The following is a 230,686-nucleotide window of genomic DNA, read 5'->3' as shown; positions in this document are numbered from 1 at the left end:
GTCTGGCACACGGAACTCACGGTCGCCGCTGCGGATGCTGGGGCCGTACCACATCTGATTGTTCTGGAAGAGCGGAAAGATCTCTTTGTAAGTTACGGCGTTCATGTTCCCGAAGATCAGGAATTTCTTCCCATGCTCGACCAGTTGGGCGACGTACTCCCGGAATAGCGAGAAAGGCGGATTAGTCACTACGATGTCGGCCTGCCGGAGCAATTCAATGCTCTCGGCGCTGCGGAAGTCACCGTCGCCGTTAAGTAACTTGATGCCGATCTCTTCGGCATCGGGGACGCTGTCGCCGTTCTTTTCGCCGGTGTACTCAAGGTACACAGCCCTCTCAAAGTTATTTCGTCCGAAAAGGTCGGCATCCTGGCTTCGGTAGCACGTGGTGATGAGCTTCTTCAGGCCGAGCTTTTCGAAATTATCGGAAAAGTAGCGGAAGAAATTGCTGGCGCGTGGGTCGTCGCAGTTGCAATAGACGACTTTGCCCGCGAAGTGGCTCGTGTAGTGCTTTAGTTCAAGCTCAATGTCGCTAAGCGAGGTGTAAAACTCGTCCTGCTTCGCTTGCCTTGCTTTTTCAAAGTCGTGGTTCCGGGTAGTTCTCGTCATTCTCATTTTCTCAGGATGCCAAGGAGATGGTCACGTTCCTTCCAAGGCCTCCCCACGCGATCCGCTGGGCACCGGCAGGTACCGCGCCGCAGAACTGCGGTTATACATTCGATTTCGTATAACATCATCCTAAGGTTGATTATACGGGATCGCGCCTATGATGTCATCGGGTAACCCCTGCGTAAGAGTACGTCCAGAAGCAGAATTCGCTATTGACACGAAGCTCGCCTGAAGGAGTCTGCATCGCCGGCATTCAGATCATCGCCCTGAATTGCCGCACGTCTGCCGGATACTTGCCACCGGTTTTACATGCTGCTTTTCAGACTCGATAGGCGGCAAATAATTGTCGAAGCTGCGCTGGCGCTTCGGATCGTCCATGTCCGTTTGAATAGCTGGAAGAAGCTCTCGGCAACGGTGTCATGACGGCCCTGCCGTCACATCAATCCTCCCTATCCTCCCCGACCTCCGGCCCCCGCACCACCTGCGGCCTCACCAAATCCAGCCTCACCGCATACGACACCCCCCTGCGCACAGCCGTCGCCGCAATCTGCCCCGCGTCGTTAATCGCCTGCGGCGACCGGATCTCCCAGCCGAGTCCCGGGTCGATCAGCGTATTCAGGCTCTCCATCCGCTTGCCGCGATACACAAACGCGCCCAGGTGGTCGCTGTTGCCGACGACGTGGCCGTGGTTGTTGATGCCTTCGCCCGCACTGGACCGGCCGGCGATGGGCCGGCGGGCGTCGATGTTGGTCACGCGTCCATTGCTGTAGATGAAGGCCACCCGGTCGCGCAGGCCGGTCGTCACCGACATGCTGCCGGTGACTTGGCCGCGGTCGTTGATCGCCTGGCCGTAGTTGGGTGCGGCTCCCAGGTCGCCCAGCTCGCGCATGACGCCTTTTTGCCAGGTGAAGGCGCGCCAGGGCTGGTCGGGGAAGACAAGCGGGCCGGACTGGCCGGCGATGTGGTTCTTGTTGTTGAGGGCCTGGGCCTGGGTGATGGCCTGGTCGAAGCGGAGGTGGCCGATGTCCTGAATGTTGCCGCGCGGGTCGCGCAGGAAGCTGCGCGGGGCCGGGTCGGAGGACTCGGCGGGGCCGCCGAGCGCGAGCAGGTAGCCGGCGTTGTTGATGTCGATCCAGGTGGTGGGGCGGCCGGGGAGGGTGCCGATGTCGCGCTGCTTGCCGTAGGCGTAGAGGTAGCCGCGTTGCTGGCCGCCGCGCGTGATCCAGTTGCCGAGGACTTCGCCGCGGTCGTTGATGGCCTGGGCGTCGCTGGACCTGCCGCCCAGGGTGCCGAGGTCGACGAAGCCCTTGCCGGGGTTGAGGAAGGCGCGGGTGAGGCTCGGGCTGACCGCATAGACGCCGACGACGGCGCCGGCACTATTCATATCGGTGGGGCGGCTGTTGGCAGGGCCGACGACCGTGACCCGGTATTCGGCGACAGCGGCCTGGGCGCTCGCGGCCAGGCCCACGCCGAGCGAGAGCATGAATAGGGAAATGCAATTGCGCACTTGCATGAGGATCTCCGGAAGTTGACGGCAAGGCTGCTACGAAACTATTTCGCATCAGCATAAATAACGTTAAGAAACAAAGGCTTGCGTCTGGAGAGCAGGCCCGTCCGTTAAGGTACGCTGCTGCCTGGGAGGCGGTTTTGGCAGCGCGCAATCCCGTGGTAAGGCAAGTTCTGTTGTTAATTGCTGCTTGGTGACAAAAGGTGAGTTTTGGCAACCTTGTTGCCTGTCACAATGACTCCTCGATCAGTTCAGCAGCGGCGTACCGAAGTGAACACCATGGACATCCACCCGCTCAAAGGCGAATTCGTGTGCGCCTCGCAGGAATCCTCCTACCTCGAGCACAAACAGGAGCAGACACGCGCATCGCTGGGCTTTACGCTGACGTTCTGCACGGTGTTCTATCTCGGTTTCTTCGCGACCGACGTCGCGGCGCTCGGCTGGGGGCCCGCAAGCATGAAGCTCCTGTGCGCGCGCCTGCTGGTGGCGGCGACGGCCGGCATCTGCGCCTGGCTGGCCTGGCGCCGGCCCCTGTCCGTGCGCGACGCGCGGCTCGCGGCGACGATCGCCGAAAGTGTGGCGCTTGCATGCTTCATGTTCATTGCCGTGCACCGTCCGACGGAATTTCACTGGCATGCGATGTCGCTGGCGATCATGCTGGTCGTCGTGTATCTGTATATTCCGAACCGCCTGTCGCATTCGCTGGCGATCGCCGTGCTGGCGACGGCCGGCTTGGTCGTGCTGGCCGCGCAGTACAGCCGCATGTCGTTCGCCGACACGCTCACCATGGGCATGCTGCTGGTACTGGTCAATACCTTCGGTTTCCTTGCGGCGCGCCGCTACAGCCATGTGTCGCGCGAGGAGTTCCGCTCGCACGCCGTGCTGCAATACGCCGCCGAGCGCGACCACCTGACCGGCTGCTTCAATCGGCGCTACCTGCACTATCAGCTGATGGGCGACGCTGAGGAAGGGCGGGGCAAGGCCTGGCTGACCGTCATCCTGTGCGACATCGACCGTTTCAAGCAGATCAACGACACGCACGGCCATGGCGATGGCGACATCGTGCTGCGCGAGTTTGCGCACCTGCTCCAACAGGCAACCCGCGAGCCGGTCGAGAGCGTGGTGCGTTACGGCGGCGAAGAATTCCTGCTGGTCTTGCCGGGTACCGATCTTGACGAGGGAGTCCGCCTGGCCGAGCGCCTGCGCCAGGCCTTTGCCGCGACCGAGCTGGCGTCGTCCGACGGCCTTGGCCGCTTGCGCGCCACGGCAAGCTTCGGCGTGGCCAGCGTCCACCTCGCCATTGGAGCCAGCCAGCACCCGATGCGCGATGCCATCGCCGCCGCTGACGAGCTCATGTACCAGGCGAAACGCAACGGGCGCAATCGCGTCGAATACCTGCAGCTCGGCGCGCTCGCCCGCACCGGCTGACCGTCTTGCGGCCAGTAGCGCCTAAGGCAGGATGGCCAGCACTCCGTGCTTGTCCAGGGTATAACGCTGCAAGTCCTCCGCCAAAAACAAGTTGCCGCCGTACTCGGCGCGTGCCTCGGCTTCGAGCTGCCCCATCGACAGCGCGCCGCTGCCTTCCTGGTAGCGCGGACTGAAATGGGTCAGCACCAGGTTCGGGATGCCGGCCCCGCCGGCAAAGGCGGCGGTGGCTTTCGCCGAGCTGTGCTGCGGCCCGGGGCCGACCTTCTGCAAGACCTCTTCCGTGTAGGTGGCTTCGTGCACCAGCACCTGCGCGCTGCGCGCCTGTCCGGTCAACAGGGACGGTGTGTCGTTGTCGCCGGCGACGATGATCTTGCGCGGTGCGCGGGTCGGCAGGATGTAGTCGCTGCTGCGCGCGATCCGGCAGTCGGGCAGCACGAGGTCCTCGCCGCGCTGGAGCTGTCCCCAGCCGGGACCGGAGGGCAGGCCATCGCGCTCGAGCCTGGCCTTGTCGAGTTTGCGCTCGATGGCTTTTTCGGTGAAGGCAAAACTGAACGAAGGCACCCGGTGCGACAGTTCGGCCGCTTCCACCAGCACATCCGGCAGCGCGCCGGTGGTCCAGCCATGCTCGACGTGGACGAAGTCGAGCGGGAAGGGCAGGCGCAGTTCGGTACTCTCCATCACGCCTCGCACGAAGCGCTCGACCGCCGGCGGCCCCGCGATCAGCAGCGGCTCGCTGCGCTTGAGCAGGCCGGCGCTGGCCAGTAGTCCGGGCAGGCCGTAACAGTGGTCGCCGTGGATGTGGGTGATGAAAATCGCGCGCAGGTTGACCGGCGAATAATGCGTGCGCAGGATGCGGTGCTGGGTGCCTTCGCCGCAGTCGACCAGGTACCAGTTCTTCGCCCCGCTGGTGCGCAGCGCCAGCCCGGAGACGTTGCGGGTCTTGCTCGGCGTGCCCGAGGAGGTGCCCAGGAACTGAAATTCCATGGCTAGCCTTTGTCCAGGACGCGCAGCGTCGGCAGGTAGCGCCACAAATAAATGCTGACGGCGCAGCCGGTGGCCAGCAGGCCGATGCGCAGGCCGAGATGGTCGAAGCGCACGATCGAATACGCGAGCGAGGCCCACATCATCGCCAGCGCCAGGAGTTTTGCGCGCAAGGGAATGCCGTTGCCGGCCTCGACATTACGCAGGTAGACGCCGAAGACGCGGTGATGCAGCAGCCAGCGGTGCAGGCGGGTCGAGCCGCGCGCGAAACAGGCCGAGGCCAGCAGCAGGAAGGGCGTGGTCGGCAACAGCGGCAGGAACAGCCCGACCACCCCCAGCAGCAGCGCCAGCACTCCGGCAATGTTGAGCAGCGTTTTCAGGGGTGAAGATAACATTGCCACATTATGCCGAAAGCGCCGCCGTGAAATAAAGTTTCATAAGTCGCCACCCTATGAAAGAAAATTTCACGTCGCGCAGAAGCGAAAAATTGATGTGTGTAAACCACAAGCGAAGGTATTTGCTTGATATAAATATAAGCAAATAGTAGAATCTGCGGCGTAATTTCCTGTTACCCGATTAGCCGGCATCCCTTGCGCCGGGATGCCTGCCATGCCGCTCCAGACAATTCGATCATTGCGCTCCGCCGGGGCGGCCGGTGCCTATTTCCGCCTCAGCGTGTTGCAGCGCCTGGTCGTCTTCCTGGTCGTCGCCTTGCCCCTGGTCTGGCTGCTGGTGGCGCGCGAGCGCACGCAGCTGGACGAGATCGCGCGCGACGACAGCCATCGCAACGTCCAGAACCTGGCCCATGCCTTCGCCGAGGAAATCCGCTCGAGCATGGTCACGATCGACCTGTCGCTCAGCCAGCTGCGCCTGAGCTGGCTGCGCAATCCCGACGAGTTCGGCCCCATCGTTTCCGAACTCAACAGCCACCTGCATGGCAAGCTGCAGATGAACATCGCGGTGACCGATACCGCCGGCCGCCTCGTGTTCACGAATATCCCGGGCGTCGCGCCCGGTCTCGACCTGAGCGACCGCGACCACATCAGGACGCACCTGGCGGGGACGCTGGAGGATCGGCTGTTCATCGGCCGTCCCCTGAAAGGGCGGCTTTCCGGGCGCTGGACGGTCCAGTTCTCGCGGCCCGTGTTCGACAAGCAGGGCAAGCTCGCCGGCGTCATCGTCGCCGGCGTCGCCCCGGCCTATTTCTCGCGCTTCTATGACACCGTGGACCTTGGCGCGGACGCGTCGGTCGCGCTGGTCAGCGACAAGGGCATCGTGATTGCGCGCACCACCCAGGACCTCACCCTGCGCGACAGCGGCAAGTACCTGGCCGGCTTTCCGTATGCACCAGGCAGCGGCGCCGGCGGCGCGTTCCGGCGCGTGAGCCGGCTCGACGGCGTCGACCGCTTCTACGGCTGGCGCACGCTGTCCGAATACGGGCTTGTGGTGACGGTGGGGCAGTCGGTGCAGGACGCGAATGCGCGCTTTGCGCGGCAGAAGGAAATACTGCTGTATACCGGCATCGCCATTTCGCTGGCGCTGGTGCTGGCCGGCTGGGCCGGACTGGCCGCGGCCGACCATCGGCGCCGCGGCGTGGCCTCGCTCGCCGCCGCCGAGGCGCGCTGGAAGCTGGCATTGAATGCCAGCGGCGAGGGCGTCTGGGATTACAGCTTCCGCACCGGCATGGTCACCCTGTCGCCAAGCGCCCAGGGCATCGTCGACGCCGAGAGCACGCTGCTGCGCTTCGACCGCGGCGCCCTGGTGGGCATGGCGCACCCGGACGACAGCGCCGCCGTGCTGCAGGCGCTCGACGCCCACCTGAACGGCGTCACGCCCGACTTCAGCGCGCAGTACCGCACGCGCCTCAGTAACGGCAACTGGCGCTGGATCCTGGCGCGCGGGCAGGTGGCCGAGCGCGATCCGGACGGCCGGCCGCTGCGCATCGTCGGCACCGCGGCCGACATCGACGCCAGGAAACTCCAGGAAGACCAGATCCGCCATATGGCCCACCACGACATGCTGACCGGCCTGCCGAACCGCCTGCTGTTCGGCGACCGCCTGAACCAGGCCCTGCTGGCGTCGAAGCGCGAACGACACAAGCTGGCCGTCATTTTCTTCGACCTCGATAAATTCAAGCCGGTCAACGACAGCTACGGGCACGCCGTCGGCGACATTTTATTGCAACAGGTAGCCACGCGCCTGCGCACCACGCTGCGCGCCTCGGACACGCTGGCCCGCCTCGGCGGCGACGAATTCGTTGTGTTGCTGCCGCGTGTGAGCGGCGGCGGCGACGCGCGCAAGGTGGCCGAGGACGTCCTGCGCGAGCTGACCCGGCCGTTCATGACCGAAGGCTTCGTCCTGCAGATCTCGGCCAGCCTGGGGGTGGCCGTGTCGCCCGACTGCGGCGAGGATGCCGACACCCTGTTGCGCTGCGCCGATAGCGCCATGTACGAGGCCAAGCTGCTCGGGCGCGGCCGCGTGGCCGAGCACACGGCGCAGTCGCAGCTGGCCGGGCCGCGCCTGGCCCGGCAACGCAGCAACAGCGCGCCGCTGCCTGTCGAGCGCAACGACGCTTGAACCGATCAGGCCGCGCCGGGCAGGGGGCTGGCCGCGCGCATGCGTTCCAGTACCAGGCCGCTGGCCGGTAGCGCCGGCATGTGCGCCAGGTTGATCGACAGGTCCTGCTCCGGCACGTCGTAGTCGATCTCGGCCGCCAGCAGGCGCAGCGCCGACTTGGTCAGCTCGGAGGTCAGCATTTCGCCGGGGCAGCGGTGGCCGTGGGCGTAGTCGCCTCCGCCCTGCGCGATGAGGGCGAAGCCATTGTCTTTCCAATCCCTGAAACGCTCCGGCCGGAACGCGTCGCCATCGGACCAGGTGCCCGCATGGCGGTGGGTGCCGTACACGTCGAGCAGGACCCAGTCGCCCTTGTCGAACACCAGTCCATTCCATTCGAAGGAAGCCAGGGCGCGCCCGCCGATGGCCGGGAAGAAGGGGAAATAGCGCCGCACTTCCTGCACGAACATCTCCATGTCGGCTTCATTGCCTGCGGCCAGGCGCGCGCGCCATTCCGGATAGCTGTGCAGCGCCAGTGCGCCGAACACGATGTAGCGGGCAACGGCCACCACCGGGCGCAGTACGTTGATCAGTTCGGTTGCGGCATCGTCGGTCGACAGCACTTCGCCGTCGGCATCGAGGTGGAAGGCGATGGCGGCCAGCGGGCTGTTGATGTCGACCGGCCGGCCCATGCGCACCGCCTGGATGTGATCGCGTGCCCAGGCCTGGGTATGGCGGCGCAGCGACCGGCCCATCCAGTTGCGCGGGCCGACGGCGCCGGCGCCTTCGATCATGGCCGAAAATTCGGCGGTGCGCATCACTTCTTCCTCGACGCTGGCGAGCGGCACCCCGGCCCAGGCGCAGGCGGCCCGGCACAGCACCGCCTGCGCTTCCTGGATCAGGACCACGCGGCGCAGGCGCGACCAACGTTCGAAACGCGCGCGCCACTCGGTGTCGGCCAGCGCCACCAGGCGCGCACGGCTGTCGGGCGTTTGCAGGCCCATCATCATGGCCTTGCGCACCTGGTGCATCTCGCCGTCGAGCATCTGCGAGCTGCCGGTGCCCTGAAGCAGGCCCAGCGCATTCGGCGGAATGGCGCGCCGCCGCGTGAAGCGGCCGCTATGGTAGAACATGCGCGCGGCCGCTTCGCCACGCACGCAGACGACGCGCTGCATCATCAGGCGGGTGCTGAAAATGTCGGAACCGAGGGCGTCGCAACGGTTGCCGATGAAGCGGTAGCCTTCGCTCAAGAGCGCAACCGTATTGTCGAAACCGGGAGCCTGGGGAATGGTCTGGTGGATGGACAAGGCGGGCGAGTGGGGCACGTTCATGTTGGTCTCCTTTTGACTCGAGTGTGCCAGACCCCGCGTGCACGCTATGTGCGCTGACGCTCGTACGGCAGGGTTGTGGTGGTTTTTACAACGGCGTCTTATTGTCCATCAGACGCGCTGCAGCGGCGCGCGGGAACCGGCGGCACGCTCGAATGCTCAAACCAGGATGACCACCGGAGCCGCCATGAGCCCTTACCGCAAGCGCCTGCCCCAGCTCGGGGGTGGGCTGTTCCTGGCCGACGCCGGGCTGGAAACGATGCTCATCTTCCAGCAGGGGTTCGCATTGCCCTCGTTCGCCTCCTTTGTCCTGCTGCGCGAGCAGGCCGGGCAGGCGGCGCTGCTGGCGTATTTCGAGCGCTTCGCGCGGCTGGCGCAGCAATACGGCCGCGGCCTGGTGCTGGAAACGCCGACCTGGCGCGCCAATCCCGACTGGGGCCGCGTCCTCGGCTATACCGAGCTGGCGCTGGCCGAGGCCAACCGCGCGGCGGTGGCCCTGGTCGCGAAAGTGCGCGCGGCCTGGGATGCGCCGGCCCGTCCGATCGTCATCAGCGGCAATATCGGCCCGCGCGGGGACGGCTACCGGGTCGCCGCGCGCATGGGCGCGGCGGCCGCGCACGACTACCACCTGGCGCAGGTCGCCATCTTCGCCGGCACCGAGGCCGACATGGTGTCGGCCTTCACCATGACCTATCCCGACGAGGCGATCGGCATCGTCGACGCGGCGGCTGCCTGCGACATACCGGTGGCGATTTCGTTCACGCTGGAAGTCGATGGCCGCCTGCCGTCCGGCGACACGCTGGCCGGGGCAATCGCCCGCACCGACCTCGAAACCGGCGCTTACGCCGCCTATTACATGGTCAATTGCGCGCACCCGACCCATGTCGCGCCGGCGCTGGCCGAGCCGGGGCCCTGGCGCGAACGCCTGCGCGGCCTGCGCGCCAACGCCTCGCGCCTCAGCCATGCCGAACTCGACGATGCAAACGCGCTCGACGACGGCGACCCGGAACAACTCGGGGACGACTACCGGGCCCTGCATGCGATGCTGCCGCAGTTGAATGTGGTCGGCGGCTGCTGCGGCACCGACGAACGCCATGTGGCGGCGATCGCGCGCTGCCTCAGCGGTGGCGCGGCAAATAAATGCTGATGGTCGTGCCTTCGCCCGCCACGCTGGCAATCCGGATATGGCCGCCGCTTTGCTTGACGAAACCATGCGCCATCGACAAGCCGAGCCCGGTTCCCTTGCCTTCGGGCTTGGTCGTGAAGAAGGGCTCGAAGGCGCGTTCCATCACCTCCGGCGGCATGCCTTCGCCGCTGTCGGCGACGGCGATCAGCACGTACTCGCCCGGTTCGATTTCCGGATCGGCGAGTGCGGCGGCGGCATCGGCATCGAGATTGGCCAGCGTGATGCTGATTTTGCCGGCGCCGCTCATGGCGTCGCGCGCATTGATGACCAGGTTCAGGATCACGTTTTCCAGCTGGTTCGGATCGACCAGGGCAGGCCACAGCGCGTCGCCGGCGCTCTCGTGCACCAGTTCGACCTCGACCGGGTCGCCGGCGGCGCGCTGCAGCAGGCTGTCCAGGCGCGCGAGCAAGTCGCCGACGTCGACCACGCTCGGGTGCAGCGGCTGGCGCCGCGCGAAGGCCAGCAGCTGGCTCGAGAGTTTCGTGCCGCGTTCGACCGCCTCGAGAATGTTGCGCAGGCGCTTTTCGGCGTTGTTGCCGGATCTGAGCATCAGTTGCACGTTGGCGCTGATGATATGCAGGATGTTGTTGAAGTCGTGCACCACGCCGCCGGTCAGCTTGCCGACCGCTTCCAGCTTTTGCGAGCTCAGCAGGATGGCATCCATGCGCTTGCGCTCGGCTTCGTTGCGCTCGTAGGATTCGCGCAGCTCGAGCGTCATCGCCCGCGCCAGCTGCAGCGCGCGCCGGCGCTCGCTCGCGAGCAGCCAGACCACCAGGCTGAGCAGGAAGCCGAGGCCGACGCCGGTGAAGGCGATCGTGCGCGCGCGGCTGCTGTCGCGGCGCGCCTCGAAGGCCGGCGATGAAGCAATCTCGACCGTCCAGCGGCGGCCCGACACCGACAGCGGCAGGGTTTGCTGGAAGCGCGGGCGGTGCAGGGCGGCGGCGTCCGGCGAACGGAACAGCAAGGCGTCGGGCGTCGGTTGCGCGCCGTCATACACGGCCACCTGCAGGTCGGCTGCATCGATGCCGCCGACGCCGCGCATCAGGTCGGCCATCCGGAACGGGGCATAGACCCAGCCGACGATCGCGGCGCGGCCTTGCTCGGCAGTTGCGACGGGCGTGCCGGCCCGATACACGGGCACATACATCAGGATGCCGGGCTGCGCGTTGCGGCCCTCCTGCAGCAGCACCACCTTGCCCGACAGCGCCGCGCTGCCGCTGTCGCGCGCTGCATCCATGGCCGCACGACGCACCGGCTCGCCATACATGTCGTAGCCGAAAGCGCGCAAGTTGCGCCCGGAGAAGGGTTCGATATGGGTGATCGCGGTGTAGAGTGCGCGCCCGGGCTCCGGCGTGATACGGTAGTCCGTAAAGCCCTGTTCGCGCAGCGCCGCCTCGTGCGCGGCGAGCTGCTCGCGGGGAATGATGCTGGCCACGCCAAGCGCCTGGATGCCGGGAAAATGCTCCTGCAGGTTCTGGATCTGGAAATAGTCGGCAAACTCGCGCCGGCTGACGTCGATCCGCCCGCGCATGAAGCCGCGCGTGCCGCGCAGCACCTGCTCGTAGACGGCCATCCGGCGCACCATGGTGGTGGCAAGCTCGCGCGTGCGATAGTCGAACTGGGCCGCGAGGCTGGCGTCCTCGTCGCGGCGCGCGCCGCTCCAGGCGCCCCAGGTGATCGCCAGCGTCAGCAGGAGAACCAGTCCGGCCAGTACCAGGGGCCCCCACCCCCGTCCTGCGGGCAGGCCGGGGAGGGGGCGGGTCTGCTCGGGTTCTGGAGGCTGCATGTAGGCTGAAATCCTGGGCGGCGCTGGCCGTGCCGAAAGAAAAGGGAAAGTAAGCAGTGGCTACCGGGAACGACCGCGACGACCAGCATACCGGGCGCTCCCGCCCGGCGGCGCGCGCATGGCCGCGCCCTTGGGCCGCGCCCTTGAGCTCCGATGCTACAATCGCAGCCCGAATGAGTCCATCCCTATCCTTCCTGCGCTACCGCCCGTTCGCTGCCATGGCCGGCGCCATGCTGCTGGTGCTATTGTGGGCCGCGCTGGCGCCGCTGCGCGAACCGAGCCACGAGCGCAGCTTTACTTTCCCACGCGCGGGCAGCGGCCAGGGCGCGCTGGCGCTGCCGCAGGAGCTGCGCCTCACGCTTGGCGTGCAGGATGTCCTGCTGCTGCGCAACCTCGACCGCAAGCCCCATGTGTTCGGCCCCTTGCAACTGCGCCCCGGCCAGGAAGTGCGCCTGCCCTTCGAGCAGGAAGGCAGCTTCCCGTATGCCTGCCCGGATGTCGCCGGCGGCAGCTTGCTGGTGCGCGTCGTGCGCTTGCCCGATCCGGGCTGGCAGCGCCTGCGCTGGCGCCTCGGCGCATTCGCCGATGCCTTGCGTACCCTGCCGCTGGTGGCGCCCCAGGCCTGAGCCCGGGACCGGCACCAGCGCCGCGGCCGCCATGAGTCCCCGAGGCAATCGTGCTGCGGTCCGGGGAGCGCTTCTGTCATGATGGAGCATGGCCACGATTTCCCTTCCATTGTTCCCATTGAGCACGGTGCTGTTCCCGGACGGAGTGCTGCCGCTGCAGGTGTTCGAAGCGCGTTACCTCGACATGGTCAGCCGCTGCCTGACCGACGATACGCCCTTCGGGGTCGTGCTGCTGACCCAGGGCCGGGAAGTGCGCACGCGCTCGCTCGATGCCGAGCGCTTTGCCGAGGGCGGCACCCTGGCTACCGTCTGCGACACCGCCGCCACCACGCCGGGCCTGCTGCAGGTCGTCTGCCGCGGCGGCGCCCGCTTCGAAGTGAAATCGGCGCAGCAGCGCCTGAACGGCTTGTGGATGGCCGAGGTCGAGCTCACCGAAGACGACCATTCGGTGCGCATCCCGTCCGAACTGCAAGGCGCCGCCGATGCGCTCGACCGCGTGCTGGCCTCGCTGCACGACGTGCCGCAGGAGCGCTGGCCGGTGCAGCCGCCGTTCCGGCTGGAGGACTGCGGCTGGGTATCGAATCGCTGGTGTGAACTGCTGCCGCTGCCGAACAGTCAAAAGTACAACATGCTTATGCTCGACAATCCCGTCATCCGGCTCGAGTTATTGCACGACGTGCTTGATGAACATGGCTTGATCACCTCCTAGCGGCCTGCCATGAAATTTTCTGACGAACTCTTGATTGCATTCGTCAACGGCGAACTGGCCGAACCAGCCCGTGCGGCCGTCGAGCGCGCAGTGCGCGCCGACCCGGCCATTGCCGCGCGTGTCGCCGGCCACCGCGCCCGCCGCAGCCGCGTCTACGGCGTGGTCGCGGGCGGACGCGACAGCAGCGTCCATGCGCCTGCGCCGGAAGTCGCCGGCGGCGCCAAGATCGTCCAGCTCGATAGCGTGCGCGCAGCCCGCAACGCGCCCCTGCCGCCACATGCGCCCGGCGTCTCGCATGCGCATGCGCAGCCGCCGCCCTGGACCCGGCGCCACGCGCTCGCCATCGCCGCCGCGCTTGCCGGCGGGGTGCTGCTCGGGGGCTTCGCCTGGCGTGCATGGCAGGGCGAAGCGGAACTGGCCTCGCTGAGCGGCGCCGACGGCGCCCTCGCGGCCCGCGGCCACCTGGCCAGCGCGCTCTCCGCGCAGCTCGCCAGTCCGGGTCCCTCCGGCCGGGTGCGCATCGGTATCAGTTTCCTGGCCAGGGACGGCAAATATTGCCGCAGCTTCGTAATGGACACGACTGCCGGACTCGCCTGCCGGGACGGCGCCCAGTGGAAGATTCCGGTGCTGGTCCAGGGCGCCGCCGGCACCGCCTGGCTCGACGGCAGCGTGCTGCCGCCGGCAGTCCTCGACGCCGTCGACGCCCGCATCGCGGGTACGCCCCTGAACAATGCCGCCGAGCGCGCCGCGCAGGCACGTGGCTGGAGGCGGGGAGGCTAGGGCGGGCCGGGCGACGATCCGACGATTTCATGTACACCAGGTGCGATTTCAGGTAACCTTGCGCGAGATATCTTGTATCTCTACGTTTGCGCCCGCCGACTGGTGCAGCGTGCCCATCGTGCCGGCCCCGAACTGGCCTCAGTTATGCCTCGGTTATGCCCCAGTCGTGCCCCAGTCGGCGGCCAGCCCGCCCCTCCAGGAGTTGTCAATATCGGCCGCGCCTGCTGGATCAGGCCCGTCGAGGCGACGCTGCCGCGTAGAGCAAATGATTTAATGCCCGGAAAGAATAATGTCTGAAACACCGATGAACAACGACGCTGCGGCAATGCCGGACGTCGCGATGCCGATTGTAGTGGCGGCCGACGCCGTCGAACCCACCGTCTGCTTCGCCGATTTCGGCCTGGCGCCGGAAATCCTGCGCGCCCTCACCGACCAGGGTTATGTCCATCCGACCCCGATCCAGGCGCAAGCGATTCCCATCGTGCTGCAGGGCCGCGACGTCATGGGCGCCGCCCAGACCGGTACCGGCAAGACCGCCGGCTTCTCGCTGCCTATCATCCAGCTGCTGCTGGCCCATGCCAGCAGCAGCATGTCGCCGGCGCGCCATCCGGTGCGCGCCCTGATCCTGACGCCGACCCGCGAACTGGCGGTGCAGGTGGCCGAGAACGTCAAGGCCTATTCGCGCCACACGCCCTTGCGTTCGACCGTCGTTTTCGGCGGCATGGACATGAAGGGCCAGACCGTCATCCTGAAGGGCGGCGTCGAGATCGTGATCGCGACCCCGGGCCGCCTGCTCGACCATATCGAGCAGAAGAACGTCAGCCTGGGCCAGGTGCAGATGCTGGTGATGGACGAAGCGGATCGCATGCTCGACATGGGCTTCCTGCCGGACCTGCAGCGCATCATCAATCTGCTGCCGAAAAAGCGCCAGAACCTGATGTTCTCGGCCACCTTCTCGCCGGAGATCAAGAAGCTGGCCAACAGCTTCCTGCAGCAGCCGGTGCTGATCGAAGTGGCGCGCAGCAATGCCACCGCCGACAAGGTCACGCAGATCGTCTACAAGGTCGACGAAGAGCAAAAGCGCGACGTCGTCGAATTCCTGATCCGCCAGCGCGAGCTCAAGCAGGTGATCATCTTCTCGAACACCAAGATCGGCGCCTCGCGCCTGTCGCGCCACCTCGAGCAGACCGGCATCAAGGCTTCCGCCATCCACGGCGACAAGACCCAGCAGGAACGCATGGCCGCACTCGAGGCCTTCAAGCAGGGCGAGATCGAAGTGCTGGTGGCGACCGACGTCGCCGCCCGCGGCCTCGACATTTCCGACCTGCCCTGCGTGATCAACTACGACTTGCCGTACAACGCCGAGGATTACGTGCACCGCATCGGCCGTACCGGCCGCGCCGGCGCCTCCGGCGATGCCTTGTCCGTGTATTCGGACAAGGACGAGCGCCTGCTGCTCGACATCGAAAAGCTGATCAAGCAGGACATCACCCGCGGCGAACTGACCGGCTTTGCGCCGCGTGCGCGCTCGCGCGATGCTGAACGTGGCGAACGTCCGCAACGCGGCGAGCGGCCCGAGCGTGGCGGCGAGCGCAGCGAGCGTCCGCCGCGCCGTACCGAGGCCGAGGCCCGTCCGGAACGCGGCGAGCGTCCAGCGCGCAGCTATGGCGCCGGCCCGGTGCCGCGCCGCGAGAAGGTCGATCCGTGGTTCCTCAAGCCCTACGAGCCGGCCAATGCGCCGCGCCGCGACACGCTCACCGACAGCGCGAACGGTCCGGCCAAGCCCAAGCAGAAAATCGCCGCCTTGCTGGGCGGGCTGCCTAAGCCGCAGCAATAAGCGTCGTCAGCACCGGCGCCGGGACGACTCAGCGCGATCCCGCGCGCCGCGCCTGCGGCCCCGGCAGGATCGCGCGTACCCGCGACAACAGCTCTTCCTGGCGGTAGGGCTTGCCCAGGATGTCGAGCCGCTGCGCCTGCGCGACTGCCGGCAGCTCGTCCATATAACCGGTGGTGATCAGGATCGGCGTGTCCGGGCGCCGCTCGCGCAGCTGGTCGGCAAGTTGCAGTCCATTCATTCCGCCTGGCATCATTACATCGGTGAACACCAGGTCGATCCCCTTGCCGTCCTCGAACAAGCGCAGGGCTTGTTCGCCGCTGGGCGCCGAAACGACGGCGTAGCCAGCCTCGCCCAGGGTCACTTCCGCCAGTTCGCGCACGTCCTCGTTGTCTTCGACCACGAGAATGCGCGGCTTGCCGCCGTCGTCCTCCAGCCTGCCCGGCGCGTCCGGGTAGCTGTGGCCGGTACCGAAACCGTCGCGGTCGCCACCACGGACATCGCTACGCACGCTGTCGGCCGGGAAAATCATCCGCACCGTCGTGCCGCGCCCCGGCCTGCTGTCGAGTTCGAGGCGGCCGTGCGACTGCTGCACGAAGCCGTGCACCATGGCCAGCCCGAGGCCGGTTCCGGGCCCCTTCGTGGTAAAGAAGGGCTCGGTGGCGCGCCGCATCACTTCCGGCGTCATGCCTTCGCCTTCGTCGGCGATGCAGACGGCAACGCAAGCGCCGCCCGAGGCCTTGTCCTGGTCCAGCACCCGGGTGCTGACCCGCACCAGGCCGCCCTGCGGCATGGCGTCGCGCGCGTTGATCAGGACGTTGAGCACGGCCATCTCGAGGTGGGTCGGGTCGAGCGTGCACCAGGGCAGCCCGGGCTTCAGGTCGAGCTGCAGTTCGACCCGGTCGCCGAGGGTGCGCACCAGCATTTCCGAGAATTCGACCAGCAGCGCATTCAGGTTGACCCGGCGCGGCTCGAGGCGCTGCTTGCGCGCGAAGGTCAGCAGCTGCTGGGTCAGTTTGCCTGCCTTCATCGCCGCGCGCTGGGCGCGCCGGATCGGCTCGGCCGCGCGGTGCGACGGGTCGAGCGTCAGCATCGACAGTTCGAGGTTGCCGTTGATGACTTGCAGCAGGTTGTTGAAGTCATGCGCCATGCCGGCGGTCAGCTGGCCGATCGCTTCCATCTTCTGCGCCTGCAGCGAGGATTGTTCGATCGAGCGGCGCTGGGTGATGTCGATCTGCGAAGCGAAAAAGTACAGCAGCTCGCCGTCGTGGTCGAAGATCGGGCCGATGTAGAGGCCATTCCAGAAGGGCGTGCCGTCGGCCTTGTAATTCAGGATGTCGAGGGCGCAAGCACGCCGTTCGGACAGCGCCGTGCGGATTTCGCGCACCGTGTCGGCGCTGGTGTCCGGACCCTGCAGGAAGCGGCAATTGCGTCCGATGACCTGCTCTTCCGGGTACAGCGTCAGGTCGAGGAAGGCGCGGTTGGCGAACACGACCGGGTTGTCGACCTGGCGCGGGTCGGTCACGACCATCGGCATGCGGGTCATTTCGACGGCGGCAAAGAAGATATTGCCGCGGTCCTCGAGCCCGGCATGGTCGATATAGCCGGCCTGCCAGTGCTTCATCCCGGGGTTGCCGAGCGGATTGAAAGCGCTACCCTCGAGCTCGCCCCCAGCGGGCACGCCGACGCTTTCGCCGTCGCCTTGCACGTCGAGGGGTTTGCCTGCGTTTTGTTCGGGGGTGGAGCCGGTTGCCATAAGTTTCTTTCTCGATTCTGGGGTGCGCTGGCTGTTTCCAGGCGACCGTCATGGTCATGCTAAGACCAGGGACGCTGCGTGACTGTGCGTCGCTTCACGCAAGCGCATGGTGGCCTGCGGGATACGGGGCTTCGTAGCGGGAACTGGGCCATATGTTATAAAGACATCCGACGTGCGCACGCTCCAGGCCGGTCGCCGGGCCACGCTGCGCACGCTAATTTGCAATATTCTGTAAGGGGTATGACGTTTCTGCCGCCCCACGGTAAAATGTTGAGTTGTCATTATTGCAGTGAACACCGACGCGACAGGCCATGGCCGGGCGTTGGCGCACGCCCATTTGCAGCGAGCCAGCGCCGCCATTTGAACCAGACGATCGAATATGAAAGCATTACTCCGCAAGACCGCAAGAACCATGGCCGGCTGGCCTGTCATTGGCCGCCTGGTCAAGATAGCCGTGGCGGTCATCCGCCTCCCCGAATTCCGCCATTCCCTCGAGGCGTCGTTGCAGGAGCGTGGTGGCGCCGGCCTTCCCGCTGACGACACCCGCCGCCTGTTCGAAACCGAACAGCTTCCCTCGCTGCTGCAGGCGGTAGCCGACGTGAATCATCGCCAGTTGATCGAGGCCAACGGCCACGCCAACCTGGTGCGATCGGCGCCGGTCGCCCTGCGCAAGATGACGCGCGAAATCGTCCAGCTGCGCGAGCAGAATGGGCGCCTGCAAGGCGAGCTCGACGCCGGGAAGGCCGCCGCCGCCCTGCAGGCCGAAGGAGCGGCGGCGCAATTGAAGGAGTTGACGGAGTTGATCGAGCGCGTACGCAGCGATGCGGCGGCCCGGATCGACGCAGGACAGGCGGCCCAGGAGGCGGCGGCCCAGCATGCCGGCGCAGCCAGCGCCCATGCCGCCGGACTGTCCGAGTCGGTCCAGTACTTGCTCAAGCGCGTCGAATTCGTGCGCCGCGAGTTGATGTTCGAAATGCGCTACGGCGCGACCGATCCGGCAAAGGAAGGCGAGCAGCTGGCCGCAAAGGGCGAGATCCTCGAGCCGGCCAAGGTGGAGCAGGCGCGCCAAGGCAGCGGCATCCGCCTCAATCTCGGTTGCGGCCACGTACCGCTGGCGGGCTACCTGAATGTCGACCGGCGCGCGCTGCCGGGCGTCGACATCGTTGCCGAAGTCGATGCCCTGCCGTTCGCCAAGGGCGAAGTCGCCGAGATCTGCTCGGCCCATCTGCTCGAGCATTTCCCGCTCGAACAACTGCGCCGGGAACTGTTGCCCTATTGGGTGTCACTGCTGGGCAAGGACGGCGTATTCCGCGCAATCGTACCGGACGGCGCCAACATGGCGCGCGCCTTTGTGGCGCAGGAGTATCCGTTCGAAAACCTGCGCCAGGTGACCTTTGGCGGCCAGGACTACGACGGTGACTTCCACTACAACATGTTTTCCGCGGAGTCCCTGAGCGAGCTGCTGCGCGACGCCGGCTTCACCCGGATCGAAGTCGTCGCCGAAAACCGCGAAAACGGCGGATGCAAAGAATTCGAGATCGTCGCCGCGCGCTAAGAAGAAAAGGCCAGTTTCATGAACGAACAGGAGTACTACCCGTCGGTTTCGATCATCATCAATACCGACGGCCGCGCCAAAAGCCTGGCGACCTGCCTGGAAAGCCTGCGCTACCTGCGCTATCCGAATTTCGAAGTGGTCGTGGTGGCCGGGCCGACGCGCGACGGCACGCACGAGTTGTGCGAATCGTACGGCGACACGATCAAGTACGCAGTCTGCCCCGAACGAAACCTGTCGATGTCGCGCAATATCTCGATCGCGATTTCGGCCGGCGAATTCGTCGGCTTCCTCGACGACGATTCGGTGCCTGAACCGGAGTGGCTCGACGACGTCATGCCCGCGTTTCGCGATCCGGAAGTGGCCGTCGCCGGGGGCTTCCTGCACGACCATACCGGCAAGACCTACCAATGGACCTTCGGCACGGTCGACCGTTTCGGCGGCGCGGACACCAACTGGCGCACGGCCGCGCCGCACCTGAATTTCCCCGGCAGTTTCCAGTACCCGCACGTGATGGCGAACAGCGTCTTCCGCCGCTCGGCGGTGGTGGAAGTTGGCGGCTTCGACGAGGAATACGAGTACTTCCTCGACGAAAGCGACATCATCCTGCGCTTCGTCGACGTGGGCCTGAAGGTCGCCCAGCTCGACCGCGGATTCGTGCATCACAAGTACATGCCGAGCCACATCCGCAACGAGTCGAAAGTGCTGACCAGCTGGCACTCGGTCATCAAGAACAAGACGTATTTTTCGCTGCGCCACGCGCGCGAGCACGTCAGCATCGAACGTATCACTGAGGTCATCCGCGACACGATCGAGGAATTCCGTGGATCGGTGCGCTGGGCAGTGGGCGAGAACAAGCTGAGCCCGGACTACATCGGGCGCTTCGAGGAAGAAGTCGACCGCGCCTTCCAGGAAGGCCTGCAGCGCGGCCTCTCGCCAACGCGCCGCATTCCCGGCCCGGACGCCATGAAGGGCGTGCAGGAGGTCACCCGTTTCGCTCCCTGGCTGGAAGCGGGCCGCCAGCGCTGCTATGTACTGCTGAGCCAAACCTACCCGCCGGGCAATCTCGGCGGCATCGGCCGCTATATCCACCAGTTGGCCGTCGAGATCGCATGCCTCGGGCATCAGGTGCACGTGCTGACCATGGGCAGCGAACATGACCGGGTCGACTTCGAAGAAGGCGTCTGGGTGCACCGCATTTCACCCCGCGAATTCGCGGTGCCAAGCGAGATGCGAATCCCGGCCCACCTGTGGAATTACTCACGCACGATGTTTGCCGAAGCCGAGGAAATCGCGTCGCGCCGGACCATCGACGCAGTGTACGCGCCGGTGTGGGACCTGGAAGGCATCGCCTTCCTGCACAGCGGGGCTTTCCCGCTCGTGACCAGCCTGCAGACGACGATGGCGTCCTACCTCGACGCCAACCCGGGCAGGCGCGAGGATACGCAGTTCATGGAGAGCTTCGCGCAGCCGGTGCTGGCGCTGGAAACACGGCTGATGCGGGAAAGCGGCCGGATCCACGCGATCAGCGCCGCGATCGTCGACGAAATCGAGCGCCAGTACCAATTCCGCTTCGACCGCGAACGGCTCGACCTGGTCCCGCTCGGCCTGGAAGACTGGTTGGGCAAGGAGACCGGCGCGCCCGCAGCGCTGGCCGAAGGCGCCGTCCGCCTGTGCTTCGTGGCGCGCATTGAAATGCGCAAGGGGGCCGACGTCTTCCTGGACGTCGCCGGGGGCTTGCTGGCACGCTATCCGCAACTGCACATCGACATGGTCGGTAACGACAGCATTGTGCAGGCCGACGGCAAGACCATGCGCGCGCAATTCGAGGCGCGCCATGGCGAGCTGGCCAGCGCCGGCCGCATCGTCTTCCACGGCAGCGTGCCGGACGCCGTGCTGCGCGGCTTCTATGCGCACGCCGACCTGATCGTCGCGCCGTCGCGCTTCGAATCGTTCGGTCTGGTCCACCTGGAAGCCATGATGTATGGCAAACCAATCGTGGGCTGCAAAGTCGGCGGCATGCCCGAAGTGGTGGCCGACGGCGAAACCGGCCTGCTGGCCGCGCCGGGCGACGCCGAGTCGCTGTATGCCGCGGTCGCACGCCTGCTCGACGACCCGGCCCTGCGCGCCCGGCTGGGGCAGGCCGGGCGGCAGCGCTACCTGGCGCATTTCCAGCCACGCGCCATGGCCGAAGGCGTCGTCGCAGCGCTGGAGCGGTTGCCCCGGATCGCATGAAGATTGCGTACCTGAACAGCATCTGCCAGAAGTACGATGCGATCTCGAATGCCATCCGCGAAGAAATCGGCTGGCTGCGGGCTGCGGGCCATGAGGTCCGCTTGTTCGCCTACGCCTGCGAGTTTGACGAGGTGCCGTGCACGATCGTCGACAACGAAGCGCAGGTCGTGTTCGACCCGTTCTTCCAGACCTGCGACATGGCCGTGTTCCATTTCGGCGTGTTCTACCCGCTGTTCAACGTGCTGCCCGCGGTGCCACGCCGTGCCCGGCGGCTCGTGGTCTTCCACAACATCACGCCGAAACATGTCTTGCCGGCCGCCTCGCATGCGCTGATCGACAGGTCGTTCATGCAAATGGCGAATATCGTTTTCGCCGACCATGTCATCTGCGTCAGCCATACCAACGAGGCAGTGCTGCGCGCGGCCGGTATCGAAGTCGATTCCACCGTGCTGCCGCTTGCGGTGCACACCCGGCTGCATGCTCCGCAATCCAAGCCCAGCTTCGAGGACGGCGTGGTGCGCATCGCCTTCGTCGGCCGCCTTGTGCAGTCGAAAGCCCCGCTCGATCTGCTGTCCGCGGTCGAGCGCCTCCTGGACGCCGACCGCCAGTTGCGCTTGCGGCTGGAACTGGTGGCGAACCTCGGCTTTTCGGACCAGGACGTGGCCGCGGCAGTGCGCGGCGGGATCGAGCGACTCGAACGCCGCTTCGGCGGGCGCCTCGAGGCCAGCCTGCACGGCAACGCCCCCGAGAAGGTCAAGCTGCGGGTGCTGACCGAAGCCGACCTGTTTGTCCTGCCGACCCACCACGAAGGCTTTTGCGTGCCGATCCTCGAAGCGCTGGCCAGCGGCTGCCGCGTGCTCACCTATGACAACAGCAACACCCCGGCGGTCGCCGGCGGCCTGGGGACCCTGGTGCCGACCGGCGACGTGCGCGCGCTGACCGCGGCAGTGGGCGCCGATATCGCGCTCGTGCAGGGCGAAGCATGGCGCGAAGCGGCTTATCTCGACTTCGTATTCGCGGCGCAGGCCCACCTGCGCAATTTCGCAGCCGATACCGTGCGCGCCCGCTTCCTGGCGGTGATCCGCCGGCAGGGCGCGCACCGCTACTAAACGAAAGACATCATGCATCAATCCGGACTTCGAAACAGCCTGGGCCTGGCCTGGATGCTGGCCAGGCGCGACCTGAAGAATCGCTACGCCACCAATTACGCGGGCATCGCCTGGAACATCCTGGTGCCGCTGCTGTACGCCATGATCAACGTCATCGTGTTCTCGATCCTGATGAAGGGACGCATGGGCGAGCGCTACGGCGACATCCCGTTCGCGTTGTTCTACTTCGTGCCCTTCGCACTGTGGGCCTTTTTCGCCGAAATGACCGGCCGCAGCACTTCGATCCTGCGCGAATACGGCTTCCTGATCAACAAGATCGCATTCCCTTACTGGGTGCTGCCCTTGGTGCCGCTTGGCTCGGCGTTGCTGAACCAGTTCATCCTGTTCTGCATCGTCGGCGTGCTGCTGGTGGGGCAGGGCATGGCGCTGGCGTCCAGCGCCCCGCTGTTCCTGCTGGTCTGGCTGGTGTCGATTGTGCTGACCGTGGGCCTGTCCTACGGCCTGTCTGCGCTGGCGGTGTACGTGCCCGACCTGTCGCAGATTGTCCCGGTATGCATCAACATCCTGTTCTGGCTGACCCCGATCCTGTATCCGGCGACGCTGGTCGAAAAAGACGGCCCGCTGTGGGTGCGCACGCTGATCATGGACTACAACCCGTTCTCCTACATCGTCGAAATGGCGCGCCATTCGATGTTCGGCACCGCCGAGGTGTCGATGGCCGCGCTGGGCGGCCTGGCGCTGCTGGCCTTTGTCGTGCTGGGCCTCGGCTTGCTGGTGTTCCGCAAGCTGAAATCCGGGTTTGCCGATGTTCTGTAAGGAAGGGCGGGAGTCATGAGCACCAATCACAATCGAGTCGTCGAGCTGACCAATGTCTCGAAGATCTACCACACCTATGCGACGCCGCAGCACCGCCTGCTCGAACTGCTCTCCGGCGGGCGCAAGCAGTACGCCCGCGAAACGCGTGCGCTCGACGACATCTCGTTTTCGCTGGAGCGGGGCGGGAGGCTCGGCATCGTCGGCGAGAACGGCAGCGGCAAGAGCACGCTGCTGAAGGTATTGGCCGGCGTGCTCAGTCCCTCCCAGGGCACGGCCCAGGTGCGCGGGCGCGTGTCGGCCCTGCTCGAACTGGGCGCCGGCTTCAATCCGGACTTGCCGGGCACGGAAAATATCCGCCAGTTCGGCATGCTGCACGGAATGAACCGCGACGAGATCGAGCGCGCGGTGCCGGAAGTGATCAAGTTCAGCGAATTGCGCGACGCCATCGGCCACCCGGTGAAGACCTATAGCAGCGGCATGGCCGTGCGCCTCGGTTTTGCCTGCGCCGTCTACGTGCAGCCCGACATCCTGATCGTCGACGAGGCGCTCAGCGTGGGCGATGCCTACTTCCAGAACAAGTGCCTGCACAAGATCAAGTCCCTGCTCGACAACGGCACGACCTTCATCTACGTGACCCACGCCGCCGATTCGATCCGGGCGCTGTGCAACGAGGGCCTGTGGCTCGAACGCGGCAAGGTGCGCAAGACCGGCCCCTCGGCCGACGTCGGCGCGGCCTACCAGAGCGATGTCTTCAAGCGCATCGTGCGCGCCGGCCTGCCCGAGCCCGACGCGCCCGGGCAAGCTGGTGGCGTCGCGACGATCGACGGCAGCAAGCTGCTCGGTAGCGGCACGTCGGTGCAGGACGGCCCGCTGGCCGGCACCCCGGCGGCCGGCAACCCCGCGGCAGGGACCCCGGCCACCGAAACCCCGAAGCACGGCAGCGCCGCCGTCCAGGTGCATGCAGAGCGCCCGGCGGCCACCGACAGCGCGCGCCACCAGGCCTTCGAGGAGCGGGTCTCCGACCTGCGCACCGGCAGCGGCGAAGCGCGCATTGTCGACATCGCGCTGATCGGCGCCGACGGCAGGGAGACCGACAGCCTGCCGCTCGACGCCGCCTGCACCGTGCGCGTGTTCTATCGCTGCAACGCGCCGCTGCCGGAAACGTGCGCGCTGACGCTGGGCGTGACCGACAATGTCGGGCGCCAGCTGCTGCACTTCAATTCGACGCCGTCGCGGGTATTCCTCCCGAGCGACGGGGCGCGCATGCTGCGGGTGGTCGAATTCAAGTTCAATAATCCGCTGTCGCCCGGCGAATACGGCTTCATCGCGGGCATCGGCACTTTTGTGGCGAATCCGCGCAACCATGGTCAGTACCTGACCGACCGCATCGTCGATTATGTCGCCGGCGGCGCCCGCTTCTCGGTGCGTTTCCCGGACGCGCCTTCACAGTGGGACCTGTGGGGCGTCGTGCATACGCCGTTCCAGGTCGCCGAGTATTCGCTGGACTGAGGACTAGGCGAACGAGCGGCGCAGCGCTTGCCATGCATGACAAGCACTGTCGCGCCAGCTCAGGATGTGCACCTGGTCCGCCAGGGCCTGGCGTTCCGCAAGATCCAGAGCGCAGAAGCGCAGCACCAGCGCCATCAACGCGTCGCGGTCGCCCAGCGGGAAATACGCGCCGCCGCGGCCTGCCACTTCCCGAAACACCGGGATATCGGTGGCAATGACGGGCACACGGTGTTGTGCCGCCTCGACAATCGGCAGTCCGTAGCCCTCGGCGACCGACGCGGCCAGCAGAGCCTGCGCCCGGCTGTAGCACAGGTTGATTTCGGCATCGGTAAAGCGCTCGACGAAAAACAGGCGCCGGTTTAATTCTGGATGCTTGCGGACACGGTGCATCAGGTCGTCGACCGCCCAACCCTCCTGGCCTGCCAGGCACAGGCGCGCAGCGCTGCCTTGCGCCCATAGCGCGTCGAATGCGTCGAGCACCGCGGCATGCCCTTTGCGCGGTTCTACCGTTCCCACCATCAGGAACAGCGGGCTGCTGCTGTCCGCCGTCATCGCCGCCACTTCCGGACGGATCGCCTGATCGCGGCCTTTGGGTGCGAGGTCGGCCCCGAGCCGCCAGTATTCCAGCTGCAGCCGGTGCGCCGGCTGCATGCCGTGCTCGTCGATGTAGCGCGCCACGTCGTCGCGCACCGCACCCGAAATGCACAGCAACATGTCGCTGTGCTCGACGGCCATGCCGAACCAGCGACGAAACACGGCCACCAGGCCGGTGACGCACAAATGCGGCATGCGCAGCGGGATCAGGTCGTAGATGACGGTCACGACGCGCCCGCCCAGGCGGCGCACGGTGTCGAACACGGGAACGAATTGTGGATACTGCTCCCACGACGAGTCGATCATGAACAGCAGGTCGCCGGGATGGATGTCGATCGCGCCCTCGGGAACGGCATTGGCTGGATGGCCGAGCAGGCGTGCCGCAACGGCGCTCGCGCGATGCAGGCCGCCGTCTTCCATTTGCACCAGCTCGATCGGCGGCAAGTCGCCCTCAAGCAGGCACAGTTCGCGCGCGATGTTACGGACCACGCGCTGTATGCCGCTGAGAGCATCGGTGCGTGCCAGTTGGGTGACGTCGATGAGCAGGCGTGGAGCACGGCTGCTCATCAGGTTGGCTTGCGCATGGGCAGCGACCAGGTCGATCTGGTGCTTGCCGGGCCGTCGCTGCCGCCAGCTGGCGGCAATGCGCGCGGCGGCGCCGCGCGAGCCGCGCCCGTCGGTGTCCGCGATCAGTGCGGACAGGCGCCCGGCACACTCGGCCGGCGTGGCGCCCGGACCGCCCAGCGACGCCAGCGGCGGCAGGGCCGTGCCATGGCGCCGTCGCAGCTGCGCCGCCGCTTCCGTATCGTCGAGCACGAGGCAGTGCAGCGCTTCGTACAGGCTGCGTCCCGGCGCCGGCGCGCTGCCCGACACAAGCCATGCATGCAGCCCCTGCAGGCCGGCATCGCGCAGCAGCAGGTCCGGGTCGGGCGCCTGCGTCGGCACGGCGCCGGCCGTGCCGTGCAGCCACAGGATGCCCGGCGCGGCTCGCATCAGGTGGACCAGCGCCGGCGACAGCGCACCGGCGTCCAGTACGTACAGCACCACATCGAAGTCATGCAGGCGCGCGGCAACCGCTCCTGCATCAAAGCGCGTCAGCGTGTGATGCTCCTCGAGCGCCGCGAGCACCGCGTGCATCTTCTGGTCACCTGCGCCGCCGGTGACCAGCGCCACCCGCGACGACGCCGCGACGGGCCGCCGGCGCGGCGCCGCGTTCTCGATGGCGTTCCACGCGCGCCGGGCGGTGTCTTCCCAGCTGAAAACGCGCGCGCGTTCCAGGCTGTGACGCGACAGTTCGGCGCGCCAGGCGTGGTCGGTCAATGCCTTTTCAAGGTGGGCGGCGATGCTTGCCGGAGCGGAGGCGTCGAACAGCGCGTCGTCGCGTCCCAGCACTTCAGGAATCGACGAATTGGCGGCCGCGATGACTGGCGCACCGCAGTACATCGCTTCGAGCACCGGCAGGCCAAAACCTTCGTACAGCGACGGGAACACGAACACCGTGCACGCGTTGTACAGCGCAAGCAGGGCGCGGTCGTCGACGCGGCCGGTGACGACGACCTCGTCCTCGCCGAGGCCGGCGCGGCGCATGTGCTCGCCGAAGCGGTCACGGTCGCCAACCTGGTTGACGACGAGCTGGTGGACCCGGCGCAGCGCAGGGTCGAGCCGTGCATAGGCCTGCAGCATGCCTTCCAGATTCTTGCGGTAATCGCCGTTGCCGGTGTAGAGCACGAACGGGCGGCTGATGCCGAGCTCTCGCACCGCCCTGCGGACCTCCTCGCGGTCCGCCATCACCTTGAACAGCGCGTCGGCCGCGCCGCCGATGTTCACCACCCGCTCGGGCGCGATGCCGAGCAGGCGGATCGCATCGGCGCGGGTGGCTTCCGAGATGGCCAGGAACAGGTCGACATGCTCGAAGCTGGCGAGGCGCCGCCTGTACCAGTGGGCGTAGGCCGGTGACGGATCGAGGTGCTGCGCCGGGAACAGCAGCGGGATCAGGTCGTAGAGCACAGCGACGCGCAGTCCGGACGGCAGCACGGCATCCGGCTGGGCCGCCATGCCGCGTTCGCACCATCCTTCGAACGGGCTGGCGCACAGGACGGCATCGGCACGCAGAGCCTGGTAGGCCGCCTGGATCACCGCCGATGCCACGTTTTCCTCGTCCGGATCGTCGGTCCCGGCGGCGCTCATCGGCGGGTGGGTGTACGACGACAGCGCGCCCGGCGGCGCAAGGGCGCCGAAGGCATGGCGCAAGTCGGCCGCGCTGTCGGGATACAGGCCGTTTGCGAGCAGGCGCAGCTCATGCTCGCCGCGCACGGCGGCCATCGCCTTGGCCAGCGACAGGCAGTAGCGCCCGATGCCGCGCAGGCGCGAATCGGACTGGCAGGGGAAAAGGTCGAAAATCAGGCGCAAACGGTCATCCTTTTCCGTGGGGCCGCCGCGGGCCATGCTCGAATTCGTTGAGCAGCAAGGTCTTGAACTGCGGGCCGATCATGTTGTCGGCGTCGATGGCCGGGGGCAGCGCGGCTGCCATCGTATCCGGCAGCGGTGCACCGGCGCGCAGCCATCCTTTCATGCGGCGCGTCAGGGCGGGGTGGCGCGCCGCGAACGCGTCGACTTGGCGGCGCACGCCTGGGCGCTCGCCGAGCTTACCGGCCAGTCGTGCGAGCACCTTGCGCAGCATGGCCGCCATCCGGGCGCGTCCGACAGCCTGCAGCTGGCGCAACGCAGGACCCGGCTGGCGCCGCAAGCGCCCACACCAGCGCAGCAGTTTGGTGCTTTGCCATGAACGGCTGGCGTAGATGGCATCGATCTCCTGCTCCAGCATGGTGGCGCGCGCGATGAAAGCCTGGGCCCTGGCCTGCGCCGGCAGCAGCGCTGTGCGCGCCTGTTCGGCCTCGCGCTGCGCCAGGGCCAGCGCCTGCCGGCCGGCCTGCAGGCGCGTACGCCAGGCCAGGCTCGCATGCTCGGCCAGCAGGGACAGCAAGGCAATCTGATCGCTGCGCACGAAGTAATGGAAGTCGTCGTCGCCGATAGCCGCGAGGTAGCCATGGCGCGTCAGCGTTTCGCGCCAGGGCGGCGCCGGGGTGACAGGCTGCTCGAGCGTTCCGCTTTCCACCAGCACCAGCAGTGGACGGCAAGCACCGGCCTGCCAGCTTTCCAGGGCGCGGATGGCGGCGCCGCCGCGCAGCGCCATCCAGTGCGCGTGCGTCACGCGGGCTTCCGAGAGCAACGCGTCGATGTCGGACCCGCCCTCGGCCACGACCAGCTGCATGCCCTGCCAGCCTGCCTGGGCGAACTCGCGCGCCAGATGCGACGCCTCGACGCCGGCCGGCGCGGCGTCGACATACAGGCCGCTGCGCAGCGTGCGCAGTGCAGCGAACAGCGCGCTATTCTCGTGCTGCGCGCTCATGCGGCGGCGCAATGGCGGTATCGGGTGGCGGACAACATGGGCAGTCGGGTGCGATTCACGGATCGGTATTATAGATCCCAACTGGCCGTGTCGATGACGACGCTGGCGTGGGCAAGGACCGCGGCGTCGCCGGCAGCCGTCTCCGACGGTCCGTCCCCTGTAACACGCACCACATGCCACTCGACACCTGTTCTTCGCAAGTGAGCGAACAGTCCCTCTTCGTTCGCCGCCAGGGCAGGGGGCGAGGGCAGGGCGCTCAACAGGAGATCGCCGCTGCGCAGGTCCGCCACCTTGCCTGCAAAAGGGTGGGGCGGAAACCCGGCAAGCGAGGCGGTGTCCGCGTCGGCATAGCGATAATGCCAGACTCCGCCCTTGCGGCTCAGGATGACGGCTGCATGTTGTGCTCCTGTCTGCGCGCCGGCGGTCGTCGGCGCGAAGCGGCGCGCCAGGGACAGCAATGCGGGCCGTGCACCACAGGCACTGATATCCACCAGGAGCTGGGGTGTTACCAGTGGATCGGGCATCACTGCGATGCAGGACGCCAGCTGGAGCAGGGTTGTGTCGTCTGAGGCCAGCTGCGGCAGCCCAGCCAGGGCATCGAGCAATTCTTCCCGGGCGCGTGGGCGGGACGGCGGGCGGGCGGCGGCCTGTGCTTCCAGGGCACGCAGCGCGCGCTGCGCCGTGCTGTCCCAGGAAAACCGTGCCGCTTGGCGGCGGCCATGTTCGCGCAGGCGAGCGAGCATGGCCGGATCGCCGAGTACCTCGGCGATCTTCGCAGCCATTGCCAGCGGATCGCGCGGATCGAACATGGCGGCTTCAAGGCCGATGACTTCCGGGATGCTGGTGCTGTTCGAGCCTATCGTGGCCGCGCCGCACGCCATCGCTTCCAGCACGGGCAGGCCGAAGCCTTCATGCAACGAGGGGAAAACAAACAGGGTCGTTGCCTGGTACAGGCTGATCAGGTCGCTATCACCGACGTAACCGGTCAGGACGAGGTCCGACGCGGCCAGGCCGCAACGGGCTGCATGCGCCTGAAGCGCCTGCGCATCGGCGTCGGCGATGCGGCTGGCAATCACCAGTTGATGGCGTTCGCGGATGGCGGCCGGCAACAGGCTCCAGGCCGTCACCAGGCCAGGTATGTTCTTGCGCGGTTCGTAGGCGCCGGGTGTGCACATGACCATCGCCCGCGTGAGGCCGAAGCGACCGCGAACGGCTTCGAGCTCGGCTTGCGTCGATACAGCGGGGGCAAAGCTTTCGTCGACCGCAGTCGAAATCGCGACGACGCGTTCGCGCTCCAGTCCGAGCGCCTGGATCGCTTCTTCGCGCGCGTAGTCGGAGATCGCCAGCAACAGCCCGGCGCGTTCCAGCGAAGCGATCTTGCGCATGTAGCACTGCTGCACATAGGGCGAGCCGAGGTAAGTGCCTGGGTTGAGCAGGGGAATCAGGTCGTACAGGATGACGGCCGTGCGCGCGCCATCGACTAAGGCGCCGACCGAACCGACCGCATCGTCGAGGAAACCCTCGAACAGGCTCGTGACCAGCACGATATCGGGTGCAAGCAGGGCGATGAACTGCTCGCGCAGCATCTCCGCAGCCCGGCAGCGCGGGGCGGCGCGCTCGTCCATTTCGGCGATAGGGCCCGGCGTCTCGAAGACGCGGATCCGTTCTGTTGGAATCAGGCCCGCCAGGTCGCCACGCACCTGCATCACCGACTCTTCCAGCGCACCGTTGAGCACGATCCAGATCTCATGGCTGCCGGCATGGCGTACCATTGCGCGCGTGAGCGCCATCGTGTACCGGCCGATGCCGCGAAAGCGGCTGGCGGTTTGCGCACCCTGCAGGTCGATCACGATCCGCATCAAGGCTTCCTGTTCTCGAAATGGCGTTTCAGTTCCTGGTAACAGACTTGCGTCGCTGGCGACAGGTCGGCGCTGTCCTGCGGTACGTGCAGGCACCGCGGCGGCGGCTGCAGGGGCGCGCGGCCGATCAGGGTGTCGATCCGGCGCTCGAGCGCCGGCATCTGGCCAAGCAGGAGGCGGGCCAGGCGTTTCACGACCCCATGGCGCGCTACTGCGCGCGCCAGTGGCAGCATGCCGGCACGCACCAGGTGCTTGACGATGGCTTTCGGATTGCGCTTCATTGCCCGGCCTCGGCCAGTGCGGCGGCAAGGCGCTCGCCGACGGCGTCGGCGCCGGCCGCCAGCAGGCAAACGCGTACGCCGCGCGCCACCCATCGTTCGGGCACGAGCGGCATCGAACGCCCGTCCAGGGCCAGCAGGACGTCACCCGGTTTGGCGTCGACGACGGCGCCCTCGCCGTGCACGGCTGCGCGGCCGGGCAAGTCCGACATGGGAAAGCGGGCATACCGGTAGCGCGCTCCGTCGTGGAGGACCGGCTCGATGCGCCAGCCCTGCGGCGCCTGTCCGCCAAGCGCACCGAGCAGCTCTTGCGCGCCGGCCATGCCGATGTCGACAAGAACCTGGCGCCAATTTCCTCCCGGCCGGTTGGCCGCGATCGCCGACGCCGCCTGCAACAGGTCCGGATCGGGCACATCGGCGCCGAGCGCGGCGATCGATGCGAGCAGGGTGCATTCGGCTTCTTCCCCGCCCGGCAGGGCAGCGTACGGCATCGCAGCGCGTCCCGCGCTACGGCGCCGGTGTACTTCCTCGAAAGCGTCGATGGCGCGCCGGGCACTGGCGTCCCAGGAAAACCGCTTTGCCTGAACCAGGCCGTGCGCACGCAGGTCCGCCTGGCGTGCCGGGTTGTCCAGCACGGCCGCCATGCTGGCGCCGATCGCGCTGCTGCTGGCGGGGTCGAACAGGGCGTCGGCACGGCCGATGACTTCCGGGATGCTGCTTGCGTTCGACCCGATGGTCGGCGCGCCGCAGGCCATGGCTTCCAGCGCTGGCAGACCAAAGCCCTCGTGCAGCGACGGGAACACGAACAGCGCCGTGCAGTTGTACAGGGAGACGAGATCGTCATCGGACACAAAGCCCGTCAGCACCAGATCGTTTTTCGGTACGCCGAATTTTCCGGCCAGCCGTTCCAGCCGGACACGGTCGGCCTCCTGGAGGCTGCACACCACTGCCAGCTGGTAGCGGCTGCGCAGCGCCGGCGGCAGCTTCGCGTACGCTTCGATCAGTCCCTCCACGTTTTTCCGGTAGTCGATCCCGCCGGTGTACATGATGAAGCCGTGCTCGATGCCATGCCTCCCCAACAGCGCCGCGCGCTCCTGCGGCCCCAGTGTGCGTGGGCGGAAGATGCTGTCCACTGCCGACGAAATGTTCACCACACGCCCGGCCGGCAGCCCCAGCAGCTCGATGCCTTCGGCGCGCGCCGATCCCGAGATAGCCAGCAACAGTTCAGCCCGCTTCAGCTGTCCTAGCTTGCGGTGGTACCAGGCCGCCACGTTCGGGTCGCGCAGATAGCGTTCCTTGCGCATCAGCGGAATCAGGTCGTACAGCGTGACCGCTGTGTCGAAGTGCGCATGCTCGCGCGGCACGGAGACGACGGAATTGTCGCTGAGACCTTCGAACAGGCTGGCGACATGGACGATGTCGGGGCGCAGGCTGGCCAGGTAGTGTTCGCGGATCCTTTCGGCCGCGCCGAGGCGCCAGGCATTGCCCCGGTCGATCTCGCGTACCGGAACCGGTGTGACGAAGGTCGAGATGTGGGACTGGGGCAGCAGGCCGTCGAAGCGCTTCCTGATCGCGGCGGCGCTATCCGGATAGTCCTCGTTCAGGACGATGCGCAGCTCGTGCCCGCGGCTGTCACGCGCCATGGCCAGGGCCAGCGCCATCGAGTAACGGCCGATACCGCGGTGCATGCTGGACGCCTGGCAGGCCTGCAGGTCGAGGAGGATGCGCATCGCGACGCGTTACGGTGTACGGGCGTGGTCGATGGCGCGGCGCAGTTCGCGCAGGACCTGGCGCGCGCTGTCGGTCAGCTCGGCTTCGTCCGAGAGCACGACCGGAGGACTTTGCCAGGCGGCGCGCCGTGACTGGCCGACGAGCGCGCGCATGCGCCCGGCGAGCCGGGGAAAGCGGTAGACCTGGCGGCGCAGGAAATCGTCCAGGCGCGGGTGCGCAACGACAAAGGCGACCGCGCCCAGCGCGACCTTCCGGAAGGCCTGGCGCGCCAGAAAAGGACCCTGCGTCATGATCATGCGGCCGGCTGTTGCGCGCAATGCGGACACGACACCCCGTACACATACTGCGGCGAAAGCTGTTCGCGCGGGGTGACGATGGCGCGGCAGGCGAAGCACTGGGTGGTGACGGTCGGCTCGAGTTTCGGGTTGAGCGCGGTGCGGTAGTCGAACACGAAGCAGTCGCCGTGGTAGTGGGCGCCGCCGACGTCCTCGAAATACTTCAGGATGCCGCCCTCGAGCTGGTAGACGTTGTCGTAGCCGATGTTCTGCATGTGGATCGCCGCTTTTTCGCAGCGGATGCCGCCGGTGCAGAAGGTGACCACGGTCTTGCCGGCGAAGTCGTCCTTGTGGGCGGCGATCACTTCCGGGAACTCGGTGAACTTGGCGATGCGGTAGTCGACCGTGTTGTCGAAGGTGCCGACGTCGACCTCGAAATCGTTGCGGGTGTCGACCATCACGACCGGTTTGCCGGCGTCGTCATGGCCCTGGTCGAGCCAGCGCTTGAGCGTGGCCGGCGCCACCGCCGGCGCGCGGCCCAGTTCCGGCTTGATCAGCGGCATGCGCATGGTGATGATCTCGCTCTTGATCTTGACCAGCATGCGCTTGTGCGACTGTTCTTCCGAATAGCTGTACTTGACGTCGATGTCGGCGAAGCGCGGGTCGCTGCGCAGCCAGGCCAGATAGGCGTCGATGTCGGCGGGAAGGCCCGACAGGAACATGTTGATGCCTTCCGGCGTCAGCAGGATCGTGCCCTTCAGGTTCAGCTGCGCGCACAGCGCCTGGAAACGCGGGCGCATGTCCTCGGTGTCGTCGAAGGTGATGAATTTATAGGCGGCGATGTTGACGTAGCGGCCGTCCGCGTGCGCCATTGGAGACGGCGTCGTGTCCGCCGCGTGTTGGGTCGTGGTTTGCATGATTGCCAAGTAACTTGATTTCCAGCTCAATTCTGGTCAGCCGCTATTATAAGCCGTCGGGTTCGGGCCGGATCGCCGCCGCCAGCTGTCGTGCAATCGCCTCCGAGCCGCAGATGATCCTCGAGGCACAGGCCAGCGCGCGCAGGGCAGGGCCGGCGTGCGGGCCAGCCACCCCCAGCTGGACGCTCACCCCGCGCGCGCGCCAGGCCGCCAGCAGGCCGCACTCGAATGCCTGCGCCACGGCCGGGCAGGCGGCTTGCGGCGCATAATAAATGTCGCCGGCGTGGACGTCGACGACCGGCTCGGCCTGCGCCGGCCAGGCCAGGCCCAGCGGGCGCCCGGCGGCATTCCTCGCCTGGCGCAGGCAGGGGACGCTGCCCGTCGTATCGAGGTAGACCGGCTCGATGCGCAGGCCGGCGCCTTCCTGCGCCAGCAGTTCGATCAGCTGGCTGGCGAGCGCCGCATCGGGCGTGGCCCCACGCGAGGCGCTGACCTCGACCAGCAGCCGGCGCCGCAGCGCAGGCTCGTTTTCCGCGAGACTTGCCGCCAGGCGATGCAGGCCAGCTTCGTCCAGCGGGCCGGCCTGCGCCAGGGCCGTGCGCCAGGCCGTATCCGAGGCGTCGGTGGCGTGCCTGGCGCTTTCCAGCGTGGCCAGGTAGAGCGCGGCGCAGCGCTGCGGGCGGAACTCGGCGTCGAGCAGCGCGATCGCCCCCTGGCCGAGCGCGGCGCGCCGGGCCGGATCGCGGCGCAGCGTGTCGAGCGCGGCGGACAGCGCCGTCAGTTCGAACGCGTCGGGCAGGCGCCAGACGGCCTCGGGCGGGAGCTCCGCCATCGACCCGTTGGCATTGACGATCGTCGCCAGGCCGTAGTTCATGCAGTCGAGGACCGCGCCCGAGCTTTCGCCATGCGCATTCGTGCGCAGCTGGACGCCGAGATCGGCCGCCTGCAGGTACTGGCGGTAACTGGTGTCGTCGAGCCAGCCGGCGATGCGGATGTTCGCGTTCGGGCCCGCGCGGCGGATCAGGGCCTCGACTTCCACGCCATAGGGGCTGTCGTGGTTGGCGCCGGCCAGCACCAGCATGCAGGCGCGGTCCCCATGCAGGGAAGACGCGGTCCAGGCGCGCAGCAGCTCGTGGGTCAGTTTATTCGGGGCGACGAAGCCGAAGCTGCAGACCAGGAAGCAGTCGTCGGGAATGCCGAGAGAGGCACGCGCGGTGGCGCGGTCGATGACGGCAGGCGGGGTGCGCGGATGTGGAATGAGGTCGATGCCATTCGCGGCGGCGGGGCCGAACCAGTCGCTTGCCAACTGGCGCGCGTGCCGCGAATGCACGACCGTGCGGGTGGCCTTGTCCAGCACCGGCAGGCTGCACGGCCAGCGTTTGTGCGCCTGCTCGTTCGCGCCCGCCGCTTCGCTCTGCGCCAGGGCCGCGTAGCCGTGCGACGCCAGCAGCGCCTCGCTCCAGGCGCGCGGGTCGGCGCCGCTCATTTGCGCGTGCAGCAGGGCGCCGCCCAGGAAAAAGTCGTGCAGCACGACGACGCCAGGATGGCGCGCCAGCAGGGAGAACATGTGGCTGTGGAAGGGGCTGTTGCCGAACTGGTAGAGCACCTGGTCATAGTCGGCGCCGTGTTCGAGGAACCAGGCGGCATCGCGCACGGGCAGCCCCTCCAGCGTCGGGGGCAGGCGCACTTCCGGCTGGGCGACGACCAGTTCGATGTCGACGTGCTGCACCAGCTCGGCCAGCAGTTCCACGGCATAGGTGGCGACACCGGTGCGCTGCGGCGGCAGCGGCGAGACAAAGGCGAGGCGGGGGCGGGCGCGGTGCGGCCGTAGCGGCCTGCCTTGCAGGTCGCGCAGGCGGCGCAGGATCGCGTTCGCGCGCGGCGACAAGGTGTCGACCTCGCCGTTTCGCATGCCGGCGGCGGCCGGCGGCGCGGCGCTGCCGGAGGCCATCATCGCCCCGTAAGCGCGCGCATATAGCAAGGGGGAGCGTTTCAGAATGCGCAGCGCCAGCTGGCGCACCCGCGGCCGGCGCATGACGGCGCGGGCGACCAGCATCAGCGGCGCAGTCAGTTTGTGCAGCGGGCGGCGCAGTGGACGCGGGCGCGGCGCCGGAGCGGGTTCGGACCCCGTGCCGGCGGCGGCTGGCAGCACGGCGATGACGCACTCGCCCGGCGCCGGTTCCGCCAGCAGCAGGTCCAACAGGGTGACGGGCGCGGTGGGACTGGAAACGGTCATCGCCGCATTATAAGTGCTGTTGTAACGGCACCCGCCGGCGCCGCCGGCGAAGCGCCCGGCGGGTTAAAATACGCCCATGACTTCCCCGACCTTTACCCACCTGCGCGTCCACTCCGAATACTCGATCGTGGACGGTTTGGTGCGCATCGACGACCTCGTCGGCGCCGCCGCCAAGGACCAGCAAGCAGCGCTTGCCGTCACCGACCTGGCCAACATGTTCTGCATGGTGCGCTTCTACAAGGCGGCGCGCGGCAAGGGGATCAAGCCGATCATCGGGGTCGATGCCTGGATCACCAACGACGACAACCGCGACAAGCCCTCGCGCCTGCTGATCCTGGCGAAAAACCGCACCGGCTACCTTCAATTGTGCGACCTGCTGTCGCGCGCCTGGCTCACCAACCAGCACAAGGGCCGCGCCGAGATTCGCGCGGAATGGCTGGAAGCCCTGGCCGCATCCAGCTCGACGCTCGAGCCGGAAGTGAACCAGGCGAACGCCCTGATCGTGCTCTCGGGCGCCTGTTTCGGCGACGTCGGCCAGGCCATCGACCAGGGTGACGTCAATCGCGCCGAAAAGGCGGCCGCACGCTGGGCCGCGCTGTTCCCTGGCCACTTCTATATCGAAATCCAGCGCGCCGGCGCGGCCAACCAGGAAGCGGCCGTGCGCCATTCGGTGGCGCTGGCCGCCCGCCTCGGCCTGCCGGTGGTGGCCACGCACCCGGTGCAGTTCATCCGCAAGGACGAATACATCGCCCACGAAGCGCGCACCTGCATCGCCGAAGGCGAAATGCTGGCCAACGCCAAGCGCGTGCGCCGCTTCAACGAAGAGATGTGTTTCAAGTCGCAGGCCGAGATGGCCGAGCTGTTCAAGGACCTGCCCGGCGCGCTCGCCAATTCGGTCGAAATCGCCAAGCGCTGCAACGTCGTGCTCACCCTCGGCAAGCCGCAGCTGCCGGACTTCCCGACGCCGCCCGGCATGACGATCGACGAATTCCTCGTCGCCGAATCGCAGAAGGGCCTGGTCAAACGGCTCGAGCACCTGTATCCGGACCCGGTCAAGCGCGAGGAAGCGCGTCCGCGCTATGAAGAGCGACTGAAGTTCGAGACCGATACCATCAACAAGATGAAGTTCCCGGGCTACTTCCTGATCGTGGCGGAATTCATCCAGTGGGCCAAGGACAACGGCGTGCCGGTCGGTCCGGGCCGCGGCTCGGGCGCCGGCTCGCTGGTCGCTTACTGCCTCTTGATCACCGACCTCGATCCGCTGAAGTACAACCTGCTGTTCGAGCGCTTCCTGAACCCGGAACGCGTTTCGATGCCCGACTTCGACATCGACTTTTGCCAGGAAAACCGCGACCGCGTGATCCAGCACGTCAAGGACCTGTACGGGCGCGATGCGGTTTCCCAGATCGCCACCTTCGGCACCATGGCGGCCAAGGGCGCGATCCGCGACGTGGGACGCGTACTTGATTATGGCTACAACTTCTGCGACGGCGTTTCCAAGCTGATCCCGTTCAAGCCGGGCAAACCGGTCTCGATCGCCGAGGCGATCGAGGAAGAACCGCTGCTCAAGGAACGCCTCGAGAACGAGGAAGAAGTGCGCCAGGTGCTGGAACTGGCCCAGCAGGTCGAGGGCATCACCCGCAACATCGGCATGCACGCCGGGGGCGTGCTGATCGCGCCGGGCAAACTGACCGACTTCTGCCCGCTGTACACCCAGGGCGGCGATGCCGGCGTGGTGTCGCAGTACGACAAGGACGACGTCGAGGCCGTCGGCCTGGTCAAGTTCGACTTTTTGGGCCTGACCACGCTCACCATCCTGGACCGCGCCGTGAACTACATCAAGGCGCTCGATCCGGCAGAAAGCGATTTCGACCTGGCCAAGCTGCCGCTGAACGACCGGCCGTCCTATAAACTGCTGTCGGATGCGAAGACGGTCGCCATCTTCCAGCTCGAGTCGCGCGGCATGCAGGGCATGCTGAAGGATGCACGTCCCGACCGCTTCGAGGACATCATCGCGCTGGTGGCCCTGTATCGTCCGGGCCCGATGGACCTGATTCCCGACTTCTGCAAGCGCAAGCACGGCGAGAAATTCGATTACCCGGACCCGCGTACCGAGTCGATCCTGTCCGAGACCTACGGCATCATGGTCTACCAGGAGCAGGTGATGCAGATGGCGCAGATCGTCGGCGGCTATTCGCTGGGCGGCGCCGACATGCTGCGCCGCGCGATGGGCAAGAAGAAGGCCGAAGAGATGGCCGAGCACCGCGAGATCTTCCGCGCCGGCGCGGCGAAGGACGGCCTCACGACGGCCAAGGCCGACGAAATCTTCGACCTGATGGAGAAGTTCGCGGGATACGGTTTCAACAAATCGCACGCCGCGGCCTACGCGCTGCTGTCCTATCACACGGCCTACCTGAAGGTGCACCACACGGCCGCCTTCATGGCAGCCAACATGTCGCTGGCGATGGAAGACACCGACAAGATCAAGATCCTGGTCGAGGATGCGATCGATGTCTGCAAGCTCACGCTCTTGCCGCCGGACGTGAACGAATCGCAGTTCCGTTTTACTCCGGAAGGGGAGCCTTTTTCGGTAACGGGCAAGCAGGTAAAGAACATCCGCTACGGCCTGGGCGGCGTGAAGGGCGCGGGCCAGGGCGCGATCGAGGCGATCGTTGCCGCACGCACCGAGGGCGGCAAGTTCAAGGACCTGTTCGACTTCTGCAAGCGTGTCGACCGCAAGCAGATCAACCGCCGCACGATCGAATCGCTGATCCGCGCCGGCGCCATGGACTGCTTCGGCGTCGACCGCGCGGTGCTGCTGGCCTCGGTCACGTTTGCGATGGAAGTGTCGGCCCAGGAAGCGGCCGCCGCCAACCAGGTCAGCCTGTTCGGCGGCAGCGATTCCGACCTCGTCGCCCCACCGGAATACGTGAAGGCGCTGCCCTGGTCCGATCGCCAGAAGCTGTCGGAAGAAAAGGTGGCGCTCGGCTTCTACCTGTCGGGCCACATGTTCGACATCTACGCCGGGGAAGTGCGGCGTTTCGCGCGTACCCGCCTGCAGGACCTGGAACCCTCGCGCGAGCCGCGCATGCTGTGCGGCGTGATCATGGGCGTGCGCACCCAGATGACCCAGCGCGGCAAGATCCTGATCGTCGCCCTCGACGACAAGACCGGCGTAGTCGAAGTCACGGTGTACAACGAGGTGTTCGAGGCGAACAGGAACGCGTTCAAGGAAGACGAATTCCTGCTGGTGGTGGGTAAAGTGTCGGAAGACCGCTTCAATGGCGGCCTGCGCATCACCGCCGAGAAGGTCTACGACCTGGCGTCTTCGCGCATCCAGTACGGCCACAAACTGGAAATGGACCTGGCCTGCACGGTCAGCCCGGCAAAGATCGCCGAAGTCATCGCACCCTACAAGCACCCGGACGGCCTGCCGGTCAGCCTGCGCATCAAGCCCCAGGGCGTCGAATGCATCCTGCAACTGGGCGACGAATGGCGCGTGGCGCCGTCGGACGCCCTGAAACAGGCGCTGGAGTTGACACTGGGAGCAAAGGACGTCGCGGTCGAGTACTAGGGCGCGAGGCTGCGTGGGTGGCGACAGGCCTGATGAGGGCTTGTTAAAATTGCCACTATCGGAAGAGACTGCTCTCTTCCACCTACCGGATTCCTTCACGATGACCATGCACAGCCTGCTCCCTTCCGCCCTGATCGGCGCCGTCGCCAGCGCGCGCTCCATGACGCCCATGGCCACGCTCGCCACGGCCCGCCTTGCCGGGCGCGACACGACCGGCCACCTGGCGCTCCTGAACCGCCCCCTGTTCAAGTACGGTGCGCTGGCGATGGGCGTGGGCGAACTGTTTGGCGACAAGATGAAGTCGGCGCCCGACCGCACGGTCTTCCTCGGACTGCTGGCGCGTGTCCTCAGCGCCGGGATCGCCGGTGCGGCCCTGGCGCCGCCGGGGCGCGAGCAGGCCGGCGCCGCGGTTGCCGTCGCCACTGCCGTCCCGCTGGCGTATATCACCCTTGCCGCCCGCAAGGAAGCGATGGCGGAGATGGGCCAGACCCGCAGCGGCCTGATCGAAGACGCGCTGGTTGTCGCGGCGAGCCTGGCGATCGTGACGCTGGCAACGCGATCGCAGCGGAGCTAGCCAGGCCAACCACACGCGGCTGTGGTGCTTGTGATAATTGTTGAGTTTTTCAACAAGCGGTGCATAATCGGCCTCATCCCTGCCGATTTCCGTGAGAACGACGATGGTCCATCACGCTTGCCTGCGACAGCCGCGTCGCGCTCCTCCAGCCAGCACGCTGGCCAGCCTGCTGCTCGCTTCTCTCCTGGCCGCGTGCGGCGGAGGTGGCGGAGACCCTCCGCCAATGGCCGTGCCGCAACCGCTGCCGCCGCCGGTTGCCGCGCTGCCCGGCAGCTATGCCGATCCGGTGCTGTATTCCGGCGCGGCCACGGCCTCGCTGGTCAGCGCGCAGGAAGCATCTTCCACGGTCGACACCCGCATCACCCTCGATAACCGCCAGCTCGACTACACAGCCAAAGCCGGCCACCTGACGGCCACCGACCTGCAGACCGGACAGCCGGCGGCATCCTTCTTCTATATCGCCTACACCGCCGGCGCCCAGCCGGCGGCGCAGCGTCCGCTCACTTTCTTCTATAACGGCGGGCCGGGCTCGGCGTCGATCTGGCTGCACCTCGGCTCCTTCGGCCCGCGCCGGCTGGCCACCAGCTTCCCGTCCACCACGCCGCTCGCCGGCCCGGTGCAGTTCGTCGACAACCAGGAAACCCTGCTCGACCACTCCGACCTGGTCTTCGTCGACGCCATCGGCACCGGTTATTCGCAGGCGGTAGCGCCCAACACGAATGCCCAGTTCTGGGGCGTCGACCGCGATGCCGCGGCCTTCCGCGACTTCGTGCGGCGCTACCTGGTGGCGAATAACCGGCAGGCGTCGCCGGTCTACCTGTTCGGCGAATCCTACGGCGGACCGCGCGCGGCCATCATGGCCAATCTGCTCGAGAGCGCCGGGGTGCGCGTGACCGGCGTGGTGCTGCAGTCGGCCGCCCTCAACTACAACTCCAACTGCGGCGTGTTCAACCCGGGCCAGGTCAGCTGCGAAGGTTATATCCCGAGCTACGCGGCGGTGTCGGCCTACCACCAGAACGGCGGCTCGCTGCCGGCCGATTTCGCGTCGGTGCTGCAGCGCGCGCGCGAGTTTGCCGCCGGCAGCTACCGCAGCGAGGTGACGAGCTTCCTGGCCAGCGGCACGCCGCCGACCGACGCCACCCTGGCGCAGCTGGAAACCTTCACCGGGCTGCCGGTGGCGACCTGGCGCCAGGATTTTTCGATGGTGCCGGGCGGCTACCGCGCGCGCCGCCTGCCGGGGCAGGTGATGGGGCGCTACGATGCGCGGGTGGTGGCGCCCACGGGCAGCGCGCTGGCGGTCGGCGGCGACCCGTCGATGTCAATCATCAATAACACCTTCGTGAATGCCGTCCGCCCCTATCTCGAGACCGAACTGCGCTATACCGCGACCATGCCCTACATGAGTTCCAACAACGTCATCAACGGGTGGAACTTCTCGCATGACGGCCGGGCCCTGCCGGACACGATACCGGACCTGGCCGCGGCGCTGACGCTCAACCCGGCCATGAAGGTGCTGGCCATGGGCGGCTACCATGACCTGGCGACGCCCTTCTACCAGACCGAACTCGACCTGGCGCGGCTGGGCGCCGGCGCCGGCATCCAGGTCCGCAACTACGACAGCGGGCACATGAGCTACCTCGACGACCGCGTGCGCAAGCTCCAGAAGACAGACCTGCGCGCCTTCTACAACAGCGTATCGGTGGCACAATGAAAACCATGAATCTGATTTTCCTGATCGCGGGTGCGGCGTATCTGGCGTCCCCGGGCGCGCAGGCGCAGGCCGGCGTCGATGCCCAGGTGCCGCCGGCGTTGCGCGTGCGTCCGGCCGAAGCGCCGGCCCAGGGCGCCGCCCTGCGCGCACAGGTGCTGGCCAAGCTGGAGGCGCAGTTCCGCGCGGCCGACCTCGACGCCAACGGCAGCCTGACGCTTGAAGAAGCGAAGAATTTCGGCTTCGTGGCCAGGCATTTCGAGGCCATCGACACCGGCCGCCGCGGCGCCGTCAGCTTCGACGACCTGCGCGCCTACCTGGCGCGGGCAAAGGCCGAACGGCGCTAGCTGGCGCAGGGTGAATGCAGGCGTTCAGCCCTGCATCGCGTCCGACGCCAGCACCACCTGGCCCTCGGCCGCAGGGACCTGCGTAAGCAGTGCGCGCGCGACGTCACGCGCGGGGATCGGCCGGTAGCGCGCCGGAACCAGGGGCCGCAGCAGGCCCGCGAGCAGGGCGCCGGCATGCTCCCCTGGCCGCGCGGCTTGCCCGAGCGCGCCACGGTCTCCGAGCAACAGCGATGGCCGCGCGATCACCATGGCCTGGAAGCCGAGCGCGCCGACAGCGTCTTCGAGTTCGCCCTTGACGCGGTTGTAGAAAACCCGCGATTGCGCAGCGGCGCCCATGGCGCTGACGAGGCCGATTCGGCCGGCGCCGGCGGCCAGGGCGGCACGCGCCACCGCCAGGTTGGCGTCGAAATCCACCGCTCGGAACGCCGCCTGGCTGCCGGCCGCCTTGATCGTCGTGCCGAGGGCGAGGTAGGCTTCATCGAGTGCGGGGAGGGACGGCAAGGCGCCGAAATCGACGAGCCGCACCCGCAGTTTGGGGTGCTCGAGCGGCAGTGCGCGCCGCGCCAGCACATGCACCGCGGCCACCGTGTCGTCGGCCAGCAGGGCGCGCAGCAGCTCGCCGCCAACCAGGCCGCTGGCGCCGGCCAGCAGGACGCGGCGCCCGGCGGGTGTGCTTGTGCTCATGCCGCCGACGGGCCGGTGGCCAGCGCCGCGGCGTCGGCTTGGGCGACGGCGTGCTCATTGGTGTGCTCTCGCAGGCCGATCGCCGCCTGCGTCGTCCTGTCCTTGATCCGCTCCAGCACGATGTGCTCGTTGCTCGAGGCGCGGTCGCGCTGCGCTTCGCGGTGCCACAGGTGGAAGATCTCGGTGGCATAGGCGCCGTCCTTGCGCATCACGCCGGCGTGATACAGGCGTGCCACCACGTCCGAGTCCTCGTAGCCCCAGCCGCGAAAACTCTCGTCGAAACCATTGACGCGCTCCAGGTCGGCGCGCCAGAAGGCCATATTGCAGCCCTTGATGCGGCGGAAGCTGAAGCGGCGGCGGCGGCGGCGGCCGATATCGGGCAGCTTGACCAGCAGTTGCGCCGCCTTGCCCAGGCCGCCCTGCAGCCGATAGCGCAGTGTTTCAGCCAGGCCGAGCGATTGCAGGTCGAGCGCCTCGAGCAGCACGCGCTTGCTGAATGCCTCGCTCAGCAGGATGCGGCTGCCGGTCACCATGTAGCCGGGTTCGGCCAGCTGGCGGTGGCGGGCGATGAAGTCCGTTTGCGGCACGCAGTCGCCGTCGAGCGCGATGATGTAGTCGCCGCGCGCGGCCAGAATGCCGTTGTTGCGCGATTGCGCCAGCCGGAAACCGTTGTCCGGCTGCCAGGCGTGGCGCATCGGCACCGGCGACCGGGCGATCAATTGTTCCACCACCGCCCGGGTGGGCTCGCCGGAACCATCGTCGGCGATGATGATCTCGATGTTCCGGTCGCTCTGGCGAAAACAGGCTTCGACGCAGGCACGCAGCGCCTCCGGCCAGTTGTAGGTCGCGATGACGATGGAGATGAGAAAGTTCTTATTGTTCACATTCATGTTCATGGCCGACCGTATCGCTGTGCTGGAACGCCTATTGTGCAGCCTCGCGGGGCGGCACGCAATGTGCATACAGGGCCCCTGCCAACAGCAGGAACCAGTAGGCTTCGGTCGGGTTCCACAGCAGACTGTTGAAGAGGGATGTCAGGCCATAGATTGCCAGCAGCAAGGCGAGCGCATCGGCCAGCTTGTCGCGGCGCGCCAGTGCGGCCTTGCCGATGGCGCCGAGCAGGGCGAAATACAGGGCCAGGCCGGGCAGGCCGAACTGCACCGCCAGCAGCAGCGGCTCGCTGTGCGGCTGGTGGCGCACGCGCGCCGTGTCCGGCGACGCGCCCCAGATCCGCTGCGCTTCCGGGGCATACACTTCCGAGAACGATCCGGTGCCGTAGCCCAGCAGCGGGCGCTCGGCCACGGCCCGGGATCCGGTTTTCATGAAACTGATGCGCAGGCCGTTGGGCGTGGTGGCGTCGTCTTTCGACACTTCCGCCACCAGCAGGTCCATGCGCGTCTTGACGTTCGGGGATACCAGATAGACGCCGCCGAACAGGAGCGACATCGCGGCCGCAACAAGAATGCTGCGCAGCCAGGTCACGCGAGCACGCAACAGGTAGAGCGCGAACAGTCCGATGAACAGGCCGACATAGCCGGTGCGGCCGTTGCCCATCAGGATGGGCAAGGCGAAATACAGGCCGGCGCCGCACAGGGCCAGGCGGGCGCGCGTCCCTTGCGTCCAGGTCGCCAGCAATAAGCAGGCGCAGGCGGCGAACGAAAGCAGGATGCCGATCGTGATGTGGTTGCGCAAGGCAAACGGGTCGTTCATGTCGCCCACGCGCCACCAGCCGAGGCTGGACGTGGGCATGCTGTCGAACCAGACCAGGTAGAGCGCGGTCGCCAGCACCGCGCAGCCGCCCAGCGACGCGTACAGCACGCGCGCCGGCAGGCCGGGCGCGCGCCCGCACAGGCACAGGGCCAGCGGCAGCACCAGCAGCTTGGTGTACTTGCGCAGGCCGTCCTGCAGTTCCTCGGGTGGCGCGATCGACCAGGTACTGCCCAGCAGCACCAGGGCCAGCAGCGCCAGCGCCAGCATTGCCGCCGGCGTACGCAGCAGCCGCGCCAGCGAACCGTCGGCCAGCAGCGCGGCCACGAAAGCGATCAGGGTCAGGCCAGCGAAGACGTTCGTCAGCGCCGTCGAGAATGGAATGCTGAAGGCGGCCAGCAGCAGCAGCTGGCGCGCAATGCGCTCGATCCGGCCGCCGCTGCGCGCGGCCGCGTTGACGATGGGGAGGGGGGCGGGGTGCTGCATCTGGTTCCTTGTCTGGACGCGGCGGCGCGCGCCGGCCCGGCCGTCAAAATCGGGCTCATTGTACCTTAGGCAAGTAAGCTGCCCCGGCTGCCGCACGCGAAGCCGAGTATGCGAAAATGGCGAGTTGAGGCGACTGCCGCCGCCAGCGAAAAGAGCAAAGTGGAAAACAGTGTCATCGTCAAACGCCTGTGGGCGTTCATCAAACCCTACCGCAGCCGCTCGTACATGGCCTTGCTGGCAATGGCGCTCACCGCGGCCACCCAGCCGCTGCTGGGCAAGGCCCTCCAGCTCTTGCTGGACAAGGGTTTCAACAACAAGGTCGATTTTTCGCTCTGGTGGATCCCGGGCATCCTGATCTCGATTTTCGTGCTGCGCGGGATCGGCACCTTCGCCACCGCCTACCTGAACAACTGGGTCATCAGCCGCGTCCTGAACGACCTGCGCGCGCAGCTGTTCGACCGCCTGCTGCGGCTGCCCGCGGCGCGCTTCCACGAAGAGTCCACCGGCAAGATCATCAACACCGTGATCGGTGACGTGCGCCAGGTGGTCGACATGATCAACTCGGTCTTCATCGCCTGCGTGCGCGACACCCTGGTCGTGGCCGGCCTGCTCGGCACGCTCTTGTACCTGAACTGGAAACTGACGCTGGTGGCGGTGGTGGTCATGCCGCTGACCGCCGTCATCGTGCGCACCACCACCAAGCGCCTGCGCCACCTGCACCGCGAGAACCAGCGCGTGACCGCCGAGATGACGCAAGTCGTGGAAGAAGCGGCGCGCGGCCACCAGGTGATCCGCGTGTTCTCGGGCGAGCGTTACGAGCGCCGGCGTTTCGATGCGCGCAGCGAAGCGCTGCGCGGCTTTTCCCAGCGCAGCACGGTGGCCTTTGCCGCCACCGCGCCGGTGACCCAGATCGCCACCTCGATGACGCTGTCGCTGGTGATCGTGCTGGCGATCCGCGCCGACATGACGGTCGGCGAATTCACCCAGTTCGTGACCATGATGCTGATGCTGCTCACGCCCCTGAAATCGCTGGCCGAAGTCAACGGGCCGATGCAGCGCGGGATCGCCGCCGCCGAAACCGTGTTCGAGATGATCGACTCGCCGGTCGAGCAGGACACCGGCACGCGCGTGCTCGAACGCGCCACCGGCCACCTGGTCTTCGAGGACGTCTCCTTCCATTACCCGAACAGCGCCACGCCGGCCCTGCAGCACGTCTCGCTCGACATCGCCCCGGGCCAGACGGTGGCGCTGGTGGGCACCTCGGGCGGCGGCAAGTCGACGTTCGTGAACCTCGCGACCCGCTTCTACGATCCGCAAGAAGGGCGCATCCTGCTCGACGGCCTGCCGTATCCCGAACTGAGTTTGGCATCGCTGCGCGCCCAGCTGGCGATGGTGAGCCAGAACGTGGTGCTGTTCGACGACACCCTGGCCGCCAACATCGCCTATGGCGCCCTGCGCATCGACTACGAACGCCTGGCCGGCGCGGTGAAAGCGGCGCACCTGACGGACGTGGTGGCGCGCCTGCCGGACGGCGTCGAATCGATGATCGGCGAGAACGGCATGCGCCTGTCGGGCGGCCAGCGCCAGCGCGTGGCGATCGCGCGCGCAATCTACAAGGACGCGCCGATCCTGATCCTCGACGAAGCCACCTCGGCGCTCGACAACGAATCCGAGCGCGCCGTGCAGGCCGCCCTCGACAGCCTGATGGCGGGGCGCACCACGATCGTCATCGCCCACCGCCTTTCGACCATCGAGGGCGCCGACCGCATCGTCGTCATGGAGCACGGCCGCATCGTCGAGCAGGGCACGCACGAGCAATTGCTGGCGCTTGGAGGCTCCTACGCCAACCTGTACCGCCTGCAGTTCGCGGCGGCGGGTGTCGATGGCGCTGCGGAAACGACCGCTCCATGAAGCGCACCCTGATCATTTCGCCGAACTGGATCGGCGACGCCGTGATGGCGCAGCCGCTGCTGGCGCGCCTGAAAGCGCGCCATCCGGGGCGGCCGATCGACGTGCTGGCGCCGCCGTCGGTGGCGCCGGTCTGGCGCGCGGTGGCCGAGGTGGATACGGTGCTCGAGACGCCGTTTAGGCACAAGGCGCTGCAGCTGCGCGAGCGCTGGAAGTACGCGCAGCTACTGCGCGCGCGCGGCTACGCCGACTCCTACGTGCTGCCCAACACGCTGAAATATGCGCTGATTCCCTGGCTGGCCGGGATCGGGCGGCGGGTCGGCTACAAGGGCGAGCTGCGCTACGGCCTGGTCAACGTGATGCACCACGACGAGCAGCCGCCGCGGCCGATGGTGCCTTTCTATGCCGCGCTGGCCGACGAGCCCGGGACCGTGGCGGCGCCAGCCCCGCGCCCGCGCCTGCTTGTGCCGGGCGAGCGTATCGAGGCGGCCTGCGCAGCGCTGGGCATCGATGGGGCGGGGCCGCTGGTCGCCTTTGCGCCGGGCGCCGAGTTCGGCCAGGCCAAGCGCTGGCCGCCGCGCCATTTCGGGGCGCTGGCGCGCGCCATCCTGGAACAGGACCCGGCGGCGCGCATCGTGCTGCTCGGCTCACCGAAGGACCGCGACACCTGCGACGAGGTCATTGCCCACGCCGGCGAAGCCGCCGCCGCCGCCATCCTGAACCTGGCGGGCCGCACCCGGCTCGATGAAGCGATCGCCGTCATTGCGCGCTGCGCCGCCGTGGTGGCCAACGATTCGGGCCTGCTGCATATCGCCTCGAGCCTGAACCGGCCGGTGGTAGCCCTGTACGGCCCGACCGATCCCGATCACGCGCCGCCGTTTTCCGACATCGCGCACGCGCTCTCGCTGCGCCTGGACTGCTCGCCCTGCCGCCAGCGCGAATGCCCGCTCGGGCATCACAACTGCATGGAGCAGATGGAGGCGCCGCTGGTGTGGCGCGCGCTGGGGCCGGTGCTCGGTTCCTAGGTTCGTAGGGTGGAGTCCCGACTCCACGCGGTTCGCACCCTCCGAACAACAACCAACCGGCGCCAACGCGTCCTGCGTCCGGCCCCGGCCGGCCCTGCAAACCATTGCGGGCCTCAGCTGGCGTAGTGCGCCGCTTCCCCCGCCAGTTCGCCGTCGTCGATCGCGTGTTCCTCGAGCGCCTTGATATAGCGCGCCAGTGCGTCTTCCAGCGAGGGCAGCAGCACGCCGCGCTCGCTGGCAAGGGCCGAGAAGGCCGGGCGTACGGCGGCATAACCCGATTCGGCAGCGGAGCGTTCCTGCAAGCCGCCGGCGTCGACGCCCGCCACCTGGCAGGCCTTGCGCGCCAGCTCGGCCCAGGTGACCGATTCGGCATTCGTCAGGTGCCAGATGCCGCGCTCGCGGTCGATCATCAGGTCGAGGCTGGCGTTCACCAGGTCTGGCACATAAGTCGGCGACACCACCAGGTCGTTCGCGGCGGCAAACGGGCGGCCGGATTTCAGGGCGCTCAGGGCCTGGGTCACGAAATTGTGCTTGTCCCAGGGGCCGAAGAAGGAACTGGTGCGGATGATCAGGGCCTGCGGATCGGCTTCCAGCACCCGCTGCTCGGCATCTGCCTTGCTGCGGCCGTAGACGCCCAGCGGCGCCACCGGATCGGACTCGACGTAGGGCGCGCCCTTGCTGCCGTCGAACACCAGGTCGGTCGAGAAGGTCATGAAGCGCAGCGCATGGCGGATGCAGGCCAGCGCCAGGATGTTCGGCCCCAGCGTATTGCCGTCCATGCAGTTCTCGACGTCGGTCTCGGCATCGTCGACGCGCACATAGCCGCCGGCGTTGATGATCGCCCAGGGCTTGAAGCGCTGGATCGCCGCCTCCACCGAAGCCGGATCGGTGATGTCCATCTCCTGGCGCGTCAGCACGTGGCAGGCCAGGTTGCGTTTCTTGCAGATGCGGGCAAAGGCCGAACCGAGGGTGCCGGTGGCGCCGGTGATCAGGATCGGCTGCGCCAGGTTCGAGCGGAACTGGCTGCGCACCGCGATGTCGGCCACCGCGGTACGGGTGGCCACCGGTTTGCACATGAAGCGGTCGGGGCGGCGCCACCAACCCTCTCCCTGCAGCACCGGGTTCGACAGCGGGCGGTTGGAAGCGAGTTCGCGCATCAGCGTTGCCACGGCGGTCGGGCGCGGTACGGGGCCGCGCACGTCGAACGGGCCCGGCTCGTAATAGCCCTTGCATTCGGTGACCAGGCAGTTCCAGTCGTAGGAACCGAGCAGCGCCCAGACCGTGACCGCGCGCACGTCGGCGCCTTTTTCGCGCACCTTCCTGGCGGCGTTCCAGATCTCGACGAGCCAGCGCATCTGGTCTTCGCGGTTGGCGTCGATATGCGCTTCGGTGACGGCGATCGGCAGGCCGTAGCGCTCCCAGGTTTCCTGCAGCAGCGGGCCGATGCCCGGCGTGGGCGTGGCCAGCACGCGCGGCGTTTCGATGTCGGCGAACAGCTGGCCATCGTAATTGCCCCAACGGCTCTCGGGATAGCGCTCGCGCCGGTGATCGATCCAGCGCTCGCTGGTGGCATAGTAGTTGACGCCGATGATGTCGGGAGGGCAGGGGTTCTCGCGGAACCACTCCAGTTGCGCGGGCGTGGCGCCGGACGCGAGCAGGTAATCGTACATCTTGTGCTCTTCATCGATCATCCCGCACAGCAGGTCCCAGCCCAGCCAGCGCCGCTCGTTGAAGAAGTCGACCAGCTCCTGCATTTCGGGCGTGCCGTAGGTCTTCGACAGGTCGTCGGTCTGCACCAGCTTCGCGTCCGGGTTGACCGCGCGAATCGCCCGCATCGCCAGCACCGTGCCCTTGCATTGCCCCAGCAGCGCGCGCACGAACAGTTCGTGGGTTTCGCCATGCGGGTACCAGACGCCATACAGGCCTGAAAAGCGCGCCGTGGTCAGGATTTCGTTGACCGGGGTGTAGTACTCGGCCCAGGGGTAGCGCTGCGCTACCGCGCCGGCGTACTCGGCGAGCTTTTCGGGAAAGTCGGCATCGACCAGGCTGGTATGGCGTGGACCGCTGCCATGGTGCAGCAGGCCGACGATCGGGGTCACGCCCAGCTTCTGCAGCACCGGCAGGCGCTCGTCGGACCAGGTCCAGTCGGCGTCTTCGATGCGCTCGGGTGCGACGCACTCCCACAGTACCGGATAGCGGATGGCCTTGATGCCGAGGGAGGCGAAGCGTTCGATGTCTTGCAGCCGGTCGCTGTGGCCGTTGCGGTCCATCTGGCTGAAGTAGTTGTCGCGTACACGGTTGACCGTGCATTCAAGGCCGCCCCAAAGCGCCAGCTCTGTTGCCGACCCTGGCTGGATTTGCTTGTCATGATTCATGAGACCATCCTGCATTTATATAGACAGGCTCCAGCCTAGCGGCCACACCGATGGTCTTGTGTTAACCGGCGAACATATGGAAGACATTTCGGACTAGTCCTACTCTTTTGCCTAATAAACCCTTTCCTCCCCTAAATATCGGGTATCTGCGTCGAAATTGTGCGCTATGCCTGGCTCATGGCGTGCAAGAATAGGACATTCCTTGCCAATTCGGCAATTCCGTCAAAGCGCATTCGGGAGCGACTCATGTACATGGTGTATTGGACAGTTTTTGATGAAGCAGGAACCCGCCCGCATGCCGAGGGCTTCGCTACCGAAGAGATGGTCAAGGCGATGGGCTTCATGGAAGAGCTGCGCCGCCGCCAGCGCGCCGGCGAGGGCCTGCGCTTCATTACGATGTGTTCCGAGCACCCGGACGTGGTCGGGCATCCGGGCGTGGACGTGACGGGGCCGGCCTACAACTGGAAAAAACGCCGGCCCTGATCCACCCTAGGAGTTCGTCGCGTCCTCACAGCGCAGGAAGGCCTCGGTCAGGCCCGCAAGTTTACCGGTGTCGGTGGCATCGTAGCCGGGCAGGGCGTCGACGATGGCCAGGTAGGCCGGCGCCCGCATCAGCTCGAGCAGCTCTCCCATGCGCGGTTCCTCCAGCGTCTCGCGGCGCAACGCAAAATAATACTGCTCGCGCATCAGCGGAATGAAATCCAGTTTGAAGTGCGCGGCCGCGGCGCGCATGCCGACGCCGGCATCGGCCATTCCGCTGGCGATGTAGGCGGCCACCGCCGAATGCGTGAATTCGGCGCTGTTGAAGCCATTGATCGATTCCGGCGACGGGCCGTCGGCCGCCAGCATCATCTCGCACAGCATGCGCGTCCCGGAACCGGCCTGGCGGTTCACGAAGCGCACGTCGGGCCGGGCCAGGTCGGCCAGGCCGGTCAGCCCCAGTGGATTGCCGCGCGCCGTGATCAGGCCTTGTTCGCGTCCGGCGACATGGATCAGGCAGTGCTGCGCCGGGTCGAGCCAGCGCAGGTACCAGGCTGCCGTCGCCTGCGCGAAGCGGCCGATGGGCACGTGGAAGCCGGCCAGGTCGCATTCGCGCCGCGCCAAGGCCGCGACGGCTTCGGTGCTGGTGCGGTAGCGCAGGTCGATCGGCAACACGTCGCGGTCGATGTGGCGCACCAGCGCGGCGACGGCGAAGCCGTGGCTGGCATCCATGCGCAGTGCCAGCATGCTGCCGGAGGTGGCGCGCCCGAGTTCCGCTTCCAGTTCCGAAGCCAGGCTGTGCAGCGTCGGCGCCAGCCGCGCGGCAATGCGGCGGTCGGCCCAGACCAGCTTTTGCGCCAGCAGCGTGAGCGTCGTGCCGCGTCCGCGCCCGGTCTGCAGCAACTGTTCGCCGAACAGGGTTTCGGCCGAGCGCAGCAGGCCCCAGGCATAACGGTAGGACAGGCCGACGCTCTTGGCCGCCTGGGCGATCGATCCGGTGTCCTGGATCGAGAGCAGGAGGCCAAGCAGGTTGGAGGTGTCGAGCGGCGCGTCGTCCTTAACGCTGATTTCCCAGTGTGGGCGAATGTGTACTTTGAGCATATGCTCAAAATAGCCTATTTCTATCCTAAAAGCATCATGCTACCCTCCACGAAACAACAATATTTGACGATTTAATATGCTTTTATCAGCATATTTCGATGACTATAAAAACCGGAGGGGACATGGCGTTATTTGATTTTCTAAACAAGGAGCACACGATCGCGGGGCCAGGCTTTAACCGCTGGCTGGTACCGCCGGCGGCGCTCGCAATCCATTTGTGCATCGGCATGGCCTACGGCTTCTCCGTGTTCTGGCTGCCGCTCTCGAAAGCAATCGGCATCACCGAGTCGCTCGCATGCGACCCCAGCATGGGCTTCATGGCCCAGATCTTCTCCACGACCTGCGACTGGAAGATCTCGATGCTCGGCTGGATGTATACGCTCTTCTTCGTCTTCCTGGGCCTGGCTGCATGGCTCTTCGGCGGCTGGCTCGAACATGCCGGTCCGCGCAAGGCCGGCCTGGTGTCGGCAGTCTGCTGGTGCGGCGGCCTGGTGATCTCGGCCCTGGGCGTGTACACCCACCAGATCTGGCTGATGTGGCTCGGTTCCGGCGTCATCGGCGGCATTGGCCTGGGTCTCGGCTATATTTCGCCCGTCTCCACCCTGATCAAATGGTTCCCGGACCGCCGTGGCATGGCGACCGGCATGGCCATCATGGGCTTCGGCGGCGGCGCCGTGATCGGCGCCCCACTGGCCGACAAGCTGATGAAGCATTTCGCCACCGCCAACTCGGTCGGCGTCTGGGAAACCTTCCTGGCCCTGGCAGCGATCTATTTCGTCTTCATGGTTGCCGGCGCAATGACCTACCGCGTGCCTGCCACCGGCTGGAAGCCTGAAGGCTGGACCCCGCCGGCCAAGTCGGCCAACACGATGATCACCGCGAAGCACGTGCACGCCAGCCGCGTCTGGGGCATTCCGCAATTCTGGCTGATCTGGGGCGTGCTGTTCCTGAACGTCTCGGCCGGCATCGGCATCCTGGGCATGGCGTCGCCGCTGATCCAGGAAATGTTCGGCGGACGCCTGATCGGCGTCGACCTCGGTATCAACGACCTCGACACGGCGCAAAAAGGCCAGATCGCGGCAATCGCCGCCGGTTTCACGGGCCTGCTGTCCTTGTTCAACATCGGTGGCCGCTTCGTGTGGGCATCGTGCTCCGACTACATCGGCCGCAAGGCAACTTACTTTATCTTCCTGATCCTCGGTTTTATCCTGTACGTGTCGATTCCGTCGCTCGCCGCTGCCGGCCAGCTGGCCCTGTTCGTGGCTTGCGCCTGCATCATCCTGTCGATGTACGGCGGTGGTTTTGCAACCGTGCCGGCTTACCTGGCTGACCTGTTCGGAACGCAAATGGTGGGCGCGATCCACGGCCGCCTGCTGACGGCCTGGGCTGTAGCCGGTGTCGCCGGTCCGCTTCTGATCAACTACATCCGCGAGTATCAGATTGCCAACGGTGTGCCGAAGGCGCAAGCTTACGACGTGACGATGTACGTTCTGGCAGGCCTGGTCCTGGTGGGTATTTTCCTGAACGCGATGCTGCGTCCGGTAGCGGACAAGCACTTCATGACTGACGACGAACTGGCCGCCGAGAAAAAACTGGCGCATGAACGCGACATCAGCACCATGACCGGTACCCGCGTCGGCGGCAGTGGCAGCGTCGCCGCCACCAGCCCTGCCATGACGGCATTCGCCTGGATGGCAGTGGGCATTCCGCTGATGTTCGGTATCTGGGTCACGCTGCAGAAGGCGTCGGCACTGTTCAAGTAAAGAAGTCGCAGCAAGCTGGAATGAACGCGTGGACGGGGAACCGTCCACGCGTTCGACCACGATCGAAACACCGTAGCGCATCCATCATCGAATTTTTGATCATTTAATGGGACGCCCCATGAACCACCCCATCATCCCGATCGCCGTCGCCGGCGCGACCCGCCAACGCAAGCGCGAAGCCCCAAAAGGCCGCCGCGTCGACCCGCAGGCACTGAGCGATGTCCAGGCCCTGCTCGGCGCAGAATCGCGCCAGCCCGACCTCCTGATCGAACACCTGCACAAGATCCAGGACCACTTCGGCTGCCTGGGCAGCCACCACCTGGCGGCGCTGGCGCAGGAAATGCGCCTGGCGCAGACCGAGGTGTATGAAGTCGCCACCTTCTATCACCACTTCGACGTGGTGAAAGAGGGCGAGGCGGCCCCGGCCGCGCTGACCGTGCGCGTCTGCGCCGGGCTGTCGTGCGAGATGGCGGGAGCGAAGGACCTGCTGGCCCGTCTGCCGGACATGCTGGGGCGTGAAGTGCGGGTGCTGGAAGCGCCCTGCATCGGCCGCTGCGAGCAGGCGCCGGCCGCCGTGGTCGGGCAGCATGCCGTCCCCCATGCAAGCGTCGAGAGGATCGTGGCGAAAGCCGCAGCGGGTGAGACGACCGACCTTGTCGAAGGCTATATCGATTATGCAGCCTATCGCCGTGCTGGCGGCTATGCACTGCTGCGCGACTGCGTCGACGGCAAGCACGATGTCGACCAGGTCATCGCGACCCTGGAAGGCTCCGGCCTGCGTGGCCTTGGCGGCGCAGGTTTCCCTCTCGGGCGCAAGTGGCGCATCGTGCGCGGCGAGGCCGGCCCGCGGCTGATGGCGATTAACATCGACGAAGGCGAGCCCGGCACTTTCAAGGACCGGGTCCACCTCGAGACTGACCCGCACCGCTTTTTGGAAGGCGCCTTGATCGCCGCCTGGGCGGTTGGCATCGAGGCCATCTATATCTACCTGCGCGACGAGTACCACGGCTGCCGCGCCATGCTCGAAGCCGAGCTCGACAAGCTGCGCGCCGATCCTCCGGTCGACAACATGCCGCCACTTTTCCTGCGTCGCGGCGCCGGCGCCTATATCTGCGGCGAAGAATCCGCAATGATCGAATCGATCGAGGGCAAGCGCGGCATGCCGCGCCTGCGCCCGCCGTATGTGGCGCAGGTGGGACTGTTCGGCCGGCCAACGCTGCAACACAATTTCGAGTCACTGCACTGGGTGCGTGAAATTCTCGAGCGCGGCGGCGACTGGTTCGCCAGCTTCGGCCGTAATGGCCGGCGTGGCCTGCGTTCGTTCTCAGTCTCGGGCCGTGTGCACAAACCCGGCGTGAAAGTGGCGCCAGCCGGCATCACGGTGAAAGAACTGATCGAGGAATACTGCGGCGGCATGCTGGACGGGCATGAGTTCTATGCCTACCTGCCGGGCGGCGCCTCGGGCGGCATCCTGCCGGCGGCCATGGGCGACATCCCGCTCGACTTCGACACGCTGCAGCCCTATGGCTGCTTCATCGGCTCGGCGGCGGTCGTGATCCTGTCGGATCGCGACACGGCCACGAATGCTGCCCGAAATACGCTGGCCTTCTTCAAGGACGAGTCCTGCGGCCAGTGCACGCCCTGCCGCAACGGCACCGCCAAGGCGCTCGATATCATCCGCAAGCCCGAATGGGACGTGCCGCTGCTGGGAGACCTGTCGCAAGTCATGCGTGATGCATCGATCTGCGGCCTTGGCCAGGCGGCGCCGAATCCTATCGACTGCGTCATCAAATACTTCCCGCACGAGCTGGTCCAGCAGAGGTAACCGTCATGAATGCCATTACACCTACCGTCACATTCGAACTCAACGGCCGCGAAGTCGCGGCGCTGCGCCATGAGACCCTGATCGAGGTCGCCACCCGCGAAGGCGTCGAGATCCCGCGCCTGTGCTACAAGGAAGGCATGGACGCGGTCGGCAACTGCCGCTCCTGCATGGTCGAGATCGACGGCGAGCGCGTGCTCGCGCCGTCCTGCTGCCGCTATCCGACCGCCGGCATGAAGGTCAGCACCGACAGCCCGCGCGCGCTGGCCGCGCAAAAGATGGTGCTCGAGCTGCTGCTGTCCGACATGCCCGAGGCCGAATACACCCGCAAGAACGAAGTCGACGTCTGGGCCGAAAAACTCCAGCTCGGCAAGCCGCGTTTCAAAGCCACCCGCAGGCAGCCGCAGCGCGACGCCACCCACGCCGCCATCACCGTCAACCTCGATGCCTGCATCCAGTGCACGCGCTGCGTGCGCGCCTGCCGCGACGAGCAGGTGAACGACGTGATCGGCCTGGCCTTCCGCGGCGAAAACGCGACGATCGTGTTCGACCAGGGCGACGCGCTCGGCGCCTCCACCTGCGTGGCCTGCGGCGAATGCGTCCAGGCCTGCCCGACCGGCGCCCTGATGCCGGCGCGCGAAGTGGCGCTGAACATCCCGGATAAACAGGTCGATTCGGTCTGCCCGTACTGCGGCGTCGGCTGCCAGCTGACCTACAACGTCAAGGACAACAAGATCCTGTACGTCGAAGGACGCGACGGCCCGGCCAACCACGGCCGCCTGTGCGTCAAGGGCCGCTACGGCTTCGATTACGCCCACCATCCGCACCGCCTGACGAAACCGTTGATCCGCCGCGAAGGCATGCCGAAGACCGGCGAGTTCACGATGGACCCGGACCGCGTGCTCGAAGTCTTCCGCGAAGCGACCTGGGAAGAAGCGCTGGCGCTGGCCGGCGGCAAGCTCTCCGGCATTCGCGACAACTTCGGCGGCAACGCGCTGGCCGGCTTCGGCTCGGCCAAGGGCAGCAACGAAGAAGCGTATCTGTTCCAGAAGCTGGTTCGCACCGGTTTCGGCACCAACAACGTCGACCACTGCACCCGCCTGTGCCACGCCTCCTCGGTCTCGGCACTGCTGGAAGGCATCGGCTCGGGCGCGGTCTCGAACCCGGTGATGGACGTGATGCGTTCCGAGGTGATCGTCGTCATCGGCGCCAACCCGACCGTGAACCACCCGGTGGCCGCGACCTGGATCAAGAATGCTGTCAAGCTCGGCGCCAAGCTGATCGTGCTCGACCCGCGCCGCTCGGAACTGTCGCGCCATTCGCACCGCTACCTGCAGTTCAAGCCGGACACCGACGTCGCGCTGCTGAACGCGCTGATGCACGTGATCGTCACCGAAAAGCTGGTCGACGAAGCCTTCATCGCCAGCCGCACCATCGGCTATGCCGAACTGGAAGCGAACGTGGCCGAGTACAGCCCGGAAGCGATGGCGCCGATCTGCGGCATCGATGCCGAGACCATCCGCTATGTGGCGCGCCTGTACGCGACCTCGAAGGGCTCGATGATCCTGTGGGGCATGGGCATTTCGCAGCACGTGCACGGCACGGATAACGCGCGCTGCCTGATCGCGCTGGCGCTGATGACCGGCCAGATCGGCCGTCCCGGCACCGGCCTGCACCCGCTGCGCGGCCAGAACAACGTGCAAGGCGCGTCCGATGCCGGCCTGATCCCGATGATGCTGCCGGACTACCAGCGCGTCGACAACCCGGTTGCTCGCGCCAGGTTCGAGGCCGCCTGGGGTGCCACGCTCGACCCGAAACCGGGCCTGACCGTGGTCGAGATCATGCACGCCATCGACGCCGGCCAGATCCGCGGCATGTACATCATGGGCGAGAACCCGGCCATGTCGGACCCCGACGCCAACCACGCGCGCGCCTCGCTGGCCGCGCTCGAGCACCTGGTGGTGCAGGACATCTTCCTGACCGAGACGGCCTACCTGGCCGACGTGATCCTGCCGGCTTCGGCCTTCCCTGAAAAGACCGGCACCTTCACGAATACCGACCGCCTGGTGCAGCTGGGCCGGGCGGCGATCACCCCACCGGGCGACGCCAAGCAGGACTTGTGGATCATCCAGCAGATGGCCAACGGGCTCGGCCTGCCGTGGGATTACAAGCACGTGTCGGAAGTGTTCGACGAGATGCGCCGCACCATGACCAGCATCGGCGGCATTACCTGGGACCGCCTGGAAAGCGAAGGCGCCGTGGTCTATCCTTGCCTGGAAGAGGGTGACGCCGGCCAGCCGGTCGTGTTCACCGAAGTCTTCCCGCGCGAGGGTGGCCGTGCGCGCTTCGTTCCGGCCGACATCATCCCGGCCAACGAGCGGCCCGATGCCGAATACCCGATGGTGCTGATCACCGGCCGCCAGCTGGAACACTGGCATACCGGCAGCATGACCCGGCGCGCCACCGTGCTCGACGCGATCGAGCCCGATCCGGTGGCCCTGGTGCACCCGCTCGACATGGAGCGCCTGCGCGTCAAACCGGGCGATGTCATCACGATCGCCTCGCGCCGCGGCGAAGTGGCGCTGTATGCGCGCGCCGACGACAGCTCGCCGGTGGGCGCGATTTTCGTCCCCTTCTGCTACTACGAAGCGGCGATCAACCGGCTCACCAATGCCGCGCTCGACCCGGTCGGCAAGATCCCCGAGTTCAAGTACTGCGCCATCAAGGTCAGCCCGGGTGGAGAGCTCGCACCGCAGGGCAGTTATGGTGGCGGCCAAATCCTGGAGGGCATGGCACAATTGGCAACATGAACCGTCCAGACTTGCCACTGCAGCACCAGCACCAGCCCCGGTATCGACCGCAGCTTTCCAACGCGCACGCCCACCTCACCCACGAGGTGAGCGCGCTCGACGAGCGGGCGCGGCGCTCGACCATCTCCATCCCCGCCGAGCGCCCGCTGACGGTGTATGTCGACAAACGCGAGCTGGTCACCCTGATGACCCTGGGCGGCGCACCGGAGGCGCTGACGCTGGGCTACCTGCGCAACCAGCGCCTGGTGCGGGCAATCGAGGACGTGGTGTCGGTGCAGGTGGACTGGGCGGTGGACGCGGTGGCGGTCGTCACCCGGAACGGCATCGCCGACGTCGAGGAACGCACCGCAAAAAAGGTCGTGACCACCGGCTGCGGCCAGGGCTCGGTCTTTGGCGGCCTGATGGACGAGATCGACACGATCTCGCTGAGCGAATCGGCGCGCCTGCGCCAATCGGTCGTCTACCGCATCGTCGACCTGATCCGCACCCAGCCATCGATCTACAAGCAGGCCGGCTCCGTGCACGGCTGCGCCCTGTTTTCCAGCAGCGGCGAGCTGCTCTATTTTGTCGAGGACGTCGGCCGCCACAACGCGGTCGACGCCATCGCCGGCCTGATGTGGCTGGAAGGCATGGCGGGCGACGACAAGGTGTTCTACACCACCGGGCGCCTGACTTCCGAAATGGTGATCAAGGGCGCCCAGATGGGCATTCCCTTCCTGCTGTCGCGCTCGGGCACCACGCAAATGGGCCACATGGTGGCCGAACGGGTCGGCATGTCGCTGCTGGCGCGCTGCAGCGGCAAGCACTTCCTGCTGCTGGCGGGGCAGGAACGGCTGGAGTTCGAGCCGGCGCTGCTCGAACTGTCCGGGCCCGTGCTTCCGGCCTGAGCCCCCGGGCCGCTCCATCATGTCCCTGATCGACGCCACGGCGCATGCCTTCGCGCTGCTGTTTTCCGGCGACGCGGCGCTGTGGCGCATCATCTGGGTATCGCTGAAGACCAGCATCATCGGCCTGCTGCTGGCCGCGCCCCCGGCCGTGCTGCTGGGATATGCGATCGCCATGCACCGCTTTCCGGGCCGCCGCATCGCCGTCTGGCTGGCGCAGTGCGCGCTTTCCCTGCCGACGGTCCTGATCGGCTTGCTGCTGTATCTGCTGCTGTCGCGGCGCGGTCCGCTGGGTTCCCTCGAGTGGCTGTTTTCGCAGCCGGGCATCATCCTCGGGCAGGTCATCGTCGGTTTGCCGGTGCTGCTGGCGTTTACGCTGGCGGCGGTGCAGGGTCTCGATGCGCGCTACGCCGAGACCGCACGCGCGCTGGGCGCCTCGCGCTGGCGCACCATGCTCACCGTGCTGCACGAAGCGCGCTACGGCGTGATGGCGGCCGTCATCAGCGGTTTCGGACGCGTGATCTCCGAAGTCGGCTGCGCGCTGATGGTGGGCGGGAATATCGAAGGCGAAACGCGCACCATTACCACCGCCATCGCCCTGGAGACCAGCAAGGGCGAGTTCGCGCAGGGGATCGCGCTGGGCATCGTGCTGGTTGCGCTGGCGCTCCTGATGAACGGCGCCCTGATGCTGCTGCAGGGCGAAGCGCATACCGCGGGAGGGCGCCTGTGAGCCCGGCCTCGACACCGCTGCTGACGGTACGCGCCCTGTCGCGCCGCCACGGCGAACGGCTGCTGTTCGACATCGACGAATTGCGCCTCGAGGCCGCCAGTGCCTATGTGCTGACCGGCGCCAACGGCGTCGGCAAGAGCACGCTGCTGCGCGCCCTGGCCGGGCTGGAGCGGATCGACGCCGGCCAGGTCGAATTCGACGGCAAGCAGCTCGCGCTGCACCCGTATCCACACGCGCTGCGCCAGGCCGTCGTCTACGTGCACCAGCACCCGATCATGTTTTCCACCAGCGTCTTTCATAACATCGCCTATGGCCTGCTGGCCCGCGGCGAACCGAAGGCGCGCGTTGCGCAGCTGGTCGAGGAGGCGATGGCCTGGGCCGGGGTCGCCTACCTGGCCGCTACCGACCCGGCGCGCCTGTCCGGGGGCGAGAAGCAGCGCGTGGCGCTGGCGCGGGCCCGGGTGCTGGGCGCGCGCCTGCTGCTGCTCGACGAGCCGACCGCCAACCTCGATGGCGCCGCGCGCGAGCAGGTGATCGCCCTGATCCCGACGCTGATGGAAAAGGGCAGCACCGTGGTGATGGCCTGCCACGACCGCGACCTGATCGGCCTGCCCGGCGTGCGCCGCCTGAAGCTGCGCGACGGCCGGCTTGAATACCGCCCACTCAAAGGAGACATCGATGAAACGCCGTAATCTGATTGCAGTCGCGCTGTGCGCGCTAATCGCTTCACCTGTCACGCTGGCGCAAAATGTGCTGCGCCTGTCGACCACGACCAGCACCGAGAACTCGGGCCTGCTGAAACACCTGTTGCCCGCCTTTGAGGCGAAGACCGGGATCAAGGTCAACGTGATCTCGGTGGGCACCGGCAAGGCGCTCGAACTGGGGAAAAACGGGGACGTCGATGTGACGCTGGTGCATGCGCGCCCGCTCGAAGACCAGTTCGTGCGCGAAGGCTGGGGTGTCGGCCGGCGCGAGGTCATGTACAACGATTTCATCGTCGTCGGCCCGGCAACCGACCCGGCCCGGGTGAGGGGCGGCAAGGATGTCGTCGTCGCTTTTGCGCAGATCGCCGCCAGCGGCGCCAGGTTCATCTCGCGCGGCGACAATTCGGGTACCGACCTGATGGAAAAGAGCTACTGGCAGGCGGCCGGCGCCAGGCCCGCCGGCGCGCGCTACGTGTCGGCCGGCCTGGGCATGGGCGAGGTGCTGAACATGGCCGCCGAAATGCGCGCCTATACCCTGACCGACCGCGCCACCTACGGCGCCTACCGGGCCAAAACCGGGCTGGCGATCCTGGTCGAGGGCGACCGCCGCATGTTCAACCCCTACGGCATCATTGCCGTCAATCCGGCCAGGCACCCGGGCGTGAATGCCAGGGGCGCCCAGCAATTCATCGAATGGATCACCTCGCCGGAAGCCCAGGCGCGCATCGCCGCCTTCAGGCCAAACGGCGAGCAGCTGTTCTTCCCGAACGCGGCCAGGTAAAAACGGAAAAAGCGGCCGAAGCCGCTTTTTTTATGCCTGTGGAGGGCAGCTTACTTGCGCAGAACCTGACGCTTGCGCGCAGTCGCGCCGGCGGCCAGCAGCGCGATGCCGAACAGGGCGAGCGTGCCCGGTTCCGGTACTTCGGCAAGTTTGAACTGGCCGTTCGTACCGAGCACGAAATACTCGCCCGGACGGTTCCGATAGGTCGTGTCCGTGCAGCCAGCGGCCGTGAAGCCGGCGTACTGGCAGACCAGTTCGCTGATCAGGGTGGTGGAAGGCGAGGCGATCGTGTTTGCATTGGTAAACGCAAACGACAGGAGCGACTGGGTCGACAGGTCCTGGCCGGCGCTATTGAAAAAATAGCCCGCCGCAAGCATTCCAGGCGCTGCCTGCGCAAACACGCTGACCTGGCCATTGCTGGTCGGAAGACCGCTTTCATCGACCAGGCCGCCGCCGCCCAACACACTGAACTCGGCGATCTGCCGGCCCTGGTTGGCGCCGTAGAGGCCCTGGGCGCTGGCATAGCTGGCCTGGCTGCCGCTCTGGTACATGCGGATGGTACCGCTGCTGATGGTGAAGCCGCCGCCGAACTGGCCGGTGCCTTGCGCTTCGAAGGTAGCGCTGATGCTGCCACCCGGGAAGTTCATCGCGAGCGCCTGTCCGTTGCTGTCCGCCTGCATGACATTAAAAACGGCATGTTCGCGGAACGAGAAGGAATTGCCACCGGTCGAAGTCAGCTGGATAAACGAGTTACCGTTGAAATCCAGGTATTCGTTGATGACCTGGCCGGCCGTGTAACCGCCGCCGTTGGGGTTGAATACCCAGTTGTTCATGACCGGACTCGCGATTGCGGTACCGGTCGTGCCGAGCGCAAAGGCGGCAGCACAAATAAGTTTTTTCAGGGAATTCATTGTTATCTTTCGACAATTCGTCGTCAGGAGAGAGGAACTTAAGGTAAAGCAATTGCCATGCCCGCAGAAAATAATTCATTGAATCAAGCGCTTGGATAATTCACATTCGAATTTCATAAAGACGTGTAAAGATTCCCGACAAGTGCTTGTTTCTATTAAGAATTCTTAATAACAATTGTGAAATAGCAAAATATAAATTTGTTGCGTTTACGCTGATTCTCTCGACAAAGTTAACAATGTATGTCTATGCAGGGAAGCCGCGCCAACAAAAACGCCAGCCCTGAGGCTGGCGTTTCACGTTCTGATGGAGATGGCCGAATCGACGCGTTCTTACGACCCGGTTGCGCGCACATTCCCGAACAGAATGCCTTCGTAGGGCGCGGGGCCGCTACCGATAGTGACACCGTCGTCACCGATATCGAAGCTGCGGATCTGGCGGCTGTGCTTCGAGCCCCTGACCTTGATGACCGAGATGACGGTATGCAGCTCGGCATGGTGCTCGATATAGCGCAGCATGATCACGACATCGGCCAGTACGACACTGCCATGCGGACTGAAGCGCAGCTCGTGGAAGCGGTCTTCCATTTCGTTGGTCATCAAGAGCGTCACGCCCTTACTGGACAACACGGTCGCCATGCGGTAAAGCGACTCGGAAAAATCCTCGCGCGCTTCGGGCGCAAGCGACATCATGAAGCCGGGAATAGAGTCGAGCACCACGCGCGTCGCCTTGGTCTGCTCGATAAGGGCCGCAAGATCGTGCAGGGTTTCGTCGATCGACAGATCGAGCGCGCTCATGGTGGCCAGGCTGACCTGGCCGGAGCGTACCAGCTGGTCCAGGCGGGTGTTCATCAACTGGGTGGGATTGCGCTCGAACAGGGCGACGACACCGGTTTCGCCATTGCGTGCACCGGCGGCCAGAAATTCGGTGGCCAGGATGGTCTTGCCCGAGCCGGCCGGACCGCTCACCAGTACGGTGTAGCCGGCCGGATAGCCACCGCCAAGCATCTCGTCGAGCATCGGCACGCCGCTCGACAGCCGCGTCCTGATCGCCTGCGCCTGCGCGCCCAGGTGGGCCGGTTCGATGATGGGCAACAGGCGCGGGAAGACTTCGATGCCGTTGCGGTCGATCCGGAAAGCGTGCAGGCCCGGCCGTTGCCGCTGTCCTCGCATCTTGATGACCTGCAGCTTGCGCGACATGACATTGCGCTGCACGTGCTGGTTGAGCCAGATAATCCCGTCGGCAACGGTAAAAATCGGGTTTTCGTCGGCTTCATTGGCCTGGTACTCGCCGATCAGGAAGGTGGTTGCGTTCCAGCCTGTCATATGGGTGACCAGCTGCTGCACGAAGGCTTGCAGCGCCGCCACGTTGTGATTGTCGCCGCGCACGCCCTGCACAAAAGATCGGAACGAGTCGATGAACACCAGTCCGGGTCCGTGCCGGCGCACTTCCTCGAGGATGCGGATCAGCACGGCGTCGTAATTGCCTTCTTCGACCTCGGGCGCAAGGCTGATGAACTCGACCGAATCACCGACCTTGTCGAAATCGAAGAAGCTGAATTGCTGCTGGTAGCGCAGCATCTTGACGGGCGGCTCGCCCATCGCGGTAAAAAACAGTGCACGGCACTGCGGGGTGGCAAGGCCGAACATGATTTGCTGGGCAAACGTTGTCTTGCCACTACCTGGGGCGCCACCGATGATGTTGAACGACAATTCGGGCAGGCCACCGCCAAGGACGGTGTCGAGTCCGGGAACGCCGGTTGCCAGCAGGCGCAGCTCAATTTTATCGGTCATGACGCTTACTCCTCATTATTCTTTTTGATGTCATCGGCGGCGAATGCGGTACCCAGGAATTTGATTGCCAGGCGCACGCCGATCAGGTCCGCCAGCATCGTAATATAAGTCAGCATCAGCGCATGGTTGGCGGCGACGATTTCCTCGGATGTGCGCTCGCCCAGGCTGTGCTCGAACTGGGCAAACGCGGTCTTCGTGTCGCCCGCGCCGATCTGAGGCAGCCACGGAAAGGCCGCGGCATACGCCGCCAGGCTGCGCACGAACAGCAGTTCCGCACTGAGGGGGCCGATCAGGGGACTGAATTTGCGAAACAGGGTTTTCCACAGTCCGATCGCGGCTGCTGCGCTCTCGGCGGCACTATCGGCGGCGAGGCGCCCCATTATTGTCGCGAACAGCTCGGTCGGAATTGGCATAGCGTGCAAGCAACAGAAGGGTAGCCCAGGGACGCGGAGTGCGTCACAGGTAGCGGACGGATGTGTTCAGAACAGCTATTTTATCCGATAGTATGCGCGCTGGATGCATTCCGGGACGCAGGAGCGATCGGAATAAGGAGTGCTACTTCACTGCCTTCGGCGCGCCCGCTCTTGACGACCAGTTCGCCGCCATGCGAGGCAACGCGCTCATGCAGGTCGAGCAGGCCGAAGCTGTTCGGTTTGCGGGGCGCGCCGGGGTCGAAGCCGATCCCGTTATCGATGACGCGCAGCGACAGGCTGTCCGCGCCGGCATCGAGCTTCACGGTCACCCGGCTGGCCAGGGAGTGGCGCGCCACATTGTTGAGGCATTCCTGCAGCACATAGTGAACGGTCAGCACCGCTTCCTCACCGAGGACCAGCTCGGGGATGCTGTCGTCCACGTCGAGTTCGCATGCGATGCCGCTGGCACGGGTGAACTTGCGCAATTCCATCTCGACGGTCGCGTGCAGGCCCAGCTCCAGGCAGGGTGGGCGCAGCTCGCCCATCAACTCCTTGACCGTACGCAGCGTGACGTCGACATTATCAAGCGCGGAACCGATGCGGTCACGCAGGCGATAGTGGCGCTTGGTGGTGTGCTGGTGCAGCAGGACGATGTCGATGCGCAGGGCCAGCAGGTTCTGGCCGAGCGAATCATGGAGTTCCTGCGAAATGCGCTTGCGTTCATCGTCGCGCGTGGCGAGCTGGTGCGCGAGCAATTCGTGCAGTTTTTGTTCGGATGCACGCAGCGCTTCTTCGGCCTGTTCGAGGGCGAAGATCTTCTCCACCAGCGCCTGGTTGACCAGCATCTGGTTCTGCGTCAGGCTCAGCAGTTCAGCCGCGTGCGCAGCGTCGAAGTCCTGCGTTGCCGACGTGTCTAGCGCAGTGGAGCGTCCGCTGCGTGCCACGCTCTTGTAACCTGGAGTTTCTATACCCATGTCAAAAGCCCAGTTGATGTGCCGCAGCCCGCGGCTTCGGAAAAACTGCTACCTGTTCAGAAGCTAGGGAATTCGGGCCGCCAAGTCAAGAAAAAAAGGCAGGCGGAGACGAATTGTTCTGAACCGGGGACGACCGGCTGCATTGGGCGGGCATGAGCTAGCCTGGATCAGGATGACAGCTCCGAATTGTGCTCCTCCAAGATGCTTAAAAAGTTATAATTATTGCTAGTTCCGATTGGGAGTACGTTTTGCGCCTGGCAGATTTCATCGTTTCCGACTTAGAGTCGATTCTCCATGAGTGGGAGAATTTTGCGCGTACGCTGAAGCCTGCGGCAGACAATATGTCCGACAAAGACTTGCGCAACCATGCTGCGCTGATGCTCAACATGATTGCCAAGGACCTGTGTACGGTCCAGTCGATCGAAGAGCAGATTGAAAAGTCCCATGGCGACGAGCCCGGGCAACATGATGACGCCGGCCATGGCATTGCTCGACTGGACTCGAAGTTCACAGTAGAGCAAGTGGTTTCCGAGTATCGCGCTTTACGCTCCAGCGTTCTCAGGCTTTGGGCGCAGGCCCTGCCACTCACCAGTCCCACGGATGTCGGCGACATCATCCGCTTCGACGAAGCGATTGATCAGCTGCTTGCTGCATCGGTATTCAGCTATGCCCAGGCTAAACGAAAGTCGGACGACGCAGAGAAAGACCGCCGGAATGATTTTCTGGCGATGCTTGGTCATGAATTGCGCAATCCGCTGGCACCCATCAGCACAGCCGCAACCATTCTGAAAAGATCGAAACTGGATGACCCGGTGGTGGACAACGTCAGCAACATCATTGCCAGACAAGTGACGCATATGGCGGGCCTGGTGGATGACCTGTTGGATGTATCACGCGTCACTCGCGGCATCATCGAAGTCAAGCTGGAAGTGTTGGACATCCGGCAAGTGATCTTGGATGCTGTAGAACAAGTGTCGCCACAAATTGATGCGCGCCGTCACAAGCTCGTGATCACAACGCCGCCCGAACCAGCTGTAGTACAGGCCGACAAGAAGCGCGTGGTGCAGATCATCACGAACCTGCTGACGAACGCTGCTAAATACACGCCGGAAGGCGGCCACCTGCAGTTGAAGATGACGCTGCTTGAAAGCGAGGTTGTGATATCGGTAGAAGATAACGGCGCGGGCATGGCGCCGGAGTTTATTCCGCAAGCATTCGAGCTTTTCGCACAAGCGGCGCGAACCCCGGACCGTTCCCAAGGAGGCTTGGGCCTGGGCCTGGCACTGGTGAAAAATCTGGTCGAACTGCATGGTGGACAAGTCGCATGCTCAAGCGAAGGCCTGGGCAAGGGCAGCAAGTTCACCGTGCGGCTGCCGCGGCCGCAACTCGATGACGGTAGTGGCCAAAGCTAAGCGGCTGATAACTACATCAGGATGACGTCGTACTGTTCCTGGTGATAGCCCTTTTCCACTTGCAGCGAAATCTTCTTGCCGATGAAGTCGCCCAGCATGGCCAGGTGCTGCGATTCTTCCTCTAAAAACATGTCGACCACCTCCTGCGAGGCGAGGATGCGGAACTCGCGCGGATTGAACTGTTTTGCTTCGCGCAGCAGTTCACGCAGGATTTCGTAGCAGATCGTGCGCGAGGTCTTGACCTGCCCCTTGCCGGCGCAGGCGGGGCAGGGCTCGCACAGGATGTGGGCGAGCGACTCGCGGGTGCGCTTGCGCGTCATTTCGACCAGGCCAAGCGCGGAAAAACTGCTCACCGACACCTTGGTGCGGTCGCGCGCCAGCGTCCTTTTCAGCTCGACCAGCACGGCGTTGCGGTGCTCGTTGTTGTCCATGTCGATGAAGTCGAGGATGATGATGCCGCCCAGGTTGCGCAGGCGCAGCTGGCGGGCGATCGCATGCGCCGCTTCCAGGTTGGTCTTGAAAATCGTATCCGCAAAATTCCTGCCGCCGACATAGCCGCCGGTGTTGACGTCGATCGTCGTCATCGCTTCGGTCTGGTCGACGATCAGGTAGCCGCCCGATTTCAGGTCGACGCGGCGCCCCAGCGCGCGCAGGATTTCTTCCTCCACGCCATACAGGTCGAACAGCGGGCGCTCGCCGGTGTAATGCTGCAGGCGCGACAGCACGCTCGGGGTATAGACCTGGGCAAATTCGACCAGTTTTGCGTGGTTCTCGCGCGAATCGACCTGGATCGTCGCCGTTTCGTCGTGCACGAAGTCGCGCAGCACGCGCTGGGCCAGGTTCAGGTCCTGGTAGAGCAGGCTGGTCGCGGGGCGGGTGCGGGCGCCGTTCTGGATCGCGGCCCAGGTCTTGCGCAGGTAATCGATGTCGGCGCTGAGGTCGGTGTCCGACGCTTCCTCGGCCTGGGTGCGCACGATGTAGCCGCCCTTTTCTTCGCTCGGGAGCAGGCCCGCCATGCGCGTGCGCAGCAGTTCGCGGTCGGCTTCCTTTTCGATCTTTTGCGAGATGCCGATGTGGTTATCCTGCGGCAGGTAGACCAGCATCCGGCCTGCGATCGAGATCTGGGTCGAGAGGCGCGCGCCCTTGGTGCCGATCGGGTCCTTGATGACCTGCACGGTCAGCACCTGGCCATCGAAGAGCAGCTTTTCGATCGCCGTCGGAGGCACGTTGCTGTTGTCGTGGGGGCGGGCTTCCCAGATGTCGGCGACGTGCAGGAAGGCGGCGCGCTCGAGGCCGATATCGATGAAGGCCGACTGCATTCCCGGCAACACGCGCACGACCTTGCCCGAATAAACGTTACCGGCAAGGCCCCGCGTCAGCGTGCGTTCGATGTGCAACTCCTGCACCGCGCCCTGCAGGACCAGCGCCACGCGCGTTTCCTGCGGAGTGATATTGATGAGGATGTCTTCGTTCATGGACGCTGCGCACGGGGATATTGTTCAGAGTGCCATGATACACGCTGGACGGGGCGGGTGTGCGCGGCCGGCATGGGGTCGTAGGGTGGGCACGGGGTCCGAACGCGGCCCGGCCCACCCTACTTAAATCAGCACGCCTGCCCGGCGCAGCAAGCCCGCCGTCTCGAACAGCGGCAAGCCCATGATGCCCGAATGGCTGCCTTCGATATGCTCGACGAAGAGCGCGGCCAGGCCCTGGATGCCGTAGCCGCCGGCCTTGTCGTAGGGCTCGGGGGTGGCGCAGTAGGCGCGGATGGCCTGGGGAGTCAGCTTGGCGAAGCGCACATTGGACACTTGCGTGATGTGCTCGGCCATGTCGGTGAAATGCACGGCCACCGTGGTCAGGACCTGGTGGGTACGGCCCGACAGGCGTTCCAGCATCAGGGCGGCCTCCGCCGGGTCGGCAGGCTTGCCGAGGATCTCGTCATCCAGCGTGACGGTGGTGTCGGCCGTCAGCACCGGGCGCAGCGGCTGGCGGCGCTGCTGCAGCACGTTCCAGGCAAATGCGCCTTTTTCCAGCGCTACCCGGACCACGTAGTCGTGGGCCAGTTCGCCGGGGCGCACGTCTTCGGAGACGTCGGCGCCGCGCGCAGGGTCGCCGCGCAGCATCAGCAGGTCGAAGTCGACCCCGACCTGGCGCAGCAGTTCACGACGCCGCGGGCTTTTCGAGGCGAGGTAGATTTTTTTATCGAGCACTTTCATGGGATGGCTGCCGTCAGACGCGGTGGTACGGGTGGTTCTGGGTAATGGACCAGGCACGGTAGAGCTGTTCCGCGAGCATGACGCGCACCACGCCGTGAGGCAAGGTCATGCTCGAAATACGGATCAAGCCTTCGGCCCGGGCCTTGAGCTCGGGGTCGAGGCCGTCCGCGCCGCCGATGAGGAACACGGTATCGCGGCCGTCCTGCTGCCAGTTCAGTAATTGTTGGGATAGTCCCACACTGGTCAAATCCTTGCCGCGCTCGTCGAGCGCGATGATGCGTGCGCTTTTCGGCAGCACCGCTTCGATGCGCTCGCGCTCGAGCGCCATCGCCGTGGCGGCCGTCTTGCTGCCCGAACGTTCGACCGGCTTGATTTCCTTGAGCACGATGCGCAGCTCGGGTGGCATGCGCTTCGTGTACTCGGAAAAACCAGTGTCGATCCAGGCCGGCATTTTATGACCGACCGCGGCGATGATCAGCTGCATTGAAACTTACGCATCAAAACTCAACTTTAATCAGTTACTCGGCGACCTTGCGGACGACGCGCTTGATGACTTTCTTCACTGGTTCGGCGTCGACAGGGGCGGCGACAGCCTTGGTTGCGCGCTTCGGCGGCTTGGCCTTGGTCGCTTCGACGGCGGCGATCTCGGTCTTGCTCGGCAATACCTTGACGATCTTGCCGACCGGCGCCTTCTTGGCGGCAGGCTTCTTCGCTGCCGTCGTCTTTGCCGCGCTCTTCGCCGTGGTCCTGGCAGCGGTCTTCGCCGCCGCTTTCCTGGCCGCGGGCGTGCGCTCGTTGACCGGCTTGACTTCCGGCGCATCCTGGTTCGCGGCCAGGTGCTTGGATTTCTGCTTCGGCTCAGCGGCGTCGAGCGCTTCCGGCGTCGACTTGCGCTTGGCGGCGCCCAGCTTGACCGGCTTTTCGCCCCAGATTTCTTCCAGGCGGTAGTACTGGCGGATGGCCGGCTGCATGATGTGGACGATCATGTCGCCCAGGTCGACCAGCACCCATTCGCCGGTGTCTTCACCTTCCATGCCGATGACGTCGCCGCCGACGGCCTTGACCTTGTCGCGCACCGAGGCGGCCAGCGCCTTCGTCTGGCGGTTCGATGTACCCGAGACGACCGCGATGCGATCGAACAGGCTGGTGAGCCCGGTCGTATCGAACAGCATGATGTCCTGGCCCTTGACGTCTTCGAGGGCGTCGATGACGAGCGTTTGCAGTTTTTTGATATCCATTAGCTCTTGTATAAATTATGTTGTTGAATATAGTCTAGCACTACCGGGGCGACGAGCAAGTTCATGTTCGCCTTGGCTTCCGCCTTGGCGACGCCTCCTTCGTGTAATGCCGCGCGCACCTGCGTGGCCGAAATGTCGACCGCCAGTGTGTGCGCCAGGCACACCAGCCCGGCGGGCGTGGTGCGCACTTGTTCGGGTGGCGCCAGTCGCGGCGCCAGTGCATCCGCCACCGCGGGCGGCAGCGCTTCCTGGTCCAGGGTATAGCCCGGGCGCGCCGCGATGCCGAGATTGGCCAGCGCGAACAGTTCGCGCCAGTCGCGCCAGCTGTCCAGGCGCTGCACCTGGTCGGCGCCCATCAGGAAGACGATCGATGCCTCGGCCCCCAGTTCGGCGCGCAGGCCGCGCAGGGTCGCCACGGTATAGCTCGGACCTGTCGATTCGAGTTCGCGGCGGTCGATCGTCACCGCCAGGCCGGCGTCGGCGAACGCCAGTTCCAGCATCGCGACGCGCTCCTCGTCGCCGGCCACGAGGCCGGCTTTCTGCCAGGGCCGCGCCGGCAGCACGCGCAGCTCGTCGGGCCTGAGCGATGCCGAAAATGCGCGCGCCAGCGCGACATGGCCATGGTGTACGGGATCGAAGCTGCCCCCCAGCAGGGCAATGCAGGCGCTCACGAAGCGAGCCAGTCCCGGTGCGGCAGGAAGTCGGTGTACAGCGCGGCTTCGAGGCTGCCCGGTTCCGGGTGCCAGTCGTAGCGCCATTTGACGATCGGCGGCAGCGACATCAGGATCGCCTCGGTGCGACCGCCCGATTGCAGTCCAAAATGCGTGCCGCGGTCCCACACCAGGTTGAACTCGACGTAGCGTCCGCGCCGGTAGGCCTGGAAATCGCGTTCGCGTTCGCCGTAAGGCGTGTCCTTGCGGCGCTGCAGGATCGGCAGGTAGGCGTCGATGAAACCATCGCCGACGGCCCGCACCAGCGCAAAGGCATCCTCGAAAGGCAGCTCGTTGAAGTCGTCGAAGAAGATGCCGCCGACGCCGCGCGCTTCCTTGCGGTGTTTCAGGTAAAAGTATTCGTCACACCACTTCTTGAAGCGATCGTGCAGCGCTTCGCCATACGGCGCCACCGCGTCATGGCAGACCTGGTGGAAGTGGCGCGCATCGTCTGCATTGCCGTAGTAAGGCGTCAGGTCCATGCCGCCGCCGAACCACCAGACCGGCGCCAGGCCGGGGCTGGTGGCCTCGAAAAAGCGCACGTTCATGTGGACCGTCGGCGCGTAGGGATTGCGCGGATGGAGCACCAGCGACACGCCCATCGCTTCCCAAGCGCGCCCGGCCAGTTCCGGACGGGCGGCGGCTGCCGATGGCGGCAGGCTGGCGCCCATCACGTGCGAGAAATTCACGCCGCCGCGTTCGATCACATTGCCTTCTTCGACCAGGCGCGAGACGCCGCCGCCGCCTTCGGGGCGTTCCCAGCTGTCAAACAGGAAGGGCTTGCCATCCACGTCCTCGACTGCCGCAACGATGCGTGACTGCAGGTCGAGCAGCCAGGCTTTGATGGCCGAAGGAGAGGGGGAAGACATGGGGCGAGTGAAAGGGACTTAAAAAATGAAGGGGCGATTGTACACCCTGGGGCGCAGGCCCGGACAAAGTCCGCCGGCGTGGACTCGGGAGTCCACCCTACAAGGCCCGGGGTTTCGTACGATGTATCCCTACCGGCTGCATCACTTGATCCCGCGCCACCCGATATCGCGCCGGAACTGGACGCCGTCGAAACGGATCCTGTCGACGCCTTCGTAGGCCTGCTTCTGGGCCATCCGCACGCTGTCGCCCAGGCCCACCACGCACAGCACGCGCCCGCCATTGGTGTGCAGGGCGCCGCCGACGATGCGGGTGCCGGCATGGAAAGTCACGCATTCCGGCGTTTCAGGCGGGATGCCTTCGATGACGTCCCCCTTGCGCGGGCTGTCCGGGTAGCCGGCGGCGGCCAGCACCACGCCGACTGCCGTACGCCGGTCCCAATCGAGTTCGACCGCATCGAGGGTGCCGTTGCAGGCATGTTCGAGCACGGTCACGAAATCGCTTTTCAGGCGCGTCATGATCGGCTGGGTTTCCGGGTCGCCCATGCGGCAGTTGAATTCCAGGGTGCGTGGATTGCCCTCGGCGTCGATCATCAGCCCCGCAAACAGGAAGCCGGTGAAGACGATGCCGTCCTTCGCCATGCCCTGGATGGTCGGGTCGATAATTTCGCGCATCACGCGCGCATGCATTGCCGGCGTGACGATGGGGGCGGGAGAGTAGGCGCCCATGCCGCCCGTGTTCGGGCCTTCGTCGCGATCTTTCAAGCGCTTGTGGTCCTGCGAGGTGGCCATCGGCAGGATGTTCTTGCCGTCGCACATGACGATGAAGCTGACTTCTTCGCCGGTGAGGAATTCCTCGATGACGATGCGCGCACCGGCGTCGCCAAAGGCGTTATCGGACAGCATGTGCTCGACCGCGTCGTGCGCTTCAGCAAGCGACATGGCGACCACGACGCCCTTGCCGGCCGCCAGGCCGTCGGCCTTGATGACGATCGGCGCACCCATCGCATCGACGTAGGCATGCGCCAGGGCGGCATCGGAAAAGCTCTGGTACTTCGCGGTCGGGATGCCGTGGCGCTGCATGAAGGCCTTGGCGAAGTCCTTGGAGCTTTCCAGCTGCGCCGCCTCGCGCGTCGGCCCGAAGATTTTCAGGCCGCGGGCGCGGAACAGGTTGACAATGCCGGCGGCCAGCGGCACTTCCGGGCCGACCAGGGTCAGCGCGATGTGCTCGGCAACGACGAAATCGGCCAGCGCCGCCGGGTCGTCGAGGTCGACGTTAACCAGGCGGGCGTCCAGCGCGGTGCCGCCGTTGCCCGGCGCGACATACACCATCTGCACGCGTTCGGATTGGGCCAGTTTCCAGGCCAGGGCATGTTCGCGGCCGCCAGAGCCGACTACCAGGATCTTCATCGTTTGTCGCTCAGTGTTTGTTGTTTACTCTTCGATCACTGCGTTCGTATAGATCTCCTGGACGTCGTCCAGGTTTTCCAGTGCATCGAGCAGCTTCTGCATTTTCAGCGCTTCGTCGCCCGTGAACAGGGTCTCGGTGGCGGGCTTCATGATCACTTCGGCCACTTCGGCCTTGAAGCCGGCCTTTTCCAGCGCATCCTTCACGTTCGAAAACGCGAACGGGTCGCACAGCACTTCGAAACCGCCTTCCTCGTCCTGCACCACGTCGTCGGCGCCTGCTTCCAGCGCCGCTTCCATCAGCTTGTCCTCGCTCACGCCGGGCGCGAACAGGAACTGGCCGGTATGCTGGAACATGAAGGCGACCGAACCTTCGGTGCCCATGTTGCCGCCGAACTTGCTGAAGGCATGGCGCACTTCGGCCACGGTGCGCACGCGATTGTCGGTCATGCAGTCGACGATGATCGCGGCGCCGCCGATGCCATAGCCTTCGTAGCGGATCTCTTCGTAGTTCGCGCCGTCGAGCTCGCCAGCGCCGCGCTGCATGGCGCGGGTGACGTTGTCTTTCGGCATGTTGGCGTCGGCTGCCTTGTCGACCGCCAGGCGCAGGCGCGGGTTGGCGTTGACGTCGCTGCCGCCCATGCGCGCGGCGACGGTGATTTCCTTGATCAGGCGGGTCCAGATCTTACCGCGCTTGGCGTCAGTCGCGGCTTTCTTGTGCTTGATATTGGCCCATTTACTGTGTCCAGCCATGTCGAGAATTCCTTAGAACGGTATGCAAGAATGGCCGACATTCTAACATGGGCCCGCCCGTAAAAATCTCCCTTCACGCTTGCGGAAACAACATCAGCGTCCCCCACGCAAGGAGGGCCAGGCCCCCCAGGCAGGCCACGACTGCCCCGCCCGGCAACAGCTTTTCGGCGAGCACCAAGCCGGCCAGCGCGGCCAGGGCAGCCAGGTTGGTGACGCCGGCGGCGAACAGCAGCAAGGTCAGCAGCCAGCAGCAGCCGGTGCAGTACAGGCCGTGCGCGGCGCCCATGCGCAAGGCGCCGAACAGGCCGTGGCGCCAACCGGTGACCATGAACGACAGCGGCGCCCGGCAATGCTGGAGGCAGGCATGCTTGGCCGGCGTCCACTGGTAGACGCCTGCGGCCACCAGCAACAGGCCGCAGGCGTTGCCATTGTCGACCGCCATAGCGGCGTCGAGCGCGCCGATGTCATGCAGGACCCATTGCAACAGCGCGGCCAGCGCGCCGAAGCTGCCCCAGACCAGCAGGCAACCGCCGATGAACATGAGCGTCGCCAGCTTGGGAAAGCGTACGGTACGCACCAGCCTGCTGATGCGGGCGAACAGCAGGATCGCCGGGGTGGTGGCCGGCAGCATGATGGCCGACAGCATCGCGCCCCACATCCCCAGCACCAGGCCCAGTTCGGACAGGCGGTAGGGAAAAGGCAGGGCGCCGAGCGCCGTAGCGGATGCGCCGCCTGGGGCGGCCGGCAAGGCTTGCGGCTCGACATTGGCGATCCGCAGGGCGCGAAACACCAGGCAGGCCCAGCACACCGCAACGAGCAGGGCCAGGCAGGCGATGACGAAGGGCCGCTCGCGCCCTGGCTGCGTGTCGACGCGGATCAGGGCGCGCATGCGATCGTCCTTTTCGGCATTCTTCGTCCTCATGAGTGAGCGTTCATCAGTCAGCGTTCGTCAGTGAGCGCTCATCAGTGAGCGCTACCTCGATTGGACTGCGGAGCCGGCTTTACGTTCAACTGCTCGCTCGTGCATGGGTTTTTCCGTACAATCGTTCGGAACATGAAGGAGGCGTCCAGATGAAACCACCGCAGCCACCGCAGCCACGCATTGCCCTCATCGCACACGACAAGAAAAAAGACGACATGATCACGCTCGCCGGCGAGTACCGCGATTTTCTGGCAGGCTGTTCCTTGTCGGCCACCGGCACCACCGGCGCACGCCTAATCACCGAACTGGGCCTGGCGGTCGAATGCAAGCATTCCGGCCCTTTCGGGGGCGACCTGCAGATCGGCGCCGATCTCGTCACCGGGAAAATCGATTGCGTGATCTTCCTGCGCGACCCGATGACGCCGCAGCCGCACGAACCCGACATCAATGCGCTGGTGCGCGCCTGCGACGTCCACGACATCGCCTGCGCGACGAATGTCGCGACCGCGCGCCTGGTGCTGAAGCAACTGATGATGGTCGGCGCATGAAACCGAACAATCCACAAGGAAGGCGATGATGGCAAAAGCAATCCGCATGCACCGCACCGGCGGGCCGGAAGTACTCGAATACGTCGACGTCGAAGTCGGCGAGCCGGGACCGGGCGAGGCGCGCGTGCGCAACCACGCGATCGGGCTGAATTTCATCGACGTATATTTCCGCACCGGCCTGTATCCGATGCCGCTGCCGTCGGGTCTGGGGCAGGAGGGCGCCGGGGTGGTCGAGGCCGTAGGCGAGGGCGTGACGCATGTGGCGCCGGGCGACCGCGTCGCCTATGCCGGGCGGCCGAACGGCGCCTACAGCGAACTGCGCACCATGCCGGCCGACATCCTCGTGCGCCTGCCCGACAACATCGATTTCGAAACGGCCGCGGCCATGATGCTGCAGGGGCTGACGGTGCAATACCTGTTCCGCCAGACCTATGTCCTGCAGCCGGGCCAGACCATCCTGTTCCATGCGGCGGCCGGCGGCGTCGGCCTGATCGCCTGTCAATGGGCGCGCGCGCTCGGGGTGAACCTGATCGGCACCGTCGGGTCCAACGAAAAGGCGGCGCTGGCCAAGGCAAACGGCGCTGCGCACGTCATCAACTACAACACGGAGGATATCGTGGCGCGCGTACGCGAAATTACCGATGGGGCGATGGTGCCGGTGGTCTACGACTCGGTCGGCCGCGATACCTTCATCCGCTCGCTCGACTGCCTGCAGCCGCGCGGCCTGATGGTCAGCTTCGGCAACTCCTCGGGCGCGGTGCCGCCCTTCGCGCTCTCCGAGCTGGCGTCGCGCAATTCGCTGTACGTCACCCGGCCCACGCTGCACGCCTACGCCGCCTCGCGCCCTGAACTGGAAAGCATGGCGGCCGACCTGTTCGAGATGGTCGGCAGCGGCAAGATCAACGTGGGTGTCAACCAGCGCTTCCCGCTGGCCGATGCCGCCCAGGCGCACATCGCGCTCGAAGCACGCCGCACGACCGGCTCGACGGTGTTGCTGCCATGAGAGAATTCAGCGACGATAACGATCCCCAAGAGCCTGAAACCGTCGGCTCGCCGCGCTTCGGCCGGCTGTTGCTGGTACTGCTGGCGGCGGTGCTGGTGGTGGCGCTGATCACCTTTGCCTCGGAAGCCTATTTCACGCCTTGACGCGGCCGTATGAATGAAAAAAGCCGGAACGCGAATGAACGTTCCGGCTTTTTCTTTGTCAGGCGCGCATGAAGCTCAACCGTTCTTGCGCTGCAGCTCCACGCGCCGCACCGCGCCGTTCGGGCCGGGGAAGCCGGCAAAGGCGCTGTGCACCAGGGCCGGCATCACGGCCGGAGTCGACAGCTCGCCACTGGTGTTGTGGACGGTAACGTCGAACAGACGCTTCTCGCCGCCTTCCTTGATCGACAGCTGCAGCTCGCGGCGGTATTGGTGTTCGATCGACACGTGATAGGCCTGGTAAGGGCTGAAGAACGGATCGTAGAACGGATGATGCCAGCGCGCGAAGCGCCCGCGCGGACCGAAACGCGGGCCGAAGCGGAAGTCGGAATAGCCGTGGAACATCGGCATTGCGGGCTCGACCACGCGCACCGGCACTTCGGTGGTGGTAAACCGCATCGCCACCTTCAGGCGCGCCGCGCCGGCGTTCGCTTCACGAAAGCCCAGTTGCGCCAGTTGTCCGCGCACCAGGTTCTGGTAGCTCTGGTATTCCAGGGTGTTGTCCATCGCTGGCGGGGTGTCGAAGACATAGCTCTTGTCTTCGATCTGCGCCGGCCACTGGTGGAAGGTCGTGACATCGCTGCGGATGGTCGTTGCGCATCCGCCGAGCAGCAGGGCGGTCGCAGTCGCGGCCGCCATCATCAAAACGCGTTTCATTCATTTCTCTCCATTATCTTGTACGGATGTATCCGACTCTCAGCATCCGCTTTTGCGCCTATTTTCGCAGGTAAACTTACAGATCGTTACCCTCTGAACTTAAGGACACATTTGGCAGGCTGAAAATCGCGCGAAGGCGAAGATTTCTTGTTGGTAGAATAAGACCTTCTTCGACTGTATTTTTCGGACATCCCATGCGCACCGACACGCCCCAGACGATTTACCGGAAAGACTACACCCCGCCCAGCTACCTCGTCGATACGGTCGAACTCGGCTTCGACCTCGATCCGGCGCGCACCATCGTCGCCAACCGCATGACGATGCGGCGCAACCCGGACAGTGCCCAGCGCGAAATCGAGCTGCACGGGGAAAACCTGGAGCTGGTCGCCCTGCGCATGAATGGCAAGCTGCTCGCCGCAAAGGATTACCGCATCGACGGCAGCCTGCTGACCATTCCGAATACGCCCGACGAGGTCACACTCGAGATCGAATCGATCTGCGTGCCGGAGCAGAACACTACCTTGAACGGCCTGTACACGTCGAACGGCAATTTCTACACCCAGTGCGAAGCCGAGGGCTTCCGCGCGATTACGTACTTCCCGGACCGCCCAGACGTGATGGCGGTGTTCACCGTCATGCTGCGCGCCGACAAGGAAAAATACCCGGTGCTGCTGTCGAACGGTAACCTGGTGGAAGAGGGCGAGCTGCCCGACGGCCGCCATTACGCCAAATGGGAAGACCCGTTCAAGAAGCCCTCTTACCTGTTCGCCCTGGTCGCCGCCAGCCTGGTCTGCCAGGAAGAAACGTTCAAGCTGGCCGACGGGCGCGAAGCGCTGCTCCAGGTCTGGGTCGAAGACGGCAACCTCGACAAGACCGATTACGCGATGCAGTCGCTGAAAAACAGCATCCGCTGGGACGAAGAACGCTGGAACCTGGAACTCGATCTCGACCGCTTCATGATCGTCGCCGTCAGCGACTTCAACATGGGCGCGATGGAAAACAAGGGCCTGAACATTTTCAATACCAAGTTCGTGCTGGCCAATCCGCGCGTGGCCACCGACATCGATTTCCAGGGCATCGAAGCGGTGGTCGGCCACGAGTATTTTCATAACTGGACCGGCAACCGCGTCACCTGCCGCGACTGGTTCCAGCTGTCGCTGAAGGAAGGCCTGACGGTGTTCCGCGACCAGGAATTCTCGGCCGACATGATCGGCACCGAGAGCGGGCGTGCGGTCGGCCGTATCGACCAGGTACGCACCTTGCGCCAGGCCCAGTTCCCGGAAGATGCGGGCCCGATGGCGCACCCGGTGCGCCCCGACTCCTATGTCGAGATCAACAATTTTTATACCGTCACCGTGTATGAAAAGGGCGCCGAAGTCGTGCGCATGTACCAGACCCTGCTGGGCCGCGAAGGCTTCCGCAAGGGCATGGACCTGTATTTCGAACGCCACGACGGCCAGGCTGTCACGGTCGACGATTTCCGGCTCGCCATGGCCGACGCCAACAATCGCGACCTGACCCAGTTCGACCGTTGGTACAGCCAGGCCGGCACCCCGATCGTGCGCGCCGAAACCCGTTACGATGAGGTCGACAAGACCTACACGCTGAGCTTCATGCAGTCCTGCCCGGCAACGCCCGGCCAGCCGCGCAAAGCCCCCTTCCACATCCCGATTGCCGTGGGCCTGCTCGGCGCCGACGGCCGCGACCTGCCGCTCACGATCGGCGGCGAGGCCAAGGGCAGCACCGCCGTGCTGGAACTCACGCAGGCCGAGCAAAGCTTCGTCTTCGAGAACGTCAACGAACAGCCGACGCCCTCGATCCTGCGCGACTTTTCCGCACCGGTCGTCCTCGATTTTAATTATGGCGACGCCGACCTGCTGCATCTGTTCAGCCACGACAGCGACGCCGTGAATCGCTGGGAGGCCGGCCAGCGCCTGGCCATGGGGAGACTGCTGAAACTGACCGGCGAAGCCGGCGTCGACGCGCCCCTGAACCTGGACGACACCTTCTTGCTGGCGCTCGGCAGGATGCTGAGCGACGAGACGCTCGACCCCAGCTTCCGCGAGCAGGCCTTGCTGCTGCCCTCCGAAGGCATGGTGGCCGAGCAGATCGAGGTGGTCAATCCGATGGCGATCCACCTCGCGCGCCAGTTCATGCGCGCTAATATCGGTGCACGCCTGCGCACCGAATTGCTGGCGCAATATGCCGCGAACGCGACGCCGGGCGAGTACAGCCCGGATGCGCTGTCCGCCGGCAAGCGCGCCCTGAAAAACCTGTGCCTGGCCTACCTCACCGCGGCCCAGGACGAGGAAGGACTGGCGCTGGCCCAGCGCCAGTTCATTGATGCCGGCAACATGACCGACCGGGTCGCCGCCTTGAGTGCGCTGATCCATGCGCGGGCGCCCGGCGCGGATGCCGCGCTGCAGCGCTTCTACGACGAATTCGAAGACGAGCCGCTGGTCATCGACAAATGGTTCGCGATGCAGGCTTCGAGCGCCACCACCGACGTGCCGGCAGTGCGCACCCTGATGCGCCACGCCGCCTTCAACCTGCGCAATCCGAACCGCGCACGCAGCCTGATTTCCAGCTTCTGCGCCGGCAATCCGGTACAGTTCCACGCGCCGGACGGCAGCGGCTACGCCTTCTGGGCCGAGCAGGTGATCACGCTCGACGGCCTCAACCCGCAAGTGGCGAGCCGCCTGGCCCGCGCCATGGACCGCTGGCGCCGTTACACGCCCGATCTGCAGGAGCAGATGAAAAAGGCGCTGCAACAGGTCGCCGGGCAGCAACGTTTATCCAACGACGTGCGCGAAGTGGTCGGTAAAGCCTTAGCAAACTAAAGAATTCATTTAAACCAAAGGAAGTACATGAAACGCGTCAGTCTCACGCAACACCTGGTGGAGCAGCAACGCCTCCACAACAGCATTCCAGCCGAGCTGCGCCTCCTGATCGAGGTCGTGGCCCGCGCCTGCAAGCGCATCAGCTATGAAGTCAGCAAGGGCGCGCTGGGCGACATCCTCGGCAGCGCCGACACCGAAAACATCCAGGGCGAAGTGCAGAAGAAGCTCGACGTGATCTCGAACGAGATCCTGCTGGAAGCGAACGAGTGGGGCGGCCACCTGGCGGCAATGGCGTCGGAAGAGATGGAAAGCATTCACCCGATCCCGAACCGCTATCCGAAGGGCGAGTACATGCTGCTGTTCGACCCGCTCGACGGTTCCTCGAACATCGACGTCAATGTGTCCATCGGCACCATCTTCTCGGTGCTCAAAGCCCCGGAAGGCATGGGCGAGCCGACCGAGCAGGCTTTCCTGCAGCCGGGCACGGCGCAGGTGGCGGCAGGCTACGCCGTGTACGGCCCGCAGACCATGCTGGTGCTGACCACCGGCGACGGCGTGCACTGCTTCACGCTCGACCGCGAGCAGGGTTCCTGGGTCCTGACCCAGAGCGACATCAAGATCCCGCCGACCACCAAGGAGTTCGCCATCAACATGTCGAACAAGCGCCACTGGCACCCGCCGGTGCAGCGTTATGTCGACGAAATGCTGGCCGGCCGCACCGGACCGCGCGCCAAGGATTTCAACATGCGCTGGATCGCCTCGATGGTGGCCGACGTGCACCGCATCCTGAACCGCGGCGGCATCTTCATGTACCCGGCCGACATGCGCGACCCGTCCCAGCCGGGCAAGCTGCGCCTGATGTACGAAGCGAACCCGATGGCGATGATCGTCGAGCAGGCCGGCGGCGCGGCCACCGACGGCGTGACGCGCATCATGGAAATCGACCCGACCAAACTGCACCAGCGCGTGCCGGTGTACCTGGGATCGAAGGAAGAAGTCGAGATCGTGACGAGCTACCACGCGCAATAAACGGGTTTTTGGCGGATCCACCAGAAATTGCAGAGTCGGACTAGCAAGTTTGGTGGGTTGTTTGCTAGAATACGGCTCTTCGTCGGGTTTGCCCGCGTAGAGCCGCTGTAGCTCAGTTGGTAGAGCAGCGCATTCGTAATGCGAAGGTCACCAGTTCGATTCCGGTCAGCGGCACCAGAATACAGTAGCAAGATCAAAGGGTTACATGCTTCGGCGTGTGACCCTTTTTTCTTTGCATGTGGCCCGCCACCGAGCCGAATTTGATGCAAGTCAAGGATTTTGCTGGGTCGCATCAATACACTCCTCCCATAAGTTGAGCTGCACCCTGCGGCCCGGCAGGCCGCAGGAGTGTTCCAGATGCTTCACCCGCAAAATCCCGTCAGCACACTCGACAATGCGTCGATTGCCTTTACGAGAACCGTCGACTTCGACGCCGACCTCATCACGCGCCTCGGCAAGAACGGGCCGCGCTATACGTCCTACCCGACCGCCGACCGCTTCGACGGCAGCTTCAGCTACCGCGACTACCTGCACGCCGTCGCCTCGGTCCACACGCGCGGCGCAGCGCGGCCCCTTTCCCTGTACCTGCACATTCCGTTCTGCGAGTCCGTCTGCTATTACTGCGCCTGTAACAAGATCGTCACCCGGAAGCGCGAGAAGGCCGCGACCTATCTCGGTTACCTCAAGCGCGAGATCGCGATGCAGGGCGCGCTGTTCGCGGGCTTTAATGAAGTGGAGCAGCTGCACTTCGGCGGCGGTACGCCGACCTACCTGTCGGATGCGCAGATGGGCGGACTGATGGCGCATCTGCGCCGCAATTTCAAGTTCGCGCCGGACGAGATCGGGGAGTATTCGATCGAGGTCGATCCGCGCACCGTGTCGCGGGAGCGCGTACAGAGCCTGCGCCTCCAGGGCTTCAACCGCATCAGCCTTGGCGTGCAGGATTTCGACGCCCAGGTGCAGGAAGCGGTCAACCGCGTCCAGCCGGAAGCCGGGACGCGCGCCATCATTGCGGCGGCGCGCGAGGCGCAATTCCGTTCGGTGAGCATCGACCTGATCTACGGCCTGCCGAAGCAAAGCCTGTCCACCATGGCGGTCACGATCGACAAGGTGATCGACGCCGATCCTGACCGCATCTCGCTCTACCACTATGCCCACCTGCCGCACGTGTTCAAGCCGCAGCGCCGCATACGCGAAGCGGACATGCCAGGCAGCGAAGAGAAGCTGGCCATGCTGGCCCTGTGCATCGAGCGCCTGACCGGTGCCGGCTACGTGTATATCGGCATGGACCATTTCGCCAAGCCAGGCGACGACCTCGCCATCGCCCAGCGCCAGGGCCGGCTGCACCGCAATTTTCAGGGCTATTCGACGCATGCCGACAGCGATTTGATTTCCTGCGGGGTGTCCGCCATCGGCGCCGTCGGCGCCACCTACAGCCAGAACGCGAAGACGCTCGACGCCTATTACGAGGCGCTCGACAATAATGCGCTGCCGGTCGTGCGCGGCGTGACGCTCAGCATGGATGACCTCCTGCGCCGCACCGTGATCGGTCAGCTGATGTGCCAGTTCGAGCTCTCGATGCCGGCAATCGAACAGGCCTTTCCGATCAGCTTCCTCAGCTATTTCGCTCCTGAACTGGCGGCGCTGCGCACGCTCGAAACGGACGGCCTCGTCACGCTGGAAGGCGGCTGGATTACGGTGACGATGCGCGGGCGGCTCCTGATCCGCAACGTTTGCATGGTCTTCGACCGCTACCTCGCGGAGGCAGACGCGGCGCCGCGCTACTCCCGGACCGTATGACGATGAGCATCAGCCTCTTTCCCGTATTCCTGGTAGGCCTGCTCGGCAGCGTCCACTGCGCCGGCATGTGCGGCGGTATCGTCGGCGCCTTGTCGCTGGCGCCACCGCGCGCCGTCGGGAATAGCATCGTCATCAAGCTGCGCACCGTTGCGGTGGCTCCGGCCGGGATCCAGGCGGCCGCCTACAACGCCGGGCGCATCACCAGCTACATGGCCGCCGGCTTCCTCGCAGGCGGGCTGGCCCAGGGCGCTTCGAACCTGTCCGCGCTGCCTGCCTTGCAGGGATTCGCTTACGTGCTGGCCAACCTGCTGCTGGTGGCGCTCGGCCTGCACCTGATGGGGGCCTGGGCCGGCATCGCCCAACTCGAACGCGGTGGGCAGCTGGCGTGGCGGCATGTGCGCCCGCTGCTGGCCCGCATCGGCCCGCCCGATACGCCGGGCCGGATGTTCGCCGCCGGCGCGCTCTGGGGCTGGCTGCCCTGCGCGATGGTGTACAGCGTGCTGGTGACGGCGATGCTGAGCGGCTCGGCCGGCTCCGGTGCGCTGGTGATGCTGGCCTTCGGACTCGGTACGCTGCCGATGATGCTGGCACTCGGCCTGGTGGGGACGCGCCTGCGCGGCTGGCTGCGCCTGCGCGCCGTGCGCCTGGCCTGCGGTGCGACCGTGCTCGCCTTCGGCCTGCTTGGCCTGGCGCGCGCGGCGGGAGGCCTGCCGGCCAGCTGGCTGCAGGTGCTCTGCTTGACGCCCGGGATGGCGTTATGAGGGACGGCGCCGGCGCCGCGGAAACCTGCTTCCACTGCGGGCTGGCGCTCGCCGGCCAGCGCTGGCCGGCGCTCATCGGCGGCGTCGAACGCCCGATGTGCTGTCCCGGCTGCGCCGCCGCGGCGCGGATGATCGTCGATGCCGGCTGTGCGGACTATTACACCACCCGCACCGGCTACGGCGCCACCGTCGCGGACGGCGACGCGCCGGAACTGGACTTGTTCGACGCCGGCGAAAATACGGGCGAAGGCAGTTTTACGGTCGAGAGCATCCGCTGCGCGGCTTGCGTCTGGCTGATCGAGCGCCGCGTCCAGGCAGTACCGGGCGTGATCGAGGCAACACTCAACGTCAGCACCGAGCGCCTGCGGGTGCGCTGGGATCCGGCACTCTGCAAGGTCAGCGTCATCCTGCGCGCGCTGCGCGCGGTCGGCTATACGGCCTACCCCTATGATGCGCAGCGCCACGGCGAGCAGCTGGAACGGGCGCGCCGCAAGCTGTTTCGCCAGCTCTTCATCGCCGGCCTGGCGATGATGCAGGTAATGATGTATGCCGTCCCGGTCTACATGGCGACCGACGGCACGATGGACGCCGACATGAGGGCGCTGATGGGCTGGGCTTCGCTGCTGCTGACGCTGCCGGCCGTGCTGTATTCGGCCCAGCCCTTTTTCCTTGGCGCCTGGCGCGACCTGGGCCGTGGCGTGCCCGGCATGGACGTGCCGGTCGCGCTGGGTATCGGCGCCGCCTTCGTCGGCAGCACTGCAGCCCTCGTGCGCGGGCAAGGCGAGGTCTACTTCGATTCGGTGACGATGTTCATCTTCCTGCTGCTGGCGAGCCGCTATCTGGAACTGACGGCCCGCCGGCGCGCGGCCGGGGCATTGGAGTCGCTGCAGGCGGGCTTGCCCGCGTCGGCGCAGCGCATGGGCGCCTATCCGGCCTCGCGCAGGACCGAGCTGGTGGCCGCGGCCACGCTGCAGCCGGGCGACATGGTGCTGGTCGCGCCGGGGCAGGCGGTGCCCGCAGACGGTGTGATCGTCGAGGGCGAGACCGAGGCCGACCTGGCGCTGCTCACCGGCGAGAGCCGCACGCGGCGCATGGGGCCGGGCGAGAGCCTGCCCGGCGGCGCCGTCAACGTGGCCCAGGCGATCGTGCTGCGGGTTGGCGCGGCGGCGCGCGACAGCACGCTGGCGATGCTCGTGCGTTTGGTCGAGCGCGCGGGGCAAGGCAAGCCGCAGCGGGCCCTGTGGGCCGACCGTGTTGCCGTCTGGTCGGTGGCGGCGCTGCTGGTGCTGACCGTGCTGGTCTTCGCGGCCTGGCAGTTCATCGATCCGGCCCGCGCCTGGCCGGCTGCGATTGCCGTGCTGGTCGTGACTTGCCCGTGCGCGCTGTCGCTGGCCACGCCGGCGGCGCTCGCGGCCGCGACGGACCGCCTGCTGCGGCGCGGCGTGCTGGCGCTCAGCCCGCACGCGCTCGAGACCCTGGATCGCGCCACCCACGTCGTGTTCGACAAGACCGGCACCTTGACCCTGGGCCGGCCTCGGGTACGCGTTACGCACGTATTCGGGCGGGCAGATGCGCCCACCGTGCTGAGGATCGGGGCGGCGCTGGAGGAAGGCAGCGCGCATCCGCTGGCACAGGCGATCCGCGCGGCTTCGCCTGCCGCCCATCCCCTGCAGGGGCACGACGTGCAGTACACGGTGGGGCAGGGCGTCGAGGGAGAGCTCCACCACCGCCGTTACCGGCTCGGCAGCGCCTCCTTCGTGGCGGCGCTTGCCGGCTGCCCGCCGCCGGCCATGGACGCGGCCGAGGGCAGTGCGGTCTGGCTCGGGCAGGCCGGCAGCTGGCTGGCGCGCTTCGACATCGCCGACGCCCTGCGTCCGGAAGCGCAGGCGATCGTGCGCCATTTCGAGGCCGCCGGCAAGACGGTCATCCTCCTCAGCGGGGACGAGCCGGGCACGGTCGCGGCCGTCGCTGCCCGGCTCGGCATCCGACACGCTGCCGGCGCCCAGCTGCCCGAACAGAAGCTCGCTTACGTACGCCGCCTGCAGGAAGGCGGGGCGGTGGTGGCAATGGTCGGCGACGGCATCAACGACGCGGCCGTACTGCGCGGCGCCGACGTCTCGTTCGCCATGGGAAACGGGGCAGCGCTGGCGCAACTGCATGCCGACGCCGTCCTGCTGGGCGACAGCCTGGCGCCGCTGCAGGACGCCGCCGATACGGCCCGGCGCAGCCTGCGCATCATCCGCCAGAACCTGGCCTGGGCCAGCGCCTATAACCTGGTTGCCATTCCCGCCGCGGCAACGGGCCTGCTCAACCCCTGGGTGTCGAGCATCGGCATGGCGGTCAGTTCGGCCGTCGTCGTGCTTAACGCACTGCGCCTGAGGAACTAGCCATGGAAGCCCTGTATCTCCTGATCCCGCTGAGCCTGGTGCTGGTCGCGCTGGCGATCTGGATTTTTTTTGGCGCCGCCGACAGCGGGCAGTTCGAGGACCTCGAAGGGCCGGGGCTGCGCATCTTGCACGACGACGATAGCGCCGGCAGCTGAAGGCGTACCAGCTATATCAGGTGACACTGAAAATTTTGATTCACATCAAGGATTTTTGCAGTCCAGAAAACTACTCTCCTGCTGTCAACTAAGGCAATCCCGTCAGGAGAACATCGTGGAAAGCAGTCTGAACTATAACTACAAGGTGGTGCGCCAGTTCGCCATCGCCACCGTCGTCTGGGGCGTGATCGGCATGCTTGCCGGTGTCTTCATTGCTGCTCAGCTGGCCTGGCCTGCGCTGAATTTCGATATCGCCTGGATGTCCTACGGACGCCTGCGTCCGCTGCACACTAACGCGGTCATCTTCGCCTTCGGCATTTGCGGCCTGTTCGCCACCTCGTACTACGTGGTGCAGCGTACCTGCCAGGTAAGGCTGTTTTCCGACAGGCTCGCCGCCTTTACCTTCTGGGGCTGGCAGGCGGTGCTGGTGGCGGCGACGATCACGCTGCCGATGGGTCTGACGCGCGGCAAGGAATACGCCGAGCTCGAGTGGCCGATCGCGATCCTGATCACCGTCGTCTGGCTGGCCTACGCGGTGGTCTTCTTCGGCACCATCGTCAAGCGCAAGGTGCAGCACATCTATGTCGCCAACTGGTTCTTCGGCGCCTATATCATCGCCGTGGCGGTGCTGCATGTGGTCAATGGCGCTGTCATTCCGGTCTCGGCCTTCAAATCCTACCCCGTGTACGCTGGGGTGCAGGACGCCATGATCCAGTGGTGGTACGGCCATAACGCGGTCGGTTTCATCCTCACCGCCGGCTACCTGGGCATGGTGTATTACTTCATCCCGAAGCAGGCCGAGCGCCCGGTGTACTCCTACCGCCTGTCGATCGTGCACTTCTGGGCCCTGATCTTCACCTACATGTGGGCAGGGCCTCACCACCTGCACTACACCGCGCTGCCCGACTGGACCCAGTCGCTGGGCATGGTGTTCTCGCTGATCCTGCTGGCGCCGTCGTGGGGCGGCATGATCAATGGCGTGATGACGCTGTCGGGCGCATGGCACAAGCTGCGCACCGACCCGATCCTGAAGTTCCTGATCGTCTCGCTGTCGTTCTACGGCATGGCCACCTTCGAGGGGCCGATGATGTCGATCAAGACCATCAATTCGCTGTCGCACTATACCGACTGGACCATCGCCCATGTGCACGCCGGCGCCCTGGGCTGGGTGGGCTTCATCACCATGGGATCGATCTACTACCTGATCCCTCGCCTGGCGGGCAAGAAGCAGATGGCCAGCCTGGCCCTGGTCGAGACCCACTTCTGGGTCGCTACCATCGGCATCGTCCTCTACATCGCTTCCATGTGGATCGCCGGCGTCATGCAGGGCCTGATGTGGCGCGCCGTGAATGCCGACGGCACCCTGACCTACACCTTCGTCGAAAGCGTGAAGGCGACCTATCCGTATTACGTGGTCCGGTTCACGGGCGGCCTGCTTTACCTGTCGGGCATGGTCCTGATGGCCTTCAATACCTGGAAGACGCTGGCCGGCACGGTGACGGTGGATCCGCTGATCGCGCCTACCGGCCGCCCGCCAGGCACGTACGACCAGGCCGGCGTAGTCCCATCCCATGTGCCGGCGCACGCCTGACAACGAAAGACAAGCAAATGAAAAATTTTTCGCATGAATGGATCGAGAAGAATCCCTGGCTGCTGATCGGGCTGGTGCTGCTGGTGATCTCGGTCGGCGGGCTGGTCGAGATCGTGCCGCTGTTCTTCCAGAAGTCGACCACCGAGCCGGTGGCGGGCCTGAAACCGTACTCTCCGCTGCGCCTGGCCGGCCGCGACGTGTACATCCGTGAAGGCTGCTACAACTGCCATTCGCAGATGATCCGGCCCCTGCGCGCCGAGACCGAGCGTTACGGCCACTATTCGGTTGCAGGTGAATTCGTCTACGACCACCCGTTCCAGTGGGGCAGCAAGCGCACCGGGCCCGACCTGGCGCGCGTGGGCGGCCGCTACAGCGACGAATGGCACCGCACGCACCTGGACAATCCGCGCGACCTGGTGCCCGAATCGAACATGCCCGGCTACCCGTGGCTGGCTACTGCCAGGCTCGATCCGGCCACGATCGTTCCCAAGCTGCGCGCCATGCAAATGCTCGGCGTTCCCTACAGCGAGCAGGAAGTGAAGGGCGCGCCTGCCGAACTGGCCGGCAAAACCGAGCAGGACGCGCTCATCGCCTACCTCCAGGGCCTCGGCACCCAGATCAAGACAAGGAACTGATATGTCCATCGACACCCTGTTCGACCGCGCCAGCAGCGTGATGACCGTGCTCTCGTTTGCCACCTTCATGGGCATCCTGCTGTGGACTTTCCTGCTGCGCCGCAGCGCCGACTTCGACAGTGCCGCCGCGCTGCCCTTCGCTGACGAGGAGGCGGGCCATGGCTGACTTCACGAGCGGCTTCTGGGACTGGTTCATCGCCCTCATCACGCTGCTTTCCATCGCCGGTTGCGCCATCCTGCTGTGGTCGCAGTCAAAGCACCGGGTCCGGCTCGATGCCGGCGGCCAGCCGCAGAAAACCACGGGCCACGTCTGGGACGACGACCTGACCGAACTCAATACCCCCATGCCGCGCTGGTGGATGTGGCTGTTTTACCTGACCATCGTGTTCGCCGTCGTGTACCTTGTGCTGTACCCCGGCCTGGGCAGTTATGCGGGCAAGCTCGGCTGGAACTCGACAGGCGAATACAAGGCCGAGCTGAAAAAGGCCGACCTGGATTTTGGCCCTCTGTTCGCGCGCTATGCGCGCCAGGACATCAGGGCCGTCGCGTCCGACCCGCAGGCGCGCGCCATCGGCGAGCGCATGTTCATGAATTACTGCGCCCAGTGCCATGGCTCCGACGCGCGCGGCAACAAAGGTTACCCGGACCTGACAGACGGCGACTGGCTGCATGGCGGCGAGCCGACCACGATCAAGGCCAGCATCATGGCAGGACGCATCGGCATGATGCCGCCAATGGGCGCGGCGCTCGGCTCGGACAAGGACGTCGAGGCGGTCGCGCATTACGTGCTCAACCTGTCGGGCCTGGCGGCTGACCCGATCAAGGTAGTGTTCGGCAGACCCAAGTATGCAGCCTGCATGGCCTGCCATGGCGCCGCCGGCACCGGCAACCAGGCGCTGGGCGCGCCCAACCTGGCCGACAAGGCCTGGCTCTACGGCGGCAGCGTGGAGACTGTCATGGAGACGATCCGCAAGGGGCGCACCAATACCATGCCGGCCTTCGGCGAATTCCTGGGCGAGGACAAGGTGCATGTGCTGGCCGCCTATGTCTGGAGCCTGTCGAATCCGGCCGGCGCCCCGGCGGGCGTCGCCCCGGCTGAAGAGAAAACAGTCGCGGCACAATGAGTGCGACCAAGGAAGCGGTCATCATGATGTACGCCGCGCGCGAGGAAATCTATCCGCGCGAGGCGAAAGGCCGCTATGCGACCCTGCGCTGGGTCTGCGTCTGGCTGACCCAGTTGCTGTTCTACGGCTTGCCGTGGATCGGCTTCAACGGCCGCCAGGCAGTGCTGTTCGACCTCGGCGCGCGCAAGTTCCACCTGTTCGGCCTCGTGCTGTGGCCGCAGGACTTCATCTATCTCGCGGGGCTGTTGATCGTCTGCGCGTACGGGCTGTTCCTCGTCACGACGGTGGCAGGGCGGGTCTGGTGCGGCTTCGCCTGCCCGCAGACGGTGTACACAGAACTGTTCCTGTGGATCGAACGCAGGATCGAGGGCGCGCGCAGCGCCCGCATCCGGCTCGACCGGCAGCAGTGGAATCTTGAGAAAATCGCGAAGAAAACGACCAAGCACGCCGCCTGGTTGCTGGTGGCGCTGTGGACGGGTTTTACCTTTGTCGGCTACTTCACGCCGGTGCGATCCCTGATGGGCGAAATCCTCGCCTGGAACCTCGCCCCCTGGGAGGCGTTCTGGGTCCTGTTCTATGGCTTTGCCACCTACGGCAATGCCGGCTGGATGCGTGAACAGGTCTGCAAATACATGTGCCCGTATGCGCGCTTCCAGAGCGCCATGTTCGACAACGACACCCTGATCGTGACCTATGACCGGGACCGCGGCGAGCCGCGCGCGCCACTCGGCCAGGCAGCGCTGCAGCGGCGCTCCGGCGACTGCATCGACTGCACCCTGTGCGTGCAGGTCTGCCCGACCGGCATCGACATCCGGAACGGCCTCCAGTATGAATGCATCGGCTGCGCCGCCTGTGTCGACGCCTGCGATGGGGTAATGGAAAAAATCGGGAAGCCCGCCGGCCTGATCCGCTACGCCACCGAGAACGCGCTGACGCAGGGATGGGGGAAGGAGCAGGTGCGACGTCGCCTGCTGCGCCCGCGCGTGCTGGCCTACACGGCCGTGCTGGTGCTGCTGGTGGCGGCGATGACAGCCTCGCTGGCACTGCGCGTCCCGCTCAAGGTCGACGTGATCCGCGACCGCGGATCGATGGGGCGCGAAGTGGGTGAGGGCTGGATCGAGAATGTCTACCGGCTGCAGCTGATGAACACGGGTGAAGCGCCGCGCCGCCTGCGCCTGCGGGTCGAAGGCCTGCCCGGCGTTGTGATCGTGGGCGAAACGGTCGTCGCGCTCGACGGCGCCAGCACGCGCGCACTGCCGGTGCGGGTGCGTATCCCGCCGGGGGCGGGCAAGCGCGGATCGAACCGGATCGAATTTACCGTTACCGCGCTGGACGACGCAGCAGTCGCCGTGCGCGAAGAAGCCGTTTTCATCGTGCCGCGTTAGGAGTCATACCATGCAAACACTTCCACCCGTATTCGCGCAGCCTGCCGTGCTCCCATGGTACCGCCACCGCTGGCCGTGGTTCATCATGCTCGGCCCGGCGACCGTGATGCTGGCCACGGCGGTGACCGTGGGGCTTGCGATCAGGCAGCCGGACGCGGTCGTCGTGGACGATTACTACAAGCGTGGCAAGGCGATCAACCAGGATCTGCGGCGCGACCGCGCGGCCACGGCCCTGAAACTGGCCTTTACGGCGCGCTATGACCCGAAGCGCGGCGTGCTCGAAGGCCGGCTCGAGAGCTTTGGTCGCCCGATGCGAGGGCCTTTCCGGATCTTGCTCGCGCATCCGACCTTGCCCCGGAAAGACCTGGTGCTCGACGCCCGGCCGGACGCGAGTGGCGTCGCCGCGGTCAGGTTGCCCGCCCTGGAGATGACGCACTGGCGCGTCGTCGTCGAGGACGATGGCCGGGCCTGGCGCCTGGCACGCGCCTGGAGCCCCGCATCGACGGGCAAGCTGGCAATCGTGGCCGACCCCGGGCCATGACGGCTTGGCGCCTTCACGCAAATGCTTGAGGATTGCGGCCCCGGGACTCAGGCCATCGGGCTGCACTGCTCGGTGCCGGCGGCCATCGCCTTCAGCCTCGCCGGCTCGAGCAAGCGCACATCGCGCTTGTCGACTTCGATCCAGCCCTGCTTCTTGAAACGCGACAGCAGCCGGCTGACGCTCTCGATGGTGAGTCCGAGGTAGTTCCCGATGTCCTCCCGCGACATGCGCAAGCCGAAATCCGTCGACGAGTAGCCGCGCGCGGCATAGCGCGCAGACAGGTTGACGAGGAAGACCGCAAAGCGCTGCTCCGCCCGCATGTTACCCAGCAGGAGCATGACGTTCTGTTCGCGCGTGATTTCCCGGCTCATGATGCGGTGGAAGTGGCGCAGCAAAGCGGGTACCTCGCCGAACAGGTCTTCCAGGCGCGAGAACGGGATCTCGCACACTTCGCTGTCTTCGAGCGCGACGGCGTCGCACTGGTAGCGGTCGCCGCTGATCGCGTCCATGCCGAGCAATTCGCCCGCCATCTGGAAGCCCGTGATCTGTTGTTCGCCCGAAGCATTGACCTGGTAGGTCTTGAAGTGCCCGAAGCGCACTGCGTACAGGTTGCGGAATGACTCGCCCATCGCATACAGGCGTTCGTCGCGCACGAGGCGCCGGCGGCGGCCGATGATCAGGTCAAGCCGGTTGATGTCTGCTTCGTCAAGCCCCATCGGCAGGCACAGCTGGTGCATGCTGCATGCGCCGCAGCTGGCCTTGATTGCGCCGAGGCTGATCGGGGCCGTGGTTGGGAATGGAATACCTTGGCTCATCTGAGTCCCCCAACGGAGTGTGCGGCGATTATAGACCGGTCAACGAGCGCCTATGACGTTTTTCGGCGTAACCTGGACCTCGGACCGTGAAAGTAAAAGTAAAAGTGCAAGGGCTTGGCTGTGTCCCGGGGCAGGTCTTCCGCAGCGCCGTCAAAACAATGCACACGGTATAATCTGCCAAGGGTGATCACACTGAACGGGTGTGACAGGATGTGCGATGGTCGGGCCGCCACGCAGTCCTTACTCGCCTGTCGCCCATGCGCATCGAAAAAAAACTCTCGGCCTCATTCAAGCACTTCACGCATTCCGGCAAAGCCGGCGCTGTCCTGCTGATCCTGTGCATGCTCGCTTCGCTGATCGTCGCCAATTCCGCCCTCGGGGAGGGCTATCTCGGCTTCTGGCGCCAGTATGTCGCCGGCCTGAGCATCGAGCACTGGGTGAACGATGCGCTGATGGCGATCTTCTTTCTGCTCATCGGCCTGGAGCTGAAACGCGAGCTGGTCAACGGTGAGCTGTCCGACCTCCGCAATGCCATGCTGCCGATCGTCGCCGCGGCAGGCGGAATTGCCGTTCCCTCGCTGATCCACTTCATGCTCAACGGCGGAACCGCCACCCAGGCCGGCATCGGCATTCCGATGGCGACCGACATCGCCTTTGCGCTGGGTGTGCTGAGCCTGCTCGGGAGCCGGGTGCCGGCCTCGCTGAAGATTTTCCTGACAGCGCTGGCCGTCATGGACGACCTCGGCGCCATCGTCGTGATCGCCGTGTTCTATACGGCCGAACTCTCCTTCCTGTACCTGGTGGCCGCGCTCGGCGTCTTTGCCGCGCTGTTCGCGATGAAGCGCCTGCTGCGCACCATGGCCTTGCTGCCCTACCTGCTTGGCGGGGCGCTGATGTGGTTCCTGATGCTCCAATCCGGCGTGCATGCGACGATTGCCGGCGTCCTGCTGGCCTTTGCGATTCCCTACTCGGCCAAGGAGGACGACGCCGAGTCGCCGTCGCACAAGCTGGAGCACGCGCTGCATACGCCGGTCGCCTTTTTGATCCTCCCGGTCTTCGCCCTGGCCAACACCGGCATCGTCATCGGCGCCGGCTGGGCCGCGGAGCTGATGTCGGCCAACAGTCTCGGCATCCTGCTCGGGCTGGTCATCGGCAAGCCGGTTGGCATCGTCCTGTTCAGTTTCGCGGCCGTCGCCCTTGGGCTCTGCCGGCTGCCGCTAGACCTCGCGTGGCGGCACGTCCTTGGCGCCGGCCTCCTCGGCGGGATTGGCTTCACCATGTCCATCTTCATCACCAATCTTGCCTATACAGGGCAGGCCGATGTGATTACGTCGTCGAAGATGGCGATCCTGATCGCCTCCCTGGTTGCAGGCGTCATCGGTTTTGTCTGGCTCAAGTTCATGGGCGCGCCGCTGGCGTCCGATCCCGACCCGGAGTCGATGGATTTCGAGGACGAGTCGCCAGCGTAAGCCGGGTGACGGTCCGGCAGCGCACCGTCATGCGTGCCGCCAGTTCTCCAATGCTGTGCCTGCGCTTGCGTGATGACGCTTCTAGAGCAGGTTGATCCCGAAGCGCTTCACCACCAGCGCAAACAGGCTAAAGCAGACGACCGTGAGCGCGGCGCTCACCCCGAGCGTCCACCAGAAACCGAGACGCGGCAGCAGCCAGGGAAAGGCCAGGAACATCGGCAGGGTCGGCACGACATACCAGAAGGTGTACCAGGCATGATTGGCGAGCCGGTCCGGGCCCTGGCCTTCGAGGTGCAACCACACCAGGGTCAACAGGGTAATCATCGGCAGCGCGGCGACGAAGCCGCCGAAACGGTCGCTGCGCTTCGCCACTTCCGACACCAGCACAACGACGGCCGCCGTGATCAGGTATTTCGTGATGATCCATTTCATCTCAGTTACTTGACCGAGAAACGCACGCTCACCGCCTTCTTGTCCGCGAACGTGATGGCCGCAACGGCCTTGTTCCCCTTGACCAGCTTGGCATCGCCCTTGACGACCAGCGTGTTATTGGCGCCTGCCGCCAGCGGGAACTCGGTCTTCTGCGCGCCCTTCAATACGGTCAGGGTGCCGCTGGCGCCTGCGGTCGGCTTGTCCTTGCCGTGGTCGTCGACATAGATCGTGGTGCCGCCATCCCTGGCCACCAGTTCGAAGGCGAGGTCGCCCGCGCTCTGGACGATGCCGCCATGCTTGGGCTTGGCGCCGTGGGCGAACACATTGCCTGAGACGGCGATACTTGCCGCGAGCGCGGCGATGGCGAAGATTTTTTTCATACATGCTCCAGAAAACTGTGGCGGCAAAAAAACGGGCGCCGCCACTCGGCCCGCGTGAATTTAATATGCTTCGCCGCCTTTTTCCGCCAGCAGGCGCTCCAGGGGCCGGCGCCCGACCTTCCAGAAGATGAGCGGCGTGAGCAGCGAATCGAGCACGGTAGAACTGATCAGCCCACCGAAGATCACGACCGCGACCGGATGCAGGATTTCTTTGCCGGGTGCGTCGGCCGCCAGCAGCAGGGGCGTGAGCGCAAAGGCGGCGACCAGCGCGGTCATCACGACCGGCGTCAGGCGTTCGATCGAGCCGCGCACGATCATCGGCCACCCAAAAGTCTCGCCCTCGAACTTGCACAGGTTGATGTAGTGACTCACCTTCAAAATGCCGTTGCGGGTGGCGATGCCGGCCAGGGTGATGAAGCCGACCATCGAGGCCACCGACAGCGACACGCCCGCGATCCACATCGCGGCCACGCTGCCCACCAGGGCGAAGGGAATGTTGCCCATGATGACCAGCGCCAGCACCCCCGAGCGGTAGCGTGAGTACAGCACCAGGAAGATCAGCACCAGCGAGGCCAGCGACAGGCCGACGATCAGTTGCTGCGCCTGTTCCTGGGCCTGGAACTGGCCTTCGACGCTGACGAAATAGCCGCCGGGGAGCGCGCTGGCGCCGACCGTCTTGCGCACGTCTTCGATAATCTGCGACATGTTCGAGCCGTCGGTATTGGCATAGACGACGATGCGGCGGCGGCCATTCTCGCGGCCGATCTGGTTCGGGCCGTCGCCTTCTTCCACCGTCGCCACGGCCGACAGCGGAATCTGTCCGCCTGGCGTGGTCAGCATCACCCGCGCCAGGTCCTGCGGCGAGCGGTCGACGTCGGCCAGGCGCACCACCAGGTCAAAGCGGCGCGCGCCATCGATCACTTGCGTGACGCGCGTGCCTTCGCTGAGCGCCTGCAGGGCCTGCAGCACGTCGCCCGCCGCCAGGCCATACTGCGCCGCCTTGCGGTAATCGATGCGCACCTTGATCTGCGGGATCAGCACCTGGCGCTCGGTCGACAGGTCGACCAGGCCGGGCACCGCGCGCAGGCGCCCTTGCAGGCCGTCGGCCAGGCCGCGCAGGGTATCGAGATCGTCGCCGTAGATTTTGAGGGCGATCTGCGCGCGTACGCCCGACAGCAAATGGTCGAGCCGGTGCGAAATCGGCTGCCCGATCGCGATCGAGGCCGGGATCACCGCCAGCTGGTCGCGGATGCTGGCCATGACCGCTTCGCGCGAGCGTTCGGAGGGTTTCAGGTCGACGTCGAGCTCGGACGAATGCACCCCTTCGGCATGCTCGTCGAGTTCGGCGCGGCCGGTGCGGCGCCCGACCTGGGTCACTTCCGGCACCTGGGCGATCAGGGTCTCGGCCAGCGATCCCATGCGGTTCGCTTCGGCCAGCGAGGTGCCCGGTGTGAAGGTCATGCCCATCACCAGCGAGCCCTCGTTGAACGCCGGCAGGAAGGCGCGCGGGAAGAAGGGCACCGAGGCCGCCGCCGCCAGCACCGCGATCAGCGCCAGCGCCAGCATCGTGCGGATGCGCGGGAAGGTCCAGTTCAGGGCAGCCGTGTCCCAGGCCTTCATGCGGCGCACGATCGGGCTGTCCGGGCGGTGCAGGTGCTTCATGCGCGGCAGCAGGTAGTAGGCCAGGGCGGGCGTCACCGTCATCGATACCAGCATCGAGGCCAGGATCGAGGCGATGTAGGCGATGCCCAGCGGCGCGAACAGGCGGCCCTCGATGCCGGGCAGGGCGAACAGCGGCACGAACACCAGCACCACGATCACGGTGGCATACACGATGCCCGAGCGTACCTCGACCGAAGCATGCCAGATGGTTTCCAGCACCGAGGCGCCGTCTTCCTTGCGCTGTTTGAGACGGCGCAGGATGTTTTCGACGTCCACCACCGCATCGTCGACCAGTTCGCCGATGGCGATCGCCAGGCCGCCCAGGGTCATGACGTTGATCGATTGCCCGAGCAGGTGGAAGGCGAGGGCGGTGACCGCCAGCGACAGCGGGATGGCGATCAGCGAAATGAGCGTCGTGCGGACGCTGAGCAGGAAGGCGAACAGCACGATCGCGACCAGGATGGCGCCGTCGCGCAGCGCCTCGACCACGTTGCCGACCGAGTTGTCGATGAAGTTCGCCTGGCGGAACAGCACCACCGGCGCCGAAATCCCGGCCGGCAGGCCCTGCTTCAGTTCCGCCAGCGCCGTCTCGATGTCGCGCGTCAGGCGCACCGTGTCGCCAGAGGGCTGCTTCTGCACGCTGACGATCACCGCAGGCTTGCCGTTCAGGCCGGCGTCGCCGCGCTTGAAGGCCGCCGCATACCGTACGCCCGCGACCTGTTCGAGCAGCACCGGCGTGCCATTGCGGTAGGCGACGGCCAGGCCCTGGATGTCTTCCAGGCGATTCGTGCGGCCCAGGTTGCGGATCAGGTATTCGCGGTTGTTCAGGTCGACGAAGCCGCCGCTGGTATTGGCCGCGAAGCCGCGCAGTGCGCCTGTCACCTGTTCCAGCGAGACGCCGAACTGCGCCATGCGCGCCGTGTCCGGCTCGACCCGCAGCTGGCGCACTTCGCCGCCGATCGGGATCACCTGCGACACGCCCGGAATCGACAACAGGCGCGGGCGCAGCACGAAGTCGGCATACTCGCGCGCCTTCATCGGATCGGTTTTTGCCACGTCGATCGGCAGCGCGATCAGCATGATCTCGCCCATGATCGACGACACCGGCCCCATCACCGGCGCGATGTTCCCGGGCAGCCCCTCCTTGACCAGGGTGATGCGTTCGGAGACGAGCTGGCGGTTGCGGTAGACGTCGGTGCCCCAGTCGAACTCGGCATACACGATCGACAGGCCGACGCCGGAGACCGAACGCACCCGCGTCACGCCGGGCATGCCGTTGAGCGAGGTCTCGATCGGGAACGAGACCAGCTGCTCGACTTCCTCGGGAGCCATGCCGCCGGCCTCGGTCAGCACGGTCACGACCGGCTTGTTCAGGTCGGGGAAGACGTCGACCGGGGTACGCCACGCGGTCATGGCGCCGTACACCATCAGCATCAGCGCCGCGACCAGCACGAACAGGCGGTTGTGGAGGCTGAAGCGAACTATGGAATTGAACATGGAGGCTTATCTAATTTGATTGATCAGGGAAGTGCCGACCACGACCACCCTGTTGTCGGCTGTCAGCCCCCTGGTGACGACGACGGTGCGCGCGTCGAGCGCGGTGGCTTCCACCGGCAGGGCGATGAAACGCTGGGCGCCGGACTTGATCCAGACCACCGTTTCGTTCGCCGGATTCCTCGCCAGCGCCGCCGCCGGCAGCGCAATTCCCTTGAGCTTCGTATCAAGCCTGGCCAGCACCGTGACCGGCTGGCCGATCGCCAGGTCGAGGCTGGCGCCGCGCGCCCGGAAGTTGATCGGCACGGCGCCGTCGCGCAGGGTGCGGCCGCCGCCGAGCAGGGTCAGCTCGACATCCGGCACGTCAAGCAGCGTCGCACTGCTGATCCTGCGGGCGATGCCGGCATCGCTCGACATGGCCTCGATCAGCATGCGCTGCGGATCGACGATCTCGAACAGCACGTCGCGCGGCTCGACGATCTGGCCGTTGAGGACCGAGGCGCTGGCGATGATGCCGCTGGCCGGGGCCAGGATCGCCTCGCTGCCGCTGATCGTTCCGGCCACGGCGCGTTCCTGGCCGATGGTGCCGGCCAGTTCCGCGCGCGCCGCTTCGATTTCCTTGGCCGGCACCACGCCTTCGAGCGATGCCAGGCGCTCCACGCGCTTGGCCAGCAATGCGCGCTTGGCGCGCAATTCGGCCAGTTGCGCCGCCTGGTTGCCGCGCTCGATGGCGGCGCCGGTCGGACGCAGGCGTGCCAGCACCTGGCCCTTGACCACGCGCTGGCCGGCCACCGGCAGGCCGTTCGGCCCCGGCGCGATCTGCCCGGCGAAGGGCGCCTGCACGCGGCCGCCGGCGTTCGGGTCGATGCTGACGCGGCCGTTCAGGGCCACGCTGCGAGCGTAGTCCCCTTCCTTGACCATCAGGGTGCGCACGCCCATCCGGCGCTGCGCCATTTTGGGCACGTTGACGCTGCCGTCGGGCAGGCGCGCCAGGCCGCCAAGGCTGGCGCCGGCCTGGCCGTCGAGGTGCTCGCCGTTCGGGCCATGGGCGCCGGGCGAAGCCAGCAGGGAGGTGGCAAACAGGCCGGCCACCAGGCCGGCAATGATTCGTTGAGTCTTCTTCATGTCAGGCTTCCTTGCGTTGACGGCGGCGCACGACGACTATCGCGGCAGCGACGGCGGCGATCAGGGCGGCGGCAAAGGCGGCCAGCCAGCCCTTGCCGATCCCGTCGTCGTGGCCATGCTCGTCCGCCGCGGCAGCCACCGTCAGCGTGCCTTCCAGCAGATCGGACTCATCACCTGCCACCAGCGTAAACAGCAGGGCATGGGCGCCCGGTTTCGCAAGCGCGGCGAGCAATTTCGGATCGTCGACCGAATAATCGCCATGGTCGGCGTGGAATGTCGCCCTGGCCTTCAGGTCCTTGTACTGCACTTCCAGGTTGGCCCCCAGCACCGGCTCGTTGGTCTCGTAGCGGTCGATCATGATCGACAGCTCGCCGCCGGACAGGTGACCGAGCAGCTCGAAGTCTTCCGTAAAAGTCTCGATGTGTGGAACGGACGCGCCGGCGCCCTTGCTGCCGGTCTGGCCATCGAGGTGCTCGCCGTTCGGGCCGTGGGCGCCGGGGCCGGCAAAGGCCGGCGACAAGGGAAGCAGCGCCAGCACGGCGGCGAAAAACACGGTCAGGTAGTTCATGGAAGAATTCCTAATGCTTGATTGAATTGGGCAAGGGCGTGCCCGAGTGCGACCCTCTGCTGGGCGACGGCAACATCGGCCTCGTGCGTGAGCGCCCTCGAGCGCAGCAGTTCGGCCAGGCCCCGTTCGCCTGCACGGAATGCCTTCTCGAAGAGCGCGGTGTGTTCGTGCATGGCCTGTGCCCGCGCGCTGGCGGTCTCGAGCGCGCTGCGGGCATTTGCCAGCCTTTCTTTTGCACTGTCGATATCGGCGGCGCTCGATGCCTGCACTTCGGCCGCTTCCGCGGCGGCGCTGGCGATGGCGGTCTGGGCCTGGGCCTCGGCCAGACGATTGCGGCCCGCGCTCCCGATCGGAATCTGGAGCGCCACGCCGATGCTGTTCACCGGTTCGCGCAGCAGCCTTTCGTCTTCCCGGCGCACCGACAAGGCAAGCGTCGGCGGGGCCGAGCGGGTTGCGCTGGCGACCTGCAGGGCAGCGCGGGCGCGTTGTTCCGAGGCCTGCGCCGCAGCCATGCGCAGGCTGGCGGGAGCGGTCAGGTTCCCCATCGGCTCGTATTCGATGGCCGGGAGGGTCGACAGGCCGGTCGTCACCCGATAGCGGGCCAGCGCTTCGGTCGCCGCCGTGTGTGCCTGCGTGACCTCGATCCGGGTCGCCAGCACTTCCTGCAGCGTCAGCAAGCCGTCGCTGCGCGCCAGGTCGCCGGCCTTGACGCGGCGCTCCACTTCTTCGTGCAGCCCCTCCAGATGGTGCAGGTGGTCCTGCTTTTCCTCGAGCCGGACCTGGGCCGCCGCGGCCTCCCAGATGCGGTCGCGCACCACGCCGGCAACGGCCAGGCGCGTGGCGGCGATGTGAGCGGCCACTTCGTCGCCGCCGCGGGCGGCCAACGCCTCGCGCGCCCCTTTCTGGCCGGGCAGCCAGAACGAGGACGATACCGAGACTTCGGATTCGCGCTGCGCGCGCTCGGAAGCGCCCCGGTCCACGCGCTGGGACAGTCCCAGCGTCGGATTGGCGGCAATCCAGGAACCTGCGTTGTCGCGCGCGGCCAGCACTTCGTCCCGGCGCGCTTCGAGCGTACGGGCGGCAGGCGCACGCTGCCATGCACTCTCGACGGCTTGTTTCAAGGTGGCGCCGGCCGCCAGGCAGGGCAGGGCGAGGGCGGCGGCAAAAAAGGTACAGGACAGGCGGCAGGCGCGCATGTGGTCTCCAGCGGTGACATTCGGGATCACCGGAGGCGCGCACGCCGGCACACACCAGGTGTACCGAATCTTCCGATTATGCGTGCAGCATGCCCCCGGCAGCGTGGCCGAGGGTCAAGGCAGGGGGCCTTTGGGGCCCGTCCAGGAAGGGTTCGGGGACCGACCGCGCAAGGTAGCTCGCGGGTTCGGACACCGCCGGTTGCGGGATCACCGCCGGCAGGGACAGGGCCAAGCCGGCCGGCTGCGCGGAACACGAGTGTTCCTGTGCATGCTCCAGCGACTTCTCGGATTCGTCATAGTGGACGCTCCCATCTTCCTCGTGGTGATGGTGCTGAATACCTTTGTCGTGCTCGATTTCGTGTGCGAGCGATGCGCCCCCGGCAGCGGGCGGCAATCCACCCTGCATGGCAAAACCATGCAAGGGCAAGGACAACAAGAAGAGGAGGAGGCAGACGATGCGGTGCACGGAAATCACCCGGTAAGTTGTGCGCGATTATAGCAGTCGCCCCTGCTGCATTCCGCTGCCATGTTCCCATCGATTGCGTTTGCTTGCGGGGACCGCAAACGTTTCACATCGGGCAGGATTGCCGTCCGTCTGCCTTTATTTCCTGTACTCATTAAAAATCCGCGAACACGCTGTCTTTCGCGCTTATTTCGGCGGCATTGTCATTGATCCAATAGTTCTGTTAGTCAGCGCACGGTCGGGTTAGGTCCGTTGTTATATTTTTTGTATCGTGACGTGGTTACCCGACCGCCGCAATCGTGCAGTACGTCAAATCGGCGTACGCTTGCAAAACGGGATACGAAAGTGACGTGGCGATTAACGGAACTTTTGAGTTTGTTGGAGGTCACTTATGCAAGTCCGTGACCGAAGGCAAAACCCGGATGCTCTATTGATGTAGCGCAGTACATTTTCGCGCCTCCGTTTTGTTTCGAGCGGAATCGAGGAAGAATGTGGCGATGGGTTGGGTACCGGTCTACTCCGCGTTGGTCTTACATTTTACAAGGACAAAAGTCATGGATAATCAGAAGTCGAGCGAGGGAAAAGGCGTTGATGCCAGCAAGCAGTCCAATGGCAGCAGCATGGGCAAGGATGACAAGTCCTCGAGCCTGAACAAGAGCAGCACCGGTTCGTCGGCCAGCGCCGGCTCGTCGGGCAGCCTGTCGGGCAGCTCGTCGTCGAGCAGCAGCCCGTCCACGGGTTCGAGCAGCAGCGCCACCAATGCTGGCACGACCGGCAACATGGGTTCGAGCGGCGCCGGCAGCAGCGGCGGCCTGAGCGGTTCGTCGGGTTCGTCGCAGAGCGGTTCGTCGCTGGGCGGCTCCACCGGTTCGTCGTCGACTGGTTCGTCGCTGGGCGGTTCGACCGGCTCGTCGCAGAGCGGTTCGACCGGCTCGAGCGGTTCGTCCCTGGGCGGTTCGTCGGGTTCGTCCGGCTCGTCGCTGGGCGGCTCGTCGGGTTCGACCGGTTCGTCGGCATCGGGTTCGGCCGGCTCGAGCGGTTCGTCGCTGGGCGGTTCGTCGGGTTCGGGCAGCTCCGGTTCGATGGGTGGTTCGTCGGGCGCCATGGGCGGTTCGACCGGCTCGGGCAGCACCGGCGGCACGTCGGCTGGCATGATGGCATCCATCAAGCCGGAAGAGATGCACAAGACCATCGACAAGGCTGCCGAAGCAGCCCAGCCGATCGTCGAGCGCGTCGTCAGCACGGCCCACGCCGGTGTCGACAAGCTCAGCGGCCTGCTGAGCGGCGCATCGAGCCAGTTCGCCACCCGCAAGGACCAGATGGGCGACACCTACTCGCAACTGGCCGATTCGGGCCGTGAGTATGTGCGTACCAAGCCAGGCACCGCCGTGGCCATCGCCCTGGGCGCTGGTTACATCCTGGCCAAGCTGCTCGGTGGCAGCCGCCGCCGCGACTACTAATCTGTAGCGCAGCCTGACCGGACATCCCGGCCGACAACCTCGGCCGGGATGTCTTGTTACTTCAAAAAATAAAAAATTCCGAGGGAAACCTATGCAAGCTCAAACAACGAGCGGGACGACGCGCGTCCCTGCTCACGGCTCCGCCGAACCCGGCGACGAAGCCCCGCGCTCCGGCGTTTCCTGGGGCGCCATCATTGCCGGCGCCGTTGCGGCTGCCGCCGTATCGATCGTCCTCTACCTGCTCGGCTCCGGCCTGGGCTTCTCGGCCATGTCGCCGTACGAAGACAACAGCGCCGTCGCGCTCGGTATCGGCGCCATCCTCTGGCTCAGCTTTACCCAGCTCGCCGCTTCGGCCCTGGGCGGCTACCTGGCCGGACGCCTGCGCGTGAAATGGTCCAGCATCCATAACGACGAAGTCTATTTCCGCGACACGGCCCACGGCATGCTGACCTGGGCCCTGGCAACGCTGGTGACTGCCGCCTTCTTCGGCGGCATCATGAGCAAGATGCTCGGTACGGCCGTCGATGCCGGCGCCGGCGTCGCCAAGACCACGATGATGAGCGGCGCGGCAGCTGCCGGCGCGGCTTCGGACGACGATGGCGGCGCGGGCAGCAACCCGCTCGACTATTTTTCCGACATGCTGATGCGCAGCGACCAACCCGAAGCGCAAGGTGCAGCCGCGGCCCTGAAAGACCCTGGCCTGCGCCAGGAAGCCATGCGCATCCTCGCCACCAGCGTCAAGAACGGCGCCCTGGCGCCGGACGACCGCGCCTACCTGGCGCGCCGTGTTGCCGCGCAAACCGGCATGGACCCGGCCGCCGCCCAGCAGCGCGTCGACGACGTGTATAACCGCGGCAAGGCAGCGGCCGACAAGGCCAAGGCCACGGCGAAGGATGCGGCCGACAAGGCACGCAAGGCTGCTGCCGGTACTGCCCTGTGGCTGACCGTGGCGCTGCTGATCGGCGCCTTCGTGGCTAGCTGGAGCGCCACCCTCGGCGGCAAACAGCGCGACGGCCTCACTGCCGCGTCCCATCGTTAATTTAGGAGGACCTATGAAATCGATTCTTCTGTGGGCCATCGGGATTCCGATCCCGATCATCATCCTGCTTGCGATCATTTTCTGATCGGGCAGGGCGCTGGAATGAAAAATGCCGCCGGGCGCAAGCCGGGCGGCATTTTTTTTATGTCCTGTCCGGCGCCGCCATTCGCCGTGCCGCCTGCACTGGCGGCGTATCCCCCAGCGGCAGCAGTGGGGCCGCTCCTGCCAGCGCGCGCACCAGGGTCGCCTCGCCCGGGCGCAGGCCGCGTCCGCGCAATTGCGGCAGCGAGCGCACCGGTTCCGGCACGATGTCAATCGCCGCGCGCACCAGCAGGCGCTGGAGCGGGCGCATGGGGGCCGGCAACAGGGGCGCACCGGCGATGATGCGCAGGAATTCGTCGAGGATGCTTGAACCCTCCAGTCCGGGCGCGGTCGCGGCCAGCAGCGCTTCCCACGCCGCCCAGGAGCGCGGCGCGCCGGTGGCGCCGTACAACCGGGCGGCCGGCTCGCCTTCGGCGAACAGGGCATCCTTCTCGAGGGGGGACAGCGGCCGCACGTAGCGGTGATAGGCCTCGCCAAAGCCGAAGCCGGCGGTGGCGTGGACCCAGTCCAGCAGGCGCGGGTCGTTGGCCTGGTAGGGGAGGCCGGCGGGCGTGTTGCCTTTGACGTGGGCATGCATCCGCACCACGTGTGCAATCAGCTTTTCGCTGGCCGAACGCGGGCCGTACACGGTCATCATCGCGGCAAAGCCGGTGCGCCGCAGGCGCAAGCCCGGGTCGCGCTGGAAGCCGCCGTAGTCCCACACGCCGGAGCGGACCGAAGGCTCGGAGAGTTCCAACAGCACGGCGGCCACGCCGCCGATGAACAGCGAGACCGGATTGGCGAATACCCGCCAGGCGACGCCGTCCTGCGGCGCCAGCGCCGGCTCGCCTGGCGGCTGGCTGAAATCGAATTCCATGCCCGGCGGCGGGCGCATCAGCTCCTGGATAGACTTCAGCATCGCCGCCTCCGCGGGCTCACTTCACCGCCGTCGCTTCCTTGACCATGGCCGGCTCCTGGGGGTGGCGGCGCATGCGGCGCACTCCGCGGCCGAGCATCAGCTTGGCGTCGTCGACATAGGTAAATACCGCCGGCACCACCAACAGACTCAGCAGCGTCGAGGTGATCAGGCCGCCGATCACGGCGATCGCCATCGGCGAGCGGAAGCTCGGGTCGCCCGACAGGCCCAGGGCGAGCGGCATCATGCCGGCGCCCATCGCGATCGTCGTCATCACGATCGGACGGCTGCGCTTGTGGCAGGCGTCGACCAGGGCCTCGAAGCGCGCCATGCCGGCTTTCCGCGCCAGGATCGCGTAATCGACCAGCAGGATCGAGTTCTTGGTCACGATCCCCATCAGCATGATCAGGCCGATCATGGTCGGCATCGACAGCGCGCTGTTGGTGATCAGGAGCGCGACGAAGGCGCCGCCGATCGACAGCGGCAGCGCCGCAAGGATGGTCAGCGGCTGCATGAAGTCGGCGAACAGCAGCACCAGCACGCCATAGATGCACAGCACGCCGATGGTCATGGCGATGCCGAAGCTGGCGAACAGCGCCTGCATCTCCTGCGCATCGCCCAGTTCCGCGATCTGCACCGAAGCCGGCAGCTTGGCAAAGGCGGGCAGGGCGCGCGCCTCGGCATTGACTTCGCCGAGCGTGCGGCTGCCCAGCTCGACGTCGAGCGTGACGTTGCGGCTGCGGTTCAGGCGCGAGATCTCGGCCGGGCCGCTTTCCATGGTGATGGTGGCGACGGTGGCCAGCAACACCGGGCCGTTTTTACCCGGCACGGTCAGGCGGCCGATGGCGTCGAGGTCGGCGCGCACGGCGTTCGGCAGCTTGACCCGGATCGGCACCTGGCGCTCGGACAGGTTCATTTTCGGCAGCGCCTGTTCGTAGTCGCCGGCGGTTGCCACGCGCACGGTTTCGCCGATCGCGGCCGCGGTCACGCCGAGGTCGGCGGCGCGCGCAAAATCGGGGCGCACGATGATTTCCGGGCGCACCAACGAGGCGCTGGAGCTGACGTTGCCGATGCCTTGCAGGCCGCGCAGCTCGCGTTCAGCGCGCTGGGCGGCGGCGGAGAGCGCCAGCGGGTCTTCGCTGCGCAGCACCAGCTGCAGCTTGCCGCCGGTGTCGGCCTGGCCGACGGTGAAGCGCGCGCCGGGAATGCTTGAGAGCTCGGTGCGGATGCTGCGCTCGAGGTCGGACAGACCTTCGTCGCGCTCGCTGCGGTGCACGGTGGTCACGGTCAGCACCGCGCGCCGCGCTTCGGCCGAGGCGCCCGGCGCGAAGGTGTCGCCGCTCGAACCGCCGCCGATCGAACTGAAGACGCTGGTCACGCCCGGCACGCGCATCGCCGCCAGGCGCGCGTTTTCGGCCACGAGCCGGGTCTGCGCCAGCGTCGAGCCAGGCGGCAGCTCGGCGTTGATGATGGTCTGGCCGCGGTCGGCGGCCGGCACGAAGCCGGTCGGCAGCAGCGGCACCAGCGAGATCGAGGCGGCGAAGAACACGGCCGTGGCGATCGAGGTCACCAGGCGATGCCGCAGGCACCACTGCATGGTCGCCATGTAGCGGCGCATCAGGGGGCCGTCCTTTTCCTGGTGCGGATTCTTGGCCGGCTTCATGATGTAGGCCGCCATCATCGGCGTCAGCAGGCGCGCCACCACCAGCGAGGCCAGGATCGCCAGCACCGCGGTCCAGCCGAACTGCTTGAAGAAGCGCCCCGGAATGCCGCCCATGAAGGCGGTCGGCAGGAACACCGCCACCAGCGAGAAGGTCGTGGCAATCACCGCCATGCCGATTTCGTCGGCCGCTTCCAGCGCCGCCTGCATCGGCGTCTTGCCCATGTTCAGGTGGCGCGCGATGTTTTCGATCTCGACGATGGCGTCGTCGACCAGCACCCCGACCACCAGGGCGAGGGACAGCAAGGTCACCATGTTGAGGGTGTAGCCGAACAGGTACTGGCCGAGGAAGGCCGGGATCACCGACAGCGGCAGCGCGGCGGCGGCGACAAAGGTGGCGCGCCAGTCGCGCAGGAACCACCAGACCACGATCACGGCCAGCACCGCGCCTTCGTACAGCATCTCCATCGAGGCGTCGAAGTTTTCCTGCACCGGCTCGGCGTTGTCGACGACTTCGCGCAGCACGATGTTCGGATGGGCCTTCTGCAGCTCGGCCACGGCTAGGCGCGCGCCTTCGGCAACTTCCGTTTCGCTGGCGCCGCGGGTGCGGAAGATCTCGAAGCCGATCACGCGGCGTCCGTCGTGCTCGGCCAGCGAGCGCGGCTCGGACACCGTGTCCAGCACCGTGGCCACTTCATCGAGGCGCACGCGGCGCCCGTCGGGCAGCGGAATGTCCATGCGCGCCAGTTCCTGCGCGCTGGCGACGGTGGCCAGGGTGCGCACCGACTGCTCGGCGCCGCTGACGTCGCCGCGTCCGCCGGGCGCTTCGCGCTGCACGTTGCGCAGCTGGCGCGACACGTCCAGCGCCGACACGCGCAGCGCCGCCATGCGCTCGGCATTGAGTTCGACCCGCACTTCGCGGTCGACCCCGCCGATGCGTTTCACGGCGCCCATGCCGGGCACCGAGAGCAAACGCTTGGCGACGGCGTTGTCGACGAACCAGGACAGTTCCTGGGCGTCGAGGGCCGAACCTGCCTTGGCGGTGGCGGTGAACGCCAGCAGGGTGCGCCCGGCGGTGGCGGCCTTGGTAACGCTCGGCTCGCGCATCTCGGCCGGCAAATCGGCGCGCACCTGCGAGACCGCGTCGCGCACGTCGTTGACCGCGTCCGACAGGTCCTTGTCGAGGATGAATTCGACGGTGACCGTGGCCACGCCGTCGAGCACCTTGGTATAGATGTTCTTCACGCCCTGGAGCGTGGCGACCGAATCCTCGATCTTGCGCGCGACCTCGGTCTCGAGCTGGGCCGGCGCCGCGCCGTCGAGGGTGGCGGTGACGGTCACGATCGGCAGTTCGATATCGGGGAAGAACTGGACCTTGTTGGCTTTGAATGCGAGCAGGCCCGCCAGCGTGAGCAGGGCGAACAGCAGGATCGCCGGGATCGGATTGCGGATCGATAGTGCGGAAAAATTCATCATCGATCCTTAGCGCGCCGCGACCTTGGCCGGAGCGGCTGGCACATTGCGCACCAGATCCCCATCGTTCAGGAAGCCCGCGCCGTTGATGACGATCTGCGCCTCGGGCGCCAGTCCGCCGGTGACCTCGATGCGCTCGCCCAGGCGGCGGCCGGTACTGACCTTCAGCTGGCTCACGCGGCTGTCGGGATTGAGGCGGAACACGTAGCTGAAGCCGTCGCGCACGGCGATCGCCTGCTGCGGCACCGTCATCGCGCCCGATTCCCCGAGTTCGAATTCACCGCCGGCGAACATGCCTGCCTTCAGCGGCGCATTGCTCGACAGGGAGGGCGGCAGGTCGACATATACCAGGGCCGTGCGCGTCTGCGCGTCGATCGTCGGCGCCACCATGCGCACCTTGCCGGCCACTTCGCTGCCGTTGGCCGCTTTCACCGTGACGCGGGTACCCGGCTTGATGCGGGCGATGTCGTTGGCCACCACTTCGGCGCGCCATTCGAGGCGGCCCTGGCGGATCAGGCGGAACATTTCGGTGCCGACGCCGACCACCGCGCCCACCGTCGCGCTGCGCGCCGAGATGATGCCGCTGTCGGGCGCGACCACCTTCGTGTACTTCAGGCGCAGGTTCTGCTGGGACAGCGTGGCCTTAGCCGCCAGGACCCTCGCCTCCGCCGTGCGCTGGGCCGTGAAGTATTGCGTCACCTGCTGCTCGCTCATCGCGCCCGAGCTGCGCAGCACCTGGCCGCGGCGTGCATTGGCCGTCGCCTCGCCGACATTCGCCTGCGCTTCCTGCAGCGCGGCGCGCGCCTGCTCGACGTCGGCGTTCACCGTGTCGGCCGAGAACACGGCCAGCACTTCGCCCTTTTTCACGACGTCGCCCACATTCACGCGCACTTCCATCAAGCGCAGTCCGGCGGACTCGCTGCCGATGATCGCTTCCTGCCAGGCGGCGACGTTGCCGTTCGCGCCCAGGCGCAGGGGCAGGCTGGCCGTGCTTGGCCGCGCGACCGTGACGGTCAGCGCCGGCGTGGCGGGAGCATTCTTCTTTTCGGCCTCATCCGCGTCCTTGCCGCAACCGGAGAGGGCAAGCAGGAGAAAGGCGGCCGAGGCGGCGAGGGGCAAAAAACGTGGTGTCGAGGAGTACATGTGCGTGGATTTCCGGGTTCCATGGTCTGGCAAGGCGGTCGCTTTGCGTGCAATGGAGCAGTCTACCAAAAGGCGGGCGAAAGTTGATGGGAGTTCAAGCATTTATGCCACGCAGGAGCTGCAAGGCCAGCACCAGCATCAGCGTACCGGTCAAGGCCTCGATGGCGCGCCACACGGCCGGACGTCCCAACACCGCGGCAAAGCGCCGCGCCCCCAGGCCGAGTGCGCTGAACCACAGCACCGAGGCCGTCATGGCGCCCAGGGCAAAGGCGGCGCGCGCCTGGCCCGCGAGGCTGCCGCCGACGGCCCCCAGCAGCACCACGGTATCGAGCCAGACGTGGGGATTGAGCAGCGAGAGCGCCAGCACGGTGCCCAACGCACGCCGCAATGTCAACGCCTGCACCTGGCTGGAGGCGGCAAGCGAGGCGCCGCCGCGCAGGCTGCTGGCCCAGCAACGCCAGCCATACCAGGCGAGGAAGGCGGCGCCGCCGTAACGCGCCAGCGCCAGCAGGCGCGGGGACGATTCGATGAGCGTGCCCAGGCTGGAGATGCCGAGCGCGATCAGCGCCACGTCGATTGCTATGCAGGCGGCGACGGTCGCGAACACGTGTTCGCCGCGTACGGCGCTGCGGATGACGTGGATATTCTGGGCGCCGATGGCCATGATCAAGCTGGCGCCCAGCATGAGCCCCTGGAAAAATTCGGGCTGGGAAAACGGAATGACTTGCATGGCAGCTCCCTGGAACAGCGCGAATTCTCTCCGCCGGGCGCTGCCGATTCAATTATATTCATGATTATTCAGGCCGCTTAAGGAAAACTGATCCATGAGAGTCGATCCACGCCGCAGCAGTGCGTTCACGGCTGCCGTCGATACCGGCAGCCTGGAGCAGGCGGCCATTCAGCTCGGCATTTCGCCGTCGGCGGTTTCCCAGCGCATCTCGGCGCTCGAGCAGGAATTCGGCACGCCGCTGCTGGTGCGCAGCCGTCCTTGCCGGCCCACCGTTCCCGGCATGCGCCTGCTGCAATACCTGCGCCGCAGCACGCTGCTCGAGTCGGAATTCCTGCTCGAGATGGGCGTCGACGCCGGACCGGCGCGGGTGGCCCTGGCCGTCAACAACGACACGCTGGCGACCTGGCTGCTGCCGGTGCTGGCGCCGATCCTGCAGGCCGAGGGCTTGCTGGCCGAATTCGTGCTCGACAACCAAGGCCATACCTTCGCCCTGCTGCAAGAGGGACGCGCCGTCGCCTGTATCGCCGGCACTGCCCAGCCGATGCATGGCTGCACCGCTGCGCCCCTCGGCCTGATGCGTTACCGGATGGTTGCCTCCAGCGACTTCGCGCGCCGCTGCTTTCCCGATGGCTTGACCCGCGAAGCCGCCACGCGCGCCCCGGTGGTCGTGTTCGACCGCAAGGACAGCTTGCAGTCGGCCTTCCTGCTCGAGCAGCTTGGCCTGCCGGAGGGCGCCTACCCTTGCCACTACGTGCCCGCCAGCGAGCCCTATCTGGCGGCGATCCGGCTCGGCTTCGGCTATGGCATGCTGCCGCTCGAACAATGCCAGGCGATGCTCGATGACGGCAGCATGGTCGACCTGGCGCCGGGGCGCCACAGCGACGTGCCGCTCTACTGGCATGCCTGGCGCATCCAGCCGCCGCGCGTCGAACGCATGGGCGCCGCCTTGCTGAAGGCGGCGCGCGCCGCTCTGCTGCCGATCGGGTAAACGCACGCGGGCGACGCGTTGCGCATGGGGGACTAGAATGGGCGTCAGAAGGAGGTCCACGATGAACAAGCCGCTGTTGATCGCCGCCGTTTGCGCCGCGCTGCCGGCCTGCGCGGCCATGGCCAACCCGCCTGGAGCCGGCTCCCTGGCTTGCAAGGCGCAGGACGATGCGCAACACCCGCCGCCGGCCAGCGGCGCCTTGCCGGCACGGGCCGGCACCCACGCTGCGCCCGAACGCGGCACCGTCGCGCCGAGCGCGCGCGTGGCTTCGCATGTCAGGACACCGTCGATGCGCGCCATGGAGCGTGCAAATGCGGCACGGGAAGCGACGGCGCCGGCTGTGAACAAAAACGCACAAAAAAATTGTCTGGATGGCGATGCGCCCGGTGCACCGCAGCAGGGCGCCGCGGGACCCGTCGAGACGTGAATGCGCGAATGGCGTGCGTGTGGCGCCAGAAAGGCACTCTTGTGGTGCAGCGCAGCATGGTCCTGCTGCCTATGATGCCCGTGTGGGAGGATTCTTACGAAGACAGGGCACTTTGTCTCAGGTGTCCGGTAGTTTTACGGTATTGCGACGCACAATAAATACGGTTATATTGGAACTGTCTCCTCCAGTGTTTCTCCGAAATCCTGGATTACCGCCCGCTACCGCAAGGTCAGTGGGCGTTTTTTTGCCCTTACGCCCCGTCGCCCTGAAAACTTCCCGCACGCCAGGTCAGCACCAGCGTATCGCGGTAGCCGTGCGCGTCCAGCGGCTGGATCGGCGTCGACTCGTGGATCACGCGGGCGTCGTCGAGCAGCACCATGGTCCAGGGCTCGCTCATCGTGAAGCGCAGGCCGCGCGGGCCGTCGGCTTCGAACATGCGGGTCTCGCCGCCCTTGATGCCGGTGCGCCCGACCAGGATCACGGCCACGAAATCGACGCCGTCGCGGTGCGCGCCTTCCGGCGTCGGGCGACCGATGCCGTCGGCGGTATCGATGCGGAACTGGTGCGCCTCGACATACCAGGGCTGTTCTTTGCGCACGCTGGAACAGACGGCGCCGAGTGCGCGCAGCAGGCGCTCCCAGCCCGGTTGTGCGATCGTCGCCGCTTCGATCGGCTCGAACAGGCGGTGCATGCCGCCGTGCAGGGCGTTGTATTCGACCGGCTGCCAGTGCGCGCGGTGCGGCGTCTGCGCCAGCGTCTTGCCGTCGTCGATGAAGCAGGAATGACGCCGGCGCCGGTAGCGCCCGCCGTCCTTCAGGTAGTTGTCCAGTTCGAGCCGGTCCCAGCTCGGCGCCAGCGCCTGCAAATCGTCGAGCGAACAGCCGGCCAGCGCGGCGACGTCCGTCGGGCACAGCAGGCCGTAGCCGTCGCCGTGCAGGGCCTCGTGGAGGCGGGAAGGGTCGGTGTAGAGCGGTTTTGGTGAGGTCATGCCCGCTAGGCTAGCATTTACCAGGTTTTTGTAAAGCTCACCCGCAGCGACCGCGGCTCGATCGGATGGAAGTGGGTGTCCTCGCGCGACGCCGCTTCGCCCGCCAGGCGCGACTCGTAGAAATAATCGATGGCCGAATCGCGCCGGTTGGCCAGGTTGTAGCCCTCGATCTCGAGCTGCAGGTCCTTGCTGATCCGGTAGCCGATGCGCCCGTTGAGCGTGGTGCTGGCCTGCGAGCGCACGCTGTTGTCCTCGACCAGCGGGCGCGGGCCGAAATAGCGCATGCGCAGGGCGCCCGACCAGGGTCCGAGCTTGTCGAGCGTCAGGGCCAGCTGGCTGACGCCTTCGACCGCGCCGGGAATCCGCGCACCGCTGCTCGAGCGCGCACGCGCGTAGGCCGCGTCGAAGTCGACCGACAGCCATTTCAAGGGCTTCCAGTAGTTCGACACTTCGATGCCGTAGCGGCGGCTTGCGTCGCCCGCTTCGGTCGTGCCGGCGTCGCCGATATAGGTCAGCTCGGAGTCCAGGTCGAGCCGGTAGAGCGACGCGGCCATCTGCATTTTCGGGATCGCTTCCGAGCGCACGCCCAACTCCATGCCGCGCGAGCGCACCAGGCCCGGGGAGCGTCCGAGCGTATCCATGGTCAAAGGATCGATCGCCGCGGTCGTGCCGCGCGCGTCGTTGCTGTGGAAGCCGTGGCCGTAATTCGCATACAGCTCAGTGGACGGCAAGGGTGCGACGATCAGGCTGAACGAGGGGCTCAGCTGGGTGTCGTAGGTGCGCCCGGAATTGGCGGCCAGGTCGCTTTCCACATCAAAACGGTAGCGGTCCGCGCGGACTCCCGCCACGGTGCGCACGAGGGCGTTCCAGCGCGTCGCGCTTTCCACGAACAGGGCGCCGCTGGTCTCGACGATATGGTCTTCGCGCGTGGTCGAGAGGGTCTGGCGCGCGCGCGTGTTGCGCAGGGCGTTATAAATGTTGTCGTTCTGGAGGCGCGCGCCGAAGGTGAGATCCGAGGCGATGGTGGCGCCGCGGTGCACGTGCACGGTGTGGCTGGCGTCCAGGCCGCTGATGACGCGGCGGTCCGGCTGGGCGAACTGGTCGCCGTTGACCGGGTCGTTGAGGAAGTAGGTAAAGTTCGAGAACACCTCGAGCTGGTTGCGGATCACGTAGGCGCTGACTTTCGAGGCCGACTCGGCGCCGGTCTGGCGCCACATGCCGGATACGCTGTAACGGCGCGCGCTGCCGCCGTCGGTGCCGTCGATCGCATCGAAGCGTCCGAGCGTGCCGTCTTCGACCGCGCGCAGCGGAATCTGGTCGGTCGCGTTCCAGCTGCCGCGGTAGGCCATCGCGGTGACGTTCCAGCCGTTGTTGGCGAAGCCGCGGCTGTAGCGCAGCACGCCGTTGACCTTGCGGTAGTCGTCGGGCAGGGTCCAGGGACCGTCGTTCTTCATGCCTTCGAGCGCGTACAGCAGGGTGCCGCCGCCAAGCTGCGGCGAGCCGGCCAGCAGCGCGCGCCGGTAGCCGTCCTGCCCGAGCGTGACATTGGCCATGTCCTTCACCAGCTTGTTCGCATAGACCATCTCGGCGCTGCCCGCCGAAGCGAAGTCGCCGTCGCGCGCCGAGTAGGGCCCCTTGCGGTAGTCCAGACGGCCGACCAGTTCGGGAATCACGAAATTGACGTCGGTCCAGCCCTGGCCATGCGCATGGCTGCGCGCGTTGACCGGCATGCCGTCGACCCAGGTGGCGAGGTCGGTGCCGTGGTCGAGGTTGAAGCCGCGCAGGTAGAACTGGTTGGCCTTGCCTTCGCCGCTGTGCTGGCTGGCGATCAGGCCCGGCATCGCTTCCAGCATTTCGCCGGGGCGGTAGACCGTGCGCGCGGCGAGCTCCTTCTGGCCGACGCTGCCGGCGTTGGCCGATTCGGCCACGCCGAGCTGGCTCGTGCGCGAGCCTTCGACCAGCACGCGCTGGACGATGGGTTCGTCCGCGCTGGCGCTGGAGCAGGCAAACAGGGCGGCGAGCGCGCAGGGCAGGGGGCGGAGCAGGAACATGGGAAGTCTTTCAGCGCGCCGGCAGGTCGGCGGTGTTGCGATCGAAGGTCAGGGTGCGGACGGCATTGCCGTCGTTGAGGTTGACGGCGTTGACCTGATCCGGCAGGAAGTCTACCAGCACCTGGTGATGGACGGCGCCCACCTTCCACACCGGGGTCTGCTCGAGCTCCTGGAAGATCGTGATATTGGTCGGGTCGACTTTCACGCCGATCCAGCGGATTTTCAGGGGCGCCTTGTCCTGGCCCTGCAAGCGGAAACGCGGCTCGACATACTTGCGCAGCACCTCCTGGTCCTCGGGGTCGGCCAGGTCGAACTGGCGCCCGTAAAGGTTGGCCAGCAGGGCCTCGATGTCGTGCGCCATGTAGGTGTGCACGATCTCGGTGCTGCCGGTACGCGCATTGAAGGAAATGTCGGCGATGCCCGCATGGAAGCGGTGCGCCGACACCAGGCTGCTCGCGCACAGCAGCGCGGTGGCGATCACCGCCTTGATGGACATCATTGGGCCACCTTCGGCGCCGCGGAATCGGTCTTCACCTCGGCCTTCTTCAGCGGCGTATTAAAGTCCTTCATCATGTCGTTGCCCGGCGGCGTGGTCTTGAACAGCTCCAGGCGCGATGGGGTCAGCGTGCGCGGCCAGGCGTTGTTGTCGACATTGATGTCGGCCGTCTCCCAGAACGGATCCTGGGCCAGGCCGACCATCGGCTCGTCGGTGACGATCAGCTTGGTGATCTTGGTCGGCGAATAACGCCATACTTCGGCTGGAATGCGCTCGACGTATTTCTTGCCGCTCTGGAGTGTGACCTCGAGCACCAGCGGCGTCACCAGCCCGCCGATGTTGGAAAAATCGACCAGGTAGAGGTGCTTGCCCGAACTGAGCAAGGCCTTTTCCCAGTCTTCCAGCTTTTCCTGGGTCTCGGCGAACTTGTTGCGGTCGGCGTTGGTGACCGTGAAGTCGTCGTTCTCGTTATAGAAATCCTTCAGCTCGGGATGCGCGTCGACGCGGCGCGGCATGCCCTTGTTGCGCTGGTCGGTCACGGACAACGGCTCGGCCTGTTTCAGCTTGCGCCTCCAGGCCTTTTCGATTTCCGGGTTCTGGGTACTGACCGTGTACTCGCTGATACCGTCGATGGACACGTCCACTGCATCGGTCCCGTAGAACCAGCCGCGCCAGAACCAGTCGAGGTCGGTGCCGGACGCGTCTTCCATCGTGCGGAACAGGTCGGCCGGGGTTGGACGCTTGAACTTCCAGCGGCGGCCGTATTCCTTGAACGCGAAGTCGAACAGCTCGCGCCCCAGCACCGTCTCGCGCAGCACGTTCAGGGCGGTGGCCGGTTTGCCGTAGGCGTTCGGGCCGCGCTGCAGCACCGACTCCGAATTGGTCATGATCGGCGTCTGGTTCTTGCTGCGCATGTAGTCGGTGATCGCGCGTGGCTCGCCGCGCCGCGCCGGGTAGTTTTCTTCCCACGCGCCTTCGGCCAGGAACTGGAGGAAGGAATTCAGGCCTTCGTCCATCCAGGTCCACTGGCGCTCGTCCGAGTTGACGATCATCGGATAATAGTTGTGGCCGACCTCGTGGATGATCACGCTGATCAGGCCATACTTGGTCGCCTTCGGATAAGTCAGTTCGCCGGTCTTTTTATCCTTCGTCGGACGCGGGCCGTTGAACGAAATCATCGGGTATTCCATGCCGCCGATCGGGCCGTTCACGGAAATGGCGGCCGGGTAGGGGTAGTCGAAGGAATACTTGTTGTACTGCTCGATGGTATGGACGACGGCCTGGGTCGAGTAACGCTCCCACAGCGGGTTGCCTTCCTTCGGGTAGTAGGACATCGCCATCACGGTATCGTCGCCGCTTTTCACGCCCTGGGCGTCCCAGATGAACTTGCGGCTCGAGGCAAAGGCGAAGTCGCGCACGTTTTTCGCATTGAAGCGCCAGGTCTTCAGGGCGGTGGCGCGCTGCTTTTCGGCGGCTGTCGCCTCGGCCTGGGTGACGATGATCACCGGCTTCTTTGCCGTGCGTGCCTGCGCCAGGCGCTCGCGCTGGGCTGGTGTGAGCACCTCGCCCGGGTTCTGCAGTTCGCCGGTGGAGGCGACGATGTGGTCGCTTGGCACCGTGATCTCGACATCGTAGTCGCCGAATTCCAGCGTGAACTCGCCGTCGCCGAGGTACTGCTTGTTCTGCCAGCCGGCCACGTCGTAATAGGCGGCCATGCGCGGGAAGAACTGGGCGATCTCGAAGATGTCGTTTTTGTCTTCTTTACTATCCTTGTCGACCCCAAAGCGCTCGTAGCCCATGCGCCGTCCGACCACGTTCGCCTCAGGAATATTAAAACTCCACTCGAGCGCGAACGAGAAGCGCGCACCCGGCTTCATCGGCTGCGGCAGATCGACGCGCATCATCGTGCGGTTGATGACGTAACGCAGTGGGCGGCCGTCGGCGCCCTTCACGCTCTTGATGTCGAAGCCGCCGGCAAAGGCACGGCTGTCGAAATTGGCGCGGAGCGCGTCGAACTTGACGCCGTCGGCGCCGGTGCGCTGCCAGGCCTCGCGCGACGGAATCGTCGAGATGTTCCGGTTGTCCGAATCGGCGCGGAACATGTTCTGGTCGAGCTGCACCCACAGGTAAGAGAGGGTGTCGGGCGAATTGTTATGGTAGGTGATGGTGCCGGCGCCCGTGATCGCGCGCCTGGCTTCGTCGAGGGTGGCGCGCAGCTTGTAGTCGGCGCGCTGCTGCCAGTAGGCGTGCCCCGGCGCACCCGAGGCGGTGCGGGTGGTGGTCGGCGTCGGCAGCAGCTCGTCGAGCTGGCGGAACTTGTCGTCGAACTTGTCGGCGGCGTGGGCGCCTGCGGACAGGGTCAAGGTCAGCGCAAGAGTTGGCACAAGCGCGCGCGCGAGGTGTTTGATGGTCATGGTGTCTGCTACTGAATGTGAAAACCGGCAGCCGCGCATGATGCGCGACCGCCGGTTGAAAACGGATGCGGGGCCGATAATTAGTTCGGCACCACCGGTACGGTTTCCTTCTTCGCTTCCTCGGTCGCCGCCTTCTCGTCCTTGGTCTTGAGCTTGGTATTGAAGTCCTTCATCATGTCGTTGCCGCCACGATCGGTCTTGAACAGTTCCAGGCGCGATGGGGTCAGCTTGCGCGGCCAGGCGTTGTTGTTCTGGTCGATGTCGGCCGTTTCCCAATACGGGTCTTGCGTCAGGGAGGTCAGCGGCTCGTCGGTGACGATCAGCTTGGTGATCTTCTTCGGCGAGTAGCGCCACACTTCGGCAGGGATGCGCTCGATGTATTTCTTGCCACTCTGGAGCGTGACCTCGAGTACCAGCGGCGTCACCAGCCCGCCGATGTTGGTGAAGTCGACCAGGTACAGGTGCTTGCCCGAAGCCAGCAGCGCTTTTTCCCAGTCTTCCAGCTTTTCCTGGGTTTCGGCGAACTTGTTGCGGTCGGCATTGGTGACCGTGAAGTCGTCGTTCTGGTTATAGAAATCCTTCAGCTCGGGATGCGCATCGACGCGGCGCGGCATGCCCTTGTTGCGCTGGTCGGTCAGCGAGATCGGCTCGGCATCCTTCAGCTTGCGCTTCCAGGCCTTTTCGACTTCCGGATTCTGCGAACTGACCGTGTACTCGCTGATGCCGTCGATGGATACGTCCACCGCGTCGGTGGTGTAGAACCAGCCGCGCCAGAACCAGTCGAGGTCGGTGCCGGAAGCGTCTTCCATGGTGCGGAAGAAGTCGGCCGGGGTCGGGCGCTTGAACTTCCAGCGCTGCGAATACTCGCGGAAGGCGAAGTCGAACAGCTCGCGGCCCAGCACCGTCTCACGCAGCACCGTCAGGGCGGCGGCCGGCTTGGCATAGGCATTCGCGCCGAACTGCAGCAGCGACTCGGAATTGGTCATGATCGGCACCTGGTTACGGCTCTTCATGTAGTCCGTGATCAGGCGCGGCTCGCCGCGCATTTCCGGCCAGTTCTCTTCCCACGCCTCTTGCGCAAGGGTCTGGACGAAGGAGTTCAGGCCTTCATCCATCCAGGTCCACTGGCGCTCGTCGGAGTTGACGATCATCGGGAAGTAGTTGTGGCCGACTTCGTGGATGATCACGCCGATCAGGCCGTATTTGGTGCGCTTCGAATAGGTCAGCTCGCCGGTCTTTTTGTCTTTCGTCGGACGCGGGCCGTTGAAGGTGATCATCGGGTATTCCATGCCGCCGACCGGGCCGTTCACGGAAATCGAGGTCGGGTAGGGATAGTCGAAGGAATACTTGTTGTACTGCTCGATGGTGTGGACGATGGCCTGGGTCGAGTAGCGCTCCCACAGCGGATTGCCTTCCTTCGGGTAGTAGGACATCGCCATCACGTCCTGGTCGCCGCTCTTCATGCCCTGGGCATCCCAGATGAACTTGCGGCTCGACGCGAACGCGAAGTCGCGCACGTTCCTGGCCTTGAAGTGCCAGGTCTTGTTGGTGGTGGCGCGCTTTTTCTCGGCCGCTTCGGCTTCCGCCTGGGTGACGATGATGACCGGCTTCTTCGCCGTCTTCGCTTGCGCCAGGCGCTCGCGCTGGGTCGCGCTCAACACCGCACCGGGGTTTTGCAGCACGCCGGTCGAGGCCACGATGTGGTCGGACGGCACCGTGATTTCGACGTCGTAGTCGCCGAATTCGAGCGTGAACTCGCCGGCGCCGAGGAACTGCTTGTGCTGCCAGCCGTAGGCGTCGTAGTAGGCCGCCATGCGCGGGAACCACTGGGCGATCTCGAACAGGTCGTTCTTGTCGTCGAACTTTTCAAAGCCCGAACGCCCGCCCAGCACCTTCTGCTCGTTGATCTTGTAGTTCCACTCGATGGCAAAGGTGTAGCGCTGGCCGGGTTTCAGGGGCTGCGGCAGGTCGATGCGCATCATCGTGCGGTTGATGACGTGGGGCAGGTTGCGTCCGTTGGCCTTGACCGAGGTGATGTTGAAGCCGCCGTCGAAGGTGATCCCTTCGAGCGTGGTGCGCATGGCGTCGAACTTCATGCCTTCTTCCGGGCTGCGCGGCTTGGCCCAGGCTTCGCGCGAGACCGCGGTGGCCGCCATGCGCGCGTCCGAATTGGGCTTGTAGATGTTCTGGTCCAGCTGCAGCCAGAGGTAATTGAGCGTATCCGGGGAATTGTTGTGATACGTGACCGTCTCGGCGCCGCGGATCGAACGGCTCGCTTCATCGAGCGTGGCGCGGATCGTGTAATCGGCACGCTGCTGCCAGTAGGCGTGTCCAGGCGCGCCGGAAGCGGTGCGGATGGTCGTCGCGGTCGGCAGAAGCTCGTCGAGCTGGCGGAATTTGTCGTCGAACGGATCGGCCGCGAAAGCCGACATGGTGAGGCACAGCCCCGCCAGAGCGATTGGCAAACGGTACATTGGTCCCCTGTTTTTATAGATGAATTAGGAGAAAGTATTCTAATAGCATCTTTCCGGGGCGCCGCCGCCGGATTTGTAAAAAAGCTGATACATGGGTTTTTACCACAGCGTCTTTTACTCCACGCGCGTGAACGGCACGTCGAAGGAGCCGGCCACCAGCCGCCCGCCGGAGCCGTCGATGCGCAGTTCAAGTTCGCGCGAGGCGATGAACAAGACCGTCGGCGAGGCCGCGTACAGCGGCTCGTATTGATCGGCGCGCAGGGCAAGCAGCAAGGCGCCCTCGCGGCGGGCGATCGTGAACTCGCCGAGCCCGGGCGAGGTATAGCGTCCGGCGAGTTTTTCCTGCTGCGCCCCGGTCAGCGCCACCGCCGTGCGCGGCACGGGCTGCTTGCTCGGCCACTTGTACTCGAAGGCGACCGCGCGCACCACGGCGTCGGCCAGGGCAGCGCCATTGGCGCCATTGGTCATGACGACCACGCCGTCGCCGTTTCCGCCGGCGTAGGCGAACAGCGTGTTCTGGTAGCCCATGTTGCTGCCGCCGTGGCCGAAGCCGAGCGCGGCGTCGCTGCCGTCGAGGATGACCCCCAGGCCGTAGCGGTTCTTCACCTCCTGCAGCATGCTGCGCGCGCTTGCCTGCGACAGCACGCCCTTGGCGCCGGCGGCGCTGCGCTGCAGGTCGATGGCAAAGCGGGCGAGGTCGCTCGGCGTTGTCCATAACCCGGCGGCGGCCAGTTCCGGATAGGTGTAGGGACCACCGGCGTAGGGCTTGCCGTTGGCGTCGTGCGGCAGCGCCGCGCGCGCCAGCAGCGTCGCCGGCAGCGGCTGGGCGAAGCTGCTGTCCTGCATGCCGATCGGTTTCAATACCGTGTCGGCCAGTAGCGCTGCGAAGGGCCGGCGCGTTCGGTCGATCAGCGCCTGCTGGACGATGCTGTAGCCGCCGCCGGAATAGCGCCAGGCGCCGCCCGGCGCGGCGTCGACACGCACCGCTTTGGTATTCGCCGGCGCGGCGCCGTCGAGCACCTGCACCAGGCTCGGTACCGGTGTGCCGGCCGCATAGCCGGGAAAGCCCGATACGCCCGTACCAGCCGTGTGCGACAGCAGCTGGCGCAGGCTGACTCTGGCATCGCCGGCAGCGGGCAGGCGCCAGGAAGTCAGGACGGTGTTGACGTCCGCGTCGAGATCGAGCTTGCCTTCCTGGGCCAGGCGCAGCGCGGCCATGGCGGTCACCGGTTTGCTGATCGAGGCCGCCTGGAACAGCGTTGCGGCGGTGACGGGCGCGCCGCCGGCCTGGGTCAGGCCGAAGCCCTGCGCCCAGGCCAGCTTGCCGCCCCGGATGACGGCAATGCTCACGCCCGGCACGTTCAGGCGGCGCATTTCGTCGGACAGCGTGCGCGTCGCCGGCTGGCCAGTGACCGCGACCGGCTGGCGCAAGCCGCGCTCGATGCGGGCGATCTCGTCGGCGGTGGCGGTTTTATTCAACACGTCACGTATCGCGCCGGCGACCAGCGCCGGGTGGCTCAGCTGCATCTGGTGCGACGCATCGGCGACGATGGTTTTCGCTTTTGGATACAGCTGGCCTACCAGGGCGCGCGTCCTGGCATCGACGTTGAAGGCGCCGAAATCGACGGGAATCGCAGTCGCCGATTGTGGCCGGTTGACGAGGCGGATGATCGGCATGTGGTCGATGCCGGGGAGCGCCAGCACCGCTTCGCCCGTTGCGTGGATGGCGTCGATTTCGCGTGCTACCGTCTCGGAAAAGAACAGCCATTTTCCAACTTTCGTGGCAAACGGAAAGTCTTCAGGCTTCTTGACGATGCCCGGGTACAGCGAATCGACCAGCACGAGGCCCTTGACCTCGTGGGGATAGCGCCTGGCGAAGAGCTGCATGTACAGGCCGCCCAGCGAATGGCCGACCAGGACGTAGGGCGGCACCAGATCTTTTTGCTTGAGCATGGCGCGCAGTTCCTCGACGATCGTATCGCCGTCGCGCGCTGTCGTGGTCGCAGCGCTGTTGGCGTAGCCGGGCCGGTTATAGGCGAATACCGTCGCGCCCGGGCTTACGGCTTGGATAACCTTGTCCCAGCCGTCGAGGGTGGCGCGCGAACCGTTCTCGAATACCACCACGGCTTTCGACGCTGGATGGCGGATCGTGAGCGATTCGAGCTTGTGGCCATCGACAAGCGCGACGCTAACCTGTCCGGCGGCCGCGGCCGCGGGCAAGGGCGTCGACACGCATGCCAGCGCAAGGCAAAGCGTGGACAACAGGGTGCGGGAAGGGAATAGGGGCATCGCTCGGCCGGTATGGTTGAAAACCATACGATTGCATTAAAGCCAAGCCCGTGCAGGCGGTTTGCGACGGGATGCACCATGGTGCGATGGAAGGCAGCAGGCGCGATTGCGCCCGCTGCCTTCCATCACACGCTTATGCCATCAGCTTCAGGTCGAACACCCGCTCCACCAGCCACACGAGCGCGATCAGCGCAATGACCACGGAGCCGCCCGTCATCACCGCCCGCCGATAAAACCCGCTGTGGCGCAAGAAATACGCGAGCGGCAGGAAGACGGCGACGATCGCCAGCTGCCCGAGTTCGACGCCGACGTTGAAGCCGACCAGCGACAGCGCCAGCGCGCCCTGCGGCAGCCCGAGGTCGGCCAGTACGCTGGCAAAGCCGAAGCCGTGGATCAGGCCGAACACGAAGGCGACCAGCGCGCGCCAGCGGTGCACCAGCGGCCAGATGTTGTTCAGCGCCGCCAGGATGACCGAGGCGGCGATCGCCGATTCGACCAGGCGCGAGGGCAGCGACAGCGCGCCCAGCACGGCCAGGGTCAGGGTCAGCGAGTGCGCCAGCGTGAACGCGGTGACGATTTTCAGGACGTCGATGCTCGAGGCCTTGAGCGTGTCGCGTCCCTGCCATTGTCCTTTGCTGCGTATCAGGACGGCCGGCAGCAGCAGGGAGAGCAGGAACAGGATATGGTCGAACCCGATCCAGATATGCCAGACGCCGTGGCGCACGTAGTCGGCGAACTGGCGCCAGCGCGCCGGCTCGGCCACCGCCAGCGTTTGCAGGCGGGCGTCGGGCGCGAAGATGGCGGCGCTGGTGAAGCTGCCATGGGTGAGCCGCAGCAGGCCCTTGTGCTGGGGGTCGATGTCGAACAGCAGGCCGTAATCGACCGCGAGCTTTGTCACCGGCGCGGCGCAGCTGCCTTGCAGGCGCAGCACCGAATAGGCGCCATCGGTGTGGTTGTCGATCAGCTGTTCGACCACGCGCAGGGTGCAGGCATCGCCGTCGCTGGCGAGCTTCAGGCGCGCCAGCGCATACGCGGCGATGGCGTCGTGGCGCGAACGCACCTCGTCCCAGGTCAGGGCGCCGTCGCCATTGGTGTCGATGCCGACCGCCATCTCGAGGTCGCGCAGCGCGATGTCCCACTGGCCGTCGATGCGTTCGTCCTGGACGTTCAGGGTCAGGTAACTGTCGCTGGCCTTGTGCGCATGCGCAGGCAGGGCCCAGGCCAGCAGCAGGGCCAGCACGGTAAGCAGGCGGACCATCATGCCTTGCCGCCCATGCGCGCGACTGTGGAGGCGATGGTCGCGTCCTCGATCCGGCTTTTCGCCAGCCAGTCGCGCACCAGGGCGCGCGCCTCGGGGTCCTTGCTGGCGGCGGCCGCTTCGGCCAGGATGCGCAGGTCGGCTGGTTCCTTCTGTACCGCCCAGTTCAGCTTGGCCAGGCGTACGCCGGCGGCCGCGTCGCCGCGCAGCGCCAGTTCGTAGCGCGCTTCTTCGCGCTGGTGGACGCTGTCGCGGCGGCGCCTGGCCGCGTCGAAGCGCGCGCCCAGTTCGGCGATGGCGCGTTGCGCATCAGGCATGCCCGCGGTTTTCAGGGCGATGGCATAGCGCAGCAGCAGCGCGTCGGCGGCCGCCTTCTCCTTTAAAAGCTGCACGACCTCCTTTGGACGGCCGGCGTCGAGCAAAAAGTCGGCATAGGCGCCCAGCAGGTAGCTGTCGCCCGGATCGAGGGCGAGCGCTTCGCGAAAATGGGCTTCGGCGGCCGGCGCGCGGCCCAGGCGCGCGGCCATTTCGCCGAGCAGGGTCGCAACCCAGGCGCGGATGCCTGGGTCGGCGTCGGGCTGTGCCGCATACGACTGGCGCAGGCGCTCGTAACTGTCGGCGGCCTGGCCGCTGACGCTGCCGACGCCGGACAGGCAGGCCTGCACTACCAGCTCGGGGGCGCGCGAATGCAGGCGCATGCAACTGGCGCGGGCGCCGGCAGCGTCGCCGGTAACGAGCTGCACGGTCGCGCGCGTCAGCCAGGCCTGGCTGTTGTCGCTGTCGCGCTGGAGTACGCTGTCGAGGTCGGCCAGTGCGGCGCCGAACTGGTGGGTGCTCTGGCGCAGGGTGGCGCGCAGCACCGCCACTTGCGCGGGCGCTTGCGGCTGCGACCACCAGGGCGCGAGCGCGGCCTGGGCGTAGCCGAGGTAGCGCGGGTCGCCGTCGCGGCGGCTTTGTTCGATGTAACGCTGGGCCAGCATGGTGGCCAGTTCCAGGTTGCCCGGATTGGCGTCCAGGGCAGTACGCAGGCGTTGCAGGTCGCGCCGTACCGGGCTGGCGCCGCCGGGCAGGCGTTCGAGTACCTGAGCGCCGCTGGCGGGAATATACGGCGCCGCGCTTGCGCTCCCGATGGAGCAGATGCAGGCGAGGATGAATGCGGTGATGCTCTTGCAGGCCATGAAAATCCAGATAATAAAAAGGCGGGACGGCGAACCGTCCCGCCAGCAACAGGGAACGCGGGACGGCGAACCGTCCCGCGCAATACCTACAGCTTAGCCTACCGGAGCAGGCTCGGTGTTTTCAGGCTTCGTCTCGACAATGGCGTCGATGACGACTGGCTCGGTGTTTTCCGGCGTGGCGCCCACGAGCGACAACACGTAAGAGAAGAACGTGTCACCACCAGCGACCGGAGGCGGCGTGCCGCCGACCGGTGGCGGCGTCGTCGAACCCGAGTCATTGTCGTTGCTGCTGCCACCGCAGGCGCTCAGTGCGAGTACGCTGCACAGCGCCGCGGCGGTCAGAAGCGCGCGTTTGTGGAGATGGTTGGACATGATGGTTTTCTCCTTACTGGTTGCCTGGCAGCGGCGTATTCAGGTAAGGGAAGGCCGCCTTGAAGGTGCTGGCGTTCTTGCGCACGCCATCGGTCAGCGGCAGGCCGCCGGCTGGAGCATCGGCCGGCTTGCAGCCAACGCCGAGTGCGTCGGTGGCGCCGGTCAGCACGCACAGTGCGCCCATGGACACACGCAGCGCGATGTCGGTGACGTCATCGGCTGGACGACGGCCGTTCGGGAAACCGGCATTGTCGCCAGCGGCCACGCCCATCGGGTTCTGCGCAGCCTGCGCGGTCGGCGCAATGCTGGTGTTCAGGCGCAGCATTTCGGAAGCGACCACGTTCTTCGGCTGGTTCACGCCTGGAATGCCCTTCAGGAAGGCAGTGACCAGGTCGGTACGCGGGAAGTTCGTTGGAGCGCGAGCCGATGGGAACAGCGTCTGGATGATGGCCGGCAGGACCGGATTGGTGACGTAGGCAGCGAACTGGGCATCGCCAGTCGGCTTCGACGAATTGAAGCGGTCCTTGTCATCCATGCCGATGATGACTTCGTTCACCAGCGGCATGCCGAGACGCGAAACCTGGGCCCAGGCGCCGCCTTCCTTGACTGCGTTGTTGATGCCCGACCCTGCGGTCGGCTGGATCAGGCGGGCCTGACGCATGCTGGCCGTGGTGTAACCGCCGATGACTGGCTCGCCTGCGACCACCAGGCAACCGACTGGCAGTTCCAGCGCGATCGAGCTGATGTTCTTGTTTTCGAGGTCGTTCTTGTTGCCGTCGACTTCAGCGCCGAGCGGGTTCAGGTTGACCAGGTCGAAAATCTTGCCGACTGCAATGTAGAACGGCTCCTTGCGCTGGCCGACGAAGACACGGCCGGTGCCGCAACCTGGCACGGCGATGTCGTAGATGTGGGCGTTGGCATAGGTTTCATAGCCGGTGGCGCTACCGAAGGTCTTGTCGCCGATGTTATCGACTGGCTTGTCGAACTCGGTGGCGCCGTTGGAACCGGCCAGGCGGGTGCGGGTACCGCTGCGGCGGTCGCCCTTGACCATGTCGATGGTATAGGTTTCGCGCACATTCAGCGAAGCCGGGTTGACGCCGCTGATGGTCGAGTTATTGATGAGGGGGATCAGGACCTGCTGGCCACCGACAGTCGCGGCGAGGCGCTTCGAGGTGTTCTTGAAGCGGATCTGGAAGGTGATGTCTTCCTTGGCGTCGCCGTTATTGTCGACGTGGATTTCGTACAGGGCATTCTGGTCGAACTGATAGAAGTTCGGGCCGCCTTGTGGGTCCTGGAATGGGGTGTAGTTCGCGATCATGGTCACGAAACCTTCACGTCCTGGTGCATAGCTGCGGAACATGTAGAAGTCGGTACCGTCGACTTTCGGCGCATTCGTCAAAAACGGCGCTTCGCGGTGGCTCGATGCGCTGGCGGTGCCGGTCATCGCAAACAGCGCGGACCCTGCCAAAACTGCGGCGATCCATGGGGATTTCTTCTTGAAGTGTCTCATCCTGCTCTCCGGTTAACTGCTCAGTGGTTTGTATGTATTTATGCTGCGAATTTGATGATATTGAGTATCTGACAAGCATGTCGCGCGATTGAATGAACAACGGAAAGTTTCACGTAAAAGCGGACTGCATGGTCATATACGCAAGCCGAGACCAACTGGATTCATTATTTTTTTCGCAGTCGTTTGCCCTCACTGTGTTATTTTTCTTCCCGACATCAAAAGGACCATGGACATGACCGTATTCAGGGGCGTCGAATGAACGCCGCAGCACCTTCCTCCGATCCGGCGCAGCTGCGGGCCTGGCTGCAAGCAGCCGCCCGCCACGACCGAAATGCCTTCCGCTCGCTCTACGATGCCTGTTCGCCCAGGCTCTACGGGCTGGCGCTGCGCATCCTCGGCCGCCGCGAGCTGGCCGAGGAAGTGGTGCAGGAAAGCTTCGTCGCCATCTGGAACCATGCGGGCGATTACGAGAGCGCCCTGTCGGCGCCGATGACCTGGATGACGACGATCGTGCGCAACCGGGCCTTCGACGTCCTGCGGCGCAACCGCGCGGAAGCGACCGACGACGCCGAAGCGCTCGACGACCAGGCCCTCGAGGCGCTCGGCTCGCTGTCGCTGACGCCCGCCGACACGGTGCAGATGAGCGGCGAAGCACAGGCGCTGGCCGATTGCATGGGGGCGCTCGAAGAAAAGCACCAGCAGGTGCTGGGCATGGCCTTCTTCCACGACTTGTCGCACAGCGACGTTGCGCACAAGCTGACGCTGCCTCTTGGTACGGTCAAGACCTGGATCCGGCGCAGCCTGTCGCGCCTGCAGGCTTGTCTCTCCGCACGGGGTGTCGCATGAAGCTGCGTGGCAACGAGGCCTTGCGCGATCGCCTGGCCGGCGAATATGTACTGGGAACGCTGCGCGGGCGTGCGCGGCGCCGCTTCGAGGGATTGATGCACGACGACGCGGCGCTGCGCCGCACCGTGCGCGAATGGAATGACCGGATCGGCGCCATGGCCGAGCTGGTGCCGGCGGTGCAGCCGCCCGCCAGGGTCTGGCGCGCGATCGACGCGCGCCTGGGCGCGCGCCCGGCAGCAGCACCCGGCTGGCAGTTCTGGCGCCACGGTTCGCTGGCCATGTGGCGCACGCTCGGCCTGGCTTCATCCGGCCTGGCCGCCTTGCTGCTGGTGACGACCCTGCAACAGCGTCCGGACACGGCGCCCGTCAGCGATGTCGCCAGCCTGACCGACGAACAGGCCAGGCCCGCACTGGTGGTGACGGCCGAGCGCGGGCGCGCACGGATGACGGTGCGGGTGGTGGCGAATGTGGCTTTGAGCCCGGAGCAGGCGCTGCAGCTGTGGGCGGTTCCCATTCAGGGCAAGCCGCGTTCGCTGGGCGTACTCGGCGCCAGCCGCGAGCTGACGCTGCCCTTGCCGGCAAACGGCATCGGCGACGACGTCGCCGTGCTGGCGGTCAGCCTCGAGCCGAAGGGCGGTTCGCCCGATCCGGCCGGACCGAGCGGCCCGATTCTTTACAAGGGCGCCTGGGTGAAGCTGCCTGGGTCAAGCTGACGTCGTTCCGCGCGCGGGCAAGGCGGCAATCGCCGCGCTCTTGTCTGCGCGAACCCACACGTTCTTCATCGTCTCGAGGATGGTGGTGAGCCCGACCGGCTTGACCAGGTACTGGTCGAAGCCCGCCTCCTGCGACAACTGGGCGGAGTCCGGCGCCACGTGGCCGGTGATGGCGATGATCAGGGCGTCGGCCGTTTGCGGCAGCTTGCGCAAGGCCATGCACAGGTCGAAGCCGCTGCCATCGGGCAGGAGCACGGATGTGAACACGGCATGGGGGCGGAACAGGGGAGCGTGGAACAAGGCTTCGCCGACCGAGGTGGCGGTGCGCACTTCATATTCCATGGCGACGAACAGCGTTGCGAACAGGTCGCGCGTTTCGGCGCTACGGTCTACCAGGAGAACCCGCAAAGGCTGCTTCCCACATGTGTTTGGAAGCATTTGAACTGCCTTTCGTTAACATCGAAACCCAGTATGGGCGCTCGAACGACGGAAGGACACGCAAATCGCATTTGCTTACAGAAATAAACGATGCTGATTGTTTTGGCGGGCGATATAAACAACAGTAATGTCGCGACCGCTCCGTTCACACGCTCCAGGCGCCATCCGCATACACCTGTTCCTCGCCCAGATACACGGCATCCGTCACTGCGAACACGTCGATGTGATAACGCGCGTCCTTGCGCTTGAAACCCGGTTTCGAATAGACCCCGTGCTTGGCGCCGAGCGACAGGTGAATGCCGCACATCCGTTCGTAAGTGCCGATGTCGTCGACGCGGCGCTCGCGGGTAAAGGCCCGGTTCATGCCGAAGCCGAGTTCGCGCACCCAGACCTCGCCCTCGTCGGCGCGGATGATGTCGAGCACGCGCTGGAATTCCGGCGTCGCATGCTCGGTCCCCACCACGCGCCCGCGTTCGACGATGATGGTCACGGGAACAGCGGGCCGGTTCGACAGGTAGGCCGTGTCGCCGAACACGTGGATCTGGGCGCGGCCGTTCACCGCTTCGAGGTCGAGCGCCTCGGTGAACACTTCGCCGATCGGGAACTGGCCGCCGACGTTGTTCATGTCGCTGTAGTCGCCGATGTTGAGCTTGGCCGGCTCCAGGGGAGAGGCAAAGACGAGGGTCTCGCCACCGCCGCAGACGCGGGCGTGCGGGGCATTGTCGATGCGGCTTTTCAGCGCGCGGCCGACGCCGCGAAAGTAAGCCGGGTCGTAAGCCAGCGCCTCGATGTAGTGCTCGCCCTGCAGCCCCGGCATGCGCGACAGGTGCACGTGTTCGATGACTTTGAGGCCCAGCTTGAACAGCTCGACGCGGATGCGGAAGGCTTCGAGGCGGAAGTTGGTCGACTGCACCAGCACCACCAGGTCTCCCGCGGCCAGCGCGCGAAACTGCGCCAGCACTGCCGCCGGGTCCACGCTGTCGAAGTCGAGGAAGGCGGCGCCGGGCAGGTTGCGCCGATAGGCCTCGACCAGGGCGCGCGACAAACCGGTGCGGGCGTCGAACACCACCAGCGCCCGCTGTCCCGGCGCGTGCTCGATGGCGATCTGGAGGACATTGCGCAGGTTGCCGGCCGCGGCATCGATGGCATGCGCCGGCAGGTCGGGCGAAGGCAGTGCAGGAGCAAGCGGGGCAAAAGTCATGATGGGGAACCGTGCGGAGGGACCCGGCATTATACGGTTATGCACCGGCGTTCCCCGTAAAGTCCCATAATTCGAGCCCAACAGTGCCGCCTGGCACTACCGGGCAAACGGCGCGACGTAAAGCGCCCGGGGCAGTTATGATTTAGACAGCAAGGCCCCCCCTGTCAGGGCGGCGGCATGCATATTTCACACACGGCGGAGCGCGATGGCATATAGATGGGAAACGCCGACCAGCGTTTGGCTGGAAGACGAGACAAGCGGGCAGTTTGCCCTGCAGGCCAGCGATGGCCTGCAGCATATCGACTGGCAGGCGCATGCGCGCGGCCGGCTGCCTGATTGTGCCCACCTGCTCGGCGCCTCGCTGCCCCTGTCCTGCGCCTGTGCGGGCATCTATCCCGAAGGCTTCGCCTTTTGCCCGCGCTGCGGCCGCCCGCTCGAAAAACTACTCGGCCGCACCCGACCCCAGCCGGATTGGTGGGGCGCGTACGGCGACCAGCTGCTGCCCCGCCATGTGCCGCACGGCTTGCCGGTCACCTCGCTGGCGCTGGGCGAGAGCCTCGAGGAGCGCCCGGCCGCGCCTGCCATCGGCCGCGCCGAACTCTCGATGCCGGTGCCGCCGAACGCCCACTGCGTGTTTGCGGCCAGCAGCTACGGTTTTCCCGAGCAGCGCCTGCTGGCGCTGGCCCCAAGCCGCGGCGTGCTGCAATACTGGGATCCGCTGGCCCAGCTCTGGCATGTGATGGCGGCCGAAAATCCCGCCAGCGAGTTGCGCTTCACCGCCAGCCAGTACGGCTGGCTGCCCGCAACCAAGCCCGCACGCGGCGAAGTCGGCGTGGTGCCGACCGAAGCGGGCCTGGTGCGGCTCTGGATCAATCCGATCAACGAGAGCTACCACACCGAAATGCTGGTCTCGGGCCAGATCGCCTCGAGCCCGGGGCTGATGCGGCGCCGCGTCGGCTGCCTGTGCATCATCGAAGGCAGCCTGCACCTGCTCGACGCCGATACCGGCTTTACCAGCGGCGAAAACTACGAATGCGCGGACGCACCGACGCGCGGCTGGATGCGCCCGATCGGCTACGACAACCGCCTGTTCTGGCTGCACGAGCAGGGCCAGCTGGCATGGCGCCCGGGCGAGGCGCCGCGCTGGCGGCCATGGCCGGCGGGCTGGACACCGAGGCTCGACTTCGGCGGCCCGACCCAGAGCCGCGACGGCCGCCTGTGGCATATCGGCCATGACGGCCAGGCCTATTCCTTCCTTGAACTCGGCGTCGACAACCCGCAAGTGCAGCCGATCGACGGCGCGCGCCTCGGGTTCGCCAACCTGCTGTTCCGGCGCGGCCATCCGGTGCTCGACGAACCGTGGTCGGCCGAGCACGTGGAAGACGTGCACGAAGACGATTCGCTGGTGCTGCCGCTGCTGCGCAGTTTCAATAACAACCGCAGCCAGCCAAGCGGCCTGGTGCTGCGCTTTCATGCCTATACCGGCCGCGCCGAAGAAGCGCTGTCCGGGCGCACGGTGCCCCGTACCACCATCGAATGGATCGGCAAGCGCAACGTCATTCTCGACGACGTCGCCCGCCTGGCCCGTCCGCTCGACTGCGTCCCTTTCGTGTACGACGGCGCCCTCTGGCTGCACCACCCCGACTGGAACGCAATGCGCGGCTGGCGCCTGGAAGAATTGACGTGACGGCGGTTTGCGTGCGCGTGTTTGCCATCCTGTTGCTGCTGTGCGGGGGCGCCTTCGCCCGGGCCGCCACGCCGCACGTCTTCCTGGTCCAGAATTCGGGCTGGATGGAGCCCTTCTACAGCGATCCCGCTTCCAGCTTCAAGCCCCTGGTGGCCGAGCTGGCGCTGGCCGTCGCCCAGCCCGGGGACTCGCTGGTGCTGGCCGCCTTCAACCAGTCGCAGCCGAACGCGCCGTCGCCGCGCGCCCTGGTCTCGACCAGGGTCGGCAAGGACACGCGCGCCGAGGTGACGGCGGCGCTGGCCGGCCTCGCCACTGCGCGCAAACCCGGCGGGGCGCTGGCCGACACCGACCTCGGCGAGGCGGTGAGCGCCGCCATGGGCCAGGCCCTCGGTGGCCGCGACGGCATCGTCTGGCTGGTGACGAACAACCGCAACAGCCCGAACAACGACCAGGCCACGGCCGAGCGCAACCGCGAGTTCTATCAGCTGATCCACAACGGCAAAGGCATCCGCACCGCGCTCGCCTTCCCGCTGCGCATGCCGGTGCAGGGCCAGCACTACCGCGCGAACGGCCTGATGATCTACGCCTTCGCCGTGGGCGCCGGGGGAAAAGCGGCGCTCGACCGGCTGCTGGCGTCCGGCAGCGTCAACCGCGTCATCACCGAGCCGCCGGCGCGCCTGAAGCCGCTCGACCGCGATACGGTGCGCCTGGTGCCGCGCAAGGTCGAAGACGCGCCGGGCGTGTCCTTTGCCATCGCCCCGGACGGCGTGCTGCGCGCCGACATCGCGCCCGACGCCACCTCGCCAACCGCGAAGATCGCCTGGCACCTGGAAAACACGATGTACCCGTACACCATCGTCAGCGCCACCCTCAGCGCGCGCTCGAAGCTGGGTGGCGAGAACCGCGCCGTCGCGCTGGGCACGACCCGCATCAAGGCGCTGGCGCCCGGCAAGCCGGTGCCGCTGGCATCCACCCTGCAGCTGCCGATCGCGCAACTGCCGGGCAAATGGTCGATGGAAGCCTTCCAATCGGCCGGCTCGGCGCATGTGCTGCCGGGCGCGATCGAACTGCACCTGGCGGACCAGCAACTGGCCCTGTCGCAGGGTTTTCGCGAGCGCATGGCGGCGCTGTTCCCGGGCGATCCGCTGCCCGAGATTTTCACTCCGCCGGCGTCGATCCAGGCGTCGACCGCGGTGCTGCCGCTGGACGTGCGCGTGCACTACGGCAGCGGGCCCCTGTTCGCGGCCGGGGCGGCCTTGCTGGCCTTGCTCGGCGCCGCCGCGGCCGGCGCCTATGCCTGGATACGCCCGCGCAAGGCTGTCGTCACGGTCGACGACGAAACCCGCACCATGCACAGCCGCGCCGGCGCCATCCAGCCGATTTACGACAAGGCGGGCAATGAAGTCGCCCGCCTGAAGACAACCCTGTTCGGCCACCAGTTGACCGACCTGCGCGAAGGCGCGCAGGTGCGACTGAGTTAACAATCAGCTGAACCATAAAAAAGGACCCACCCATGCAAGCCACCACCCAGACCGACCCGGGCTTCAAGCTCCCCCAGGACAAGAACACGCCCGACGACCCGCTGCCGAAGACGACGCCCGACACCGCCGGGGTCAGCACGATGGAAGTCACCCCGGGCGCGCCGGTGCGCGCCACCGACACCTCCACGCGCGACGTCTTCATCGGCGGCGGCATCTTCCTGGTGCTGCTGGTCGCGTTCTTCTTTGCCCGTAACGCCTTCGTCCACCACCTGGTGGTGCGCCGCGTGGCGCCGTCGACGGCCGGCAGCGCCGGCTGGATGCTGTTCGTCGGACTCGCGTTTTTGGCGGCGGCGGCCGCGCTGGCCATCGCCAACGCGAACAAATACCTGACGCTGGGCGTCACCGGACCGCTGGTCTTCGTCGGCCTCGTAAGCCTGGTTGCGGCCCTGTTCATCGGCCGCCGCTAACTGCACCTGGAAAGAAAAGACATGGCTGATTTACCGACCCCCGCAAACATCAACCGCAAGTCCGAACTGAAAGTGGACCTGCGCCCGACGCTGTTCATCGGCGCCGGCGGCACCGGCATGGAAGTGATGATGCGCATCCGCCGCCGCATCCTGTCGGCGGTGTGGAACCGTCACAACCCGACCCGCGTCGAATCGATCGGCGACTTCCCGGTCGCGCGCTTCCTGCACTTCGACCTCGACAGCAATTCGATCATCGACGAGGGCAAGTCGCAGCGCACCGATCCCTGGTACGAACTGGTGAAGCTGACGGATGAAGAACGGCTCGTGGAGCCGCTCGACCTGCCGCAATACCACGAGTCCGACGACAGCCTGGCGCGGTTTCCATTAATCGAAAAATGGATGCCGCTGCGCCCGAAAAAACTGCGCTCGCTCGGCATCGACCCATCGAAAGGGGCAGGGCAGATCCGCGCCGTGGCGCGCCTGTATTTGTTCGATAAGTACCCGAAGCTGCGCGGCCGCATCAAGGGCGCGCTGAACTTTTTGGGCAGTAACGCCGGCATCGAGCGCAAGGACAATTACCAGCGCCTGGGCCTGCAGGTCGACACCTCGAAATTCCGTATCGTGATCATCGCCTCGAACGCGGGCGGCACCGGCGCCGGCAGCGCCATCGACCTGGGCTGGATGGCGAAAGCCATCGCGCGCCAGGAAGTGGCCGACAGCCAGGTCGACCTGGTGATGTTCATGCCGTCCGGTTTTGCCAAGGCCAACAAGGAGCGCACCGAGGCCAACGCCTACGCCACCATGATGGAACTGGAAACGGCGATGCGCGACATGAACGCGCAAGTCAAATGGATGGACCCGGACAGCATCACCGGGCGCGGCGCGCCGTTCGACGACGTGTATTTCGTCGACACCGCGAACCTGGCCAACAAGGCCACCCAGGACGTCAAGGATGTCTACCAGATGGTGGCCGACTCCCTGTTCGAGGATTTCGCGTCGGCCGATTTCGCCAACCGCAAGCGCTCGGTCGCGGTCAACCAGCAGCAGCACAAGCTGGGGCCCTTCAATCCGCGCGTGCCGGAAGGGCGCTTCGGCGACATGCGCCTGTCCTATTCCAAGACCTATTCGGCCTTCGGCCAGGCCGTGCTCGACACCCAGCAAAGCCTGCGCGAGGATATCCGCGCCTACGAACTGTCGGCGCTGATGGTCAAGGAATTCTTCGGCCTGGTGGGGCGCGATGGCGCCCTGGCGCGCCGCGCCGGCGACCAGGAACGCGACGCCTTCATGCGCGAGCAGATGGACATGCGCGAGCTGCCTTTCGACGAATTCCCGGACTTCCGCAAGGGCACCGTGGACGTCAATCCGTTCCAGGAATACGCGCTGACGGGCCTCCTGCTGCGCGACAAGGAAGGGCGCTCGCTGCTCGAGCGCGTCGAGAGCAAGGTGCAGCTCGAGATGGACCGGATCATGGCCGCTTTCGACATCGGCCAGTGGCGCGAGCGCGTGGCCGAACTGCTGCCCCAGCTCGAGCGCGATGCGATCCGCGAGGCCGGCGCTACCGCCGAGACCAGTGAAGACCGCATCAAGCGCCACACGATCGAGCTGAGCGGACGCCTGAAGGGGCGCGTGCGCGAGCGCCTGTACGCCTTGCTGGACGACCGCAAGCAGGGCGGGCTGGAATTCGTGCTGTCCCTGCTGGAGCAGGTGAAAGCGCGCCTGCTGCAGCGCGACCTCGGCAACGCCGAGCGCAATGGCCGGCGCTACCGCGACATCCGCGACGCGCTGCGCACGCGCCAGGTCGAGGAATCCCTGAACAACCTGTCGCAGGCCGCAGGCCGCCTGTTCGGCAAGGACGCCCAGGCGCGCGAAGTGATGGCGCACCTGAAACGCGACATCGCCGACTACCTGCGCTTCCACTTGCTGGCGGTGGCCGCCGGCCAGTCGATCGAAGTCATGCGCGGCATGTCGTCCTGGCTGGGCGAGCCGCAAGCGACCGACGAATCCGGCAACGCCCAGTGGAGCGGCATCGCCGGCGAATTCCAGGAAGGGCGGCGCCACGTGCAGGAAATCCTGCGCGCCGTCGACGGGCGCATCAGCCAGCTGCGCGCCGACGCGCGCCAGGAACACGCCACCTACATCAAGCTGGCCGGCGACGTGACGCCGGCGCCGGTACGCTTGAGCGGCGACGTCAGCGCCTGGAGCGAGGAAGTGCTGCTCGAATTCGGCGGCTCGGGACGCTTGTTCCCGCAGCTCGGCGACGAGCGCACCCGCGCCGACCTGTTATTGAAACTGTTCCGCCGCGCCCAGACCCAACTGTCGAGCGACGAACTCGAAGGCGGCGAGCCCACCGACCCGCTGCTCGACCGCCTGAACGCGATGACGCCGCAAGAACGCCAGCGCGTCTTCGCCGAGTGGATCCGCAGCGCCATGCCCTGGGTGAATGCGCGCTTCTCGGCCGAGTTTACGCCGAATGCCGATCAATTCAAGTGCTTCATCGGCGTCGGCGACACCGCCGCCTGGAGAAAGATGGAAGGGGAGATCCGCGCGTCGATTCCGACCGGTTTCTTCCACGGCGACCTGGTCTCGATCGTCAACACCGGCGTGACCGGGCGCGCGGTCTGCTACATCGAACTGTCGGGCTACCCGATGACGGTGCTGCGCGGCCTGCCGACCTGGCGCGCCTCGTACCAGATCGAGAACCCGAAGATCCCGACCCACCTGCATTTCGATGCGACGCGCTTTCGCCACCCGATCTCGCCATCGATGGACGAACTCAATCGCCTGGCTGACGACTACGAGTGGTTCCTGCAGGCGATCGCACTGGGCGTCATCCGGCGCAAGGTCGATGCGGGCGACCGCGAAGCGGCCTTCCAGCCGCGCGGCCAGTACGTGTTCGAGGTCGAGCCGGGCTCCGGCGAGTGGCTGCAAATCGGTAACGAGTACGCGATCCGCTCGAACGGCCTGCCGCCGTACTACCGCGAGCAGGTGCTGGCCGGGGTGCGCAACCGCCTGGCCGCGCTCGGACCGCACCAGTTCCTGCTGCTCGCAAGCCTGATGCGCCACTACCAGTTGCGCGTCTACGAGCCGCGCCTGGAGACCGACGAAACCGGCGCCCAGCTGCCGTCGCCTTCGCTGCCCAACATCACGGCGCGCCGCCTGTACGATGCCTGGCTGCGGCGCGCAATCGCGCTCGACCCGCGCCTGTCGAATGCGTCGGTCGACGCCGCGCTGGCAAGCATCGGCGAATGGACCGAAGCGGTGCCCGATTCAGCCCTCGACGCCTACAGCTGGGAAGTCGAACGGCCGCTGGACAAGCGCATCCTGCGCCCGGACTTCCTGGCCAGCGACGCGCGTGCGGCGCAGGTGATCGAACGTGGACAGGGGGCGGGCGCCGGTTCCGCCGCCATTCCGGACCCGGCGCCGGTGCAGCCGAACACGCCCCAGGGCACGCGCTATAAACTGTTCGTGAACGGGGCGCAGCGCGGCCCGTTCACGGTCGAGGAAGTGGCGCAGCAGCTGGCGCGCGGCGAGATCGACTTGGCCACCAAATCATGGGGCATGGCGCAGGATCCGAGGTCCGGCAAATGGCAGACCGTGGCCGACATCCCGGGCATCGGGGTCTGGCATGTTCCCGCCATTCCCGATCCGGATGACGGCATCCCGGATCCGCAATAACAGGGAGCGCTGTGCAACACGATTCGATTTTCCGCTGTATCGAACCCGCCTGCGCGCGCACCATGCCGCGCAGCGTAAACTTCTGTCCTTACTGCGGCACCGCGCAGGCGGATGCGGCTGCGCGCACGCCGGAGCATGCCGCCGCGCCTGTGGCACCCGTGCCGGCGCCCCCGGTCCAGGATGGCCCGGGCCTGGTGGTGCGGGCGGCCGAAGCCGCGGTAGCCGCCGGGACTGGCGCCGCTGGTGCGGCCAGCGCGGCCAGCGCGGCCGGCGCCGCGGCGGCGACGCCTGCCGTGCCCGAGGCGCCGGTCCCTGTCGTGCCCGAGAGGCCGGTCCCCGAGGCGCCGGTCCAGGCTGCCCCGCCTGCCGCACGCCCGACCCCCTTGCCGCCGCTGCCGCCGCTGCCGCCGCTGCCATCGGTGCCGCCCTTGTCGAGCGCGCCCGGCGCGCGGCCGCAAGCTGGCGGCGGGGCCGGCCCGGCGCCTGCCGCGCCTCCGAAGCGCGACCCGGTACGCCTGCGCTGGTGGATCCTGGCGCTGGCCGCGCTCTGGGGCATCTGGCTGCTCGCAAAACCGTCGACGCGCCGGATCGAAGCGCAGATGGAGAAGGCCATCGTCCTGGCCCGGGAATGCAAGGCGCGCGAAGCCCAGACCGAACTGATCGCCCTGCGCGAGACCCGGGCCACGCCGGAGCAGCTGCAGCAGGTGCAAACGGCCCTGAACGACGCCGCCGGCATGTGCACCCGCAAGCGCCAGCGCGACAAGGCCTGGCGCGAAGCGAAGAGCGGCGCCGAGTCGGCGCTGGCTTCGGGCGCGGCCGACCGTGCGCGCCAGCGCCTGCGCACCTTTACCCGGCGCTGGGGCGAGGACGATCAGACGCGCGCGCTCAAGGCAGAGATCGACGCCAGCGCGCCGGAACATCCACGTGCCGATGAGGTCGAAGGAGGGATGATGCGCTGAGGTGTTGGCGCAAGGTGTATGCTTGCGGAAACAAGATGACAGGAGCAAGACATGAAAGCGACAAGCCTATTCGCTGCACTGCTGGTGCTGGCCGCGGCCAGCGGCTGTACACGCGACGAACAAGAATTGGGACCGGCGCAAAAAGCCGGCAAGGCGGTGGACGAGGCCGGTGACAGGGTCGCGAAGGGATTGCGCGCCCCGCTCGAAAAAGCCGACGAGGCCGCCGAGCAGGCGCGCGCCAAAGCCGAAGAAGCACGCCGTCAACTGGCCGAACGCACCGAAGCGGCGCGCGACAAGATCGAGGACGCCACCGAGGACGCCGGACGCGGGCTGGAAAAAGCGACCGGCAAGGTCGGCGAAAAAATCGAGCGGGCCGGCGAAAAGATGCAGGAAGCGGCGCGCTAAGCTCAAGCGCTCGTGCGCAGCTCCGGATACCCGCCCGCCACGATCGACATCTCGACAAACCCTGCGCGCCACGCGCCCTCCAGGTTCTGCTCGATCTCTTCCATCGAGGTGCGCCCGAAATTGTTGAATCCGTAGACGCCGTAGGCGCGGTTGCGGCCGTGGCCCTTGGCCATGTACAGCGCCATGTCGACCAGGTTGACCGCGCGCTCCCACGACAGCGGCTGTCCGCCCGGCGCCAGCGGGAAGGGCGCGAAGCCGATCGACACATTGACCTTGATGTGCGTGCCCTGGAATTCGATATGCGTGCCGGCGATGCCGTTGAGCAGGCGGCGCGCGACGTCGTCGAGCGTGCTGCGCGGGATCGACGGCAAAAAGGCGAGGAATTCCTCGCCGCCCCAGCGCACGATCATGTCGGTCTCGCGCAGGATCTCGCGCAGGCTGTCCGACAAGCGCACCAGCACCTCGTCGCCGGCGCCATGGCCCCAGGTGTCGTTGATGTGCTTGAAGTGGTCGACGTCGAGCAGGAACAGCGCGCTGACCATTTCCTCGCCCGACGTGCCCGCGCCGCGCTGGTCGGCCGGAACGTAATTGCGCATGAATTCCTGGAAGTGGCGCCGGTTGTACAGGCTGGTGAGCGGATCGCGCACACTTTGCTGCTTCAGCTCCAGGTTTTTCCGGTACAGCTGGGCATTGGCTTGCCTGACCTTGCGGTACAGCAGGCCCACCACGATCGAGGCCAGCGCGAACACCACCACCAGCAGCCACCAGACGCGCTGCTGCAGGCGCCGGTTGTCGATCTCGACCGATTTCACCTGGTTCTCGCGCTGCAGCAATTCGATCTGGCGCCCCTTGCGGTCGGCGTCGTATTTCTCCTGCAGTTCCAGCATCGCCTTCTGGCGGCGCTTCTCGAACAGCTCGTTCGACAGGCCGCGTTCGCGGTGATATGCCTGGACTGCGCCCGCATGGTCGCCGGCCCGTTCGAGCGCATCGCCATATTCGGCCAGCACGCCCTGCAGCTGCGGCTTGTCGTTCAATTTTTCGTAGATCGCAAGGCCTTGCTCGAAACTGCGCTTGCCCTCGGGCACGCGGCCGCTGGCCAGGTAGGCTTGGCCAATGTTGACGCGAGCGGTCGCGACCAGGTTCTCGTTGTTGATGGCACGCGCTGCCGCCAGCGCCTGCAGACCATAGGCCAGGGCGTTGCGGTGATCGTGCATCTTCAGGTAGCAATCCGACAGGTTTACCAGCGAAAAGGGCAGCGCCGACTGAGCGCCAAGCTGGCGCTGCAGCGCCAGTTCGTCGAGTTGCGCCCTGAGGGCGCGCGCCATCTGGCCAGTGGCAACTGCCAGTCGGTATTCAGTGGCCTTCAACAGCGCCAGGCGGCCGGGCGACACGGTTTTCGCGGCCAGCGGCATGGCTTCGTCAAGCGCGTCGAAGCCCTGACGGTATTCGCGCATCGTAATGTACAGCTTGGCCAACGAATTGAGCGCCACCACCAGCTGGAGCTTGCTGCCGTACTGGCGTGTGTAGCTTACGGCGGCCTGCATTCCTTCCAGGGCACGCGGCAAGTTGCCGTCCTCGGCATGGGCCTCGGCGGCCGAAACGGCGGCACGCATGCGCAGGTCGGTGTCTTTCGTGGTGTTGGCTAAGCGCTCGGCCTCCCAGATCAGCTCGTGGGACAGCGCCAACTCATTCTGGTCGTATTTGATATACCCCTTGCGCAGCAAACCCTTGGCAAGAGCAACATTGTTTTTCTCGACACGGCCGAGCTTGACCAGCTCGTCGCAAGCGGCCAGCGCCTGGTCGTATTTGCCGAGATAGCTATGGGCCATACACAGCTGGGCCAGCAGCTCGGCCTTGTCGTCCACCGACCCGGCACGCGCCTGTGCCTCGATTGCCTGCAGCATGGGCAGGGCTTTTTCGGGGACGAAGCGGTTGATCTCGCGGATCTCGGCAAGGCGCCCGGCAAGCGGCGTCGCCGCCTGGCCCCAGGCGCCGGACGAGGCAGGCAACAGCGCGGCCAGCAACAGCCCCGCCAGCAGCGTCGCGGGGCGACGGCCTTGCAGTCCGTTTGTGCGTTGTGCCGACATGGAAGCTCTCTCTTCAGGGTGGCCGGCGCCACGCAGTCACGCGCGCCATCTGTCATTATAGATGTGTTGCAGACGAGAAATATCGCTTTTTTTTAGGGATTCGCAAAAATGCGACGGTCTTGATGTGTTAGCGGAATTGCCACAAAGACTTCAAACCGCCAACTGCTGCAACAAGTACAACCTCTGATACAGCCCGCCCTCGATCCGCATCAGCTCCTCGTGCGCGCCCGCTTCGGTGATGCGTCCGTGGTTCAGCACGATGATGCGGTCGGCGTCGCGGATCGTCGACAGGCGGTGGGCGATGGCGATGATCGTCACCGTGCCGCGCAGCTCGTCGAGCGCTTCCTGCACGATCTGCTCTGTGGCGCTGTCGATGCGCGAGGTGGCTTCGTCGAGCAGCAGGATGCGCGGCTCGCCCGCCAGCGCGCGCGCGATCGCGATCAGCTGCTTCTGGCCCGAGGACAGGCGCGAGCCGCCTTCGCCCAGTGAGGTGTCGTAGCCTTCCTCGAGCGCCGCGATGAAGTCGTGGGCGTGGGCCGCGCGCGCCGCCGCTTCGATCTGGGCGGCGCCCAGGCCGCGGCCCATGTCGATGTTGTCGCGGGCCGAGGCGGCGAGGATGAAGGGGTCTTGCGGCACCAGGCCGACTTCTTCGCGGAAGCGTTCGTTGTCGATACCGGCGATCGGCTCGCCGCAGACCTCGATGCGCCCACGCTCGACCGGGTAGTAGCGCAGCAGCAGCGACAGCAGCGTCGACTTGCCGCTGCCGGTATGGCCGACGATGCCGAAAAAAGCGCCTTGCGGGATGTCGAGGGCAATGTCGTGCAGGACGTCCTGGCCCGGCACATAGGCAAACGACAGGTCGCGCACGCGCACGGCAGGGGCCTCGGGATTGACTGATCGCGGGTCCATCCGGGTGCCGGCGGCGCGCCCGGCCAGGTGCTCGTCGGCGCCGGCTTCATCGAGCAGGGTGGCGACGCGGGCGGTCGCCACCACCGCCTGTTGCAGGCCGCTGAACTGCATCGTGATCTGGATCAGTGGCTCGACCACGCGCGCGATGTAGCTGATGAAGGCGTACAGCACGCCGACTTCGACCGCGCCGATCTCGCGCCGGCCGAAGCTGAAGATCACGACGGCGAGCAGGATCACGTTGAGCAGGTCGAGCGCGGGACGCAGCAAAAAGGCGTTGGCCTTCAGTTCTGCCTGGCGCGCCGTGTAGTGCGCCTCGTTGGTGGCGGCGAAGCGCTCGCCGAAGCGTGCGGCGGCGTTGCTGGCCTGGAGCACGGTCATGCCGCCGATCGATTCGGCCATCTGGCCGTTGATCTCGCTGCGCAGGGCGCGCGCACGCGTCACGGCCGGCGCCGACAGGCGCTGGTAGAGCCAGACGATGCCCAGCACCGCCGGCAGCAGCGCCAGCACGATCAGCATCAGGCGCCAGTCGAGCCAGGCCATCGCGATCGTGGTGCCGATCAGAACGATGGTCGAATCGAGCAGGACGAACAGCACCTGGATGTACAGGGTTTTCACCGCCTCGGTGTCGTTGGTGACGCGGCTGACCAGCTGGCCGGTGATGGCGCGATCGAAAAACGCCATCGGCAAGCGCATCACGTGGCCATACACCCATTCGCGCAGGCGCCGCACCGAGCGCATCGCCATGCCGGACAGGCGCACCAGCTGCAGGTAGCGTAGCCAGGACGCGGCCCAGCCCGACAGCAGGGCGCCGCCCAGCAGCAGCGCCATGCGGGTCCAGTCGGCGTTGCGCGGGACCAGGTGGTCGTCGATCAGCGCCTTGCCCAGGATCGGACCCATGACTTCCAGGGCGGCCGCGAGGATCAGCCACAGGGTCGCCAGCAGCAACGCGCGGCGGTCGGGCCAGGCGGCGCGGCGCAGCAGGGCGGCGGCCTGGGTGGCCTGGGCGCGGCCGGCTTTTTCGGGCGCCGGCGGTGCGCTCATTGGCTTCTCCGGCTTTTCCAGCGTGTCTTCAGCGGTATCAGCTTGCATCCAGACTGGCCTCCAGTTGTTGGTAGCGCCACTGGCTGGCATACCAGCCATCCAGTGCGAGCAGGGTGTCGTGGTCGCCCGATTCGACGATGCGGCCCGCCTTCAGCACCACGATCAGGTCGGCGTTGACGACGCTCGACAGGCGGTGGCTGGCGATGATCGCGGTGAGTCCCGGGCGGGCGGCGCGCAGCTCGGCCAGGTGTTCGAGAATGCGGGTCTCGGTGCCGGTGTCGACCGCGGACAGGGCGTCGTCGAGCAGCAGCAGCGCGCTCTCGGCCAGCAGCGAACGCGCGATCGCCACCCGCTGGCGCTGGCCGCCCGAGAGCGTGATGCCTTTTTCGCCGACCGGCGTGTCGTAGCCCTGCGGGAAGCGCAGGATGTCGTCGTGGATTGCCGCCATGTTGGCCGCGTGCTCGATTTCGGCACGGCTGGCGCCGGGACGGGCCAGCGCGATGTTCTCGGCGATGGTGGCCGAAAACAGGAAGGACTCCTGCGGCACCCAGCTGGTGGCGGCGCGCAGGGTGGACAAGGTGTAGCTGGTGAGCGGCTGGCCGCCCCAGCTGACGCTGCCTTGCTGGGGCGTGGCCTGGCGCAGCAGCACGCGCAGCAGCGTGGACTTGCCGGCGCCGGTCGGGCCGACCAGGCCCAGCGTCATGCCCGGGCGCAGCGTCACCGAAACGCCGTCCAGCGCCGCATTGCCGCTCACCCCATCCTCGCCACCTGCGTAGCTGAAGCGCAGGTCGCGCAGCACCAGCGGGCCGTCCCCGATCTTGTCGAGCTGCCCGTTGTCCTCGGTCGACAGCGGCGCGTCCAGCATCGGCTGCAGCCGGGCCAGGCCGGCGCGGCCGCGTTCGATCAGCGACAGCACCCAGCCGGCGGCGAACATCGGCCAGATCAGCTGGCCCAGGTACATGCTGAAACTGGTCAGCGCGCCGATGGTCAGCGAATTGTTCCAGACCAGGTAACCGCCCAGGCCGAGCGTGAGCGTGCTGGCGGCAGTCAGGGTCAACCCGACCGCCGGCTCGTAGGCCGCTTCCCATTTGTGGGCGGTGAAGCTGGCGTCCGCGGCCTGGCCGGCGAGGATTGAGAACTGCTCGGCGCTGCGCTTTTCCAGGCCCAGGGCGCGCACCGTGCGTACGCCCGACAGCGATTCCTGGACGTGGTCGTTGAGTTTGGAAAAGCGGGTAAGTGAATCGGTTTCGGCGCCGTGGATATGGCGCGAGATGTACCAGAAGGCGAGGCCCATCAGCGGGAAGGGGAGCAATGCGATGCTGGCCAGGCGCCAGTCGACGCCGAGCAGCATCACGCCGAGCACCATGACCAGGGTCAGGGTGCCGTCGAAACCGGCCAGCATCGCTTCGCCGGCCGCCATTTCGATGGCGTCGATATCGTTCGTCCCCAGCGCCATCAGGTCGCCGGTGCGCTGTTTCCGGTAAAAGGCCGGCCCCTGGTTCGACAGGCGCGCGTACAGGCGCGTGCGCAGCTCGACCCCGAGGCGGTAGGCGGCGCCGTACAGGCGGATGCGCCAGCTCACGCGCAGTACATAGATGGCCACGCCGAGCGCCAGCAGTTGCAGGATGCCGATGGTCAGGTCCTGCGACGACAGGCGGTGCGCGGCCAGGCCGTCGATCATGGCGCCGACCTTGCGCGGCACCCAGACGCTGCAGATGGCGACGCCCACCAGCATCACGGCCGACGATGCGTACGCCTTCCAGTGGCGCAGCACGAAGCCGCCCACCAAGCTCGCTAGAGTCATTTGTTATTTATTCCATGCGTTAAGGCCCGAAAAAAAACTAGCGGGCCGAAGCCCGCTAGTCTACTTTCTTTGACAACCCGGCGCAGCGCGCCTCACGGATCGATCAAGCGTGCCCGATCAGTTTTGCTTGCGGCGGCCCTTGGTGCCGCGGGTCTCGGCGGGACGGCCGGTGACGGCGGCCGGCGGTGGCGTGGCGTCCACCGGTTCGACCTTCGGCAGCTCGATTTCGACGGCGACTTCAACCGGCATGCTGGCGGCCACCGGGTGCGGCGGCGCGACCGGCAGGTCGAGCGCTTCGCTGGTGGCTTTGGCGATTGCGGTCAGCGCGCTGTCGGGCTCGATGTTCGAGGTGACGATGCTGGCTTCGGGCTCGGCTTCGGCCTCGGCCTCGAGCGGCAGGGCGAACTCGGCAGGCGGGGCAGCCTGCACCTCGGTCTCGGTCTCGGCCTTGTCCTGGGTAGCGGCAACGATGCGCTCGAAGGTTTCTGGCGCGGCTTGCTCGGTTGCCGCCTGGACTGGCGTGCCGGCGGCCGGGTTCCCCAGCATCGGCAGGCTCATGCCGGCGGTGGCGATCGACAACAGCTCGCGGCTGAAGTCGAACATCGTGCGCAGCTGCTGCTGCGACTGGGTGCCGAGTTCGAGCAGGTCGCGCGGGTCGCGCGCGGCCAGCAACTGGCGCATCGCGTTCGACGACTGCTCGACGGCGGTGCGCGAGGCATTGAGCTGGAGCGCGAAAACGCGGCTGGTACGGTCGAGCGCCTGATCGCTGAAGCTGCGCATCAGGTTGAAGCCATTGTCGAGCTGGGCTTGGCGTGCTGCGGAGAACTGTTCTGGAAGCGAATTCATCGATGGTCCTTTTGTTCGGTTATGGCGCACTGCAACAATTTTAAGTGTAGCTGTGAAGCTGAACCTTGAAAAGCGAAATTTGCTACTGTGTCATCGCTGCAATATTGCGTCGCAGCATCGTTACAAATGGACACCATAAATATGCGGTTTTTTCTCCTGCATTCTGATGTGAATTCGCTACAATTAAACGTTCTGAACAGGAGCTTTCATGGATCTGGTGATTCGCAATGCCACGCTGGCCGATGGCCGCAGCAACATCGATATCGGCGTTGAAGGCGAGCGCATCCTTGCTGTCGAGACGGGGCTGGCGGCGCGGGGCGCCCGCGAAATCGACGCCGGCGGCGACCTGGTCACGCCGCCGTTTGTCGACGCCCATTTTCATATGGATGCGACACTCAGCTATGGCTTGCCACGCGTAAACGAGTCGGGCACCTTGCTTGAAGGCATCGCTTTGTGGGGCGAGCTGAAACCGCAGCTGGCCCAGGAAGCGCTGATCGAACGGGCGTTGCATTATTGCGACTGGGCAGTTGGCCGCGGCCTGCTGGCGATCCGGACCCACGTCGATATTTGCGACGACCGCCTGCTCGCGGTCGAGGCCTTGCTCGAGGTGCGGCGCCGGGTGGCGCCATATATCGACTTGCAACTGGTCGCTTTTCCCCAGGATGGCTTGCTGCGCAGTCCGGGCGCCTTCGACAACCTCAAGCGTGCCATCGGCATGGGCGTGGATGTGGTTGGCGGCATTCCCCACTTCGAGCGCACGATGGCGCAGGGCGCCGAGTCGGTGCGCCTGTTGTGCGAATTCGCCGCTGAAAAAGGACTGCGCGTCGACATGCATTGCGACGAGACCGACGATCCGATGTCGCGCCACATCGAGACGCTGGCCTACGAGACCTGGCGCACCGGGCTGCAGGGCAGGGTGGCCGGCTCGCACCTGACCTCGATGCATTCGATGGACAATTACTACGTCAGCAAACTGATTCCGCTGATGCGCGAGTCGGGCGTGGCGGCGATTGCGAATCCCCTGATAAATATTACCCTGCAGGGCCGCGCCGACACCTACCCGAAGCGGCGCGGCATGACCCGCGTGCCCGAGCTGATGGCGGCCGGCATCGACGTCGCCTTCGGCCATGATTGCGTGATGGACCCGTGGTACGGGCTCGGTTCGGGCGACATGCTCGAAGTGGCGCACATGGGCCTGCACGTGGCCCAGATGACGGGGCAGGAGGCGATGCGCCAGTGCTTCCTGGCCATTACCGAGACGCCGGCGCGGATCCTCGGGCTGGACGGCTACGGCATCGCGCCCGGCTGCCGCGCCGATTTCGTGTTGCTGGGCGCGTCGAGCCCGGTCGAGGCGATCCGCCTGCGCGCGGCCCGGCACGCCGTGGTGCGGCGCGGCGCCGTCATCGCCGAAGCGCCGCGCGCGGTCTCCTCGCTGCACTTGCCCGGGCGGCCGGACACCGTCGATTTTCGAATCGGGCGTTGAGCCTGAGAAGCCCAGTGCTAGAATCGCCAGCCCATGTAGTTTTGATAAAATCGCCCAGCCCGTGAAAGACATTCAGATCCGCACCGCCGCCAGCCTTGACTTCGAGGCCATGTGGACCATCTTCAGCGCCCACGTCGCGTCGGGCGAAACCTATCCGTTCGAGCCGGAAGCGACGCGCGAAGCGGCCCAGGCTTACTGGTTCGCGCCGGGCGTCACCTGCCACGTTGCCGCATTGGGCGAACGCGTGCTGGGCATGTACCGCGTGATGCCGAACCAGATCGGGCGCGGCCGCCACGTCGCCAACGCCTCGTTCATGGTCAGCCCGGCCGCCCAGGGCGTCGGCGTGGGCCGCCTGCTGGGCCAGCACTGCATCGAAGAGGCCCGGCGCCAGGGCTATCTCGCCATGCAGTTTAACTACATTGTCAGCACGAATGCCGCCGCCCTCATGCTCTGGAAGAAGCTCGGCTTTTCGATTGTCGGCACCCTGCCCAAGGCCTTCCGCCACAAGCGCCTCGGCTATGTCGACGCCTATGTCATGTACCAGTTGCTGCAAGACCCGGATCACTGGCCGACGACGGACGAGTAAGGTAGAGGCCCATTCGCCCCCTGCCTGCCGTGCTACAGCGCGGCTTCCCCGGTGGTAGGATGATGTCAGTTCGATCATCCCAGAAAGCAGCCCCACCACGATGCCCACTATCGAACCAGGCCCCACCGCGGCCTTCTATGTCGTCCTGAACGCCAGCTCGGGTCATTCCGAAACCGAATTGCGCTGCTCGACCATCCGCGACGTGCTGCAGGAATCCAACCGTAGCTGCCACCTCGAGATCGTCGACGACCCGAAGGAACTGTGCGACATCGCGCGCCGCATGGCCCAGCGGGCCAGGGAAACCGGCGGCGTGCTGGTGGCCGCCGGCGGCGACGGCACCATCAATACGGTGGCGCACCAGGCGGTGCTGCAGGGTTGCCTGTTCGGCGTGCTGCCGCAGGGCACGTTCAATTATTTCGGCCGTGCCCACGGCATTCCCGAAGACCTGGGCGATGCCGTGCGTGCGCTCGTCAGTTCGCAGGTCACGGCGGTCCAGGTCGGGGTCATCAACGACCGCATTTTCCTGGTCAACGCCAGCGTCGGCCTCTACCCGCAATTGCTGGAAGCGCGCGAGCACGACAAGCGCCAGTTCGGCCGCAGCCGCGTCGTAGCCATCCTGTCGGCGCTCAAGACCGCGCTCGGCCACCATCGTCCGCTGCGCATCACGCTCGAGACCGAAGGCATCGCGCGCCAGATCCGCACGCCCACGCTGTTCGTCGGGAATAACGGGCTGCAGATGGAACAGATGGGCATCGAGCCGCTGAAGCTGGCGCTGGAGGAGGGCGAGCTGGCCGCCATCGCGCCGCGCGTGGTCGGCACCTTCGGCATGATCGGCTTGTTGCTGCGCGGCGCCCTGGGACGCCTGGGCGACGCCGACAATGTGCTGACGTTCTCATTCAAGCGCCTGGTCGTGCGCCATGCACGCCTGTCGCCGCGCAAGACGATCAAGGTCGCCACCGACGGCGAGGTCACGCGCATGCGCATGCCGCTCGAGTTTCGCGTGCTGGAAGGGCGCCTGGCGCTGCTCAAGCCGCCAGAAGCGGCAGTGGACGCGCGCCCCGCCTCGGCTGCCTGAGGTTCGTGGGTGGACTTGCTTAATTCACCCGCAACACGCGAAGCCCGAACACATCGAAACGGTTCGACGGCCCGCCGCTGCCGCCCGCGCCGCTGAACTCTGCGTTCGCCTCCAGATAGCTCATGTTGTAGAAGTCGCTCATGCGGATGCGGTAGGAGCCCGCCGCCAGGCGCGCCGCCAGGGGCGTCGACAGGGCAGGGGCATGTCCCGGCTTCGTGTGCGGCAGCTGCACCACGCCCTGCGCCACCGTGCGGCCGGACGCATCGAACAGCGTCAGCCATTTCACGCCGCCGCTCACCCCCAGATTGATCGCGTTGGCCGTGTTCCGGTAGCGCAGCTGGACCCGGTAGTCGCCCGCCGCGGCGATGCGCAGCTCGCGCACCTCGAAGCGATCCGACGGCGCGCCCCAGCCGGCCAGGTGCGGCGCCTCCCCTGCGGTTTTCAGATTCGACGAGACGCGGGGATCGCTCGCCGCGATCTCTTGCGCCGGACCGACGCAGTGCGGCGCGCTGTGGTGGCTGCGGTTGCCGGAGGCGGTGAATTGCGCCTCGACGGTGTAGCAGGCGTTCGGCGCCGCCTCGCGCTCGGTCCAGGCGCCGTCGGCCAGGTTGCGGGCCACCGGCTGGCCGTTCCGGTAAATGTGATAAACCGCTTTGTTTGCGCTATCAGCGCCGTTGCCGTTGGCGCCGACCTGCAGGCGCACCCGCCCGCCAGCATCGCGGCCGATCTGCCGAATGACGGGTTCGCGCGGCCCGAAGACCGCGGGCGACTCGCCATACGGATCGGCGTTCACGCGGCGCAGCGCGCCGGCGCCGGGCACGGGGGCGCCCAGTTCGATCTCGATGGTGTCGCCGTCTTTCAGGCGCGCCCATGGAATCGTCGACGCCATGGGTGCGCCATTGAGCAGCACGCGTCCCGCCTGGTGCCAGCCCTGCGCTGCGCTGGCGGCGGGAAGCAGCAGGCGCACATCGATCCGTGGACCATGCTGGCCGCGCAGGCGCAGGTTGTGCAGCGTCGCCTGGCTGCTGCCGCCGAAGACCTCGCGCCGCAGTTTTGTCGTCACAAACGGCCGCAGGGCGATGCCCTCGTCCGTGGCCGTGACCCCGAACACGTTCTCGATCACCATCCCGAGGTAGGCGCCGACCGACCATAACTGGCGCCGCGAATTGATGACGGGGCCGATCAGGGACGGGTTCTTCTCGTCGAGCAGGAGCGGCTGGCCGGACAGCCATTCCAGGTTTTCCATGTTCGACAAATTCAACGCGGCGCCGCGCATCAGGGTGTCGTAGGCGGCATCGGCCACGGCCACGTTGCCGCTCATGGCGGCAGCTTTCAAGCCGTAGGCCGTCACGAAGGGCCAGATCGCGCGGTTGTGGTACACCGGAACGCCCGGCTGCTGGGGCCAGACGACCGGTGCGCCCATCGGGCCGTGCGGATAGCTGGCGAGAATGCTGCGCGCTTGCGCCTCGTCGGCGACGCCGCTGACGATCGCCAGGGATTGGCCCAGCCAGTCGAAGCGGTGCATCGGCGCGCCAGCAAGGTGGCCGGCGGTGAGGCTGCTGTACATGCCGGCGTCTTTCAGCCACAGGCGCGCATTGATCGCTTTTTTCAGCGCGCGCGCCCAGGCGACGTAGCGCATCGAGCGCGCCAGGTCGCCGGCATCGCGCGCCAGGCGCGCCGTGAAGTTCAGCGCCTGGTAATGGACGACATTGGTCGACAGCGCTTTTGCGCTCGCCATCGAGGCCAGGTCGTCGGTAATCCAGGCTGCATAGCTCTGTTCGCGCCAGTCGAGGAAGGATTGTTCGCCGCCGTACAGGCCATCGGCCGGGTCGAAAGCGGCGATGCGGTCGTTTTCGAGCGTGTTGGAGAGCGCCTGCAGGGCGCGCGCCGCGAACGCGGCCCGTTCCTTCTCTGGCAGGTGGCGCAGGGTTTCCTCGGCTGCCAGGGCCCAGGCCACGCGGTCGGTGCTGACCGGCCAGCTGCCGCCGCTGCCGGTGTCCTGCACGATTTGCAGGCCGTCTTTCGTGCCCGGAACCTCCTTGCGGTAGCCGGACAGTTTGAAATCGAGCGAGTTGCGCACGCGCGCCGGGTCGAGCATGGCCAGGCCCAGGTCGGCCGCATACGAAAGATCGCGCGTCCAGACGTAATGCCATTTTTCGCCGGTCTCGAAACAGGCGCAGGCAATCGCCGCGCCGCCCCGGTAGTTACCGTCGCGGATATGGCTCACTGCATTCTGGCGCAGTTCGCTGCCCGCCAATGCGAACAGGGCGTCGAAAGCCAGGTTGCCGCTGCGGATACGGGGCAGCTCCACGGTCTCGGCGTAGGTGGTGTGTTGCGGCAGCGGGTCGCGCAGCGCCTGGGTCGTCGAATGGGTGTAGCTGCGCAGCTGGGATTGAGGGTCGCGCAAGGAGAAGCGCGCGCTTTCGCGCTGGCCGTCGTGGGTGGCGTAGCTGAGCGTGGCCACCTGCGCGCGGCCGGCGTGCGGATCCTGAACCGGGCCGGCCTTGAGGTCCGCCAGGCGCACCACGCGCAGCACGGGAGCTGAAGCCTGGCCGGCGTCCAGGGTGAAACGGTAAGTGCCGGTGCTGCGCACGAACAGCGTCGCTTCCGGGCCGGCGCTGGTCCGAAGCGGCAGCGGCTGGCCAGGCTTGACGGCGGCGCCCGCGCCGGGCGTCCATTCGTGTTTCCAGTCGCGGCTGCCCAGTTTGAAGCCGTGGTTGCCCGGGCCGATCAGGATGTCGGCCTGGTAGATGCCCTTGCTCACCTGTTGCAGGGCGTTGTCGCTGCCCCAGCCGTTGAAGCCGCCGCGGATGAACAGCGCATCGGGGACGGCCGCATGGGCGGCGCTGGAAACGACAAGGGCGGGCAGCAGCCAGCGCGACGGGTTCATCACGCCCCCGGCAGTTCGATGACGACGGTCGCTCGCGGCGCCAGGCGCAGTTCGCGGCTCAGGTCGACCGTTTTCCCGGTCAGGAGATCGACGCCGGACGCGGTCCCTTTCAACATCTCCTGAAAGCGGGCGGTAGGCAGCGCCATCTCGTTGGCGTTGTTATTTATCGCGACCATGACGCGCTTGCTGTCGTTATAGCGGAAATAGACCCAGGTATTGTCCTCCGGGCCGAAGTGCATCAGCTTGCCTGTATGGATGACAGGCTGGCCGCGGCGCCAGGTGGCCAGTTTGCGCACCAGGTCCTGGGCCGCGCGCTGTTGCTGCGTCAGGCCGCGGCCGGTAAACGCGTCGATCTTGTCGCCGGCCCAGCCGCCGGGAAAGTCGCGGCGGTAGCTGCCATCGTCGCGTCCCACGGTCGGACTGGTCATCAGGATTTCGTCGCCCGTGTAAAACTGCGGAATGCGCGGCATCGTCATCAGGAACACCAGGTTCATGCGGTAGCGGTCGACATCCTCGCCGGCCACGCTGAACATGCGCGCCATGTCGTGGTTGCCGCCAAAGAGGACCAGGTTGTTCGGCTCCGGGTACAGGTAGTCGAGCGAGAGCATTTCGTAGACATTGGTGAAGCCCTTGTCGGGAGCGGAGAGTGCGCTGCGCATGCTGTCGACCAGCGGGAAGTCCATCAGGCTCGGGAGCGCCGAGGCATAGCCGTCGAAGTTGAGCTTGCCGCGCTGCCAGCGCGCCACCACCGGCGGCAGCGTGCTCCACTCCTCGCCGACCATGTTCAGGCGCGGGTATTCGTCCATCAGGCGTTTCGTGTACTGCGCTAAAAAGGCGCCGTCCGAATAGCTGTAGGTGTCGATGCGCAGGCCGGACAAGCCGGCGTACTCGATCCACCAGATGTTGTTCTGGATGAGGTAATTCGCCACCAGCGGATTGGTCTGGTTCAGGTCGGGCATGGTCTCGACGAACCATCCGGCGGTGAAATTGCGGCCATCGGCCTTGGCGGCGTACCGGTCCTGCACGGCCACGCGATGGTGCCGGGTCGGTACGAACTTGCCGCCGAAGTTGATCCAGTCGGGCGCCGGCATGTCCTTCATCCACCAGTGCTGGCTGCCGATGTGCGACAGCACCACGTCCTGGATCAGGCCGATGCCGCGCCGCTTCGCTTCTTTCGACAGGCGTACGAAGTCTTCGTTGCTGCCGTAGCGCGGGTCGATCTTGTAGTGATCCGTCGCGGCATAGCCGTGGTAGGAATAGGACGGCATGTCGTTTTCGACCAGGGGCGTGGGCCACAGCTGGGTGAAACCGAGGCCGGCAATGTAGTCGAGCCGTCGAACGATGCCCTCGATGTCGCCCCCATGGCGGCCGCCGTCCGCCTTGCGGTCGAGCTTGTCGGCCATGCCCTTGACATTATCGTTCGACGGGTCGCCGTTGGCGAAGCGGTCCGGCATGACCTGGTAGATCGCGTCGGCGCTTGTGAATCCCTGGCGATTGGCGGAGCCGGCCGCACGCGCGCGCAGCTCGTATGGATGGCGCTCGGTCCGGCCGCCACCGGTAAACACGATGTCGAACTTGCCCGGCCGCGCATCGGCACCGATCTCGAGATCGATGAACAGGTAGTTCGGATTGGCCAGGCGCGTGTTCGAGACCAGGCGTACGCCCGGGTAGTCGATGCGCGGCGAGAGTTGCCCGATCCCGGCGCCGTGCACCATCAGCTGCAAGCCCTTGTGCTCCATGCCGGTCCACCAGAAGGGCGGCTCGAGGTGCTCGATGGCGGCGGCGGCGGCGGTGTTGAGGGACAGGACGGCGACGAGAAGCGTGAGCAGCGATGGTTTCATGGGAGAACTCGCAAGGAAAGAGAAAGAGGCGCCGTTGCGTCGCGATCCTGACTGCGAAGCGCACCGTCGAGGTGCTTTGCCGCACTTAATTGGTGAAAAGCAAATGAATTGTAGTCCGACTACACGCATGCAGTCAGGTTTCTGTAGCTCAAATACAACGAAGAACAGGTCCTGTCTATATAGAGGGCGATCCTGTAAAAGATTTGGCGTAGTTGCAACATGCGCTCGTTGACAGTGCATCTAGTTTTAGTACAAAATTCTTGTTTGAACGACTAAAAAGCCGTTAATAACCATCCCGTGCCGTGGCTCTGCAGCTGTTTTCGGGACACCATGTTGTTTTACCTGAGGGGACATATGAAATTCTTTTCAAACAAGCGTGCCGCGAACACGGGCAGCCGTGCTTTCCAGCTGAGCCCAGTCGCAGCCGGCTGCGCCATCTTCCTGACCGCCTTTGCCGGCAGCGCCTACGCGCAGCAAGCAGGCGACACGACGAATAACACCCCGAATTCGGCCGTCGCCGTGGGCGAGGAAGTGCCAGTCAGCACCACCGCCACTCCTGTCGCCACCGTCCGCGTGACGGGTATCCGCAGCGGTATCGAAGCGGCCATCTCGATCAAGAAAAATTCGAATTCGATCGTTGAAGCCATTTCGGCCGAAGACATCGGCAAGCTGCCGGACCAGAGCGTCGCCGAGTCGATCTCGCGCCTGCCGGGCGTGTCCATGCAGCGCGGCCGCAGCTCGGGCAAAGCCGCCGAGATCTCGGTGCGCGGCCTGGCGCCAAGCTTCAACGGCACCCTGCTCAATGGCCGCGAAATGGCCTCGACCGGCAATGCCCGTTCGCCTGAATTCGACCTGTTCCCGGCCGAACTGATGGGTTCCGTCGTCATCTACAAGACCCCTGACGCCAGCGTCATCGGCCAAGGCCTGGCCTCGACCATCGACCTGCGCACCGTGCAGCCGCTGGACTTCGGCAAGCGCACCGTCGCCGTCAGCTACAAGAAGAGCCGCCTCGGCGTCAAGCAGCGCGACGGCCTGCCTGAAGGCGACGGCGACCGCTACACGCTGTCCTACATCGACCAGTTCGCCAACCGCACCATCGGCGTGGCCATGGGCTTTACCCGCTATGAAGAAGTCGGCGGCGGCCAGTCGACCTTCAATTCCTGGGGCACCGCGACCATGCCGTACCGCGGCGCGGACGTGAAGACCCCGGGCGGCTTCGGCGCCGACACCGTCATCGATTCGCACAACCGCGACGGCGCCTTCGCCTCGCTGCAGTTCCGTCCGAACAAGAACTTCAAGTCGACCGTCGACCTGTTCTATTCGGCTGGCGAAACCGGCCAGAAGAAGACCGGCTTTGAAGGCGGCGTCGCCTACAACGGCGGCGGCGCCTACGAGCTGCCGCACGTGCTGAGCAACGCCACCGTGACCAACGGCGTCGCCACCAGCGGCACCCTGACCAACTGGAAGGGCGTCGTTCGTAACCACTACGAAGGCTCCGAAGACGACCTGAAGACCATCGGCTGGAACAACGAGCTGAAGTTCGGCGAGTGGACCACCGCCGCCGACCTGACCTGGTCCAAGGCGACCAAGCTCAGCTCGCGCTACGAAACCTATGCCGGCCTCGCCGGCCGCGCCCAGGACACCCTGAGCTACACCGGCTTCGATGGCAGTAACGTCACCCAGGTGCGCTACACCCCGGGCAGCAACTACGCCGACCGCGGCGTTGCGCGCCTGACGGACGTCATGGGCTGGTCCGGCGGCGAGGCGTCGCCACAGGCCGGTTACCTGGCGCAGCCGTATGTCGAAGACGAAGTCAAGGCAATCCGCCTGACTGCCAAGTCGGCCGTCAACTGGGGCCCGGTCGTCGCCACCACCTATGGCTTCAACCACACCGCGCGCGACAAGGAGCGTACCGGTCCTGAAGGCCGCCTGGTGATCAGGGGCGGTGGTCCGTTTGCCGCAGTGACGATGCCAGGCGGCGATGTCGCCCAGGCCGGCGCTTCGGGCATCAACGTCGCATCGTGGGATCCGCGCGGCTCGCTCGGCAGCATCTACGACCTGGCCAACAAGGTCGATGCCGACATCTACAACAAGTTCTGGGATGTGAAGGAACGCATCTCCACCGCCTACGTCATGGGTGACCTGGACGGTAACCTGTTCGGCTTCCCTTACCGCGGCAACGTCGGCCTGCAGGCCGTGCACACCGACCAGACCGGCGGCGGCTTTGTCGTCGACAAGGCCCGTTGCGTCGGCAATACCGCGCAAACCTGCCCTGCGCAGCGTGTGGAAGAGGGCGACAAGTACTGGGATGTCCTGCCTAGCCTGAACCTGTCCTTCGACCTGGGCAGCGACCAGATGCTGCGCTTCGGCGCCGCCAAGGTCGTCTCGCGCGCCAACCTGGACGACCTGCGCGCCGGCCAGAACTTCGGCGTCGCCACCCAGGGTGTCCCGATCCTGACCGGCAGCGGCGGTAACCCGCAACTGAAGCCGTTCCGCGCCAAGGCACTCGACCTGTCCTACGAGAAGTACTTCGGCAACAAGGGCTATGTCAGCGCCGCCGTCTTCTACAAGAAGCTCGACACCTACATCCTGCGTGCGCCGCGCGCCTTCGACTACGCGCCGTTCATCACGCCGACGACGCCGCTGCCGCTGACCGGTCCGTTCGCCGGTTCGACCCAGGGCCTGTTCAACCAGCCGACCAACGGCGACGGCGGCAACATCCATGGCTTCGAGCTGGCGGCCAACCTGCCGTTTTCGATGTTCTCGACCTACCTCGATGGTTTCGGCGTGATGGTCAACCATTCGGATACGAAGAGCGGTATCGAACTGCCGGAAATCGGTTTCGCCAACGTGAACGGCGACTCGGTCAGCATTCCGCTGCCGGGCCTGTCGCGCAAGGTGACGAACCTGCGCCTGTACTACGAAAAGGCCGGCTTCCAGATCGCTGCCGCGGCGCGCAAGCGTTCGAGCTTCCTGGGCCAGGTGTCGGACTTCCAGGACAACGCGCAGCTCACCTTCATCAAGGGCGAGACCATCGTCGACCTGCAGGCCTCGTATGAGTTCCAGAGCGGCTGGCTGAAGGGCACGAGCGTGTTCGCCCAGGCCCAGAACTGGAACAACGCGCCCTTCCTCGAGTACACGACGGATGAGAACAATCCATCCAACCGTCGCGACTACGGCCGTACTTACCACTTCGGCGCCAGCTACAAGTTCTGATCCGGTAGCAGCTACAATACAACCCCTGACGGCGCATGCCGCAGGGGTTGTTTTTTTGATGCGGAGGCATTTCCGCGTACAGGGCAGGGACATGCAAGAACACGAACCAATCAAGGACATCGTCATCGTCGGCGGCGGTACCGCCGGCTGGATGACGGCGGTCGCGCTGTCGACCATTCTCAACGGCCGCTACAACATCCGCCTCGTCGAATCCGACGAAATCGGCATCGTCGGCGTGGGCGAGGCGACCATCCCGATGATCCAGCGCTTCAACCAGGTGGTCGGCATCGACGAGCAGGAATTCATGCGCGAGACCCAGGGCAGCTTCAAGCTCGGCGTCGAGTTCGTCAACTGGGGCAAGCTCGGCGAGCGCTACATGCACGGCTTCGGGCGTCTCGGCCAGGACCTGGCGACGGTGCCCTTCGAGCAGTACTGGCGCAAGATGCGCCGCCTCGGAAAAGCCGCGCCGCTGGAAGAGTATTCGATCACGCGCATGGCGGCGAAAGCGAACAAGTTCATGCCGGCGCGCCACGACGTGCCCAATTCGCCGCTGCGCGACATCGCCTACGCCTATCACTTCGACGCCAGCCTGTATGCGCGCTACCTGCGCAAGCTGTCGGAAGCGCGCGGCGTGACCCGCATCGAAGGCAAGATTCTGCGCGCCACCCAGCGCCAGGGCGATGGTTTCATCGACGCCGTCGAACTGGAAGACGGCACCCGCATCGCCGGCGAGCTGTTCATCGACTGCTCGGGCTTTCGCGGCCTGCTGATCGAACAGGCCCTGGAAACCGGTTACGAGGACTGGACCGGCTGGCTGCCGGCCGACCGCGCCCTGGCCGTGCCCTGCGAGTCCAGCGCGACCATGACACCGTATACCCGCGCCACCGCCCATAAATCGGGCTGGCAGTGGCGCATCCCGCTGCAGCACCGCACCGGCAATGGCCACGTCTACTGCAGCCGTTACATCAGCGACGACGAAGCGGCAAGCACACTGCTGTCGAACCTGGACGGCCAGGCGCTGGCCGACCCGCGCCTGATCAAGTTCCAGACCGGGATGCGGAAGCAGGCCTGGAACCGCAACGTGATCGCCATCGGCCTGGCCGGCGGCTTCCTCGAGCCGATCGAGTCGACCAGCATCCACCTGATCCAGTCGGCGATCCAGCGCCTGATCGACTTCTTCCCGGACCGCGGCTTCAACCAGACCGAGCGCACCGAGTTCAACCGCCAGTCGCGCTTCGAGTACGAGCGCATCCGCGACTTCATCGTGCTGCACTACCACCTGAACCAGCGCACCGATTCGCCGTACTGGCTGGACTGCGCGAACATGGCCGTGCCAAGCACGCTGCGCCAGAAGATGGATTTGTACCGCGCGCGCGGGAAGGTGGTCCGGGTCGACAACGAACTGTTCTCGGAAGTCGGCTGGACCCAGGTCTTCGAAGGCCAGAACCTGCCGATCGAAGGCTACAACCCGCTGGTCGACGTGCAGTCCGAGGCCGACATTGCCGAGTACCTCGACAGCGTGCGCGGCGTGATCGCCAAGTGCGTGAGCGTGATGCCTTCGCATGACGAGTACATCGCGCGCCACTGCGCAGCGCGCAAGATGTAAGCCTTCCGTCCGGTAGGGCGCAACAGCCCCATGCACTATGCATGAGGCTGTTGCCTTCCTGCTATCCCCTTGTTTCTCTTCCGTTTTTCAAATTGTGCCCGCCCGTTCCCGTCGAGGGAGTAAACTGGCGGTTTAGTATCGTTATCCGAAAGTCATCCATGTCCGACACCCCAATCCTATCGTTTTCCGACCTGAACCTCCCTGCGCCGCTCCTCAAGGCGCTCAAGGACGTCGGCTACGAAGCACCGTCGCCGATCCAGGCCGCCACCATTCCACTGCTGATGGAAGGCCGCGACGTGCTGGGACAGGCGCAAACCGGCACCGGCAAGACCGCCGCGTTCGCGCTGCCGGTACTGGCACGCATCGACACCAAGCAGTCCGCGCCGCAGGCACTGGTGCTGGCGCCGACGCGCGAACTGGCGATCCAGGTCGCAGAGGCCTTCCAGAGCTATGCGGCCCACATGAAGAACTTCGCCGTGCTGCCGATCTACGGCGGCCAGAGCTACGGCCCGCAGCTGCAGGCCCTGCGCCGCGGCGTGCAAGTCATCGTGGGCACCCCTGGCCGCGTGATCGACCACATGCAAAAGGGCTCGCTCGACCTCTCCCAGCTCAAAACGCTGGTTCTGGACGAAGCCGACGAAATGCTGCGCATGGGCTTCATCGACGACGTCGAGCAGATCCTCAAGCAGATCCCGAACGAGCGCCAGATCGCGCTGTTCTCGGCCACCATGCCGTCGGCGATCGCCCGCATCGCCAAGACCTACCTGCGTAACCCGGCCGAAGTGACCGTGGCGGCCAAGACCGGCACCGCCGACAACATCACCCAGCGCTACTGGCTGGTGTCGGGCATGCAGAAGCTCGAAGCGCTGACGCGCATCCTGGAAGCCGAGCCATTTGACGGCATGATCATTTTTGCGCGCACCAAGCTCGGCACCGAAGAACTGGCAACCAAGCTGCAGGCGCGCGGTTTCGCCGCCGTGGCGATCAACGGCGACATGGCCCAGCAGGCGCGTGAACGCACCATCGAGCAGCTGAAGAACGGCAAGATCGACATCCTGGTGGCGACCGACGTTGCCGCCCGCGGTCTCGACGTGGAGCGCATCAGCCACGTCATCAACTACGACGTGCCGTCGGATCCGGAAAGCTATACCCACCGCATCGGCCGCACCGGCCGCGCCGGCCGCAGCGGCGACGCCATCCTGTTCATCACGCCGCGCGAGCGCAACCTGCTGAAAGCGATCGAGCGCGCCACGCGCCAGCCGGTCGCCCAGCTGACGCTGCCGACCATCAAGGCCGTGAACGACGTGCGCATCGCCAAGTTCAAGGAACAGATTTCGGAAACCCTGGCCGCCGGTGGCCTGGAGCAGTTCCGTTCGCTGATCGAGGAATTCGAGCAGGAGCAGAACGTGCCGGCGGTCGACATCGCCGCCGCACTGGCCAAGCTGGGTCGTGGCGACGTGCCGCTGCTGCTGGAAAAGCAGGACCGCGAGCCGAAGGCAGGATCCTGGGAAGAGCGCCCGGCGCGCACCGACTTCGTCGAGCGCCTGCCGCGCCCGTCGCGCGACGATGCCGGCAGCTGGGAAGACCGTGGCCCGCGTGCGCCGCGCGAAGGCTTCAGCAGCGGTTTCAAGAAGGAACGCGTGATGCGCGCGCCGGAAGACGGCATGGCCACCTTCCGCATCGAAGTCGGCCACACCAACGGCGTCAAGCCGGGCAACATCGTCGGCGCGATTGCCAACGAAGCGAACATCGACTCGAAGGTCATCGGCCGCATCGAGATCTATGACGATTACAGCACGCTCGACCTGCCGGCCGACCTGCCGAAGGACTTGCTCGACCACCTGAAAACGGTGTGGGTGGCCGGCCAGCAGCTCAACATCACGCGCGACGGCGAAACCCCCGCGCCGAAGAAGGCTGGCGGCCCGAAGAAATCCTTCGGCGCCGAGCGTGGCCCCAAGCCGGCCGGCAAGCCGGGCTACAAGTCGGACAAGCCGTCGTATACCAAGAAGCCGCGTACGACCTGATAGGGTAGGGTGGACTCCTGAGTCCACCGTTTCAACGCATGAACCGCGTGGACTCGGGAGTCCACCCTACGTTAGACAGAAGAAGCATGCACGCCATCTTCAAAAACGCCATGCTGGTAGTCGCCCTGACGCTGCCTCAATTGCCCGCACTGGCCACGGTTCCGGTGCAAATGTCGTTAAAGGAGATGATCGCGCACGCCGACCACATCCTGATCGGCCGCGTGAGCGGCGTCGACATGATGGACGATGACGGCAGATTGATCTCCGACCCGGAAGCCATCACCGGTCCATGCCAGGACAAGGTGATCAGGTTGCGTGTGGAGGTCGACAAGGTATTGGTCACCAACGCGCCGCGGGTCCCAAAGGTCATATTGATTCCTCTCGACCGCTTCATGCACTTCTCTCTTGGGCAAGTAGAGGAGGCGCACAAAGGCGATGGCGCACAGAGGCTGGTTATTCTCAAGGGACCGGCATTTCGCCCAATCGCAGCTGGCAAACACTTTGCTGCGCTTGCGGAAGAGGCCCAGGCAGTCCGGCTATACAAGGTGCGACCGTCAAGGCCAGCCCGAATCGATGCGCCTGACGAGCCGTCGCCATCTCATGCCGAGCGCTTGCGCAGTCCTTTCTGCGCCGGCGTCGCCCGGTAATCGAGATTTATCTAACTGGCGCGAACATCCACAACAGCGCCTCGCGCAGTTCCCCCCTCCAGAATCCCTCGTTGTGCCGGGCTCCCGGCACGATCTTCAGCACGCTCCCTGCTGGCGGATGCCCGCTCGCACGCACGATGGCGGCCATGCGTTGCGCGTCCGGCACCATCTCTTCGCCTTCCTTGTCCCCCGCCAGCAGATACATGCGCGCGTCCTTCGGCAGCGGATGCGTGCCGACGAAATCGAAGGCGGCCGGCGCCGTCCAGTAGGCCGGCGAAAACACGCCCGCCTTGCTGAACACCTGCGGATACTGCGCAATCGCATAGTGCGAAGCCAGGCCCCCCATCGAGCTGCCCATGATCGCCGTGTGCGCGCGCCCCGGGAAGGTGCGGTAGCGGGTGTCGATCAGGGGTTTCAGGCGCTTGACGATGAAGTCCGTGTATTCGCGTCCTTCGGCCGCGCCGAAGCGCGGGTTGTCCCAGGCGTTCAGTTCCGTGATGCGCTTGTCGGCCCCATTGTCGATGCCGACCACGATCAGCTCCAGCTTGCCTTCGCGCGACAGCGCGTCCAGGGTTTCGTCGACCTTCCACTCACCGGAATAAGAGGTGGCGTCGTCGAACAGGTTCTGGGCGTCGTGCATGTAGAGCACCGGATAGCGCTTGTTTGAAGTCGCGTAGCCAGGCGGCAGGTAGAGCCGCACCTGGCGCTTGCGGTTCAAGCCGGGCATCTCGAGCAGCTCGGGAAGCAGGCGCACGCCGGGCAGGGCGGTCGACGGCCGGGCTGGCGCAGGAGTGCTCCCGGCGGCGAATGCGGGCGAGGCCAGAATGGCAGCGAGAGCCAGCGGGAGGACGGTGCGGGTCAATGACATGGTGGGAGTCTTGAAATAGAAATCAGTGGGCGTGCGCCGCGGCTGGAAGCGTCACGGCCTGGTCCTCGCGCACCAGCAGCCACAGCACGCTGGATACCGCCAGGCAGCCGCCGCAAATCACGAACAGCACGCTTTTGTCGAGCGCATCGCGCAGCACGTAGCCGACGACGGTCGTGGCCAGCTGCGGCAGCACCACCGACAGGTTGAACAGCCCCATGAAATAGCCCATGCGGCGCTTGTCCACCTTTTCGCTCATGATCGCGAACGGCAGGCTGACCACGGCTGCCCAGCCGATGCCGACCACCGCCATCAGGATGTAGAGCATGGCCGGGGTGCGCGCGAACAGGGCGATGGCAAAATAGGCCAGCGCCATGATGCCGACGCAGGCGGCCTGGGTGCGTACGCGCCCGATGCGCGCGGCGACGGGCGCCAGCACCAGCGCCGGCAGCAGGAAGCCGACCACGTTCATGGTCGCGAACGAAATCGCGATTACATGCCCCGACTGCGCCGCCGCTTGTTCGGTCGTGGCGCCGGGCGCGACGACGTGCTGCTGGATGAAGGCGATGATGTAGACGAACATCGACTGCACGCCGAACCAGGTAAAGGCATGGGCCGCCCACAGGCGCCACAGCTGCGGCCACTCGGTGCGCGTCGCCCCTAGCGCTTCGGCGTCCTGTTTGCTTGGGGTCAGTTCGCGCGGCTCTTCGATCAAAAATACCGGCAGCACCGAGAAGGCCAGCACGATCACGACGCCTACCGAAATGAGCGCGTAGTTGTTGATGAAGGCGCCGATCAGGTAAGCCATCACGCCCCAGAAGCCGGAAATCGTCTGCATCCAGGTGTAGCCGCGGGTGCGCGCATCGCCGTCGGGCGTGACGTCCGCGATCAGCGAGCGGGTCGGGTTGAAGCTGATGTTGATCGACAAATCGAGCGTCAGGGCGACGATCACGGCCACCACCAGCAGGTTGCCGATGCCGAGCAGGTCGGCCACGACGTCGATCCGCGGCAGCAGGAACACCGACAGGGCTGCGAGCACGCCGCCAATCAGGATGAAGGGCCGCCGGCGCCCGCCCCAGAACCAGGTCTTGTCGCTGATGAAGCCGATGATCACCTGGCCGAGGATGCCGGCCAGCGGGCCGGCCGCCCAGACGATGCCGATCTCGTGGATGTCGAGGCCGTATTTGGTGCTCAAGAGCCAGCTGAGCGCGGAAATCTGGATGCACAGCGCAAAGCCCATGGCGGTGGCCGGCAGGCTGGTCAAGGCGAAAAAGGGTTTACTCAGCCGGCGCTGCATATCGAGCATGTTGTCTCCGTAGTGGTGTGTTATTTAACTACAAATGCCGATCCGGCAATTGTGGTCGTCGTGATTTTACCCTGTTCATCCCCTGATTGACACTCGGAAAACCTCATGTTATTTTGCTACAAATTCAGAGTAGCAGACACATGGAGCCTGGTATCGAATCCGGGCCGATCGGGGACAAGCATGGAAGTACAAGCCAAAGCGGAAACGCCTAGCACCGCGCGCAAGCCGCACCTGTCGTTCTGGCAGTTGTGGAACATGAGCTTCGGCTTCTTCGGCATCCAGTTCGGCTGGGCACTGCAAAACGCGAACGCCAGCCGCATCTTTTCCACGCTCGGCGCGGATCCGGACAAGCTGTCGCTGTTCTGGCTGGCCGCGCCGGTCACCGGTTTGCTGGTGCAGCCGATCGTCGGCTACCTGAGCGACCATACCTGGCATCCGACCTGGGGCCGGCGCCGTCCCTTCTTCTTCATCGGCGCGATCCTGGCTGCGATCGCCATGTTCCTGATGCCCAATTCGTCGGTCTTGTGGATGGCGGTGGCCGTACTGTGGATGATGGACGCCGCGATCAACATCTCGATGGAGCCCTTCCGCGCTTTTGTCGGCGACAAGCTCGACGTCTCGCAGCAGACCGCCGGCTTTGCGATGCAGACCTTCTTCATCGGCTGCGGCGGCGTGATCGCCTCCTTGCTGCCGCAGATCCTGGCCTGGCTCGGCGTATCGAACGTGCCGCTCGACGGTACGATTCCCGACACCGTGCGCTATTCGTTCTATGCCGGCGCCGTCGTCTTCTTCCTGGCCGTCAGCTGGACCGTCTTCAGCGCCGACGAACTGCCGCCGCCCGACCTGGCGGCCTTCCAGCAGGAGCGCAAGCACGCCCGCAACCTGAAAGTCGCTTTCATCGAAATCCTGAGCGGTTTTGCGAAGATGCCGAAAACGATGGTGCAGCTCGCCTTCGTGCAGTTCTTTACCTGGATCGCGCTGTTCGCGATGTGGATCTATACCGGCAGCGCCATTGCAGACACGGTCTACGGCACCCGCGACGCCCAGTCGGCCGCCTTCCAGGATGCCGGCAACTGGGTCGGCGTGATGTTCGGCGTCTACGGCGGCGTCTCCGCACTGGCCGCCTTCATCCTGCCGGTGTTTGCGCGCGCCACCAGCCGCAAGGTCGTGCACGCGGTCTGCCTGGCCATCGGAGGACTCTCCCTGGCCAGCATCGCCTTCATCGACAGCAAAGCGATGCTGATGCTGCCGATGGTCGGCGTCGGCATCGCCTGGGCCAGTATCCTGACCATGCCCTACGCGATCCTGGCGGGTTCGCTGCCGGCCAAGCGCATGGGTTATTTCATGGGCCTGTTCAACTTCTTCGTCGTGATTCCGCAGATCGTCAGCGGCCTGCTGCTCGGTTTCATCACCCGCGAATTCTTCAACGGCCACACGGTGCAGACCCTGGCGCTGGGCGGCGCCTGCATGGGCATTGCAGCGCTGCTGACGCTCGCCGTGACGGACAAGGCGCGCGGCTGATCCTTGGTCACTGAGCCGGCCCCGGGCCTGCGCGCCACGCTTTCCACTCCTGTCGTATCGTAACGTTTTATTAACAAACGAATTCAATACACAGGAGCGGAGCATGACGATTCAGACAGTGGCGACGAAGCCATTCGCCGGGCAGCGCCCTGGCACATCGGGCCTGCGCAAGAAGGTCACCGAATTCCAGCAAGCGGGCTACCTCGAGAATTTTGTCGAAGCGATTTTCCAGACCTTGGGCAGCCTGGGCGGACGCACCCTGGTGCTGGGCGGCGACGGCCGTTATTTCAATCGCGACGCGATCCAGACCATCCTGCACATGGCCGCCGCCCACGGCGTGGCGCGCATGCTGGTCGGGCGCGGCGGCATCCTGTCGACGCCGGCGGTGAGCTGCGTGATCCGCAAGCGCGGCGCCTTCGGCGGCATCGTGCTCTCGGCCAGCCACAATCCCGGCGGCCCGGACGGCGACTTCGGCATCAAGTACAACACCGACAACGGCGGCCCGGCCCCCGAAAAGATCACCGAGGCGATCTTCGCCAATACCCTGACCCTCGACAGCTACCGCATCAGCGACGCGCCGCCGGTCGACCTCGACGCGCCTGGCCTCAGCACCCTTGAAGGCATGCAGGTCGAAGTGATCGACCCGGTGGCCGACTACGCGCAATTGATGGAACACCTGTTCGACTTCGACGCGATTCGCGCCCTGTTCGCGCGCGGCTTCACGATGAAATTCGACGGCATGAGCGCCGTCTCCGGCCCTTACGCAAAAGCGATCCTGGAAGGAGTGCTCGGCGCCCCCGCCGGCACGGTGATGAACGGCGAGCCGCTGGAAGACTTCGGCGGCCACCATCCGGATCCGAACCCGGTCAATGCCGCCGAACTGATTGCGCTGATGTCTGCGCCCGGTGCGCCCGACTTCGGCGCGGCTTCGGACGGCGATGCCGACCGCAACATGATCGTCGGGCGCAGCATTGCGGTCACGCCTTCGGACAGCCTGGCGATCATCGCCGCCAACGCGCGCCTGGCGCCCGGTTATGCGGCGGGGATAAAAGGCATCGCCCGTTCGATGCCCACCTCGCAGGCGGCCGACCGCGTGGCCGAAGCGCTCGGCATCGACTGCTTCGAGACCCCGACCGGCTGGAAATACTTCGGCAATTTGATGGACGCCGGCCTGGTCACGCTCTGCGGCGAGGAAAGCTACGGCACCGGTTCCAATCACGTGCGCGAAAAGGACGGCCTGTGGGCGGTGCTGTTCTGGCTGAACATGCTGGCCGCCACCGGCAAATCGGTCGAGCAGCTGGTCGGCGAACACTGGGCGCGCTTCGGGCGCAACTACTATTCGCGCCACGACTACGAAGCCGTCGACGCCGCGCAAGCCGACGCCATGATGGGCGCGCTGCGCGCAAAGCTGCCCGACCTGGCCGGGCAGACGCTGGGCGAGTTCCGCGTGGCGCAGGCCGACGATTTCGTGTACACCGACCCGATCGACGGCTCGGTTGCCTCGCGCCAGGGCGTACGCATCATCATGAGCGACGGTTCGCGCATCGTGTTCCGTCTGTCCGGCACCGGCACCGAAGGCGCCACCGTCCGCGTCTACCTCGAACGCTACGAAGCCGATCCTGCGCACCACGGGCAGGACACGCAACAGGCCCTGGCCAGCCTGATCGCCATCGCCGACGACCTCGCCGGGCTGCGCCGGCATACCGGCCGCCAGGCGCCGAGCGTCGTCACCTGATCTTTCAACCTCTACGAACATCTCCATGAAACTGTCCGCACTTGCCGTCTCCCTGATGCTGAGCCTTGGCTCGGCCCATGCCGCCGCGCCCTGGAACGCCCCGGTCAAGCCTTTCGTATGGGAGAACGCGACCGTCTACTTCCTGCTGACGGACCGTTTTAACAACGGCAATCCCGCCAATGACCTGGCTTACGGCCGGGCCAAGGATGCGGCCCTGCTGCGCGGTTTCATGGGCGGCGATTTTGCAGGCATCACGGCCAAGATCAAGGAAGGCTATTTCAACGAACTGGGCGTCACGGCTTTGTGGATCACGCCGCCGGTCGAGCAGATCCATGCCGGCACCGACGAGGGCACCGGAAAGAGCTATGGCTTCCACGGTTACTGGACGCGCGACTTCACCGCCATCGACGCCAACCTCGGCACCGAAGCCGAGCTGCGCACCCTGGTCGACACGGCGCACGCGGCGGGACTGCGCGTGCTGTTCGACGTGGTCATGAACCACACCGGACCGGTAACCGCCAGCGACCCGGTCTGGCCCGCCGAATGGGTGCGCACCGGCCCGCCCTGCACCTACAAGGACACGCGTACGACCATCGAGTGCACGCTGGTGAAAAACCTGCCGGACATCCGCACCGAGAGCAACCGTGCGGTCGCGCTGCCCCCAAGCCTGGTGGCGAAGTGGAAGCGGGAAGGGCGCTACGAACGCGAAGTGAAGGAGCTGGACGCCTTTTTCAAGCGCACCGGCTACCCGCGCGCGCCGCGCTACTACCTGATGAAATGGCATGCCGACTGGGTGCGCAAGTTCGGTATCGATGGTTTTCGCGCCGATACGGTCAAGCATACCGAGCCGGGCGTGTGGAAGGACCTGAAAAAAGTCGCTGGCCAGGCCTTCGAGGACTGGAAGAAGGCCAATCCGTCGAAAAAGCTGGGCGATCTTCCGTTCTACATGACGGCGGAAGTGTATGGCTACGAAATCAAGCACGGCCGCGCCTACGACCTCGGCGAAATGAAAGTCGACTACCTGGCGCAGGGCTTCGACAGCGTGATCAATTTCGCGATCAAGCGCGACGCCGTCGACAGCTACGAAAAGCTGTTCAGCGAATATTCGACCGCGCTGCAGGGTCCGATGAAGGGCGCGACGGTATTGAATTACCTGAGCTCCCACGACGACGGCGAGCCTTACGACGCGCTGCGCCATCGCCCCTACGAGAGCGCCAACAAGCTGCTGCTGGCGCCGGGCGCCGCGCAAATCTATTACGGCGACGAGACCGCGCGCCTGTTGAGCGTGGAGGGCGCCGAGGGCGACGCCAAGCTGCGCTCGTTCATGAACTGGGATGAACTGGCGTCGAACGCCCAGCGCGGCCTGAACCGCGTGCGCGATGTGCGCGAGCACTGGGCCAAGCTCGGCGTCTTCCGCCAGGCGCATCCGGCGGTGGGCGCGGGCGTGCACCGCATGATCCAGCACCACCCGTACACGTTCAAGCGCACCTATGAAAAGGGCGGCGTCGTCGACCGCGTGGTCGTGGCGCTGGACCTGCCGCAGGACAAGCCGACCGCGATCCCGGTCAGTGGCGTGTTCATGGATGGGCAGACCGTGCGCGACTGGTATTCGAATACGCGCGCCATCGTCAAGAACGGCAAGGTGCAGTTCGAGACGCGCAACAAGGTGGTGCTGATCGGGCAGGAGTGATTCCTGGCCGGCCGGCTCACATCTCCTTACAAACTGCGTGAACCCCATTTCCAAAAGGCGCTAAGCTCTGGCTTATGGAACCTGGAAGTGGGTAGCACATCATGAAGACGCAACTGTTAGAGGATATCGGCGAAAACGCCAGCCTGGCGCCGTCGCCTGCGCTGGGGCCGGAAAAACTCGCCGGAAATCCGCAGCCAGGCGCAGAGCTGCGCATGCCTGCACCGGCAGTCGAGCCCGAGCAGCAAGCGACACCGGCGGAGCTGCACAGCGTTTTCGAAGAAATCGCCGCCCTGGAGGCGCAGTTTGTGCCGCCAGTGCCGCCAGTGCCGCAGCCGGAAGCCGCCGCTGTGCAGGCCGAGTCCATGCCTGAGCCATCGCCGGAGCCTGCGCCACTTCCTCCGGAGCACCCGCACAAGCTTGCGGTTGGCCCGGCCTCTCGCCTGCTTCAGCCTGCCGGGCGCCCGGCCGAGCAGCTGACTCAGCCTCTCCCTCCTCGGGTCGAGCCACGGCCTCAGCCTGCCGCTTCTCCGGCGGCGCCTGCATTTATCCGGGACTGGGCCCAAACTCCGACGATCCCGCAAGACCCCTTGTTCGACTTTACGGTCCCTGCGCCCCCATCCGGAGCCGCGGAGCCGTTCACGCGTCCTGCCGCCGGGCTCACGCCGTCGGGCCGGCGCTATCTGTTATTCGGTGGCTGCGTGCTGTCGGCTGCGCTGCTCGCCATGGGCGGCCGCTGGTTTTACCAGGAACGCGCCGACACCGGCGCGCTCGCGCTGATCGCGAATGAAACGCCCCGCGAAGCCAGGGCGGTGAACGCCTCGACGCAAAGACCCGCCGCCGAGCCGACAGCGGCAAGCGCCGTGCCCGCGAGCCCTCCTGCTTCTGCGCTGCCGCCCCTGGTGATGCTGGAACCCGATCCGCCCGCCGCCGCTGCGAGTGCGCCGTCTGCACCACCCCGAGCTGCGCCGGAAGAGGAACGTGTAGAGCCTCGGACGCCGCCCAAGCCTGACACTGATACTGCCACTGCCGCGCTGCGCAAGCCTGCTCCACCCTTGCCGAAACCATCGGTCCGCAAGCCGCGCGAGCGCACCGTGGTCGCAGCCGCGCCGGTGAAGGAACAACGCAAACGCGAGAGCGTTCGCCAGCCTGTCCGGGCATCGGCCATTCTGCCAGAAAACCCGTCGCTGCCGGACACCAGCATGACAGCCACGCTGAAGGCCTGCAGGGAATATGGCTACGGTGCTACGCAATGCGTCAAACGGGGATGCAGCCTGACCAGATATGGGTTTGCTTGCCGGGGGAGGTGAGACCCGTCATCCGCAACCTCATACCGAGACGCCATGGTGCTGGATCGGCTGCAAGGGCTTTACGCTTTCGCGCCCTCAAGGGATTTTCCAGCTGTAAGCCAAGCCTTGACCCATGCAGGCTGGCGTCCTCGGCCACTCCATTCCTGGGTCGGATCTTCCGGATTACGGTACTTGACCTGCACCTTGCCTTTTTTTTGCGCTTTACCGACTTTGATGGCGCGAAGCTGCTTTTCAGACAGCCCGGCATTCCGGGCAATGTGAAGAATCTGTTCACGCGCCTTGCTGATACTAAGGAAATGTTGAGTTTTCAACTCGTCAATTACCTGTATTTCCAGGGCGCGCAGCTGGGCCAGCGAGTATTTGGATAGATCGTGCATTTTGCGTGGTGTCTCCCATGGATGAAACTGCACCCTACCATGAACGAAGAACCGCCTGCAGCGCACGAGGCAAGACCGACAGCGAGCGGGCCTGGCATGTCATGCCTTGACCGCGATATCGAAGTGCAGCACTTCCTCGCGCAAGCCCAGCTTGCTGTACAGCGCAATTGCGGGTTCATCTTCCGGCTGGGTATCGGCCTGCACGAAGATGACCCAGGCGCTGCGCGCATCAGCGCCGCTGGCAAACTCTAAAACTTCTGCTGCCAGCGGTTTGATAATAATCAAACAATGCTATCCTGTGCGGTCTCCAGACCTACCTCAGCTATATATTCAGCCGTAACGCATTGCGATGATCACCGAACCAGAAATCGAACAAAAAAACAGCCGCGCCTCCTATGCCGACGGTCCGCGCCTGCTGGCCGACATCGGCGCCACCCATGCCCGCTTGGCGCTCGAGACCGCGCCAGGCGTGCTGCGCCACACGGCGGTGCTGCGCTGCGACGAATACGCCGGCATCGTGCCGCTGCTCAATACCTACCTGGCCGAGCACGGCGGCGAGCGCATCACGCATGCGGCCTTTGCCATGGCCAATCCAATCAGCGGCGACCTGGTGCGCATGACCAATCGCGACTGGCAGTTCTCGACCGATGAAGTGCGGCGCACCATGGGCTGGTCGACGCTCGTGATCGTCAACGATTTCACGGCGCTGGCGATGGCGTTGCCGACCCTGGGGGCAAGCGACCTGCTGCAGGTCGGCGCCGGCAAGCCGCAGCCGCATGCGGTGTCGGGCGTGCTGGGGGCCGGCACGGGCCTGGGCGTGTCGGGCGTGATTCCGACCGCCGACGGTTTCGTCACCCTCGGCAGCGAAGGCGGCCACGTGAATTTCGCGCCGAGCGACGAGCGCGAGTTCGCGATCCTGCAATATGCCTGGCGCGAGTGGACCCACGTCTCGAACGAACGCATCCTGTCCGGTCCCGGCATGGAGCTGATCTACCGTGCGCTGGCGCAACGCAATAGTGTCGCAGCACCTGCCCGGAATGCCGCGGAGATCATTGCCGGCGCGCTGGAACAGGGCGATGCGCTGTGCCTGGAAGTGCTGGAATGCTTCGCCGGCATGCTCGGCGGGGCGGCAGCGAACCTGGCGCTGACCCTCGGCGCCTTCGGCGGCATTTTCATCGGCGGCGGCATCGTGCCGCGCATCGCGCAGTGGTTTGCCGATTCGCCTTTCCGCGCGCGCTTCGAAGCAAAAGGGCGCTTTTCCGAATACCTGTCGCAGATCCCGACCTACGTCATCATGACGCCGAATCCCGCCTTGCGCGGCGTCTCGACCATCCTCTCGGAACACTTGCGCGGGCGCAGCGGCGCCAATACCCTGATGGAGCGCGTGCAGCACCTGCAGCACGAGCTGTCGCCGGCCGAGCAGCGTGTCGCCGCGCTGGTGCTCGAGCATCCGCGCAAAGTCCTGTCCGAGCCGATCGCGGAGATTGCGCGCCTGGCCGATGTAAGCCAGCCGACCGTGATCCGCTTCTGCCGCTCGCTCGGCTTCCAGGGCCTGGCCGAATTCAAGCTGAAATTCGCCGGCAGCCTGACCGGTTCGATTCCGGTGCGCCATAGCCAGGTGCGCATGAGCGACAGTACCCATGACTTGTCGGCAAAAGTGATCGACAACACGGTGTCGGCGATCCTGAAGTTCCGCGACGGGCTCGACGTGCATGCGATCGACCGCGCCATTGCACTGCTGCGCAGCGCCAACAAGGTCGAGTTCTATGCGATGGGCAATGCGCGCGTGGTGGCGCTCGACGGCCAGCACAAATTCTTCCGTTTCCGCATCCCGACCACGGCGCACGGCGACGCCCACCTGTTCCTGCTGGCCGCCGAATTGCTGAAACCAAACGACGTCGTGATCGCGATTTCGACGGCTGGCCAGGCGCCGGAACTGCTGTCGGCGGTGGACGCGGCGCGCGCCGCCGGCGCCAGCGTCATCGCCATTACCAGCAGCAAGTCGGCGCTGGCGAAAAAGGCCCATGTCTGCCTGGCGGTCGACCATGCCGAAGACAGCACCACCTTCCTGTCGATGATTTCGCGCATCCTGCAATTGCTGCTGATCGACATCATGGCGGTGGGGATTTCGCTGGGCAGCCAGGCCGACCAGGATGGGGATATCGAACGCCGCAGGCTGCTCATTTCGCACCTGGATATGTAAATATCTGGCAAGATATCGGACTTTCTGCGGTATTTGCTGCGGTGTTCCCGATCCGGCGATCCTGAGCCCTCGCCATTTCCAGTCCTGGTGATTCCATGTCTGACCCAACGAACCCTGTGCACCTGGCCGGTTCGGCCCTGACCCATTCCTGCCATGCCTGCGCCTTTTTCCATACCAAGGAAGAAGAGTACCGGGTGCTGATGCCTTTCATCATGGAAGGCTTCGAGCGGGGCGACAAGGCCTTTCATATCGTCGACCCGGCGCACCGCGCCGCCCACCTGGCGCGCCTGGAACAGGAAGGCGTCGATATCGGCGCCGCCGAGGCACAGGGGCAGCTCGAAGTGCTGAACTGGCGCGACACCTATCTCAAGGATGGGCGTTTCGACCAGCACCGCATGATCGAGACCCTGTTGCAGATGATCGCGCCAGGCAATGCTCCCCCAGGAAAAATTTCGCGCAATATCGCGAACATGGAATGGGCGCTGGAAGACCGGCCCGGCGTGCACGATATCGTCGAATACGAGGCGCGCCTGAACCAGGCGCTGCCCGCCCGGCATGACCCGGTCGTCTGCACCTACGATCTGTCGCAGTTCGACGCCAGCGCCGTGATCGAGATCATGCGCACCCACCCGATGGTCATCATCGGCGGCCTCCTGCAAGAAAATCCGTTCTATGTTCCGGCGGAGCAGCTTCTTCAGGAAATCGAGGAGCGCAAAACCTCGGGCCGGAGTCATCCAGCCACGGCCAGGCAGGCTGCATGACCGACGTGCGCAGTCCTGAAGGAGCAGGCGCCGAGATCGAGTCCCTGCGCCGCACGACGCGCGATCTCGTCGCCCTGTCGACACTGCCGGCGGTCTGGAGCGGCCTCGCTCCCGAGGAAGTGATCAACAGCCTGGCGTGCTGCTGACGATGCTCGATCTCGACCTGGCGTATATCCGGCTGGCCGACGGCGCCGACACCCGTGCGATCGAAGCCATTCGCAGCAGGGGGCAGGGTGCTGCCGAGCTGAGCCTGCCTGCGGTACGCTCGGCACTCGACAGGGTCCCGGCAGGGTCGTATCCGAACGAGCCGGCCACCATTTCCGAGTGCGTCGACGGACAGCAGCTGCGCTTTGGCGTCGTTCGTTTCGGTATCGGACAAGGTATCGGTTCGATTGTCATCGGCTGCGGCCGGCCGGATTTTCCGAACCAGCATGAGCGGGTGCTGCTGGGAGTGAGCGCCAACCAGGCAACCGTCGTGCTGCAGAGGCGCCTCGCCGAGCAGGCACTGGCGGGCAGCGAGTCGCGTTTTCTCGACTTCGCCAACACCGCGCCCGCGATGTTCTGGGTCACCGAGCGGGACGGCAGCTGTTCTTTCCTGTCGCGTGCCTGGCAAGAATTTACCGGACAAAGCGAAGAAGAGGGGCTCGGCTTTGGCTGGATTGCCGCCATTCACCCGGAGGATCGCGACGAGGCACGCCAGGCCTTCCTGGCAGCGAACGCGCAAATGCAGGAGTTCGGCATCGAGCACCGGGTCTTGCATGCCGATGGCGGCTACCGCTGGGTCATCGATGCCGGGCGGCCCCGGTTTTCGAAAACCGGCGACTTCCTTGGCTTTGTCGGCAATGTCCTGGATATTACCGAGCGAAAGCAGGCCGAGCAGGCGCTGCGCCTGGCCGAGGCGAACCAGCGTGTCCTGTTCGACGAGGTGACCAAATCGAACAAGAACCTGAGCGAATTCCTGGCGGTGCTGGCGCATGAGCTGCGCAACCCGTTGGCGCCCATCGTGACCGGACTGGAAGTCATGCGCATCCGCGCCGACAGTGCGGAAACCGTGACGAGCGTGCGGGGCATCATCGAACGCCAGGTGAAACAGTTGTCGCACCTGATCAACGACTTGCTCGATATTGCCCGCGTAACGAACGGAAAGGTCGTGATCAAGAAGGAGCCGGTCGAGCTGAAGTCGATTGTGTTCAACGCCGTCGAAACCAGCCGTCCCCAGATCGAGAAAGGCCACCATGCATTCAGCCTGAAGCTGCATGATGCCCCGCTGCCGGTGAATGCCGACCCGGCACGCATCGCCCAGGTCATCGGCAACCTGCTGACGAATGCGGCGAAATACACGCCGGCGGGCGGAAACATCGGCTTGAGCGTCGAACGGGACGGCGGCGAGGCCGTCATCTCGGTCACCGACAACGGTATCGGCATTCCCGGGGAATCGCTGGAGTCCGTGTTCGACATGTTCAGCCAGGTCGGGCGCAACATGCAGCACTCCCAGGGCGGGCTGGGCATCGGGCTGTCGCTGGTGCGCCAGCTCGTTGTCCTGCACGGTGGCACCGTCGCGGCCTTCAGCGCGGGCACGGGCAAGGGCAGCACCTTCGCCGTCAGGATTCCGCTCGACCCCGGCCTGGCTGCGCCAGCCCATGCGGGCGCGGCTGCCCCGCCTCCTGCCGCCGGGGCAGGCAAGCGCTTGCGCATCCTCGTCACCGACGACAACGTCGATGCGGCGACGACCCTCGCCTCGCTGCTCGAGATGTACGGCCACGAACTCAGGGTTGCCCATGACGGCCAGCAGGCGCTGAGCATTGCAGGTCAGTTCCAGCCGGAAGTGGCTTTCCTCGATATCGGCATGCCGGACATGAGTGGTTACGAAGTCGCGCGCCGCATCAGGCAGCTTGCAGGTTTGGAGCGCAGCGTCCTCGCTGCCGTGTCGGGCTGGGGCGCAAAGGAAGACCTTGCCCGCTCGAGTGAAGCCGGCTTCGACATGCATTTCACGAAACCGGTCGCGCCGGCGCGCGTCAGCGATTTCCTCGCTACCCTGCGTTAAGCAGCGGGGCAGCGCGCCGCTCGCACGAACGCCGTCGGTTTAGATTCTATGTGACAATAAACGATGACTACGCGACCGGATTTTTCGGCACTGTTTGCCGCCTCGCCCTATCCTTACCTGCTGATCGATACGGCTTACATCATCATTGGTGCAAACCCCGCTTATCTGGCGGCGACCGGACGCACAGCCGATGACATTGTAGGCAAGAATATCTTCGACGCCTTCCCGGCCAATCCGGCCGACCCCGATTCGACCAACCTCGACGAAGTGCGCGCCTCGATCGCCTTCGCCATCGCGACCCGCAAGCCGCACACCTGTGCATTGCTGCGCTATGCGGTGCCGCGGGCAACACCGGAGGGCACGGTGTTCGACCAGCGTTACTGGAGCGCGGTGCACAGCCCCGTCTTCGACGAGGCCGGCGAGGTCGCCTTCGTGAGCCAGAACGCCATCGACGTCACCGACCTGTATCGCTTCGACGTGGCGAGCAGGAAGTACTACCTGAAGCAGGACGCGACTGCGGTATCCGACAGCCCGCAGATGAACCGGCCGCAGATGCACGAAGCGATGACGCGCATCCTGAATGCCGAACGCAGCCAGCTGCAAATCCTGTTCGACCAGGCGCCCGGGTTTATTGCCGTCATGACGGGAACAGACCATACCTTCGAAATGGTCAACGAAGCGTTTTACGGCCTGGTCGGGCATCGGCTGCTGGCCGGCGTGCCGGCCATCGAGGCACTACCGGAGCTGGCTGGCCAGGGTTTCAAGGAATTGCTCGATGGCGCCTTCGAGTCGGGTAAGCCGATCGTCTTGCGCGAACGCAAAATCACGGTCCAGCGCAAGCCCGGCGGCCTGCCGGACGACCGCTATGTCGACATGCTGCTGCAGCCGGTCATCAGCCAGGATGGGCGCGTCAGCGGCATATTTGCCCAGGGTAGCGACGTGACGGGTGCTTACCAGGCCAGCCTGGCGCTGTCTGAAAAAATCCAGCAGCTCGAAGCAATCCAGTCGCGGCAAGCATTCCAGCTGCAACTGGCCGACCGCCTGCGTCCGCTGGATGACCCCGGCGAGATCACCGGCGCCGCCTGCGCGCTGCTGGGGCAACGGCTGGGCGTGTCGCGCGTGCTGTATTCGGAAATCGACGATGCCCGGGGCCGCTTTGCCATCCCGCGTGACTGGACCGGGGGCGACCTGCCCAGCATGGCCGGCCACGCCGGCGTACTCGCGGATTTCGGCCCCGACGTCATCGTAGAACTGCGCGCCGGCAAGGCCGTGGTCAACCATGACGTGGCCCGCGATCCGCGCACCGCCGCTTACCGCGAGGCCTATGAACAGGTAGGCATCCGTGCTGACCTGCTGCTGCCCCTGGTGAAGGGCGGCCGGCTGCAGGTCGTGCTGGCGCTGCATAGCGCAACGCCGCGCAGGTGGATGCCGGATGAGGCCGAACTGGCGCGTGAGATGGCCGAGCGCACCTGGTCGGCGGTAGCAGCGTCGCGCGCCCATGCCAGCCTGCGCAAGGAACGCGACGAAAGCCAGTACATTTTCGACAGCATGGCGGAGGGATTTGCCTTGCTCGACCGCGACTGGTCGATCCTGCGCATGAATGCCGAAGGCCTGCGGATGACGCAACGCGATGCTGTCGAGGTGATCGGTCGTAACCACTGGGAGGTCTGGCCGGAACTGAAAGGCACCGACACCGAAGCGGTGTTCCTCGATGTGATGGAAACGGGAAGATCGGCCATCGTGGAAGTCGGGCACATCCTGCCCGACCAGACCCGCATGCGCATCGAAACGCGGGCCCACCGTTCGCTCGGCGGCGGCATCGCCTTCTTTTTCCGTGACATCAGCAAGCGCTACGCCGCCGAAGAGCAGCTGAAACTGGCCGACCAGCGCAAGGACGAATTTCTCGCCATGCTCGCGCACGAGCTGCGAAACCCGCTGGCGCCGATCGGCGCCGCCGCCCAGCTCCTGCAAATGGGCAAGCTGGACGACGCGCGCGTGCGCGACACCAGCCGCATCATCGGCCGCCAGGTCGACCACATGACCCACCTGATCAACGACCTGCTGGACGTCTCGCGCGTCACGCGCGGCCTGGTCACGCTCGACAACGCACCCCAGGACATCCGCAACGTCGTCGCCGAGGCGGTGGAGCAGGCGTCGCCCCTGATCCAGTCGCGCCACCACCACCTGGCCCTGCACCTGCACCCGGGCGCGACCATGGTCATGGGAGACCGCAAGCGCCTGGTGCAAGTGCTGAGCAATATCCTGAACAATGCCGCGAAGTACACCGAAGACGGCGGCAACATCACGCTCAGGACCGAAGTGCGGGACGAGCAGGTGCTGGTGCACGTGAGCGACGACGGCATCGGCATGACGCCGGACCTGGCGCAGCATGCCTTCGATCTGTTCGCGCAGGCCGAACGCAGCTCGGACCGCTCCGCAGGCGGACTGGGGCTGGGCCTGGCGCTGGTCAGGAGCCTGACCGAACTCCATGGCGGAACCGTGCAGTGCCACAGCGCGGGTTTCGGCAAGGGCAGCACCTTTACCGTCTGCCTGCCGCGCCTGGCCGGGGCGGAAGGTCCGCAAGAGCAAGTGCAGGGCGATGGTGCTGCCGCCAGCGGCGCCGCGCCGCTGCGCATCCTGGTGGTCGATGACAACGTCGACGCGGCCGCCATGCTGGCGATGCTGCTGGAAGCCTCGGGGCACGAGGTGGCGGTGGAGTATGGCGCCCAGGCCGGCCTGGCGCGCGCACAGGCGGATCCGCCCCAGGTCTGCCTGCTCGACATCGGCTTGCCCGGGATGGACGGCAACGAACTGGCGCAGCGCCTGCGCAGCCTGCCCGCCACCGCCGGCGCCGTGCTGGTGGCGGTCACGGGGTATGGCCAGGAGAGCGACCGCCAGGGCACGCAGGCGGCCGGCTTCGACCATCACCTGGTCAAGCCGCTCGACACGAAACGGCTGTTCGAGATCCTCGAGACGGCGCGCTAGCGCGCCGGCAGCGGATACGTCGCCGGACTGGCGTTGCCGCTGCTGTCCACCGCCTGCACGCCGAAGAAGACGTTATCCTTCGACAGATTGCTGGTGAAGGTAGTGACCTTGCCGACGAACTGCGCGCCCTGCCAGTTCGGCGCCGTCGTTTCGCGCCAGACGACCCGGTAGCCGGCCAGGTCCGGTTCGGCGTTCGGCGCCCACGCCAGCTCGGTCTTGTTGGTCAGGTTTTTCGTGATTACCTTCACTTCGCGCGGGGCGGCCGGGGCCAGGGCCAGCGAAGCCAGCGCCGCGGCGTTCACGCGGGCGATCTGCGCGGCGTAATTGAAATCCATGTACTGGGGCAGGTCGCCGTACTGCTTGCCGTTTTCGACCCGCAGGTCCTGGTGCTGGTGGCTGAAGTCTTCCGCGTTTTCGGTAAAGCGCACGGCCGGGAAGCCCTGCTCCAGGAAGGGGATATGGTCGCCCCCGCGCAGGTAACGGTCGCGCCGGTTCACGATCGTCACCTTGAAGTTCGGGACGTAGCGCTCGCCCGTCTCCTTGACGTGGCGCGCCAGCTGGCGCGTCGGGGTGTCGTTCTCGCCGCCGGTGGCGACCAGGGCGCGCAGCGCTTCCGGTATCTCCTTGCCCGGCGGGACGCCTTCGGCAAACAGGCGCATCTGCCTGTCGTCGACCTTGCCTTCGTCGCTGCGCGAGTTGCCGATGATGTCGTTGGTGATCATGCCGGCCACGTTCCAGCCGTTCTGGCGCGCCTGTTTCGCCCAGTTCCCCGACCCCAGCAGGCCCTGTTCCTCGGCGGCGACCGCCATGAAGACGAGCGTCGCGTCGAACTTGTACTTCGCCATGACGCAGGCCAGCTCCATGACCGCCGCCGTGCCCGAGGCGTCGTCGTTGGCGCCGGGTGCGTCGTCGGTGGCGTTCATGATGTTCGAGACGATGCTATCGTAGTGGCCGCTGACGACATACATCCGCTCCTTCGATTGCGCCTGGGCGCCGGGCAGGGTGGCGACGATGTTGACGATCTCGGTGGGGCGCGACAGGCGCGCCATGACCGGATGGACGTGGCTGTCGAGCGTGACCTGCAAGCGGCCGCCGGCGGCCGCGCCGCAGCGTTCCAGTTCGCCCTTGATCCAGCGCCGCGCCGCGCCGATGCCGCGCGTGTCCGACACGGTGTCCGACATCGTATGGCGGGTGCCGAAGCCCACCAGCGTATGGACGTAGGCGCGGATGCGCTCGGGCGATATCTCGCGCACGATGGTATCGATCTCGCCCTGGCGCCTGGCGGTATCGGGATCGGGCGCCGCCGCCCGCGCCGCGGCTGCGCACGCCAGCAGGACGGCGGCGCCGATCGCGTTGTAGGAATGTCTTTGCATGGGCCTGCCCTTATTTATAGGTATAGGTGGCGGTGGCGTACAGGAAGCGCCCGCGCGGGTCGGCATAGCTGACGTCGTAACCGCCGAGGAAGTTGGAGGTCAGGTTGGTGTAGGGCGGCTCGCGGTCGAACAGGTTCTTGATGCCGAAGGCGAGCTTGGTATTGCTGATGCCGGAATAGCCGAGCTGCAGGTCCCAGGTCTGGTAGGCCTCGACCTTGCGCTGGGGCGAGCCTGCGGGCGCGCGGTTGGCCAGGGCGTCGCGGTAGGCCTTCTGGTAGTTCTGCAGCAGCGTGGCCGCATACGGACCGGTTTCCCAGGTCACGCCCGCATTGTGCTTCCAGCGCAGCACCACGCCGCCCGCCGCGTTCAGGGCCTGGTCGAGGGCGCTCGTGTAGGCGCCGTCCGGTCCTTCCGTGTCGTACTTGTGCATGTAGGTGCCGGAGACGCGCGCGCTGATGCGGCTTTTTTCGCCCAGGCGCAGGCGGTAGGCGCCGTCCATGTCGACGCCGGCCACCTTGGTGCGGAACAGGTTGGCGTTGGTCTGGATGATGGTTTCGATCGGTCCCACGCCGGCGGCGTTGCCGTCGGCCGCGCCGCGGTTGAGGAACTGCGCGTATTGCAGCGTGCGCTCGGCGTTGGCCAGGAAGTAGACGGAACTCAGCCCGCCGACGACGATGGCGTCCTCCAGGTCGATGCGGAAGGCGTCCAGGCTGATCGAGGCGTTCCTGACCGGTTCCCACAGCACGCCCGCCGTGATCGACAGGGATTTTTCGGGTTTCAGGTTCGGGTTGCCGCCGGTGATCGTCGTGAACTGGAAATTGCAGTCGCGCGGGGCGCCGGTCGCCAGGTTCGGGCAGCGCAGGTAGTCGCGCGAGCCGTTGCCGGTGATGCCGGTTGCCTGTGGCGTATTCAGGTCGGTCAGGGAAGGGGCGCGGAAGCCCTTGCCGACGGCCGAGCGGAACATCAGGTTGTCCAGCGGCTGCCAGCGCAGCGAGGCTTTCGGGTTGACGGTGTCGCCCACGCCCTCGTAATTGTCGTAGCGGACGGCGACGTCGGCATCGAGCTTTTTCAGGATCGGGACCGACAGCTCCGCATACACCGAACTGACGTTGCGCGCGCCGACCACCGGGAAGGCATTGCCGCCGAGGCCGGCGATGTCGCCGGTCTGGATCGCGACCGACGGATCGTAGGCGAATTTTTCGCGGCGCAGTTCGGCGCCCAGCGCCATGCCGACCGCGCCGGCGGGCAGGGTAAAGATCTCGCGCGAGCCCTTGAGGTCGATCGAGGTGGTCGAGGTCTTGGAGGTATAGCTGGTGCCGCGGAACTCGGCGGCGCGTACCGCGTCCAGCGCCGCCTGGTCGACGGTGTCGCCAAACGGGTTGATGACGCCGCTGTTAAAGATCGGCAGCACGCGCGAATACTGGGCGTAGCCGGTCAGCAGTTCCGAATGCACCTTGCTCTGGCTGTACAGGACAGCCGAATCCATGTCCCAGCCGGCCAGGGTGCCACGCATGCCGGCAACAAAGCGCGCGTTTTCGGATACGTCGAGCGTATTGCGCACGCCGTTGGCGACGTCGCGGTAGTTCAGCAGCAGCGGCAGGCCGGTGAGGCCATTGGCGGCGGCGAAGGCGGTCGGATAATAGCGGCTTTCCGGAATCAGGACGAAGCCGCCGCGGCCGATGTTGCTGCCGTATTTGGCGGTCGTGCCGGGATAGCGCGCCAGCAGCTGCTGGAAAGCCGGCACGTAGGGGTTGCTGGCCGTGGTGACGGCGTTGTACGACAGGGGCACGGCCTGGGTGGTCGAGGTAATCTTGTTCTTGGTGAAACCCGATTCGAAATAGGCTTCGGCGTCGCCGCCCAGGCGCAGGCGGCCATTGGCCATCAGGCTGGCTTTTTCGAGCAGGGGCTGGAGCGAGACGGACGGGCTGTTGTCGAAGGTGCAGCGGGTGGGCGTGAACGGCGACACCAGCGACACCGGACCGCAGTTCGGCAAGGCCGGGTTGCCCAGGGTGCCGCGGTTGTCGAGCACCACGTTGGAGGGAAAGGTGATCGACGAAGTGTAGTCGTTCTGCTCGGCGACGTTCAGGCGCCGTGCGAACGCACGCTCGGAGCCGAGGATCGGATCGGTCTTCTGGACGCTGGCGCTGGCCGTCAGGTTCCAGCCGTCGTCGGCGAAGTTGCCGAAGCCGCCGAACAGCGCCACCTTGCGGTCGCGTCCCAGATTGTCTTCCGTCTGGCCATAGTTGGCGCTGGCCTCGAAGCCGGCAAAGTCCTTGCGCAGGATGAAATTGACGACGCCGGCAATCGCGTCCGACCCGTACACGGCCGACGCGCCGTCCTTGAGCACTTCGACGCGCTCGATCGCGGCCAGCGGAATGCTGTTCACGTCCACCGACGAGCCGGCGGCGCCGGCCGAGCCACCGCCATATACCGACACCCGGCGCCCGTTGACCAGCACCAGCGTGCGTGCGCCGCCCAGGCCGCGCAGCGACACGGTGGCAATGCTGCCGCCGCCGTAGCCGGAGGCGTTCGCCACCGTCGTCGCACTACCCGCACTCGAAAGTGAACTGAGCTGCTTGACCAGTTCCTCGGTCGAGGTGGCGCCGCTGCGTTCGATGTCCTCGCGCTTGAGGACCTGGACCGGGAGCGCGGTTTCGCCGTCGATGCGCTTGATCGACGAGCCGGTCACGATGACGCGGGCCACGGCCGGAGCGGCGGGGTCAAGGCTCTGGGCGAGCGCCAGCTGCGGCAGGGCGGCGCTGCCGAAAGCGGCCGCCAGCAGGACGACGAAAGGTTTGAGTGGGGTGCGGGGTGCGGACATGCGGACGACTCCTTGATGACGTAATGCGATGGGAATAGGGCGAATACGGTCAGTCAGTGCAAAGCTGTCATTGTTGTTTTTTTTGAATATTGGAAAAATTATAGACTTTACCTATCGCAAAATTTTGCTATATTGAATTAATTCCAGGGCCGCTTTTGGAACAGGTGTTTCATCAGGACGGGATACTTGAAATGGGTAAGTCGATGAACAAGCCGCGTATCAAACTCGACCGTATCGATCGGCGCATCCTCGAGGAGCTGCAGCTCGACGCCCGGCTGTCGAGCGCGGACCTGGCCGAGCGGGTTTCGCTGACCACGTCGCCCTGCTGGCGGCGCGTCAAGCGCCTGGAAGAAGAAGGTCTGATCAGCGGCTACCACGCACGCCTCGATGCCCAGCGCCTGGGCTACCAGGTCACGGCGATCGTGCATATCTCGCTCGACAAGAAGGACACGCAAAGCCTGCAAGCTTTCGAGGCCGCCGTGCAGGAGATCCCGCAGGTGCTGGCCTGCTTCCGGATCTCGGGGCGCTACGACCACCAGCTGATCGTCGTCTCCGAAGATCTCGAAGCCTACGGCATTTTTTCCGTCGCTCACATCAACGGGCTGCCCGGCGTGAAGGAGGTGTATACCTCCTTCGTGCTGAAAGAGGTCAAGGCGGCGAGCAATCCGCCTTTGCCGGGTTGAGGGCGGTTTTCCGGCTTATTGGCCCATCAGGATGGCCAGCATCCGCCGCGGATTGGCGATGAAGTCGTGCATGACCCGGTAGTGCTCCATGTCCTCATACTTCACTGGACGGAAGCCGCGCTCGCCGCACTCGTAGATCATCGCGTTCGGGTAGGCCATCAGGATCGGTGAGTGGGTGGCGATCAGGAACTGGCAACCGGCTTGCACCAGGTCGCGCATGCGGCTGAGCATGGCGAGCTGGCGCTGCGGCGACAGTGCCGCTTCCGGTTCGTCAAGGATGAACAGGCTTTTTGCCGCCGAAGCCATTTTCGCCCACGAAGAAGCTCACGTTCGGATGCGTCTCGAGCCGGTCGAGCGAGCGCACCACCGGCAGCAAGAAGGGAAACTCCTGCGCTAGCGCGGCCGCCGATGGCTTCAGGCTGACTTCGGCGAGGTAGGGGTGCGTTTTCATGGCTTCGAATTGTACCTTGCGCCGCGATTCAAAAAAAACTTTTGGTATCAAGCACCTACGTTGAAAGTTTCTTGCTTTCAACATAAAAACTGATGCAAAAATCATAATCTATAATTCCTGCACAATCGTCATTCGACACCCATAACTGCTGCTTGAATTCGAGAAGGGCACTCCATGAATGCCGATATTGAAAGGATCCCAACCGGGATTCCTGAACTCGACGCCGTCCTGCGGGGTGGCCTGGTGCGCCAGCGCGTGCACCTGTTTGAAGGGCGCCCCGGTACTGGCAAGACCACCCTCGGGCTGCGCTTTCTGATCCACGGCGCCTCGCTGGGCCAGAAGTGCCTGTATCTGACGCTTTCCGAGAGCAAGGAAGAGCTGGTGGCTGCCGCCCGCAGCCACGGCTGGTCGCTGGAAGGGATCACGTTTGAAGAAATCATGCCGCTGCCTCCCGAAACCGGCTCAGCCCAGACCATCCTGCTGCCGACCGATACCGAGCTGTCGGCCCTGATCGCGCGTATGGCCGAGCGTATCGAGGCCAGCGACGCCGTTCGCGTCGTCATCGATTCCATGGTCGAAGTGCGCCTGCTGGCGCGCGACAGCGCCCACTACCGGCGCCAGATCATCGACCTGCGCCAGCGCCTTGGAGCGTTACAGTCCACCGTCATCCTGCTCGACGACCTGACCGCCGACGGGCGCGAATTCGAACTGCAAAGCGCGGTGCATGGCGTGCTCACGCTGGAGCAAATCGAGCGCAGTTTCGGCGCGGCGCGACGGCGCTTGCGTGTGGTCAAACTGCGCGGCGCGGACTTCCAGAGCGGCTGGCACGATTACGCCATCAAGCAGGATGAGATCCTCGTTTTCCCCAGCCTGATCGCCCAGGAGCACCACAGCGACGAAGAGGTGCGCGACGTCTTCAGCAACATCGATAGCCTGGACCGCCTGGTCGGCGGCCCGCTGATCGCCGGCAGCTCGACGATGGTGGTCGGCCCGTCGGGCGTGGGCAAGTCGACCCTCGCCCTGCAGTACGCGGCGTCGGCCGTGAAGAGCGGATGTCACGTCGGCTACTTCACCTTCGACGAATCCGAGATCACCCTGCGCTCGCGCATGGCCGAGCATATCGAGCAGGATCAGAACGCGCGCGAGGCGCAGCTGTTCCACCTGCGCCGCGTAAACCCGTCGCGCATCTCTCCGGGCGAATTCATCTGGTCGGTACGCCGTCTCGTCGAAGACTGCGGAGCGCGCCTGATCATCATCGACTGCATCAACTCCTATCTGGACGTCATTCGCGAGGAAAGGTCGCTGCTGCTGCAGATGAACGAGCTGTTCTCCTACCTCAGCAACATGAATGTCACTTCGATCATCGTCGGCGCCCATTCCGCCGGTCTCGATACCTCCAAGGAGCCCGATGCGATCAGCATCATCACCGACAACATTATCGCGCTGCGCTACTACGAGCGCGATAACGTCGTCTGCAAGGCCATCTGCTGCTTGAAACGGCGCCACGGGCCCCACGCACACGACGTGTGCGAATTCGACCTGACCGCCGACGGCCTGGAGGTGGGCGAGCGCGTCGATGTCCCGGTCAATAAGTCGGGGCTCAATGAACTCGAATTCTGACGAACGCTCCGGTGACGACGCCGCCTGTGCCGCGGTAGCGGTTGTCTTTGCTCCCATCGCGGGCGACGAGGCGGCCATCCGGCGCCTGCTGGAAGAAGAGGGCGTGGCGGTCGTCGCCTGCGCCGGTGCCGAGGAGTTTTATGCCCGCCTCGATGAAGCGGCCTGGTGCGCCGTCGTCACCGAAGAGGGACTGGAACGCTGTTCGATGGAAGGACTCGACGCGACACTGCGACGCCAGGAGGCGTGGTCGAACCTGCCTTTCCTGGCCCTGGCGGGACGCGACCTGACCCGCATCGACAGCAAGCGCTTCGCGCGCCTGGCGCGCTTCGGCAATATCACACTGCTGGAGCGCCCGACTTCGCGCGACGTGCTGCTGATGGCGATCCGCTCCGTTTTGCAAGCGCGTCGCCTGCAGTTCGCCATGCGCGCCCAATGGCGCGCCCTCGAGCACCATGCGCAAGGACTGGAAACGGCGGTGCAGGAACGCACCCGATCGCTGGAACGCGAGACCAGCGAACGGCGCCGGGTCGAGCGCGCCCTGGCAGAGGCGCGCCGCCTTGAGTCGCTTGGACGGCTCACCGGCGGCGTGGCCCATGACTTCAACAACATCCTGCAGGTGATCTCGGGGTCAGAAACTCTGCTGCGCATGCTGCTGCCCAGGGAGGACAGCGTGCCGGTCGGGCGCGCGCTCGACAGCATCCGGCGCGGGTGCGGGCGCGGTGCCGCCCTAGCCCAGCAACTGCTGGCCTACGCGCGCCGCCAGCCCCTCAACAACGTGACTCTGGACCTGCCCCTGTACCTACATGCGGCCGCCGAGATGCTGCAGGCGAGCGCCGCACGCGGGATGCTGGTCAGCCTGAAGGCGCCTCCAGGCCTGTGGCCGGTGTCGGTCGATCCCGCCCAGCTCGACGCAGCACTGCTCAACATCGCCAGCAACGCCAGCGACGCCATGCCGGACGGCGGCAAGCTGGTGCTCGAAGCCCGCAACATCAGCCTGCCCGATCCGTTCCTGGCCGAAGCCAACGACTTCGATGGCGACTACGTGTGTATCTTCGTCACGGACGAGGGTCTGGGCATGTCCGAAAGAACCGCGCAGCAGGCCTTTGAGCCCTTCTTCACGACCAAGGAAGTCGGGAAGGGGACCGGCCTGGGCCTGTCCCAGGTGCAGGGGTTTGCCAGCCAGAGCCAGGGCATTGCCTTCATCCGTCGTCAGTCGGTCGGCACTAGCGTCGGCATCGTGCTGCCGCGCACCAGCGACAGGATCGATAGGAGCGAGGGTGGCCAGGCTGCGCCTTGCGCCGCGCCGCAGGCGCTCGGTGGCGTACGCATCCTGTGCGTCGAGGACGATGCGGCTGTGGCCGACACTATGTCTTCACTGCTGTGTCAATTGCAGGCACAGGTAAGGGTGGTCGAGAGTGCCGACGCGGCAATGGCCGCCGACCTCGAGGACGTTGACCTGGTGCTGTCGGATGTGATGATGCCGGGCAGCGTGGACGGCATCGGGCTGGTGCACTGGCTTGCGCACCATCATCCGCGCCTGCCAGTAGTGCTGACCAGTGGTTACATGGTCGACCCGGGACGTTTGCACACGCTCCACATCCAGTTCCTGCGCAAGCCCTATACGCTGGAGTTGCTTGCCGGCGCCATCTCGGCCGCCCTCGCGCAGCGGAGGAGCCGGGCCGCCGGCGGCGAGCGCTAAGGGCGCCGGGGGCGCTTGCGTCATTCCTCGACGAACACCACCGCCGTGCGTGCCGGGATGCTGAAGCTGCCGTTGCGGCTGTCGTAGCCGGCGCTGGCGGCGCGCTTGTCGCCCGCGCCTTTGGCCGTGTGCACCGGATGCAGGCGCAGGCGCTTGCCGCGTGCCTGCGGGTCGGTAACGACATGGGCCAGCTTGTCGACGTTGACCAGGTAGTGAATCCCTTTGAAGCGCGCCCCCGCATAGCCGCGGCCGTCGAGGTGGGCGGCGAGCACGGTTGGCTCCTGCTGCGCGCCGACGTTGAAGAAGCGCAGGCGCTTGACGACATCGTCGGCCGTGCGCATCCGGAACAGGGTCGAGCTGGCGCGGATCGCCAGCAGGTCGCGGAAGGCGTCGCGCGTAAAGGCGATGTGTTCGGGCGCGGGCGCCAGTCCTGGCGCGGCCAAGAGCGGCTTGAACAGCGGCCAGTCTTTCGCATTGTCGGGCGCGGGCGGCAGGCCGGTGCCGAAATGGTTGGTCTGGTAGCTCCAGTCGACGCGGTTGAACCAGTCGCCGGAGTTAAAACTGTTCCGGTCCAGGGATTTCGAGCGCAGGATGTCGACGCCGGCGTGGAAATAGGCCACGCCCTGGCTGAAGGCATTGATCGCCAGGCCCAGCACTTGCACCCGCGCCCGGTCTTCCAGCGACGTCTCCAGCGGCAGCTTCAGGGCGTTGGCATCGTACAGGGTCTGGTTGTCGTGGTTCTCGACATAGTTCACGACTTCGCCGGGCTGGCTGGCGTAGCCCGCGGGCTGGTTGCCGTAGGGGAGTTCCTCGAGCTTGCGTGCCTTGTCCTCATGGGTGGTGAGCGTGTAGCCGCGCAAGGTGCCGGCGAGGCCAATGCGGATCATGTCGGCCGCGGCCATCAGGTCTTTCACGGGACGCACGCCGGCGCGGGCGTTGGCGTCGTAGACCAGGCCATTGATATAGCCCTGCTGCTTGACCACGGCGTCGCCGGCGTCGCCCGCGCCGCCGCCACGGGCGGCATCGCGCGCGCGGTCGCTGAAGGTGCCGATGCCGCTGCCGTTCAGGGACAGCTGCGATGCCTGGACGAATCGCGCGCCGTCCGCCACTTCGCCGAAATTCCAGCCTTCTCCGATCAGCTGCACGCGGCGGCCGGCTGCTTTATCCACGCGCGCCTGCAGTGCTTCCATGGCCGCGCGCGGCTGGTGGCCCATCAGGTCGAAGCGGAAGGAGTCGATCTTATAGTGGCGGGTCCAGAGCTCGGCCGACTCGATCATCAGCTTGGCCATCATCGTGTTTTCGGTGGCCGTGTTGTCGCAGCAGGTCGACTGCTCGACCGCGCCCTTGGCATCCAGGCGGTGGTAATAGCCGGGCACCACGCGGTCGAGCACCGACTTTTCGGCCTGGCCGGAGGCGAAGGTGTGGTTGTAGACGACGTCCATGCCGACCCGCAGGCCGGCCCGGTGCAGGTTCAGCACCATCTCGCGGAACTCGACGATGCGGCGCGCGCCGTCGGCCGGGTCGCTGGCGTAGCTGCCCTCGGGCGCGCTGTAGTGCCAGGGGTCGTAGCCCCAGTTGTAGCAGTCCTCGTGCGCGGTCCTGGCGATCAGGGCCTGCTGCGCTTCACTGTCCGGGGCTCCCGAGGGCTGCGGGACGACGCAGGCGGCTTCCGGGACGCTGCCGATGTCGTAGACGGGCAGCAGGTGGATGTCGGTGAGGCCGGCCCTGGCCAGGGCTTTCAGATGACGCATGCCGTTCGACTGCGTTTCACTAAAGGCCGTGTACTTGCCTCGTTTGGCCGCCGGCACGGTGGGGTCGTCGCGCGAAAAATCGCGCACATGCAGTTCGTAGACCGCCATGTCGGGCTGGGCCCTGACCGTATTCGGAGTGCGGTGCGCGTCCCAGCCGGCGGGTTTCAGGGCAGGGGCGGCGAGATCGGCGATATAGCTGCGCTTCGAGTCGGTGGTGAGGCTGACCGAATACGGATCGGTCACCAGATTGCGTACCAGGCCGCTGTCGCCGGCGACGACGTCGACGGCGTATGTGTAATAACGCCCGGAGAGGTCGGCGGGCAGCCTGGCGCTCCAGACGCCGGTGCGCGCGTCAAAGGCCAGCGCGTGGATGGCGCTGGCTTGCGATGCGCCGCTCTCGAAGACGCACACGGCCACATTGCGGGCGGTCGGGGCCCACAGTTTGAAGCCGGTGCGTTGATTGGCGGGCGTCGCCCCCAGGTCGGGTACGCCTTCGGCCTCGGCGTACAGGTCGTCGAGGGCGCCGGCGCTTTGCAGGCGCGTCGCGGCCAGCACGGTGCCGTCCGGCGCTTCGCGCACCAGCACCAGCTGTTCGCGGTGCAGGGCGGCGATGCGCGGCAGGTCGGCGTCGCTGACGGCCAGGACGGCGCCGGCCCCGACATATTTGAAGCGCTCGGCGGCGGCGGCCGGCACCGGCCCGTTGAACATGCCCAGCTCGAGCGCACCGGAGGCGCCGCTTACCTTCGCGCCCTGGACTGCGCTGATCGAAGCGCTTGGCGAATGGTAGAGGCGAAATTTTGCCGCATTCGTGCCGGCGCCGGTGACGCCCGGCCATTTCGCCAGGCGCCGGTCAAGCCAGACCGCGCGCGCTTCCAGCTTGTGTGGGGCCGCCTGCAGGACGGTGGCAGAGGCCGCGCCATTGCAGGCTTGCAGCGGCGTGGCCGCCTGCGCGGAACAGGTGGCGGCGGCGAGGGCGGCGGCGAGGATAGGGCAAGCGTAGCGGATCATCAGGGTCAATTCCGGCCGCTCAGACCTTGGCCGGGCTCGGCATCGCTGCGTCGCCGGTGCTGCGGTAGTAATCGACCATCTTGTAGCGCTTCGCATACAAGCCGAAGGCGATCGCCGCCAGCAGCGCAAAGGCCGCGAAGAAGTACATCTGGAAGGCGATCACGCCGACTCCGGAGTTGCCGATCGTGGTCAGGACCGTCTCGTTCTTCACCGCCGCGTTCACCACCAGCACCCACAGGTTGCCGACCGTGACGGCCAGGCTCCAGAGCGCCATGATGATGCCCTTCATCGAGGCCGGCGCCTGGCTGTAGGCGAATTCGAGACCGGTCGCCGAGACCAGCACTTCGCCCATCGTCAGCAGGGCGTAGGGCAGGATCTGCCAGGCCATCGAGGTCGGGGTGCCGGCATCCATCGATACCTGGATGGTGCCGATCACGACCCAGGACAGGGCCGAGAAGGCGATGCCGGCCGTCATGCGGCGCAGCGCGGTCGGCATGAAGCCCATGCGCTCGAGCATCGGGAACAGCACCAGGTTGTTGAAGGGGATCAGGATCATCACCAGCAACGGGTTCAGGGCCTGCATCTGCGCCGGCAGCAGCGTGAACTGGTTGCCGAAGACATTGAAGGTGGTGATCATCGAGTTGGCCTGCACCACCCAGGTCGAGGCTTTCTGGTCGAACAGCGACCAGAAGGGCGTGACCAGTGCGAACACGATCAGGATGCGCAGCACGGCGCGTGCGCCGTCGACCGCTTCGTCCGGGTGGATGCCGCGGGCGCGCTCGAGTTGCATCGAGGTGCCCCAGCCGCCAAAGGCGAGCAGCAGCACCAGCGCGCTGCAGGCGGCGATCACGAAGCCCCATTGCGGCGACATGGCGAGCGACACGACCGCCCCGGCGACACCGATCAGCGCCACGGTGAGTCCCGGGCGGCCCTGGCCGGGCTTGTGCGCCAGCAGGGCGCTGCGGGCGACGCGGGTAAACGAATGCGGGCTGGGCGCCGCCGGCGGCACGTGCACGTATTTGCGGCGGCCGCTCCACAGCACGATGGTGGCGATGAACATCATGACGCCCGGGATGCCGAAGGCGACGGCCGGGCCGTAGTTCTTCAGGAACAGCGGCATCAGGAGCGAGGCGAAGAAGGAGCCGAAGTTGATGATCCAGTAAAAGGCATCGAACACGAGCTTGGCCTTGCCCTTGTTGGTCTGGTCGAACTGGTCGCCCACAAAACTGGCGACGAGCGGCTTGATGCCGCCCGAGCCGAGCGCGATCAGGCCCAGGCCGATATAGAAGCCCTTGACGTTGTCCTCGAAAATGGCGAGGCAGGCATGGCCTGCGCAGTACACGAGACTGAGCCAGAAGACGGTGTTGTACTTGCCGAAGAAGCGGTCGGCCAGCCAGCCGCCCAGCAGCGGGAAGAAATAGACGCCGATGACGAAGGTGTGGAACACGTGCTTGGCTTCGCCGGTGCGCTCGGACTCCGGCAGGAACAGCAGCAGCGTCGAAATCAGGAAGGGCGTGAGGATGTTGCGCATGCCATAAAAGCTGAAGCGCTCGCAACCCTCGTTGGCGATAATGTAGGGAATCTGGCGGGGCATTTTCCCCGTCGATGCGGTCAAGGTCGGCTGGCTCATGGCGTCTGGAAGAATGAATCAATCCGGGATGCTATGACGCGCTTGAAGTCTTTGCAACAGGAAAATATAACGGATCAGCGGGAGTTTGTAGTCTGGCTACATTCGCGTTGCGGCATGCAAATATTATTTGCATGTAAGTCATTGAATGCAAAGGAAATATGCTCGCTTTTCCGGTTTGTCGACGGATTGTCAGTTCTGAAAACCTGCTGTATATTGCATAAAAACCACCTCACAGATCATCGCCATGACCCAGACTTCCACACAAAACCAGGACTGGTGGCGCGAAGCCATCATCTATCAGGTCTATCCGCGCAGCTATCTCGACTCGAATGGCGACGGCGTCGGCGACATTCCCGGCATCACCTCCAAGCTCGACTACATCGCCGGCCTCGGCGTGGACATCGTCTGGCTCTCGCCCTATTTCAAGTCGCCGATGAAGGACTTCGGCTACGACATTGCCGACTACTGCGACGTCGACCCGCTGTTCGGCACCCTGGCCGACTTCGACGCGATGGTAGCCAGGGCGCATGCGCTCGGCCTGAAGATCATGATCGACCAGGTGATGGCGCACACGGCGGACGCCCATCCCTGGTTCGCCGAGAGCAGGTCGAACCGCGACAACCCGAAGGCCGACTGGTATGTCTGGGCCGACGCGGCGCCGGACGGCAACCCGCCGAACAACTGGATGTCGGTCTTCGGCGGCTCGGCCTGGCAATGGGACACGCGGCGCAAGCAGTATTACATGCATAACTTCCTGGTCAGCCAGCCGCAGCTCAACTTCCATCATCCGGAGGTGCAGCAGGCCCACCTGGACGCGCTGCGTTTCTGGCTCGAGCGCGGCGTCGACGGCGTGCGCATGGACGCCTGCAACTACCATTTCCACGACACCGAACTGCGCAGCAATCCGCCGGCGACCAGCCGCGACACGGCCTCGGTCACCGACGTCAACCCCTACGGCATGCAGGCCCACATCTACGACAAGACGCGTCCGGAAAACATCGCCTTCCTGCAGAAGGTGCGCGCGCTGCTGAACGAATACGGCGCCGTGTCGATCGGCGAAGTCGGCGCCGACGATGCCCTGGCCTGCATGGCCGAGTACACGGCCGACGGCGACAAGCTGCACATGGCCTACAGCTTCAATTTGCTGACCCCGCAGTTCACGGCCGCGCACATTCGTACCCAGGTCGAAGAATTCGAGGCGCGCGTGAAAGGCGGCTGGGCCTCCTGGTCGGTCGGCAACCACGACGCCATCCGGGTCGTGACGCGCTGGAAGGGCGAAGAGGCCCCAGCCGCGTTCGCGGCGATGGTGCTGGCGATGCAGCTGTCTCTAAAAGGCACGCCCTGCCTGTACCAGGGCGACGAGCTGGCGCTGCCGGAGGCGGACGTGCCTTACGAGCTGTTGCAGGACCCCTACGGCATCACCTTCTGGCCCGAGTTCAAGGGCCGCGACGGCTGCCGCACGCCGATGCCGTGGACGAACGAGGCGCCGAACGCCGGCTTCACCAGCGGCGAACCGTGGCTGCCGGTCGCGGCGCCGCACCTGGCAGCGGCCGCCTCGGTGCAGGAGAGCGATCCGGATTCCGCCCTGAACGCCGCGCGCCGCATCATCCATTGGCGCCGCACCCTGCCGCAGCTGACCCGCGGCGATATTGCGTTCTTCGATGCGCCGGAACCGGTGCTGGCGCTGCGCCGCACGCTCGATGGCGAGCCGACGGTGCTGGCGGCCTTCAACCTGTCGAATGCAGCGGTGAGTATCGACTGGCCGGAGACGGCCGCGGCGCAGGACCTGACAGGCCATGGCCTGCCGGGCAATGCGGCGGCGGGGCGCGTGACACTGCCCGCTTACGGCGCCTGGTTCGGCACGACGGCTTGATGCAGCAGGGCGCCGGTCCCGTCGACGAAGGGCCGGCAATCGACTGGAATGTCGACGATGAAGGTCGTGCCCAGATCGGGCGAGCTGTCCACCGTGACGCTGCCGCCATGGCTCTCGGCGACCGCTTTCACGAAGGGCAGGCCGATACCCCAGCCGGTGGCTGACAAGGGGCCTGTCTCGCGGCGCAGATACTCGAAGATGCGGTCGTGCTGCTCTTCGGGAATCGGATTGCCTTCGTTATGCACGCTCAGCATCAGGCGGCCGCGTGCCTGGCGCGCGATGATGTTGACGGTACTGCCGTCGCCATACTTGATCGCGTTGTTGATCAGGTTTTCCAGGGCGCGCCGCAGCGAGGCGCGGCACCAGTATCCGGTAACCGGTTCGCCGGAAACGGCGATGGTGGCATCGTTGTCGTGGCCGTGGGAATACTGCTCGCGCGTTTCCCGCGCCAGGTCGAGCATGTCGAAGCGGGTCAGGTGCAGGGGAATCTTCGCCGCGCCCTGGAAGGTCAAGGCATCGAGCAGGTCCGCAATCATTTCTTCAAGCCGGTCCGTGTTCGCCTCGATCCTGGCCGCGACGTGCCGGACGCGCGACAAGTCCGACGTCAGGCTCAGGATGTGGGCGCCATTCGCGACCACCGACAGCGGCGTGCGCATGTCATGCGAAAGGGCGGCGGCCACCTTGTGGCGCAGCTCCTCGTGAATGCGTGTGTACGCGCGGATCGCCTCGCGCGTTGCCGCATTGATCGACTGGTCGATGATGGCCCATTCGGCGTCGCCGAGTTCAACCCGGCCTTTGGCGACGATGGCGATCGACTCGCGCAGTATGTGATACTCGTGCACCACCTGGTCGGGGCCGAAGGGCGTCGTGCGCGCCCGTTCGCTGCCATGCACGCCGGCCGCGTTGGTGCCGCTCGATGCTTGTTCGCGTGGATGATCCGGGCTCAGGGCTTGCGCGATATTGTCGAAGAACGCGGGCAGCATGTTCGTCAACACCGGGCGCAGCAGATTGCGCGCGCCCTCGACACGCTCCCGTACTTCCCGTTCCCAGTGATCCATGACCGCGTCGCGGATCGCGATGAACTGCAGGCCGGTCGGGGAGAGGGCATGCCCGTGGAAGTTTTGGTCAGTCGCCAGTGTCATGCTGTTCTTTCAAAGAAGCCAGGCCGAATTCGCCGCAAGCTCGGCTGCAAAAAAATTGCCGACCCTCATTATATGACGCTGGCGAGCGGCGCATGAAATGCACGCTGCCGCAGGCCTGGTGAAATCGGGTTGACTGTGGCGAGACCGCAACTGACTGCGATCTTCCGCCATCAACCATCAAGCGCGGCGCCGCAGCCGCCACGTGCTCCACCAGATCAGCCACAGCAATGCGGCCTGCAGCGGCAGGCGCAGCCAGAGCGCCCAAAGCGGCACTCCGAACAGCTCCGGCCGCTGCAGCATGTACACGTGTGCAGGCGTCACCGCCAGCGTCAGCAGGAACAGGCCGATCCCCGCCGCCTTGCGGGTCGACGGCAGCAGGATGCCGAACGCGCCCAGCAGTTCGAAGACGCCGCTGATCAATACCGCTTCGACCGGCCAGGGAATATAGGGCGGAACGATGCTCGCTTCCAGGTCGGTCACGACAAAGTGCGCGACGCCGCCCACAAAAAACCAGACGAAAACGAAGGCGAGTGCGGCCAGTTGCCGCTTGCCGACCTGGCGCCGCGTCCATGCGTCCTGGAGTGCCGAAAAAATCATGGTGTTCTATCCCGTGGGTGTTGCTATAGTTGGTGCTGCCAGAATAACAACGATGGAGGGCACATGGAGACAATGATGTTGCTGCTGGCATGTGCCGGCTTTTTCGTAGGCTCGCATTTCATCCTGTCGCATCCCTTGCGCCGGCCCCTGGTTGCCGCACTGGGCGAAAAAGGCTTCCTGGCCCTGTATTCGATCGTCGCCCTGGCCGGTTTGTGGGCAATATCATGGGCCTACAAGAAAGCCCCGGTGACGACGCCGCTGTGGGACGTCGGCGACGGACTGTGGGCGCTGGCGACTTTCCTGATGCTGATCGCTTCCATCTTGCTGCTGGGCTCGCTGATCCGCAATCCGGCCATGCCCGGCGCCACGCATGCAGCGAGCGCGCAGGCGCAGGGCGTGTTCGGTATTACCCGGCACCCGATGCTGTGGGCCTTCGCGATCTGGGGCGTGGTGCACATCCTGGTGTATCCGGTGACAAAAAACATCATCGTTGCGGTGGCCATCATCGTGCTGTCCCTGGTCGGCGCCGCACTCCAGGACCGCAAGAAGGCCGGACTCGATCCGCAAGGGTGGTCAGCCTGGAAAGGACGCACCAGCTATTGGCCCTTCCAGGCGATTGCCCAGGGCCGCGCGCGCTTCGGCGGTTTTGGCGCCCATGCGCTCGGCGGCGGCCTCGTGGTCTGGCTGCTGGCGACCTGGCTCCACATTCCGATGGCCGGGCGCGCGGCCGGCATCTGGCGCTGGCTGATGTGAACCAGGCTGGATCAGTCGGCGGACTTCAACTCCACCCGCCGGATCTGGCGCCGCCATTCGTCCAGCGACAGCACGCTGTCCTTGTCCAGGTCTTCGATCAGGATCTGCCCGCCCGCTTGCGCAACTAGAAAACTCTCGCGGCGGCGCACGGATTGCTGGCGGTTCTCGACGAAACTCAGCTGCCAGTACTGCCTGCCGTTCAGGGTACGCGGCGCCTGGTCATCTTCGATGATGGCGCCATGCGCCTTGCCGCGCGACTGCTTCTCGATCTCGTTCGACCAGGCCTTCACTTCCGGCAGCGCCAGCAGGGCGGTCATCGCCTGTTCCTTGGTGACGGCTGGCAGGGGCTGGGGCTGGACGATGGCCGGTTTCGGCGGCGGCGGCGGCGGTGGCGCGGGTTGCGCCTGCTTGTCTTGGCAGCCGGCGAGCGCGGCGGCCAGGGCGGCGCAGGCCAGCAGGCGCACGGAGTCGAAAGATGGGCCGCGTGGGGTCATGTGGAACCTCGTGAAATCGTGCGGCCATACTAATCCAAGCTGTGCTCCCAGGCAAACTTCTGTCCGCTACTTCAGCAGGGCGGCGCCATCGGTGCGCAGGTTGCGCGCCAGGTAATCCGCCAGTTCCTTGTCCGGCGCCGGGGGCGGCGGCCCGCCCAGGTGGGCGTGCAGCATGCGCAGCACCAGGTGCAGCTGGGCCCTGCGTGCGAGGGGCGCGCGCATCGCATGGCCTTGGTCGGGTGCGACCAGCAGGCTGACCGGGTGTTTGCGCGCCCGGAGGTGCGCCACATAATCGGTGACGGCGCCGATCTCGATCATCTCGTCGCGCGCGCCGGCCACCACCAGCAGGGGCTTGCGCACGGCGGCGACCTGCGCCGCCGGCGCGGCCAGCGCCAGCCGGCGCATCGCCGCGGCGTCCTCGATGGGCACGCCCCGCGCCGCCAGCAGGGCGCCGAAGGGCGCCTCGCCATCGCGCGCCGGCGCGGCTGCGGCCAGGCGCAGGGTGCGCGCAAAGTCGGTGTCGGGCTGCAGGGCGATGCCGACCTGGAACAGCTCGGGCGTATGGCTCAAGCCGAGCAAGGCCGCGTAGCCGCCGAACGAGGCGCCGAGGATGCCGAGCCGGCGCGCGTCGCCGACGCCCTGGGCCAGCAGCCAGCGCACGCCGTCGACGATGTCGGCCTGCGCCCGCCCGTTGCCGAAATCAGGGCCGGGCGCGCGCAGGTAACGCTGGCCGTAGCCGGTCGATCCCCGGAAATTCGGCTGGAACACGGCATAGCCGCGGTTCGCCAGCAGCTGGACCAGGGCCGAGTAATTGGCGTCGACATGGTTCCAGGGGCCGCCATGGGCCACCGTCAGCAGTGGCAGCGTGGCAGGCGCGCGTCCCGGCGGCAGCGTCAGGTAGCCGTGCACGGTGGCGCCATCGGAGGCCTTGTAGTGCAACGCGATCGTTGGCGCCAGCAGGCTGTGCGGCAGCGGCCGCGCGCGGGTCCGTTCGGCCTCCAGGACCGGCGCGAGCTTGCGCGCGGCGGGATCGTAGAGCCAGAAGCGCGGCTGGCTCAGGCGCGCTCCGCGTTCGGCGAGCAGCCAGCGGCGCGTGCCGACGTCGATCGACAGCGCGGCGCCCGGCAGCAGGCGCGTGACGTCGGCCAGTCCCGCGCGCGCCGCCGGGTTCAAGCCGTAGTGGCGGCGCACCGGCAGGTCGTAGGCGGCCAGCAGCGCCCGCTCTTTGCCGGGATGCGCGCGCGGCGCCAGCACCACCGCGCCGAGGTCGGCCACCGCCAGCGGGTCGGTGTGCAGGACGCGCGCCGCGCCGCCGGCGAGGGGGACTTCGGCGAGCACCTCGCGGTCGTCCTCGTGCACGGTGCGCATCAGCACCCGTTCGCCGTCGCCGGAGAAGGCCAGCAGGCGGCAGGCGCGAAACGGCGCGCAATGCGTCACTTCATGCCAGCGGCCACCGGCGGCGCGCAGCACCAGCTGGCGATGCTGCGCATCGTCCACCCGCACCAGGCGCAGGGCGCCGGCGGCGTCGATCAGGAAATCGCGCGCCTCGCGCGGATCGTCGTAGAGCAGCTGTTCGCGGCCGCCGCCGCTGGCGTCGACGCGCAGCAGGCGGTGCCGGCCCCGGCTAAGATCGTATTCGCGTACCAGCAGGTGATGGGGCAGGGCCGGATCGACGCCGGCGAAGCGCCGCGCCCGTTCGCCGCCGAGGGCGGCCACGCGCCGGCTGGCGCCGTCTTTGACTGTCAGCGCCGACACGCCGGCGTCGTCGACGATCAACAGCAGGGCGCCGCCGGCCCAGTGCAATTGCGCGTCCGTGCCGAGCGCGAGCAGGCGCCGCGTCCTGCGGGTGTCGGTATCGAGCACGAACAGGGCGGCGGCCTCGCCTTCGACCTCGAGGTAGGCCAGCTGGCTGCCATCGGGCGACAGGCGCGCCTGGCGCACGCCGGCCGGCCGGCTGAAGTCATCCGGAGCCAGCAGGGGCGCCGGGGCCTGCCGCGCGCTGGCCGCGAGTGCGCTCGGCAGCGAAGACGCTGCATGAACCGGCGCGGCGGCGAAGCAGCACGCCAGGCATAGCAGGGCCTGCGCCCCTTGTGCAAGGTAATTCATGGTGACTCCAGTGTCGAGAGCAGGCTCAGGCGGCGGCGGGAAGGCCCTTGCCTGCGCGTGAAGAAGCTGCCGCGGTACGCGGCTGGAGCAGGGCCAGCACGCCGAGGCAGGGCGGCCCGAGCACGAAGGCGGCGGCGATCCAGCCGATGCGCCGGGAGCGCGGCGCGCTGCCGCGGCCCAGCCACCACCATGCGGCCAGCGCCGACAGCAGCGCCACGCACGCTGCCCAGGCTTGCACCGCGGCTGGCCGCGGCAGGGTCAGCGCATCGGCAAACGCGCTCTTGCCGGCCGCCGCCATCTCGCCGTTCTCGATCAGCGCCGGCAGCGCCAGCACCGCGTGGGTCAGCGGCGAGAGCCACCATGCCTTGTGTTCGAACAAGGGCGAAAAATCGTGCGTCAGCGCGCGCTCGGCCACGGCTTGCGCCTGCCCGGCCTCGTCCACGAACAGCACGGTCTGGCGCGCATCCGGCTCGCCTTCGGCCATCCCGCGGCCGTGGTTGAACGAAAGCAGGGTACCGTCGAGCAGCGGCGCGACGTCGACCCGCTCCAGGCCCGGGAAGCGTCCCGGCAGCGCGACGCTGAACAGCAGGCGCGCCGGCGCCGCACTTCCATCCTCGAGCCGCGCATACACCAGCAGGCGGCGGTCGGTCAGCACATACCAACGCTTGCCGATCTCCTTCGGGACGCCGGTCAGCTTTTCCGGCGCCGGCAGCGCCAGCACCTCGGTGAGGCGGCGCCCGGCCAGGTCGAAGCGGTGCAGCTGCTGCGGCAGCATCAGCCAGGGCCCGTCCATCAGCGGCACGGCATCGAAGGCGGGCTGCCAGGCTGCGCCATCGGCGCCGAAGCTGCCGCCCGCGGCGCCGGTGTGCAGGTCGCGTCCTTCGAAGCGCATGCTGTCGTGGCTGAAGGCCCAGGCCGTGTGGCGCTCGCTGTCGGTCCACTGCGCGTTATCCAGGTTGGTGATCTGGTGGCGCAGCGGAAGCTGGCGCGTCATCGGGGATACGTGGCCGATGTCGAGCAGCGGCAGCTGGCCGCGCCAGTGGGCGGCGCGCGGATCGTTTGACACTGCCAGAGCGAGCGAGAAGGCGGCGCGGCCGTCGGCGCGGGTCAGTTCGGTGTGGCCGCCGGCCGGGGCGACCGGCGCGCTCAAGGGGTGGACGCCGGCCAGCATCTGGCCGTACTGGAAAGCGAAGGTGCCGCCCCAAAGCAGGACGAAATAAAAACCGAGCTGCAGCGGCAGGCCGGCCGCCAGCAGGGCCAGCGGATGGCGTGGCGGCGCCGTGCGCTCGGGCTTGAAAGCGCCCAGGGCCAGGACCGCCAGCAGGCAGGTGGAGAGGGCGGCGGGCAGCAGCAGGTCGAACCCGGTTGCCAGGCGCCCCATCAGCAGGGCCGGCAGCACCGCCACGACGGCGGCGCCGAGGCGCCCGCACAGCATCACATAGGCGCCGGCCAGCCAGGCGTTCATGCAGGCGATCACGACGAACAGGACCATCATGTAGTGGCGCAGGTCGACCGTGCGCGCGCTCAGCAGGTCGGTAGCGCCGACCGCGACCAGCAGCGGCATGCCGATCGCCAGCAGGACCAGGAGCAGGGAAGCCGCCCCCAGCGCGGCGCCGATGCGGCGCGGCGCCAGCGGACGATGCAGCAGCCAGATCCAGCGGCTCGGCTGGCGGCAGGTGCCGAACTGGTAGACCGCGAAGCCGGCGCCGCACAGCAGGTAGAACAGCAGGAACACGAGATGCTGCTGCCAGATCAGCAGCAAGGGCTCGCTCAGCCGGCTGGCGCACAGCAGCAACAGCAGGTGGAGGGCGGCGACGACCAGGGCCGCGTTGCGAAAGCGGCGCAGCTCGCTCAGGAACAGTTCTTTCATGGGGCTTCTCGGAGGGGATGCTCAGGCGGCGGTGGAAAGGGGAACGATGGCAGGGGCATTCGCGACATGTCCGCGCGCCAGAAAACCGTTGATGGCGCGCTCCAGGCCGACGTTTGAGGCGTGCACGCTGCGCGCACCCAGCAGGCGCAGGCGGTTGCCGAATTCCTCGGGCTGGTCGAACACCATCAGGTGCGCCAGGCCGTCGATCAGGCGCACTTCCAGCAGGCCGGGCAGGCCGGCCAGGTCGGGCAGGCGGAACGGGAATTCGGCGACCCACAGCCGCACGCGCTCGCAAAAGTCGCAGGGGGCCGACATGTGGCGCAGGGCGCCGCGCTCGAGGATGACGAGGTTGTCCGCGACCCGCTCGATTTCTTCCATCTGGTGCGAGCAGTAGACGATGGTGGCGTCTTCTTCGAGGGTGATGAAGAGCAGGGCCTCGAGAAAGGCGCGCTTGGCGACCACGTCCAGGCCGAGGGTCGGCTCGTCGAGGATCAGCAGGTCCGGGCTTTGCGCCAGGGCGAGCGCCAGGTTGACGCCGGCGCGCTCGCCGCGCGAGAGCTGGGCGATCTTCTGGCCAGGCTCGACATTGAAATTGCGCAGCACCTGGGCATAGCGCCCTGCGTTCCAGCGTTGGTGCTGGCGCGCCTGCATCGTCGCCAGTTCGGCAATGCGCATCCAGCCGGGCAGGGTGTGTTCCTCGTTGACGAAGCCGATGCGCCCGCGCAGCGCCGGGTTCAGGCTGCCGCTGTCGCAGCCGAGCACGCACGCGCTGCCGGAAGTCGGTGAGGCAAAGCCCAGCAGGATGCGGAACAGCGACGACTTGCCGGCGCCGTTGGCGCCGACGATGGCATGGATGCCGCCGTGCGGCAGGGCCAGCGTGAGATGGTCGAGCGCCTGCTTGTTCTTGTAGCGCAGGCACAGTGCCTCGGTCTGGATGGCGTACATATCGGTTTCCTCAGGCGGTCTTTTTCGGTGCGCATTGCGCCAGTTCGTCGGCCACCCGGCGCAGCACGGCGTCCTGGCCGTAACCCAGGCCGATCACGTCGCCGGCAAAGCGCACCACGGCCTCGTCGAGGCGGCGTGCGCGCTCGTCCTCGGACAGGCGCTGGCGCGGCGGCGCCACGAACAGGCCCAGGCCCGGCCGCGCGTCGAGCCAGCCCTCAGCCGTCAGTTCGCCATAGGCCTTGGCCACCGTGTTCGGGTTGATCGTCAACTGCAGGGCCAGGCCGCGCACGCTGGGGACGGCGGCGCCCACCGGCAGGTCGCCGCTGGCAACCAGGCGCCGCACGCCGTCGGCGATCTGGCGCGCGATCGGGCGCGGGTCGCCGGGCGTGATATTGATGAGCAGGGGAGTGCGTCGGTGCGAGGTCATGGGCGGGCTGTCTGTGTGTACTAGTATTGGTAGTACAGTAGCACCGGCCCGCCAGGAGGGTCAAGCAGAAATTGATGCTTGGAAATGTCCGTCGGGGCGAGCCGACGGACCCGGCAGGCTAGCTCGCGTCGAGCTCTTCCTTCAGCGAGGCCATGTCGATCACGTAACGGAAGCGGGCGTCGCCCTTTTCCACCTTTTTGTAGGCGTCGTTCACGTCCTGGATGCGGATGATCTCGATTTCCGGGCCGATGCCGTGCTCGGCGCACAAATCCAGCACTTCCTGGGTCTCGGCCAGGTTGCCGACCAGCGAACCGGCGATGGTGCGGCGCTTGATCGCCAGCTGCATGTTGTCGACCGGCGCCATCGGTTCCAGCGCGCCGACCACGCACAGCACACTGTCGCGCTTGAGCAGTTCCACGAACGGATTCAGGTCGTGTTTTTCGGGGATGGTCGACAGGATGAAGTCGAAATGCATTTCCAATTCCGCCAGCGCCTTCTTGTCCTTTTCGAGCACCGCCTTGAAGCCGAGCTTTTCCGCTTCCTCGATTTTCTCCTTGGTGGTGGTGAACAGCGTGACCTCGGCGCCGAGCGCCTTGGCCAGTTTCGCCGCCATGTGGCCGAGGCCGCCCATGCCGATCACGCCGACCTTGTCGCCCGCTTTGACGCCCCAGCGTTTCATCGGCGAATACGTCGTGACGCCGGCGCACAGGATCGGCGCCGCCACTTCCGGGCGCAAATTGGCGGGAATCTTCAGCACGAAGTCTTCCTTTACGACCAGCACATTCGAATAGCCGCCGAAGGTATTGTCGCGCCCATAGATGTTTTCGCCGGCTTTTGCTTTCGGCAGCAGCGGTCCGTTATAGGTGGCCAGCCAGCTGTTCGGGCTGCCGCAATAGTTCTGGTCGCCGCAGCGGCAGGCTTCGCACTGGCCGCAACTGTCGATCATGCAGCCGACGCCGACCAGGTCGCCGACGGCATGGCGCTTGACCGCCGCCCCGATTTTCGTCACGCGGCCGACAATCTCGTGGCCCGGGACGCAGGGATAGACGGTATTCGACCATTCGTTTTTCACCTGGTGGATGTCGGAATGGCAGACGCCGCAATACAGCACCTCGATTTCGACCTCGTGCGCGCCCGCTTCCTCGCGCTCGAATTCATGGGGTTTCAGGCGGCTGAAGGAATGCTTCGCCGCATAGCCGGTGACCTTGATCATGTTCGCTCCTGTCGGAAAATGGAGTGGGGACGATAGGCCTGTGGAGCAGCCACGTCTGTTAGTTCACGCGCAGAAAACCTGCCCGCAGCCTGACTGCAAGGCTTGCCGGACGAGGTGCAATGCCGGGGGCTGCTAGACTCGAAAGCCGTTCCCGGCAACCGATGGAGGAAGCATGACGAAGCTGTACCAAACCGCGCTGGCGACGCTGCTGGCGGCCGCCTGCCATGGCGCGGCACTGGCGGCGCCCGATGCGCGCACCCAGGCCGAAGTTGCGCACCTGCTCGATTACGTCGCCACGCCCGGTTGCCAGTTCAACCGCAACGGCAGCTGGCACGACGGCGCCGAGGCACGCAAGCACCTGCGCAAGAAATACGATTACCTGGTCAAGCGCAATCTGGCTCCCACTGCCGAGTTGTTCATCGAGCGGGCGGCGATGGAGAGCAGCATGAGCGGCAAGGATTATCTGGTCCGCTGCGGGGGAGGGCAGCCGGTGGCCAGCAGCGTCTACCTGAAAGGGGAATTGTCGCGCTATCGCGCGCGCGCAAAATAAGGCCGCGGGGGCTCAAGGCGCCGCTTGCAAGCCATTTTCTTCGCACCAGCGCCGCAGCGCCGTGTGCGTGGCCTGCGTGCGAAAACTTTCCCAGGCCTCGCCCGCGCCGCGCTCTTCCAGCAGGCGCGCGAAGCCCTCGGTGTCGCGCTCGCTGAACAAGTCGCGTACCAGCGCCTGGTCCTCGGCCAGGTGGGTGGCGGCAAAGCGCAGCACCAGGGCATCGCCGATCCCAAGCACCCCCGCAGGCGGCACCGGCACATAGCGCCTGTCCTCGCTTGAGGCCGAGGGCATCGGCGCCTCCTCGTCCATGTACTCGTCGTTCAGGCTGTGAATCATGCCCGTCTCGCGCGCCACCAGGGCCGTGACCGAACCGGCGCCGTCTTCGACGATCATGGCTGCCTGTTCGAGTTCATCCAGATTGACTGTTGGCATGGTTAATCCTCGTTGGGAAAGACGGATGAAAGCAGTATGGGCTGCTGCGCGCGATGCCTGCGCACAGTTGGACGGACGATAAAAAGCCCGCAGGGCGCGAGCCGTGCGGGCTTTCTTGTTGCAACAGGGCGCCGGCGAACCGGCGCGGCCGCCGCAATTACATCATGCCGTCCATACCGCCCATGCCGCCCATACCACCCATGCCACCCATGCCGCCGGCTGGCTTGTCTTCAGCCAGTTCCGACACCATGCAGTCGGTGGTCAGCATCAGGCCGGCGATCGACGCTGCATTCTGCAGGGCCGAACGGGTGACCTTGGCAGGATCGAGCACGCCCATCTCGACCATATCGCCGTAGATGCCGTTGGCGGCGTTGTAGCCGTAGTTGCCGGTGCCGGCCAGGACTGCTGCGACGACGACCGATGGCTCTTCGCCAGCGTTCTGGACGATCATGCGCAGCGGCTCTTCCATGGCGCGCAGGACGATCTTGATGCCGGCGTCCTGGTCAGGGTTGTCGCCCTTGATGTTGATCGAAGCACGGGCGCGCAGCAGGGCAACGCCGCCGCCTGGCACGATGCCTTCTTCAACCGCGGCGCGGGTAGCGTGCAGTGCGTCTTCGACGCGGGCTTTCTTTTCCTTCATCTCGACTTCGGTGGCAGCGCCAACCTTGATCACGGCAACACCGCCGGCCAGCTTGGCCACGCGCTCTTGCAGCTTTTCGCGGTCGTAGTCCGAAGTTGCTTCTTCGATCTGGACGCGCACCATCTTGACGCGCGCTTCGATGTTTTCAGCAGCGCCGGCGCCGTCGATGATGATGGTGTTTTCCTTGCCGACTTCGATACGCTTGGCCTGGCCGAGTTCTGCCAGCGTGACCTTTTCCAGGGTCAGGCCGACTTCTTCAGCGATGACCTGGCCGCCGGTCAGGACAGCGATGTCTTCCAGCATGGCCTTGCGACGGTCGCCGAAGCCTGGGGCCTTGACGGCAACGGTCTTCAGGATGCCGCGGATGTTGTTGACGACCAGGGTCGCCAGCGCTTCGCCTTCGATGTCTTCGGCAACGATCACCAGCGGACGGCCGGCTTTCGCGACTTGCTCCAGTACCGGCAGCAGATCACGGATGTTCGAGATCTTCTTGTCGCACAGCAGCACGAATGGATTCTCGTGGATCGCGACTTGCTTGTCCGGATTGTTGATGAAGTAAGGCGACAGGTAGCCGCGGTCGAACTGCATGCCTTCGACGATGTCGAGTTCGTCGTTCAGCGACTTGCCGTCTTCGACGGTGATGACGCCTTCCTTGCCGACTTTTTCCATCGCTTCAGCGATACGCTCGCCGATCGAGTAGTCCGAGTTGGCCGAGATCGCGCCGACCTGGGCGATTTCCTTGGTGGTGGTGCATGGACGCGAGATTTTCGCCAGCTCTTCGACGGTGGCAGCGACTGCCTTGTCGATGCCGCGCTTCAGGTCCATCGGGTTCATGCCGGCGGCAACGAACTTCATGCCTTCGCGCACGATGGCTTGTGCCAGCACGGTCGCGGTGGTGGTGCCGTCGCCGGCGTTGTCGCTGGTTTTGGAAGCGACTTCCTTGACCATCTGCGCACCCATGTTCTGCAGCTTGTCTTTCAGTTCGATCTCTTTGGCGACCGAGACACCGTCCTTGGTGACGGTCGGCGAACCGAACGAACGGTCCAGCACGACGTTGCGGCCTTTAGGACCCAGGGTGACCTTGACTGCGTTGGCGAGGATGTTGACGCCCTCAACCATCTTGGCGCGCGCTGCGTCGCCGAAAATTACTTCTTTAGCTGCCATTTTGTAGTTCTCCGTGTATTCGTGGGATGTTCTGAGGGAGGAAGATTACTTGACCAGCACGGCCATGATGTCTTCTTCGCGCATGACCAGCAGTTCCTGGCCATCGACCTTGACGGTCTGGCCCGAGTACTTGCCGAACAGGACGCGGTCGCCGACCTGGACTTCCAGTGCACGCAGCGAACCGTTTTCCTGGACTTTGCCATTGCCGACGGCGAGGATCTCGCCTTGGTCCGGCTTCTCGGCGGCTGCATCAGGGATGATCAGGCCGGAGGCAGTCTTGGTTTCCTGGTCGAGACGCTTCACGATAACGCGATCGTGCAGAGGGCGAAGGTTCATGCAAAACTCCTTAAAATTCAGTGGTTTGGACTAGCTATTGTTTGCGTTGTTGCCGCCACGCGCAGACATCGCGCTTGCGCCCGGTGTTCACGTTGCGGCTCGAAAGAGGTTGTTAGCACTCTCTACTAACGAGTGCTAATTATAGGGACGACATGGTGGTATTTCAAGACGCTGGCTTGCTTATTTCACTGTGGAGGTTTGTGCTGCCTCAAGCGCAGGGGCTTGCCAACTAGCTATAGCGCAGGAACAAAGCGGAGAGACTAGCAGCAAAAAGAAGGGGCGTGCCGCACCCTTGAGCGGCTATTGAGCAAGATCAAAAAGATCGCAGGGTATGCATGGCGGGTCGGCGGTGCCGGCTGAAAAACCGCCCTCAGCCCCGGCGCACGGCACGCTCGCCTGTTGACTGAGCAACCATATCCGCCCTATAGTTACGGATGATTTCCGAATTCCAAGACCTATCCGACAAGATCGAACAGCTGGCACGGCTGGTCGGCTCGCTGCGCAATGAAAATGCGCAATTGCGTCAGACAAATGTGGTGCTGAACGAAGTGAACACGGCGCTCCTCGAACGCCTGGTCGAAGCCCAGCACCGCATCGAAGCCGTGATCGAACAGTTGCCGCTGCCCGCAGGGCATGAGGCCGAAGCGTCCGACGCACCGCTCAATACCGAGGCCAGCCGATGATTTACCTGGATGTCACCATCATGGGCCAGCCCTACCGCCTGGCCTGCAAGGAAGGCGAAGAAGCCACGCTGCGCGATGCCGTGCGCTACCTCGACGGCAAGATGACGGCCCTGCGCGACTCCGGCAAGGTGAAGGGCAACGACCGCATCGCTGTCATGGCCGCGCTCAGCGTCGCCGCGGAATTCCTGTCGGTCAAGTCGCCGCAAGGTCCGCTGTCCGACATGTCGATGCTGGAAGTCAAGCAGAAAATCGAAGCGATGCATACCGTCCTCGACGCCGCCCTGCGGCCAGCCTGACACCGCAAGAAAATCTCTCCCGTGCGGCCAAATTCGTTTGACTTGCCGGTTCAAGCGAGTAAACTGCGTAGCACCCTGCGGTGTTCGAGATTGCCATATATTCCTTGAACCATTTACGTGCATAGGTTGCGGGATATTTTCGATGGGCGTGAGCGTCGCTAGTTCGACGAACCCGAAATTGGACTGACTGTGACCACCTTGAGCCTTTAGGTTCGGGATGCCGGCAAAAAACGGCACAGGCGGGGCACTTATTCCTGAAAACGGTTGCGGCCATTGGCGCGCAGCCGTTTTTTTATGCGCGCATGTTTTTAACGCGACGCGCGGTTTACTATTTTCGTGGAGCGGTGCAATGCGGTACTGGTTGATGAAATCCGAACCCGACGAAGTCAGTTTCGACGACGTTCGCGGGGCGCCAGCGCAAACCGTGGCCTGGTTTGGCGTGCGCAATTATCAGGCGCGCAATTTCATGCGCGACGCGATGCAGGTCGGCGACGGCATCCTGTTTTATCACTCCAGCTGCGCCGTTCCCGGTGTCGCCGGGATTGCGGAAGTGGCCAGTTCCCCGTATCCGGATGCCACCCAGTTCGACAGCGCCGGCAAATACTTCGACCCGAAAGCGACGATGGAGCAGCCGCGCTGGATTTCCATCGACGTCCGCGCAAAAGAGCAGGGGCGCTATTTGCCGCTGGCGGAAATGCGCACTGTTCCCGAACTCGAAGACATGCTTCTTTTGCAGAAAGGAAGCCGCCTTTCCATTTCGCCGGTCACCGCCGGCCAGTGGAAGCGGATTCTCGAACTGTTGCGCGAAACGCCTTGAGTCACCGTGGCAACCGAGCGAACGCCGAAAATCCTTTGACATAGTTAGATGGTTAGCTAATAATCATTTCATGAGCACTGTCTTCAAAGCCCTGTCCGACCCCACCCGCCGCAAAGTCCTGCAGCTCCTGCAAGCCGGACCCATCGGCGCGGGCGAACTCGCCGAGATGTTCGACGTTTCCAAGCCCACCATGTCGGCGCATTTCGCCGTGCTGGTCGGCGCCGGTCTGATCGAGGCCGAGAAGCAGGGGCGCAACATCACCTACCGGCTCAAGCTGTCGGTGCTGGAAGAAGCGCTGCTCGGTTTTGCGCAGGCGTTTGGATTGCAGGTCACGCGGCCGGAGGACGGCCATGCCGAAGTCGAATCGAAACAGGAAAAACCATGAAAACTGTCCCATTGACCCGCGCGCTTGCCGGCGCCGCCTTCATCCTCGCCGCCTCCTTCGTCCTGCGCTGGGCGGCGCCCGACTACCTGAGCGTCGAGATGGCGCAGCGGCTGAGCGGCGTGTTGCTGGGCCTGGTCGTCGTGGTCTATGCGAATGCGATTCCGAAATCCCTGGTCGCGCTGGCACGGCTGCGCTGTTCGCCGGCGAGCGAACAGGCGGCGCGGCGCTTTGCCGGCTGGAGTCTGGTGCTGGGCGGCCTGGGTTACATGGCCGCAAGCCTGCTTGCACCGCTGGCCTCGATGCACCTGATCGGCGGCGCCATCCTTGCCGTGGCGCTGCTGGCCGCCATCCTGCGCTGCATGCGCGCAGGCGCTGTGGTCCAGGGTTAAGGAGCCGCCATGTTCGCCATGCTGATGGGTTTGAAGGGAATTGCTCCGCGCGAGCTGCACGAGCGCCTGGGGCAGGGCGCCCTGACGGTGATCGACCTGAATGCGCGCCAGTCCTGGCTGCAGGCGCGCGTTCCCGGGGCACTCAACCTGGCGCCGGATTTCGACGGCGGATTGCTGCCGGCCGATCGCGCCGCGCCGCTCGTGTTCTACTGCTCCAATCCGCTGTGCCGGAAGGCGCCGAACGCGGCGCGCCGGGCCGAGCGGCTGGGCCATACGGATGTGCGGGTGATGTCGGCGGGGATCAGCGGCTGGCTGGGCGCAAAGCTGCCGGTCGACAGCGGCAGCTGAACCACGCTTCGACATTTGAGCAGCCATCGACTAGACTCTGTTGCTCATCTGCTCAATTGTTTAGAGGATACCGCTGTGTCGATGGCTTTCCCTCCTGATTTTCGTTCTGCTTCCCGGCCCGCCCCCTGCACGGAGGGCGCATGGACCCGCTGCTGATCCTGGCCCTGCTGGCCATGGGCGCCTTTGGCGGCTTTGCCGCCGGCCTGCTCGGCATTGGCGGCGGCATGGTGCTGGTGCCCTTCATTACGATGATCTTCACCGCGCGCGGCTTCCCCGACGAGCTGGTGGTGCACATGGCGATCGCCACCTCGCTCGGCACCATCATGTTTACCTCGCTGTCCTCGGTGCGCGCCCACCACAAGCATGGCGCGGTGCTCTGGCATGTCGTGAAAATGCTGGCGCCGGGCATCGTGGTCGGCTCGATGATCGGGCCCTGGATCGGCAAGCAGATGAATTCCTCGGTGCTGGCCTTGTTCTTCGGCATCTTCGTCGCGTTCTCTGCCACCCAGATGCTGATCAATAAAAAACCGGCGGCGGCGCGCGAGCTGCCGGCGGCGCCCGGCATGTTCGCCACCGGCGGCATCATCGGCATCCTGTCGGGGCTGGTGGGGGCGGGCGGCGGCTTCATCTCGGTGCCCTTCATGACCTGGTGTAACGTGCGCATCCACAATGCGGTGGCCACCAGCGCCGCGCTCGGCTTCCCGATCGCGCTGGCCGGCACCCTGGCCAACATCTTTTACGGATGGGGCGAGCCGGGCTTGCCCGCGTATTCGCTGGGCTATATCTACGTGCCTGCGCTGGCGATCATCTCCGTGGCCAGCGTCAGCCTGGCGCCGCTGGGCGCGCGCACGGCGCACAAGATGCCGGTGCGCCAGTTGCAGAAGGTGTTCGCGGTGATTCTGTATGCGCTGGCGGCCTATATGTTCTTGAAGGCCGCGTAAGGTGGGCACACTGTGCCCACCCGAAAGCTAACTCCGCGCGTCGTTCCGCGTGGGCACGGGGGGGGCCACCCTGCGGTTTTCACGCGAATACGCCCAGGCCAGCATGGCCAGCGCCGCCACGATCATCGGCAAGGACAGCACCTGGCCCGAGGTGATCGGCAAGCCGGCAACCGTGGTTTCCCAGTCCGGCACGCGGAAGTACTCGGTGAAGAAGCGCGCGCAGCCATACAAGAGCGTGAACATGGCGCCGACGGCGAGGCGCGGCCTGGCCTTGCGCGCATACGGCCACAGGATCAGGAACACGAGGATGCCGTCGACCAGCATCTGGTACAGCGGCGACGGGTGACGCAGGCCGTCGAGGAAACTCTGGCCGCTGCCGTCGGGCCAGAGCATTGCCCACGGCAGGCTGGGGTCGGCAACGCGGCCCGGCAGCTCGTGGTTGATGAAGTTGCCGAGGCGCCCGGCAGCGTAGCCGAGCGGCACCATCGGCGCGATGAAGTCATACACGTCGAGCACGTTGCGCTTCGATTTGCGCGCCCAGAGGCCCATCGCGGCCAGCACGCCCAGGAAACCGCCATGGAAGGACATGCCGCCCTGCCAGACCTTGAAAATCTCGAGCGGATTGGCGAAAAAATGGGCCGGCTGGTAAAACAGCACTTCGCCCAGGCGCCCGCCGATGACGACGCCGAGCATGCCGTAGAACAGCATGTCGTCCAGGTCTTCGTTCTTCCAGCCCTGGGCGGCGATATGCGGCTGCTTGATGCGCACGCGCCCCAGGATCAGGAACAGCGCGAACGCGACCACGTACATCAGGCCGTACCAGTGGATGTCCAGCGGGCCGAGCGAGATGGCGACCGGGTCCGGATTCGGGTGTACTAGCATGTTTCTTTCCTTGTTAATTCCAAAAAGGCGCGCAGCACGGGCGACACGCTGTCGCGGCGCCAGCAGACGCCCAGTTCCACCAGCGGCGAAGGGTCTGCGAGGGCTCGGTATTCTACGCCGGGGCGCATCAGGTTCGACACGGATTGTGGCACAAGTGCCAAGCCCATGCCTGCCGACACCAGGCTGACGATGGTTTGCATCTGGATCGCTTCCTGGCCGATTGCCGGCACGATGCCGGCGTCGTGGAAGCAGCTGAGGATGGCGTCGTGCAGGGCGGGGGCGCTTCTGCGCGGGAAAATAATCAAGGGGAGGGGCGGCAGCGCGTCCAGCGCCACCGGTCCGCTTTCTTTCACCAGGCCGGCCGGCAGGCAGAGTACCAGCGGTTCTTCCAGCAGCTTGCGGTAATCCAGGCTCGCTTGCGCTTTCTCGGGCAGGGGCGGAATCACCAGGCCGGCGTCGATGCGCCCCTGCAGCAGATCGTCGATCTGGACGTCGGTGGTCGCTTCCTGCAGCACCAGCTGTACCGCGGGAAAGGCGGCGCTATAGTCGCGCAGCAGGGGCGGCAGTACGCTGTAGTCGGCCGGCGTCACGAAGGAGAGGGCGAGGCGGCCCGCTTCGCCGGCGGCGGCGCGCCGCACCAGCGCCGGCAGGCCGGCGGCCGCATCGAGCAGTCGCCGCGCTTCGGGCAGCAAAGCACTCCCGGCCGGCGTCAGGCTCACCTGGCGCCGGTTGCGCAGGAACAGCGGCGCGCCCAGCGCCAGCTCGAAGGCGGCAATCGCCTGCGACAGCGGCGGCTGGGTCATGTGCAGGCGCTCGGCGGCGCGGCCGAAATGCAGCTCTTCGGCGACGGTGACGAAATAACGCAGCTGGCGAAGCTCAAGATTCATCGATATGCGTTTCCATGTTTTTTAGCTGTGTCGATATGCTGTGCATATCACAGCCGTGCAAATCTTATATTTGACGCGGCTATCGGCGCAAGGCATTCTTGATAAACCGTTATCGAAGGAGTCAAGCATGGCCGACCAACGCTACAACCGCCGCTCGCGCATGGTGACCGAGGGCGTCGCCCGCAGTCCGAACCGCTCGATGTACTACGCAATGGGCTACCAGAAGGAAGACTTCGACAAGCCGATGATCGGCATCGCGAATGCCCACTCGACCATCACGCCCTGCAACTCGGGCCTGCAGAAGCTGGCCGACATCGCGGTCACGACCGTCAAGGAGGCGGGTGCGAATCCCCAGGTATTCGGCACGCCGACCATTTCCGACGGCATGTCGATGGGTACCGAAGGCATGAAGTTTTCGTTGATTTCGCGCGAAGTGATCGCCGACTGCATCGAAACCTGCGTCAACGGCCAGTGGATGGACGGCGTGGTCGTGATTGGCGGCTGCGACAAGAACATGCCGGGCGGGATGATCGCCCTGGCACGCGCCAACGTCCCCGGGATTTATGTCTACGGCGGCACCATCAAGCCGGGCAACTGGAAAGGGAAGGATTTGACCATCGTCTCGGCCTTCGAGGCGGTCGGCGAGTTCAGCGCCGGGCGCATGAGCCAGGAAGATTTCGACGGCATCGAGAAGAACGCCTGCCCCTCGTCCGGTTCCTGCGGCGGCATGTACACGGCTAACACCATGTCGTCCTCGTTCGAGGCGCTCGGCATGTCGCTGCTGTATTCCTCGACCATGGCCAATCCCGACGAGGAGAAGGTGACATCCTGCGCCGAATCGGCGCGGGTGCTGGTCGAGGCCGTGAAGCGCGACCTGAAACCGCGCGACATCATCACCCGCGCCGCCATCGAGAATGCGGTGTCGCTGATCATGGCCACCGGCGGCTCGACCAACGCCGTGCTGCATTACCTGGCGATTGCCCACGCGGCCGATGTCGAATGGACCCTGGATGATTTCGAGCGCGTGCGGCGCCGCGTCCCCGTGATCTGCAACCTGAAGCCGTCCGGCCAGTACGTCGCGACCGACCTGCACAAGGCCGGCGGCGTGCCGCAGGTGATGAAGCTGCTGCTCGACGCCGGCCTGATGGATGGCAGCTGCATCACGATTACCGGGCGCACCCTGGCCGAGGAACTGGCGCAGGTTTCCTCGACGCCGCCCGCCGGACAGGACGTGATCCGCCCGCTCGACAAGGCGCTGTACGCCCAGGGCCACCTGGCCATCCTGAAGGGGAATTTGTCGCCGGAAGGCTGCGTGGCGAAAATCACGGGCCTGAAAAACCCGGTCATCACCGGCCCGGCGCGCGTGTTCGAGGACGAGTATTCGGCGATGGACGCGATCCTCGCCAACCGCATCAACCCGGGCGACGTGCTGGTGCTGCGCTACCTGGGACCGAAGGGCGGGCCGGGCATGCCGGAAATGCTGGCGCCGACCGGGGCGCTGATCGGCAAGGGGCTGGGCGAATCGGTGGGCCTGATCACCGACGGGCGCTTCTCGGGCGGTACCTGGGGCATGGTGGTCGGCCACGTATCGCCGGAAGCCTTCGAGGGCGGCACGATCGCGCTGGTGGAAGAGGGCGATTCGGTGACGATCGACGCCACCGCCTTGTTGATCGAGCTGAATGTGCCGGACGAGGAAATCGCCCGCCGCCGCGCGGCCTGGAAGCAGCCGGCCCCGCGTTACACGCGCGGGGTGCTGGCGAAGTTCGCGGCGCTGACCTCGAGCGCGAGCAAGGGGGCGGTGACGGGTTGATCAGCCCCCGCCGTCGGGCGCCGGCAAGGGTTCCGGTTCCGACCCGTGCGGCTGGCGCAGCGGAATGCGTACCAGGAACTCGCTGCCGCGGCCGGGCCCCTCGCTGCGTACCTCGACGGTCCCCTGGTGCAGCGACACGATCTCCCGCACCACCGCCAGGCCGATCCCGAGTCCCGCGCCGCGCGCGGCGCTGGTGTCCTGCGCCTGCGTGAACACCTCGAAAATGCGCGGCAGCAGCTCGGGGCTGATGCCTTGGCCATCGTCCTTGAAATTGCACACGAAATGGGTCTGGTCGGCTGTTGCCGTGACCCAGACCGTGCCACCCTCGGGCGTGTACTTGATCGCGTTGTTGAGCAGGTTGAGGAAGACCTGCAGCAGGCGCCGCGGATCGACCTCGACCTCGATCGGCAGCGGCGGCAACACGTCGACCATCGTGAGCTTCTTGGCCTGCGCCGCGGCGCGGCAGCTGTCGATGGCCTCGAACAGGCAGTCCTGCAGGCGGATGCATTCGTAGGAGATGCTCAGCTTGCCGGACTGCACCCGCGTCAGGTCGACCAGGTCTTCGACCAGCCGATCGAGGAAGCCGACCTGGCGGTCCATGATCCGGATCGGCTGCTCATGGCGCGGGTCGCTCCCGGGGAGGTGTTTCAACAGTTCCAGGCCCGTCTTCAGGGGCGCGAGCGGGTTGCGCATTTCGTGGGCAATGGTGCCGATGAAGACGTTTTTATCGACTTGCTGGGCCTTGCAGTCCTGGACCATGTTTTCCAGGTATTTCATGCGCGTGCGCAGGTGGGTCGCGTCGCGGAAAATCTTCATGAAGCGCGGTGCTGCTCCGGGGGCGCTGGGCATGCGGATCGACACCCCGCTCGACCACAGGCGCGAGCCATCCTTGCGCATGTGCCAGCGTTGGTCTTCGGCCACGCCGACGATCCGGGCCGTATTCGCCTCGTGCTCGTCGATCTTGCGTTCGCGGTCTTCTGGTACGAACAGCATCGCCGTCTTCTGGCCCAGCACCTCGTCGGCGGTCCAGCCGGTAAGAAAATAGGCGCCTTCGTTCCAGCCGCTGATGCGGCAATCGTCCTCGTAGAAGACAATCCCGTACTGCCGCGTCTCGCGCAGCATCAAGTCGCTGAAAGCGCTCGCCTGCTCGGAAGTCCAGTGACTGTTCGGCCCCTGTGCCATGCATGCCCCTCTTGCCCGCAATGAAGACCCATTCTAGCCTGCAAGGGGCGCAAGGGGACTCACGTTGAGGTTGCGGCGCGTTTATTTACGCTTGTCGAAGGTATTCTTGACGCGCGCCTGGCGCCGCTTTTCGTCTTCGTTATGCGCTTTCTTCTTGTCCCAGCCCAGCATCTTTTCGATGTATTCGAACCAGACGAAGGCAAACACCATCAGGGCGACGATCCACCACCAGGACAGCTCGGCAAAGCGCCAGACTTCAAAAAAACGCAGGGCGACGAGCGCGGCAATTAACAGGATCAAGGGCATGGTTTTCCTCCGGAATCCGGCCATCTTACAAAGATTTTAGTGCTCTGTGGAAAATAACAGAGCCTGCAGGGCGCTTAGTGGCAATGCCGCAACCATAAAACGTAAGCGAGGTTACAGAGTGTGACGGTGGGCAGTCACCGCCTGGAAACGCGGTAGAATGCCATCATTACTTCTGGAGAGTTACATGAAACGGTCCCTGATCTTGTGCGGTGTTTTGTCGGTCCTTGCATCGCCCGTCGCGTTCGCGCAGGCCGATCTCGCCAAAGCAAAGAATTGCATGGCTTGCCATGCGGTGTCGAACAAGGTGGTCGGCCCTGCCTACAAGGATGTGGCTGCCAAGTATGCCGGCCAAAAAGGCGCGGAAGACAAGCTGGTCGCTAAAGTCATGAAGGGCAGCAATGGCACCTGGGGCTCGGTCCCGATGCCGCCGAATTCGCAAGTGAGCGAAGCGGATGCGCGCAGCCTGGTCAAATGGATCCTGGCCACTAAATAAAAGCGGCAGCAGTAAAACGCAAAAAGCGCGACGGCATTGGCCAGCGCGCTTTTTTTTCGTCCGCTTATCTCTGCTGATGCCGTCGATCAGCGGATGACGTCGAGCCTGCTGCGCTTGCCGCCCTTGTAGGTATACAGGGTCAGAGCGCCATTGTTGATGTCGCCAGAAGCGTCAAAGGCGATCGGGCCGGTCACGCCCTGGTAATTGATCTTTTTCAGCTCCGGCAGGTATTTCATCGGCTCGGCCGATTTTGCCGCCTGCATCGCGGCCGCCATCACCATCACCGCATCGTAGACATAGGGCGCATACAGCTGCACCTCCTGTCCGGTCTTCTGCTTGAAGCGGGCGCGGAAGTCGGCCATGGCCTTTTCCTGCGCGGGGCCGGCCACGCCTCCCGCTTCGGCGCAGATGACCTTGCCGTCGCCGACGGCGTCGCCCGCCAGGCGGCCCAGGGCTTCGGTGCAGATGCCGTCGCCACCCATGAAGCGGGCATTGATGCCGAGCGCTTTCATTTGCTTGAGCATCGGGCCGCCGACCGAATCCATGCCGCCGAAAAAGACGAGATCGGGCTTTTTCGCGCGGATCGAGGTCAGGATCGCCGTGTAGTCGGTGGCCGTGGCGCTGGTGAACTCCTTGCCGACGATGCGCACGCCCGGTCCCTTGGCGCCCTTCAGGAACTCGGTAGCGACGCCCTGGCCGTAAGTGGTGCGGTCGTCGATGACGGCGATGTTCTTCGCCTTCAGGTTGTCGATCGCATACTTGCCCAGGGTGCCGCCGAGCTTGGCGTCGTTCGCCACCACGCGGAAGGCGCCGGGAAAGCGCTGCCTGGTGTACTGGGTGGCGGTGGTGGCCGGCGAAATCTGCGGGATACCGGCGTCGTTGTAGATTTTCGAGGCGGGCACGGTGGTGCCGGAATTGAGGTGGCCGATCACGCCCTTGACCTTGGCGTCGACCAGTTTCTGCGCCACGGCCGTGCCTTGCTTCGGATCGGAACCGTCGTCCTCCGAGAGCAGCTGCAGCGTGACCTTCTGGCCGTTGATGGTGAAGCCTTTTGCGTTGAGCTCGTCGATCGCCATGCGGGCGGCGTTTTCATTGTCCTTGCCGAGGTGAGCATTCGGGCCGGAAACGGGAGCGACGTGGCCGATCTTGACCACCTGCTGGGCATGGGCGGCGCCGGCAACAGCGAGCGCTGCTCCCAGGGCAGCAACGAAGGCGATGCGTTCGATGATCATGTCTACTCCAGTCAGAACGTTGATGGGAGCGCCTGGTGTTGTGCTACCGCGACCTGTTGCGCCACCATCTGCTCGACCGTCTGGCGCAGGCCGATGTGGATCTGGTCGGCGGCCGAGGAGAGGGCATTGCGCACCACGGCCTCGAGTTGCGGCTGCAGTTGCGCCACGATGCGTTCGACGATGCGCTGTTCGAACGCGTCCCAGTCGGGCTCGGCGACGGCGCTTGCCTGCGTCACCGGCGCGGCCGGAATCGGCAGCGCATCGCTCAGGGTTGGAATGTCGTCGGCCGGTTCCGAGTCCATCGGCTCGGCGGGGGCCGGCTCGATCACCACTTCGGTCAACACGGGAATGCTGCTGTCAAACGCTGGATTCTGGTTCATGACTGTCCTGCGACGAAGTGGGTCAGGGGATAGGACTGCTTCTTGTAGGCAGCGTAGCGCTGGCGCCCGGCGGCGGCGTCGAGTGCGTCAAGGGAGATGATCTCGAAGACGCGCGCGAAGCGGGCAAACGTGGTCGGCGTGCGTTGCGTCAGGTTGACCAGCATGTCGAAGTGCGGCAGGGCGGCGTCTTCGCTATGGGTAATGATGATCGGCGTATCCGGCGCCAGCGGGTCGTCCGCCAGCACATGGGGGAGGAAATCGGTGTCGGACAGGGTCCAGAGGGCCTCGTTCAGGGCCGCCGCCTGCTCGGCGTCCTCGGCCAGCAGCACGACTTGCGCCTTGGCCGCATAGGCCTTGCGCGCCAGGCGGCAGGCATAGGCGAGTTTGTCGGGAATATTGGTATGGAAGTCGATCCGGGTCATGGCTGCGATTGTAATCCGGAGCGCCGCGCTTGGGGCGATTCCCGACGCAATGCACCGGGAATCGCCTCTTGTCCCCTTACAGGCCCGCCGGTTTTGCGAACCCCGCTGCCGATTCGGCGTTCATGCCGCTATGGCGCAGCAGGGCGTCGATCGAGGGCTCGCGTCCGCGGAAGGCCTTGAACGATTCGAGCGCCGAACGCGAGCCGCCCACGGCCAGGATCTCGCGCTGGAAGCGGCGCCCGGTTTCCGCCGACAGTTCGCCGCCGCCGGCTTCAAGCGCTTCCTCGAAGGCGGCATAGGCGTCGGCCGACAGCACCTCGGCCCACTTGTAGCTGTAATAGCCGGCCGCGTAGCCGCCTGCGAAGATATGGCCGAACGAATGCTGGAAACGGTTGAACGAGGGCGGGATCATGATCGAGAACTTGCCGCGCACCTCGTCGATCAGTTCCTGCACGCTCTGCTGGCTGGCCGGATCGTAGTCGGTGTGCAGGTGCATGTCGACCAGCGAGAACTCGACCTGGCGCAGCGTCTGCATGCCGGACTGGAAGTTTTTAGCGGCCAGCATCTTCTCGAACAGCGCGCGCGGCAGCGGCTCGCCGGTTTTCACGTGCGCCGTCATGCCCTGCAATACGTCCCACTCCCAGCAGAAGTTTTCCATGAACTGGGAAGGCAGCTCGACCGCATCCCATTCCACGCCCGAAATGCCGGAGACCGACAGCTCCTCGACTTCGGTCAGCATGTGGTGCAGGCCGTGGCCGAATTCGTGGAACAGGGTCGTTACTTCGTCGTGCGTGAACAGCGAGGGCTGGAGCTTGCCGTCGACGGTCGCCGGCGGCGTGAAGTTGCAGGTCAGATAGGCCACCGGCGTCTGCACGACACCGCCGAGCGTCACGCGGCGGCCTCTGGCGTCGTCCATCCACGCGCCCTGGCCCTTGCCGGCGCGCGCGTACAGGTCGAAATAGAACTGGCCGATCAGCTGCCCGTCGCGCTCGATGCGGTAGAAGCGCACGTCCGGATGCCAGACCGGGGCCGAATCAAGCGAAATCCGTACCGAGAACAGCGACTGCACCACCTTGAACAGGCCTTCGATGACCTTCGGCTCCGGGAAGTATTCCTTCACTTCCTGGGCCGAGAAGGCATAGCGCTGCTCGCGCAGTTTTTCCGATGCATAGGCCACATCCCAGGCCTGCAGGTCGTCGATTCCCAGCGTGTCTTTCGCGAAGGCGCGCAGTTCGGCCAGGTCCCGCTCGGCGAACGGACGGGCGCGGCGCGCCAGGTCTTCGAGGAACGCGATCACGTGTTCCGGGCTCTCGGCCATTTTTGCCACCAGCGACACTTCCGCGAAGTTGCGGAAATCGAGCAGCCTGGCTTCCTCGTTGCGCAGTTGCAGGAGGGTGGCGATGTTGGCCGTGTTGTCCCATTTTTCCCGTTCACTGAAAACGGTGCCCATTTCCGAGGCCTTGGTGGCGCTGGCGCGGTAGATCGTTTCGCGCAGGCTGCGGCTTTCGGCGAACTGCAGCAGCGGGAAGTAGGACGGGAAGTGCAGGGTGAACTGCCAGCCGGCCTTGCCTTCTGCCTCAGCCGCGGCGCGGGCGGCGGCTTTCGCATCGTCCGGCAGGCCGGCGAGTTGCGCTTCGTCCTCGACGACAAGCTTGTAGTCGTTGGTGGCGTCGAGCACGTTTTCCGAGAAGCGCGTGGAGGTGGCCGCGTGCTGTTCCTGGATCGCGGCGAAGCGTTCCTTCTTATCTTCCGGCAGTTCGGCGCCGCCCAGGCGGAAGTCGCGCAAGGCGTTTTCGACGATGCGCTTTCTCGCCGGCGACAGGCGCTCGTAGTCGCTGCCGGCACGGATCGCCTTGTATTTGGCGAACAAGGCTTCGTTCTGGCCCAGCGCGGTCCAGAACTCGGTGATCTTCGGCTGGTTTTCGTTGTAGACGGCGCGCAGTTCCGGCGTGTCGGCCACGTGGTTCAGGTGGTTGACGATGCCCCAGGCACGGCCCAGGCGTTCGGTCGCTTCCTCGAGCGGCACCACGAAATTCTCCCAGCTCACCTGGTCGCTTGGCGCTTCGAGCCGGGCGACGACCGCGGCCGCCTCCTGGATCAGCCCCTCGATGGCGGGCGTGACGTGTTCCGGGCGGAAGGCATCGAAGCGCGGCAGGCCGGAAAAATCGAGGAGAGGATTAGTGCTATTGGTCATGGCGATTCCTTATGGGTTCAAGCGGTGCCCGGCACGGGAGCCATCCCCGCGGCGTGGCCAAGGCTTTCCTGGTTCTTTCCGAGCACGCGGTCAGCGGACTCGACGGTATTCATCAGCAGCATCGTGATCGTCATCGGACCGACCCCGCCCGGCACCGGCGTGATGTGCGAGGCCACCTCGCGCACACTGGCGAAGTCGACGTCGCCGCAGAGCTTGCCGGCCTCGTCGCGGTTCATGCCGACGTCGATCACGATCGCGCCCGGTTTCACCATGTCGGCGGTGACCATGTTGCGGCGGCCGACGGCGGCGATGACGACATCGGCCTGGCGCGTGAACAGGCCCAGGTCCGGGGTCGCGCTATGGCATATGGTCACGGTGGCGTTGGCTTGCAAGAGCAGCAGCGCCATCGGTTTGCCGACCGTGTTCGAGCGGCCGATGACGACGGCGTGCTTGCCGCGCAAATCGACACCGGTCGATTCGATCAGTTTCATGCAGCCGTAGGGCGTGCATGGCCGGAAACCGGGCAGGTTGGCGAGAAGTTCGCCGGCCGACAGCACCGAATAGCCGTCGACGTCCTTGCTGGTGGCGATCGCCTCGATGACCTTGCCCGGATTGATGTGGCGCGGCAGCGGCATCTGGACCAGGATGCCGTGGATGGCCGGGTCGGCGTTCAGGGCGTCGATGCGGGCGAGCAGGGCCGATTCGGTAAGGTCGGCATCGTATTGTTCCAGCACCGAATGAAATCCGACCTCGGCGCAGGCCTTGACCTTGTTGCGCACATACACGTGGCTGGCCGGGTCTTCGCCGACCAGGATCACGGCCAGTCCCGGCTGCTGGCCGGCGGCGGAAAGCTTGGCGGCGCGGACGGCGATGTCGGCGCGCAGTTGCTGGGAAAGTTGTACTCCGTCGATCAGTTGGGCTGGCATGGTGGGGTTCGTCACTGGACAAAAACGAAATTATACGGCGCGCACGGGTATCGCGCGCCGCGCTCCGTGGTTCGTTGTCATATTCACAGGTGAGGTGGTGGACGAGCATTTGGCTATGCACGGCACATAGCCTATTTCACATTATGAAATGATATATCGTAATTTGAAAATGCGCGATCTCACTGGTAGAATCTACAGTCATTTTCAGCTTAGTTGTTCAAAACAATCCGCCACCGGCGATCTGGAGATCGGGTGGGGCACCATACAATAGGAGACGCATCAATGTCAGCTCAACTCGATCAGTTGACGGCCCAGGCCGCCAACGACCCGGACACGCTCGAAACCCAGGAATGGCTCGACGCGCTGGAAGCGGTCATCGAAAACGAAGGTACCGACCGCGCGCACTACCTGATGGAGCGCCTGGTCGACCTGGCGCGCCGCCGTGGCGCCCATATCCCGTTCTCCAGCAACACCGCCTACGTCAACACGATTCCGGCCCACCTGAACGTGAACAGCCCCGGCAACCTCGAATATGAAGAGCGCCTGCGCTCGTGGATGCGCTGGAACGCGATGGCGATGGTGGTCAAGGCCAACCGCGCCGACGGCGACCTGGGCGGCCACATCTCCTCCTTTGCCTCGCTCGCCAACATGCTCGGCATCGGCTTCAACCACTTCTGGCATGCCCCGACCGAGACCCACGGCGGCGACCTGCTCTACATCCAGGGCCACAGCTCGCCCGGCATCTACGCGCGCGCCTTCCTCGAAGGGCGCATCACCGAAGAGCAGCTGCTGAACTTCCGCCGCGAAGTCGACGGCAAGGGCCTGTCCTCGTATCCGCACCCGAAACTGATGCCGGACTTCTGGCAGTTCCCGACCGTCTCGATGGGCCTGGGCCCGCTGATGGCGATCTACCAGGCGCGCTTCCTGAAATACCTGCACGCGCGCGGCATCGCCGATACGGCGAACCGCAAGGTCTGGGTCTTCTGCGGCGACGGCGAGATGGACGAGCCGGAATCGATGGGCGCGATCGGCATGGCCTCGCGCGAGCAGCTCGACAACCTGGTCATGGTCGTCAACTGCAACCTGCAGCGCCTGGACGGCCCGGTGCGCGGCAACGGCAAGATCATCCAGGAACTCGAAGCGGACTTCCGCGGCGCCGGCTGGAACGTCGTCAAGGTCATCTGGGGCTCGCAGTGGGACGCCCTGCTGTCGAAGGACAAGGACGGCATCCTGCAGCGGGTGATGATGGAAACCATCGACGGCGAATACCAGAACTACAAGGCCAAGGACGGCGCCTTCGTGCGCAAGCATTTCTTCGGCAAGCATCCTGAATTGCTGAAGATGGTCGCCAACATGAGCGACGACGACATCTGGCGCCTGACCCGCGGCGGCCACGACCCGCACAAGATCTACGCGGCGTTCAAGAACGCGCAAGAGAACAAGGGCTCGCCGACCGTGCTGCTGGTGAAAACCGTCAAGGGCTTCGGCATGGGCAAGTCGGGCGAGGCGCGCAACACCGCGCACCAGACCAAGAAGCTGGACGATGAAGCGATCCGCGAAATGCGCGACCGCTTCAACATCCCGATTCCCGACGACAAGCTGGCCGAGATCCCCTTCTTCAAGCCGTCCGACGATTCGCCGGAAATGAAATACCTGCACGAGCGCCGCCAGGCCCTCGGCGGCTACCTGCCCCAGCGCCGCCAGCAGGCCGACGAGCAGCTGGTCGTGCCGCCGCTGTCGTCCTTCAAGGCCGTGCTCGAGCCGACCGCGGCGGGCCGCGAAATCTCGACCACGCAGAGCTATGTGCGCGTCATCACCAGCCTCCTGAAAGACCCGAGCCTGGGCCAGCGCATCGTGCCGATCCTGGTCGACGAATCGCGTACCTTCGGCATGGAAGGCCTGTTCCGCCAGATCGGCATTTTCAACCAGCAGGGCCAGTTGTACGAGCCGGTCGACAAGGACCAGGTCATGTACTACCGCGAAGACAAGGCCGGCCAGATCCTGCAGGAGGGTATCAACGAAGCGGGCGGCATGAGTTCGTGGATCGCCGCGGCGACCTCGTACTCGTCGAACAACCGCACGATGATCCCGTTCTACACCTTCTATTCGATGTTCGGCATGCAGCGCGTCGGCGACCTGGTCTGGCTGGCCGGCGACATCCGTGCGCGCGGCTTCCTGATGGGCGGCACCGCGGGACGCACGACCCTGAACGGCGAAGGCCTGCAGCACGAGGACGGCCACAGCCACATCATCGCGGCCACGGTCCCGAACTGCCTGCCTTACGATCCGACCTTCGGCCATGAAGTGGCGGTGATCATCCAGGACGGCCTGCGCCGCATGGTGACGGAACAGGAAGACGTGTTCTATTACATCACCATCATGAACGAGAACTATGAGCAGCCGGGCCTCAAAGCAGGCCAGGAAGAGGGCATCCTGAAGGGCATGTACCTGTTCCAGGCCGGCCAGGAAGCCGAGCACCGCGTCCAGCTGATCGGTTGCGGCACCATCCTGCGCGAGTCGATCTTTGCCGCCGAGCTGCTGAAGAACGACTGGGGCATCGCGGCCGACATCTGGTCCGCCCCGTCGCTGACGCTGCTGGCACGCGACGGCCAGGATTGCGAGCGCTGGAACATGGTCAACCCGACCGCCCCGCAGCGCACGCCGTATGTCACGTCCCTGCTGCAGGTGACCGACGGCCCGATCATCGCGACCACCGACTACATGCGCGCTTTTGCCGAGCAGATCCGGGCCTATGTGCCGAAAAACCGCAGCTATAAAGTGCTCGGCACCGACGGTTTCGGCCGCTCCGATTCGCGCACCAAGCTGCGCGAGTTCTTCGAGGTGAACCGCTACTACGTCACCATCGCCGCCCTGCGCGCGCTGGCCGACGAAGGCAAGATCGACATGTCGATCGTGACGCAAGCAATCGAGAAGTACGGCATCGACGCCAACAAGCCGAATCCTGTGACCCAGTAAATGTAAGTGGTGTTTTCGCCATTCCGCCCCCGTGGGGGAGGAATGGCAACCATACAAAAAATAACGGAGCTAACACTATGAGCATTGTGGAAGTCAAAGTCCCGGATATCGGCGACTTCAAGGAAGTCGAAGTCATCGAATTGATGGTCAAGCCGGGCGACACGATCAAGGTCGACCAGTCGCTCGTGACCGTCGAGTCGGACAAGGCAAGCATGGAAATCCCATCGAGCCACGCCGGCGTCGTCAAGGAAATCAAGATAAAGGTCGGCGACAAGGTGGCCGAAGGGTCGCTGGTGCTGACGCTCGAGGAAAGCGCCGGCGCTGCGCCTGCGCCGGCTGCCCAAGCTGCACCGGCACCTGCTGCCGCTCCGGCTGCCGCGCCTGCTGCCGCTGCGGCGCCCGCACCTGCTCCTGCGCCTGCCGCCGCGCCGGCGCCGGCCGCCGCCCCAGCCGCCGAGGCTGCACCTGCCAACGGTTCCAAATCCCACGCCTCGCCATCGATCCGCAAGTTCGCGCGCGAACTCGGCGTCGACCTGGCACGCGTCCCGGGCAGCGGTCCGAAGAACCGCATCACCCAGCTCGACGTGCAGAACTTCGTCAAGGGCGTGATGGCCGCGGGTCCCACCTCGGCTGCGGCCCCGGCGAAAGCGGGCGGCTCCGGCGTCGGCCTCGACCTGCTGCCATGGCCGTCGCTCGACTTCTCGAAGTTCGGCCCGACCGAACTGCTGCCGCTGTCGCGCATCAAGAAGATCAGCGGCCCGAACCTGCACCGCAACTGGGTCATGATCCCGCACGTGACGACCTTCGACGAAGCCGACGTCACCGACCTGGAGCAGTTCCGCGTCGATTCGAACGCTGCGCTGGCCAAGCAGAAGTCGACCGTCAAGCTGACCATGCTCGCTTTTGTTATCAAGGCCAGCGTCGCCGCACTCAAGAAATTCCCGCAATTTAACGCCTCGCTCGACGAGACCGGCGCCAACCTGATCCTGAAGCAGTACTACAACATCGGTTTTGCGGCCGACACCCCGAACGGCCTGGTGGTCCCGGTGGTGAAGGATGCGGACAAGAAGACGGTGTCGCAGATCGCGACCGAGATGGGCGAGCTGTCCGCCCAGGCGCGCGACGGCAAATTGAGCCCGGCGAACATGCAGGGCGCGACCTTCACCATTTCTTCGCTCGGCGGCATCGGCGGCACGGCATTCACGCCGATCATCAATGCACCGGAACTGGCGATCCTCGGCCTGTCGAAGTCGGCCATGAAGCCGGTGTGGGACGGCGCTGCCTTTCAGCCGCGCCTGATGCTGCCGCTGTCGCTGTCCTACGACCACCGCGTGATCGATGGCGCCGGCGCCGCACGCTTCGCCGCCTACCTGGCCGAAGTGCTGGCCGACCTGCGCAAGACCCTTCTGTAAGGAGCGCCGAATGAGCACTGTTGAAGTAAAAGTCCCGAATATCGGCGATTTCAAGGACGTCGAGATCATCGAACTGATGGTCAAGCCCGGCGACACGATCAAGGTCGACCAGTCGCTGGTCACGGTGGAATCGGACAAGGCCTCGATGGAAATTCCGTCGACCCACGCCGGCGTGGTCAAGGAGCTGAAGGTCAATGTCGGCGACAAGGTGAACGAAGGTTCGCTGCTGCTGATGATCGAGGAGGCGGGCGAGGGCGCGTCCGCCGCGCCGGCTGCCGCTGCTGCGCCTTCTGCCGCCCCGGCGGCGCAGATCGGCGCCCAGGCCGTGGCGCCGACCGCCGCCGCTGGCGGAGTGCCGCCCAGCCCCACCGATTCCTACGCACCCGCGCACCCGGCCAACGCCGTCGCCCCCGGCGCGGTGCCGGCGCCGAACGCGGCCAGCTACAGCGGCCAGGTCGACATCGAATGCGAGATGATGGTGCTGGGCGCCGGTCCCGGCGGTTATTCGGCCGCCTTCCGTTCGGCCGACCTCGGCATGAACACGGTGCTGGTCGAAAAATACGCGACCCTGGGCGGTGTCTGCCTGAACGTCGGCTGCATCCCGTCGAAGGCGCTGCTGCACGTGGCGCACATCATGGACGAGACCGCGCACATGGGCGACCTGGGCGTGAGTTTCGCCAGGCCCGATGTCGACATCGACAAGCTGCGTGCCTACAAGGACGGCGTCATCAAGAAGATGACCGGCGGCCTGGCCGGCATGTCCAAGGCGCGCAAGGTGAACGTGGTGACCGGCGTGGGCCAGTTCTTGAGCCCGAACCACATCGAAGTGCTTGGTGCCGACGGCGCGAAAAAAGTGGTGAAGTTCGCGAAGGCGATCATCGCCGCCGGCTCGTCGGTGGTGAAACTGCCCTTCGTGCCGGAAGACCCGCGCATCGTCGATTCGACCGGCGCGCTGGAACTGCGCCAGGTGCCGAAGAAAATGCTGGTCATCGGCGGCGGCATCATCGGCCTCGAAATGGCCACCGTCTACTCGACCCTGGGCGCACGCATCGACGTCGTCGAAATGATGGACGGCCTGATGCAGGGCGCAGACCGCGACGCGGTCAAGGTCTGGCAGAAGTACAACGAGAAGCGCTTCGACAAGATCATGTTGAAGACCAAGACCGTCGGCGTGGAAGCGCTGGCCGAGGGCATCAAGGTCAGCTTCGAGTCGGCCGAAGCCGGCGTTGCGGCACCCGAGCCGCAGCTCTACGACATGGTGCTCGTCGCCGTGGGCCGCAGCCCGAACGGCAAGAAGATCGCCGCCGATAAAGCAGGCGTGGCCGTGACGGACCGCGGCTTCATCGGCGTCGACAAGCAGATGCGCACCAACGTGCCGCATATCTTCGCCATCGGCGACCTTGTGGGCCAGCCGATGCTGGCCCACAAGGCGGTGCACGAAGCGCACGTGGCGGCGGAAGCGGCGCATGGCGAAAAAGTGTATTTCGACGCGAAAGTCATTCCGTCGGTGGCGTATACCGATCCGGAAGTGGCATGGGCCGGCCTGACCGAAGAGGAAGCGAAACAGCAGGGCATCCAGATCGAGAAGGGCCACTTCCCGTGGGCCGCCTCGGGCCGCGCCGTGGCCAATGGCCGCGACGAAGGTTTCACCAAGCTGCTGTTCGAGGTCGAGACCGGCCGCATCATCGGCGGCGCGATCGTCGGCACGAATGCCGGCGACATGATCGGCGAAATCGCGCTGGCGATCGAGATGGGCGCCGATGGCGTCGACATCGGCAAGACGATCCACCCGCACCCGACCCTGGGCGAGTCGATCGGCATGGCGGCGGAAGTCTACAAGGGCGTCTGCACCGACCTGCCGCCGCCGCGCAAGCGCTGAGCTTCACGGACATTGCAATAACGAAACGGGACCGCGAGGTTCCGTTTTTTTGTCGTCCGTGTTTTCGTAGGGTGGGCGGGGGATTTTAGTCCTGGGGACTAAAATCCCGCTCACGCGTTCAAATCACGTACGATCCGCTCGCTCGTCTGATCTTGCACCGGTTGAACGCGTGAGGTAAGTCAGGCCGGGGGCCTGACTTACGAGCCGCCCACCCTACGTCGACGATCACCCGACATATTCCCATTGCACCCTGCCGCACGCTTGCTATGATGAAGAGGCGACCCGGCGGGCTCACAACCGCGCCAACGCATCGTTGCGTGTTACTGGAAACTGCACAGAAACTGCGAGGAGACTGACATGGAAGAGCACGGCACTGAATATGTCGGGACGGTATTCGTCCTGCCCCAATCGCGCGCCTTCGAGCTGATCACCACGGTTCAGGGTGTGCCGGTCACCTTGCACGGCACCGTCGCCCAGCACCTGGCGGAGCAGTTTGCCGGCCACACGGCGGATGCGACGGTCGACGTGCGCCAGCTGGCCATGCAGCCGCGCCGGGTCGAGGTACTGACGCGTGACATCCACGAGCGTCACCGTGCGCCGCGCAAGGTGCATTTCCTGATGCGCGTGCTCGACGGCGGCGACCAGACCCAGCGCCACGACGCCTCGGCGACCGCCTAGCGCTCCAGGCCCGCTCAGCGCAGGCGCACCTCGGTCACGGTGGGGGCGTCGCCGACTTCGATGACGGCGTCTTCGAAGCGCGGCGGCCCGAACTTGTTGCGCGCGTCGCGGCTGAAGCCATACGGCTCCTTCGGCAGGCCGATCAAATTGCGGTCGAGTTCACCGTTATTGTTTTCGTCCTGGTAGGCCAGCACGGCCCAGGTGCCTGGAGGGACGTCCTTCACGATCACGGTCGTCGAACCCGCCTGGGCCGGCACCGAGGCGCTGTAGACACACTGTTTCAGGAAGCGTTCCTTGTCGCACACGGCGGCGCTGACCTTTCCTTTGGCGTTGGTTACGCCCGACACGCGGACCTCGACCGTGGCGGCCGAGGCAACCGAGGCCGCTGTCATGCCCAGCAGCACGGCGCCAGACAAGATGATGCGCAATAGCTGATTCATTGGATTTCCTTGTGAAGTTTGCCAGTACAAAGGCGCGTCAATCGCCGTGTGGGCGATGCTGCGCCAACCGCATGCACCACGCGGTGTCGGGCAAGGACGGCGCGGTGTCCTTCGGCTTCCTGTACGCGCCGCCGGTCGTCACCCTCAAAAAGCAGTTGCAGGCGTTGCATGGCGGTGCGCCTCGAAAGCCGCACCTGGACGCTGCCACAGATGCGCAGGACGCGGCGGCATCGTCCCGACACGCGAACCGAGCGCGCTAAGACCGCCCCTGGCGAGCAGCCACAGCTTGGTCGCCTTCGAGGTGCCGACCCGCTCGTCCCAGGCCCGCGGCCCGCGCGCTTTCACTTCGATCCCGATCTGGCGGTAGACGTTGCGCGCGGTGGCGATCGCCCAGCTCGAGCGCAGCGGCAGGGCCTTGACGCCGTCGGCGGCCGAGTCGTAATACGGTTCGGCATGGTCCACCAGGCGCGCCGCCACCTTGGCCAGCGCCACCCGGTGGCGCGGCAAGGCCAGTTCGGCGGGCGGGATGCCGGCTTCGCGCAGCCATTCGCCCGGCAGGTAGCAGCGGCCGTTGCGGGCGTCGTCGACGATGTCGCGCGCGATGTTGGTCAGCTGGAAGGCCAGGCCGAGGTCGCAGGCGCGGTCGAGTACGGCCGGGTCTTTCGCCCCCATGATCTCGGCCATCATCAGGCCGACGACGCCGGCCACGTGGTAGCAGTAGCGCAGCGTGTCCTCGATGGTTTCGTAGCGCGCGCCCTCGACGTCCATCGCAAAGCCGGCCAGGTGATCGAAAGCGAAGCGCGGGGCGATGGCATGGCGCAGCGCCACTTCCTGGAAGGCGGCGAAGGCGGGGTCGCTCATGGCGTCGCCGGCATAGGCGCGCGCGGTCTGCTCGCGCAGGAGGGCGAGCTCGCGCGCGGGGTCGACAGGGCTGGCGACCGGGCCGGCGACTGGACTGGACCCGAGCTCCTGGCCGTCGACGACATCGTCGCAATGGCGGCACCAGGCGTAGAGCATCAGCACGCTGCGGCGCGTGGCCGGATCGAACAGCTTTGCGGCGGCATTGAAGCTTTTCGAGCCGACCTTGATCGTTTCGGTCGCGTGCTGGAGCAGCGCTTCGTTCATGCGGCGGCCTCCTCGATCATCAGGCCGGCCGTCGCCTTGGCCGAGCCGATCACCCCGGGTACGCCCGCGCCCGGATGGGTGCCAGCGCCGACCAGGTAGAGGTTCGATAGCTCCTTGTCGCGGTTGTGCGGACGGAACCAGGCGCTTTGGGTAAGGATCGGTTCCAGCGAAAAGGCCGACCCGACGTGGGCGTTGAGCTGGTCGCGGAAATCGAAGGGCGTGAAGATGCGGCTGGTGACGAGCTGGCTGCGCAGGCCCGGCATGTAGCGTTCTTCCAGGTAGTCGAAAATGCGGTCGCGGTAGCGCGGCCCTTCGACGTCCCAGTCGATGTCGGTGTTGCCCAGGTGCGGCACGGGCGCCAGCACGTAGTGGCTGCCGCAGCCGGGCGGCGCCAGCGAAGGGTCGGTGACGCAGGGCGCGTGCAGGTAGAGCGAGAAATCGTCGGCCAGCGCGCCGCCCTTGAAAATCTCGTCGATCAGGCCGCGGTAGCGCGGACCGAAGCAGACCGTATGGTGCTGCAGCTGCGCATGGTGGTGGTTCAGGCCGAAATAGATCACGAACAGCGAATTCGAGAAGCGCTTCTTGCCCAGGCTGGCCGCTTCGCTCACGCCGCGCGGGTGCTGCCCGAGCAGCGAGCCGTAGGTATGGACCACGTCGGCATTCGAGGCCACCGAGTCGGCCAGGAACAGGCGGCCGTCTTCCAGGCGCACGCCCGAGACGCGGTTGCCCGTGGTTTCGATTTTCGCCACCGGCGCGTTCAGTTCGATGCGTCCGCCAATGTCCTCGAACAGGCGCACCAGGCCCTTGACCAGCGCACCAGTGCCGCCGCGCGGAAACCAGACACCCCACTTGCGCTCGAGCGCGTGGATCAGCGTGTAGATCGAGGAGGTGGCGAAGGGATTGCCGCCGACCAGCAGCGAGTGGAACGAGAAGGCCATGCGCAGCTTCTCGTCCTGCACGAAGCGCGAGACCATGCTGTAGACGCTGCGCCAGGCCTGCAGTCGCGCCAGCTGCGGACCGGCCGCGATCATGTCGCGGAAGGACAGGAAGGGAATCGCGCCGAGCTTGATATAGCCTTCGTCGAACACTTCCTTCGAGTAGGCGAGGAAGCGCTGGTAGCCGGCCACATCAAGCGGATTGCGCGCGTGGATCTGACGGTCCAGGGCTTCCTGGTCGTTGGCATAATCGAAAAAGCTGCCGTCTTCCCAGCACAGGCGGTAGAAGGGCGCCACCGGCAGCATTTCCACGTAATCTTCGATGCGCTTGCCGGCGACGGTAAACAGCTCTTCGATGCAGGACGGATCGGTGATGACGGTCGGGCCGGCATCGAACACGAAGCCCTGGTCCTCATACACATAGGCGCGCCCGCCCGGCTTGTCGCGTTTTTCCAGCAGCGTCGTCTGGATGCCGCTGGCCTGCAGGCGGATGGCCAGGGCCAGCCCGCCGAAACCGGCGCCGACGACCACTGCTTTTTTCGATGCATTCATTCGGAATTCCTGATCTGGTTCGGGTGGATTTTGCATGCCGCCGCCATGGCCTGGCGCACGGGTACGGGCGGCTTGCCGGACAGGACGCGCGCCTTGTCGCGCAGGCGCAGACGCCCCGCGTAGAAGCGCGCGATCAGCGGCGCCGGCAGGCGGTAGAAGCGCTGCATCACGGCCCAGCGTTTGTTCGGACTGCCGGCCAGGAACAGCATGCGGTTGAGCAGGCGGAAAAAGCGCTGGGCGCGCCACGCCTGGCGCGCCTCGTCGTGGATGGCGGCGAACAGGCTGGGCGCGCGCAGGTCGGGCAGGTTGGCTACACGCTCGGCCAGGCGCACCGCGTGCGGCAGCGAATAACCGGTGGTGTGATGGAACAGTCCGGCGCGCAGGCCGGAGCAGGGCTGGCCGTGCAAGTCCGCCCAGAAGCCGTCGATATCGCCCGCCAGTACGATCGGCAGCGAGCCGTGTTCTTCGCGGATGACCGTGTCGATATGCCAGCCGCGCGCCGCCGCGTAGGCCGCGATGTTGGCGCGCAGGCGCTCCGGCTCCCACTGCTTGCCGTCGACATAATGGGTGTCTTCGATCAGCAGGCGGTTCGGGCCGAAAGGCAGCAGGTACACAAAGCGGTAACCGTCCTGCTGCTCGACGCTGGCGTCCATGATGACGGGTGCGGACAAGCCGTGCGGCGAGGCCAGCTGCACTTCCTGGCCAAGGAAGGTCTGGTAGCCCAGGGCCAGGCGCGTGCTGGCACGGATGCCGCGGCCATCGATGACGGCGCCGGCATGCAGGGTTCGGCCATCGGCCAGGGTGACCCAGGTCGGGCCGAGCGCGCTCACCTGCACGCTTGTCCTCAGCGATGTCCCCAGGGCCGCTTCGATCACGCGCGCGAAATCGCCGGAGGCAATGCTGGCATAGCCGCCTTCGAGGGTGCGTGCATGGCCGGGAAAGCGCACGTCGTAGCGCGGCCAGCGGGCATGCACGAGCGGGGCCAGCCAGGCGCGCTGGGCGGCGTCCAGGTCGCTGTCGTGGAAGGACCAGGTATGGTTGCCGCCGATCCGGGCGCCGCTTTCCAGCAGCAGGATGTTCAGGTCCGGGCGCTGGCTGCGCAGGCGCCACGCGATCAGGCTGTTGGCCAGGCCGCCGCCGACCAGGATCAGGTCGTGGTCTTGCTCATGCATGGCTGACGACGTCCCCGGCCGGCAGCCCCAGGCCCAGTGCTTGCTCGACGATGTCGGCGGCCCGTTCGGCGCCGCCGGCGCCGCGCACGCTGTGCGCCAGCTGCGCGCTGTGGCGGGCGAAGCCGGGTTCGTCGAGCAGGCGGCCGAGCTGCTTGCCGATCGTGGCGCTGCCGGCGAAACGCGCCGACGCCTTCAGGCCGATGCCGGCCTGGCACACGCGCGCCGCCACGCCGGGCTGGTCGAAGGCGATCGGCAGCGCCAGGATCGGCGTGTGCGTGGCGATCGCATCCATCACCGTGTTCAGGCCGGCGTGCGAGACGACGGCGTCGGCGCGCGCCAGCACCGCCTCCTGCGGCGCGAACGCGCAGACCCAGGTGGCGCCGGCACGCTGCAAGGCCAGCGCCTGGCGCTCGTCCAGGGCGCCGCAGTGGGCAATCAGCAACTGCAGATCGCGCGCGCGGCAAGCCTTGGCGATGCGCTTGAACAGGCCGAAGCGCTGGCCTTGCAGCGTACCGAGCGAGGCAAAGACAAACGGGCGTCCGGGGTCGATGTCGGGGATGGCCTCGATCCGCGCCGGCGCTGTCGCGTTTGCCGAGCGCAGCGGGCCGACATGGTGGAAGTGCGCGGGCAGGTCCTTGCGCGGAAACTCGAAGCCGGCGACGGTCTGGCTGATCTGCGCCAGCGGCGACAAGCATTCGTGCAGCGCGCCGCGCGCCGGCAGCTTCAAGCGGCGCGCTTCAATCGCGATCGCCTCGCTGTGCG

Annotated in this window: 188 protein-coding genes, 1 tRNA gene, 1 other RNA gene and 1 pseudogene (2 of these 191 only partly in view); 92 read left to right on the top strand and 99 right to left on the bottom strand. The window is 65.8% G+C overall.

Translation table 11 applies throughout. The features are described 5' to 3' along the window. Together AC56KZ_RS08635 and AC56KZ_RS08630 are read right to left on the bottom strand one after the other, a co-directional pair. A protein-coding gene (locus AC56KZ_RS08635) for an adenine-specific methyltransferase EcoRI family protein (RefSeq protein ID WP_497161742.1) crosses the window boundary here: on the bottom strand, positions 1-606 show its 5' portion. It extends 423 nt beyond the left edge of the window; only the first 606 of its 1,029 coding nucleotides appear in the window; it begins with the start codon at positions 604-606; its stop codon lies beyond the left edge, outside the window. Positions 607-1,045: 439 nt separating this feature from the next. Beyond that, positions 1,046-2,119: an HAF repeat-containing protein gene (locus AC56KZ_RS08630; RefSeq protein WP_497161741.1), complete on the bottom strand. Its 1,074-nt coding sequence runs from the start codon at positions 2,117-2,119 to the stop codon at positions 1,046-1,048. A gap of 273 nt (positions 2,120-2,392) precedes the next feature. On the opposite strand from AC56KZ_RS08630, the gene AC56KZ_RS08625 reads away from it, so the two are divergent. Then, entirely contained in the window at positions 2,393-3,541 is a 1,149-nt protein-coding gene (locus tag AC56KZ_RS08625) for a GGDEF domain-containing protein (RefSeq protein ID WP_497161740.1), read from the top strand. Positions 3,542-3,562: 21 nt separating this feature from the next. Here AC56KZ_RS08625 and AC56KZ_RS08620 read toward each other — a convergent pair whose 3' ends face one another. Both AC56KZ_RS08620 and AC56KZ_RS08615 read right to left on the bottom strand, forming a co-directional pair. Continuing rightward, on the bottom strand, positions 3,563-4,525 hold the full coding sequence (locus AC56KZ_RS08620) for an MBL fold metallo-hydrolase (protein ID WP_497161739.1): 963 nt from the start codon (positions 4,523-4,525) through the stop codon (positions 3,563-3,565). 2 nt (positions 4,526-4,527) lie between these two features. Next, complete coding sequence (locus tag AC56KZ_RS08615) at positions 4,528-4,917, bottom strand: YbaN family protein (protein ID WP_497161738.1); 390 nt, start codon at positions 4,915-4,917, stop codon at positions 4,528-4,530. 214 nt (positions 4,918-5,131) lie between these two features. Between AC56KZ_RS08615 and AC56KZ_RS08610 the strand changes: the two genes are divergently transcribed. Continuing rightward, on the top strand, positions 5,132-7,099 hold the full coding sequence (locus tag AC56KZ_RS08610) for a sensor domain-containing diguanylate cyclase (protein WP_497161737.1): 1,968 nt from the start codon (positions 5,132-5,134) through the stop codon (positions 7,097-7,099). A 5-nt stretch (positions 7,100-7,104) separates the two neighbouring features. On the opposite strand, the gene AC56KZ_RS08605 is transcribed toward AC56KZ_RS08610, so the two are convergent. Continuing rightward, positions 7,105-8,406, bottom strand: coding sequence for a cytochrome P450 (locus AC56KZ_RS08605; RefSeq protein WP_497161736.1), 1,302 nt, complete (start codon positions 8,404-8,406; stop codon positions 7,105-7,107). A gap of 184 nt (positions 8,407-8,590) precedes the next feature. Between AC56KZ_RS08605 and AC56KZ_RS08600 the strand changes: the two genes are divergently transcribed. Then, positions 8,591-9,550, top strand: coding sequence for a homocysteine S-methyltransferase family protein (locus tag AC56KZ_RS08600; protein WP_497161735.1), 960 nt, complete (start codon positions 8,591-8,593; stop codon positions 9,548-9,550). Here AC56KZ_RS08600 and AC56KZ_RS08595 read toward each other — a convergent pair. After that, a complete protein-coding gene (locus tag AC56KZ_RS08595) occupies positions 9,522-11,375 on the bottom strand; it encodes a CHASE domain-containing protein (protein ID WP_497161734.1) in 1,854 nt (617 codons plus the stop codon). The two genes, AC56KZ_RS08600 and AC56KZ_RS08595, sit on opposite strands and share 29 nt — an antisense overlap. 173 nt (positions 11,376-11,548) lie before the next feature. Between AC56KZ_RS08595 and AC56KZ_RS08590 the strand changes: the two genes are divergently transcribed. From AC56KZ_RS08590 to AC56KZ_RS08575, 4 genes are all read left to right on the top strand, one after another. Beyond that, entirely contained in the window at positions 11,549-12,001 is a 453-nt protein-coding gene (locus AC56KZ_RS08590) for a cupredoxin domain-containing protein (RefSeq protein WP_497161733.1), read from the top strand. An 88-nt stretch (positions 12,002-12,089) separates the two neighbouring features. Next, complete coding sequence (locus AC56KZ_RS08585) at positions 12,090-12,710, top strand: LON peptidase substrate-binding domain-containing protein (RefSeq protein ID WP_497161732.1); 621 nt, start codon at positions 12,090-12,092, stop codon at positions 12,708-12,710. 9 nt (positions 12,711-12,719) lie between these two features. Further along, the gene (locus AC56KZ_RS08580; RefSeq protein WP_497161731.1) at positions 12,720-13,490 is read left to right on the top strand and encodes a hypothetical protein; all 771 of its coding nucleotides are present in this window, start codon (positions 12,720-12,722) and stop codon (positions 13,488-13,490) included. 340 nt (positions 13,491-13,830) lie between these two features. Next, on the top strand, positions 13,831-15,327 hold the full coding sequence (locus AC56KZ_RS08575) for a DEAD/DEAH box helicase (RefSeq protein WP_497162126.1): 1,497 nt from the start codon (positions 13,831-13,833) through the stop codon (positions 15,325-15,327). Between the two features lie 28 nt (positions 15,328-15,355). Here the strand turns inward: AC56KZ_RS08575 and AC56KZ_RS08570 are convergent, their stop codons facing one another. Further along, positions 15,356-17,080: a response regulator gene (locus tag AC56KZ_RS08570; protein ID WP_497161730.1), complete on the bottom strand. Its 1,725-nt coding sequence runs from the start codon at positions 17,078-17,080 to the stop codon at positions 15,356-15,358. A gap of 379 nt (positions 17,081-17,459) precedes the next feature. On the opposite strand from AC56KZ_RS08570, the gene AC56KZ_RS08565 reads away from it, so the two are divergent. From AC56KZ_RS08565 to AC56KZ_RS08545, 5 genes are read left to right on the top strand one after another with little or no spacing between them, the layout of a single operon-like run. Further along, complete coding sequence (locus AC56KZ_RS08565) at positions 17,460-18,635, top strand: class I SAM-dependent methyltransferase (RefSeq protein ID WP_497161729.1); 1,176 nt, start codon at positions 17,460-17,462, stop codon at positions 18,633-18,635. Positions 18,636-18,653: 18 nt separating this feature from the next. Then, positions 18,654-20,867, top strand: coding sequence for a glycosyltransferase (locus AC56KZ_RS08560; protein ID WP_497161728.1), 2,214 nt, complete (start codon positions 18,654-18,656; stop codon positions 20,865-20,867). Beyond that, entirely contained in the window at positions 20,864-21,976 is a 1,113-nt protein-coding gene (locus tag AC56KZ_RS08555; RefSeq protein ID WP_497161727.1) for a glycosyltransferase family 4 protein, read from the top strand. The genes AC56KZ_RS08560 and AC56KZ_RS08555 overlap by 4 nt, the downstream gene beginning before the upstream one ends. 12 nt (positions 21,977-21,988) lie before the next feature. Next, a complete protein-coding gene (locus AC56KZ_RS08550) occupies positions 21,989-22,792 on the top strand; it encodes an ABC transporter permease (protein ID WP_497161726.1) in 804 nt (267 codons plus the stop codon). A gap of 15 nt (positions 22,793-22,807) precedes the next feature. Continuing rightward, entirely contained in the window at positions 22,808-24,301 is a 1,494-nt protein-coding gene (locus tag AC56KZ_RS08545) for an ABC transporter ATP-binding protein (RefSeq protein WP_497161725.1), read from the top strand. Positions 24,302-24,304: 3 nt separating this feature from the next. Here the strand turns inward: AC56KZ_RS08545 and AC56KZ_RS08540 are convergent, their stop codons facing one another. The 8 genes from AC56KZ_RS08540 to AC56KZ_RS08505 form a co-directional block, all read right to left on the bottom strand. Then, on the bottom strand, positions 24,305-27,304 hold the full coding sequence (locus AC56KZ_RS08540) for a glycosyltransferase family 4 protein (protein WP_497161724.1): 3,000 nt from the start codon (positions 27,302-27,304) through the stop codon (positions 24,305-24,307). Between the two features lie 4 nt (positions 27,305-27,308). Further along, a complete protein-coding gene (locus AC56KZ_RS08535; protein WP_497161723.1) occupies positions 27,309-28,304 on the bottom strand; it encodes a hypothetical protein in 996 nt (331 codons plus the stop codon). Positions 28,305-28,372: 68 nt separating this feature from the next. Next, positions 28,373-30,163 carry a glycosyltransferase family 4 protein gene (locus AC56KZ_RS08530; RefSeq protein ID WP_497162125.1) on the bottom strand — a complete coding sequence of 597 codons (1,791 nt, stop codon included), beginning with the start codon at positions 30,161-30,163 and terminating at the stop codon, positions 28,373-28,375. Next, complete coding sequence (locus AC56KZ_RS08525) at positions 30,163-30,444, bottom strand: hypothetical protein (RefSeq protein ID WP_497161722.1); 282 nt, start codon at positions 30,442-30,444, stop codon at positions 30,163-30,165. Before AC56KZ_RS08525 ends, AC56KZ_RS08530 begins: the two co-directional genes overlap by 1 nt. Beyond that, on the bottom strand, positions 30,441-32,171 hold the full coding sequence (locus AC56KZ_RS08520; protein WP_497161721.1) for a glycosyltransferase family 4 protein: 1,731 nt from the start codon (positions 32,169-32,171) through the stop codon (positions 30,441-30,443). The genes AC56KZ_RS08525 and AC56KZ_RS08520 overlap by 4 nt, the downstream gene beginning before the upstream one ends. A 9-nt stretch (positions 32,172-32,180) precedes the next feature. Continuing rightward, positions 32,181-32,468, bottom strand: a complete 288-nt coding sequence (locus tag AC56KZ_RS08515) for a hypothetical protein (protein WP_497161720.1) — start codon at positions 32,466-32,468, stop codon at positions 32,181-32,183. Further along, complete coding sequence (locus AC56KZ_RS08510) at positions 32,465-33,364, bottom strand: sulfurtransferase (RefSeq protein ID WP_497161719.1); 900 nt, start codon at positions 33,362-33,364, stop codon at positions 32,465-32,467. Before AC56KZ_RS08510 ends, AC56KZ_RS08515 begins: the two co-directional genes overlap by 4 nt. Before the next feature lie 46 nt (positions 33,365-33,410). After that, positions 33,411-35,600, bottom strand: coding sequence for a glycosyltransferase family 4 protein (locus AC56KZ_RS08505; protein ID WP_497161718.1), 2,190 nt, complete (start codon positions 35,598-35,600; stop codon positions 33,411-33,413). 76 nt (positions 35,601-35,676) lie between these two features. On the opposite strand from AC56KZ_RS08505, the gene dnaE reads away from it, so the two are divergent. The 4 genes from dnaE (at position 35,677) to AC56KZ_RS08485 (ending at position 41,803) form a co-directional block, all read left to right on the top strand. Beyond that, positions 35,677-39,174 (top strand): DNA polymerase III subunit alpha, encoded by a 3,498-nt coding sequence (dnaE, locus tag AC56KZ_RS08500; RefSeq protein ID WP_497161717.1) that lies wholly within the window; start codon positions 35,677-35,679, stop codon positions 39,172-39,174. Positions 39,175-39,274: 100 nt separating this feature from the next. After that, the gene (locus AC56KZ_RS08495) at positions 39,275-39,748 is read left to right on the top strand and encodes a hypothetical protein (protein ID WP_497161716.1); all 474 of its coding nucleotides are present in this window, start codon (positions 39,275-39,277) and stop codon (positions 39,746-39,748) included. A gap of 103 nt (positions 39,749-39,851) precedes the next feature. Next, the gene (locus AC56KZ_RS08490; protein WP_497161715.1) at positions 39,852-41,459 is read left to right on the top strand and encodes a S10 family peptidase; all 1,608 of its coding nucleotides are present in this window, start codon (positions 39,852-39,854) and stop codon (positions 41,457-41,459) included. Then, positions 41,456-41,803, top strand: coding sequence for an EF-hand domain-containing protein (locus AC56KZ_RS08485; RefSeq protein WP_497161714.1), 348 nt, complete (start codon positions 41,456-41,458; stop codon positions 41,801-41,803). Before AC56KZ_RS08490 ends, AC56KZ_RS08485 begins: the two co-directional genes overlap by 4 nt. Before the next feature lie 24 nt (positions 41,804-41,827). Here the strand turns inward: AC56KZ_RS08485 and AC56KZ_RS08480 are convergent, their stop codons facing one another. Genes AC56KZ_RS08480 through AC56KZ_RS08470 form a run of 3 tightly spaced genes read right to left on the bottom strand, consistent with a single transcriptional unit; the run spans position 41,828 to position 44,680 of the window. Then, positions 41,828-42,487 carry a Rossmann-fold NAD(P)-binding domain-containing protein gene (locus AC56KZ_RS08480; protein WP_497161713.1) on the bottom strand — a complete coding sequence of 220 codons (660 nt, stop codon included), beginning with the start codon at positions 42,485-42,487 and terminating at the stop codon, positions 41,828-41,830. Further along, positions 42,484-43,377 (bottom strand): glycosyltransferase family 2 protein, encoded by an 894-nt coding sequence (locus AC56KZ_RS08475; RefSeq protein WP_497161712.1) that lies wholly within the window; start codon positions 43,375-43,377, stop codon positions 42,484-42,486. The genes AC56KZ_RS08480 and AC56KZ_RS08475 overlap by 4 nt, the downstream gene beginning before the upstream one ends. Before the next feature lie 34 nt (positions 43,378-43,411). After that, complete coding sequence (locus AC56KZ_RS08470) at positions 43,412-44,680, bottom strand: O-antigen ligase family protein (protein WP_497161711.1); 1,269 nt, start codon at positions 44,678-44,680, stop codon at positions 43,412-43,414. 225 nt (positions 44,681-44,905) lie between these two features. Between AC56KZ_RS08470 and msbA the strand changes: the two genes are divergently transcribed. Continuing rightward, positions 44,906-46,591, top strand: a complete 1,686-nt coding sequence (msbA, locus tag AC56KZ_RS08465) for a lipid A export permease/ATP-binding protein MsbA (RefSeq protein WP_497162124.1) — start codon at positions 44,906-44,908, stop codon at positions 46,589-46,591. Next, positions 46,588-47,613: a lipopolysaccharide heptosyltransferase II gene (gene waaF / locus AC56KZ_RS08460; protein ID WP_497161710.1), complete on the top strand. Its 1,026-nt coding sequence runs from the start codon at positions 46,588-46,590 to the stop codon at positions 47,611-47,613. Before msbA ends, waaF begins: the two co-directional genes overlap by 4 nt. Positions 47,614-47,726: 113 nt before the next feature. On the opposite strand, the gene AC56KZ_RS08455 is transcribed toward waaF, so the two are convergent. Beyond that, entirely contained in the window at positions 47,727-49,988 is a 2,262-nt protein-coding gene (locus AC56KZ_RS08455; protein WP_497161709.1) for a sugar nucleotide-binding protein, read from the bottom strand. A 246-nt stretch (positions 49,989-50,234) separates the two neighbouring features. Between AC56KZ_RS08455 and AC56KZ_RS08450 the strand changes: the two genes are divergently transcribed. Continuing rightward, positions 50,235-50,471, top strand: coding sequence for a hypothetical protein (locus AC56KZ_RS08450; RefSeq protein ID WP_497161708.1), 237 nt, complete (start codon positions 50,235-50,237; stop codon positions 50,469-50,471). Positions 50,472-50,477: 6 nt separating this feature from the next. Here AC56KZ_RS08450 and AC56KZ_RS08445 read toward each other — a convergent pair whose 3' ends face one another. Further along, positions 50,478-51,569 carry a substrate-binding domain-containing protein gene (locus tag AC56KZ_RS08445; protein WP_497161707.1) on the bottom strand — a complete coding sequence of 364 codons (1,092 nt, stop codon included), beginning with the start codon at positions 51,567-51,569 and terminating at the stop codon, positions 50,478-50,480. 122 nt (positions 51,570-51,691) lie between these two features. Between AC56KZ_RS08445 and AC56KZ_RS08440 the strand changes: the two genes are divergently transcribed. The 7 genes from AC56KZ_RS08440 (at position 51,692) to AC56KZ_RS08410 (ending at position 61,063) form a co-directional block, all read left to right on the top strand. Beyond that, positions 51,692-53,332 carry an OFA family MFS transporter gene (locus AC56KZ_RS08440; RefSeq protein ID WP_497161706.1) on the top strand — a complete coding sequence of 547 codons (1,641 nt, stop codon included), beginning with the start codon at positions 51,692-51,694 and terminating at the stop codon, positions 53,330-53,332. A 118-nt stretch (positions 53,333-53,450) separates the two neighbouring features. Continuing rightward, positions 53,451-55,157, top strand: a complete 1,707-nt coding sequence (locus tag AC56KZ_RS08435) for an NAD(P)H-dependent oxidoreductase subunit E (protein ID WP_497161705.1) — start codon at positions 53,451-53,453, stop codon at positions 55,155-55,157. 5 nt (positions 55,158-55,162) lie between these two features. Continuing rightward, the gene (gene fdhF, locus AC56KZ_RS08430) at positions 55,163-57,964 is read left to right on the top strand and encodes a formate dehydrogenase subunit alpha (protein ID WP_497161704.1); all 2,802 of its coding nucleotides are present in this window, start codon (positions 55,163-55,165) and stop codon (positions 57,962-57,964) included. After that, on the top strand, positions 57,961-58,851 hold the full coding sequence (locus AC56KZ_RS08425) for a formate dehydrogenase accessory sulfurtransferase FdhD (protein ID WP_497161703.1): 891 nt from the start codon (positions 57,961-57,963) through the stop codon (positions 58,849-58,851). The genes fdhF and AC56KZ_RS08425 overlap by 4 nt, the downstream gene beginning before the upstream one ends. Positions 58,852-58,870: 19 nt before the next feature. Beyond that, the gene (locus tag AC56KZ_RS08420; protein WP_497161702.1) at positions 58,871-59,578 is read left to right on the top strand and encodes an ABC transporter permease; all 708 of its coding nucleotides are present in this window, start codon (positions 58,871-58,873) and stop codon (positions 59,576-59,578) included. Further along, positions 59,575-60,270: an ABC transporter ATP-binding protein gene (locus tag AC56KZ_RS08415; protein WP_497161701.1), complete on the top strand. Its 696-nt coding sequence runs from the start codon at positions 59,575-59,577 to the stop codon at positions 60,268-60,270. Before AC56KZ_RS08420 ends, AC56KZ_RS08415 begins: the two co-directional genes overlap by 4 nt. After that, positions 60,257-61,063, top strand: coding sequence for an ABC transporter substrate-binding protein (locus tag AC56KZ_RS08410; protein ID WP_497161700.1), 807 nt, complete (start codon positions 60,257-60,259; stop codon positions 61,061-61,063). Before AC56KZ_RS08415 ends, AC56KZ_RS08410 begins: the two co-directional genes overlap by 14 nt. 50 nt (positions 61,064-61,113) lie before the next feature. Here AC56KZ_RS08410 and pepA read toward each other — a convergent pair whose 3' ends face one another. The 4 genes from pepA to AC56KZ_RS08390 form a co-directional block, all read right to left on the bottom strand. Beyond that, positions 61,114-61,974 carry a flocculation-associated PEP-CTERM protein PepA gene (gene pepA / locus AC56KZ_RS08405; RefSeq protein ID WP_497161699.1) on the bottom strand — a complete coding sequence of 287 codons (861 nt, stop codon included), beginning with the start codon at positions 61,972-61,974 and terminating at the stop codon, positions 61,114-61,116. A gap of 330 nt (positions 61,975-62,304) precedes the next feature. Further along, complete coding sequence (locus AC56KZ_RS08400; RefSeq protein WP_497161698.1) at positions 62,305-63,765, bottom strand: DUF7125 family protein; 1,461 nt, start codon at positions 63,763-63,765, stop codon at positions 62,305-62,307. A 5-nt stretch (positions 63,766-63,770) separates the two neighbouring features. Then, positions 63,771-64,178: a hypothetical protein gene (locus AC56KZ_RS08395; protein ID WP_497161697.1), complete on the bottom strand. Its 408-nt coding sequence runs from the start codon at positions 64,176-64,178 to the stop codon at positions 63,771-63,773. A gap of 80 nt (positions 64,179-64,258) precedes the next feature. After that, positions 64,259-65,152 carry a sensor histidine kinase gene (locus AC56KZ_RS08390; RefSeq protein ID WP_497161696.1) on the bottom strand — a complete coding sequence of 298 codons (894 nt, stop codon included), beginning with the start codon at positions 65,150-65,152 and terminating at the stop codon, positions 64,259-64,261. A gap of 248 nt (positions 65,153-65,400) precedes the next feature. Between AC56KZ_RS08390 and AC56KZ_RS08385 the strand changes: the two genes are divergently transcribed. After that, positions 65,401-66,564: a sensor histidine kinase gene (locus AC56KZ_RS08385; RefSeq protein WP_497161695.1), complete on the top strand. Its 1,164-nt coding sequence runs from the start codon at positions 65,401-65,403 to the stop codon at positions 66,562-66,564. A gap of 11 nt (positions 66,565-66,575) precedes the next feature. Here AC56KZ_RS08385 and rng read toward each other — a convergent pair whose 3' ends face one another. The 9 genes from rng to AC56KZ_RS08340 form a co-directional block, all read right to left on the bottom strand. Next, a complete protein-coding gene (gene rng, locus AC56KZ_RS08380; protein WP_497161694.1) occupies positions 66,576-68,039 on the bottom strand; it encodes a ribonuclease G in 1,464 nt (487 codons plus the stop codon). A 123-nt stretch (positions 68,040-68,162) separates the two neighbouring features. Continuing rightward, positions 68,163-68,780: a Maf family protein gene (locus AC56KZ_RS08375; protein WP_497161693.1), complete on the bottom strand. Its 618-nt coding sequence runs from the start codon at positions 68,778-68,780 to the stop codon at positions 68,163-68,165. Between the two features lie 13 nt (positions 68,781-68,793). After that, positions 68,794-69,264 carry a 23S rRNA (pseudouridine(1915)-N(3))-methyltransferase RlmH gene (rlmH, locus tag AC56KZ_RS08370; protein ID WP_497161692.1) on the bottom strand — a complete coding sequence of 157 codons (471 nt, stop codon included), beginning with the start codon at positions 69,262-69,264 and terminating at the stop codon, positions 68,794-68,796. Positions 69,265-69,298: 34 nt separating this feature from the next. Beyond that, a complete protein-coding gene (rsfS, locus tag AC56KZ_RS08365) occupies positions 69,299-70,018 on the bottom strand; it encodes a ribosome silencing factor (protein WP_497161691.1) in 720 nt (239 codons plus the stop codon). Continuing rightward, on the bottom strand, positions 70,018-70,689 hold the full coding sequence (locus AC56KZ_RS08360; RefSeq protein ID WP_497161690.1) for a nicotinate-nucleotide adenylyltransferase: 672 nt from the start codon (positions 70,687-70,689) through the stop codon (positions 70,018-70,020). Before AC56KZ_RS08360 ends, rsfS begins: the two co-directional genes overlap by 1 nt. Then, the gene (gene hemF, locus AC56KZ_RS08355) at positions 70,686-71,597 is read right to left on the bottom strand and encodes an oxygen-dependent coproporphyrinogen oxidase (RefSeq protein ID WP_497161689.1); all 912 of its coding nucleotides are present in this window, start codon (positions 71,595-71,597) and stop codon (positions 70,686-70,688) included. The genes AC56KZ_RS08360 and hemF overlap by 4 nt, the downstream gene beginning before the upstream one ends. Positions 71,598-71,738: 141 nt before the next feature. Then, a complete protein-coding gene (gene purD / locus AC56KZ_RS08350) occupies positions 71,739-73,004 on the bottom strand; it encodes a phosphoribosylamine--glycine ligase (RefSeq protein ID WP_497161688.1) in 1,266 nt (421 codons plus the stop codon). A 24-nt stretch (positions 73,005-73,028) separates the two neighbouring features. Continuing rightward, positions 73,029-73,754, bottom strand: coding sequence for a YebC/PmpR family DNA-binding transcriptional regulator (locus AC56KZ_RS08345; protein ID WP_497161687.1), 726 nt, complete (start codon positions 73,752-73,754; stop codon positions 73,029-73,031). Between the two features lie 73 nt (positions 73,755-73,827). Continuing rightward, positions 73,828-74,676, bottom strand: coding sequence for a DUF2182 domain-containing protein (locus AC56KZ_RS08340; RefSeq protein ID WP_497161686.1), 849 nt, complete (start codon positions 74,674-74,676; stop codon positions 73,828-73,830). Positions 74,677-74,825: 149 nt separating this feature from the next. On the opposite strand from AC56KZ_RS08340, the gene AC56KZ_RS08335 reads away from it, so the two are divergent. The 3 genes from AC56KZ_RS08335 to AC56KZ_RS08325 are packed head-to-tail and all read left to right on the top strand — an operon-like array spanning position 74,826 to position 76,370. Further along, positions 74,826-75,224 carry a methylglyoxal synthase gene (locus AC56KZ_RS08335; RefSeq protein WP_497161685.1) on the top strand — a complete coding sequence of 133 codons (399 nt, stop codon included), beginning with the start codon at positions 74,826-74,828 and terminating at the stop codon, positions 75,222-75,224. 28 nt (positions 75,225-75,252) lie between these two features. Then, positions 75,253-76,227 carry a quinone oxidoreductase family protein gene (locus AC56KZ_RS08330; RefSeq protein WP_497161684.1) on the top strand — a complete coding sequence of 325 codons (975 nt, stop codon included), beginning with the start codon at positions 75,253-75,255 and terminating at the stop codon, positions 76,225-76,227. Then, complete coding sequence (locus tag AC56KZ_RS08325) at positions 76,224-76,370, top strand: hypothetical protein (protein ID WP_497161683.1); 147 nt, start codon at positions 76,224-76,226, stop codon at positions 76,368-76,370. Before AC56KZ_RS08330 ends, AC56KZ_RS08325 begins: the two co-directional genes overlap by 4 nt. A gap of 75 nt (positions 76,371-76,445) precedes the next feature. On the opposite strand, the gene AC56KZ_RS08320 is transcribed toward AC56KZ_RS08325, so the two are convergent. Next, the gene (locus AC56KZ_RS08320; RefSeq protein ID WP_497161682.1) at positions 76,446-77,084 is read right to left on the bottom strand and encodes a DUF4136 domain-containing protein; all 639 of its coding nucleotides are present in this window, start codon (positions 77,082-77,084) and stop codon (positions 76,446-76,448) included. Between the two features lie 194 nt (positions 77,085-77,278). Here AC56KZ_RS08320 and pepN point away from each other — a divergent pair, with 194 nt between their 5' ends. The 13 genes from pepN (at position 77,279) to AC56KZ_RS08255 (ending at position 91,332) form a co-directional block, all read left to right on the top strand. Beyond that, on the top strand, positions 77,279-79,924 hold the full coding sequence (gene pepN / locus AC56KZ_RS08315) for an aminopeptidase N (RefSeq protein WP_497161681.1): 2,646 nt from the start codon (positions 77,279-77,281) through the stop codon (positions 79,922-79,924). Positions 79,925-79,951: 27 nt separating this feature from the next. Beyond that, positions 79,952-80,953 carry a class 1 fructose-bisphosphatase gene (locus tag AC56KZ_RS08310; protein ID WP_497161680.1) on the top strand — a complete coding sequence of 334 codons (1,002 nt, stop codon included), beginning with the start codon at positions 79,952-79,954 and terminating at the stop codon, positions 80,951-80,953. A gap of 101 nt (positions 80,954-81,054) precedes the next feature. Next, positions 81,055-81,130, top strand: a tRNA-Thr gene (locus AC56KZ_RS08305). A gap of 180 nt (positions 81,131-81,310) precedes the next feature. After that, positions 81,311-82,753: an oxygen-independent coproporphyrinogen III oxidase gene (gene hemN, locus AC56KZ_RS08300; protein ID WP_497161679.1), complete on the top strand. Its 1,443-nt coding sequence runs from the start codon at positions 81,311-81,313 to the stop codon at positions 82,751-82,753. A 2-nt stretch (positions 82,754-82,755) separates the two neighbouring features. Beyond that, the gene (locus AC56KZ_RS08295) at positions 82,756-83,514 is read left to right on the top strand and encodes a sulfite exporter TauE/SafE family protein (protein ID WP_497161678.1); all 759 of its coding nucleotides are present in this window, start codon (positions 82,756-82,758) and stop codon (positions 83,512-83,514) included. Further along, entirely contained in the window at positions 83,511-85,901 is a 2,391-nt protein-coding gene (locus AC56KZ_RS08290; protein WP_497161677.1) for a heavy metal translocating P-type ATPase, read from the top strand. The genes AC56KZ_RS08295 and AC56KZ_RS08290 overlap by 4 nt, the downstream gene beginning before the upstream one ends. A gap of 2 nt (positions 85,902-85,903) precedes the next feature. Further along, entirely contained in the window at positions 85,904-86,056 is a 153-nt protein-coding gene (gene ccoS / locus AC56KZ_RS08285; protein WP_497126193.1) for a cbb3-type cytochrome oxidase assembly protein CcoS, read from the top strand. 115 nt (positions 86,057-86,171) lie between these two features. After that, positions 86,172-87,647: a cytochrome-c oxidase, cbb3-type subunit I gene (gene ccoN / locus AC56KZ_RS08280; protein ID WP_497161676.1), complete on the top strand. Its 1,476-nt coding sequence runs from the start codon at positions 86,172-86,174 to the stop codon at positions 87,645-87,647. A 17-nt stretch (positions 87,648-87,664) separates the two neighbouring features. Beyond that, positions 87,665-88,282 (top strand): cytochrome-c oxidase, cbb3-type subunit II, encoded by a 618-nt coding sequence (ccoO, locus tag AC56KZ_RS08275; RefSeq protein ID WP_497161675.1) that lies wholly within the window; start codon positions 87,665-87,667, stop codon positions 88,280-88,282. 1 nt (position 88,283) lies between these two features. Next, a complete protein-coding gene (locus AC56KZ_RS08270; RefSeq protein WP_497161674.1) occupies positions 88,284-88,448 on the top strand; it encodes a cbb3-type cytochrome oxidase subunit 3 in 165 nt (54 codons plus the stop codon). Continuing rightward, positions 88,441-89,406 (top strand): cytochrome-c oxidase, cbb3-type subunit III, encoded by a 966-nt coding sequence (ccoP, locus tag AC56KZ_RS08265; protein WP_497161673.1) that lies wholly within the window; start codon positions 88,441-88,443, stop codon positions 89,404-89,406. Before AC56KZ_RS08270 ends, ccoP begins: the two co-directional genes overlap by 8 nt. Beyond that, positions 89,403-90,791 (top strand): cytochrome c oxidase accessory protein CcoG, encoded by a 1,389-nt coding sequence (gene ccoG / locus AC56KZ_RS08260; protein WP_497161672.1) that lies wholly within the window; start codon positions 89,403-89,405, stop codon positions 90,789-90,791. The genes ccoP and ccoG overlap by 4 nt, the downstream gene beginning before the upstream one ends. A gap of 10 nt (positions 90,792-90,801) precedes the next feature. Beyond that, the gene (locus AC56KZ_RS08255; protein WP_497161671.1) at positions 90,802-91,332 is read left to right on the top strand and encodes a FixH family protein; all 531 of its coding nucleotides are present in this window, start codon (positions 90,802-90,804) and stop codon (positions 91,330-91,332) included. A 47-nt stretch (positions 91,333-91,379) separates the two neighbouring features. Here AC56KZ_RS08255 and fnr read toward each other — a convergent pair whose 3' ends face one another. Beyond that, on the bottom strand, positions 91,380-92,147 hold the full coding sequence (gene fnr, locus AC56KZ_RS08250) for a fumarate/nitrate reduction transcriptional regulator Fnr (protein WP_497161670.1): 768 nt from the start codon (positions 92,145-92,147) through the stop codon (positions 91,380-91,382). Positions 92,148-92,404: 257 nt separating this feature from the next. Here fnr and nhaA point away from each other — a divergent pair, with 257 nt between their 5' ends. Further along, positions 92,405-93,616, top strand: coding sequence for a Na+/H+ antiporter NhaA (gene nhaA / locus AC56KZ_RS08245; protein ID WP_497161669.1), 1,212 nt, complete (start codon positions 92,405-92,407; stop codon positions 93,614-93,616). 81 nt (positions 93,617-93,697) lie between these two features. Here the strand turns inward: nhaA and AC56KZ_RS08240 are convergent, their stop codons facing one another. The 7 genes from AC56KZ_RS08240 to AC56KZ_RS08210 form a co-directional block, all read right to left on the bottom strand. Further along, positions 93,698-94,048, bottom strand: coding sequence for a DUF3147 family protein (locus AC56KZ_RS08240; protein ID WP_497161668.1), 351 nt, complete (start codon positions 94,046-94,048; stop codon positions 93,698-93,700). A 5-nt stretch (positions 94,049-94,053) separates the two neighbouring features. Next, positions 94,054-94,428 (bottom strand): hypothetical protein, encoded by a 375-nt coding sequence (locus AC56KZ_RS08235; RefSeq protein ID WP_497161667.1) that lies wholly within the window; start codon positions 94,426-94,428, stop codon positions 94,054-94,056. A gap of 60 nt (positions 94,429-94,488) precedes the next feature. Further along, positions 94,489-97,587: an efflux RND transporter permease subunit gene (locus tag AC56KZ_RS08230; protein ID WP_497161666.1), complete on the bottom strand. Its 3,099-nt coding sequence runs from the start codon at positions 97,585-97,587 to the stop codon at positions 94,489-94,491. A 6-nt stretch (positions 97,588-97,593) separates the two neighbouring features. Continuing rightward, positions 97,594-98,709: an efflux RND transporter periplasmic adaptor subunit gene (locus AC56KZ_RS08225; RefSeq protein ID WP_497161665.1), complete on the bottom strand. Its 1,116-nt coding sequence runs from the start codon at positions 98,707-98,709 to the stop codon at positions 97,594-97,596. 1 nt (position 98,710) lies between these two features. Next, positions 98,711-99,277 (bottom strand): hypothetical protein, encoded by a 567-nt coding sequence (locus AC56KZ_RS08220; RefSeq protein ID WP_497161664.1) that lies wholly within the window; start codon positions 99,275-99,277, stop codon positions 98,711-98,713. Beyond that, positions 99,274-100,473, bottom strand: a complete 1,200-nt coding sequence (locus AC56KZ_RS08215) for a TolC family protein (protein WP_497161663.1) — start codon at positions 100,471-100,473, stop codon at positions 99,274-99,276. The genes AC56KZ_RS08220 and AC56KZ_RS08215 overlap by 4 nt, the downstream gene beginning before the upstream one ends. A 76-nt stretch (positions 100,474-100,549) precedes the next feature. Further along, positions 100,550-100,939: a DUF6153 family protein gene (locus tag AC56KZ_RS08210; RefSeq protein WP_497161662.1), complete on the bottom strand. Its 390-nt coding sequence runs from the start codon at positions 100,937-100,939 to the stop codon at positions 100,550-100,552. Positions 100,940-101,490: 551 nt separating this feature from the next. On the opposite strand from AC56KZ_RS08210, the gene AC56KZ_RS08205 reads away from it, so the two are divergent. Both AC56KZ_RS08205 and AC56KZ_RS08200 read left to right on the top strand, forming a co-directional pair. Then, positions 101,491-102,396: an ElaB/YgaM/YqjD family protein gene (locus tag AC56KZ_RS08205; RefSeq protein WP_497161661.1), complete on the top strand. Its 906-nt coding sequence runs from the start codon at positions 101,491-101,493 to the stop codon at positions 102,394-102,396. 91 nt (positions 102,397-102,487) lie between these two features. After that, entirely contained in the window at positions 102,488-103,435 is a 948-nt protein-coding gene (locus AC56KZ_RS08200; protein WP_497161660.1) for a hypothetical protein, read from the top strand. 142 nt (positions 103,436-103,577) lie between these two features. Here AC56KZ_RS08200 and AC56KZ_RS08195 read toward each other — a convergent pair whose 3' ends face one another. The 4 genes from AC56KZ_RS08195 to AC56KZ_RS08180 form a co-directional block, all read right to left on the bottom strand. Continuing rightward, positions 103,578-104,435 (bottom strand): oxygenase MpaB family protein, encoded by an 858-nt coding sequence (locus tag AC56KZ_RS08195; protein WP_497161659.1) that lies wholly within the window; start codon positions 104,433-104,435, stop codon positions 103,578-103,580. A gap of 16 nt (positions 104,436-104,451) precedes the next feature. After that, positions 104,452-107,565: an efflux RND transporter permease subunit gene (locus AC56KZ_RS08190; RefSeq protein ID WP_497161658.1), complete on the bottom strand. Its 3,114-nt coding sequence runs from the start codon at positions 107,563-107,565 to the stop codon at positions 104,452-104,454. 9 nt (positions 107,566-107,574) lie between these two features. Beyond that, the gene (locus AC56KZ_RS08185) at positions 107,575-108,708 is read right to left on the bottom strand and encodes an efflux RND transporter periplasmic adaptor subunit (RefSeq protein WP_497161657.1); all 1,134 of its coding nucleotides are present in this window, start codon (positions 108,706-108,708) and stop codon (positions 107,575-107,577) included. 94 nt (positions 108,709-108,802) lie between these two features. Continuing rightward, a complete protein-coding gene (locus tag AC56KZ_RS08180; RefSeq protein WP_497161656.1) occupies positions 108,803-109,438 on the bottom strand; it encodes a LysE/ArgO family amino acid transporter in 636 nt (211 codons plus the stop codon). Positions 109,439-109,532: 94 nt separating this feature from the next. On the opposite strand from AC56KZ_RS08180, the gene AC56KZ_RS08175 reads away from it, so the two are divergent. Both AC56KZ_RS08175 and AC56KZ_RS08170 read left to right on the top strand, forming a co-directional pair. Next, positions 109,533-110,426 (top strand): LysR family transcriptional regulator ArgP, encoded by an 894-nt coding sequence (locus tag AC56KZ_RS08175; protein WP_497161655.1) that lies wholly within the window; start codon positions 109,533-109,535, stop codon positions 110,424-110,426. A gap of 61 nt (positions 110,427-110,487) precedes the next feature. After that, positions 110,488-110,853: a hypothetical protein gene (locus AC56KZ_RS08170; RefSeq protein WP_497161654.1), complete on the top strand. Its 366-nt coding sequence runs from the start codon at positions 110,488-110,490 to the stop codon at positions 110,851-110,853. 250 nt (positions 110,854-111,103) lie between these two features. Here AC56KZ_RS08170 and AC56KZ_RS08165 read toward each other — a convergent pair whose 3' ends face one another. The 10 genes from AC56KZ_RS08165 to AC56KZ_RS08120 all read right to left on the bottom strand — a co-directional run bounded on the left by AC56KZ_RS08165 (position 111,104) and on the right by AC56KZ_RS08120 (position 125,883). Continuing rightward, entirely contained in the window at positions 111,104-111,841 is a 738-nt protein-coding gene (locus AC56KZ_RS08165) for a 2OG-Fe dioxygenase family protein (protein ID WP_497161653.1), read from the bottom strand. A gap of 17 nt (positions 111,842-111,858) precedes the next feature. Continuing rightward, complete coding sequence (locus tag AC56KZ_RS08160) at positions 111,859-113,892, bottom strand: TonB-dependent receptor (protein WP_497161652.1); 2,034 nt, start codon at positions 113,890-113,892, stop codon at positions 111,859-111,861. A gap of 10 nt (positions 113,893-113,902) precedes the next feature. After that, complete coding sequence (locus AC56KZ_RS08155; RefSeq protein ID WP_497161651.1) at positions 113,903-114,391, bottom strand: DUF6702 family protein; 489 nt, start codon at positions 114,389-114,391, stop codon at positions 113,903-113,905. Then, positions 114,388-116,802, bottom strand: coding sequence for a M1 family metallopeptidase (locus tag AC56KZ_RS08150; protein WP_497161650.1), 2,415 nt, complete (start codon positions 116,800-116,802; stop codon positions 114,388-114,390). The genes AC56KZ_RS08155 and AC56KZ_RS08150 overlap by 4 nt, the downstream gene beginning before the upstream one ends. Before the next feature lie 80 nt (positions 116,803-116,882). Beyond that, positions 116,883-119,276: a M1 family metallopeptidase gene (locus tag AC56KZ_RS08145; RefSeq protein WP_497161649.1), complete on the bottom strand. Its 2,394-nt coding sequence runs from the start codon at positions 119,274-119,276 to the stop codon at positions 116,883-116,885. A 114-nt stretch (positions 119,277-119,390) separates the two neighbouring features. Further along, on the bottom strand, positions 119,391-121,565 hold the full coding sequence (locus tag AC56KZ_RS08140; protein ID WP_497161648.1) for an alpha/beta fold hydrolase: 2,175 nt from the start codon (positions 121,563-121,565) through the stop codon (positions 119,391-119,393). Between the two features lie 133 nt (positions 121,566-121,698). Then, positions 121,699-122,826: a HupE/UreJ family protein gene (locus AC56KZ_RS08135; protein ID WP_497161647.1), complete on the bottom strand. Its 1,128-nt coding sequence runs from the start codon at positions 122,824-122,826 to the stop codon at positions 121,699-121,701. Then, complete coding sequence (locus AC56KZ_RS08130) at positions 122,823-124,001, bottom strand: tetratricopeptide repeat protein (protein WP_497161646.1); 1,179 nt, start codon at positions 123,999-124,001, stop codon at positions 122,823-122,825. Before AC56KZ_RS08130 ends, AC56KZ_RS08135 begins: the two co-directional genes overlap by 4 nt. A gap of 93 nt (positions 124,002-124,094) precedes the next feature. Then, a complete protein-coding gene (locus tag AC56KZ_RS08125) occupies positions 124,095-124,373 on the bottom strand; it encodes a hypothetical protein (protein ID WP_497161645.1) in 279 nt (92 codons plus the stop codon). A 13-nt stretch (positions 124,374-124,386) separates the two neighbouring features. After that, positions 124,387-125,883: a DUF4331 domain-containing protein gene (locus AC56KZ_RS08120; protein ID WP_497161644.1), complete on the bottom strand. Its 1,497-nt coding sequence runs from the start codon at positions 125,881-125,883 to the stop codon at positions 124,387-124,389. 255 nt (positions 125,884-126,138) lie between these two features. Between AC56KZ_RS08120 and AC56KZ_RS08115 the strand changes: the two genes are divergently transcribed. Both AC56KZ_RS08115 and AC56KZ_RS08110 read left to right on the top strand, forming a co-directional pair. Beyond that, positions 126,139-126,729, top strand: coding sequence for an RNA polymerase sigma factor (locus AC56KZ_RS08115; RefSeq protein WP_497161643.1), 591 nt, complete (start codon positions 126,139-126,141; stop codon positions 126,727-126,729). Then, positions 126,726-127,442 (top strand): anti-sigma factor, encoded by a 717-nt coding sequence (locus tag AC56KZ_RS08110; protein ID WP_497161642.1) that lies wholly within the window; start codon positions 126,726-126,728, stop codon positions 127,440-127,442. The genes AC56KZ_RS08115 and AC56KZ_RS08110 overlap by 4 nt, the downstream gene beginning before the upstream one ends. Here the strand turns inward: AC56KZ_RS08110 and AC56KZ_RS08105 are convergent. Further along, a complete protein-coding gene (locus AC56KZ_RS08105; protein ID WP_497161641.1) occupies positions 127,434-127,850 on the bottom strand; it encodes a response regulator in 417 nt (138 codons plus the stop codon). The two genes, AC56KZ_RS08110 and AC56KZ_RS08105, sit on opposite strands and share 9 nt — an antisense overlap. Before the next feature lie 175 nt (positions 127,851-128,025). Then, positions 128,026-129,081, bottom strand: a complete 1,056-nt coding sequence (locus AC56KZ_RS08100; protein ID WP_497161640.1) for a M29 family metallopeptidase — start codon at positions 129,079-129,081, stop codon at positions 128,026-128,028. 205 nt (positions 129,082-129,286) lie between these two features. On the opposite strand from AC56KZ_RS08100, the gene AC56KZ_RS08095 reads away from it, so the two are divergent. The 6 genes from AC56KZ_RS08095 to AC56KZ_RS08070 all read left to right on the top strand — a co-directional run bounded on the left by AC56KZ_RS08095 (position 129,287) and on the right by AC56KZ_RS08070 (position 137,755). After that, positions 129,287-130,768 carry a hypothetical protein gene (locus AC56KZ_RS08095; RefSeq protein ID WP_497161639.1) on the top strand — a complete coding sequence of 494 codons (1,482 nt, stop codon included), beginning with the start codon at positions 129,287-129,289 and terminating at the stop codon, positions 130,766-130,768. Next, complete coding sequence (locus AC56KZ_RS08090) at positions 130,765-132,249, top strand: hypothetical protein (protein WP_497161638.1); 1,485 nt, start codon at positions 130,765-130,767, stop codon at positions 132,247-132,249. The genes AC56KZ_RS08095 and AC56KZ_RS08090 overlap by 4 nt, the downstream gene beginning before the upstream one ends. A 32-nt stretch (positions 132,250-132,281) precedes the next feature. Further along, positions 132,282-132,716 (top strand): hypothetical protein, encoded by a 435-nt coding sequence (locus AC56KZ_RS08085; RefSeq protein WP_497161637.1) that lies wholly within the window; start codon positions 132,282-132,284, stop codon positions 132,714-132,716. Between the two features lie 21 nt (positions 132,717-132,737). Further along, entirely contained in the window at positions 132,738-136,391 is a 3,654-nt protein-coding gene (locus AC56KZ_RS08080; protein ID WP_497161636.1) for a tubulin-like doman-containing protein, read from the top strand. A gap of 62 nt (positions 136,392-136,453) precedes the next feature. Next, entirely contained in the window at positions 136,454-137,350 is an 897-nt protein-coding gene (locus tag AC56KZ_RS08075) for a hypothetical protein (RefSeq protein ID WP_497161635.1), read from the top strand. Positions 137,351-137,401: 51 nt separating this feature from the next. Continuing rightward, positions 137,402-137,755, top strand: coding sequence for a hypothetical protein (locus tag AC56KZ_RS08070; protein WP_497161634.1), 354 nt, complete (start codon positions 137,402-137,404; stop codon positions 137,753-137,755). A gap of 2 nt (positions 137,756-137,757) precedes the next feature. Here the strand turns inward: AC56KZ_RS08070 and AC56KZ_RS08065 are convergent, their stop codons facing one another. The 4 genes from AC56KZ_RS08065 to AC56KZ_RS08050 all read right to left on the bottom strand — a co-directional run bounded on the left by AC56KZ_RS08065 (position 137,758) and on the right by AC56KZ_RS08050 (position 144,442). Next, a complete protein-coding gene (locus AC56KZ_RS08065; RefSeq protein WP_497161633.1) occupies positions 137,758-139,842 on the bottom strand; it encodes a GGDEF domain-containing protein in 2,085 nt (694 codons plus the stop codon). A gap of 150 nt (positions 139,843-139,992) precedes the next feature. Then, positions 139,993-141,792: an ABC transporter ATP-binding protein gene (locus tag AC56KZ_RS08060; RefSeq protein WP_497161632.1), complete on the bottom strand. Its 1,800-nt coding sequence runs from the start codon at positions 141,790-141,792 to the stop codon at positions 139,993-139,995. Positions 141,793-141,829: 37 nt separating this feature from the next. Further along, complete coding sequence (locus AC56KZ_RS08055; RefSeq protein WP_497161631.1) at positions 141,830-143,596, bottom strand: ABC transporter ATP-binding protein; 1,767 nt, start codon at positions 143,594-143,596, stop codon at positions 141,830-141,832. A gap of 117 nt (positions 143,597-143,713) precedes the next feature. Then, positions 143,714-144,442, bottom strand: coding sequence for a phasin family protein (locus tag AC56KZ_RS08050; RefSeq protein WP_497161630.1), 729 nt, complete (start codon positions 144,440-144,442; stop codon positions 143,714-143,716). Between the two features lie 208 nt (positions 144,443-144,650). Between AC56KZ_RS08050 and AC56KZ_RS08045 the strand changes: the two genes are divergently transcribed. The 3 genes from AC56KZ_RS08045 to AC56KZ_RS08035 all read left to right on the top strand — a co-directional run bounded on the left by AC56KZ_RS08045 (position 144,651) and on the right by AC56KZ_RS08035 (position 147,586). Beyond that, entirely contained in the window at positions 144,651-145,925 is a 1,275-nt protein-coding gene (locus tag AC56KZ_RS08045; RefSeq protein ID WP_497161629.1) for an amidohydrolase family protein, read from the top strand. Between the two features lie 61 nt (positions 145,926-145,986). Further along, a complete protein-coding gene (locus AC56KZ_RS08040) occupies positions 145,987-146,511 on the top strand; it encodes a GNAT family N-acetyltransferase (RefSeq protein WP_497161628.1) in 525 nt (174 codons plus the stop codon). A 100-nt stretch (positions 146,512-146,611) separates the two neighbouring features. After that, a complete protein-coding gene (locus AC56KZ_RS08035) occupies positions 146,612-147,586 on the top strand; it encodes a diacylglycerol/lipid kinase family protein (RefSeq protein ID WP_497161627.1) in 975 nt (324 codons plus the stop codon). 19 nt (positions 147,587-147,605) lie between these two features. Here AC56KZ_RS08035 and AC56KZ_RS08030 read toward each other — a convergent pair whose 3' ends face one another. Continuing rightward, a complete protein-coding gene (locus AC56KZ_RS08030) occupies positions 147,606-150,476 on the bottom strand; it encodes an esterase (RefSeq protein ID WP_497161626.1) in 2,871 nt (956 codons plus the stop codon). After that, on the bottom strand, positions 150,476-152,317 hold the full coding sequence (locus AC56KZ_RS08025; protein WP_497161625.1) for a glycoside hydrolase family 13 protein: 1,842 nt from the start codon (positions 152,315-152,317) through the stop codon (positions 150,476-150,478). Before AC56KZ_RS08025 ends, AC56KZ_RS08030 begins: the two co-directional genes overlap by 1 nt. Before the next feature lie 354 nt (positions 152,318-152,671). Here AC56KZ_RS08025 and AC56KZ_RS08020 point away from each other — a divergent pair, with 354 nt between their 5' ends. The 4 genes from AC56KZ_RS08020 to AC56KZ_RS08005 all read left to right on the top strand — a co-directional run bounded on the left by AC56KZ_RS08020 (position 152,672) and on the right by AC56KZ_RS08005 (position 159,810). Beyond that, the gene (locus AC56KZ_RS08020) at positions 152,672-155,533 is read left to right on the top strand and encodes a TonB-dependent receptor (protein WP_497161624.1); all 2,862 of its coding nucleotides are present in this window, start codon (positions 152,672-152,674) and stop codon (positions 155,531-155,533) included. A 91-nt stretch (positions 155,534-155,624) separates the two neighbouring features. Then, positions 155,625-157,139 carry a tryptophan halogenase family protein gene (locus AC56KZ_RS08015; protein ID WP_497161623.1) on the top strand — a complete coding sequence of 505 codons (1,515 nt, stop codon included), beginning with the start codon at positions 155,625-155,627 and terminating at the stop codon, positions 157,137-157,139. A gap of 158 nt (positions 157,140-157,297) precedes the next feature. Then, positions 157,298-159,163 (top strand): DEAD/DEAH box helicase, encoded by a 1,866-nt coding sequence (locus AC56KZ_RS08010; protein ID WP_497161622.1) that lies wholly within the window; start codon positions 157,298-157,300, stop codon positions 159,161-159,163. Between the two features lie 86 nt (positions 159,164-159,249). Beyond that, a complete protein-coding gene (locus AC56KZ_RS08005; RefSeq protein ID WP_497161621.1) occupies positions 159,250-159,810 on the top strand; it encodes a hypothetical protein in 561 nt (186 codons plus the stop codon). A gap of 7 nt (positions 159,811-159,817) precedes the next feature. On the opposite strand, the gene AC56KZ_RS08000 is transcribed toward AC56KZ_RS08005, so the two are convergent. Both AC56KZ_RS08000 and AC56KZ_RS07995 read right to left on the bottom strand, forming a co-directional pair. Beyond that, on the bottom strand, positions 159,818-160,678 hold the full coding sequence (locus tag AC56KZ_RS08000) for an alpha/beta hydrolase (protein WP_497161620.1): 861 nt from the start codon (positions 160,676-160,678) through the stop codon (positions 159,818-159,820). A 22-nt stretch (positions 160,679-160,700) separates the two neighbouring features. Further along, on the bottom strand, positions 160,701-161,981 hold the full coding sequence (locus AC56KZ_RS07995; protein WP_497161619.1) for an MFS transporter: 1,281 nt from the start codon (positions 161,979-161,981) through the stop codon (positions 160,701-160,703). Between the two features lie 180 nt (positions 161,982-162,161). Here AC56KZ_RS07995 and AC56KZ_RS07990 point away from each other — a divergent pair, with 180 nt between their 5' ends. The 4 genes from AC56KZ_RS07990 (at position 162,162) to AC56KZ_RS07975 (ending at position 168,234) form a co-directional block, all read left to right on the top strand. Beyond that, positions 162,162-163,502, top strand: a complete 1,341-nt coding sequence (locus tag AC56KZ_RS07990; protein WP_497161618.1) for an MFS transporter — start codon at positions 162,162-162,164, stop codon at positions 163,500-163,502. Positions 163,503-163,605: 103 nt separating this feature from the next. Continuing rightward, the gene (locus tag AC56KZ_RS07985) at positions 163,606-165,237 is read left to right on the top strand and encodes an alpha-D-glucose phosphate-specific phosphoglucomutase (protein ID WP_497161617.1); all 1,632 of its coding nucleotides are present in this window, start codon (positions 163,606-163,608) and stop codon (positions 165,235-165,237) included. 25 nt (positions 165,238-165,262) lie between these two features. Continuing rightward, the gene (locus AC56KZ_RS07980; protein ID WP_497161616.1) at positions 165,263-166,927 is read left to right on the top strand and encodes an alpha-amylase family glycosyl hydrolase; all 1,665 of its coding nucleotides are present in this window, start codon (positions 165,263-165,265) and stop codon (positions 166,925-166,927) included. Between the two features lie 101 nt (positions 166,928-167,028). Continuing rightward, entirely contained in the window at positions 167,029-168,234 is a 1,206-nt protein-coding gene (locus AC56KZ_RS07975) for a hypothetical protein (protein WP_497161615.1), read from the top strand. Between the two features lie 59 nt (positions 168,235-168,293). On the opposite strand, the gene AC56KZ_RS07970 is transcribed toward AC56KZ_RS07975, so the two are convergent. Continuing rightward, entirely contained in the window at positions 168,294-168,611 is a 318-nt protein-coding gene (locus AC56KZ_RS07970) for an H-NS histone family protein (RefSeq protein WP_497161614.1), read from the bottom strand. Positions 168,612-168,710: 99 nt separating this feature from the next. Then, positions 168,711-168,845: pseudogene (locus tag AC56KZ_RS07965) on the bottom strand (AAC(3)-I family aminoglycoside 3-N-acetyltransferase); the annotation flags it as partial. 115 nt (positions 168,846-168,960) lie between these two features. On the opposite strand from AC56KZ_RS07965, the gene glk reads away from it, so the two are divergent. The 5 genes from glk to AC56KZ_RS07940 all read left to right on the top strand — a co-directional run bounded on the left by glk (position 168,961) and on the right by AC56KZ_RS07940 (position 176,604). Beyond that, positions 168,961-170,814, top strand: a complete 1,854-nt coding sequence (gene glk / locus AC56KZ_RS07960) for a glucokinase (protein WP_497161613.1) — start codon at positions 168,961-168,963, stop codon at positions 170,812-170,814. Positions 170,815-170,909: 95 nt separating this feature from the next. Then, positions 170,910-171,575 (top strand): MEDS domain-containing protein, encoded by a 666-nt coding sequence (locus AC56KZ_RS07955; RefSeq protein WP_497161612.1) that lies wholly within the window; start codon positions 170,910-170,912, stop codon positions 171,573-171,575. After that, the gene (locus AC56KZ_RS07950; RefSeq protein ID WP_497161611.1) at positions 171,572-171,721 is read left to right on the top strand and encodes a hypothetical protein; all 150 of its coding nucleotides are present in this window, start codon (positions 171,572-171,574) and stop codon (positions 171,719-171,721) included. Before AC56KZ_RS07955 ends, AC56KZ_RS07950 begins: the two co-directional genes overlap by 4 nt. Beyond that, positions 171,712-173,619, top strand: coding sequence for a hybrid sensor histidine kinase/response regulator (locus AC56KZ_RS07945; protein ID WP_497161610.1), 1,908 nt, complete (start codon positions 171,712-171,714; stop codon positions 173,617-173,619). The genes AC56KZ_RS07950 and AC56KZ_RS07945 overlap by 10 nt, the downstream gene beginning before the upstream one ends. A gap of 63 nt (positions 173,620-173,682) precedes the next feature. Continuing rightward, positions 173,683-176,604 (top strand): hybrid sensor histidine kinase/response regulator, encoded by a 2,922-nt coding sequence (locus AC56KZ_RS07940; RefSeq protein WP_497161609.1) that lies wholly within the window; start codon positions 173,683-173,685, stop codon positions 176,602-176,604. Here the strand turns inward: AC56KZ_RS07940 and AC56KZ_RS07935 are convergent. After that, positions 176,601-177,977: a M28 family peptidase gene (locus tag AC56KZ_RS07935; protein ID WP_497161608.1), complete on the bottom strand. Its 1,377-nt coding sequence runs from the start codon at positions 177,975-177,977 to the stop codon at positions 176,601-176,603. The genes AC56KZ_RS07940 and AC56KZ_RS07935 overlap by 4 nt on opposite strands. Positions 177,978-177,987: 10 nt before the next feature. Beyond that, positions 177,988-180,798, bottom strand: coding sequence for a TonB-dependent receptor (locus AC56KZ_RS07930; protein WP_497161607.1), 2,811 nt, complete (start codon positions 180,796-180,798; stop codon positions 177,988-177,990). A gap of 191 nt (positions 180,799-180,989) precedes the next feature. Here AC56KZ_RS07930 and AC56KZ_RS07925 point away from each other — a divergent pair, with 191 nt between their 5' ends. After that, on the top strand, positions 180,990-181,481 hold the full coding sequence (locus tag AC56KZ_RS07925; protein WP_497161606.1) for an Lrp/AsnC family transcriptional regulator: 492 nt from the start codon (positions 180,990-180,992) through the stop codon (positions 181,479-181,481). 15 nt (positions 181,482-181,496) lie between these two features. Here the strand turns inward: AC56KZ_RS07925 and AC56KZ_RS07920 are convergent, their stop codons facing one another. After that, entirely contained in the window at positions 181,497-181,787 is a 291-nt protein-coding gene (locus AC56KZ_RS07920) for an AAA family ATPase (protein WP_497161605.1), read from the bottom strand. Next, on the bottom strand, positions 181,753-181,932 hold the full coding sequence (locus AC56KZ_RS07915) for a hypothetical protein (RefSeq protein ID WP_497161604.1): 180 nt from the start codon (positions 181,930-181,932) through the stop codon (positions 181,753-181,755). Before AC56KZ_RS07915 ends, AC56KZ_RS07920 begins: the two co-directional genes overlap by 35 nt. Before the next feature lie 174 nt (positions 181,933-182,106). On the opposite strand from AC56KZ_RS07915, the gene AC56KZ_RS07910 reads away from it, so the two are divergent. Beyond that, positions 182,107-183,552: an ATPase domain-containing protein gene (locus AC56KZ_RS07910; protein WP_497161603.1), complete on the top strand. Its 1,446-nt coding sequence runs from the start codon at positions 182,107-182,109 to the stop codon at positions 183,550-183,552. Then, a complete protein-coding gene (locus AC56KZ_RS07905; RefSeq protein ID WP_497161602.1) occupies positions 183,536-185,251 on the top strand; it encodes a response regulator in 1,716 nt (571 codons plus the stop codon). Before AC56KZ_RS07910 ends, AC56KZ_RS07905 begins: the two co-directional genes overlap by 17 nt. Positions 185,252-185,271: 20 nt before the next feature. Here AC56KZ_RS07905 and AC56KZ_RS07900 read toward each other — a convergent pair whose 3' ends face one another. Both AC56KZ_RS07900 and AC56KZ_RS07895 read right to left on the bottom strand, forming a co-directional pair. Continuing rightward, the gene (locus AC56KZ_RS07900) at positions 185,272-188,010 is read right to left on the bottom strand and encodes an alpha-1,6-glucosidase domain-containing protein (RefSeq protein ID WP_497161601.1); all 2,739 of its coding nucleotides are present in this window, start codon (positions 188,008-188,010) and stop codon (positions 185,272-185,274) included. 19 nt (positions 188,011-188,029) lie between these two features. Next, positions 188,030-189,640 (bottom strand): POT-type proton-dependent oligopeptide transporter, encoded by a 1,611-nt coding sequence (locus AC56KZ_RS07895; RefSeq protein ID WP_497161600.1) that lies wholly within the window; start codon positions 189,638-189,640, stop codon positions 188,030-188,032. Between the two features lie 244 nt (positions 189,641-189,884). Here AC56KZ_RS07895 and AC56KZ_RS07890 point away from each other — a divergent pair, with 244 nt between their 5' ends. Further along, the gene (locus tag AC56KZ_RS07890; protein ID WP_497161599.1) at positions 189,885-191,513 is read left to right on the top strand and encodes an alpha-glucosidase family protein; all 1,629 of its coding nucleotides are present in this window, start codon (positions 189,885-189,887) and stop codon (positions 191,511-191,513) included. Here AC56KZ_RS07890 and AC56KZ_RS07885 read toward each other — a convergent pair. Continuing rightward, positions 191,483-192,655 (bottom strand): sensor histidine kinase, encoded by a 1,173-nt coding sequence (locus AC56KZ_RS07885; RefSeq protein ID WP_497161598.1) that lies wholly within the window; start codon positions 192,653-192,655, stop codon positions 191,483-191,485. The genes AC56KZ_RS07890 and AC56KZ_RS07885 overlap by 31 nt on opposite strands. A gap of 177 nt (positions 192,656-192,832) precedes the next feature. Further along, positions 192,833-193,252, bottom strand: coding sequence for a DoxX family protein (locus tag AC56KZ_RS07880; RefSeq protein ID WP_497161597.1), 420 nt, complete (start codon positions 193,250-193,252; stop codon positions 192,833-192,835). Positions 193,253-193,315: 63 nt separating this feature from the next. Between AC56KZ_RS07880 and AC56KZ_RS07875 the strand changes: the two genes are divergently transcribed. Further along, complete coding sequence (locus AC56KZ_RS07875; RefSeq protein ID WP_497161596.1) at positions 193,316-194,005, top strand: NnrU family protein; 690 nt, start codon at positions 193,316-193,318, stop codon at positions 194,003-194,005. Between the two features lie 11 nt (positions 194,006-194,016). Here AC56KZ_RS07875 and AC56KZ_RS07870 read toward each other — a convergent pair whose 3' ends face one another. The 6 genes from AC56KZ_RS07870 to AC56KZ_RS07845 form a co-directional block, all read right to left on the bottom strand. Further along, positions 194,017-194,499 carry a hypothetical protein gene (locus AC56KZ_RS07870; protein ID WP_497161595.1) on the bottom strand — a complete coding sequence of 161 codons (483 nt, stop codon included), beginning with the start codon at positions 194,497-194,499 and terminating at the stop codon, positions 194,017-194,019. A gap of 66 nt (positions 194,500-194,565) precedes the next feature. Next, a complete protein-coding gene (locus AC56KZ_RS07865) occupies positions 194,566-196,605 on the bottom strand; it encodes an alpha/beta hydrolase family protein (RefSeq protein ID WP_497161594.1) in 2,040 nt (679 codons plus the stop codon). A 25-nt stretch (positions 196,606-196,630) separates the two neighbouring features. Then, a complete protein-coding gene (locus AC56KZ_RS07860; protein ID WP_497161593.1) occupies positions 196,631-198,475 on the bottom strand; it encodes a hypothetical protein in 1,845 nt (614 codons plus the stop codon). A gap of 21 nt (positions 198,476-198,496) precedes the next feature. After that, on the bottom strand, positions 198,497-199,420 hold the full coding sequence (locus tag AC56KZ_RS07855) for an ABC transporter ATP-binding protein (protein ID WP_497161592.1): 924 nt from the start codon (positions 199,418-199,420) through the stop codon (positions 198,497-198,499). A 10-nt stretch (positions 199,421-199,430) separates the two neighbouring features. Beyond that, positions 199,431-199,847 carry a GntR family transcriptional regulator gene (locus AC56KZ_RS07850; RefSeq protein ID WP_497161591.1) on the bottom strand — a complete coding sequence of 139 codons (417 nt, stop codon included), beginning with the start codon at positions 199,845-199,847 and terminating at the stop codon, positions 199,431-199,433. A gap of 118 nt (positions 199,848-199,965) precedes the next feature. Further along, positions 199,966-201,060 (bottom strand): NAD(P)-dependent alcohol dehydrogenase, encoded by a 1,095-nt coding sequence (locus AC56KZ_RS07845; RefSeq protein WP_497161590.1) that lies wholly within the window; start codon positions 201,058-201,060, stop codon positions 199,966-199,968. A 172-nt stretch (positions 201,061-201,232) separates the two neighbouring features. On the opposite strand from AC56KZ_RS07845, the gene AC56KZ_RS07840 reads away from it, so the two are divergent. Continuing rightward, the gene (locus AC56KZ_RS07840; RefSeq protein ID WP_497161589.1) at positions 201,233-201,610 is read left to right on the top strand and encodes a YfeK family protein; all 378 of its coding nucleotides are present in this window, start codon (positions 201,233-201,235) and stop codon (positions 201,608-201,610) included. Positions 201,611-201,622: 12 nt separating this feature from the next. Here AC56KZ_RS07840 and AC56KZ_RS07835 read toward each other — a convergent pair whose 3' ends face one another. From AC56KZ_RS07835 to groES, 3 genes are all read right to left on the bottom strand, one after another. Next, positions 201,623-202,042: a hypothetical protein gene (locus tag AC56KZ_RS07835; RefSeq protein WP_497161588.1), complete on the bottom strand. Its 420-nt coding sequence runs from the start codon at positions 202,040-202,042 to the stop codon at positions 201,623-201,625. Between the two features lie 157 nt (positions 202,043-202,199). Beyond that, a complete protein-coding gene (gene groL / locus AC56KZ_RS07830) occupies positions 202,200-203,846 on the bottom strand; it encodes a chaperonin GroEL (protein ID WP_497161587.1) in 1,647 nt (548 codons plus the stop codon). Positions 203,847-203,891: 45 nt separating this feature from the next. Next, entirely contained in the window at positions 203,892-204,182 is a 291-nt protein-coding gene (groES, locus tag AC56KZ_RS07825; RefSeq protein ID WP_494381351.1) for a co-chaperone GroES, read from the bottom strand. A 434-nt stretch (positions 204,183-204,616) separates the two neighbouring features. On the opposite strand from groES, the gene AC56KZ_RS07820 reads away from it, so the two are divergent. The 8 genes from AC56KZ_RS07820 to AC56KZ_RS07785 all read left to right on the top strand — a co-directional run bounded on the left by AC56KZ_RS07820 (position 204,617) and on the right by AC56KZ_RS07785 (position 208,041). Further along, positions 204,617-204,865 (top strand): hypothetical protein, encoded by a 249-nt coding sequence (locus tag AC56KZ_RS07820; RefSeq protein ID WP_497161586.1) that lies wholly within the window; start codon positions 204,617-204,619, stop codon positions 204,863-204,865. Further along, positions 204,862-205,161 (top strand): cell division protein ZapA, encoded by a 300-nt coding sequence (locus tag AC56KZ_RS07815; protein WP_497161585.1) that lies wholly within the window; start codon positions 204,862-204,864, stop codon positions 205,159-205,161. Before AC56KZ_RS07820 ends, AC56KZ_RS07815 begins: the two co-directional genes overlap by 4 nt. A gap of 69 nt (positions 205,162-205,230) precedes the next feature. Further along, a non-coding RNA gene (gene ssrS / locus AC56KZ_RS07810) (6S RNA) lies at positions 205,231-205,411 on the top strand. 99 nt (positions 205,412-205,510) lie between these two features. Beyond that, positions 205,511-205,978: an EVE domain-containing protein gene (locus AC56KZ_RS07805; protein WP_497161584.1), complete on the top strand. Its 468-nt coding sequence runs from the start codon at positions 205,511-205,513 to the stop codon at positions 205,976-205,978. Between the two features lie 70 nt (positions 205,979-206,048). After that, a complete protein-coding gene (locus tag AC56KZ_RS07800; protein ID WP_497161583.1) occupies positions 206,049-206,363 on the top strand; it encodes a metalloregulator ArsR/SmtB family transcription factor in 315 nt (104 codons plus the stop codon). Further along, on the top strand, positions 206,360-206,752 hold the full coding sequence (locus tag AC56KZ_RS07795) for a hypothetical protein (protein WP_497161582.1): 393 nt from the start codon (positions 206,360-206,362) through the stop codon (positions 206,750-206,752). The genes AC56KZ_RS07800 and AC56KZ_RS07795 overlap by 4 nt, the downstream gene beginning before the upstream one ends. An 18-nt stretch (positions 206,753-206,770) precedes the next feature. Beyond that, entirely contained in the window at positions 206,771-207,100 is a 330-nt protein-coding gene (locus AC56KZ_RS07790; protein WP_497161581.1) for a rhodanese-like domain-containing protein, read from the top strand. Positions 207,101-207,240: 140 nt separating this feature from the next. After that, a complete protein-coding gene (locus AC56KZ_RS07785) occupies positions 207,241-208,041 on the top strand; it encodes a sulfite exporter TauE/SafE family protein (protein WP_497161580.1) in 801 nt (266 codons plus the stop codon). Positions 208,042-208,068: 27 nt separating this feature from the next. Here AC56KZ_RS07785 and lgt read toward each other — a convergent pair whose 3' ends face one another. Then, positions 208,069-208,923 (bottom strand): prolipoprotein diacylglyceryl transferase, encoded by an 855-nt coding sequence (gene lgt / locus AC56KZ_RS07780; RefSeq protein ID WP_497161579.1) that lies wholly within the window; start codon positions 208,921-208,923, stop codon positions 208,069-208,071. Beyond that, positions 208,917-209,810 carry a LysR family transcriptional regulator gene (locus AC56KZ_RS07775; RefSeq protein WP_497161578.1) on the bottom strand — a complete coding sequence of 298 codons (894 nt, stop codon included), beginning with the start codon at positions 209,808-209,810 and terminating at the stop codon, positions 208,917-208,919. Before AC56KZ_RS07775 ends, lgt begins: the two co-directional genes overlap by 7 nt. 127 nt (positions 209,811-209,937) lie before the next feature. On the opposite strand from AC56KZ_RS07775, the gene ilvD reads away from it, so the two are divergent. Then, positions 209,938-211,620, top strand: coding sequence for a dihydroxy-acid dehydratase (gene ilvD, locus AC56KZ_RS07770; RefSeq protein ID WP_497161577.1), 1,683 nt, complete (start codon positions 209,938-209,940; stop codon positions 211,618-211,620). Here the strand turns inward: ilvD and AC56KZ_RS07765 are convergent, their stop codons facing one another. Continuing rightward, positions 211,621-212,802, bottom strand: coding sequence for a PAS domain-containing sensor histidine kinase (locus AC56KZ_RS07765; protein ID WP_497161576.1), 1,182 nt, complete (start codon positions 212,800-212,802; stop codon positions 211,621-211,623). 81 nt (positions 212,803-212,883) lie between these two features. Next, positions 212,884-213,108, bottom strand: a complete 225-nt coding sequence (locus AC56KZ_RS07760) for a TIGR04438 family Trp-rich protein (RefSeq protein ID WP_497161575.1) — start codon at positions 213,106-213,108, stop codon at positions 212,884-212,886. A 184-nt stretch (positions 213,109-213,292) separates the two neighbouring features. Between AC56KZ_RS07760 and AC56KZ_RS07755 the strand changes: the two genes are divergently transcribed. After that, the gene (locus AC56KZ_RS07755; RefSeq protein ID WP_497161574.1) at positions 213,293-213,601 is read left to right on the top strand and encodes a c-type cytochrome; all 309 of its coding nucleotides are present in this window, start codon (positions 213,293-213,295) and stop codon (positions 213,599-213,601) included. An 86-nt stretch (positions 213,602-213,687) separates the two neighbouring features. Here the strand turns inward: AC56KZ_RS07755 and AC56KZ_RS07750 are convergent, their stop codons facing one another. From AC56KZ_RS07750 to folD, 5 genes are all read right to left on the bottom strand, one after another. Continuing rightward, complete coding sequence (locus AC56KZ_RS07750; RefSeq protein WP_497161573.1) at positions 213,688-214,833, bottom strand: branched-chain amino acid ABC transporter substrate-binding protein; 1,146 nt, start codon at positions 214,831-214,833, stop codon at positions 213,688-213,690. 11 nt (positions 214,834-214,844) lie between these two features. Continuing rightward, the gene (locus AC56KZ_RS07745) at positions 214,845-215,213 is read right to left on the bottom strand and encodes a hypothetical protein (protein WP_497161572.1); all 369 of its coding nucleotides are present in this window, start codon (positions 215,211-215,213) and stop codon (positions 214,845-214,847) included. Continuing rightward, positions 215,210-215,635, bottom strand: coding sequence for a DNA polymerase III subunit chi (locus AC56KZ_RS07740; protein ID WP_497161571.1), 426 nt, complete (start codon positions 215,633-215,635; stop codon positions 215,210-215,212). The genes AC56KZ_RS07745 and AC56KZ_RS07740 overlap by 4 nt, the downstream gene beginning before the upstream one ends. Positions 215,636-215,711: 76 nt before the next feature. Beyond that, the gene (locus AC56KZ_RS07735) at positions 215,712-217,829 is read right to left on the bottom strand and encodes a M3 family metallopeptidase (RefSeq protein WP_497161570.1); all 2,118 of its coding nucleotides are present in this window, start codon (positions 217,827-217,829) and stop codon (positions 215,712-215,714) included. A 17-nt stretch (positions 217,830-217,846) separates the two neighbouring features. Continuing rightward, positions 217,847-218,755, bottom strand: a complete 909-nt coding sequence (gene folD, locus AC56KZ_RS07730; protein ID WP_497161569.1) for a bifunctional methylenetetrahydrofolate dehydrogenase/methenyltetrahydrofolate cyclohydrolase FolD — start codon at positions 218,753-218,755, stop codon at positions 217,847-217,849. A 282-nt stretch (positions 218,756-219,037) separates the two neighbouring features. Between folD and aceE the strand changes: the two genes are divergently transcribed. The 4 genes from aceE to AC56KZ_RS07710 all read left to right on the top strand — a co-directional run bounded on the left by aceE (position 219,038) and on the right by AC56KZ_RS07710 (position 225,700). Then, entirely contained in the window at positions 219,038-221,731 is a 2,694-nt protein-coding gene (gene aceE, locus AC56KZ_RS07725; protein ID WP_497161568.1) for a pyruvate dehydrogenase (acetyl-transferring), homodimeric type, read from the top strand. Positions 221,732-221,808: 77 nt separating this feature from the next. Beyond that, positions 221,809-223,143, top strand: a complete 1,335-nt coding sequence (aceF, locus tag AC56KZ_RS07720; RefSeq protein WP_497161567.1) for a dihydrolipoyllysine-residue acetyltransferase — start codon at positions 221,809-221,811, stop codon at positions 223,141-223,143. Positions 223,144-223,153: 10 nt separating this feature from the next. Next, positions 223,154-225,022 carry a dihydrolipoyl dehydrogenase gene (gene lpdA / locus AC56KZ_RS07715; protein WP_497161566.1) on the top strand — a complete coding sequence of 623 codons (1,869 nt, stop codon included), beginning with the start codon at positions 223,154-223,156 and terminating at the stop codon, positions 225,020-225,022. A 357-nt stretch (positions 225,023-225,379) separates the two neighbouring features. After that, positions 225,380-225,700, top strand: a complete 321-nt coding sequence (locus AC56KZ_RS07710; protein ID WP_497161565.1) for a hypothetical protein — start codon at positions 225,380-225,382, stop codon at positions 225,698-225,700. 14 nt (positions 225,701-225,714) lie between these two features. Here AC56KZ_RS07710 and AC56KZ_RS07705 read toward each other — a convergent pair whose 3' ends face one another. The 5 genes from AC56KZ_RS07705 to AC56KZ_RS07685 form a co-directional block, all read right to left on the bottom strand. Continuing rightward, positions 225,715-226,140 (bottom strand): DUF2141 domain-containing protein, encoded by a 426-nt coding sequence (locus tag AC56KZ_RS07705; RefSeq protein ID WP_497161564.1) that lies wholly within the window; start codon positions 226,138-226,140, stop codon positions 225,715-225,717. A 144-nt stretch (positions 226,141-226,284) separates the two neighbouring features. Beyond that, positions 226,285-227,265, bottom strand: coding sequence for a 15-cis-phytoene synthase CrtB (gene crtB, locus AC56KZ_RS07700; RefSeq protein ID WP_497161563.1), 981 nt, complete (start codon positions 227,263-227,265; stop codon positions 226,285-226,287). Next, positions 227,262-228,752: a phytoene desaturase gene (locus AC56KZ_RS07695; protein ID WP_497161562.1), complete on the bottom strand. Its 1,491-nt coding sequence runs from the start codon at positions 228,750-228,752 to the stop codon at positions 227,262-227,264. The genes crtB and AC56KZ_RS07695 overlap by 4 nt, the downstream gene beginning before the upstream one ends. After that, the gene (crtY, locus tag AC56KZ_RS07690; RefSeq protein WP_497161561.1) at positions 228,749-229,924 is read right to left on the bottom strand and encodes a lycopene beta-cyclase CrtY; all 1,176 of its coding nucleotides are present in this window, start codon (positions 229,922-229,924) and stop codon (positions 228,749-228,751) included. Before crtY ends, AC56KZ_RS07695 begins: the two co-directional genes overlap by 4 nt. Beyond that, a protein-coding gene (locus AC56KZ_RS07685; RefSeq protein WP_497161560.1) for a glycosyltransferase crosses the window boundary here: on the bottom strand, positions 229,917-230,686 show its 3' portion. It continues 529 nt past the right edge of the window; 770 of the gene's 1,299 nt are visible here — the last part of the coding sequence; its start codon lies off the right edge, out of view; its stop codon occupies positions 229,917-229,919. Before AC56KZ_RS07685 ends, crtY begins: the two co-directional genes overlap by 8 nt.

The organism is Telluria sp. LT2P34 (genome assembly GCF_059685915.1).
The sequence above is the reverse complement of the archived record's forward strand: the minus strand, read 5'-3'. Positions and strand labels throughout refer to the sequence as shown.

Bases quoted from the DNA above. Each gene is read 5' to 3' on its own strand.
- AC56KZ_RS08440 (WP_497161706.1), top strand. From the start codon at position 51,692: ATGGCGTTATTTGATTTTCTAAACAAGGAGCACACGATCGCGGGGCCA.
- AC56KZ_RS07860 (WP_497161593.1), bottom strand. From the start codon at position 198,475: ATGAAAGAACTGTTCCTGAGCGAGCTGCGCCGCTTTCGCAACGCGGCC.
- AC56KZ_RS07875 (WP_497161596.1), top strand. From the start codon at position 193,316: ATGGAGACAATGATGTTGCTGCTGGCATGTGCCGGCTTTTTCGTAGGC.
- AC56KZ_RS08570 (WP_497161730.1), bottom strand. From the start codon at position 17,080: ATGGCAACCGGCTCCACCCCCGAACAAAACGCAGGCAAACCCCTCGAC.
- AC56KZ_RS07995 (WP_497161619.1), bottom strand. From the start codon at position 161,981: ATGCTCGATATGCAGCGCCGGCTGAGTAAACCCTTTTTCGCCTTGACC.
- AC56KZ_RS08155 (WP_497161651.1), bottom strand. From the start codon at position 114,391: ATGATGTCCATCAAGGCGGTGATCGCCACCGCGCTGCTGTGCGCGAGC.
- AC56KZ_RS08255 (WP_497161671.1), top strand. From the start codon at position 90,802: ATGCAAACACTTCCACCCGTATTCGCGCAGCCTGCCGTGCTCCCATGG.
- AC56KZ_RS08150 (WP_497161650.1), bottom strand. From the start codon at position 116,802: ATGACCATCAAACACCTCGCGCGCGCGCTTGTGCCAACTCTTGCGCTG.
- AC56KZ_RS07705 (WP_497161564.1), bottom strand. From the start codon at position 226,140: ATGAATCAGCTATTGCGCATCATCTTGTCTGGCGCCGTGCTGCTGGGC.
- AC56KZ_RS08400 (WP_497161698.1), bottom strand. From the start codon at position 63,765: ATGACCGATAAAATTGAGCTGCGCCTGCTGGCAACCGGCGTTCCCGGA.
- AC56KZ_RS07695 (WP_497161562.1), bottom strand. From the start codon at position 228,752: ATGAATGCATCGAAAAAAGCAGTGGTCGTCGGCGCCGGTTTCGGCGGG.
- AC56KZ_RS07760 (WP_497161575.1), bottom strand. From the start codon at position 213,108: ATGCCCTTGATCCTGTTAATTGCCGCGCTCGTCGCCCTGCGTTTTTTT.
- AC56KZ_RS08065 (WP_497161633.1), bottom strand. From the start codon at position 139,842: ATGTCGGCACAACGCACAAACGGACTGCAAGGCCGTCGCCCCGCGACG.
- AC56KZ_RS08120 (WP_497161644.1), bottom strand. From the start codon at position 125,883: ATGAGACACTTCAAGAAGAAATCCCCATGGATCGCCGCAGTTTTGGCA.
- AC56KZ_RS08520 (WP_497161721.1), bottom strand. From the start codon at position 32,171: ATGCGCATCCTCCTCGACCTGCAGGCCTGCCAGGCGTCCAGCATGCAC.
- AC56KZ_RS07795 (WP_497161582.1), top strand. From the start codon at position 206,360: ATGAAAACTGTCCCATTGACCCGCGCGCTTGCCGGCGCCGCCTTCATC.
- AC56KZ_RS08620 (WP_497161739.1), bottom strand. From the start codon at position 4,525: ATGGAATTTCAGTTCCTGGGCACCTCCTCGGGCACGCCGAGCAAGACC.
- AC56KZ_RS08115 (WP_497161643.1), top strand. From the start codon at position 126,139: ATGAACGCCGCAGCACCTTCCTCCGATCCGGCGCAGCTGCGGGCCTGG.
- AC56KZ_RS07885 (WP_497161598.1), bottom strand. From the start codon at position 192,655: ATGACACTGGCGACTGACCAAAACTTCCACGGGCATGCCCTCTCCCCG.
- AC56KZ_RS08000 (WP_497161620.1), bottom strand. From the start codon at position 160,678: ATGTCATTGACCCGCACCGTCCTCCCGCTGGCTCTCGCTGCCATTCTG.
- AC56KZ_RS07805 (WP_497161584.1), top strand. From the start codon at position 205,511: ATGCGGTACTGGTTGATGAAATCCGAACCCGACGAAGTCAGTTTCGAC.
- AC56KZ_RS08100 (WP_497161640.1), bottom strand. From the start codon at position 129,081: ATGACTTTTGCCCCGCTTGCTCCTGCACTGCCTTCGCCCGACCTGCCG.
- AC56KZ_RS08545 (WP_497161725.1), top strand. From the start codon at position 22,808: ATGAGCACCAATCACAATCGAGTCGTCGAGCTGACCAATGTCTCGAAG.
- AC56KZ_RS08075 (WP_497161635.1), top strand. From the start codon at position 136,454: ATGCCGCGCAGCGTAAACTTCTGTCCTTACTGCGGCACCGCGCAGGCG.
- AC56KZ_RS07740 (WP_497161571.1), bottom strand. From the start codon at position 215,635: ATGACCCGGATCGACTTCCATACCAATATTCCCGACAAACTCGCCTAT.
- AC56KZ_RS07985 (WP_497161617.1), top strand. From the start codon at position 163,606: ATGACGATTCAGACAGTGGCGACGAAGCCATTCGCCGGGCAGCGCCCT.
- AC56KZ_RS07900 (WP_497161601.1), bottom strand. From the start codon at position 188,010: ATGATCCGCTACGCTTGCCCTATCCTCGCCGCCGCCCTCGCCGCCGCC.
- AC56KZ_RS08230 (WP_497161666.1), bottom strand. From the start codon at position 97,587: ATGTTCAATTCCATAGTTCGCTTCAGCCTCCACAACCGCCTGTTCGTG.
- AC56KZ_RS08585 (WP_497161732.1), top strand. From the start codon at position 12,090: ATGGCCACGATTTCCCTTCCATTGTTCCCATTGAGCACGGTGCTGTTC.
- AC56KZ_RS08435 (WP_497161705.1), top strand. From the start codon at position 53,451: ATGAACCACCCCATCATCCCGATCGCCGTCGCCGGCGCGACCCGCCAA.
- AC56KZ_RS08310 (WP_497161680.1), top strand. From the start codon at position 79,952: ATGAAACGCGTCAGTCTCACGCAACACCTGGTGGAGCAGCAACGCCTC.
- AC56KZ_RS08270 (WP_497161674.1), top strand. From the start codon at position 88,284: ATGTCCATCGACACCCTGTTCGACCGCGCCAGCAGCGTGATGACCGTG.
- lpdA (WP_497161566.1), top strand. From the start codon at position 223,154: ATGAGCACTGTTGAAGTAAAAGTCCCGAATATCGGCGATTTCAAGGAC.
- pepN (WP_497161681.1), top strand. From the start codon at position 77,279: ATGCGCACCGACACGCCCCAGACGATTTACCGGAAAGACTACACCCCG.
- AC56KZ_RS08220 (WP_497161664.1), bottom strand. From the start codon at position 99,277: ATGAACTACCTGACCGTGTTTTTCGCCGCCGTGCTGGCGCTGCTTCCC.
- AC56KZ_RS07915 (WP_497161604.1), bottom strand. From the start codon at position 181,932: ATGAAAACGCACCCCTACCTCGCCGAAGTCAGCCTGAAGCCATCGGCG.
- glk (WP_497161613.1), top strand. From the start codon at position 168,961: ATGATCACCGAACCAGAAATCGAACAAAAAAACAGCCGCGCCTCCTAT.
- aceF (WP_497161567.1), top strand. From the start codon at position 221,809: ATGAGCATTGTGGAAGTCAAAGTCCCGGATATCGGCGACTTCAAGGAA.
- fnr (WP_497161670.1), bottom strand. From the start codon at position 92,147: ATGAGCCAAGGTATTCCATTCCCAACCACGGCCCCGATCAGCCTCGGC.
- AC56KZ_RS08395 (WP_497161697.1), bottom strand. From the start codon at position 64,178: ATGCCAATTCCGACCGAGCTGTTCGCGACAATAATGGGGCGCCTCGCC.
- AC56KZ_RS08045 (WP_497161629.1), top strand. From the start codon at position 144,651: ATGGATCTGGTGATTCGCAATGCCACGCTGGCCGATGGCCGCAGCAAC.
- AC56KZ_RS07990 (WP_497161618.1), top strand. From the start codon at position 162,162: ATGGAAGTACAAGCCAAAGCGGAAACGCCTAGCACCGCGCGCAAGCCG.
- AC56KZ_RS08390 (WP_497161696.1), bottom strand. From the start codon at position 65,152: ATGGGTATAGAAACTCCAGGTTACAAGAGCGTGGCACGCAGCGGACGC.
- AC56KZ_RS08605 (WP_497161736.1), bottom strand. From the start codon at position 8,406: ATGAACGTGCCCCACTCGCCCGCCTTGTCCATCCACCAGACCATTCCC.
- AC56KZ_RS08095 (WP_497161639.1), top strand. From the start codon at position 129,287: ATGGCATATAGATGGGAAACGCCGACCAGCGTTTGGCTGGAAGACGAG.
- AC56KZ_RS07920 (WP_497161605.1), bottom strand. From the start codon at position 181,787: ATGGCTTCGGCGGCAAAAAGCCTGTTCATCCTTGACGAACCGGAAGCG.
- AC56KZ_RS08525 (WP_497161722.1), bottom strand. From the start codon at position 30,444: ATGAAGCGCAATCCGAAAGCCATCGTCAAGCACCTGGTGCGTGCCGGC.
- AC56KZ_RS08580 (WP_497161731.1), top strand. From the start codon at position 12,720: ATGAAATTTTCTGACGAACTCTTGATTGCATTCGTCAACGGCGAACTG.
- AC56KZ_RS08035 (WP_497161627.1), top strand. From the start codon at position 146,612: ATGCCCACTATCGAACCAGGCCCCACCGCGGCCTTCTATGTCGTCCTG.
- AC56KZ_RS08175 (WP_497161655.1), top strand. From the start codon at position 109,533: ATGAGAGTCGATCCACGCCGCAGCAGTGCGTTCACGGCTGCCGTCGAT.
- AC56KZ_RS08015 (WP_497161623.1), top strand. From the start codon at position 155,625: ATGCAAGAACACGAACCAATCAAGGACATCGTCATCGTCGGCGGCGGT.
- rng (WP_497161694.1), bottom strand. From the start codon at position 68,039: ATGAACGAAGACATCCTCATCAATATCACTCCGCAGGAAACGCGCGTG.
- AC56KZ_RS07775 (WP_497161578.1), bottom strand. From the start codon at position 209,810: ATGAATCTTGAGCTTCGCCAGCTGCGTTATTTCGTCACCGTCGCCGAA.
- AC56KZ_RS08420 (WP_497161702.1), top strand. From the start codon at position 58,871: ATGTCCCTGATCGACGCCACGGCGCATGCCTTCGCGCTGCTGTTTTCC.
- AC56KZ_RS08125 (WP_497161645.1), bottom strand. From the start codon at position 124,373: ATGTCCAACCATCTCCACAAACGCGCGCTTCTGACCGCCGCGGCGCTG.
- ccoG (WP_497161672.1), top strand. From the start codon at position 89,403: ATGAGTGCGACCAAGGAAGCGGTCATCATGATGTACGCCGCGCGCGAG.
- AC56KZ_RS07735 (WP_497161570.1), bottom strand. From the start codon at position 217,829: ATGACCAATAGCACTAATCCTCTCCTCGATTTTTCCGGCCTGCCGCGC.
- AC56KZ_RS08530 (WP_497162125.1), bottom strand. From the start codon at position 30,163: ATGCGGATCGTGATCGACCTGCAGGGTGCGCAAACCGCCAGCCGCTTT.
- AC56KZ_RS08490 (WP_497161715.1), top strand. From the start codon at position 39,852: ATGGTCCATCACGCTTGCCTGCGACAGCCGCGTCGCGCTCCTCCAGCC.
- ccoO (WP_497161675.1), top strand. From the start codon at position 87,665: ATGAAAAATTTTTCGCATGAATGGATCGAGAAGAATCCCTGGCTGCTG.
- AC56KZ_RS07980 (WP_497161616.1), top strand. From the start codon at position 165,263: ATGAAACTGTCCGCACTTGCCGTCTCCCTGATGCTGAGCCTTGGCTCG.
- AC56KZ_RS08510 (WP_497161719.1), bottom strand. From the start codon at position 33,364: ATGCAAACCACGACCCAACACGCGGCGGACACGACGCCGTCTCCAATG.
- AC56KZ_RS07935 (WP_497161608.1), bottom strand. From the start codon at position 177,977: ATGCAAAGACATTCCTACAACGCGATCGGCGCCGCCGTCCTGCTGGCG.
- AC56KZ_RS07765 (WP_497161576.1), bottom strand. From the start codon at position 212,802: ATGGCACAGGGGCCGAACAGTCACTGGACTTCCGAGCAGGCGAGCGCT.
- rlmH (WP_497161692.1), bottom strand. From the start codon at position 69,264: ATGCAGCTGATCATCGCCGCGGTCGGTCATAAAATGCCGGCCTGGATC.
- AC56KZ_RS08060 (WP_497161632.1), bottom strand. From the start codon at position 141,792: ATGAGCGCACCGCCGGCGCCCGAAAAAGCCGGCCGCGCCCAGGCCACC.
- AC56KZ_RS07925 (WP_497161606.1), top strand. From the start codon at position 180,990: ATGGGTAAGTCGATGAACAAGCCGCGTATCAAACTCGACCGTATCGAT.
- AC56KZ_RS08485 (WP_497161714.1), top strand. From the start codon at position 41,456: ATGAAAACCATGAATCTGATTTTCCTGATCGCGGGTGCGGCGTATCTG.
- groES (WP_494381351.1), bottom strand. From the start codon at position 204,182: ATGAACCTTCGCCCTCTGCACGATCGCGTTATCGTGAAGCGTCTCGAC.
- AC56KZ_RS07880 (WP_497161597.1), bottom strand. From the start codon at position 193,252: ATGATTTTTTCGGCACTCCAGGACGCATGGACGCGGCGCCAGGTCGGC.
- AC56KZ_RS08195 (WP_497161659.1), bottom strand. From the start codon at position 104,435: ATGCTGAAGTCTATCCAGGAGCTGATGCGCCCGCCGCCGGGCATGGAA.
- AC56KZ_RS07755 (WP_497161574.1), top strand. From the start codon at position 213,293: ATGAAACGGTCCCTGATCTTGTGCGGTGTTTTGTCGGTCCTTGCATCG.
- AC56KZ_RS07870 (WP_497161595.1), bottom strand. From the start codon at position 194,499: ATGACCCCACGCGGCCCATCTTTCGACTCCGTGCGCCTGCTGGCCTGC.
- fdhF (WP_497161704.1), top strand. From the start codon at position 55,163: ATGAATGCCATTACACCTACCGTCACATTCGAACTCAACGGCCGCGAA.
- AC56KZ_RS07835 (WP_497161588.1), bottom strand. From the start codon at position 202,042: ATGCCAACAGTCAATCTGGATGAACTCGAACAGGCAGCCATGATCGTC.
- AC56KZ_RS08325 (WP_497161683.1), top strand. From the start codon at position 76,224: ATGAGAGAATTCAGCGACGATAACGATCCCCAAGAGCCTGAAACCGTC.
- nhaA (WP_497161669.1), top strand. From the start codon at position 92,405: ATGCGCATCGAAAAAAAACTCTCGGCCTCATTCAAGCACTTCACGCAT.
- AC56KZ_RS07710 (WP_497161565.1), top strand. From the start codon at position 225,380: ATGGAAGAGCACGGCACTGAATATGTCGGGACGGTATTCGTCCTGCCC.
- AC56KZ_RS07800 (WP_497161583.1), top strand. From the start codon at position 206,049: ATGAGCACTGTCTTCAAAGCCCTGTCCGACCCCACCCGCCGCAAAGTC.
- AC56KZ_RS07750 (WP_497161573.1), bottom strand. From the start codon at position 214,833: ATGATCATCGAACGCATCGCCTTCGTTGCTGCCCTGGGAGCAGCGCTC.
- AC56KZ_RS08215 (WP_497161663.1), bottom strand. From the start codon at position 100,473: ATGCGCGCCTGCCGCCTGTCCTGTACCTTTTTTGCCGCCGCCCTCGCC.
- AC56KZ_RS08140 (WP_497161648.1), bottom strand. From the start codon at position 121,565: ATGCCCCTATTCCCTTCCCGCACCCTGTTGTCCACGCTTTGCCTTGCG.
- AC56KZ_RS08170 (WP_497161654.1), top strand. From the start codon at position 110,488: ATGAACAAGCCGCTGTTGATCGCCGCCGTTTGCGCCGCGCTGCCGGCC.
- AC56KZ_RS07745 (WP_497161572.1), bottom strand. From the start codon at position 215,213: ATGAACCAGAATCCAGCGTTTGACAGCAGCATTCCCGTGTTGACCGAA.
- AC56KZ_RS08005 (WP_497161621.1), top strand. From the start codon at position 159,250: ATGCACGCCATCTTCAAAAACGCCATGCTGGTAGTCGCCCTGACGCTG.
- AC56KZ_RS07950 (WP_497161611.1), top strand. From the start codon at position 171,572: ATGACCGACGTGCGCAGTCCTGAAGGAGCAGGCGCCGAGATCGAGTCC.
- AC56KZ_RS08535 (WP_497161723.1), bottom strand. From the start codon at position 28,304: ATGAGCGCGCAGCACGAGAATAGCGCGCTGTTCGCTGCACTGCGCACG.
- AC56KZ_RS08550 (WP_497161726.1), top strand. From the start codon at position 21,989: ATGCATCAATCCGGACTTCGAAACAGCCTGGGCCTGGCCTGGATGCTG.
- AC56KZ_RS08135 (WP_497161647.1), bottom strand. From the start codon at position 122,826: ATGATGGTCCGCCTGCTTACCGTGCTGGCCCTGCTGCTGGCCTGGGCC.
- AC56KZ_RS07790 (WP_497161581.1), top strand. From the start codon at position 206,771: ATGCTGATGGGTTTGAAGGGAATTGCTCCGCGCGAGCTGCACGAGCGC.
- AC56KZ_RS08205 (WP_497161661.1), top strand. From the start codon at position 101,491: ATGGATAATCAGAAGTCGAGCGAGGGAAAAGGCGTTGATGCCAGCAAG.
- AC56KZ_RS08625 (WP_497161740.1), top strand. From the start codon at position 2,393: ATGGACATCCACCCGCTCAAAGGCGAATTCGTGTGCGCCTCGCAGGAA.
- AC56KZ_RS08200 (WP_497161660.1), top strand. From the start codon at position 102,488: ATGCAAGCTCAAACAACGAGCGGGACGACGCGCGTCCCTGCTCACGGC.
- AC56KZ_RS08515 (WP_497161720.1), bottom strand. From the start codon at position 32,468: ATGATCATGACGCAGGGTCCTTTTCTGGCGCGCCAGGCCTTCCGGAAG.
- AC56KZ_RS08295 (WP_497161678.1), top strand. From the start codon at position 82,756: ATGAGCATCAGCCTCTTTCCCGTATTCCTGGTAGGCCTGCTCGGCAGC.
- AC56KZ_RS08470 (WP_497161711.1), bottom strand. From the start codon at position 44,680: ATGCAGCACCCCGCCCCCCTCCCCATCGTCAACGCGGCCGCGCGCAGC.
- AC56KZ_RS08575 (WP_497162126.1), top strand. From the start codon at position 13,831: ATGCCGATTGTAGTGGCGGCCGACGCCGTCGAACCCACCGTCTGCTTC.
- AC56KZ_RS08160 (WP_497161652.1), bottom strand. From the start codon at position 113,892: ATGTTCCTGCTCCGCCCCCTGCCCTGCGCGCTCGCCGCCCTGTTTGCC.
- AC56KZ_RS07820 (WP_497161586.1), top strand. From the start codon at position 204,617: ATGATTTCCGAATTCCAAGACCTATCCGACAAGATCGAACAGCTGGCA.
- AC56KZ_RS07845 (WP_497161590.1), bottom strand. From the start codon at position 201,060: ATGATCAAGGTCACCGGCTATGCGGCGAAGCATTCCTTCAGCCGCCTG.
- AC56KZ_RS08505 (WP_497161718.1), bottom strand. From the start codon at position 35,600: ATGACCGTTTCCAGTCCCACCGCGCCCGTCACCCTGTTGGACCTGCTG.
- AC56KZ_RS08225 (WP_497161665.1), bottom strand. From the start codon at position 98,709: ATGAAGAAGACTCAACGAATCATTGCCGGCCTGGTGGCCGGCCTGTTT.
- AC56KZ_RS08330 (WP_497161684.1), top strand. From the start codon at position 75,253: ATGGCAAAAGCAATCCGCATGCACCGCACCGGCGGGCCGGAAGTACTC.
- AC56KZ_RS08560 (WP_497161728.1), top strand. From the start codon at position 18,654: ATGAACGAACAGGAGTACTACCCGTCGGTTTCGATCATCATCAATACC.
- AC56KZ_RS08565 (WP_497161729.1), top strand. From the start codon at position 17,460: ATGAAAGCATTACTCCGCAAGACCGCAAGAACCATGGCCGGCTGGCCT.
- AC56KZ_RS07905 (WP_497161602.1), top strand. From the start codon at position 183,536: ATGAACTCGAATTCTGACGAACGCTCCGGTGACGACGCCGCCTGTGCC.
- msbA (WP_497162124.1), top strand. From the start codon at position 44,906: ATGGCCTTGCTGGCAATGGCGCTCACCGCGGCCACCCAGCCGCTGCTG.
- AC56KZ_RS08055 (WP_497161631.1), bottom strand. From the start codon at position 143,596: ATGACTCTAGCGAGCTTGGTGGGCGGCTTCGTGCTGCGCCACTGGAAG.
- AC56KZ_RS08080 (WP_497161636.1), top strand. From the start codon at position 132,738: ATGGCTGATTTACCGACCCCCGCAAACATCAACCGCAAGTCCGAACTG.
- AC56KZ_RS08235 (WP_497161667.1), bottom strand. From the start codon at position 94,428: ATGAAAAAAATCTTCGCCATCGCCGCGCTCGCGGCAAGTATCGCCGTC.
- AC56KZ_RS08480 (WP_497161713.1), bottom strand. From the start codon at position 42,487: ATGAGCACAAGCACACCCGCCGGGCGCCGCGTCCTGCTGGCCGGCGCC.
- AC56KZ_RS08555 (WP_497161727.1), top strand. From the start codon at position 20,864: ATGAAGATTGCGTACCTGAACAGCATCTGCCAGAAGTACGATGCGATC.
- aceE (WP_497161568.1), top strand. From the start codon at position 219,038: ATGTCAGCTCAACTCGATCAGTTGACGGCCCAGGCCGCCAACGACCCG.
- AC56KZ_RS08110 (WP_497161642.1), top strand. From the start codon at position 126,726: ATGAAGCTGCGTGGCAACGAGGCCTTGCGCGATCGCCTGGCCGGCGAA.
- AC56KZ_RS07930 (WP_497161607.1), bottom strand. From the start codon at position 180,798: ATGTCCGCACCCCGCACCCCACTCAAACCTTTCGTCGTCCTGCTGGCG.
- crtB (WP_497161563.1), bottom strand. From the start codon at position 227,265: ATGAACGAAGCGCTGCTCCAGCACGCGACCGAAACGATCAAGGTCGGC.
- AC56KZ_RS07840 (WP_497161589.1), top strand. From the start codon at position 201,233: ATGACGAAGCTGTACCAAACCGCGCTGGCGACGCTGCTGGCGGCCGCC.
- waaF (WP_497161710.1), top strand. From the start codon at position 46,588: ATGAAGCGCACCCTGATCATTTCGCCGAACTGGATCGGCGACGCCGTG.
- AC56KZ_RS08450 (WP_497161708.1), top strand. From the start codon at position 50,235: ATGTACATGGTGTATTGGACAGTTTTTGATGAAGCAGGAACCCGCCCG.
- purD (WP_497161688.1), bottom strand. From the start codon at position 73,004: ATGAAGATCCTGGTAGTCGGCTCTGGCGGCCGCGAACATGCCCTGGCC.
- AC56KZ_RS08240 (WP_497161668.1), bottom strand. From the start codon at position 94,048: ATGAAATGGATCATCACGAAATACCTGATCACGGCGGCCGTCGTTGTG.
- ilvD (WP_497161577.1), top strand. From the start codon at position 209,938: ATGGCCGACCAACGCTACAACCGCCGCTCGCGCATGGTGACCGAGGGC.
- AC56KZ_RS08070 (WP_497161634.1), top strand. From the start codon at position 137,402: ATGAAAGCGACAAGCCTATTCGCTGCACTGCTGGTGCTGGCCGCGGCC.
- AC56KZ_RS07890 (WP_497161599.1), top strand. From the start codon at position 189,885: ATGACCCAGACTTCCACACAAAACCAGGACTGGTGGCGCGAAGCCATC.
- AC56KZ_RS08185 (WP_497161657.1), bottom strand. From the start codon at position 108,708: ATGTACTCCTCGACACCACGTTTTTTGCCCCTCGCCGCCTCGGCCGCC.
- AC56KZ_RS08425 (WP_497161703.1), top strand. From the start codon at position 57,961: ATGAACCGTCCAGACTTGCCACTGCAGCACCAGCACCAGCCCCGGTAT.
- AC56KZ_RS08475 (WP_497161712.1), bottom strand. From the start codon at position 43,377: ATGAATGTGAACAATAAGAACTTTCTCATCTCCATCGTCATCGCGACC.
- AC56KZ_RS07975 (WP_497161615.1), top strand. From the start codon at position 167,029: ATGAAGACGCAACTGTTAGAGGATATCGGCGAAAACGCCAGCCTGGCG.
- AC56KZ_RS08445 (WP_497161707.1), bottom strand. From the start codon at position 51,569: ATGCTCAAAGTACACATTCGCCCACACTGGGAAATCAGCGTTAAGGAC.
- AC56KZ_RS08130 (WP_497161646.1), bottom strand. From the start codon at position 124,001: ATGGCCTGCAAGAGCATCACCGCATTCATCCTCGCCTGCATCTGCTCC.
- lgt (WP_497161579.1), bottom strand. From the start codon at position 208,923: ATGCTAGTACACCCGAATCCGGACCCGGTCGCCATCTCGCTCGGCCCG.
- AC56KZ_RS08085 (WP_497161637.1), top strand. From the start codon at position 132,282: ATGCAAGCCACCACCCAGACCGACCCGGGCTTCAAGCTCCCCCAGGAC.
- AC56KZ_RS07855 (WP_497161592.1), bottom strand. From the start codon at position 199,420: ATGTACGCCATCCAGACCGAGGCACTGTGCCTGCGCTACAAGAACAAG.
- AC56KZ_RS08630 (WP_497161741.1), bottom strand. From the start codon at position 2,119: ATGCAAGTGCGCAATTGCATTTCCCTATTCATGCTCTCGCTCGGCGTG.
- AC56KZ_RS08340 (WP_497161686.1), bottom strand. From the start codon at position 74,676: ATGAGGACGAAGAATGCCGAAAAGGACGATCGCATGCGCGCCCTGATC.
- ccoS (WP_497126193.1), top strand. From the start codon at position 85,904: ATGGAAGCCCTGTATCTCCTGATCCCGCTGAGCCTGGTGCTGGTCGCG.
- AC56KZ_RS08595 (WP_497161734.1), bottom strand. From the start codon at position 11,375: ATGCAGCCTCCAGAACCCGAGCAGACCCGCCCCCTCCCCGGCCTGCCC.
- AC56KZ_RS07940 (WP_497161609.1), top strand. From the start codon at position 173,683: ATGACTACGCGACCGGATTTTTCGGCACTGTTTGCCGCCTCGCCCTAT.
- AC56KZ_RS08615 (WP_497161738.1), bottom strand. From the start codon at position 4,917: ATGTTATCTTCACCCCTGAAAACGCTGCTCAACATTGCCGGAGTGCTG.
- AC56KZ_RS07895 (WP_497161600.1), bottom strand. From the start codon at position 189,640: ATGAGCCAGCCGACCTTGACCGCATCGACGGGGAAAATGCCCCGCCAG.
- AC56KZ_RS08320 (WP_497161682.1), bottom strand. From the start codon at position 77,084: ATGAAACGCGTTTTGATGATGGCGGCCGCGACTGCGACCGCCCTGCTG.
- hemN (WP_497161679.1), top strand. From the start codon at position 81,311: ATGCTTCACCCGCAAAATCCCGTCAGCACACTCGACAATGCGTCGATT.
- AC56KZ_RS08590 (WP_497161733.1), top strand. From the start codon at position 11,549: ATGAGTCCATCCCTATCCTTCCTGCGCTACCGCCCGTTCGCTGCCATG.
- AC56KZ_RS07910 (WP_497161603.1), top strand. From the start codon at position 182,107: ATGAATGCCGATATTGAAAGGATCCCAACCGGGATTCCTGAACTCGAC.
- pepA (WP_497161699.1), bottom strand. From the start codon at position 61,974: ATGAATTCCCTGAAAAAACTTATTTGTGCTGCCGCCTTTGCGCTCGGC.
- dnaE (WP_497161717.1), top strand. From the start codon at position 35,677: ATGACTTCCCCGACCTTTACCCACCTGCGCGTCCACTCCGAATACTCG.
- AC56KZ_RS07850 (WP_497161591.1), bottom strand. From the start codon at position 199,847: ATGACCTCGCACCGACGCACTCCCCTGCTCATCAATATCACGCCCGGC.
- AC56KZ_RS08495 (WP_497161716.1), top strand. From the start codon at position 39,275: ATGACCATGCACAGCCTGCTCCCTTCCGCCCTGATCGGCGCCGTCGCC.
- crtY (WP_497161561.1), bottom strand. From the start codon at position 229,924: ATGCATGAGCAAGACCACGACCTGATCCTGGTCGGCGGCGGCCTGGCC.
- rsfS (WP_497161691.1), bottom strand. From the start codon at position 70,018: ATGGATATCAAAAAACTGCAAACGCTCGTCATCGACGCCCTCGAAGAC.
- AC56KZ_RS08345 (WP_497161687.1), bottom strand. From the start codon at position 73,754: ATGGCTGGACACAGTAAATGGGCCAATATCAAGCACAAGAAAGCCGCG.
- AC56KZ_RS08290 (WP_497161677.1), top strand. From the start codon at position 83,511: ATGAGGGACGGCGCCGGCGCCGCGGAAACCTGCTTCCACTGCGGGCTG.
- AC56KZ_RS08165 (WP_497161653.1), bottom strand. From the start codon at position 111,841: ATGACCTCACCAAAACCGCTCTACACCGACCCTTCCCGCCTCCACGAG.
- AC56KZ_RS08145 (WP_497161649.1), bottom strand. From the start codon at position 119,276: ATGTACCGTTTGCCAATCGCTCTGGCGGGGCTGTGCCTCACCATGTCG.
- AC56KZ_RS07955 (WP_497161612.1), top strand. From the start codon at position 170,910: ATGTCTGACCCAACGAACCCTGTGCACCTGGCCGGTTCGGCCCTGACC.
- AC56KZ_RS07785 (WP_497161580.1), top strand. From the start codon at position 207,241: ATGGACCCGCTGCTGATCCTGGCCCTGCTGGCCATGGGCGCCTTTGGC.
- AC56KZ_RS08190 (WP_497161658.1), bottom strand. From the start codon at position 107,565: ATGAATTTTTCCGCACTATCGATCCGCAATCCGATCCCGGCGATCCTG.
- hemF (WP_497161689.1), bottom strand. From the start codon at position 71,597: ATGTCTTCCCCCTCTCCTTCGGCCATCAAAGCCTGGCTGCTCGACCTG.
- groL (WP_497161587.1), bottom strand. From the start codon at position 203,846: ATGGCAGCTAAAGAAGTAATTTTCGGCGACGCAGCGCGCGCCAAGATG.
- AC56KZ_RS08610 (WP_497161737.1), top strand. From the start codon at position 5,132: ATGCCGCTCCAGACAATTCGATCATTGCGCTCCGCCGGGGCGGCCGGT.
- AC56KZ_RS08180 (WP_497161656.1), bottom strand. From the start codon at position 109,438: ATGCAAGTCATTCCGTTTTCCCAGCCCGAATTTTTCCAGGGGCTCATG.
- AC56KZ_RS08050 (WP_497161630.1), bottom strand. From the start codon at position 144,442: ATGAATTCGCTTCCAGAACAGTTCTCCGCAGCACGCCAAGCCCAGCTC.
- AC56KZ_RS08600 (WP_497161735.1), top strand. From the start codon at position 8,591: ATGAGCCCTTACCGCAAGCGCCTGCCCCAGCTCGGGGGTGGGCTGTTC.
- AC56KZ_RS08335 (WP_497161685.1), top strand. From the start codon at position 74,826: ATGAAACCACCGCAGCCACCGCAGCCACGCATTGCCCTCATCGCACAC.
- AC56KZ_RS08455 (WP_497161709.1), bottom strand. From the start codon at position 49,988: ATGAATCATGACAAGCAAATCCAGCCAGGGTCGGCAACAGAGCTGGCG.
- AC56KZ_RS08025 (WP_497161625.1), bottom strand. From the start codon at position 152,317: ATGAAACCATCGCTGCTCACGCTTCTCGTCGCCGTCCTGTCCCTCAAC.
- AC56KZ_RS08020 (WP_497161624.1), top strand. From the start codon at position 152,672: ATGAAATTCTTTTCAAACAAGCGTGCCGCGAACACGGGCAGCCGTGCT.
- AC56KZ_RS08010 (WP_497161622.1), top strand. From the start codon at position 157,298: ATGTCCGACACCCCAATCCTATCGTTTTCCGACCTGAACCTCCCTGCG.
- AC56KZ_RS07865 (WP_497161594.1), bottom strand. From the start codon at position 196,605: ATGAATTACCTTGCACAAGGGGCGCAGGCCCTGCTATGCCTGGCGTGC.
- folD (WP_497161569.1), bottom strand. From the start codon at position 218,755: ATGCCAGCCCAACTGATCGACGGAGTACAACTTTCCCAGCAACTGCGC.
- AC56KZ_RS07970 (WP_497161614.1), bottom strand. From the start codon at position 168,611: ATGCACGATCTATCCAAATACTCGCTGGCCCAGCTGCGCGCCCTGGAA.
- AC56KZ_RS08030 (WP_497161626.1), bottom strand. From the start codon at position 150,476: ATGAACCCGTCGCGCTGGCTGCTGCCCGCCCTTGTCGTTTCCAGCGCC.
- AC56KZ_RS08410 (WP_497161700.1), top strand. From the start codon at position 60,257: ATGAAACGCCGTAATCTGATTGCAGTCGCGCTGTGCGCGCTAATCGCT.
- AC56KZ_RS08375 (WP_497161693.1), bottom strand. From the start codon at position 68,780: ATGAAAGTGCTCGATAAAAAAATCTACCTCGCCTCGAAAAGCCCGCGG.
- AC56KZ_RS07815 (WP_497161585.1), top strand. From the start codon at position 204,862: ATGATTTACCTGGATGTCACCATCATGGGCCAGCCCTACCGCCTGGCC.
- ccoP (WP_497161673.1), top strand. From the start codon at position 88,441: ATGGCTGACTTCACGAGCGGCTTCTGGGACTGGTTCATCGCCCTCATC.